196 protein-coding genes, 1 tRNA gene and 1 rRNA gene are annotated in these 200,365 nt (G+C 60.0%); 124 read left to right on the top strand and 74 right to left on the bottom strand.

Features of this window, described 5'->3' with window-relative positions; all coding sequences use genetic code 11:
• The 8 genes from rrf to glpK all read left to right on the top strand — a co-directional run.
• Positions 1-88 (top strand): 5S ribosomal RNA (gene rrf / locus ACZ6WW_RS20455); the annotation flags it as partial.
• A 513-nt stretch (positions 89-601) separates the two neighbouring features.
• Complete coding sequence (locus tag ACZ6WW_RS20450; protein WP_465275835.1) at positions 602-871, top strand: hypothetical protein; 270 nt, start codon at positions 602-604, stop codon at positions 869-871.
• Between the two features lie 73 nt (positions 872-944).
• Entirely contained in the window at positions 945-2,150 is a 1,206-nt protein-coding gene (gene fabV, locus ACZ6WW_RS20445) for an enoyl-ACP reductase FabV (RefSeq protein WP_465275834.1), read from the top strand.
• Positions 2,151-2,222: 72 nt separating this feature from the next.
• Positions 2,223-2,816, top strand: coding sequence for an HAD family hydrolase (locus tag ACZ6WW_RS20440; RefSeq protein ID WP_465275833.1), 594 nt, complete (start codon positions 2,223-2,225; stop codon positions 2,814-2,816).
• A 56-nt stretch (positions 2,817-2,872) separates the two neighbouring features.
• Positions 2,873-3,652, top strand: a complete 780-nt coding sequence (locus ACZ6WW_RS20435) for a DeoR family transcriptional regulator (RefSeq protein WP_281851779.1) — start codon at positions 2,873-2,875, stop codon at positions 3,650-3,652.
• Positions 3,653-3,843: 191 nt separating this feature from the next.
• Positions 3,844-5,331, top strand: a complete 1,488-nt coding sequence (gene glpD / locus ACZ6WW_RS20430) for a glycerol-3-phosphate dehydrogenase (protein ID WP_465275840.1) — start codon at positions 3,844-3,846, stop codon at positions 5,329-5,331.
• Positions 5,332-5,373: 42 nt separating this feature from the next.
• Positions 5,374-6,204, top strand: a complete 831-nt coding sequence (locus tag ACZ6WW_RS20425; RefSeq protein WP_281852833.1) for an MIP/aquaporin family protein — start codon at positions 5,374-5,376, stop codon at positions 6,202-6,204.
• An 8-nt stretch (positions 6,205-6,212) separates the two neighbouring features.
• On the top strand, positions 6,213-7,727 hold the full coding sequence (gene glpK / locus ACZ6WW_RS20420) for a glycerol kinase GlpK (RefSeq protein WP_465275832.1): 1,515 nt from the start codon (positions 6,213-6,215) through the stop codon (positions 7,725-7,727).
• Positions 7,728-7,950: 223 nt separating this feature from the next.
• Here glpK and ACZ6WW_RS20415 read toward each other — a convergent pair whose 3' ends face one another.
• Positions 7,951-8,886 (bottom strand): carbohydrate kinase family protein, encoded by a 936-nt coding sequence (locus ACZ6WW_RS20415; protein WP_281851781.1) that lies wholly within the window; start codon positions 8,884-8,886, stop codon positions 7,951-7,953.
• Between the two features lie 274 nt (positions 8,887-9,160).
• Between ACZ6WW_RS20415 and ACZ6WW_RS20410 the strand changes: the two genes are divergently transcribed.
• From ACZ6WW_RS20410 to ACZ6WW_RS20350, 13 genes are all read left to right on the top strand, one after another.
• Positions 9,161-10,207, top strand: coding sequence for a rod shape-determining protein (locus ACZ6WW_RS20410; protein ID WP_281851782.1), 1,047 nt, complete (start codon positions 9,161-9,163; stop codon positions 10,205-10,207).
• A 197-nt stretch (positions 10,208-10,404) separates the two neighbouring features.
• Positions 10,405-11,385 carry a rod shape-determining protein MreC gene (gene mreC, locus ACZ6WW_RS20405; protein WP_465275831.1) on the top strand — a complete coding sequence of 327 codons (981 nt, stop codon included), beginning with the start codon at positions 10,405-10,407 and terminating at the stop codon, positions 11,383-11,385.
• The gene (gene mreD / locus ACZ6WW_RS20400) at positions 11,382-11,873 is read left to right on the top strand and encodes a rod shape-determining protein MreD (protein WP_465275830.1); all 492 of its coding nucleotides are present in this window, start codon (positions 11,382-11,384) and stop codon (positions 11,871-11,873) included. The genes mreC and mreD overlap by 4 nt, the downstream gene beginning before the upstream one ends.
• A 6-nt stretch (positions 11,874-11,879) precedes the next feature.
• Complete coding sequence (mrdA, locus tag ACZ6WW_RS20395) at positions 11,880-13,868, top strand: penicillin-binding protein 2 (protein ID WP_465275829.1); 1,989 nt, start codon at positions 11,880-11,882, stop codon at positions 13,866-13,868.
• Entirely contained in the window at positions 13,865-14,980 is a 1,116-nt protein-coding gene (gene rodA, locus ACZ6WW_RS20390; protein WP_465275828.1) for a rod shape-determining protein RodA, read from the top strand. Before mrdA ends, rodA begins: the two co-directional genes overlap by 4 nt.
• Before the next feature lie 73 nt (positions 14,981-15,053).
• The gene (mltB, locus tag ACZ6WW_RS20385) at positions 15,054-16,055 is read left to right on the top strand and encodes a lytic murein transglycosylase B (protein ID WP_465275827.1); all 1,002 of its coding nucleotides are present in this window, start codon (positions 15,054-15,056) and stop codon (positions 16,053-16,055) included.
• Positions 16,055-16,984, top strand: coding sequence for a septal ring lytic transglycosylase RlpA family protein (locus ACZ6WW_RS20380; RefSeq protein ID WP_465275826.1), 930 nt, complete (start codon positions 16,055-16,057; stop codon positions 16,982-16,984). Before mltB ends, ACZ6WW_RS20380 begins: the two co-directional genes overlap by 1 nt.
• A 279-nt stretch (positions 16,985-17,263) precedes the next feature.
• A complete protein-coding gene (locus tag ACZ6WW_RS20375; RefSeq protein WP_465275825.1) occupies positions 17,264-18,511 on the top strand; it encodes a D-alanyl-D-alanine carboxypeptidase family protein in 1,248 nt (415 codons plus the stop codon).
• Between the two features lie 16 nt (positions 18,512-18,527).
• Positions 18,528-18,821, top strand: a complete 294-nt coding sequence (locus ACZ6WW_RS20370) for a DUF493 family protein (protein WP_281851790.1) — start codon at positions 18,528-18,530, stop codon at positions 18,819-18,821.
• Positions 18,822-18,982: 161 nt separating this feature from the next.
• Positions 18,983-19,651, top strand: a complete 669-nt coding sequence (gene lipB, locus ACZ6WW_RS20365) for a lipoyl(octanoyl) transferase LipB (RefSeq protein WP_281851791.1) — start codon at positions 18,983-18,985, stop codon at positions 19,649-19,651.
• A gap of 10 nt (positions 19,652-19,661) precedes the next feature.
• On the top strand, positions 19,662-20,663 hold the full coding sequence (lipA, locus tag ACZ6WW_RS20360; RefSeq protein WP_465275824.1) for a lipoyl synthase: 1,002 nt from the start codon (positions 19,662-19,664) through the stop codon (positions 20,661-20,663).
• Between the two features lie 12 nt (positions 20,664-20,675).
• Positions 20,676-22,946: a carboxy terminal-processing peptidase gene (locus ACZ6WW_RS20355; protein ID WP_465275823.1), complete on the top strand. Its 2,271-nt coding sequence runs from the start codon at positions 20,676-20,678 to the stop codon at positions 22,944-22,946.
• A gap of 130 nt (positions 22,947-23,076) precedes the next feature.
• A complete protein-coding gene (locus ACZ6WW_RS20350) occupies positions 23,077-23,694 on the top strand; it encodes a DUF4126 domain-containing protein (RefSeq protein ID WP_465275822.1) in 618 nt (205 codons plus the stop codon).
• A gap of 151 nt (positions 23,695-23,845) precedes the next feature.
• Here the strand turns inward: ACZ6WW_RS20350 and ACZ6WW_RS20345 are convergent, their stop codons facing one another.
• The 5 genes from ACZ6WW_RS20345 to ACZ6WW_RS20325 all read right to left on the bottom strand — a co-directional run bounded on the left by ACZ6WW_RS20345 (position 23,846) and on the right by ACZ6WW_RS20325 (position 31,097).
• Complete coding sequence (locus ACZ6WW_RS20345; RefSeq protein ID WP_465275821.1) at positions 23,846-25,570, bottom strand: M1 family metallopeptidase; 1,725 nt, start codon at positions 25,568-25,570, stop codon at positions 23,846-23,848.
• A 221-nt stretch (positions 25,571-25,791) separates the two neighbouring features.
• Positions 25,792-27,171: a leucyl aminopeptidase family protein gene (locus ACZ6WW_RS20340; protein ID WP_465275820.1), complete on the bottom strand. Its 1,380-nt coding sequence runs from the start codon at positions 27,169-27,171 to the stop codon at positions 25,792-25,794.
• 52 nt (positions 27,172-27,223) lie between these two features.
• The gene (locus ACZ6WW_RS20335) at positions 27,224-27,910 is read right to left on the bottom strand and encodes an HAD family hydrolase (RefSeq protein ID WP_465275819.1); all 687 of its coding nucleotides are present in this window, start codon (positions 27,908-27,910) and stop codon (positions 27,224-27,226) included.
• Positions 27,911-27,922: 12 nt separating this feature from the next.
• Positions 27,923-29,335: a LysM peptidoglycan-binding domain-containing protein gene (locus ACZ6WW_RS20330; protein ID WP_281851798.1), complete on the bottom strand. Its 1,413-nt coding sequence runs from the start codon at positions 29,333-29,335 to the stop codon at positions 27,923-27,925.
• A 391-nt stretch (positions 29,336-29,726) separates the two neighbouring features.
• Entirely contained in the window at positions 29,727-31,097 is a 1,371-nt protein-coding gene (locus ACZ6WW_RS20325; protein WP_465275818.1) for a Do family serine endopeptidase, read from the bottom strand.
• A 344-nt stretch (positions 31,098-31,441) separates the two neighbouring features.
• On the opposite strand from ACZ6WW_RS20325, the gene ACZ6WW_RS20320 reads away from it, so the two are divergent.
• The 9 genes from ACZ6WW_RS20320 (at position 31,442) to ACZ6WW_RS20280 (ending at position 42,445) form a co-directional block, all read left to right on the top strand.
• A complete protein-coding gene (locus ACZ6WW_RS20320; RefSeq protein ID WP_281851800.1) occupies positions 31,442-33,589 on the top strand; it encodes an adenosylcobalamin-dependent ribonucleoside-diphosphate reductase in 2,148 nt (715 codons plus the stop codon).
• A 90-nt stretch (positions 33,590-33,679) separates the two neighbouring features.
• Positions 33,680-34,210 (top strand): histone, encoded by a 531-nt coding sequence (locus tag ACZ6WW_RS20315; RefSeq protein ID WP_281851801.1) that lies wholly within the window; start codon positions 33,680-33,682, stop codon positions 34,208-34,210.
• A 218-nt stretch (positions 34,211-34,428) separates the two neighbouring features.
• Entirely contained in the window at positions 34,429-35,172 is a 744-nt protein-coding gene (locus ACZ6WW_RS20310) for a TSCPD domain-containing protein (RefSeq protein WP_465275817.1), read from the top strand.
• Between the two features lie 59 nt (positions 35,173-35,231).
• Positions 35,232-36,941: an ATP-dependent nuclease gene (locus ACZ6WW_RS20305; protein ID WP_465275816.1), complete on the top strand. Its 1,710-nt coding sequence runs from the start codon at positions 35,232-35,234 to the stop codon at positions 36,939-36,941.
• Between the two features lie 135 nt (positions 36,942-37,076).
• Positions 37,077-37,787 (top strand): hypothetical protein, encoded by a 711-nt coding sequence (locus tag ACZ6WW_RS20300; protein ID WP_465275815.1) that lies wholly within the window; start codon positions 37,077-37,079, stop codon positions 37,785-37,787.
• A 98-nt stretch (positions 37,788-37,885) separates the two neighbouring features.
• Complete coding sequence (locus ACZ6WW_RS20295) at positions 37,886-38,533, top strand: hypothetical protein (RefSeq protein WP_465275814.1); 648 nt, start codon at positions 37,886-37,888, stop codon at positions 38,531-38,533.
• A gap of 393 nt (positions 38,534-38,926) precedes the next feature.
• Positions 38,927-39,901, top strand: a complete 975-nt coding sequence (locus ACZ6WW_RS20290) for a transposase (protein ID WP_465275813.1) — start codon at positions 38,927-38,929, stop codon at positions 39,899-39,901.
• A 498-nt stretch (positions 39,902-40,399) separates the two neighbouring features.
• Complete coding sequence (locus ACZ6WW_RS20285; RefSeq protein WP_465275812.1) at positions 40,400-41,374, top strand: transposase; 975 nt, start codon at positions 40,400-40,402, stop codon at positions 41,372-41,374.
• A gap of 630 nt (positions 41,375-42,004) precedes the next feature.
• Positions 42,005-42,445, top strand: coding sequence for a hypothetical protein (locus ACZ6WW_RS20280; protein ID WP_465275811.1), 441 nt, complete (start codon positions 42,005-42,007; stop codon positions 42,443-42,445).
• A 150-nt stretch (positions 42,446-42,595) separates the two neighbouring features.
• Here the strand turns inward: ACZ6WW_RS20280 and ACZ6WW_RS20275 are convergent, their stop codons facing one another.
• Positions 42,596-43,060 carry a hypothetical protein gene (locus tag ACZ6WW_RS20275; protein WP_465275810.1) on the bottom strand — a complete coding sequence of 155 codons (465 nt, stop codon included), beginning with the start codon at positions 43,058-43,060 and terminating at the stop codon, positions 42,596-42,598.
• Between the two features lie 535 nt (positions 43,061-43,595).
• On the opposite strand from ACZ6WW_RS20275, the gene ACZ6WW_RS20270 reads away from it, so the two are divergent.
• The 7 genes from ACZ6WW_RS20270 to ACZ6WW_RS20240 all read left to right on the top strand — a co-directional run bounded on the left by ACZ6WW_RS20270 (position 43,596) and on the right by ACZ6WW_RS20240 (position 51,670).
• Positions 43,596-44,054: a hypothetical protein gene (locus ACZ6WW_RS20270; protein WP_465275809.1), complete on the top strand. Its 459-nt coding sequence runs from the start codon at positions 43,596-43,598 to the stop codon at positions 44,052-44,054.
• Between the two features lie 1,009 nt (positions 44,055-45,063).
• Positions 45,064-46,758, top strand: a complete 1,695-nt coding sequence (locus tag ACZ6WW_RS20265) for a serine hydrolase (protein ID WP_465275808.1) — start codon at positions 45,064-45,066, stop codon at positions 46,756-46,758.
• A gap of 350 nt (positions 46,759-47,108) precedes the next feature.
• The gene (locus tag ACZ6WW_RS20260) at positions 47,109-47,462 is read left to right on the top strand and encodes a YciI family protein (RefSeq protein WP_465275807.1); all 354 of its coding nucleotides are present in this window, start codon (positions 47,109-47,111) and stop codon (positions 47,460-47,462) included.
• Positions 47,459-48,712 (top strand): RNA polymerase sigma factor, encoded by a 1,254-nt coding sequence (locus ACZ6WW_RS20255; RefSeq protein ID WP_465275806.1) that lies wholly within the window; start codon positions 47,459-47,461, stop codon positions 48,710-48,712. Before ACZ6WW_RS20260 ends, ACZ6WW_RS20255 begins: the two co-directional genes overlap by 4 nt.
• A 175-nt stretch (positions 48,713-48,887) precedes the next feature.
• Positions 48,888-49,637 (top strand): DUF4253 domain-containing protein, encoded by a 750-nt coding sequence (locus tag ACZ6WW_RS20250; RefSeq protein ID WP_465275805.1) that lies wholly within the window; start codon positions 48,888-48,890, stop codon positions 49,635-49,637.
• Positions 49,638-50,034: 397 nt separating this feature from the next.
• Positions 50,035-51,147: a hypothetical protein gene (locus tag ACZ6WW_RS20245; protein ID WP_465275804.1), complete on the top strand. Its 1,113-nt coding sequence runs from the start codon at positions 50,035-50,037 to the stop codon at positions 51,145-51,147.
• Positions 51,148-51,175: 28 nt separating this feature from the next.
• Positions 51,176-51,670 carry a hypothetical protein gene (locus tag ACZ6WW_RS20240; protein WP_465275803.1) on the top strand — a complete coding sequence of 165 codons (495 nt, stop codon included), beginning with the start codon at positions 51,176-51,178 and terminating at the stop codon, positions 51,668-51,670.
• 147 nt (positions 51,671-51,817) lie between these two features.
• On the opposite strand, the gene ACZ6WW_RS20235 is transcribed toward ACZ6WW_RS20240, so the two are convergent.
• From ACZ6WW_RS20235 to ACZ6WW_RS20225, 3 genes are all read right to left on the bottom strand, one after another.
• Positions 51,818-52,270 (bottom strand): hypothetical protein, encoded by a 453-nt coding sequence (locus tag ACZ6WW_RS20235; RefSeq protein WP_465275802.1) that lies wholly within the window; start codon positions 52,268-52,270, stop codon positions 51,818-51,820.
• A 159-nt stretch (positions 52,271-52,429) separates the two neighbouring features.
• A complete protein-coding gene (locus tag ACZ6WW_RS20230; RefSeq protein WP_465275801.1) occupies positions 52,430-52,996 on the bottom strand; it encodes a hypothetical protein in 567 nt (188 codons plus the stop codon).
• A 53-nt stretch (positions 52,997-53,049) separates the two neighbouring features.
• Positions 53,050-53,637: a TetR/AcrR family transcriptional regulator gene (locus ACZ6WW_RS20225; protein WP_465275800.1), complete on the bottom strand. Its 588-nt coding sequence runs from the start codon at positions 53,635-53,637 to the stop codon at positions 53,050-53,052.
• Between the two features lie 108 nt (positions 53,638-53,745).
• Here ACZ6WW_RS20225 and ACZ6WW_RS20220 point away from each other — a divergent pair, with 108 nt between their 5' ends.
• The 3 genes from ACZ6WW_RS20220 to ACZ6WW_RS20210 all read left to right on the top strand — a co-directional run bounded on the left by ACZ6WW_RS20220 (position 53,746) and on the right by ACZ6WW_RS20210 (position 55,733).
• Entirely contained in the window at positions 53,746-54,396 is a 651-nt protein-coding gene (locus ACZ6WW_RS20220) for a glutathione S-transferase family protein (protein ID WP_465275799.1), read from the top strand.
• A gap of 60 nt (positions 54,397-54,456) precedes the next feature.
• Positions 54,457-54,816, top strand: a complete 360-nt coding sequence (locus tag ACZ6WW_RS20215; protein WP_465275798.1) for a hypothetical protein — start codon at positions 54,457-54,459, stop codon at positions 54,814-54,816.
• 86 nt (positions 54,817-54,902) lie between these two features.
• Positions 54,903-55,733 carry an endonuclease/exonuclease/phosphatase family protein gene (locus tag ACZ6WW_RS20210; protein WP_465275797.1) on the top strand — a complete coding sequence of 277 codons (831 nt, stop codon included), beginning with the start codon at positions 54,903-54,905 and terminating at the stop codon, positions 55,731-55,733.
• A gap of 364 nt (positions 55,734-56,097) precedes the next feature.
• Here the strand turns inward: ACZ6WW_RS20210 and ACZ6WW_RS20205 are convergent, their stop codons facing one another.
• Positions 56,098-56,736 carry a class I SAM-dependent methyltransferase gene (locus ACZ6WW_RS20205; RefSeq protein ID WP_465275796.1) on the bottom strand — a complete coding sequence of 213 codons (639 nt, stop codon included), beginning with the start codon at positions 56,734-56,736 and terminating at the stop codon, positions 56,098-56,100.
• A 275-nt stretch (positions 56,737-57,011) separates the two neighbouring features.
• Between ACZ6WW_RS20205 and ACZ6WW_RS20200 the strand changes: the two genes are divergently transcribed.
• Together ACZ6WW_RS20200 and ACZ6WW_RS20195 are read left to right on the top strand one after the other, a co-directional pair.
• Positions 57,012-57,521 (top strand): hypothetical protein, encoded by a 510-nt coding sequence (locus tag ACZ6WW_RS20200; RefSeq protein WP_465275795.1) that lies wholly within the window; start codon positions 57,012-57,014, stop codon positions 57,519-57,521.
• Positions 57,522-57,760: 239 nt separating this feature from the next.
• The gene (locus tag ACZ6WW_RS20195; RefSeq protein ID WP_281851830.1) at positions 57,761-58,240 is read left to right on the top strand and encodes a YkgB family protein; all 480 of its coding nucleotides are present in this window, start codon (positions 57,761-57,763) and stop codon (positions 58,238-58,240) included.
• Positions 58,241-58,314: 74 nt separating this feature from the next.
• Here ACZ6WW_RS20195 and ACZ6WW_RS20190 read toward each other — a convergent pair whose 3' ends face one another.
• Positions 58,315-58,794 (bottom strand): hypothetical protein, encoded by a 480-nt coding sequence (locus ACZ6WW_RS20190; protein ID WP_465275794.1) that lies wholly within the window; start codon positions 58,792-58,794, stop codon positions 58,315-58,317.
• On the opposite strand from ACZ6WW_RS20190, the gene ACZ6WW_RS20185 reads away from it, so the two are divergent.
• The 5 genes from ACZ6WW_RS20185 (at position 58,793) to ACZ6WW_RS20165 (ending at position 62,844) form a co-directional block, all read left to right on the top strand.
• Positions 58,793-59,407 (top strand): hypothetical protein, encoded by a 615-nt coding sequence (locus tag ACZ6WW_RS20185; RefSeq protein WP_465275793.1) that lies wholly within the window; start codon positions 58,793-58,795, stop codon positions 59,405-59,407. The genes ACZ6WW_RS20190 and ACZ6WW_RS20185 overlap by 2 nt on opposite strands.
• A 61-nt stretch (positions 59,408-59,468) precedes the next feature.
• Complete coding sequence (locus ACZ6WW_RS20180; protein ID WP_465275792.1) at positions 59,469-60,467, top strand: YVTN family beta-propeller repeat protein; 999 nt, start codon at positions 59,469-59,471, stop codon at positions 60,465-60,467.
• Positions 60,468-60,524: 57 nt separating this feature from the next.
• Positions 60,525-60,929 carry a hypothetical protein gene (locus ACZ6WW_RS20175; RefSeq protein WP_465275791.1) on the top strand — a complete coding sequence of 135 codons (405 nt, stop codon included), beginning with the start codon at positions 60,525-60,527 and terminating at the stop codon, positions 60,927-60,929.
• Positions 60,930-61,309: 380 nt separating this feature from the next.
• Positions 61,310-61,819 carry an H-type lectin domain-containing protein gene (locus ACZ6WW_RS20170; protein ID WP_465275790.1) on the top strand — a complete coding sequence of 170 codons (510 nt, stop codon included), beginning with the start codon at positions 61,310-61,312 and terminating at the stop codon, positions 61,817-61,819.
• 548 nt (positions 61,820-62,367) lie between these two features.
• Positions 62,368-62,844: a hypothetical protein gene (locus ACZ6WW_RS20165; protein WP_465275789.1), complete on the top strand. Its 477-nt coding sequence runs from the start codon at positions 62,368-62,370 to the stop codon at positions 62,842-62,844.
• Positions 62,845-62,897: 53 nt separating this feature from the next.
• Here the strand turns inward: ACZ6WW_RS20165 and ACZ6WW_RS20160 are convergent, their stop codons facing one another.
• Together ACZ6WW_RS20160 and ACZ6WW_RS20155 are read right to left on the bottom strand one after the other, a co-directional pair.
• On the bottom strand, positions 62,898-64,280 hold the full coding sequence (locus tag ACZ6WW_RS20160) for a tyrosinase family protein (protein WP_465275788.1): 1,383 nt from the start codon (positions 64,278-64,280) through the stop codon (positions 62,898-62,900).
• 450 nt (positions 64,281-64,730) lie between these two features.
• A complete protein-coding gene (locus tag ACZ6WW_RS20155) occupies positions 64,731-65,864 on the bottom strand; it encodes an FAD-dependent oxidoreductase (protein WP_465275787.1) in 1,134 nt (377 codons plus the stop codon).
• Between the two features lie 102 nt (positions 65,865-65,966).
• Between ACZ6WW_RS20155 and ACZ6WW_RS20150 the strand changes: the two genes are divergently transcribed.
• The 3 genes from ACZ6WW_RS20150 (at position 65,967) to ACZ6WW_RS20140 (ending at position 68,138) form a co-directional block, all read left to right on the top strand.
• Complete coding sequence (locus ACZ6WW_RS20150; RefSeq protein WP_465275786.1) at positions 65,967-66,647, top strand: TetR/AcrR family transcriptional regulator; 681 nt, start codon at positions 65,967-65,969, stop codon at positions 66,645-66,647.
• A gap of 88 nt (positions 66,648-66,735) precedes the next feature.
• Positions 66,736-67,344, top strand: coding sequence for a hypothetical protein (locus ACZ6WW_RS20145; protein ID WP_465275785.1), 609 nt, complete (start codon positions 66,736-66,738; stop codon positions 67,342-67,344).
• A gap of 563 nt (positions 67,345-67,907) precedes the next feature.
• Positions 67,908-68,138 carry a hypothetical protein gene (locus ACZ6WW_RS20140; RefSeq protein ID WP_465275784.1) on the top strand — a complete coding sequence of 77 codons (231 nt, stop codon included), beginning with the start codon at positions 67,908-67,910 and terminating at the stop codon, positions 68,136-68,138.
• Positions 68,139-68,155: 17 nt separating this feature from the next.
• On the opposite strand, the gene ACZ6WW_RS20135 is transcribed toward ACZ6WW_RS20140, so the two are convergent.
• On the bottom strand, positions 68,156-69,001 hold the full coding sequence (locus ACZ6WW_RS20135) for a class I SAM-dependent methyltransferase (RefSeq protein ID WP_465275783.1): 846 nt from the start codon (positions 68,999-69,001) through the stop codon (positions 68,156-68,158).
• A 146-nt stretch (positions 69,002-69,147) separates the two neighbouring features.
• Positions 69,148-70,071 carry an alpha/beta hydrolase gene (locus tag ACZ6WW_RS20130; protein WP_465275839.1) on the bottom strand — a complete coding sequence of 308 codons (924 nt, stop codon included), beginning with the start codon at positions 70,069-70,071 and terminating at the stop codon, positions 69,148-69,150.
• Positions 70,072-70,308: 237 nt separating this feature from the next.
• On the opposite strand from ACZ6WW_RS20130, the gene ACZ6WW_RS20125 reads away from it, so the two are divergent.
• The gene (locus ACZ6WW_RS20125; protein WP_465275782.1) at positions 70,309-70,839 is read left to right on the top strand and encodes a DUF6630 family protein; all 531 of its coding nucleotides are present in this window, start codon (positions 70,309-70,311) and stop codon (positions 70,837-70,839) included.
• Between the two features lie 21 nt (positions 70,840-70,860).
• Here ACZ6WW_RS20125 and ACZ6WW_RS20120 read toward each other — a convergent pair whose 3' ends face one another.
• The gene (locus tag ACZ6WW_RS20120) at positions 70,861-71,736 is read right to left on the bottom strand and encodes a VOC family protein (RefSeq protein WP_465275781.1); all 876 of its coding nucleotides are present in this window, start codon (positions 71,734-71,736) and stop codon (positions 70,861-70,863) included.
• 98 nt (positions 71,737-71,834) lie between these two features.
• Positions 71,835-72,530 (bottom strand): DUF4386 domain-containing protein, encoded by a 696-nt coding sequence (locus tag ACZ6WW_RS20115; protein WP_465275780.1) that lies wholly within the window; start codon positions 72,528-72,530, stop codon positions 71,835-71,837.
• A 164-nt stretch (positions 72,531-72,694) separates the two neighbouring features.
• On the opposite strand from ACZ6WW_RS20115, the gene ACZ6WW_RS20110 reads away from it, so the two are divergent.
• Together ACZ6WW_RS20110 and ACZ6WW_RS20105 are read left to right on the top strand one after the other, a co-directional pair.
• Positions 72,695-73,144, top strand: coding sequence for an SMI1/KNR4 family protein (locus ACZ6WW_RS20110; protein ID WP_465275779.1), 450 nt, complete (start codon positions 72,695-72,697; stop codon positions 73,142-73,144).
• Between the two features lie 103 nt (positions 73,145-73,247).
• On the top strand, positions 73,248-74,165 hold the full coding sequence (locus ACZ6WW_RS20105; protein WP_465275778.1) for a M14 family metallopeptidase: 918 nt from the start codon (positions 73,248-73,250) through the stop codon (positions 74,163-74,165).
• 252 nt (positions 74,166-74,417) lie between these two features.
• On the opposite strand, the gene ACZ6WW_RS20100 is transcribed toward ACZ6WW_RS20105, so the two are convergent.
• Together ACZ6WW_RS20100 and ACZ6WW_RS20095 are read right to left on the bottom strand one after the other, a co-directional pair.
• A complete protein-coding gene (locus ACZ6WW_RS20100) occupies positions 74,418-75,176 on the bottom strand; it encodes an SDR family oxidoreductase (RefSeq protein ID WP_465275777.1) in 759 nt (252 codons plus the stop codon).
• Positions 75,177-75,199: 23 nt separating this feature from the next.
• Positions 75,200-75,601, bottom strand: coding sequence for a nuclear transport factor 2 family protein (locus ACZ6WW_RS20095; protein WP_465275776.1), 402 nt, complete (start codon positions 75,599-75,601; stop codon positions 75,200-75,202).
• Positions 75,602-75,776: 175 nt separating this feature from the next.
• Here ACZ6WW_RS20095 and ACZ6WW_RS20090 point away from each other — a divergent pair, with 175 nt between their 5' ends.
• The 3 genes from ACZ6WW_RS20090 (at position 75,777) to ACZ6WW_RS20080 (ending at position 77,469) form a co-directional block, all read left to right on the top strand.
• The gene (locus tag ACZ6WW_RS20090; RefSeq protein WP_465275775.1) at positions 75,777-76,379 is read left to right on the top strand and encodes a TetR/AcrR family transcriptional regulator; all 603 of its coding nucleotides are present in this window, start codon (positions 75,777-75,779) and stop codon (positions 76,377-76,379) included.
• 312 nt (positions 76,380-76,691) lie between these two features.
• Positions 76,692-77,192, top strand: a complete 501-nt coding sequence (locus ACZ6WW_RS20085; protein WP_465275774.1) for a hypothetical protein — start codon at positions 76,692-76,694, stop codon at positions 77,190-77,192.
• A 22-nt stretch (positions 77,193-77,214) separates the two neighbouring features.
• The gene (locus tag ACZ6WW_RS20080) at positions 77,215-77,469 is read left to right on the top strand and encodes a DUF2164 domain-containing protein (RefSeq protein WP_465275773.1); all 255 of its coding nucleotides are present in this window, start codon (positions 77,215-77,217) and stop codon (positions 77,467-77,469) included.
• A 2-nt stretch (positions 77,470-77,471) separates the two neighbouring features.
• Here ACZ6WW_RS20080 and ACZ6WW_RS20075 read toward each other — a convergent pair whose 3' ends face one another.
• On the bottom strand, positions 77,472-78,530 hold the full coding sequence (locus tag ACZ6WW_RS20075; RefSeq protein ID WP_465275772.1) for an SDR family oxidoreductase: 1,059 nt from the start codon (positions 78,528-78,530) through the stop codon (positions 77,472-77,474).
• Positions 78,531-78,614: 84 nt separating this feature from the next.
• On the opposite strand from ACZ6WW_RS20075, the gene ACZ6WW_RS20070 reads away from it, so the two are divergent.
• Positions 78,615-78,995: a winged helix-turn-helix transcriptional regulator gene (locus ACZ6WW_RS20070; protein WP_465275771.1), complete on the top strand. Its 381-nt coding sequence runs from the start codon at positions 78,615-78,617 to the stop codon at positions 78,993-78,995.
• 56 nt (positions 78,996-79,051) lie between these two features.
• Here ACZ6WW_RS20070 and ACZ6WW_RS20065 read toward each other — a convergent pair whose 3' ends face one another.
• On the bottom strand, positions 79,052-79,315 hold the full coding sequence (locus ACZ6WW_RS20065) for a hypothetical protein (protein ID WP_281851854.1): 264 nt from the start codon (positions 79,313-79,315) through the stop codon (positions 79,052-79,054).
• Between the two features lie 204 nt (positions 79,316-79,519).
• Positions 79,520-80,032: a lipocalin-like domain-containing protein gene (locus ACZ6WW_RS20060; RefSeq protein ID WP_465275770.1), complete on the bottom strand. Its 513-nt coding sequence runs from the start codon at positions 80,030-80,032 to the stop codon at positions 79,520-79,522.
• Positions 80,033-80,143: 111 nt separating this feature from the next.
• Here ACZ6WW_RS20060 and ACZ6WW_RS20055 point away from each other — a divergent pair, with 111 nt between their 5' ends.
• Entirely contained in the window at positions 80,144-81,019 is an 876-nt protein-coding gene (locus tag ACZ6WW_RS20055; protein WP_465275769.1) for a LysR substrate-binding domain-containing protein, read from the top strand.
• Between the two features lie 85 nt (positions 81,020-81,104).
• Here the strand turns inward: ACZ6WW_RS20055 and ACZ6WW_RS20050 are convergent, their stop codons facing one another.
• From ACZ6WW_RS20050 to ACZ6WW_RS20035, 4 genes are all read right to left on the bottom strand, one after another.
• Complete coding sequence (locus ACZ6WW_RS20050; RefSeq protein ID WP_465275768.1) at positions 81,105-82,292, bottom strand: threonine synthase; 1,188 nt, start codon at positions 82,290-82,292, stop codon at positions 81,105-81,107.
• A gap of 29 nt (positions 82,293-82,321) precedes the next feature.
• The gene (locus tag ACZ6WW_RS20045; protein ID WP_465275767.1) at positions 82,322-83,572 is read right to left on the bottom strand and encodes a dicarboxylate/amino acid:cation symporter; all 1,251 of its coding nucleotides are present in this window, start codon (positions 83,570-83,572) and stop codon (positions 82,322-82,324) included.
• Positions 83,573-83,623: 51 nt separating this feature from the next.
• A complete protein-coding gene (locus tag ACZ6WW_RS20040) occupies positions 83,624-84,925 on the bottom strand; it encodes a thioredoxin family protein (protein ID WP_465275766.1) in 1,302 nt (433 codons plus the stop codon).
• A gap of 160 nt (positions 84,926-85,085) precedes the next feature.
• Positions 85,086-86,771, bottom strand: coding sequence for a PQQ-dependent sugar dehydrogenase (locus ACZ6WW_RS20035; protein WP_465275765.1), 1,686 nt, complete (start codon positions 86,769-86,771; stop codon positions 85,086-85,088).
• A 118-nt stretch (positions 86,772-86,889) separates the two neighbouring features.
• Here ACZ6WW_RS20035 and ACZ6WW_RS20030 point away from each other — a divergent pair, with 118 nt between their 5' ends.
• Both ACZ6WW_RS20030 and ACZ6WW_RS20025 read left to right on the top strand, forming a co-directional pair.
• Positions 86,890-87,513 carry a DNA-3-methyladenine glycosylase gene (locus tag ACZ6WW_RS20030; protein ID WP_465275764.1) on the top strand — a complete coding sequence of 208 codons (624 nt, stop codon included), beginning with the start codon at positions 86,890-86,892 and terminating at the stop codon, positions 87,511-87,513.
• 296 nt (positions 87,514-87,809) lie between these two features.
• Positions 87,810-88,187: a VOC family protein gene (locus ACZ6WW_RS20025; RefSeq protein ID WP_465275763.1), complete on the top strand. Its 378-nt coding sequence runs from the start codon at positions 87,810-87,812 to the stop codon at positions 88,185-88,187.
• A 20-nt stretch (positions 88,188-88,207) separates the two neighbouring features.
• On the opposite strand, the gene ACZ6WW_RS20020 is transcribed toward ACZ6WW_RS20025, so the two are convergent.
• Positions 88,208-88,891 (bottom strand): Rossmann-fold NAD(P)-binding domain-containing protein, encoded by a 684-nt coding sequence (locus tag ACZ6WW_RS20020; protein WP_465275762.1) that lies wholly within the window; start codon positions 88,889-88,891, stop codon positions 88,208-88,210.
• Here ACZ6WW_RS20020 and ACZ6WW_RS20015 point away from each other — a divergent pair.
• Together ACZ6WW_RS20015 and ACZ6WW_RS20010 are read left to right on the top strand one after the other, a co-directional pair.
• Positions 88,890-89,495 (top strand): hypothetical protein, encoded by a 606-nt coding sequence (locus tag ACZ6WW_RS20015; RefSeq protein WP_465275761.1) that lies wholly within the window; start codon positions 88,890-88,892, stop codon positions 89,493-89,495. The genes ACZ6WW_RS20020 and ACZ6WW_RS20015 overlap by 2 nt on opposite strands.
• A 108-nt stretch (positions 89,496-89,603) precedes the next feature.
• A complete protein-coding gene (locus ACZ6WW_RS20010; protein WP_465275760.1) occupies positions 89,604-89,978 on the top strand; it encodes a YciI family protein in 375 nt (124 codons plus the stop codon).
• Positions 89,979-89,999: 21 nt separating this feature from the next.
• Here the strand turns inward: ACZ6WW_RS20010 and ACZ6WW_RS20005 are convergent, their stop codons facing one another.
• Positions 90,000-90,791: a DUF4377 domain-containing protein gene (locus ACZ6WW_RS20005; RefSeq protein ID WP_465275759.1), complete on the bottom strand. Its 792-nt coding sequence runs from the start codon at positions 90,789-90,791 to the stop codon at positions 90,000-90,002.
• A 115-nt stretch (positions 90,792-90,906) separates the two neighbouring features.
• On the bottom strand, positions 90,907-93,027 hold the full coding sequence (locus ACZ6WW_RS20000) for an ATP-binding protein (RefSeq protein ID WP_465275758.1): 2,121 nt from the start codon (positions 93,025-93,027) through the stop codon (positions 90,907-90,909).
• A 536-nt stretch (positions 93,028-93,563) separates the two neighbouring features.
• Here ACZ6WW_RS20000 and ACZ6WW_RS19995 point away from each other — a divergent pair.
• The 3 genes from ACZ6WW_RS19995 (at position 93,564) to ACZ6WW_RS19985 (ending at position 97,552) form a co-directional block, all read left to right on the top strand.
• On the top strand, positions 93,564-94,241 hold the full coding sequence (locus ACZ6WW_RS19995; protein WP_465275757.1) for a response regulator: 678 nt from the start codon (positions 93,564-93,566) through the stop codon (positions 94,239-94,241).
• Complete coding sequence (locus tag ACZ6WW_RS19990) at positions 94,238-96,643, top strand: ATP-binding protein (RefSeq protein ID WP_465275756.1); 2,406 nt, start codon at positions 94,238-94,240, stop codon at positions 96,641-96,643. Before ACZ6WW_RS19995 ends, ACZ6WW_RS19990 begins: the two co-directional genes overlap by 4 nt.
• 135 nt (positions 96,644-96,778) lie before the next feature.
• On the top strand, positions 96,779-97,552 hold the full coding sequence (locus ACZ6WW_RS19985; protein WP_465275755.1) for a response regulator transcription factor: 774 nt from the start codon (positions 96,779-96,781) through the stop codon (positions 97,550-97,552).
• A gap of 9 nt (positions 97,553-97,561) precedes the next feature.
• On the opposite strand, the gene ACZ6WW_RS19980 is transcribed toward ACZ6WW_RS19985, so the two are convergent.
• The gene (locus tag ACZ6WW_RS19980; protein ID WP_465275754.1) at positions 97,562-98,908 is read right to left on the bottom strand and encodes a sensor histidine kinase; all 1,347 of its coding nucleotides are present in this window, start codon (positions 98,906-98,908) and stop codon (positions 97,562-97,564) included.
• A gap of 311 nt (positions 98,909-99,219) precedes the next feature.
• On the opposite strand from ACZ6WW_RS19980, the gene ACZ6WW_RS19975 reads away from it, so the two are divergent.
• The 3 genes from ACZ6WW_RS19975 (at position 99,220) to ACZ6WW_RS19965 (ending at position 107,053) form a co-directional block, all read left to right on the top strand.
• Positions 99,220-104,187: an ESPR-type extended signal peptide-containing protein gene (locus tag ACZ6WW_RS19975; protein WP_465275753.1), complete on the top strand. Its 4,968-nt coding sequence runs from the start codon at positions 99,220-99,222 to the stop codon at positions 104,185-104,187.
• A 152-nt stretch (positions 104,188-104,339) separates the two neighbouring features.
• Entirely contained in the window at positions 104,340-106,274 is a 1,935-nt protein-coding gene (locus ACZ6WW_RS19970) for a S8 family peptidase (RefSeq protein WP_465275752.1), read from the top strand.
• A gap of 500 nt (positions 106,275-106,774) precedes the next feature.
• Positions 106,775-107,053 carry a hypothetical protein gene (locus tag ACZ6WW_RS19965; RefSeq protein ID WP_281851876.1) on the top strand — a complete coding sequence of 93 codons (279 nt, stop codon included), beginning with the start codon at positions 106,775-106,777 and terminating at the stop codon, positions 107,051-107,053.
• A gap of 335 nt (positions 107,054-107,388) precedes the next feature.
• On the opposite strand, the gene ACZ6WW_RS19960 is transcribed toward ACZ6WW_RS19965, so the two are convergent.
• Both ACZ6WW_RS19960 and ACZ6WW_RS19955 read right to left on the bottom strand, forming a co-directional pair.
• The gene (locus ACZ6WW_RS19960; RefSeq protein WP_465275751.1) at positions 107,389-107,526 is read right to left on the bottom strand and encodes a hypothetical protein; all 138 of its coding nucleotides are present in this window, start codon (positions 107,524-107,526) and stop codon (positions 107,389-107,391) included.
• A gap of 15 nt (positions 107,527-107,541) precedes the next feature.
• Entirely contained in the window at positions 107,542-107,664 is a 123-nt protein-coding gene (locus tag ACZ6WW_RS19955) for a hypothetical protein (RefSeq protein ID WP_281851879.1), read from the bottom strand.
• A gap of 181 nt (positions 107,665-107,845) precedes the next feature.
• Here ACZ6WW_RS19955 and pdsR point away from each other — a divergent pair, with 181 nt between their 5' ends.
• The 5 genes from pdsR (at position 107,846) to ACZ6WW_RS19930 (ending at position 113,501) form a co-directional block, all read left to right on the top strand.
• Positions 107,846-108,535, top strand: coding sequence for a proteobacterial dedicated sortase system response regulator (gene pdsR, locus ACZ6WW_RS19950; RefSeq protein WP_281851880.1), 690 nt, complete (start codon positions 107,846-107,848; stop codon positions 108,533-108,535).
• Positions 108,532-109,140: a hypothetical protein gene (locus ACZ6WW_RS19945; RefSeq protein ID WP_465275750.1), complete on the top strand. Its 609-nt coding sequence runs from the start codon at positions 108,532-108,534 to the stop codon at positions 109,138-109,140. Before pdsR ends, ACZ6WW_RS19945 begins: the two co-directional genes overlap by 4 nt.
• A 19-nt stretch (positions 109,141-109,159) precedes the next feature.
• Positions 109,160-111,178, top strand: a complete 2,019-nt coding sequence (locus tag ACZ6WW_RS19940) for an ATP-binding protein (protein WP_465275749.1) — start codon at positions 109,160-109,162, stop codon at positions 111,176-111,178.
• A 144-nt stretch (positions 111,179-111,322) separates the two neighbouring features.
• Positions 111,323-112,798 carry an anthranilate synthase component I gene (gene trpE, locus ACZ6WW_RS19935; RefSeq protein WP_465275748.1) on the top strand — a complete coding sequence of 492 codons (1,476 nt, stop codon included), beginning with the start codon at positions 111,323-111,325 and terminating at the stop codon, positions 112,796-112,798.
• 31 nt (positions 112,799-112,829) lie between these two features.
• Positions 112,830-113,501, top strand: coding sequence for a hypothetical protein (locus ACZ6WW_RS19930; RefSeq protein WP_465275747.1), 672 nt, complete (start codon positions 112,830-112,832; stop codon positions 113,499-113,501).
• Positions 113,502-113,682: 181 nt separating this feature from the next.
• On the opposite strand, the gene ACZ6WW_RS19925 is transcribed toward ACZ6WW_RS19930, so the two are convergent.
• Positions 113,683-114,690: an alpha/beta fold hydrolase gene (locus tag ACZ6WW_RS19925; RefSeq protein ID WP_465275746.1), complete on the bottom strand. Its 1,008-nt coding sequence runs from the start codon at positions 114,688-114,690 to the stop codon at positions 113,683-113,685.
• Positions 114,691-114,864: 174 nt separating this feature from the next.
• Between ACZ6WW_RS19925 and ACZ6WW_RS19920 the strand changes: the two genes are divergently transcribed.
• The 4 genes from ACZ6WW_RS19920 to ACZ6WW_RS19905 are packed head-to-tail and all read left to right on the top strand — an operon-like array spanning position 114,865 to position 119,280.
• A complete protein-coding gene (locus ACZ6WW_RS19920; protein WP_465275745.1) occupies positions 114,865-116,016 on the top strand; it encodes a DUF819 family protein in 1,152 nt (383 codons plus the stop codon).
• Entirely contained in the window at positions 116,013-117,419 is a 1,407-nt protein-coding gene (locus ACZ6WW_RS19915) for a C40 family peptidase (RefSeq protein ID WP_465275744.1), read from the top strand. The genes ACZ6WW_RS19920 and ACZ6WW_RS19915 overlap by 4 nt, the downstream gene beginning before the upstream one ends.
• On the top strand, positions 117,416-118,507 hold the full coding sequence (locus tag ACZ6WW_RS19910; RefSeq protein ID WP_465275743.1) for a dipeptide epimerase: 1,092 nt from the start codon (positions 117,416-117,418) through the stop codon (positions 118,505-118,507). The genes ACZ6WW_RS19915 and ACZ6WW_RS19910 overlap by 4 nt, the downstream gene beginning before the upstream one ends.
• Positions 118,504-119,280 carry a L,D-transpeptidase family protein gene (locus ACZ6WW_RS19905; protein WP_465275742.1) on the top strand — a complete coding sequence of 259 codons (777 nt, stop codon included), beginning with the start codon at positions 118,504-118,506 and terminating at the stop codon, positions 119,278-119,280. The genes ACZ6WW_RS19910 and ACZ6WW_RS19905 overlap by 4 nt, the downstream gene beginning before the upstream one ends.
• A gap of 49 nt (positions 119,281-119,329) precedes the next feature.
• Here the strand turns inward: ACZ6WW_RS19905 and ACZ6WW_RS19900 are convergent, their stop codons facing one another.
• Both ACZ6WW_RS19900 and ACZ6WW_RS19895 read right to left on the bottom strand, forming a co-directional pair.
• A complete protein-coding gene (locus ACZ6WW_RS19900; protein WP_465275741.1) occupies positions 119,330-120,742 on the bottom strand; it encodes an XVIPCD domain-containing protein in 1,413 nt (470 codons plus the stop codon).
• A 344-nt stretch (positions 120,743-121,086) separates the two neighbouring features.
• Positions 121,087-121,521: a hypothetical protein gene (locus ACZ6WW_RS19895; RefSeq protein ID WP_465275740.1), complete on the bottom strand. Its 435-nt coding sequence runs from the start codon at positions 121,519-121,521 to the stop codon at positions 121,087-121,089.
• A gap of 306 nt (positions 121,522-121,827) precedes the next feature.
• Between ACZ6WW_RS19895 and ACZ6WW_RS19890 the strand changes: the two genes are divergently transcribed.
• From ACZ6WW_RS19890 to ACZ6WW_RS19865, 6 genes are all read left to right on the top strand, one after another.
• Entirely contained in the window at positions 121,828-122,427 is a 600-nt protein-coding gene (locus tag ACZ6WW_RS19890) for an anthranilate synthase component II (protein ID WP_465275739.1), read from the top strand.
• Positions 122,424-123,485, top strand: a complete 1,062-nt coding sequence (gene trpD, locus ACZ6WW_RS19885; protein ID WP_465275738.1) for an anthranilate phosphoribosyltransferase — start codon at positions 122,424-122,426, stop codon at positions 123,483-123,485. The genes ACZ6WW_RS19890 and trpD overlap by 4 nt, the downstream gene beginning before the upstream one ends.
• 51 nt (positions 123,486-123,536) lie before the next feature.
• Complete coding sequence (gene trpC, locus ACZ6WW_RS19880; RefSeq protein ID WP_465275737.1) at positions 123,537-124,331, top strand: indole-3-glycerol phosphate synthase TrpC; 795 nt, start codon at positions 123,537-123,539, stop codon at positions 124,329-124,331.
• A 3-nt stretch (positions 124,332-124,334) separates the two neighbouring features.
• Positions 124,335-125,030 (top strand): HAD-IB family phosphatase, encoded by a 696-nt coding sequence (locus tag ACZ6WW_RS19875; protein ID WP_465275736.1) that lies wholly within the window; start codon positions 124,335-124,337, stop codon positions 125,028-125,030.
• A 4-nt stretch (positions 125,031-125,034) separates the two neighbouring features.
• Positions 125,035-125,523, top strand: a complete 489-nt coding sequence (locus ACZ6WW_RS19870; protein ID WP_465275735.1) for a GNAT family N-acetyltransferase — start codon at positions 125,035-125,037, stop codon at positions 125,521-125,523.
• A gap of 154 nt (positions 125,524-125,677) precedes the next feature.
• Complete coding sequence (locus ACZ6WW_RS19865; protein WP_465275734.1) at positions 125,678-126,418, top strand: hypothetical protein; 741 nt, start codon at positions 125,678-125,680, stop codon at positions 126,416-126,418.
• Positions 126,419-126,533: 115 nt separating this feature from the next.
• Here the strand turns inward: ACZ6WW_RS19865 and crp are convergent, their stop codons facing one another.
• Positions 126,534-127,229 carry a cAMP-activated global transcriptional regulator CRP gene (gene crp / locus ACZ6WW_RS19860; protein ID WP_281851902.1) on the bottom strand — a complete coding sequence of 232 codons (696 nt, stop codon included), beginning with the start codon at positions 127,227-127,229 and terminating at the stop codon, positions 126,534-126,536.
• 283 nt (positions 127,230-127,512) lie between these two features.
• Between crp and speD the strand changes: the two genes are divergently transcribed.
• The gene (gene speD / locus ACZ6WW_RS19855) at positions 127,513-128,298 is read left to right on the top strand and encodes an adenosylmethionine decarboxylase (RefSeq protein ID WP_281851904.1); all 786 of its coding nucleotides are present in this window, start codon (positions 127,513-127,515) and stop codon (positions 128,296-128,298) included.
• Between the two features lie 155 nt (positions 128,299-128,453).
• Here the strand turns inward: speD and coq7 are convergent, their stop codons facing one another.
• Positions 128,454-129,095 (bottom strand): 2-polyprenyl-3-methyl-6-methoxy-1,4-benzoquinone monooxygenase, encoded by a 642-nt coding sequence (gene coq7 / locus ACZ6WW_RS19850; RefSeq protein WP_465275733.1) that lies wholly within the window; start codon positions 129,093-129,095, stop codon positions 128,454-128,456.
• A gap of 265 nt (positions 129,096-129,360) precedes the next feature.
• Between coq7 and rplM the strand changes: the two genes are divergently transcribed.
• The 6 genes from rplM to ACZ6WW_RS19820 all read left to right on the top strand — a co-directional run bounded on the left by rplM (position 129,361) and on the right by ACZ6WW_RS19820 (position 136,589).
• A complete protein-coding gene (gene rplM / locus ACZ6WW_RS19845) occupies positions 129,361-129,789 on the top strand; it encodes a 50S ribosomal protein L13 (protein ID WP_281851906.1) in 429 nt (142 codons plus the stop codon).
• A gap of 9 nt (positions 129,790-129,798) precedes the next feature.
• Complete coding sequence (gene rpsI / locus ACZ6WW_RS19840; protein ID WP_281851908.1) at positions 129,799-130,191, top strand: 30S ribosomal protein S9; 393 nt, start codon at positions 129,799-129,801, stop codon at positions 130,189-130,191.
• A gap of 69 nt (positions 130,192-130,260) precedes the next feature.
• A tRNA-Gln gene (locus tag ACZ6WW_RS19835) sits at positions 130,261-130,334 on the top strand.
• 86 nt (positions 130,335-130,420) lie between these two features.
• The gene (locus tag ACZ6WW_RS19830) at positions 130,421-130,768 is read left to right on the top strand and encodes a DUF6538 domain-containing protein (RefSeq protein WP_465275732.1); all 348 of its coding nucleotides are present in this window, start codon (positions 130,421-130,423) and stop codon (positions 130,766-130,768) included.
• Between the two features lie 757 nt (positions 130,769-131,525).
• Positions 131,526-136,145 carry an RHS repeat-associated core domain-containing protein gene (locus ACZ6WW_RS19825; RefSeq protein ID WP_465275731.1) on the top strand — a complete coding sequence of 1,540 codons (4,620 nt, stop codon included), beginning with the start codon at positions 131,526-131,528 and terminating at the stop codon, positions 136,143-136,145.
• Positions 136,146-136,181: 36 nt separating this feature from the next.
• Positions 136,182-136,589: a hypothetical protein gene (locus tag ACZ6WW_RS19820; protein WP_465275730.1), complete on the top strand. Its 408-nt coding sequence runs from the start codon at positions 136,182-136,184 to the stop codon at positions 136,587-136,589.
• 303 nt (positions 136,590-136,892) lie between these two features.
• On the opposite strand, the gene ACZ6WW_RS19815 is transcribed toward ACZ6WW_RS19820, so the two are convergent.
• Positions 136,893-137,075 carry an H-NS histone family protein gene (locus ACZ6WW_RS19815; RefSeq protein WP_465275729.1) on the bottom strand — a complete coding sequence of 61 codons (183 nt, stop codon included), beginning with the start codon at positions 137,073-137,075 and terminating at the stop codon, positions 136,893-136,895.
• A 360-nt stretch (positions 137,076-137,435) separates the two neighbouring features.
• Between ACZ6WW_RS19815 and ACZ6WW_RS19810 the strand changes: the two genes are divergently transcribed.
• The 4 genes from ACZ6WW_RS19810 (at position 137,436) to ACZ6WW_RS19795 (ending at position 139,868) form a co-directional block, all read left to right on the top strand.
• On the top strand, positions 137,436-138,488 hold the full coding sequence (locus ACZ6WW_RS19810) for a class I SAM-dependent methyltransferase (RefSeq protein ID WP_465275728.1): 1,053 nt from the start codon (positions 137,436-137,438) through the stop codon (positions 138,486-138,488).
• A gap of 122 nt (positions 138,489-138,610) precedes the next feature.
• The gene (locus ACZ6WW_RS19805; protein WP_465275727.1) at positions 138,611-139,174 is read left to right on the top strand and encodes a GNAT family N-acetyltransferase; all 564 of its coding nucleotides are present in this window, start codon (positions 138,611-138,613) and stop codon (positions 139,172-139,174) included.
• On the top strand, positions 139,171-139,566 hold the full coding sequence (locus ACZ6WW_RS19800) for a VOC family protein (protein WP_465275726.1): 396 nt from the start codon (positions 139,171-139,173) through the stop codon (positions 139,564-139,566). The genes ACZ6WW_RS19805 and ACZ6WW_RS19800 overlap by 4 nt, the downstream gene beginning before the upstream one ends.
• The gene (locus tag ACZ6WW_RS19795; RefSeq protein WP_465275725.1) at positions 139,563-139,868 is read left to right on the top strand and encodes an antibiotic biosynthesis monooxygenase family protein; all 306 of its coding nucleotides are present in this window, start codon (positions 139,563-139,565) and stop codon (positions 139,866-139,868) included. Before ACZ6WW_RS19800 ends, ACZ6WW_RS19795 begins: the two co-directional genes overlap by 4 nt.
• Before the next feature lie 48 nt (positions 139,869-139,916).
• On the opposite strand, the gene ACZ6WW_RS19790 is transcribed toward ACZ6WW_RS19795, so the two are convergent.
• Both ACZ6WW_RS19790 and ACZ6WW_RS19785 read right to left on the bottom strand, forming a co-directional pair.
• Positions 139,917-140,942, bottom strand: coding sequence for an SDR family oxidoreductase (locus ACZ6WW_RS19790; RefSeq protein WP_465275724.1), 1,026 nt, complete (start codon positions 140,940-140,942; stop codon positions 139,917-139,919).
• Positions 140,943-140,983: 41 nt separating this feature from the next.
• Positions 140,984-141,973: an aldo/keto reductase gene (locus ACZ6WW_RS19785; protein WP_465275723.1), complete on the bottom strand. Its 990-nt coding sequence runs from the start codon at positions 141,971-141,973 to the stop codon at positions 140,984-140,986.
• Between the two features lie 119 nt (positions 141,974-142,092).
• Between ACZ6WW_RS19785 and ACZ6WW_RS19780 the strand changes: the two genes are divergently transcribed.
• A complete protein-coding gene (locus tag ACZ6WW_RS19780) occupies positions 142,093-143,034 on the top strand; it encodes an AraC family transcriptional regulator (protein ID WP_465275722.1) in 942 nt (313 codons plus the stop codon).
• Here ACZ6WW_RS19780 and ACZ6WW_RS19775 read toward each other — a convergent pair.
• Positions 143,015-143,647: a DUF6988 family protein gene (locus ACZ6WW_RS19775; protein ID WP_465275721.1), complete on the bottom strand. Its 633-nt coding sequence runs from the start codon at positions 143,645-143,647 to the stop codon at positions 143,015-143,017. The two genes, ACZ6WW_RS19780 and ACZ6WW_RS19775, sit on opposite strands and share 20 nt — an antisense overlap.
• A gap of 288 nt (positions 143,648-143,935) precedes the next feature.
• On the opposite strand from ACZ6WW_RS19775, the gene ACZ6WW_RS19770 reads away from it, so the two are divergent.
• Together ACZ6WW_RS19770 and ACZ6WW_RS19765 are read left to right on the top strand one after the other, a co-directional pair.
• Positions 143,936-144,682: an SDR family oxidoreductase gene (locus ACZ6WW_RS19770; protein WP_465275720.1), complete on the top strand. Its 747-nt coding sequence runs from the start codon at positions 143,936-143,938 to the stop codon at positions 144,680-144,682.
• 95 nt (positions 144,683-144,777) lie between these two features.
• On the top strand, positions 144,778-145,692 hold the full coding sequence (locus tag ACZ6WW_RS19765; protein ID WP_465275719.1) for a LysR substrate-binding domain-containing protein: 915 nt from the start codon (positions 144,778-144,780) through the stop codon (positions 145,690-145,692).
• A gap of 6 nt (positions 145,693-145,698) precedes the next feature.
• On the opposite strand, the gene ACZ6WW_RS19760 is transcribed toward ACZ6WW_RS19765, so the two are convergent.
• Both ACZ6WW_RS19760 and ACZ6WW_RS19755 read right to left on the bottom strand, forming a co-directional pair.
• Positions 145,699-146,115 (bottom strand): DUF6326 family protein, encoded by a 417-nt coding sequence (locus tag ACZ6WW_RS19760; RefSeq protein ID WP_465275718.1) that lies wholly within the window; start codon positions 146,113-146,115, stop codon positions 145,699-145,701.
• Positions 146,116-146,221: 106 nt separating this feature from the next.
• A complete protein-coding gene (locus tag ACZ6WW_RS19755; RefSeq protein ID WP_465275717.1) occupies positions 146,222-147,244 on the bottom strand; it encodes a hypothetical protein in 1,023 nt (340 codons plus the stop codon).
• 236 nt (positions 147,245-147,480) lie between these two features.
• On the opposite strand from ACZ6WW_RS19755, the gene ACZ6WW_RS19750 reads away from it, so the two are divergent.
• The 3 genes from ACZ6WW_RS19750 to ACZ6WW_RS19740 all read left to right on the top strand — a co-directional run bounded on the left by ACZ6WW_RS19750 (position 147,481) and on the right by ACZ6WW_RS19740 (position 151,201).
• On the top strand, positions 147,481-147,903 hold the full coding sequence (locus ACZ6WW_RS19750) for a GFA family protein (RefSeq protein ID WP_281851920.1): 423 nt from the start codon (positions 147,481-147,483) through the stop codon (positions 147,901-147,903).
• A 125-nt stretch (positions 147,904-148,028) separates the two neighbouring features.
• Positions 148,029-148,946 (top strand): aldose 1-epimerase, encoded by a 918-nt coding sequence (locus ACZ6WW_RS19745; RefSeq protein ID WP_281851921.1) that lies wholly within the window; start codon positions 148,029-148,031, stop codon positions 148,944-148,946.
• 11 nt (positions 148,947-148,957) lie between these two features.
• Complete coding sequence (locus ACZ6WW_RS19740; protein WP_465275716.1) at positions 148,958-151,201, top strand: alpha-galactosidase; 2,244 nt, start codon at positions 148,958-148,960, stop codon at positions 151,199-151,201.
• Positions 151,202-151,388: 187 nt separating this feature from the next.
• Here the strand turns inward: ACZ6WW_RS19740 and ACZ6WW_RS19735 are convergent, their stop codons facing one another.
• Positions 151,389-152,105, bottom strand: coding sequence for a FadR/GntR family transcriptional regulator (locus ACZ6WW_RS19735; RefSeq protein WP_281851923.1), 717 nt, complete (start codon positions 152,103-152,105; stop codon positions 151,389-151,391).
• 412 nt (positions 152,106-152,517) lie between these two features.
• On the opposite strand from ACZ6WW_RS19735, the gene ACZ6WW_RS19730 reads away from it, so the two are divergent.
• Together ACZ6WW_RS19730 and ACZ6WW_RS19725 are read left to right on the top strand one after the other, a co-directional pair.
• Complete coding sequence (locus ACZ6WW_RS19730) at positions 152,518-153,024, top strand: hypothetical protein (protein WP_465275715.1); 507 nt, start codon at positions 152,518-152,520, stop codon at positions 153,022-153,024.
• A 16-nt stretch (positions 153,025-153,040) separates the two neighbouring features.
• The gene (locus ACZ6WW_RS19725) at positions 153,041-154,483 is read left to right on the top strand and encodes an XVIPCD domain-containing protein (RefSeq protein ID WP_465275714.1); all 1,443 of its coding nucleotides are present in this window, start codon (positions 153,041-153,043) and stop codon (positions 154,481-154,483) included.
• Positions 154,484-154,515: 32 nt separating this feature from the next.
• Here the strand turns inward: ACZ6WW_RS19725 and ACZ6WW_RS19720 are convergent, their stop codons facing one another.
• Positions 154,516-154,887, bottom strand: coding sequence for a 2-hydroxyacyl-CoA dehydratase (locus ACZ6WW_RS19720; protein WP_465275713.1), 372 nt, complete (start codon positions 154,885-154,887; stop codon positions 154,516-154,518).
• 122 nt (positions 154,888-155,009) lie between these two features.
• The gene (locus tag ACZ6WW_RS19715; RefSeq protein WP_465275712.1) at positions 155,010-156,866 is read right to left on the bottom strand and encodes a chloride channel protein; all 1,857 of its coding nucleotides are present in this window, start codon (positions 156,864-156,866) and stop codon (positions 155,010-155,012) included.
• 142 nt (positions 156,867-157,008) lie between these two features.
• Between ACZ6WW_RS19715 and ACZ6WW_RS19710 the strand changes: the two genes are divergently transcribed.
• Entirely contained in the window at positions 157,009-157,470 is a 462-nt protein-coding gene (locus tag ACZ6WW_RS19710) for a putative toxin-antitoxin system toxin component, PIN family (RefSeq protein ID WP_465275711.1), read from the top strand.
• A gap of 47 nt (positions 157,471-157,517) precedes the next feature.
• Positions 157,518-157,919, top strand: a complete 402-nt coding sequence (locus ACZ6WW_RS19705; RefSeq protein WP_281851929.1) for a hypothetical protein — start codon at positions 157,518-157,520, stop codon at positions 157,917-157,919.
• On the opposite strand, the gene ACZ6WW_RS19700 is transcribed toward ACZ6WW_RS19705, so the two are convergent.
• Positions 157,920-158,621: a murein L,D-transpeptidase catalytic domain family protein gene (locus ACZ6WW_RS19700; RefSeq protein ID WP_465275710.1), complete on the bottom strand. Its 702-nt coding sequence runs from the start codon at positions 158,619-158,621 to the stop codon at positions 157,920-157,922. It lies immediately after the preceding gene.
• A 142-nt stretch (positions 158,622-158,763) separates the two neighbouring features.
• Between ACZ6WW_RS19700 and ACZ6WW_RS19695 the strand changes: the two genes are divergently transcribed.
• Positions 158,764-160,428, top strand: a complete 1,665-nt coding sequence (locus ACZ6WW_RS19695; protein WP_465275709.1) for a L,D-transpeptidase family protein — start codon at positions 158,764-158,766, stop codon at positions 160,426-160,428.
• Entirely contained in the window at positions 160,425-160,625 is a 201-nt protein-coding gene (locus ACZ6WW_RS19690; protein WP_281851932.1) for a CPXCG motif-containing cysteine-rich protein, read from the top strand. The genes ACZ6WW_RS19695 and ACZ6WW_RS19690 overlap by 4 nt, the downstream gene beginning before the upstream one ends.
• A 21-nt stretch (positions 160,626-160,646) precedes the next feature.
• Here the strand turns inward: ACZ6WW_RS19690 and pncA are convergent, their stop codons facing one another.
• On the bottom strand, positions 160,647-161,321 hold the full coding sequence (pncA, locus tag ACZ6WW_RS19685; protein WP_281851933.1) for a bifunctional nicotinamidase/pyrazinamidase: 675 nt from the start codon (positions 161,319-161,321) through the stop codon (positions 160,647-160,649).
• A gap of 213 nt (positions 161,322-161,534) precedes the next feature.
• Between pncA and ACZ6WW_RS19680 the strand changes: the two genes are divergently transcribed.
• Positions 161,535-161,924, top strand: a complete 390-nt coding sequence (locus ACZ6WW_RS19680) for a hypothetical protein (protein WP_281851934.1) — start codon at positions 161,535-161,537, stop codon at positions 161,922-161,924.
• Between the two features lie 57 nt (positions 161,925-161,981).
• Positions 161,982-163,181, top strand: coding sequence for an MFS transporter (locus ACZ6WW_RS19675; RefSeq protein WP_465275708.1), 1,200 nt, complete (start codon positions 161,982-161,984; stop codon positions 163,179-163,181).
• Here ACZ6WW_RS19675 and ACZ6WW_RS19670 read toward each other — a convergent pair.
• The 6 genes from ACZ6WW_RS19670 to ACZ6WW_RS19645 all read right to left on the bottom strand — a co-directional run bounded on the left by ACZ6WW_RS19670 (position 163,157) and on the right by ACZ6WW_RS19645 (position 168,494).
• Positions 163,157-164,725, bottom strand: coding sequence for a PepSY-associated TM helix domain-containing protein (locus ACZ6WW_RS19670; RefSeq protein ID WP_465275707.1), 1,569 nt, complete (start codon positions 164,723-164,725; stop codon positions 163,157-163,159). The two genes, ACZ6WW_RS19675 and ACZ6WW_RS19670, sit on opposite strands and share 25 nt — an antisense overlap.
• A gap of 4 nt (positions 164,726-164,729) precedes the next feature.
• Positions 164,730-164,984 (bottom strand): hypothetical protein, encoded by a 255-nt coding sequence (locus ACZ6WW_RS19665; RefSeq protein ID WP_281851937.1) that lies wholly within the window; start codon positions 164,982-164,984, stop codon positions 164,730-164,732.
• Complete coding sequence (locus tag ACZ6WW_RS19660) at positions 164,981-165,250, bottom strand: hypothetical protein (protein WP_465275706.1); 270 nt, start codon at positions 165,248-165,250, stop codon at positions 164,981-164,983. Before ACZ6WW_RS19660 ends, ACZ6WW_RS19665 begins: the two co-directional genes overlap by 4 nt.
• 116 nt (positions 165,251-165,366) lie before the next feature.
• Entirely contained in the window at positions 165,367-166,152 is a 786-nt protein-coding gene (locus ACZ6WW_RS19655) for a carboxylesterase family protein (RefSeq protein ID WP_465275705.1), read from the bottom strand.
• A 10-nt stretch (positions 166,153-166,162) separates the two neighbouring features.
• A complete protein-coding gene (gene cls / locus ACZ6WW_RS19650; protein WP_465275704.1) occupies positions 166,163-167,566 on the bottom strand; it encodes a cardiolipin synthase in 1,404 nt (467 codons plus the stop codon).
• The gene (locus ACZ6WW_RS19645; protein ID WP_465275703.1) at positions 167,559-168,494 is read right to left on the bottom strand and encodes a LysR family transcriptional regulator; all 936 of its coding nucleotides are present in this window, start codon (positions 168,492-168,494) and stop codon (positions 167,559-167,561) included. The genes cls and ACZ6WW_RS19645 overlap by 8 nt, the downstream gene beginning before the upstream one ends.
• Before the next feature lie 116 nt (positions 168,495-168,610).
• Between ACZ6WW_RS19645 and ACZ6WW_RS19640 the strand changes: the two genes are divergently transcribed.
• Complete coding sequence (locus tag ACZ6WW_RS19640; protein ID WP_465275702.1) at positions 168,611-169,624, top strand: zinc-binding alcohol dehydrogenase family protein; 1,014 nt, start codon at positions 168,611-168,613, stop codon at positions 169,622-169,624.
• A gap of 49 nt (positions 169,625-169,673) precedes the next feature.
• Here ACZ6WW_RS19640 and ACZ6WW_RS19635 read toward each other — a convergent pair whose 3' ends face one another.
• Positions 169,674-171,041 carry an FAD/NAD(P)-binding protein gene (locus tag ACZ6WW_RS19635; protein ID WP_465275701.1) on the bottom strand — a complete coding sequence of 456 codons (1,368 nt, stop codon included), beginning with the start codon at positions 171,039-171,041 and terminating at the stop codon, positions 169,674-169,676.
• A gap of 39 nt (positions 171,042-171,080) precedes the next feature.
• The gene (locus ACZ6WW_RS19630) at positions 171,081-171,659 is read right to left on the bottom strand and encodes a cysteine dioxygenase (RefSeq protein ID WP_465275700.1); all 579 of its coding nucleotides are present in this window, start codon (positions 171,657-171,659) and stop codon (positions 171,081-171,083) included.
• Between the two features lie 215 nt (positions 171,660-171,874).
• Here ACZ6WW_RS19630 and ACZ6WW_RS19625 point away from each other — a divergent pair, with 215 nt between their 5' ends.
• Entirely contained in the window at positions 171,875-172,171 is a 297-nt protein-coding gene (locus tag ACZ6WW_RS19625) for a hypothetical protein (protein WP_465275699.1), read from the top strand.
• Positions 172,172-172,251: 80 nt separating this feature from the next.
• Here the strand turns inward: ACZ6WW_RS19625 and ACZ6WW_RS19620 are convergent, their stop codons facing one another.
• Together ACZ6WW_RS19620 and ACZ6WW_RS19615 are read right to left on the bottom strand one after the other, a co-directional pair.
• On the bottom strand, positions 172,252-172,920 hold the full coding sequence (locus tag ACZ6WW_RS19620) for an energy transducer TonB (RefSeq protein WP_465275698.1): 669 nt from the start codon (positions 172,918-172,920) through the stop codon (positions 172,252-172,254).
• Positions 172,921-173,146: 226 nt separating this feature from the next.
• Complete coding sequence (locus ACZ6WW_RS19615) at positions 173,147-173,977, bottom strand: universal stress protein (protein WP_465275697.1); 831 nt, start codon at positions 173,975-173,977, stop codon at positions 173,147-173,149.
• Between the two features lie 278 nt (positions 173,978-174,255).
• Here ACZ6WW_RS19615 and ACZ6WW_RS19610 point away from each other — a divergent pair, with 278 nt between their 5' ends.
• Together ACZ6WW_RS19610 and trhA are read left to right on the top strand one after the other, a co-directional pair.
• Complete coding sequence (locus tag ACZ6WW_RS19610; RefSeq protein ID WP_465275838.1) at positions 174,256-174,687, top strand: hypothetical protein; 432 nt, start codon at positions 174,256-174,258, stop codon at positions 174,685-174,687.
• Between the two features lie 57 nt (positions 174,688-174,744).
• Entirely contained in the window at positions 174,745-175,413 is a 669-nt protein-coding gene (trhA, locus tag ACZ6WW_RS19605; protein ID WP_281851949.1) for a PAQR family membrane homeostasis protein TrhA, read from the top strand.
• Positions 175,414-175,426: 13 nt separating this feature from the next.
• Here trhA and ACZ6WW_RS19600 read toward each other — a convergent pair whose 3' ends face one another.
• The 3 genes from ACZ6WW_RS19600 to ACZ6WW_RS19590 all read right to left on the bottom strand — a co-directional run bounded on the left by ACZ6WW_RS19600 (position 175,427) and on the right by ACZ6WW_RS19590 (position 178,526).
• Positions 175,427-175,978, bottom strand: a complete 552-nt coding sequence (locus ACZ6WW_RS19600; protein ID WP_465275696.1) for a hypothetical protein — start codon at positions 175,976-175,978, stop codon at positions 175,427-175,429.
• A 219-nt stretch (positions 175,979-176,197) separates the two neighbouring features.
• Positions 176,198-177,976 (bottom strand): DUF885 domain-containing protein, encoded by a 1,779-nt coding sequence (locus ACZ6WW_RS19595; protein ID WP_465275695.1) that lies wholly within the window; start codon positions 177,974-177,976, stop codon positions 176,198-176,200.
• A gap of 67 nt (positions 177,977-178,043) precedes the next feature.
• Positions 178,044-178,526 (bottom strand): DUF456 domain-containing protein, encoded by a 483-nt coding sequence (locus ACZ6WW_RS19590; RefSeq protein WP_465275837.1) that lies wholly within the window; start codon positions 178,524-178,526, stop codon positions 178,044-178,046.
• 197 nt (positions 178,527-178,723) lie between these two features.
• Here ACZ6WW_RS19590 and ACZ6WW_RS19585 point away from each other — a divergent pair, with 197 nt between their 5' ends.
• Complete coding sequence (locus tag ACZ6WW_RS19585; RefSeq protein WP_465275836.1) at positions 178,724-179,299, top strand: serine/threonine protein kinase; 576 nt, start codon at positions 178,724-178,726, stop codon at positions 179,297-179,299.
• Positions 179,300-179,510: 211 nt separating this feature from the next.
• On the opposite strand, the gene ACZ6WW_RS19580 is transcribed toward ACZ6WW_RS19585, so the two are convergent.
• Positions 179,511-180,401 (bottom strand): LysR substrate-binding domain-containing protein, encoded by an 891-nt coding sequence (locus tag ACZ6WW_RS19580; RefSeq protein WP_465275694.1) that lies wholly within the window; start codon positions 180,399-180,401, stop codon positions 179,511-179,513.
• Positions 180,402-180,505: 104 nt separating this feature from the next.
• Between ACZ6WW_RS19580 and ACZ6WW_RS19575 the strand changes: the two genes are divergently transcribed.
• Complete coding sequence (locus tag ACZ6WW_RS19575) at positions 180,506-181,105, top strand: short chain dehydrogenase (protein WP_465275693.1); 600 nt, start codon at positions 180,506-180,508, stop codon at positions 181,103-181,105.
• Between the two features lie 45 nt (positions 181,106-181,150).
• On the opposite strand, the gene ACZ6WW_RS19570 is transcribed toward ACZ6WW_RS19575, so the two are convergent.
• A complete protein-coding gene (locus tag ACZ6WW_RS19570; RefSeq protein WP_281851955.1) occupies positions 181,151-181,927 on the bottom strand; it encodes a ferredoxin--NADP reductase in 777 nt (258 codons plus the stop codon).
• Positions 181,928-182,272: 345 nt separating this feature from the next.
• Here ACZ6WW_RS19570 and ACZ6WW_RS19565 point away from each other — a divergent pair, with 345 nt between their 5' ends.
• From ACZ6WW_RS19565 to ACZ6WW_RS19555, 3 genes are all read left to right on the top strand, one after another.
• Positions 182,273-183,478, top strand: a complete 1,206-nt coding sequence (locus tag ACZ6WW_RS19565) for an MFS transporter (RefSeq protein ID WP_465275692.1) — start codon at positions 182,273-182,275, stop codon at positions 183,476-183,478.
• 357 nt (positions 183,479-183,835) lie between these two features.
• Positions 183,836-185,164, top strand: coding sequence for a hypothetical protein (locus ACZ6WW_RS19560; protein ID WP_465275691.1), 1,329 nt, complete (start codon positions 183,836-183,838; stop codon positions 185,162-185,164).
• Between the two features lie 152 nt (positions 185,165-185,316).
• A complete protein-coding gene (locus tag ACZ6WW_RS19555; protein WP_465275690.1) occupies positions 185,317-185,949 on the top strand; it encodes a TMEM175 family protein in 633 nt (210 codons plus the stop codon).
• An 18-nt stretch (positions 185,950-185,967) separates the two neighbouring features.
• On the opposite strand, the gene ACZ6WW_RS19550 is transcribed toward ACZ6WW_RS19555, so the two are convergent.
• The 4 genes from ACZ6WW_RS19550 to ACZ6WW_RS19535 form a co-directional block, all read right to left on the bottom strand.
• Positions 185,968-186,546, bottom strand: coding sequence for a hypothetical protein (locus ACZ6WW_RS19550; protein ID WP_465275689.1), 579 nt, complete (start codon positions 186,544-186,546; stop codon positions 185,968-185,970).
• A gap of 15 nt (positions 186,547-186,561) precedes the next feature.
• The gene (locus tag ACZ6WW_RS19545) at positions 186,562-186,933 is read right to left on the bottom strand and encodes a hypothetical protein (RefSeq protein WP_465275688.1); all 372 of its coding nucleotides are present in this window, start codon (positions 186,931-186,933) and stop codon (positions 186,562-186,564) included.
• Positions 186,924-187,553: a sigma-70 family RNA polymerase sigma factor gene (locus ACZ6WW_RS19540; protein ID WP_465275687.1), complete on the bottom strand. Its 630-nt coding sequence runs from the start codon at positions 187,551-187,553 to the stop codon at positions 186,924-186,926. Before ACZ6WW_RS19540 ends, ACZ6WW_RS19545 begins: the two co-directional genes overlap by 10 nt.
• A 300-nt stretch (positions 187,554-187,853) precedes the next feature.
• The gene (locus tag ACZ6WW_RS19535) at positions 187,854-188,081 is read right to left on the bottom strand and encodes a DUF2188 domain-containing protein (RefSeq protein WP_281851962.1); all 228 of its coding nucleotides are present in this window, start codon (positions 188,079-188,081) and stop codon (positions 187,854-187,856) included.
• Between the two features lie 261 nt (positions 188,082-188,342).
• Here ACZ6WW_RS19535 and motA point away from each other — a divergent pair, with 261 nt between their 5' ends.
• The 3 genes from motA to ACZ6WW_RS19520 all read left to right on the top strand — a co-directional run bounded on the left by motA (position 188,343) and on the right by ACZ6WW_RS19520 (position 190,894).
• Positions 188,343-189,197 (top strand): flagellar motor stator protein MotA, encoded by an 855-nt coding sequence (gene motA, locus ACZ6WW_RS19530; protein ID WP_281851963.1) that lies wholly within the window; start codon positions 188,343-188,345, stop codon positions 189,195-189,197.
• The gene (gene motB / locus ACZ6WW_RS19525; protein WP_465275686.1) at positions 189,197-190,135 is read left to right on the top strand and encodes a flagellar motor protein MotB; all 939 of its coding nucleotides are present in this window, start codon (positions 189,197-189,199) and stop codon (positions 190,133-190,135) included. Before motA ends, motB begins: the two co-directional genes overlap by 1 nt.
• A gap of 81 nt (positions 190,136-190,216) precedes the next feature.
• A complete protein-coding gene (locus tag ACZ6WW_RS19520) occupies positions 190,217-190,894 on the top strand; it encodes an HAD-IA family hydrolase (protein ID WP_465275685.1) in 678 nt (225 codons plus the stop codon).
• Here ACZ6WW_RS19520 and bla read toward each other — a convergent pair.
• Together bla and ACZ6WW_RS19510 are read right to left on the bottom strand one after the other, a co-directional pair.
• Positions 190,875-191,762: a class A beta-lactamase gene (gene bla, locus ACZ6WW_RS19515; protein WP_465275684.1), complete on the bottom strand. Its 888-nt coding sequence runs from the start codon at positions 191,760-191,762 to the stop codon at positions 190,875-190,877. The two genes, ACZ6WW_RS19520 and bla, sit on opposite strands and share 20 nt — an antisense overlap.
• A 502-nt stretch (positions 191,763-192,264) precedes the next feature.
• Positions 192,265-192,804: a carboxymuconolactone decarboxylase family protein gene (locus tag ACZ6WW_RS19510; protein WP_465275683.1), complete on the bottom strand. Its 540-nt coding sequence runs from the start codon at positions 192,802-192,804 to the stop codon at positions 192,265-192,267.
• Between the two features lie 184 nt (positions 192,805-192,988).
• On the opposite strand from ACZ6WW_RS19510, the gene ACZ6WW_RS19505 reads away from it, so the two are divergent.
• The 3 genes from ACZ6WW_RS19505 to ACZ6WW_RS19495 all read left to right on the top strand — a co-directional run bounded on the left by ACZ6WW_RS19505 (position 192,989) and on the right by ACZ6WW_RS19495 (position 195,365).
• Positions 192,989-193,906, top strand: coding sequence for a LysR family transcriptional regulator (locus ACZ6WW_RS19505; RefSeq protein ID WP_281851968.1), 918 nt, complete (start codon positions 192,989-192,991; stop codon positions 193,904-193,906).
• Positions 193,907-194,301: 395 nt separating this feature from the next.
• The gene (locus tag ACZ6WW_RS19500) at positions 194,302-194,634 is read left to right on the top strand and encodes a hypothetical protein (protein WP_465275682.1); all 333 of its coding nucleotides are present in this window, start codon (positions 194,302-194,304) and stop codon (positions 194,632-194,634) included.
• A gap of 89 nt (positions 194,635-194,723) precedes the next feature.
• On the top strand, positions 194,724-195,365 hold the full coding sequence (locus tag ACZ6WW_RS19495; RefSeq protein ID WP_465275681.1) for a DUF6348 family protein: 642 nt from the start codon (positions 194,724-194,726) through the stop codon (positions 195,363-195,365).
• Between the two features lie 80 nt (positions 195,366-195,445).
• Here the strand turns inward: ACZ6WW_RS19495 and ACZ6WW_RS19490 are convergent, their stop codons facing one another.
• The 3 genes from ACZ6WW_RS19490 to ACZ6WW_RS19480 all read right to left on the bottom strand — a co-directional run bounded on the left by ACZ6WW_RS19490 (position 195,446) and on the right by ACZ6WW_RS19480 (position 198,403).
• On the bottom strand, positions 195,446-195,976 hold the full coding sequence (locus tag ACZ6WW_RS19490; protein ID WP_465275680.1) for a dihydrofolate reductase family protein: 531 nt from the start codon (positions 195,974-195,976) through the stop codon (positions 195,446-195,448).
• Positions 195,977-196,136: 160 nt separating this feature from the next.
• Positions 196,137-197,153: a DUF4062 domain-containing protein gene (locus tag ACZ6WW_RS19485; RefSeq protein WP_465275679.1), complete on the bottom strand. Its 1,017-nt coding sequence runs from the start codon at positions 197,151-197,153 to the stop codon at positions 196,137-196,139.
• 728 nt (positions 197,154-197,881) lie between these two features.
• Positions 197,882-198,403 (bottom strand): Pycsar system effector family protein, encoded by a 522-nt coding sequence (locus tag ACZ6WW_RS19480; RefSeq protein ID WP_465275678.1) that lies wholly within the window; start codon positions 198,401-198,403, stop codon positions 197,882-197,884.
• A 61-nt stretch (positions 198,404-198,464) separates the two neighbouring features.
• Here ACZ6WW_RS19480 and ACZ6WW_RS19475 point away from each other — a divergent pair, with 61 nt between their 5' ends.
• The gene (locus tag ACZ6WW_RS19475) at positions 198,465-199,187 is read left to right on the top strand and encodes an adenylate/guanylate cyclase domain-containing protein (RefSeq protein ID WP_465275677.1); all 723 of its coding nucleotides are present in this window, start codon (positions 198,465-198,467) and stop codon (positions 199,185-199,187) included.
• Positions 199,188-199,237: 50 nt separating this feature from the next.
• Here ACZ6WW_RS19475 and ACZ6WW_RS19470 read toward each other — a convergent pair whose 3' ends face one another.
• Positions 199,238-200,128 (bottom strand): DUF2971 domain-containing protein, encoded by an 891-nt coding sequence (locus ACZ6WW_RS19470; protein ID WP_465275676.1) that lies wholly within the window; start codon positions 200,126-200,128, stop codon positions 199,238-199,240.
• Between the last annotated feature and the right edge of the window lie 237 nt (positions 200,129-200,365).

Here is a 200,365-nt window from a genome sequence, read left to right as displayed (position 1 = left end):
CCCGATCCCATCCCGAACTCGGAAGTGAAACGCAGCTGCGCCGATGGTAGTGTGGCATTGCCCATGCAAGAGTAGGTCACCGCCAGGGGCTTTATTTAAAAACCCGTCTCGATTTCGAGGCGGGTTTTTTCTTGTTGCGGTTCGGGTCGAAGACCCGCACTGCAACAGGTCACCGCCAGGGGCTTTATACTGAGAAACCCGCATCAATCGATGCGGGTTTTTCTTTGTTGCTGTGCAAGTCGAAGGCGCACACTGTTACCTCGACCCTCCCACTCGTCATCCCGGCGCAGGCCGGGATGACGAGTAGGGGAGGCTGAGGTTATTTGAGGTTCCCCTCTCGGACAGGCGCTACGGTCGCGACTGAAGTCGCTCCTACAAGCTAGCCGGGCCTGCCTGAGTTTGTAGGAGCGACTTCAGTCGCGACCGCCACCTCCCAACATCACCGTGCACTCGGTCGTCGCCCGGCCCGTACCTTGGAATACGATACGCCATCGAATCACGAGGACACTCAATGCTGGATCTAGTCGGAGGTTGGCTAGTCGGCCTTCTATTGCAGGGCCTATACGAACTAGGCTTCCGTTCGGTAGCCCAGCTCCGCCCCATGGAACAGCTTCGCCGCAAACCCAGACATTGGGCGGCGATTGTCTGGTGGGCCATCTTCGGAGCGGCGGCCGGCGATATCAGCTTGTTTGTCTTGCCCACGCGACTCGCCACCGGAGCATGGAGCATCGCTATTGCCCTGCTAGTTCCCTTGCTCGCCGGACTGGCCGCGTTCCTGCTGAGTGGCTGGCACAGAAGTCGTTTCGCCTGCGGCTATGTCTTCGCATTAGCCTTCATCCTGTTGCGATACTGGCTTGTAACCCAGGGCTGAAACATACCCTACGGAAGCGCATGTCCCGCTCCCCTATTAGAATGGCCGTCTTGTTGAATCATCGAGGTCCTCCGTGATCATCCATCCCAAGGTTCGTGGCTTTATCTGCATCACTGCGCATCCGGTCGGCTGCGAGAAAAACGTGCTCGAGCAAATCGAGATCACCAAGGCTGCCGGCGTTTCCGCGTCGGGTCCCAAGCGTGTGCTGGTGATTGGTGCATCCACGGGCTATGGACTGGCATCGCGTATCACTGCGGCGTTCGGTTACGGCGCGGCAACCCTCGGTGTGTTCTTCGAGAAGCCGTCCAGCGATACCAAGACCGGTACCGCCGGTTGGTACAACTCCGCCGCATTCGACAAGCTCGCCAAGCAGGCTGGCCTGTACAGCAAGTCGATCAATGGCGACGCGTTCTCTGACGAAACTCGCGCGCGTGCGATCGAGTTGATCAAACAGGAGATGGGCGGCCAGATCGACCTGGTGGTTTATTCGCTGGCATCGCCCGTGCGCAAGCTACCGGCTACCGGTGAACTCGTTCGCTCTTCGCTCAAGACCATCGGTGAAACATTTACGGCATCGTCGGTCGACACCAATCGCGACACCGTCGTGCAGGTATCGGTGGAACCCGCGACCGAGCAGGAGATCAAGGACACCGTCACCGTCATGGGTGGCGAAGACTGGGCGCTGTGGATCGAAGCGTTGAGCAAGGCGGGCGTGCTCGCCGATCACGCCAAAACCGTGGCTTATAGCTACGTCGGCACGGAAATCACCTGGCCGATCTATTGGCACGGCACGCTGGGCCAAGCCAAGCAGCATCTGGACAACACCGCGCGCAACCTGCGCAGCCAGTATGCCGCACAGCATCTCGACGCCTATGTCGGCGTGATGAAGTCCGTCGTCACCCAGGCCAGCGCTGCCATTCCGGTGATCCCGCTTTACGTCTCCATGGTGTTCCGAATCATGAAGGAGAAGGGCATCCACGAAGGCACGATCGAGCAGATCAACCGTCTGTTCCATGATCGCCTGTACCGTCAGGACGCCAAGGCACCGGACACCGATAGCGAAGGCCGCCTGCGCCTGGACGACTGGGAGCTGCGCGACGATGTGCAGCAGGCCTGCAAGGACATGTGGCCGACCGTGACCACCGATAATCTGTGGGAACAGACCGACTACGCAGGCTACAAGCAGGATTTTCTGCGCCTGTTCGGTTTCAAGCGCAAGGACGTCGACTACGATGCCGACGTCGATCCGAACGTGACCTTCGACGTCGTCGAGCTGTAACTCCAAGTCACCGATGACCCCGTGTTGTGCCGGACCGCGCAGGTCCGGCGCAGTCGATGAAGGACGCATCGCATGAATCTCGCGCTGTTTGATTTCGACGGAACGATCACGACTCGCGAGATGTATCGCGACTTCATCCAGGTCGCCGTGCCGCGACATCGTCGTGCGTTCGGAGCCTTCCTGTTCGCTCCCATGGTGGTGGGCTACAAGCTCGGCTGGATCTCCGGCTCGGTGATTCGCGCGGCAGTGGTCGCCTATGGGTTGCGTGGTGTTACCGAAGTGGCGATCGATGAAGCCGGCAAGCGCTTCGCGCGCGATACCTTGCCTGGCGTCCTGCGCGTCAACGCCATGGAACGGATCCAATGGCACAAATCCCAGGGCGACCGTATCGTGGTCGTCTCCGGTGCGCTGGACGTCTATCTCTCGCATTGGTGTCGCGAGCATGAGCTCGAGCTGATATGCACCTCGCTCGAAGCAAAAGATGGCCGTTTGACCGGTCGCCACCGCGGTAAACAATGTGTAGGCAAGGAAAAAGCGCAACGCATCATGCAGGCGCTCGACCTTCAGACATTCCCCACGATCTACGCCTACGGCGACACCAAGGAAGACCTGGATATGCTGGGCCTGGCGCACAAGAAGTTCTATCGTTGGTGCGAAATGGGTTGATGGCTCCCAGACACTGGCGCCATGATGACCATGTAATACGCCGTGCCGGAGGAACGATGGATCCACGACTCAACCGACGCCAGGAAGAACTGGTGGCGATCGTGCAGCGCGAAGGCTTCGCCGCGGTGGACCAGCTCGCCGCGCATTTCGACGTCGCACCGCAGACGATCCGTCGCGATCTGAACCTGCTGGCCGATTGCGGTCTGCTCCGTCGCTATCACGGTGGCGTGGGTGCACCGTCGAGCGTGGAGAACGTCGCCTATGCCGCGCGCCAAGGTCTACAGCAGGCGGAAAAGCAGCGTATCGCGGCATCGATAGCCAGCCAGATCCCGGACGGCGCGTCGCTTTTCATCAATCTGGGCACGACCAACGAAGTGGTCGGCCGCGCCCTGCTCGAACATCGCGGCCTGCGCGTCATCACCAACAACCTCAATATCGCGATCGCGCTCAGCGACAACCCGACCTTCGAGGTCATCGTCGCTGGCGGGGTAGTGCGCGGCCGCGATCATGGCGTCACCGGCGAAGCGACGATCGAGCTGGTCCGCCAGTTCAAGGTGGACTACGGCATCATCGGTATTTCCGGTATCGAACTCGACGGTACGCTGCTTGATTTCGATTTCCACGAAGTGCGCGTCGCCCAGGCGATCATCGAGCACTCGCGCCAGGTGTTCCTGGGCGCGGACCACAGCAAGATCGGCCGTAACGCCATGGTGCGGCTCGGCGACTTCTCGCACGTCGATGCGTGGTTTACCGATCGTCAGCCGCCGGAGGCACTCTTGCCCGTACTCGAAGCGGCCGGCACCCAGCTACACATTGCCGAAGGCGACCCCGAGTAGCGCCTTTCCCAGGGTTCGCTGCGGTGCAGCGTGTCATGTTCGTTATTGTTCGAATATGCTCGTTTATACGCAGGCGACCGGCCTGCTGATCGTGAAATGTTCGTATACGAGCATTCGGGCCTGCATGGGGCCTCACCCTCAGCGCCGTTTCGCCCTCCCGCAGGCGAATGGAGTGGGTGATGGTCGAGCACGTGGTCGAGCAGGTCGATGTACTGGTGGTCGGCGGTGGCGTGAACGGCGTAGGCATCGCCCGCGATGCCGTGGGCCGAGGACTCTCCGTCTGGCTGTGCGAGCGTGACGACCTGGCGGCGCACACCTCCAGTGCCAGCACCAAGCTGATTCATGGTGGCCTGCGCTATCTCGAACAGTTCGAGTTCGCCCTGGTCGGCAAGGCCTTGGCCGAGCGCGAGGTGCTGCTACGTGCGGCGCCGCACATCATCTGGCCGTTGCGCTTCGTCCTGCCCCATCAGCCGCACCTGCGGCCGGCCTGGATGATTCGCATCGGTTTGTTCCTCTACGACCATCTGGGTCGCGGTCGTCGCACCTTGCCTGGCTCGCGTCGGGTCCGCTTCGGCAAGCATGTCACCGGCGAACCGTTGCGCGACGAATTCACTCAAGGCTTCGTCTATTCCGACGCCTGGGTGCAGGACGCACGCCTGGTCGTGCTCAACGCCATGGATGCCGCGCGTCGCGGTGCGAAGATCGAAACACATACGCGCTGTGTCAGCGCGACACGCGAAAGCGATGGTTGGGTGGCCGAGTTGGAATCGCGCGACGGGCGTCGCTACACCGTGCGCGCAAAAGCGCTGGTGAATGCGGCAGGACCATGGGCTGCTTCGTTTCTCGACAACGTTGCGCACATCAAACACGAGCACTCGCTGCGTCTGATCAAAGGCAGCCACATCGTCGTGCCGAAGCTGTACGACCATCGCTACGCCTATATCTTCCAGCAACCGGATCGCCGCATCGTCTTTGCCATTCCCTACGAGCGCGATTTCACGCTGATCGGCACGACCGACATCGAGTACAAGGACGATCCCTCGCATCCGGTCATCAGCGACGAAGAGACGCATTATCTCTGCGATGCGGCCAATCGTTATTTCAAGAAGCAGCTGACCGCCGCCGATGTCGTGTGGAACTACAGCGGCGTGCGTCCTCTGTTGCAGGACGAAGCGGGTAGCGCGTCGGAAGTCACGCGCGACTATCAGCTCGATCTCGACACGAATGGACCACCGCTGCTCAATGTCTTCGGCGGGAAGCTCACCACATTCCGCAAGCTGTCCGAAGAAGCGGTCGATCGGCTCGCTCCGTTGCTCGGTAACAACAAGCCGGCATGGACGGCCGATGCGAAACCGCTACCGGGCGGCGGTGAACGCGATATCGACGGCTTGCTCGAAGACATTCGTTCGAGTCGTCCTTGGCTGTCCGAAGCCTTTGCATGGCGACTCGTGCACAGCTACGGCACACGTGCGCGTGACCTGCTTGGCGAAGCCGGCAGCCTCGCTGCGCTGGGCGAGCATTTCGGCGCCGATCTGTATCAGGCGGAAGTCGATTACCTGGTGCGTCACGAATGGGTGACAGAGGTCGAGGATATTCTGTGGCGTCGTAGCAAGCTGGGTTTGCGCATCGAAAAAGAAGGCGTCGCACGCCTCGCGGCCTACCTGGAAAAACGTGCATAAAAACCCCTGGCGGGGCCATTCCGTGAACCGATGGAGAGAGGGATCATGCGGCAGCAAATCGGCGAGTTGATATCTGAAGCCTTGGCCATGTTCATCATCATCGCCTTTGGCGATTCGGTGGCATGTATGTACGTGCTCTACGACCCGAGCCCCTACCAGAACGCCTATTGGGGCGTCTGCATCGCCTGGGGCCTGGCGGTGACGATCGCGATCTACGCCACCGGCTCGGTCTCGGGAACACATGCCAATCCGGCAGTGACGCTAGCGCTGGCCTTGTTCCGCGATTTCTCATGGTCGAAGGTTGTGCCGTACTGGATCGCGCAGGTGATCGGTGCCTTCCTCGGAGCAAGCGTCGTCTACGTGTTGTTTGGCCCGGTGATCGACCATTACAACGAGGTGCATCAGCTCACCCGCGAGGCCGGAGGGGCCGCCGGGGTTTTCTTCACGCATCCGGGCTTGGCGATTACGCCGATGCATGCGTTGCTGGATCAAATCATCCTCACCGCGTTTCTACTGTTCGGCATCTTCGCGATCACCGAGCAGTACAACGAGATGGCGCCGGGCGCTAACTCCGGTGCGTTGATGATCGGTCTGCTGGTAGCGACGATCGGTGCATCGATGGGTTATCTCGAAGCCTGGGCGATCAATCCGGCGCGTGATTTCGGCCCGCGTCTTTTTGCGTATTTCGCTGGTTGGGGACGCTCGGCGTTGCCCAGCCCGGACAACTACTGGTGGGTGCCGATCGTCGGTCCGCTGATCGGCGGTGTCGTCGGTGGCGCAGCCTATCAGTATCTCGTGCATCCGTTCCTGCCGGCACGTCAGCGCGCGCTCGAACAACAGCGCCAGTCGGCTTCCGTCAATTCGGCTCAGTGAGGCGAGACATGAACAAGCGATACATACTGGCGATCGATCAGGGCACTACCAGCTCGCGCACCATCCTGTTCGATCACGACGGCAATATCGTCGGCACCGCACAGCGCGAATTTCCGCAGATCTTTCCGCAGCCGGGCTGGGTCGAACACAACCCGCGCGAGATCATGACCAGCGTGCTGGTCACGATGACCGAGGTGATCAATCAGACCGGCGTCGATCCGGCCAGCATCAATGGTATCGGCATCACCAATCAGCGCGAAACCGCCGTAGTCTGGGACAAGACCACGGGCCAGCCGATCTACAACGCCATCGTGTGGCAATCGCGCCAGACCGCGGAAATCTGCGAGCAGATCAAGGCGGATGGTCATGATGGGTTATTCCGCGAAAAGACCGGGCTATTGGTCGACGCTTATTTTTCCGGCACCAAGGTCAAGTGGATACTCGACAAGGTCGAGGGTGCACGCGAGCGTGCAAAGAAAGGCGAGTTGCTGTTCGGAACGATCGACACCTGGCTGATCTGGAATCTCACTGGCGGCAAGGTACACGTCACCGATTACACCAACGCCTCGCGCACCTTGATGTACGACATCTACAAGCGCGAATGGGACGACGAGCTGCTCAAGATACTCGACGTGCCGCGTGCGATGTTGCCCGAGGTGAAGTCGTCGAGCGAGGTCTATGGCAACGTTCAGGCCAAGCATTTCTTTGGCCATGAAGTGCCTATCGCGGGCATCGCCGGCGATCAGCAGGCGGCGCTGTTCGGGCAGGCGTGTTTCGAGCCGGGCATGGCCAAGAATACCTACGGCACTGGCTGCTTCATGCTCATGAATACGGGCGACAAGGCGGTTCGTTCCAAGAACGGTTTGCTCACGACGATTGCCTGGGGTGTCGATGGCAAGGTCGAGTATGCATTGGAAGGCAGCATCTTCGTCGCCGGCTCGGTGATCCAGTGGTTGCGCGATGGTTTGCGCATGTTGGGCAAGGCAAGCGATTCGCAGGACTATGCTGAACGGGCGCGCGACAACGACGGCGTTTATTTCGTACCGGCGTTTGTTGGCCTGGGTGCGCCGTATTGGCGCAGCGATGTGCGCGGCGCGGTGTTCGGTTTGTCGCGTGGCACGACCAAGGAGCAGTTCATCCGCGCCGCGTTGGAGTCGATGGCGTATCAGACGCGCGATGTGCTTGAGGCCATGCAGAGCGACTCGGGGATTCAGTTGAAGGAGCTGCGCGCGGACGGCGGCGCGATCGCCAACGATTTCATGGCGCAGTTCCAGGCGGATATTCTCGATGTAACGCTCCTGCGTCCGAAAGTGCAGGAAACGACGGCGCAGGGCGCTGCGTATCTTGCCGGGCTTGCCGTGGGCTTCTGGGAGAGTCGAGACGATATTTCCAGGCGCTGGGCAGTGGATCGTCAGTTCAAGCCGTCGATGCAGAAGGATCGGCGTGAAGAGCTGTATGCGGGGTGGAAGCAGGCGGTGCAGGCGACGATGGGGTTCAAGCCGGCTAAGGATAAGATCGAGTGAAGAACCTCCTCATACTCGTCATCCCGGCGCAGGCCGGGACCCAGTGGCTTCGGTTTTAGGTTTTCGCGATAGAGCAGAATTTATCGTCTCTCGCGATAACCGATCGCAAAGCCACTGGGTCCCGGCCTGCGCCGGGATGACGATATATGGGGAGTTCTCGCAAGGTTGGAAAAGAAAAGGCCTCCGGAGATCGGAGGCCTCATCAAATCAAGAAAACAAAACTTTAGATCGCGTAACCAAACTGATCCGCAAATTCCTTGGCAAACTCAGCATACGTAAACCGCTGATTCTGCGTCCCCGGGTGCTCCACCTTCAGCGCACCCATCAACGAAGCCATACGACCCACGGTCGGCCAATCCTTGCCCTTCATGATGCCGAAGATCAGCCCGGCGCGATAAGCATCACCACAGCCAGTCGGATCGACCACCTGACGCTCGCGCGCCGGCGGAATCTCATGCGTCGTACCATCGGCAAGATGAATCAACGACCCACGCGGCCCCTGCGTCACGATGTACGCATCGACGCGCTGCGCGATCTCCGCCGCAGTCCAACCCGTGCGTGACTGCAACAACTGCGACTCGTAATCGTTGACGATCACATAGGTCGCCTTTTCGATCATCGAGCGGAACTCGTCGCCGTTGAACAACGGCATCGCCTGGCCCGGATCGAAAATGAAAGGCACCTTGCGCGACGCGAATTCGTCGACATGCTGCAGCATCGCTTCGCGGCTGTCCGGCGCAACGATTGCAAAAGTCACTTCAGGAATATCGCGCACATGGTTTTCGTGCGCGCTCGACATCGCACCCGGATGGAATGCGGTGATCTGGTTGTTATCCAGGTCGGTCGTGATGAAGCACTGCGGCGTGAACTGCTCGTCGTACACGCGCACGTAGTCCATGCGGATGCCGAACTCTTCCATGTGCTGACGATACGGCGCGAAGTCCTGGCCGACGGCAGCCACCGGCAACGGATCGGCGCCAAGCAGTTTCAGGTTGTACGCGATGTTGCCGGCGCAACCGCCGAACTCGCGACGCATGCGCGGCACCAGGAACGACACATTCAGGATATGCACCTGATCGGGCAGGATGTGATTCTTGAACTGGTCCTGGAACACCATGATGGTGTCATAGGCCAGCGATCCGCAGATAACGGCAGACATGGTGCGTGAAAGCCCCCGAGCTGGTGAAAAGTGAGATGAAAGCGGCCGCGTCGCATCCCGTTACCCCGGGTTCGGCCAAACCCGGGGATAGTACCTTTATCCGTTCGCCAGGGCGAATATCTGTCTTTTTTCTGACCTCGCTCCGAAGGCAGAAAATGCACTTATCACCGCGATCTACAAGGGTTTCTTAACGAGATACTCCTTGCGTGGAGGGTGCGGCGACACTAAACTGGCTCGCTTACTTTTTAGCCAGACCAGGGTGTACGGCGGCCACATGTTCAAGAAGTTTCGCGGGATCTTTTCTAACGATATCTCCATCGACTTGGGCACGGCCAACACGCTCATTTATGTGCGTGGTCAGGGCATTGTGCTGAACGAGCCTTCGGTGGTGGCCATTCGTCAGGACCGTGGTCCGGGCGGTCCGCGCGCTGTCGCAGCCGTCGGTAGCGATGCGAAGAAGATGCTGGGCCGAACCCCGGGCAATATCGCCACCGTCCGCCCGATGAAGGATGGCGTGATCGCCAACTTCTCGATGACCGAGGCGATGCTGCAGCATTTCATCAAGCAGGTGCACCGTTCGCGTCTGCTGCGCCCGAGCCCCCGCGTGCTGGTCTGCGTGCCCTGCGGCTCGACCCAGGTGGAGCGCCGCGCGATCAAGGAATCGGCCGAAGGCGCCGGCGCCCGCGACGTGTTCCTGATCGAGGAACCGATGGCCGCCGCGATCGGCGCCGGTATTCCGGTGCATGAGGCGCGCGGCTCGATGGTGCTCGATATCGGCGGCGGTACCTCCGAGGTGGCCGTCATCTCCTTGAACGGCATCGTTTATTCCCAGTCTGTCCGCGTCGGTGGCGACCGCTTCGACGAGGCGATCATCAACTACGTGCGCCGCAATCACGGCACCCTGATCGGCGAGTCCACCGCCGAGCGGATCAAGATGGAAATCGGCTGCGCTTTCCCGCAGACCGACGTGCGCGAGATCGAAATCTCCGGCCGTAACCTGGCCGAGGGCGTGCCGCGCATGTTCACCATCAACTCCAACGAGGTGCTCGAGGCCCTGCACGAGCCGCTGTCGGGCATCGTGGCGGCGGTGAAGTCGGCACTGGAACAGACCCCGCCGGAACTGTGCTCCGACGTGGCCGAGCGCGGCATCGTGCTCACCGGCGGTGGCGCGCTGCTGCGTGACCTGGACCGTCTGATCTCCGAAGAGACCGGCCTGCACGTGCAGGTAGCCGACGAGCCGCTGACTTGCGTGGCGCGTGGCGGTGGCAAGGCGCTGGAGCTGATCGACCAGCACGGTAGCGATTTCTTCGCGCCGGAATAAGCAGCAGGCCCCTCGCTCGAGGGGGTCGTCAATGCCCTCTGCCGGTCAGGCAAGAGGGCCGGGTAAGGAGCGGTACGCTTGATCTTGTCGATCGAAAACTCTTCTTTCGGCGCATCGCGGTCGCTCCGCATCCTTACCGTTCGTGTTTTCCGCCGGATACCGGTGTTCGTCCCACGCAGTACGGGTAGTCCGGTTTCATGGCGCTGACGCGCGAAGACAATTCTCCGCTGTTTGCCGGCACCGTCGCCGGCACGCTGCGTTTGATCTTTTATCTCGCGCTGGCCATGGTGCTGATGGTGCTCGACCATCGAAACGGCTGGATCTGGCGCATCCGTTACTCCATGTCGGTGGTGGTGGAGCCGGTCTATCGGCTTGCCGGCTTGCCGGCCGCGGGTATGCGCACGCTGACCGTGGCGTTTGCCGACCGCAAGCTGTTGACCGAGCAGAACCAGCGGCTGCGCGAAGACCTGTTGCTGGCCAATGCCAAATTGAACCGCATGGCCGCGGTGGCCGAGCAGAACCAGCGTCTCAAAGGCCTGCTCGACACCCAGCACAGCCTTGAGCTCAACGTGCAGCTCGCTCGCGTGATCGGCATGGACCTGGGCACCAACCAGCAGCGACTGGTGGTGAACCTGGGTGCGCGCGACGACATCAAGCAGGGCCAGGTGGTGATCGACGCGCATGGCGTGATCGGCCAGATCGTCGAAGTGCTGCCGACCACCTCGATCGTGATGCTGGTGACCGACCCCAATCACGCCACGCCGGTGATGGTGGAGCGCACCGGCCTGCGCACCGTGGCCTATGGCGTGCGCGAGGGCGACCAGCTCAGCCTGCCCAACGTGCCGATGGCCGCCGATATCCGTGCTGGCGACAAGCTGTTGAGTTCGGGCCTGGGCGGTCGCTTTCCGCCCGGGTTTCCAGTCGGTGAGGTGTTGAGCGTGGGCCAGTCGCAATCGGGCATGTTTCTCGAAGCGCGTGCACGACCGACCGCCGATATCGACCGCAGCGACGACGTGCTGATCCTGCACGATCAGGCCGAGCCGGTCGGTCCGCCGTCACCCGCCGCGCCAGTCGGCCCGCCGGCTAGCCTCGCGCCGCCGCCGGGCGAAGTCGCCGCGCCTGCCAGCGCGCGTACGGCGGCAACGCCAGCTTCGACCACTTCGGCGGTGCAGCCATGAACAAGCAGCGTCTGAGTGCCCTGTGGGTCGCCGGTACGTTGGCGTTTGCGCTGCTGTCGATGCTGGTGCCGCTGCCGGGCGTGTTGCAGCCGTTCAAGCCGTACTGGCCCGCGCTGGTGTTGATCTACTGGGCGCTCGAATCCAATGACCGCGTCAGCCTGGGGCTGGCCTTCATAGTGGGTCTGGCTGCCGATCTGCTCGACGGTCTGCTGTTGGGCGAGCAGGCGCTGCGCCTGTGTGCGATCGTTTTTATCGTGTTGCGCTTCCGCTCGCGCCTGCGCTTCTTCCCGATGTGGCAGCAGACGTTGGCGGTGTTGGCGCTGTTGGTGAACGACCGCATCTTGTTGTTGATCGTGCGCGTGTTTGCCGGCGACGCGTTGCCGCCGCCGAGCTGGTGGATCTCGCCCTTCGTCGGTGCGGCCCTGTGGCCCTTTGTGTTCCTGTTGCTCGATGACCTGCGGATGCGCCTGCGCATCCAGCAGCAATAGGCGCGCATGGCACGGCGTTCGCTCAAGGACACCCGCGGCGAAAGCGCGCTGTTCCGGCGCCGCGCGCTGGCGGGTTTTCTGCTGATCCTGATCGGGCTGGGCGCGCTGATCGGCCGCTATGTCTATCTGCAGGTCTACCACCACGACGAGTTCGCCTCCCGCTCGGAAAGCAACCGCATCAAGCCGCGCGCGATTCCGCCGGCGCGCGGGCTGATCTACGACCGCAATGGCGTGCTGCTGGCCGACAACGTGCCCGCGTTCCGCCTGGAAGTGATCCCCGAGCAGATCGACGATATGCCGACCCTGCTGGCCGAGCTAGGCAATGTGATTCCGCTCAGTGCCGACGATCTGGACAACTTCAAGAAGCAGCTCAAGCAGAACCGTCGCTTCGACAGCGTGCCGTTGAAGCTGCGCCTGACCGAGGACGAGATCGACCGCTTCGCGGTGAACCGCTGGCGCTTTCCCGGTGTGGACGTCGTGCCCTATCTGACCCGGCGCTACCCGCTGGGGCCGCTGTTTGCCCATGTGGTGGGCTACGTCAGCCGCATCGATGCGGACGATCTCAACCGGCTCGACCCGGAGCGCTACAAGGGCACCAGCCACGTGGGCCGCACCGGGCTGGAGCGTTCGTACGAAGACATGCTGCATGGCACGCCGGGCTACGAGCTGGTCGAGGTCAATGCCGACGGGCGCGTGCAGCAGGTGCTGAAAACCTATCCGCCGATACCGGGCAAGAACCTCTATCTCAGCATCGATGCACGGGTGCAGAAGGCGACGACCGATGCTTTCGAAGGTCGCCCGGGCGGCGCGGTGGCGATCGATCCGCGCAATGGCCAGGTGCTCTCCATGGTCAGCGTGCCGAGCTACGACCCCAATCTGTTCGTCAACGGCATCAGCCGCGTCGACTACAGCTCGCTGACCAATGCACCGGACAAGCCGCTGCTCAATCGCGCGCTGGTCAGCGCGTATCCGCCGGGTTCGACGGTCAAGCCGTTCCTCGCGCTGGGCGGCCTCGAATACGGTATCCGCCGGCCGGAGGACACCGTGCTGTCGACCGGTCAGTTCTGCATTCCGGGGCAATCGCGCTGTTACCGCGACGACACGCCCGGTGGCGACGGCACGGTCAACATGGTGCGGGCGATCCAGAAATCGACCAACACGTACTTCTACAAGCTTGCGCTCGACCTCGGCATCGATCGCCTGAGCAGCTGGATGGGCAGCCTGGGCTTCGGTGATCGGACGGGTATCGACCTGGTGGGCGAAGGTCGCGGCATCCTGCCATCGCGCGAGTGGAAGGCATCACGCAGCAAGGCAGGCTGGTTTCCGGGCGAAACCATCATTGCCGGCATCGGGCAGGGTTACTGGAACGTCACCGCGTTGCAGCTGGCGCACGCCACCGCAACATTCGCCGGACACGGCACGCCGTATGCACCGCGACTGGTCATGTCGACCCAGGACGCCGGCGTGAATGCGCAGCCGCAGCCGTTGGCCAACCCGCCGAGCGGCCCTTCGGTGATCAAGAATCCCGCGCACTGGAATACGGTCAACCAGGGCATGGAAGCGGTGATCACGGGCGGTACCGGCAAGATCGTCTTTACTGGCTTCCCTTATCTGGTTGCTGGCAAGAGCGGTACGGCCGAACGTTTCTCGCGCAAGACCGACGCCTACGACACCAACAAGAATTCGGCGTATCTGGCCAAGCGCCATCGCGCCTGGTTCATCGCCTATATGCCTGCCGATGCGCCCAAGATCGCCATGGCGGCGATGGTCGAGGCCGGCGCCTGGGGCGCGTCGGATGCCGGTCCCATCGTGCGTAAGACGCTCACGGCGTGGATTGAAACGCAGGGCGGGGCAGTGCCGCCGATGACGCCCGAAACGGCGCCGCAGGTACCTGTCGACAACGATCAACCGGAAGATGCGCCAGTCGCGACACCGGCGGACATGCCGGCCGCTCCCAGCAGCACGACTGAAGACAACGACGGAGACGCACAATGATCGAAGCGGCTCTGATGCGTTTGCGCTATTTCCTCAAGCGCATCATGACGCGCCCGCGCATCGACCTGCCGCTTGCCGGTGGTCTGCTGCTGCTCGCCTGCGCCGGCCTGGTCACGCTCTATAGCGCGGGCGGCAACAACATGGCGCTGGTGGTCGGGCAGGCCGGCCGCTTCGTCATGGGCGCGGTGCTGATGGTGGTGATCTCGCGCATCCCGCCGTCCGTGCTGCGTGGCTGGACACCGTGGCTGTATGCCGGCAGTACCGCGCTGCTGCTGGTGGTGGCTGCGCTGGGTGAAGGGCGCGGTGCATACCGCTGGCTGGATCTTGGCGTGATGCGCTTTCAGCCATCGGAACTGCTCAAGCTCACCATGCCGATGATGGTGGCCTGGTATCTGCATCCCCGCCAGCTGCCGCCGAGCTGGAAAGACATCATCGTCGTCGGCATCTTGATCGCCATACCGGCCGGTCTGATTGCCGAGCAGCCGGATTTGGGCACGGCCTTGCTGGTCGCTGGCGCGGGCGCGTTTGCGCTGTTCCTGTCGGGCATGGCCTGGTGGAAGATCGGCAGCCTGCTGGCGGCCGTGGGCGGCATGATTCCGGTGGCCTGGCACTTCCTGCACGAATACCAGCGCAACCGCGTGCGCACCTTGCTCGATCCCGAATCCGATCCGCTCGGCAACGGCTGGCACATCATCCAGTCGCAGATCGCCGTCGGCTCCGGCGGCGTCTTCGGCAAGGGCTGGCAGCACAGTACGCAGTCGCGCCTGGACTTCCTGCCCGAACACACCACCGACTTCATCTTCGCGGTGTTTTCCGAAGAGTTCGGCCTGGTCGGTGTGATCGCCATCGTGACGCTCTACGCCTTCATCATTGGCCGCTGCCTGTGGATCGCCATGGAAGCGCGCGAAACCTATTCGCGCCTGCTCGCCGGCGCGATCGGCATGAGCTTTTTCGTGTACGTCTTCGTCAACGGCGGCATGGTCGCGGGCATGTTGCCGGTGGTCGGCGTGCCGATGCCGTTGGTGAGTTATGGCGGCACATCGGCGGTGTCGTTGTTGACGGGATTCGGCGTGTTGATGTCGATCCATGCCAACCGAAAGATGCACGTGTGAGGCCGCGAAGCCGGCGGCTTTACCGCTCACCTCATGCTAGGCTCCGAGAAAGCCGTACCAAACGAAGTAGCCCATGACAATGACGTCTGTCCCACATCGTGTTTTCCGTCTGGCAGCATTCGCTGCGTTTTTCGTCAGTAGCGTCGTCGCCGCTGAAACGCACCCCGGCCAGGACAAGCTGGTCAAAGAGATAGCGTTGGAGACGGGCAAGGACCCGAAGGCGCTGAACGCATTGCTCGATGGCGCCAAGAAGCAGCAGAGCATTCTCGATGCGATCAGCCGCCCGGCCGAAGCCAAGCCGTGGAAGGACTACCGTCCGATCTTCGTCACCGACAAGCGCATCAGTGACGGCATCGCGTTCTATCGCGAGCATCGCGAGCTGATCGAAGGCATCGCGCACAAGTACCATGTCGCCCCGGAATACATCGTCGCCATCGTCGGTGTGGAAACCTCCTACGGGCGTATTACGGGCAAGTACAAGGTGCTCGATGCGCTGGTCACGCTGGGGCTGTATTACCCGCCGCGCCAGGCGTTTTTCCGCGATCAGCTCAAGGTGCTGCTGACCTTGCCCGAGAATCATCTCGCCGGCCCGGTCGATACGCTGGTGGGCTCGTATGCCGGTGCGCAGGGCTGGGGACAGTTCATGCCCTCGAGCATCCGCGATTTCGGCGTGGACGAAGACAACGACGGGCATATCGATCTGCATAATTCGCTGCCCGATATCCTGGCCAGTGTCGCTAATTATTTTGCCAAGCACGGCTGGGTCGAAGGTGGCCCGGTCGCCGAGCAGGCACAGCCCGATGCGCACGCCAAGCCGATCACCGTGAAGGATTCCACGCCGCAGTGGCCGCTGGAGCAGTTGGAGGCATGGGGCTACGCACCGCTCAAGCAGCTCAACCCCGGGCAGATGACCAGCCTGCAGTCGCTCGATGGCGCCAATGGCAAGGAATACTGGTTCACCTTCCAGAATTTCTACGTGATCACACGCTACAACCGCAGTCCGCTCTATGCCTTGTCGGTGCATCAGCTGGCACAGGCCATCGCCGACGGGGTACATGGGGGAGAAGCTCATTGATGAAGCTGCTGCGCGGACTGGCAGTTCTGGTGGTACTCGTATTGTTGGTCGGTTGCGGCGGCGGCAAGACCCGCCCAGGCAAAGCGTCTTCGTCGTCGACGACACGCAGCAGTTCAAGTGGGGGCAGCAGTGGCAGCAGCAGTGGCGGCTTCCGTGACGACATCAGCAAGTCGCAAAGCAGCCGCTATCGCGACAGCGACGATAGCGTGCCCTCTGGTCCGCCGCCGGACCTGAGCAAGCTGGTTGAGCCGACGCCGAAAAACGAGCCGCGCTCGCTGTACGGCAACAAGTCGCCGTATTCGGTGCTGGGGCGCAGCTACAGCGTGCTGCCGAGCGCCAGCGGTTACGTCGAGCGTGGCATCGCATCGTTCTACGGCAACAAGTTCCACGGCTTCAAGACCTCCAATCTGGAGGACTACGACATGTACAAGTTCAGCGCGGCGCACAAGACTCTGCCGATTCCGAGCTATGCGCGCGTGACCAACCTGGAAAACGGCAAGAGCGTGGTGGTGCGCATCAACGATCGCGGTCCGTTCCATGAAAACCGCATCATCGACCTGTCCTATGCGGCGGCGGTAAAGATCGGCGTATGGCCCAAGGGCACCGGCCTGGTCGAAGTGCGCGCGCTGGTGCCCGGCGAGCCCGACCTGCCGCCGCCCCCGCCGGCGCCTTCAGTGATAGCCGGCACACCCAAACCCGGCATTTTTCTGCAGGTGGGCGCGTTCTCCGACAATGCCAACGCCGAGCGTGTCGCGCAGCAGCTGCGCGCGGCCAATCTGGCCCCGGTACAGGTGATCGACGCCCAGATCGGCGGTCGCGCGGTGCGCCGCGTGCGGCTGGGGCCGATCAGCGACGTGGACTCAGCTGACCAGATCACTACTCAGATTGAAACCATGGGTCTGCCCAGGCCGCAGGTCGCGGTAGACTGATGCAATTGCCGCCTCATAGGGCGGCGGAGTGACGATGGTACGGTTGTTGGAGCGAAAACCTCTGACAACCGCCTCTACCTCGTCATCCCGGCGAAGGCCGGGATCCAGTGGCTTCGGTTTGTGGTTTTCGCGGTAGAGCAAATCCTTGATGACTCTCGCGACAACCAGCTGCAAAGTCACTGGATCCCGGCCTGCGCCGGGATGAGGAGGGTTGTGAGATTTTTCAAAAGTCGCTCCCCCGATATCGCTTCACCTTTTTCAGGATTTCAAGAGATCACGATGAGCCTTCTGCGCCGTACCCTTTCCTCGCTTGCCGTCGCCGCCCTGGTTGTCGGCACCGCCTTCGCCCAGCAGACGCCGACCCCGACTCCGCAGGTTCCGCACCCCACACCGGTGCCGCGTCCGGTGGTGCCCGATGCGCCGGTGCCGCCGCCGCCGGATGTGGAAGGCAAGAGCTGGGTGCTGATGGATTACGCCACCGGCCAGGTGCTCGCCTCCAAGGACCCCGACGTACGCGTCGAGCCTGCTTCGATCACCAAGGTCATGACCGATTACGTCGTGTCGGCCGAGGTCGCCAACGGCAAGGTTCACATGGAAGACAAGGTCACCATCAGCGAAAACGCCTGGCGTGGCGGTGGTGCGGGGACCGACGGCTCGACCAGCTTCATGCAGCTCAACAGCCAGGTCACGCTCAAAGACCTGCTCTACGGCATGATCATCCAGTCCGGTAACGACGCCGCCATCGCGCTGGCCGAGCATACGGCCGGCTCCGAGGGCAACTTCGCCAACCTGATGAATGCCTATGCCAAGCAGCTGGGCATGGTCAATTCGAACTTCCAGAATGCGTCGGGCTACCCGATCTCCAATCACTACACCACCGCGCGCGACATCGCGATCCTTTCGCGCGCGCTAATTCACGACTTCCCCGAGGACTACGCCATCTCGGCGATCAAGGACTTCGAGTGGAACGGCATCAAGCAGCACAACCGCAACCTGCTGCTGTGGCGCGACCCGAGCGTGGACGGCATCAAGACAGGCCATACCGCCGCCGCCGGCTTCTGCCTGGCCGCCTCGGCCAAGCAGGGCGACGCACGCATGATCGCCATCGTGATGGGTGCCAGCAGCGAAAAGGCGCGCGCCGATGCCGCCATGGCGCTGCTCAGCTACGGCTTCCGTTTCTACGAAACCCACAAGCTGTACGACAGCAACAAGCCGCTGGCTACCCCGAAGCTTTGGAAGGGCACGGAAAACCAGCTGCCGATCGGCGTGACCGATAACGTGCTGGTCACCGTCAAGCGCGGCGACTACGACAAGCTCAAGGCCGAGATGGACATCCCGGCCACGCTGATCGCACCCTTCACCAAGGGCCAGCAGATCGGCACCCTGCGCGTCACGCTCGACGGCCAGCCGGTGCAGAACGTGCCGCTGGTCGCGCTGAACGACGCGCCGCAAGGCGGTTTCTTCGCGCGCCTGTGGGACAGCATCATGCTGTGGTTCCATAGCGACAAGAAACCCGAGACAAAGTAAAGCGGAGGGCGGCACCATGCGCGATATCAGCATCGATGACCTGAAGGCCGAAGGCGGCAAGGGCTTCGAATTTCCCGGCGAACACGACATCACCGCCATCGGCAACGCCAGCGCAGAGCTGACCGTGAAGGTGCCGGAAATCCTGCTCCGGGTCGGCGTGCGCGTCGACCACGAAACCGTGCGCTACCGCGCCACCGACAAGGGCAACTACGCCTCGGTCACCGTCAGCGCCTTTTACGAGACGCGCGAGCAGTACGACGAGGCGCGCAAGGCTTTGCATGACGATCCGGATATTCGGACGACGTTGTAAGAGCGGTAAATGGTTAACAGTAAACAGTAAATGGGAAGAGCAAGGGCCGCCGGCTCTTGCTCTTTCTGTTTACCATTGACCATTTACTGTTTACCCAGCCGGGCCTTGCATCCGTCAGCCCCAGACCTCAAATCAAGCCAATCCCCGGTTCAGGCCACCCCATGTCCTTGCCCCTAAAAATTCGCCGCCTCGGCCGCCAGCCCTACGAGGCGACCTGGAACGCGATGAAAGCGTTCACGGACCAGCGCGATAGCGACACGATCGACGAACTTTGGCTGCTCGAGCACGATCCGGTGTTCACCCTGGGCCAGGCCGGCAAGATGGAGCACGTGCTGATGCCGGGGGATATCCCGGTGGTCCCGGTGGATCGGGGCGGGCAGGTGACGTATCACGGGCCGGGCCAGATCGTGGGGTATCCGCTGATCGACCTGCGCCGGGCCGGCGTGGGCGTGCGCGAGATGGTCTGCAAGATCGAGCAGGCCCTGATCGACACCATGGAGCACTGGAACATCGTCGCCGAGCGCGTCGAAGGCGCTCCGGGCGTCTATGTCGGCGGGGCCAAGGTCGGCGCGCTGGGCCTGCGCGTGCGGCGCGGCTGCAGCTTCCACGGGCTGGCCTTCAACGTCAACATGGACCTGGAACCGTTTCACCGCATCAATCCTTGTGGCTACAAGGGTTTGGCGGTCACTCAGGTGCTAGACTTGGGCGGTCCGTCGCAGCTGGCGGATGTCGAAGACGTGCTGATCGGCGAGTTCTGCCGGCAGTTCGGTTTCGATGCCGAGCCGGCCGCCCCCGTTCTCCCCGAACTCCCCGCTCGCGTAGCGGTCTGAGCCTGTCTACATGAGCGAAATGACCCCTTCCAAGGCTATCCCGATCAGCGTTGTCTCCGGTGCACCGGTCGACAAGCAATTGGGCAACGACAAGATCGCGCTCAATCGCGCGGGTTTTGACACGGCCGTGCCCGTCCTGCGTAAACCGAGCTGGATCCGCGTGCGCCTGCCGCAAGGCAATGCCGTGCAGCAGCTCAAAGCCCGTCTGCGTGAAAACTCGCTGGTGACGGTGTGCGAAGAAGCCTCCTGCCCGAACATCCACGAGTGTTTCAGCAAGGGCACCGCCACCTTCATGATTCTCGGCGAGGTCTGCACGCGCCGCTGCTCGTTCTGCGACGTGGCCCACGGCCGTCCGGCCGCGCCCGATCCGCTGGAGCCGGCACGCCTGGCCGAGACCATCCGCGACATGCGTCTGCGCTACGTGGTGATCACCTCGGTCGATCGCGACGACCTGCGCGACGGCGGTGCCGAGCATTTCGCCGCGTGCATCCGCGCCACGCGTCATGCCGCGCCGAACATCAAGATCGAGATCCTTACGCCCGATTTCCGCGGCAAGGGTCGCATGGAGCGTGCGCTGGAAGTCCTCAAGGACTATCCGCCGGACGTGTTCAACCACAACCTGGAAACCGTGCCGCATCTGTATCGCGAAGTGCGCCCGGGTGCCGATTACCAGTGGTCGCTGGATCTGCTCAAGCGCTTCAAGGCGCAGCATCCGGACGTCCCGACCAAGTCCGGCATCATGCTGGGCCTGGGCGAAACGATGGAGCAGGTGCTCGAGACCATGCGTGATTTACGCGCGCATGACGTCGACATGATCACCATTGGCCAATACCTGCAGCCGACGCCGCATCATCACCCGGTGGTGCGTTATTGGACGCCGGAAGAGTTCGAAGCGCTGCGTGAAGCGGGCGAAGCGATGGGCTTTGGCCACGTCGCTTCCGGTCCGCTGGTACGTTCGTCCTATCACGCCGACCTGCAGGCCCATGCAGCCGGTGTCACCGAGCACGCCTAAATAAGAGGCCTCATGAAATTTCGCCGCACTTCGCTTGCTCTCCTGCTCGCCCTCACCCTGACGGGCGGCCTCGGTCTCCACGCGCAATCGGCCGCTGATCTCAGCGATAGCGCCCAGCCGCGTAAAGCCTCGTCGTTGCCGCTGAAGCCCACGTTGACCGAAGCGCAGGCCGCGCAGCTGTCGGCACGCTTCCTGACGCGCTTCCATTACGACGCCCAGCCGCTCGATGACGCCATGTCGGCCAAGATCTACAAGGCCTACTTCGACGGTCTCGACGGCGAGAAGGTGTTCTTCACCCAGGAAGACATGGCGAAGTTCGCGCCGCTGAAGACGCAGTTCGACGACGCGATCTGGAACAAGGACCTGTCCGGTCCCTTCTCGGTATTCAATCTCTACGTGCAGCGCGCGGTCGATCGCATGACCTACGCGCGCGGCCTGCTCAAGCAGGGCTTCGACCTGACCAAGGACGAGAGCTACGCCTATGACCGCAAAAAGGCCGACTGGCCCAAGGACAAGGCCGAGCTCGACGACCTGTGGCGCAAGCGCACCAAGAACGACTGGCTGCGCCTGAAGCTCGCAGGCAAGAGCGACGACGATATCCGCAAGACGCTGGACAAGCGCTACGCCGGCTACATCGACCGCGTGCGCCAGCTCGACGGCGAAGACGCGTTCCAGACCTTCATGAACGCCTACGCTGAATCCACCGATCCGCATACCGATTACCTCGGCCCGCGCGCGGCGGAAAACTTCGACATCGCCATGAAGCTCTCGCTCGAAGGCATTGGTGCGGTGCTGCAGACGCGTGACGAATACACCGCGATCCGCGAGATCGTGCCGGCCGGCCCTGCGGCCAAGTCCGGCAAGGTGCACGTGGGCGACCGCATCGTGGCGATCGGCCAGGGTACCGAAGGCCCGATGACCGACGTGATCGGCTGGCGCGTCGACGACGTGGTCAAGCAGATTCGCGGCAAGAAAGACACCACGGTGCGCCTGGAAATCCTGCCTGCCGATGCGGGCGTGGACGGCAAGCACGAAATGATCAGCCTGGTGCGCCAGAAGGTCAGCATCGAGGAACAGGCCGCCAAGAGCCGCGTCATCGACATCAAGGACGGCGACGTCTCGCGCAAGATCGGCGTGATCGAGCTGCCGACCTTCTATTCCGACTTCGGTGCGCGTCGCGAAGGCGACAAGAACTTCAAGAGCGCCACCCGCGACGTCGCCAAGCTGCTTGGCGAGCTCAAGGCGCAGGGTGTCGAAGGCGTGGTGATGGACCTGCGCAACAACGGCGGCGGTTCGCTGATCGAGGCGAACGAGCTGACCGGCCTGTTTATCGACAAGGGCCCGGTGGTGCAGGTGCGCGATGCGCGTGGCCAGATCGACGTGCAGGGCGACGACACCCCCGGCATGTCCTGGAGTGGCCCGTTGGCGGTGCTGACCAACCGTGGCTCGGCCTCGGCGTCGGAAATTTTCGCGGCGGCGATCCAGGATTGGGGCCGTGGCCTGATCATCGGCGAGCCGACCTTCGGCAAGGGCACGGTGCAGAACCTGGTCGATCTCGACCGCTTCGCCACCAGCCCGAGCGAGAAGCCGCAGTTCGGCGAACTGAAGATGACCATCGCCGAGTTCTTCCGCATCAACGGCGGCTCGACCCAGTTGAAGGGCGTGACACCGGACATCCAGTTCCCGAAGAACGGCGACGAGAAGGACTTCGGCGAATCGACCTACGACAACGCGCTGCAGTGGACGCAGATCGCTCCGGCCGACTACAAGCCGGTCGCCGATCTCAAGGCGTACCTGACTCAGCTCCAGGCCAAGCACGACGCACGCGCGCTCAAGTCGCCGGGCTGGAAGCTGATGCTCGACGAGCTGGCGCAGTACAAGACCATGCGCGACAAGACCACCATCTCGCTCAACCTTGCCCAGCGCGAGGCCGAGCGTAAGCAGCTCGACGCGATCCAGGCCGACTTCCGCGCCCGCCACAAGGCGATCGACGGCGGCACCGGTGTGGCGGGTGACGATGCCCAGGATGCGCTGGACGACGGTCTGAACCCGAACGAGCGCAGTCTGAAGTCCGAACTGCAGGCCGAGAAGGATGCCAAGAAGGCGAAGGATTCGCAGCTACAGGAGACCGCGCACATCCTGTTCGACGCAGTGGGCATGATCAAGGCCGATCCGAAGATCGCCGCGGCTGTGCTGCCTTATGGCGGCAAGGACCACGACTGGGAGACGACCGCTGCCGTGAATACGGAAAAGCCGGCCGCCAGCCCCGCTGCTGCGCACTGAGTACCGTTTCAGATGCATAAAAAAGGCAGCGCTTCGGCGCTGCTTTTTTTTGCTCGTAGGGTGGGCCACTTGACGCCACCGCGTCGCTGCGCAAGCGTAGGCGCCATGCGTCGGCTCGGGAGCCCAAGCCATGGATACCTTGCAGAGCTTGGCGTTGGCAGGTGGCCTGTCCCTGGGGAGCGGGATACGCCTTTATGCCACCGTGTTTATCGCTGGCCTGCTTGGCCGGCTGGGTTGGGTGCCGCTGCCGGAAGGCCTGCAGGTGCTGACCAGCTACTGGGTACTGGGTATTTCCGGCGTGTTGATGCTCGGCGAATTTCTCGCCGACAAGATCCCTGCGTTCGATAGCGTCTGGGATGCCGTGAACACCTTCATTCGCATCCCGGCGGGCACCTTGCTGGCCTGGGGCGTGTTCAAGAATGCGCCGGGCGGCGAGCAGGTCGCGGCGGCGTTGATCGGTGGCGCCATCGTATCGGGCACGCATCTGGCGAAGGCTGGCGGGCGCGCCTTGATCAATACCTCGCCCGAGCCGGTAAGCAACTGGACGGCGAGCTTTGGCGAGGACATCTCGCTGATCGGCGTGCTGTATCTGATGTGGGCACACCCGGCGGCGATGCTGGTGGTGCTGGCGTTGTTTCTGCTTCTGTTGGTTTGGCTGTTGCCGAAGATCGTGCGTGGCTTGCGCGCGCTCTTTCGTCTGCTGAGTGGCGTACGAAATCGCCTTGACACAAGCGCGGGTCGCGACTGAAGCATCGTCTAAAAAAACCTCAGTTTTCATCGTCGCCCCGGCGAAAGCCGGGGCCCAGCGTCTTTCGTATGTTGCAGCGTAAGGCACTGGATCCCGGCGTTCGCCGGGATGACGACTAGGAAAGGGTGTTTCTAGAGATGCTGCCGCGGACTTATTTCTTCTTCTGACTCTGCTGCCACTGCTGATACTCAGCCACATGCGGCAACTCCCGCAGCAACTTCGAACGCGGATCGACAATCACCAACGTCCCGGCCGGTACCTGCGCTGATGCATTCCCATCGGTCATCGGGAAGGTCTGCACCTTGTCGCCGATCTGTACCTCCACCGGCATCGGGAACGGCTTGTTGTCCGCTAGCTGCCAGTGCAGCTTCAAGGTGTCGCCATCACGCTGCACATCGAGATTCGGCAACTTCGCCTGATACAGATAGGCATCGAAGAACCACGACATATCGCGACCGGTCACTTGGTTGACGATCTTGATGTAGTCGCCGGTGCTGGCGTAATGCGGAGCGAAGTTACCCGGCTTCGGATCCGGGCGGCCGTACACCAGTCGGCGGATACTTTCGAAGAACGCCTGATCGCCGATCAGCCCACGCAACGTGTGCAGCATCAGCGAGCCTTTGTAGTAGATGTCGTTCGCCGGCCCCTTGTCGGCGTCGTACACCTCATGCTCGAACTGGCTACGGCCGGCCACGACCGGGAACGCGTTCTTCACCTTGACGCGCTCGTCCTGCAGCATCGCGAAATACGGCATGTCGCCATAGAGATATTGGCCGTACAGCGGTTGCATATACGTGCCAAAGCCTTCGTGCAGCCACATATCGTCCCAGTCGGCATTGGTGACCTGGTTGCCGAACCACTCATGCGAAAACTCGTGCTGCAACAGCCAGTCGAAACCGTACGGCCCCTTGGCGTAGCCGTTGCCGTAGGCGTTGATGGTCTGGTGCTCCATGCCCAGATGCGGCGTTTCCACCACGCCCATCTTTTCGTCGCCAAACGGGTAGGGCCCGATTTCCTGCTCGAAGAAATCGAGCATGCGCGGGAATTCGGCGAACAGCTGTTTGGCCTTGTCCTCGTTGCCGTGCAGATACCAGAACTGCATCGGAATCGTGTTGCCGTAGTGGCTCTTGTAGTTGCCCTGCAGCAGCTCGAACGGGCCGACATTGATCGAGATCGCATAGGTGGTCGGATGCTTGGCGCGCCAGTGATACGTGCGCTTGTTACCTTCGTCCTTCACTTCGATCAGCTTGCCGTTACCCGGAGCTACCAGTGGCTTGGGCACGGTGACATAGAGATCGACCAGATCGGGTTTGCCTTGCGGATGGTCGATGCACGGCCAGAACAGATCGCAACCTTCGCCCTCTACCGCACTGGCCACCCACGGCTGACCATCGGGCGTGTGACTCCAGACGAAGCCACCGTCCCAGGGCGCACGCTTGGCGACATGTGGCTTACCGCCGTAGCGCACGTCCACCGTCACCTTGCGGCCCTGCGCCAGCGGCTTGGGTAGATGGATGCTCAGGCGGCCATCGGGATTGCTCCAGGCGGCGGCGTCGAGCTTCTTGCCGTCGAGCGTGATCGCGCTGATTGGCAGGTTGTGATCGAGGTCGAGCAGCAAGGTGTCGGTGCTGCTCTTTGCCGTGAAGGTCAGACGCGCATCGGCATCGATGGTTTGCTGCGTCGGATCGACGCCGATATGCAGCTCGGCATGATCGAAATTCACCCGCTGCTGTTCGACCGGCATGACGCCGCCGGAGCGGATGGTCTGCTCGCTCAGTGGCGGCTGATCGACCGTCGGCGTGTCGGAGGCATAGGCGCTGCCAGCGCACAGGATGGCGAGAGCGAGTAGGGACAGCGTCGGGCGCGTGTTCGTCATGGAGGCCACCGTGGTTAAAGACACAGGATGGCAGTGTGAGGGCTGTGGAGGTATCGCCGAAAGTCATGGTTGTGGGGTAAGAGCCCCCCTCACCCCAGCCCTCTCCCCCGGCGAAGCCAGGGGAGAGGGGGTACACCGGGGCAAGCTTTCAACGTTGCGCGCTTTTGCCCCCTCTCCCCTGGCTTCGCCGGGGGAGAGGGTTGGGGTGAGGGGGAAGCTCTTCAGCTCTTGAACCGCGCTTGCAAATACCCAAACAAAGCCCGCAACCCCATCGCCTCACCCCCACGCGGACGCCCCGGCCGATCGGCATCGTTCCACGCGTAAGTATCCAGATGCACCCAGGGCAAACCCTCCGGCACAAACCGCTCCAGATAAAGCGCCGCCGTAATCGCCCCCGCATGACGCGAAGCACCGGCATTGGCAAAGTCGGCGATATACGAATCGAGCATCTTCCGATACGGCCGCCACAACGGCAGACGCCACAGCGGATCGTCCACCGCGCGCCCAGCGGCAAGCACGTCATCGGCCAGCGCATCGCCATTGGCAAACAGCGCCGGCAGATCGGGCCCCAACGCCACGCGCGCCGCACCGGTCAAGGTTGCGAAGTCGACGATCAGCTCCGGCTTCTGCTCGACACCGTAGGCAATCGCATCGCACAGCACCAGGCGCCCTTCGGCATCGGTGTTGTCCACTTCCACCGTCAGGCCAGCACGCGTGGTGATCACTTCACCCGGACGCATCGCATTGCCGGCCACGGCGTTCTCTACCGCTGGCACCAGCAAGGTCAGCTGCACCGGCAGCTTGGCCTGCATGATCAAACCGGCCAGCGCGATCGCGTGCGCCGCGCCGCCCATATCCTTCTTCATCCAGCGCATGCCGTCGGAAGGCTTCAGGTCGAGGCCGCCGGTATCGAAGCACACGCCCTTGCCGATCACGACGAGCTTGGGATGCGATGCCTTGCCCCAGATCAGTTCGATCAGGCGTGGTGCGCGATGGCTGGCACGGCCGACGGCGTGGATGGTGGGGAAGTTTGCCTTGAGCAGTTCGTCGCCGACCCACTCGCGCACCTTGCCCTTGTACGTCTTGCCCAACTGCTTGATCGCATCGGCCAGCTGTTTCGGGCCCATGTCTTCGGTTGGTGTGTTGACCAGGTCCCGCACCTGCGCGGTGGCCACGATCAGCGGCGCCAGCGCGCGCAGATCGTCGCCCGGGATCGCCAGCTGCGCCGGGCCGCGCTTGGCCTTGCGATAGCGCGTGAACTCGTAAGCACCGAATGCCCAGCCCAGCGCGGCCTGCCGGCGATCGGCGAGCACACCTTCGTCGGCCAGGTGATAGACCGCTTCGGGCAACTGCTTGGGCAGTGCGGCCAGCGCACCGAGCGCATCGTTCGCATCCACACCGACCAGCACGCGCACCAGCTTGCCGTTGGCATCGCTGAGCAGGCCGACGCTGCCCGGCTTGGCTTCGAACGCGTTATCGGCCAGCCAGCGGCGTTGCGCGGCGGTCAGGCGGCGGCGTGCGGTGGTGTAGTGCGCGACATCGGTGGTTTCGATGGCGACGCTGTGGCGGTCGCCGGACTTGGCTTCGATCAGTGCGGACATGGTCTTCCTAAAACGCTTGGGTTTTCAGGTGTGCATGATGCGCGCTCGGGCGCTACGCATCCAGCCATTGGGCAAGCGCCGCGAGGTCGGGCAGGTCGAGATCGGGCTTGGTGCCGAGCAAACCTGGCCACGGATGCTGGCGGCGATTGATCCAGGCCGTACGCAGGCCGGCATCGCGTGCGCCGACCACGTCCAGCTCCGGATCGTCGCCGACATGCAGGATGTTTTCCGGCGCCGCGCCGAGCAGCTCGGCGGCGGCATGGAAAATGCGCTTGTCCGGCTTGGGTATGCCGGTATCGCGTGCACAGATGTGGAACGCAAAATGCGCACGGATGCCGACCAGCTCCAGATCGGCATTGCCGTTGGTCAGGCTGGCGACCGGATAGCGCTTGGCGATGCGTTCCAGCGCGGGCAGGGCATCCGGATAAAGCTCGACGCGGTTGCGCGCGGAGAAGTAGACATCCCACAAGGCCTGCAGCGGCGCATCGTCGATACCGCAGGCGGCAAAGGCGCGCTGCATGGTGATATGACGCTGTGCGGTGAAGTCGTGGGCCAGGTCGGTGCGCTCGGCGGCGACCTCGGCACGCAGCGCGCGCATGGCCGGGATGGGCCATGCGCGGGCAACGTCAGGATGGTGTTGACGCAGATACGCGTCGAGATCGCGGTCGGCCTGTTCCAGTGCCGGCATCACCGGCCACAGGGTGTCGTCCAGGTCGACCGTCAGTGCGAGAATTTTCACCAGCCGTCGCGCTTAGCGCGCGCCGACCTTCAACACCTGGCCCTGGCGCACGGTGTTGTCCTTCAGGCCGTTCCAGGCGCGCAGCTGGTCAACGTCGACCGAGTGCTTCTTGGCGATCGAGTACAGCGTTTCGCCGGCATTGACCTTGTAGGTCTTGGCGACGACGACCGGCTTGGCGGCCTTCGCAGGCTTGGCTTCGGCGACCTTGTGCGTGTCGGCCTTGGCAGCTTTTGCCGGCGCGACCTTTTCCATCGCTACCTTGGCCGGCTTGCCGCGCGTGAAGTACACCTCGCTGGTGACCTTGGCGAAGTCCGCGCCGCGCGCAGCCTTGTCGCTGACGGTGATCGCATCGCCATGAATGCCCTTCAGGCTCGGCGGTGCGGTAGAGACGGAGGTGCCGGTGACGGCGGCGAACTCGCTCTTGGGTGCCTCGGTCTTCGTCTTCGCTTGTGCGATTGCAGCGGCCGGTGCAGCCGCCTTGGCCGATGCGACGGCCGTGCCCGAGGTGACCAGCGGCTGTTCGCTGCCGGCGCTGGCGCGTGCACCGACTTCGGCAAGAATCTTGGCGCGGCGAGAGCTGTCCATCGAGGCCAGTGCGGCACCATCGTTATACGGCACCAGGCCATGGGCACGCAGCAGCGCGCTGCCCTTGTCGCTCTGCACGAAGTCGAGGAACTCCTTGACGTCGGCGGCCTTCGGGTTGGTGTTGTTGGTGACCAGGTAGAGCGGCGTAAACAGCGGATAGCTGCCGCTGGAGATCGTCGACTGGTTCGGGGCGATGCCGCCGATGCTCAGCACCTTGATCTTCGGGTTGCCGCGCACGTTCGCCAGCGTGGTGGCGCCGAATGATTTCGGATCGAGCGTGACGCCCTCTTCGAGCTTGGCCGTATTCACATACAGACGCGGCGCGGCCACCGGCTGATTGCCGCGGCCGAACATCAGGCGACGCAGGCTGTATTCCACGCCGTCGCCGGGGCTGGCCACGGCATAGGCATTGATCGGCTCGTCGCGGCCACCGAGGTCTTTCCAGTTGGTGATCTTGCCGTAGTACACGTCATGCAACTGCTGCAGCGTGATCGAGCTGACCGGGTTGGACGGCGAGGTGATGATCACCAGCGCATCCCAGGCCACCGGCGTAAAGGCCAGCTCCGACTCCGAACCACCCGCGCTGCCGCGTGCGGCACCGGCCAGATCGGCCGTGCCCTTGGCGACGGCGTCCAGGCCCGAGGCGGTGTTGAACGGCTGCAATTCGATCTTGCCCTTGCCGCTCTTTTCCCAGGCCTTGGCGACATCGGTCACCACGCCTCGTGCAGTGGTGATATCGCCGCGCCACACCAGGGTGGGGCCCGCGGCGGCGAACGCCACGGTGGCGACGCTGGTGCCGATCAAGGCAAGAGAGAGCAAACGGGCAAGACGAAATGACATGTGCTGCGTAACCCCAGGGTTATGAGTGTGGTCGCCGCGTTGCCTTCCAGGGCTGCAGGCTGATGAAGAATCGCGGTATTTCAGCCGGCTGTGGGGAAAACATCAAGCGGAAGTTGTGCTTACGTTTAGTTTGGTGAAGCCGGTGGGGTAGTGGAGAGTGATGGGGAGTGATGAGGCGCACTCTATTTCCCGTCTTCCCAGGTCTTTGCCTCAGTTTTCATCGTCATCCCGGCGAAGGCCGGGATCCATTCCTCAGCGTGGATGCTTGCCATGTGCCGTCTGAGGAGCGAAGCCTGAGGGATGGATCCCGACCTGCGCCGGGATGACGAAGTGGGGAGTGTTCGAGATTCCCCATAGTCGCTATTCGGTTCTTACTCCCCCAACGCCCAACTCAAAGCACCTGCACGTACCGCGTCCCCTCATCCCCCGACACCACCAGCAACAACTGCCGCGGATTCACCCCCGCAAGCCGCTGCATCGTGTTCAGACTGGTCACGCGCAGATTGCCGATGCCGAGCACGATGTCCCCCTGCTTCAGTCCGCTCTGCTCGGCGCGACTGCCCTTGGCGACACTCGCGATCTGCACACCGGCCACACCCTGGCTACGCAGGTTCTGCGGCAGCTCGCTGAAGGTGACGCCCACCAGCCGCGCATCGAGCTTGCCGCCATCGAGCGTGGCGAGCTTCTCGGGTGTCAGTTTCAGGGTGATGTCGCGCGGCGCGCCACTACGCACGACGGTGAGCTTGACCGAGCTGCCGACCGGCAGCAGGCCCTCGGCGTTGCGCAGGTCCTGCGGATTGCGCAGCGGTTTGCCGTCCACCGCAGTGATCACATCACCGGTCTGCACATCGGCCTGGTCGGCGACCGAGTCGTTGCTCACCCGCGTCACCACCACGCCCTCGCTGCTCTTCAGCCCCAGTACCTGCGCGATGCGTGGGGTGATCTCCTGCGTGTCGATGCCCAGCGTGCCGCGGCTGACCTTGCCGTGCGCGATCAGCTGCTGCATCACCTCGCTGCTCAGATTGGTGGGGATGGCAAAGCCGATGCCGACATTGCCGCCCGAGGGCGAGAAGATCATCGTGTTGATGCCGACCAGCTCGCCACGCAGGTTCACCAGCGCGCCGCCGGAGTTGCCCGGGTTGATCGAGGCATCGGTCTGGATAAAGTTCTGATAGCCCGAATTGCCCAACCCCGAGCGACGCAGCGCCGAGACGATGCCCGACGTCGCCGTCTGCCCCAGCCCGAACGGGTCGCCGACGGCCACCACGAAATCGCCCACGCGCAGTTGATCGGAGTTGGCCAGCGGCAGTGCCTTCAGATCCGTGCCCTGAATCTGCACCACCGCCACATCGGTCTCCGGGTCGGTGCCGATCAGCTTGCCTTTGAAGTTGCGCCCGTCCTGCAGGGTGACCGAGATGTCGTCCGCGCCGCCGACCACATGGTTATTGGTCAGCACATAGCCCTTGGCCGCATCGACGATGACGCCCGAACCCAGGCTCTGCTCCACGCGTTCGCGCGCGCCGCCGTTGAGGCCGAACATCTGACGAAACACCGGGTCGTCGAAGAACGGATCGCGCACCTTTACGCGGGTCTTGGTCGAGATGTTTACCACCGCCGGCGTAACTTTCTCCAGCATGGGCGCCAGTGACGGTAAAGGTTGCCCGTCAACACTCGGTGGCAGTGCAGCACGGCCGATCAGCGGCAGCACCGATGCCAGCACGGCACTAAATATGACAGCGAGGCGGCGATGACGCGGATACATCGAAGACTCCTTAAAAACATGGGTGGCGAAGCATAAGTGCAGGTTCGACTTTGCCTGTCGCGTTCGGTTCCCGCACCTGGCGATAACGTGACGGTGTTCAAAACACTTTACTTCGCACCGGACCAGGGGTAACTTGCACTTCCGTCCGCAAGCACAACATATTGTGTGTTGATGTCAGTTCACTACCCAGTGCTGGTGTCGACCAACAAACCTCTCAGGGGAGGGGTTTTCGTACGGAAGGGAAGACAGGCGGGTATCGCTGCCGGGCCGGGAGGCCACCGGCGATGCCTCAGCTGATGTGAAGAAACCAACGGTACGGGTCATACCGGGAGGTCAGGAAGCCGATGAGCACCGTGCGTGCACCAGCCATGGTTCGTGATGCCGCAGCGATTCCGCTGCAGCCCGCGTCGCAGGACATCTGGGATAAAAAATACCGCCTGAAAGCGAAGTCAGGCGCACCGGTCGACGGCAGCGTCGACGAAACCTATCAGCGCGTGGCGCGCGCGCTTTCCGATGTGGAAGCGACGCCGGAGCTGCGCGAACACTGGAACGAACGTTTTCTGTGGGCATTGCGCCGCGGGGCGATCCCGGCTGGCCGCATCACCTCCAACGCCGGCGCGCTCGCGCACAAGCCAGCGACCTCGACCATCAATTGCACAGTGTCCGGCACCATCCGCGATTCGATGGACGACATCCTCGAGAAGGTCCACGAAGCCGGCCTGACACTCAAGGCGGGTTGCGGCATCGGTTACGAGTTCTCCACGCTGCGCCCGCGCGGCGCGTACGTGTCGGGTGCGGGCGCCTATACCAGCGGCCCGCTGTCCTTCATGGATATCTACGACAAGATGTGTTTCACCGTCTCCTCCGCCGGCGGTCGCCGCGGTGCGCAGATGGGCACCTTCGACGTCAGCCATCCGGACGTGAAGGAATTCATCCGCTCCAAGCGCGAAGACGGTCGCTTGCGCCAGTTCAACCTGTCGCTGCTGGTCACCGACGGCTTCATGCAGGCGGTGGAGCACGACCAGGACTGGCCGCTGGTCTTCCCGGTGCACGTCAAGGAGAAGGACGAAGTCGTTCTCGACGACGCCAGCCAGGTGGTATGGCGCGAATGGCCCACCCACGAAAACTACGTGGAGCGCGAAGACGGCCTGGTCGCCTGCAAGATTTACGGCCACATCCGCGCGCGGCACCTGTGGGACATGATCATGGTGTCCACCTATGACTATGCCGAGCCGGGTTTCATCCTGATCGACAAGGTCAACGAGATGAACAACAACTGGTGGTGCGAGCACATCCGCGCCACCAACCCCTGCGGTGAGCAGCCGCTGCCGCCGTACGGCTCGTGCCTGCTCGGCTCGATCAACCTCACCACCTTCGTGCGCGACCCGTTCGGTCCGAAGGCGCGCTTCGACTGGGACGAATACCGCGACGTGGTCCGCGTCTTCACCCGCATGCTCGACAATGTGGTGGAGATCAATGGCCTGCCGCTGGAGCAGCAGCGCAACGAGATCCTCTCCAAGCGCCGCCACGGCATGGGCTTCCTGGGCCTGGGTTCGACCCTGACCATGCTCAAGATGCGCTACGGCGCCGCCGACGCTGTCGCCTTCACTGAAGAAGTGTCGCGCGAGATGGCTGTGGCTGGTTGGGAAGTGGCGCTGGAGCTGGCCAAGGAAAAAGGCCCGGCACCGATCCTGCTGCGCGAGTTCACCGTTACCGGCGACATGCTGCGCAAGCGCCCGGAGATGGTCACCGACGGCTACAAGGTCGGCGACACCATCACCGGCCGCGTGCTGCACGCCAAGTACAGCCGCTATATGCAGCGCGTGGCTTCAGTCGCCCCGAACCTGGTCAAGGAGCTCGCCGAAACCGGCGCACGCTTCACCCACCACAGCTCGATCGCGCCCACCGGCACCATTTCGTTGTCGCTGGCCAACAACGCCAGCAACGGCATCGAGCCCAGTTTTGCCCATCACTACTCGCGCAACGTGATCCGTGAGGGCCGCAAGACCAAGGAAAAAGTCGAGGTCTACAGCTACGAGCTGCTCGCCTATCGCGCATTGATCAATGCCGACGCGATGCCGTTCACCGACGATGCCCAGGCCAAGCTGCCGGAGTACTTCGTTGCCGCTGACGATATCTCGCCGAAGGAGCATGTCGACATCCAGGCCGCCGCGCAGTTGTGGGTCGATTCGTCGATCTCCAAGACCGCGAACGTGCCGACCGACTACCCCTACGAAGACTTCAAGGACATCTACTTCTACGCCTATAAGCAGGGTCTCAAGGGCTGCACGACCTTCCGTTTCAACCCCGCTGCGTTCCAGGGCGTGTTGGTGAAAGAGTCAGATCTTGAGAGCACCCTCTACCGCTTCGAATTGGAGGACGGTAGTGTTGTGGAACTGAAAGGCAACGAAGAGGTGGAGTACGACGGCGAAATGCACACCGCCGCCAATCTGTTCGATGCCTTGAAGGAAGGCTATTACGGCAAATTCTGATAGCGGGGAGCATGACCGCTATCATTACCGCGTAACGGCTTTGCGTAGAGTTACGGTTTAGCACTAAAAAAACCCGTCGGAGGGGAACACATGTCAATTGATCTGGATTTCGAAATGAACGATACAACGGCAACAACGGAAGCACCGGCAGTCGATTCGACCCCGGCGCCGAAGAAAGCCCGCGCCAAGCGTAAACCGGCTGCCAAGAAGGCAGCACCGGCCAAGAAGGCGGCTAAGAAAGCCACCAAGAAGGCCGGCGCCAAGAAGGCAACCAAGAAGGTCGCGAAGAAGGCGACCAAGAAGGTAGCCAAGAAAGCCACCAAGAAAGTCGCAGCCAAGAAAGCGGTGAAGAAGGCAGTCAAGAAGGCCGCCAAGAAAGCCGTGAAGAAGGTGCGGGCAGCCAAGAAGGCAGTCAAGAAGACTGCTCGCAAGGTTGCCAAGAAGGGCACGGCCCGCAAGGCCGCAAAGAAGGTCAGCAGCAAAAAGACGGCCCGTAAAGCCGCCCCGAAGAAAGCGGCAAAGTCCGCTAGCAAGAAAACCGCCCGCAAAGCGGTAAAGAGGTCCACTGCCAGCAAGAAGACGGCGCGTAAGGCCACCAAAAAGGCCGCCCGTCGCAAGTAAGCCGTAACCAGTCGGGTCCGGCCTGGTGCCGGACCCGATTGTCTTCGACGACAGGGTGACGAATACCTCCCCTATCCGTCGTCCCCGCGAAGGCGGGGACCCAGTGAAATACGTAGTGCGAAGCACGCCTCTTAAAAGGGCGTAGCAGCGCCACCCGCACCACCCAAGAACACCAAAGCCTCGCGGCACCGCCAAGCACTCAAAAAGAAGACACCACCATGGCGATCAAGATCGAAAAGAAGATCAAGGGCTATAACGTCGTAAAGCCCGAAGACAAAGCCGCGCAAGCCAGCACGCCCGCCCAGCCCAAGAAAGACGAGGCACCCAAGGCGGAAGTGATCCAGATGCACGAGAGCGTAGAGCGCCCCGAGACGCTCATCGGCTCCACCTACAAGATCAAGTCGCCGCTGTTCGAGCACGCGTTGTACGTCACCGTCAACGACATCGTTCTCAACGCCGGCACCCCGCACGAACAGCGCCGCCCCTTCGAGATCTTCATCAACTCGAAGAACATGGACCACTTCCAGTGGATCGTGGCGCTAACCCGCATCATCTCCGCCGTCTTCCGCAAAGGCGGCGACATCACCTTCCTGGCCGAAGAAATGAAGGCCGTCTTCGACCCCCGCGGCGGCTACTTCAAGGCCGGCGGCGTCTACATGCCCAGTATCGTCGCCGAGATCGGCGCGGTGATCGAGCAGCATATGAAGATGATCGGCCTGATCCACGACCCGGAGATGGATGAGTCGACCCGGCGGTTGATTGCCGAGAAGCGCGCGGCCTATGAGGCTGCCGCCAACCCCGCGCCCAAGCAGGGCAGTGCCGAGGCTACCAAGCCGGCTGCTGAGTCATCCACGGGTTTTCCGCCTGGGGCGACTATGTGCGTTAAGTGCAATACGCAGGCGCTGGTGCTGATGGATGGGTGTCAGACTTGTTTGAATTGTGGGTATAGTAAATGCGGCTAATAGCAATTGACATGTGATGGATAAAGGCGGCTTATAGTCGCCTTTCTTTTGGGTGAATTATGGAAGTTCTTAATATTAAACTTAAAGACGGCGCAGCCTTCAGAGAGGCGTGGTCAACCTGCTTCACAGGAAGTCCGATTACGGTAATTATAGGAAAAAATAACACTGGTAAATCTGCAATTTTGACAATTGTAGATGTCGCATGCTCCGGTATTCCAAAGGGAGGTGCGGCGCAATTTCTATGTGAAGGAATTTTGGACGAGAACTCGCTGCGATCTGTCTTTATTCAGAATCGGAGCGGCGGGAACATAGCTGGAAACCATTGGCTCAATTGCGGGGTCGCGTTCGTGGGGAAAAGGGTTTCCTGGGAAGTTGTAAATGAGGAGGTGCGGAATATAGAAATGGAGGGTGATTTTGTAAATCAAATGCGTGCAACTCAGCCAAACATAGAAAATGTAATTACAGACCTTTCACCTATGTTGCGAATTGCGTCGCTGCCATATCATGGAAAGAAATTTTTCCATTTGATGGCGGATCGGGATATTGGCCGAGAGATGGCGGATATCAGGATGTCTCTGAAAGGGAATGGAGCTGGTGCGACTAATATTATTAGGCGGTTAATTACAAGCTCTAGCGCTGGCTTGCAACGAGAGCTCATAACTGAAAGGCTTAGAGGGGCATTAAATAAGATTTTTTATCATGATGGACATTTTTCGGAAATAGTGGTTCGTCAGCACGACGACCTTGGGGGCGAGTGGGAAGTATATTTGGGAGAAAGAGAGAAGGGGTTGGTTGCCTTAAGTCAGTCTGGGAGCGGCCTGAAGACCGTTTTGCTGGTTCTTTTATTCATGCTAGTTGTGCCGGCCATTGAAAATATCGATCTCTCTCGCTGTGTATTTGCCTTTGAAGAGCTTGAAAATAATTTACACCCATCGTTGCTCAGACGACTTTATGGATTTATAGAAAGCTATTCGAAGGACAATGGGTCATCGTTTTTTTTGACAACGCATTCTAGTGTGGCGCTTGATATGTTTGGAATGTCTGAAATTTCTCAAATTGTCTTGATAGAACACGATGGAAAATCGTCTCATTCGACTCTAATTGGTACGCATATGGAGAGGCTCAACGCAGTTCGAGAGTTAGGGGCCAAGCCTTCCGACTTGCTTCAATCCAATGGTGTGATCTGGGTTGAAGGTCCTTCTGATGCAATTTATATAAATAAATGGATAGAATTAATGTCGAATGGAGACTTGAGAGAAGGAAGAGATTTCATATGCGCATTTTATGGAGGGGCATTGTTGGCTCGTATCCAAGCAACTGATCCAGAAAAATCGGTTGCTGATATGGTTAATGTTTTATTGATAAATCCAAATATGGCTATGCTGTGTGACAGCGATCGAGGCGCTGATGATGACGATTTGAAAGATAGGGTGGTTAAAATTTCCGATCAAATCAAGGCCAATCCGCGGGCCTTCATGTGGGTAACCTCTGGAAAGGAAATAGAGAATTATCTAAGTGGAGATCTTATTAGTCGAGCTTACAAATTTGAAAAAGTGCTGCCTGATCCGGAAAGGCTTGAGTATTTTTTCCCATCAAAGAGAAGTAATGAGTCCTATTGGGGTAAGTACATAGCGCGCACATCTGTAGATAAAGTCGACTTGGCGCTAAGATGTGCTTCTATCATGCAGTCGAGTGATATGAACGAGCGAATGGACTTGAAGGAAGCGATTTCGAGATTGGTCGATCGCATTAGGTCTTGGGGTGCATAAATTTGTTCCAAGAAAGTATTCGAGAATTTATTCAAATGAGGAATGTCCCAGTCCGAGACGCCAGTCATGCAACAGTCCGCCAACATCTTACTGATCCGATTCCATCCGGACTGACAACGAAATATAAGAAGTGAAATGAAATTCGATAATCGACGGCAACCTGTGCGGGCGACACTCCTATATCCTGGAGATGAATCTGGTCCGATACCTTATCTTTTCAATGTCGGGGGTGCAGTTGGTCGGGTTCTCCAAGGCGAGCTACAGTGGCGAATTTACGATTTCTGTCGTATTCATCAGATCGTATACAAAGAGGTCCGTGCTATAGATTCTCGTCTGGAAACGATCGACAAAGACAGCTACGCTCCGGGGCCGATCGATGACTGGGAGGGACTCGCAAGAAATCGACTGGCGACCGCCATACTGGATGCGGATCTGGAAATTATTCGAGTCACATCTTTTGTGGATCAGATGGTAGTAGTCGGGCTTTGGGCGATCGCTGAACAGTTCCTTGGAAAGATTTACAGGCAAATAAAGGCAATACAGAACTCGGTTGTACCTGAGGGCATAAAATCCCCCTATCAGTGGGACAAATTGTCTGATGCTTATAAGGTACTTGGAATTGACCTAAGCTCATGCGAAAGTTATACGGATGCAAATGAGTGTAGGGTCCTTAATAACTCCATAAAGCACTCTCCAGTAGTGGAGCCGCCGCTTCAGAATTTTCCGTTTTTTGGCACTCACGCTGGCGGTATTATCGATGAGATTCCCTTGGAAATGCAGCGTTATGTAAACGGCATTTCAAATTTTCTTGGAGATCTTATTTCAAAAGCGAATGATTTAGTTTGACTCGTGTGTAGAGGTCAAGGATATAGCGGGCCAGTCTGATTAAGGTGTGTCGGAAGTTTTCTATGTGGCGGTCCACTTAAAGAGCGGGGAGTTGTCTTATGCGAGATTGTTTTATAATTTGCCCTATCGGGAGTGATGGCTCTGAGGAAAGAATTAGGTCAGATAAGCTCCTCCGTCACGTCTTTGAGCCAGCTCTTTTACAAAGCAAGTATAGCGCTTTGCGCGCAGATAAAATTCCGAAGGCCGGTCTCATAACATCGCAAATAATTAACATGGTTATTGAGTCGCCTTTGGTAATTGCCGATTTAACGGGTGGGAATCCGAATGTGTTTTATGAGCTGGCAATTCGACACGCAACAGGAAAGCCGTTCATACAGGTCATCCATAAAAATAATAAGATACCGTTTGATATTTCCGGGGTGCGAACAATAGAGATCGACATTACGGACCCCGATAGCATTGAGTCAGCTAAGGTAAACATCTGTGCTCAGATCGAGCAGTTTGAAAAAGGGCACAAAGCAGACTCTCCAGTATCTGTTGCTGCTGGTGTCAGATTGCTGAAGAATGATCAAGGATTTGCCGAGTCGTTAGTTAATAAAATCGACGATTTGGCAGGGTCGGGCTTCCATAGTATCGATGATGTTGAAAGTAGGGTATCTGATTTGGATAATAAAATTGAAGAAATGAACGAAACTTTGAATAGGATCGTAGGCGTCCTTGAAAGTATCGATCAGCGGATGGAGTAATTTGCATAGGATGAGGAGGCGGCAGATCTGCGGCAGATCTGGCGCGGCAGATCTGGGACACCCACGAATTGGCCCTCCACCGGCAGTTCCATGCGCCGTTGGCGGATCTGGGACACCCACGAATTCGTTGGCGGATCTGGGACACCCACGAATTGGCCCTCCACCGGCAGTTCCATGCGCCGTTGACTGATATACGCGACCCGCAACGAAGCGCAAAGTGTGTGCGATAAGGGGACGGGGTAGTTAAACGACCCGGCTGATCTCGGAATGCTGACTCGTTTCGGCGGTGTGTGTTGGGACAGATCTGGGACACCCACGAATTAGTCCTCCACGGGCAGGCCGGTGCGCCGTCGACTGATACGAGCGACTCGCAGCGAAGTGCAAGGTATGCCCATGGCATACCCACGCATTCAAATGGTCGACCCGGGAACACCAGGTTTCTTCCACTGCGTCTCTCGCTGTGTCAGGCGTGCTTTCCTTTGCGGAGAGGATGCCTATAGCGGGCGCTCTTTCGAGCACCGCAAAGCTTGGGTGGAAGAGCGTCTACTGGCTCTGACCGAGTGCTTTGCGGTGGGACTCTACGCATATGCTGTGATGAGCAACCATGTGCATGTCGTGTTGTATGTGGACCCACAGATTGCGGAGGCTTGGTCAGATGAAGAAGTGGCCGAGCGTTGGGTGCGCGTGTTTCCGGTGCGTGTGAACGAAGCTGTCGATGAAGAGCTGTGCCAAGAAAAGGTACGACGTCTGCAAGGTGATCCAGAACACATGGCAGAGCTGCGTAGCCGTCTGGGCAGCTTGTCGTGGTTCATGCGTTGCCTGAACGAGCCGATTGCCCGTCAAGCCAATCGCGAAGACGGTTGCACTGGTCGCTTCTGGGAGGGGCGCTTCAAATGCCAAGCGTTGCTGGACGAACAGGCGGTTCTGAGCTGCATGGCCTACGTTGACCTGAACCCGATTCGGGCAGGGGTGGCAACCGATCTCGTGGGTTCAGACCACACCTCCATTCGCCAACGTTTGCAGCACACTCAGACAAGGGCGAGTTCGTTGCAGGCGAGGCTGCGTCCTATGGCCGGTATATTGCTGGCGCCGACCCTAGTTCCGCGAACAGTCGACTACCTGGAACTGTTGGACTGGAGCGGTCGGGTAGTCCGAGAAGGGAAGCGTGGCGCGATTGCCGCAGAAACACCTTCAATCCTGAATCAGTTAGGTTTACAGGGGCGAAAGTGGCATGCCCAGACGCTGGGCATTGAGAGTCATTACTGGCGGGCTGTGGGAACCGTTGAGTCCTTGATGGCCAAGGCGAGAGCGGTGGGCCAACATTGGTTGAAAGGGGCAGGAAGAAAGCGGCAACGCGCGTATGGGTAAGGCGGGAGAAGTTGCCAGCCGTCTATAGCGGCGGCATGCAAGCTCATTCGGGGGAAAGGGCGTCTCCCGGTCTTGCGTGAGTAATGGGCTTCAAATTTCTGAGCCAACAATAGACATCGCGTATGTGCTCAAGCGAGCGAGTCCCATGTCAGCTGGCGAGGTCGTTGTGTTCCCGACTTCACGCAAATGGTGGATGTCCTGTTACGTTCTGTTACGTTTAGGAGATCTGGGACACCCACTAATTAGTCCCCCACGGGCAGGCCGGTGCGCCGTCAACTGATATGAGCGACTCGCAGCGAAGCGCAAGGTATGCCCATGACATACCGGCGCATTCAAACGGTCGGCCCGGGAACACCAGGTTTCTTCCACTGCGTCTCTCGCTGTGTCAGGCGCGCCTTCCTTGGCAGATCTGGGACACCCACTAATTAGTCCTCCACGGGCAGGCCGGTGCGCCGTCGACTGATATGAGCGACTCGCAGCGAAGCGCAAGGTATGCCCATGACATACCCGCGCATTCAAATGGTCGACCCGGGCACACCGGGTTTCTTCCACTGCGTCTCTCGCTGTGTCAGGCGTGCTTTCCTTTGCGGAGAGGATGCCTATAGCGGGCGCTCTTTCGAGCACCGCAAAGCTTGGGTGGAAGAGCGTCTACTGGCTCTGACCGAGTGCTTTGCGGTGGGACTCTACGCATATGCTGTGATGAGCAACCATGTGCATGTCGTGTTGTATGTGGACCCACAGATTGCGGAGGCTTGGTCAGATGAAGAAGTGGCCGAGCGTTGGGTGCGCGTGTTTCCGGTGCGTGTGAACGAAGCTGTCGATGAAGAGCTGTGCCAAGAAAAGGTACGACGTCTGCAAGGTGATCCAGAACACATAGCAGAGCTGCGTAGCCGTCTGGGCAGCTTGTCGTGGTTCATGCGTTGCCTGAACGAGCCGATTGCCCGTCAAGCCAATCGCGAAGATGGTTGCACTGGTCGCTTCTGGGAGGGGCGCTTCAAATGCCAAGCGTTGCTGGACGAACAGGCGGTTCTGAGCTGCATGGCGTACGTTGACCTAAACCCGATTCGGGCAGGGGTGACAACCGATCTCGTGGGTTCAGACCACACCTCCATTCGCCAACGGTTGCAGCACACTCAGACAAGGGCGAATTCGTTGCAGGCGAGGCTGCGTGCTTTAGCCGGCATATTGCTGGCGCCGGTCCTAAGCCCGCGAACGGCCGACTATCTGGAGCTGCTGGACTGGAGCGGTCGGATAGTTCGAGAGGGAAAGCGTGGCGCGATTGCCGCAGAAACACCGTCAATCCTGAACCAGCTGGGTTTACAGGAGCGAAAGTGGCATGCTCAGACGCTGGGCATTGAGAGTCACTACTGGCGGGCTGTGGGAACAGTTGAGTCCTTGATGGCCAAGGCAAGAGCGCTGGGCCAACATTGGCTAAAGGGGGCGGGAAGAACGCAGCAACGCGCGTATGGATAAGGCGGGAGAAGTTGCCAGCTGTCTATAGGGGCAACGAGCACCTACCGGCAAGCACATTCGGGGGGGAAGGGACTTTCGCCTGTCCGGCGTGAGTAATGAAGTTCAAATTTCTGAAGCCAACAATAAACATCGTGCATGTGCTTAAGCGCGCGCCCGTTGTGACTTGTGAGGTCGTTGTGTTCCTGATTTCACGCAAATGGTGGGTGTCCTGTTCCTCACGTTTGCCTTTGGGATGTCCAGTACGCTGCATGCGGCGGAAGGCAAGGTGGCAATCAACATTGAGTCGAGTGGCGATGATCAACTTACGCAGATCCTCGTAACATCGCTTGAGAAACACGTGGCTGCGTCAACTCGATTCTCGTTGGCCCCTAGCGGTAAGGAAGAAATACGATGGATTCTTCCTGGGCATGTGTATTGGAGAGAGGTCGGTAAACGGATCAATTTCCACTATGTTGTTGTGATCGTCGGTCCCGCATCGAAATTTCTGGGAACGGTCAATGGGTCGTGTTGGGCTGACGAGGTGGGCACTTGCTCTAAGAATATCGTCACCGATATTTCGACTGGGGCTCTATAAGTCTGCGAGGTAAAGAGCGCCGGCTAGGAGCCCGGCTCGAAGACAGGAGACAATCAATGCGCTCAATACTTTCCAACATGCTGCTTGCTCTGGCCCTGGCTGGCTGGGTGCAGTCTGCCGCTTGTAGCGAGTCGTACTGCGCAACGGGTCAAGTAAGCCCAATCAAATTGCGGGTGACGATTCAACCTGAGAGACGTCAGGACTTCATCAAGTTCTTGCAATCAGACAAGGATCCCATCGCCCTCGGTGCTAGCTATGTTGGTAGGGTAGAGACATCGGGCTCTCTGACCATAGACTTTTTGGAAGTATTTGATGCGAAAAGGGCATCAAAAATTTCTATTCAGGCAGACAACAAAAAAACATCGTCTGTATTTGATTTTTCGTTTTGGAGCTGCAATACGACTCGTAGCCTGGAGCCGTACCGGGATGCCGTTCGCAACAGGGTCACTCAGTTTGGCGTGGGTACGGTATCCGTAGTAGATGTAGTTTCAGAGTGAGCTAGGAAGGGGCTCTTATTTTTGCTGCGGCGCAGGCCGGGGAGCGCCCGGCGCAAAAGGTGATCCGGGAGCTGATCTGGGGCACTGATCCTCACGGCTAAGTGGACGGGGTTAGTTAAATCGTCTCTTAAACCTATTTGGTTAGTTCGGCTACGCCCTCACATCGATACCGATTTTTGATGTGAGGGCGAATATGAAATCAGACAACTTACTTGTTGTCGCTTCAACTTCGGCATAGCCAGCGTTGCTGTCTTTGAAGTAGGGAGTGGCCTTCAGCGATTGCAGCGACGCTTGGTGGTGCTGAAATACTTCTAAAGCATTGATGGGCTCGTTCCCATCGACTTGCTGCACCAGCATGAGCGCTGCCGAAATCTCGGAGATTTGTCCCTCAGTGAAAAGGACGGAGGCCAGCTTGCCCAACTCCTTCGGAGTGATGTTCGTCAAGTCGACACCCGTCAATGCCTGTTTGACATTGTCCGAGGCAGACGCCATGGCGTCACTCGTGGAGCTATTTTCAATGGGATTGTCAACGTAGCCATTATAATTGGCATAGCGCTGCTGCAATGTGGCGCCATTGGAATTGGCGGCTGGTGTTCTGACCGGAACAATCTGCACTTTAGTTCTCCTTGCCTAGATCGGCTATGACGTGCGCTGAGCATCCTTGGAATCGCTTGTTCCGCCTGCAATGTATCGGCATCTTCTTTGCTTTTTTTAGCTTCAACTGCCAACGCTGTATCCCGACGTGGTGTAGGCGCCTGGCTAACGGGGGATAAGGGGACGCGATGTTAAGCGACTCGGGAGCTTTCGGAATGTCGATCCGCTTCGGCGATGTGCGCCAGTAGAACGCTTCATGCCATGGCTGAACTATGTAGCGCAGTCTTGCTGGTGTGTGAAGCCTCATGCTCCGCCAGCCATGAATCGAAGTCTCGGGAGTTCCGATGCATGTCACCCAGCGTGGCGTTAATCGATGCGCAACTTTTCTAGACGACAAGGATCGTGGCTATTGCCCACACCAAGTTGGGATAAAGAGCATGCAGTTGAAGCTAAAAGAAACAAAGGAGATGCCGATACATGATGTATGGCAAGTAGAGCACGCGAGCCAAAGGATGCTCAACGCACGTCATGGCCGATCAAGGCAAGGAGAAATAAAGTGCAGATCGTTCCGGTTAGAACGCCAGCCGCCAACTCCAATGGTGCCGCATTACAGCAACGCTATACCAATTATAACGGTTACGTTGATAATCCCATTGAAAATAGCTCCACCAGCGATGCGATGGCATCCGCATCCGACAATGTCAAGCAGGCATTAAAAGGTGTGGATCTGACAAATATCACCCCAAAGGAGTTGGGGAAACTGGCGGTCACTCTTTTCTCCGAAGGACAGATCTCCGGCCTTTCTGCAGCATTTATGGTGGTCCAGCAGGTCGACGGCAACGAGCCCATGAATGCTTTACAAGCGTTTCATCTTCCCGAGACATCAATGCTTAAGAGAGACTTCCTATTTAAAAATAGCATTGATTTTTATGCCGAAGTTGACGCGACGACGAGTAAAATGTCTGATTTTATACTCGCCCTCACATCAAGGATTGGCATTGATGTGAGGGCCTGATAATAACCAGACTCAAGAAACTGGACGGTTATAACTGAGCTTATATGGAGAACTTCCCTCCGCCTTTAAAGAGTAACCTACAATCCGGTATGCGCCCGGCGCACTATTGGGCAAATAAGCCGGGGCCCCTTGGGTATCGCTATCAAACACTGGCCTCCATGTGCCACCGTCCAGAGTCTGGACCTGATACCTGCCGTGAATGCTGACCATTGAGGCTGTAATTACACCGGTACATCGGGTGGACCACGAAGCCAAGATGATTGGATCTTGAGCAAATAATGCCCCAGTAACCTGGTTGCCGTTGGAGTATATGAGGCACCTGCCAATGGCGGTTAGTGGCTCGGCCGTATTTAATTGAGTCGCATTGCTCGGCTCAATAGCGGCAATCTGAGATGCGTTCGCAAAGGACTGTGTAGATTGTGCAGCGCTGACCGAAAGAGCCGATGTGGCGATCAAAGGGAAAACAAGTAGCCGAAGCCTCATCGAAGAATCCTTTTCGCATGGCGCCGAATTGGCGCCATACAAGTGTTCATGCACGATGACTTCGATCCGTGCCACGCATCACGGTCGCTGCTCTCCAGCACAAACGCCCACGCGCCGAATCTAATTTTCCTGACAACTTCCGCTGCAAACGCCGCGCTTGGACATTCAGGCAACGGGAGATAGGGAGGGATGGAGCACGGTAGTTAAACGACTCGGCTGCTCCCGAGACGCCAAAACAAAAGGGGGCAGGTTCCTTTTTAGCCAGGAAAAGTGCTCTGACCCGATTGTTTTTCGTTTGTCCCTCGAACTAACACGTCAATTGCACGCGCGTGCCCCAGAGGTCCTCAGAACCATTTTCATAGGCAATGACATCGGACCCGCAACCATTCTCTCGACCGTCTCAGCTAGCAGCATCGCCATCACACCGCAATGGGCAAGAGCACACTGGTAACGGTAAGGCTCCGACGGGCAATTTGGGCGCATAGGTCGCAATTCCGACATGCACCCACACAGGAGCTGGCGTCCCATGAAGCTACCTCAACTCGCGTTGCTTTCAGCGCTGGTGTTGGCAGCCAGTCCGCAGGGACATGCAGCGGCCCCGGCCGCAAGCAAGCAACAGCAGGTCGACGCCTTATTCGCAAAATGGAACAGCCCTGACACGCCGGGTGCGGCAGTGGAGGTGGTCAAGGACGGCAAGGTCGTCTATCGGCACGCCTTTGGTATGGCCGACATCGAACAAGGTCGCGCGATCACGCCATCGACGATTTTCCATGTCGCATCCGTATCGAAACAGTTCACCGCGCTTTCTGTGCTGCTGCTCGCACAGGACGGCAAGCTGTCGCTAGATGATGACGTGCGTCGCTACCTGCCTGAGCTGCCCGACTTCGGCCAAGTCATCCGGATTCGTCATCTGCTCAATCACACCAGCGGACTGCGCGACCAGTTGAATTTGTTGTCGATGGCCGGGTGGCGCATGGACGACGTGATCACTGGCGACGACGCGATGCGCTTTGTTCGTCGCCAGCACGCCCTGAATTTCGCGCCTGGTAGCGAGTTCGAATACTGCAATACCGGCTACACGCTGCTTGGCATGATCGTCGAGCGGGTATCTGGAAAATCACTGGCGGCGTTTTCGAAGGAACGCATTTTCGACCCGCTGGGTATGAAGCACACTTTCTTTCACGAGCAATACAGCACGTTGGTCCCAGGCCGCGCGCAGTCCTATCAGCCCTCGCCAAGCGCAGGCTACGAAGGCATCGCCTTATCATTTTCAGTCGTGGGCCCCACCAACCTGTATACGACGGCGGACGACCTCGCTCTGTGGCAGAAAAATTTTGATGATGCACGCGTCGGCGGCAAGCCGTTACTGGCTCAGATGCAGACGCCGGCCAAGCTCAACGACGGCACGGCCACCGACTATGGCGACGGCGTTTTTGCCGGCAGCTATCGCGGGCTCAAGACCATCGGCCACGACGGCGCGGATGCGGGCTTCAGAAGCAACCTGCTGCGTTTTCCCGATCAGCACCTGTCGGTGGTCATCGTCGCCAACGGCGCTGACCTTCATGTAACGCAGCTGGGCGAACGCATCGCGGACATTTACCTCGATGGCAAGCTCGATGCGCAGCCGACTCCCATTCCCGACTACAGCAGCCGTACCGAAGTACCGATCGACCCGGCACAGCTGGATGCCTTGGTGGGCACGTACGCGTTGGAGAACGGCTCGGCCATCACGTTCGCCAAGGAGCACGGCCACTTGGTGGGCTGGACCGCAGGCGATGACAAGATGCCGTTCTACGCCGCAGGCGAACGCGAGTTCTTCGCCAAACTGGTCAACGCCCAATTCACCTTCGACCCGCCCGGCGCGGACGGCGTGATCCAAGGCGGTACTTGGCGCCGCAATGCGCGTGTAAAGCATGCCAAGCGCATCGCGCCCATGAAACTGCCTGATCCGAAGGCACTAGAAGGCGAGTACTACAGCGACGAGCTGCACGTGCTCTACACCGTCACCGAGAAAGACGGCAACGTCGTGCTCAGCTATTCACGCGGCGACATTGCGCTTGCCCCATTCGACAAGGACAGCTTTGTTGGTCCCTGGCCGTTCGGTCTCGTCCATTTTCAGTGCGCACCGGCGAGCGGCTGCACCGGCTTCACCGCGACCGAGGATCGCGCGCGCGATGTGCAGTTCAACAAGGTAACCATCGTCGACGCAGGCAAGCGATAAACGATTGGAATGGGGGATCAGGAGATCTCTCACCCCGTGTGTTACCCGCCTGAGGCCGGGACGAACGGCTCGCCCCGCTAACCGACGTCACTGGGTCCCGGCCTGCGCCGGGATGACGGGTAGGAGAGGTTGTTCGAGGGCCCTGAAGCCGTTCCCGATAGTAAGGGGGCAAGGATATGGTGGGTCGCCGTGACCTGGGCTTATCAGCACCTTGCGGTGTGTCCGACTCTTGAGCCTGGCTAGTGTTAAAGCCCTCGTTCTCGAGGTTTAAGATGGAGTGTCCAAACTGCAGCCCTTCGCACGTCATAGGGGTGGCGGCGCATGGTGCCCGCCTCCAACGGAGAATCCCAATGCAATATCTATTGATGCTTTACGCGGACGAGAGTGGCTGGGGCAAGATGTCGAGGGCCGAGCAGGAGCAGGGCGTTGCCGCTTATGGCGCTTACACGCAGGCGCTGAAGGCGGCGGGCGTATGGGTGGGCTCCAACCGATTGAAGGACACCGATACTGCGACCACGGTGCGCCTGGTCAACGGTAAATCGCAGGTGCTCGACGGCCCCTACGTGGACAGCAAGGAGCAGCTGGGCGGCTACTACCTTATCGAAGTGCCAACCCTGGATGAGGCCCTGGCCTGGGCCGCACGTTGCCCAGGCGCAGGCCACGGCACGATCGAGGTGCGCCCGGTTTGGGACATGACGGGGTGAATAGCGGGGTGCAGGCGCGCGACGTAGCCGATGCCGTCGCGCGCCGCAGCTACGGCAAGCTCGTCGCCTTCCTGGCCGCCGACACGCGTGATGTGGCGGCGGCTGAGGATGCGTTGTCTGAAGCCTTCGCCATTGCCCTGGCGGAATGGCCGGTCAACGGTTGCCCGGCCAATCCGGAGGCTTGGTTGATGACCGTTGCGCGTCGAAAAGGCATCGACGGAATGCGGCGTCGCCGCACGGGTGAGGCCGCAACCGCGCAACTACTCATGGCTGCGGAGGATCAATCGTCAGCATCTGCAGACGCCGGCACCGACATAGAGATTCCCGACAAACGACTGGCCTTGTTGTTCGCTTGCGCGCACCCGGCCATCGATACCGATATCCGTGCGCCTTTGATGCTGCAGACGGTATTGGGGCTGGATGGGAGGACGATTGCTTCGGCGTTTCTCACCTCGCCGGATGCGATGAGCAAGCGACTGGTTCGTGCCAAGCAAAAAATTCGTGCAGCGGGTATCCCGTTTGCCATTCCAGCGCGCGATGAATTGGCGGGGCGGCTGGATGGTGTACTGGATGCCATCTATGCCGCCTTTGCGGAAGGGTGGAGCGATCCCGGCGGCACCGACGTGGCTCGGCGTGATCTCACCTCCGAAGCGCTGTTTCTTGCCCGACTGGTCGTCGTGATGCTGCCACAGGAGCCGGAAGCGCTAGGCATGCTGGCGTTGATGCTGCATGCGGACGCACGACGTAGTGCTCGGCGGAATACGGAAGGTGGCTACGTACCGTTGGCCGATCAGGATGTCTCGCTGTGGGATGCGGCGATGATCGACGAAGCTGAAGCATTGCTGCGACATGCAAGCACCCTCGATCGTATAGGTCGCTACCAGCTCGAAGCGGCCCTGCAGTCGGCACATGTCGAGCGTCGCCGCACCGGGCGCACCGATTGGACGGCGGAAGTACAACTCTACGATGCATTGCTCGCGCTTTCTGGCTCGCCAGTCGTGGCGCTCAACCGCGCACTGGCCATTGCAGAGTGGAAGGGGCCTGCTGTTGCGTTGGATATTGTCAATGCGCTTGCCGACGATGGAAGGCTGGTCCAATACCAGCCGTATTGGGCTGCTCGGGCCGCATTACTGGCCCGAACCCGCGCTTACAGCGAAGCCCATGATGCTTACGACATTGCGATTGGTCTTGAACGCGACCCCGAAGTTCGCCGCTTTTTGCAGACGCAGCAGGCCAATTTGCCTCACTGAGCGCCGTACCTGTCTCGCCAGGATTCCTGAAAGGAAATAAGCGACGCATTCTGGGACATCCAAGAAATGCTCCTCCATGCAGCTTTCCACACGTCACGCGATAAAGCTTACTAGCAAGTTGCCATTGCCTCGGTCGATAGGGCAAATTGTGTCGAAGGGAACAGGGGAATGGGATATGCGTGACTGGCTTAAGCTTTTCGGCTTCAGGAAGCCGAGCCTGCCTGTGAGTGTGGCATCGCCGAACGGTGCCTCCGACATGGAGGGCGCTTCGTTCGACGTTCGCATCGTCAGCGGTACAGAGGCATGGACTACGCTGCAGGAGTTGCGCAAACAGCCGGGCGTGGTGCCCGTGGTCTTTGGTGACCGTAGGGACTATGACAACATTACAACTGTGATGGGCATGGGGGACGCATCGTTCGACGACTACGTGCGTTCTGGTGCGGCGTTGGATATAGATCAGTGGGTAGCGGGCCGGGTCGAAGAAGAGCCGGAATACTACAGCACGGATGGTCCCGAATTGGCGGCAGGAAATGCACAGCAGCCAGGATTATTGACTGTCGTTTACGATGTTCTGTCGGGTCAGCCAAAGGCCGAAGTCTTTATCGGTCTGGTGCCTGTACAAGAGCCCTGGCAGGTTCCTGCTTACCTGAAAATCGGTGGCTGGAATGAGTGCCCGGGAGCTGACATACATGTCGCATTCTTCAAGCGCTGGTACGAGCAGTTCGGCGCGGCGGTGACCAGCATTTCCTCCGATGTCATCGAGTTCACTGTAGAGCGCCCTCCACAAACGATGGAAGAAGCCCGCCGGCTCGCGCACGAGCAATTCATTTACTGCGCCGACATCGTTCATCAGGGCGTGCAGACTGAAAGCAACCTGGCGAAGGCGCTGTTAGGCAGTGGTAACTGGTTTTTCTGGTGGGATTGATAGACAGGGGCATCCTGAAACTGTAGGTGGCATATCTCGGCCACCCAAGAAATTTGCTTAATGGATGGTGCCCTGCATATCGTGTCCTGGGTATCGCGCTCGCGCGAAGTTGCTGGAAGTCTTCGGCGCGTCCCTATGCGTGTGATCGCAAATTCATTCGATATTGGCGTACTTGCGTCGATAATTGGACCGCCACATACTTCCCAAGCAAATCGAAGAGGTCTGTCGCATCAGGGGAAAATATGCTTGGCTTTGTATAGCGCCGTCCACGCGGCGTTTTAGGCTTGCGACTTCCAGGTAGGCAGGTTCGGCCGCCGTGATTCCCTGTTCTGCTTTTCTATCCAGTCGGGTGCGAAGAGTACTCGGCTGGCTTCGATAGTTCGAGTTGCTCACTCGTGTGAGCCCGCTTGCCGATATCTACGTCATTCGCGACAGGGGAATTATGAAGAAGCTTTTTTTAGCTCTGACACTGCTGGCCTGTGCCGGCTGTGCTCCCGTAGTTACCAAGGTCAGCGTACCGGACATTGCCAAGTCGGACACGTTGCATGTCAGCGATACAAGGCCGGCAACGGAGAAGAAGGACGAGATATTCAGTTTGATGATCACAAGCAAGCAATACGGGGTGATGCGCGCGGGAGACGCCAAGCTGTCGCCACCGCCGCTGCGACTGTTGCAGCACGAGGCCTTCGAGAAGTTCGTCGCTTCGGGTCACACGCCAGTGGTCACGGTCAGTCACTTTGTGATCTATGAAAATATGCGATCGCAACTCCGCTCGGGTGCCGTCGGCGCGGGGCTGGGTGGTGCTCTAGGCGGAGTGATCGGCAATGCCATCGCGTCGCACGATGCTTCGGCCTTGACGACCATTACAGATGACAAGTCCTTCAATGGTGTTTCCGACGAATATCAGCGTGGGCTATATACGAATGCCGAGAACCCGGACAAGGCATCGGTCTACATCATTTATGTCGAGACTGACATCGATGGAAAGAAAGTGTTTACCCGGACCATTGCGGCCATGAAGCCACACGGTGAGGAGAAGAATACATTGCCGGGTGCGGTGCAGCTTGCGATCAGAAATCATCTCTCCCACTACGACGCAGGCATGACAACTGCCAGGGCTCCCGCTTCTGGAGTGCTCGCAGGGAACGCCAATGCATCATCGGAGTCGACTAGCGCTCCGCCTGCCTCGGTTGAAGTTTCAGCGACAACCTCAGCGGCTGCGCGCGGTCCTTCCGCCATGTCGGAGTCCGCTACATCCACATCGCCTTCTTCCGGCCACGCGCCTGTGACATCTACTGAGGCGCAGGGTGAGACACAGGCCGAAGCGCAACAGGGCCTGGCAGGCGTGGACGCCGATGCGGCACAGAGCGTGGCCCACCAAATGGGATGTGGCAGTGTTCGCGATAACGGCGCCTCGACATTTACAGCCCAGTGCAGTGGTTATGGCGTGGTGATCGCCTGCGACGGTGGCAAGTGCCACCCCACGCATACCACCAGGAACGAGCACTAAGCCTGCGCAGAGGGATATAGGGGAACGTATGAGTTTTGTGGATGGAGGGACAGCAGTCGTGGAGTGCTCGGGCCTTGAATATCCCATTGTCTACAAGGTAGTCCCGTGGGTTCGCATTCTGGTCATATTAGGCGCGCTGGCCTTCGGCCTGGGATGGACCTATATGGCTTTCACTCCGCCTTACGCCCATGGGAAGACCGTCTTCAATCCGATTCTCATAGGCGTGGACGTTTTGGTGATCACTGGCCTGGTCTACGGCGCGGCTTGGGCACTCATTGCGCGAATCACCTTGCATGGCGACCGCTTCGAACAGCGCAAGCCGTTTATTCATAGGGTGCTGAGAGTCGACGATATCCTCGGTCGCCGATACACAAAGGGTCGTGGCGCGGGCTACCCGGTGATCGTGCCGAAATCGGGCGTGGCATTTTCTATCGACTCAACCTCGTATGGGCTGGACGCGCGCTTCAGTCGTTGGTTCGCTCAGCTGCCCGATCTCGATTGCGAAGGGCCACGCACCTTGTGAGGGGACATCCAGGGCACCCAGGAAATGGATATCCAGATGGTGGACGTCCCGTTCCGCCATCCCGTTTCATCGATGCCTCAATAAAGCTGTAGACAAGGCCCTCAGTCCGTTTGTGCGCACACGCATTCAACCTTGCCGCGCTTCCAGTCAGTGCTTGCAGGCAGGCGTACTTTTTCCGCAGATGTGATCCATGGCATCGAAACGCTGCCGGAGGGTGTCACAGGCCGGCTTGGCTGCGTCGCACAATAGGCTGGTGCGTGTTTCGGCATAGGTGCCGAGATTGACTACGCGGCGACGTACGACCGCTGGATATGCCATGGATTTGGGGCCAAATACCCACCACATGGTCCAGCGCTGCGATTTGTTTTCGTATTGGGTGATCCCTGCAGCCTCAAGTTCGGGCACATTGGATTTGGTGTAGGCAGAGTCCTTGGTGATGGCCGCGGCAGCGGATTTAGCATCTTTGAAGCCCGCTGGTTGGTCGTCGGCTATCAAACCGTCCTGTTTCATATAGTCCATGATGGACTGTGCGGTCACCACGCCACTCCATGCCGCGGCCCCAAGACAGATCACCAATGCACTGCACTTAAGCTTTTTCATGGGTATCCCCTGTTATCAAGAGCGGCATTATGTCCACATCGAAACTAAAACAAAGGGAAGGCTCCTTTGTTTGGCTCGAGACTGCAAGGGGCGAAAGAAGTTGCGCTCAGGGAAGCCTGGCCAGCGTGCGCATTGCTGATCTGGTGAGCGCGAAAGGGATCAGGTGTCCGAATGAATCGAGAAGCGATAACTAATGTCTGCCTGCGAGGTGGCGCGCGGCTTATCGGCCTTTCTCAAAACAAACTCGAAAGCCGGTTCAAGCCAGCCGTTTCTCAAAACCTCCCCTCCGAAAATCTCCAGCTCATACCAGCCATTTTCAAGCTCAACTGCAGGTCTGCCGGGTTCTTGGTAGCGAGCCAGGAGTCGTTGTAGCGCATCGTCAGTAAAGCTTGACAGTATTCGCCACGTGAAGAGCATGACCGATCGATTCTCGACCCGTAGCACATATCCGCCACGCCGATGCTGCAAGCGATTCCCCGCCTTGAGTAACTCGGGCGTTTCCTCGGAAAGGTTGAAGATGATGGTGTATGGGTGATTCTCTATCCCTGCGAGCGGGACGACGATGCCATCGCGCACAGCCTTCTCGCCGCTATCGTTGCTTACAAACTCCGACGCCAGATCGTCATCGAGATGATTCTGATCCTTGTATCGCTTGAGCAGCAGAATGTCACCGACAAGGAAGTAGTCGATCAGATCGTTAAGAACCTCGGAGAACTCGTAGCGCATAGCTGTCCGGAATATAGCTTCAGTTTTAATGGGTAAAGGCAGCTCTTACGTTATCAACCGGCATCCAGCAACGCGAGCGCCTGATGTCTGGCCGAAGCCCGCAACGACTTCCGCAACCCCGCATCATTCGTTGTCCGCGCCAAAACCATCCCGCCCACGCACAACGCCACCATCGTCTCCGCTCGCCGATCCGCATCGCTAATACCTTCAAGCGCCGCCCGATAGATATAGCTCATGCCGCGAATCAGATCGGTATAGGCCTGTTGCGGTTCCAATCCCGCGCGAGCAACGTCGGAAGGTAGGGCGTACAACGGGCAGTGCATGTCGATGTTCTCCAGCACTTCGTCACTCAGGTAGAGCTCGATCAGCATCTTGGCCAGTTTTTGCGGATCATCCAGGTCTTGCGCAGCATCGGCGGTTTGCACGGCGAAGGGATTGCAGGTGACGAAGCTGGCGACGGCGGACGCGTAAAGGTCGTCCTTGCTGCGGAAGTGGTGATAAAAGGCGCCGCGGGTCAGGCTGGCGGAGGCCATGATCTGGTCGATGGTGACCTGCTCGAAGCCATGGCGGTTGAACAGGCGACGGGCGGACTCGACGATGCGGGCGCGCGTCTGGGCGGCATGTTCGGGGCTATAGGGCATGGTGGGTACCTCCTGGCGCCTATATAGCAAGCTTGCAGAATATGTTCTTTAACATATTTTGCTGCTGCGTAAGCTCGGCCACCGGTACAGACCACCGGAGGCAACAGCATGAAGATCTACTGGTTCAAAGCGCAGGCACCACGTCGCGTACTGGCCCTGGCCAAGCACCTCGGCGTCAATGCTGAATTTATCGAGCTGGACCTGATGGCAGGCGCTCTAAAGGCGCCGTCCTATCTGGCATTCAATCCCAATGGCAAGGCACCCACCTTGGTGGACGGTGACTTTGTGCTGTGGGAGTCGTCGGCGATCATGACCTATCTGTGCATCAAGGCCGGTTCGGACATGTGGCCGGTCAATCGCCCCGATGAGCAGGTACAGATAATTCGCTGGTTGTCATGGAATGACAATCACTGGCTGCGTGCTGCCGGCACGTTCTACTTCGAGAACCTGGTCAAGGTGGTGTTCCATATCGGCGAGCCCGACCTTGCGCAACTGGAAGCGATCGTCCCCGAGTTTCACCATCTCGCGACGATTCTGGACAAGCACCTGGAGGGGCGCGACTTCGTCGCTTGCGACCGGCTCACCATCGCGGACTTTCAACTGGCATCGATGGCCTGCGATTGGCATGAGGCGAAGATGCCGATGAGCAAATATACAAACATTGTGCGCTGGCTCGATGGCCTGATGACTATGCCGGGTTGGGCTAATCCATGGCCCGCCATGGAGACGCAGCCTAGACCTGTCGCGGCGCACGCTTGAAGAACGGAGCGTGGCCTGATCTTGGAATTAGGTTCGGCACCAACCATGGGAGAGTGGATCGTGAAGAATTACCTCGTTGTCTACATAGGCTCGGAAGCATCATTCAAGGCATCCGGTTGGAACGACCTGAGCGAAGCCGAGCGGCAGGAGCGGGAGAGGCAGGGCATGGCAGCCTGGGAGGCCTGGGCGCAGGCCCATAAGGCTGCGATCGTCGATATGGGCGCGCCGCTGAGCCGAACCGTCCGTGTGTCTCCACGCGGCACGGAAAATATCAAGAACGCCTTGGCGGCCTATACCGTGGTACGTGCCGAATCGTACGAGGCGGCGGCGAAGATGTTCGAGGGACACCCGCACTTCACGATCTTTCCCGGGGAATCGGTGGAGATCATGGAGTGCTTGCCGGTGCCGGTAAAAGCGTGACGACTCGCGGGGAATGGGTGCTCAGACGGTACCGTTTTGCTTCAGTGCCGCTATAGTCGTCGGGTCATTCCGAAGAAGCCGAACCTATGCCTCGTCTCTCTCGAATTACCCTCGCTATCGTCATGGCCGCTATCGCGCTGCCCGCGCTCGCGGGGGAACTCAAGGTGATGACGTTCAACGTTCGAACGTCGGCTGCTCAGGATGGGCCCAACGCGTGGGAAAAACGGCGCGATCTGTTCGCTGACACCATTCGGCAGCTGCATCCCGATGTGATCGGCACGCAGGAATTGAACAAGCGGCAGGGCGACGACACGGTGGAGCGTCTCCCCGAATACACCTGGTTTGGCCGCGACCGTTTCGGTGGACATGCCGACGAACACATGGGCATCTTCTATCGTAAGGACCGGCTGAAAGTTATCGAGTCCGGCGATTTCTGGTTGTCCGATACGCCGGACAAGGTGGCCAGCATCACCTGGGGGAATATCTTTCCGCGCATGGTCAACTGGGCGTTGTTCGAGCGCCTGTCGGACCACAAACGCTTCTACCTGCTGGATACGCATTTCCCGTATCGCGACCAGGACGAGGACGCCCGCTCGCGCGGTGCAAAGGAAATTGCCGCATGGATTGCCAAGTTGCCGGCGGGCACGCCGGTGATCATTACCGGCGACTTCAATACGGGCCCGGAAAGTCAGGCGCACAGCACGCTAACCGCGAGCTTGAAGGACGCATGGGATAGCGCGCCGAAGCGCGAGGGCCCCGCCAAGACATTTCACGATTTCACCGGTACGCCGACCGAGCGCATCGATTGGATTCTCTATCGTGGCGTACAGCCCATTGATATCCGTACTGTGACGACCTCGAAGGATGGGCGATACCCATCGGATCACTTTCCGGTGTTTGCTGATTTCGTGTTTTAAGGGCGAGGCCGGCAAAGAATTTCTGTGGCGAGTGCCTGATATTCTCTCGTAGGGATATGGGTCGTGATGAAGACTTGGCAGAAAGCAACGCTATTTGTCGGTGTTTCGGTCGTGCACTTCGTGGTGTCCGTGCTTACCTTTGCTCGTATGGAAAGTTGCGGTATTAATCATCTCTGCACTCTGGTGGACAGAGCTCAATGCTGGCTGTTCAACGTTCCATTGCTGTGGATAGTTGAACTCATGCGCAAGTTTCACTACGACGTATTTACATCCATACCCGCTGCGTTGGCTTTAATGGCAGCGAACTCAATCGTTGTGGTCACGACTTTCTATTTCGTGTTCCTTTTTCGATGGAGGGTCCGGTCTACGAATGCTGCCCAATATAGAGCACACTCTGCTCCGTAATGCCGCATTGCCGAAAAATCTCGCGCCCGAATGTTGCGACATCGAGGCTATTCACCTGGAAGCCGCCCGCGCGTAGCCGCTTGAGAAAATCTTCGCGCTCGTACATGCGGATGTGATCGTCCTGACCAAAGCGCCGCCAGCGCTCATTGACGTCCGTCACGCTCGGATCCTCATCGGTTTGCTGCAGACCGAGCAAGATCGGCACCATCAGAATGGCGACCCCGTTGGGCGCCAGAATACGATTCAGCTCGCGGATGGCCTTGGCATCGTCAGGCACATGCTCCAGAACGTGAGAGCACACGATGAGGTCGAAGCTGCCATCGGCATAGCAATCCATCTGGGTGATGTCGACCTTGTCGTCCGCCAGCGGTGACATCAAGTCGGCGGAGCGATATTGCACACCCGGCAAGCTCTTCAGGAATTGAGAAAGCCTGGGTGCTGGCGCGATATCCAGCACACGCAGCGCCTGCTCGGAGCGTTGCTGCACATAGGCCTTCAGAAACAGGGCATACAGGCGATCCCGATCGGATGCCTGGCAGATGGGGCACAAATACTGCCCGACATTGAGCGTCTCGAACTGATCCAGCGAGTAGGACACATTCAGTCGATGGAACGTGTCGAAGTAACTGTTCGGAAGCGGGAGGAAATTGGGAAAGCTATGAGTACAAATGGGGCAAGACTTCATACATGGACCTTTGATTGCGCCTTCCATCACTGAATCGACCGACGGTCGGAAAACTTGATTTACTGAGCGCGGCGCGCAGGGCGTACAGGTAGGTGATTAGGCCTGCCAGACCTAGCCATTTGCCACGTGGATCGCGTACCTGGCTGCCTGCCAATAGCGGATCATCTCATTCACCATCTGCGATAAGAATGACGGAGCAGCTAACTGACGCTGCCCGAACAGTTCTGATCGAAATTACTCAAAGCCAAGGATTCTGGAAAATGGGCGACGTCTGGATGCTGCTGCTTTTCGGTCTGCTTGCCATTGTCGGTCCGATCATTGCTGCCAAGCTGCCGCCGCCGGCAGCGAAAGTTCAGCTGGAAAAGTCATTCATGGCACAAGGCATCGATGTCGATGGCACGCGTTATGCCGCATCGGACTTTGAGATTCTCTTTCGTCAAGAGATCTACTCTCGTGGCCTAATCTATGGCCGGAGGCCCTTTCATTCGGATGCGGAGTGGATCCTCCGGGCCCCCAATGGCGGCTATGTACTCGGTATTGCGCAGTGTGATCCGGAAGAAAGCGAATTTGGCATTCGCTGGACCTGGCGGCGGCTAACCGAAGAACGTGCGCGACATGCGCTGCTTCACGACGCCAAGGCCTATCGATCGGCTTTCGGCGAGTCGCCCTCGGGCAAGAGGCAGGGTGGCGATGCCTAGTCCTCAGGGAGGTCATGCAGGTTGGAACCTATTCGACTGATGGCTCGAGAGCCTGGTGAGAAGACGTCCGCAGCCGAGCTACCTGGGGCGGGAACGCGAGGTAGCGGTCAGCGATAAGCGTTGGAGCGCAGTCGTCGACATTTGAGTTAATTGAGCATGTTTACGACTTTTTTAAGCATTAATAATATCAATGCTCCTTCGTAAAGTGGCTCCACCGTCAATCAACGAAGGAGCTGCCAATGAACTCACTTATCAACGCTCTATCGAAATCCGCCCTGTTACGGAAGGATTTTGACTATCACCTGGTGCGCGCATCCATGGTGATCATGTTCTTTTTCTTCGGCTACCAGAAATGGTTCGAGTACGAGGCGCAGACGCTGATTCCCTTCATCAGCAACGGACCGCTTATTTCGTGGATGTACCCGGTCTTCGGCGTGCGTGGCGCGAGCTGGTTCCTCGGCGTTTCCGAATGGACGTTCGGGTCGCTGATCTTGCTTGGCTACTGGAGCAAGCGGCTAGGCATCCTCGGTGCGGCCGGTTCGGTAGTCACGTTCGTCATGACGGTTACCATCATCCCCTTCATGCCTAACGGCTGGGCCGAATCGGCCGGTGGCTTTCCGGCCATGGTCGGCAACGTCCCCTTTCTCATGAAGGACATCGTGTTGCTTGCGGCATCGGTCTACCTGTTGAAGCAGGACGTTGCCAGAGCGGCTCAGTAATGGATCCCGGAACAGAGTGTGTTGCAGGCGCACTCTGTTCGCCCGGTCGGTGACAAATCAATGCGATTTGGGTTTTATCTTGCCAGCGCTTGCCCCAGACAAGTGGGCGATTTGCTGGGATAGTTTCGTACACACCATTGCTGCCACAAGGCTGTGTTTGATTGGCGATCCGCCGGACTGGCGCCGTTGTAGACAACAACGAAGTTCTGTCCTGTGAGCTGGTTGAGAATGGCGGCCAAAGCGTCGTGGACTACAGATGGTGAGTAGTGACGGATGCCTTCGAACGCATCGTCGGCATCGTTGTTCAGCTCGATCTCCGATTTGGGAAGCTGGCGCATGTCACTCAAATGGCCGACGAGATAAGGCACGGCGTCAGTGCCTAATGCTTCAAGCTCCGCGAAAGCCTTGGCCTCCGTCCCTGATTGGGTTACTTGACCCAATAAAGTGTCGACTTTACTGGCCAAGGGATCGGTATTGTGTGGGGGAGTAATACAGCCGCCCAAGGTGGCCATCCATAACGACAGGCAAACAAGTCTGCAACGAAATGGTGGCATGTCTACGGCCTCGGATCCCCTGGAGATTCCACTAGGGTGGATGCTCGATTCCGCAGATGCAAGCTACCAGAATGGCCTGGGCAGGGAAGAAGTTACGTTTATCGTCAAGGTACTTTACGAGCGCTGCCGTCAAAGCATACTGTGGGCTCATATGAAGACGTCAGCGATGGATAGCGCCGCCAAATGGCTTCAATGGTCAGCCCCCGACGCAGCTTATCTATCGGGGAAAAGTGTCTTTGAATTTCTTCAGCCATTGCTGACGATCGCTGCTCCCGAATTTGTGATAGTGGATGTCCCGGCCGGTGCGGTGTTTGGCTTGAGGGCAGTCGATAGACTGGGGCTGGTTACGAACGATTTCATGTCAAAAGTCTCCGATGCCGATCAATATGACTGGGCATTCTTTTATTTTTTCAAGGAGAGACTTGAAGAAGATTGCCAGGATGAGTCGGACCGTTGCCTGATAGGCAAGTCGGATTTCACGGTAAGGCTTGCCGACTCAAGTTACTTTTATGTCTACAGCTCAAATAAGGCGTTGAACGAGCATCTGTCTTTCAGCTTGGTCTATGGCGAGAAAAAAATAGCCAGGCTAAGTGATCTGGACATAGCGTACTGAACGAAAAAGTGAAGTCAGGTTGTTGTATCCGAACCGCAGCATTAACTTCTAAAGGATGTTCATGATGATTGAGCTGGAGATGTTCGATGCGCGCCCCGTAGCACGCCGTTGGATCGCAGGTGCGGTTCGCTACATAGTTCCTTTGCTGATGGCGTTGATGGCGTTCCCTGCGTTAGCCAATAACAATGCTTACGTGGCCAATCAGGGCGGGCATTCCGTTTCCGTCATTGACATGGCTACCAATGCGGTGACCGCAACGGTACCTGTAGGTGTTGCTCCTCTAAGTATCGCGGTGAGTCCGAGCGGAGCCAGCATCTATGTGGCCAATGCTGGTGACAACACGGTGTCCGTGATTGATGCCCGCACGAATTCGGTAACCGCCACGGTGCCTGCTCAGAACGCACCCGGGGCCTTAGTGGTCAGCCCTGATGGCGCCCACGTCTATGTCGCCAACGCCAATTCCAGTACCGTCTCCGTAATCGACGCAGCGACTAACGCCATTGTCGCTACGGTTCCGGTGGGAATCATTCCGCTGAGTATAGCGATCAGCCCCGATGGGACTCATGTGTATACGGCTAACGTAGGGGACAGTACCGTTTCCGTGATCGATACAGCCAACAATGCGGTGACTGTTACGGTGCCGGTAGGGACCAGTCCCTTTGGCGTGGCAGCCGGCCCGTTTGGCGCCCAGGTATATGTCGCTAATTTCGATTCCAATGATGTTTCCGTGATCGACACGGCGACCAACACCGTGAAGGCTACCGTTCCGGTCGGCAGCGGCACGGACGCTGTGGCTGTCGGCGTCATCGGTGCCCAGGTATACGTGGCCAACGCCACGGACAACTCCGTTTCCGTCCTCAATGCCATCAACAAAGTCGTGATCGCCACGGTGCCAGTAGGGATTTCGCCGGGGGGCGTCGCAGTGAGTCGAACCTCCGCTCGCGCCTACGTGGCCAATACAGGTTCCAATACCGTTTCCGTGATCAGTCCGCTCACCAAAAAGGTAGTTGCGACGATAAGCGTGGGTAAGGAGCCGGCAGCCGTGGCGATGCAGCCGTGAGGATCATGATGGGAGGGGGATGCGTTCAAGAGTGGGGTGAGTGTCAGGAACTCAAACGTGCTGCTTAAGTCGGCGTGGCCCATTTTTACTGCACTGATGGTGGCTGCTGGTGCCAATGGGATATTTGTTTCATCCCATGCGGAAGACAGCAAGATGGGAATCAGGATTGAATCGGGTGGTGATGACGGACTCACTCAGAATCTCGTAGCTTCTCTTGAGAAAAGCGTGGCCGCATCGGATCGATTCACTCAGGGCTCTCAGGGAGGGGAAGGCGCGCGATGGATTCTTCCTGGCCATCTGTACTGGCACGATGTAGGGCAGCGGACTAATTTCTACTACGTCATTGTTATCGTCGGCCCGGCATCGAAATTTCTTGGGACGGTTGATGGTTCATGTTGGGCCGATGAGATGGATATCTGCTCCAGGAAGATCGTTGCCGATATCGCAGCTGTGGCTCGTTAAGACTGCAGGCCCAGGAGCGGGGCGCGCCGCTCCCCGATCTATCATTACTTGGATTTTAATAAATTTTTATCGTCGTGTATTTACTTATAATAATGCCGATAAGGATTATTATTATTGTGGATACCGCATCACGGATTTAATATGTTTCAATAATGTGCTACCGGCATAGGGATTGGGCTGTGATATTTATTATGACGGGGATGCCAAATCCAAGGACTCGTTCCTGAAAAAGGCGGGGTCTTTTTGTGACCTTGAGCTTTCCATGAAGATCCTGTTTTGTTTCAACAGCGCCATTCTCGATGGCGAGCCATTGCCTTGCCGCCTCCCCGGTCGCCAGTGTCTTGCTGGCCTTTCTCGGTTGATTTTCATGGAGTCAGCATATGAAATACCTATGCGTGCAATTCATGTTAGCCGCAAGCTTGTTCGTCGGTGCTCTGATGCCTCATGCCGTTCATGCACAAACGAGCGAGGGGCCGTCCAATACACCGATCTACGCCTGCGTTGATAATGTGGCAGGCATTCAATCGGTGAGGTGGGTGACTTCGTTGCCCTGTATTCCTCCATTGTTAGGGACTACGAAGGTCGGGCAGCCAAGCCAGACCGTGTTCACCGCTTTATATAACGAAGGGGGGTCGGTGGTCGGCAGCTCCTCTTTAAGCGGCGATGCAATCATCGATCCGGTGGATGATGTCTACACCATTACATTCAGTTCCGCGTTCGCATCAACGCCGGTTTGCGTGGCTGCTGTGGTCGGCGCAAGTTCCACAGACTTTCAAATTGAAGTGTCCAATATCACGACCACGGGTGTTACGGTAGCCACACAATCGACGACGCCTCCTTTCGGGGCTGCTCCCGTACCCTTTGTGCTCAGTTGCACGCTTCCTCGTTGATCGGTGGAAGCGCGTATGAATTAAGTGTAGGCAGGCTCGCGGCGGAGATGGCCGCGAGCCTGCGGAGCTTTAAGGCGAGATGCACTATCTGCGAAGCGATAAACTTGATTCGGTGGCGTGGTCAATCCCGACTTCGTTCCGATCGGCACCCAGCGTCCGATCGAAATATTGTCTGTCTATGTGCAGACCCGGTCACCCGGGTGTAAGACAGACTGGGTGGCTGGTCAACTACAACTACAGCGGCAACGGCAGGCAGCAATGATCGTTCGATAGAAGATACCGGCAGCGACAACTTCGTAAGAATGGTTACCTACATATACGTCGATCCTCAGAGAGCAGTTCCGGCGGAAGCTCATGAGCAAGGGGCGGTGGTAGCGACCTATGACTACACCTCATATAGGAAGATAGTCACCGGAATCTCGCCCAACGGAACTGGGAATCCCAGCAACCAGTTGACCCCGAGACCGAGCGCAGTTTGGAAAATATTCCAAAGATTGAACAGAGGCAGGCCCCGCACATTCCCCTGGATTCAGAGCCTGAGAAATGACATGAAACTGAATGAAAGCCAGGCCTCATCGTTAGCAGGCGATTTAACGAGGGGCGCGATCCTGGATGAAATTCGTATCTTGAGCCTGCAAGTCACATTGCGGTTTTTGATGCAGAAAAACGAGTCGCTTTCGTATATTGATGTTGTGTTCGCGTGCGGTGCTCATATCAACAAGAAGGTCAATGGCGCCGTTTATGCGGATTTTTTTGATGAGCGCTCGGCTTTTCTGTCCGATGTCTACAGATGCATGGGTTCCGAAGTGACTGATGTGACCATGACCGACAGCGGCGTACTCGCCATCGATCTCGGTTCTTGGGGTGTCATATCGATTGAGCCCGCCCTCGATGGAGAGCGTGCGGATGACTGGTCATGGCGTTTCCAGTTCGATAAAAATTTCGATATAGCTACTCTCTCGTGTGTACAAGAGGGTGGCCGTTTTATGTATTTCGCAGATAAGGACGCCTTGGGTCAGGCCTGACATTGCAGGCCTGACCTATGGAATCATTTCGCAATTCCTCGACGTTCGTCGCTCTATTGCGCCGGCGTGTCACCCGCTTCCACACGGAACGCCTTGATATTGATCACCGCGCCCTTGACCGGCGTGTCGCCGTCTACGCGGATGAAGGATACGGTGAGCTTGTCGAGCTTGTCCGGTCCGATTTCCTGCAGGGCCTCGGTGGCCGGGAATGACAGTTGCACGCTGCCGCCGCCATGCTCGGCATGATGCTGCATGCCGGAGATTTCGAACGGGCCCAGGGTGCCGAGCAGGTAGTCGCTGTCCTCGTGTTTGCTGTTGGCGCGCTCAGGCAGATCGATATAGACCTTGTAGTAATAGCCGCCGCTTTGACCAAGTTCAGTGAGCGATACGCCGTCAAGCACCACGCGTATGCTGGTCGTAGCGCTGACGTCTGCGGTCTGGGGAGCTGCCTTCAGCAGGTTGCGCAGTCGCGGTTGCTGCTGGACGGATACGGGCACTTCTACGCTGACTGATTTCTGGTCCAGCGAAAGCTGCTCGCCACCGCCCAGAGTCTGTGTGCTGAGCAGCTGGGGCGACAGCGCCTTGAGCTTGATCAGCGGCGGTCGGTTCGGTGCTCTCACCGGTGGGATCCTGTTGGGCATGTTCTCGTTCTCGTACGTGTAGCCGAGGCCAACGGTCGAGATGGTCACCTTGCGCGGCAAGCTTACGCCGGGCGCATAGTTGAAGATATCCGACCAGTACGACGAGGAGGGCGGCGGCATCGTGCGGCCGTTCCCGGCCTTGACCCAGGCGGCCCACAGGCGGTCGATATTGGCGTGATGCACCCAGAAGATCGGATCCTGGGGCGACTGAAGATTCGCCATCACGCCGCCGATGATATTGTGTACGGCGTTATGCGGGCGGCTCTCCACCGAAGGCTCGAACGCATTAGGTGCGCCCTGCGGAAAATTGATGATCTGATTGGCGAACGGGTCGAGGCTGAGCGACGCGTGCACGTTGGTGTTGCGCCGATTGGCGATATAAAGCGGCGATGTGGGATCGAGGAACTCCACCGGCATATTGGGATTGGTGTAGTAATCCCAGTAAGGTACGACCAGCGCGTTGTTGCGCGAAATGTCGCGCAGCTTCTGTTCGAACAGATGCAGATAGCCGCGATGCCAGGCCAGGAAGTAGGCGATACCATGCGGGCAAAAGTTCTGATGCACGTTGGCCCAGTAAAACCAGCTATTGGGATCGCTGGGATTGGTGTTTGCGCGCATCTTGCGAATGGTCTCGACATACACCGAATAAAGCGGCCCGCGACGAAATACTTCCCAGCTCGGACGCGTCACTGTTGCCGCGGCGGATAGCGGTTCGTCGGCAAAGCCGATACGAGGTAGAAGCGGGACAAGTGCAACGGCCAGCGATGATTTCAGAAAACGCCTTCTGGAATTCATGGAGACTCCCCTTATGAATCAAACAGGAGCGGTCACGCACACTGGCGGGCCGCCGATCGTGTTTCGGTAGCCGCCGCGATAACGGACATTCTCGGCGGGCATGCTTATCCCGTGCTGCTCCCGGCCGACATAGCCGACCGACGCATGTCCCCTCGACATGCGGTGAGCAACACGACTGCTTACCCGGTGTAGAAATTAATAAAAGCCGAGAAGTCTGACAAAAAGCAGACTATTGGCCAAATGCGTCTTTATGAGATGCATCGCCACAAAGCTTGGCGTGCATTTTATTCCCCCTAACCGAAAGCATTATGCAGTCGATTATCGTCGGAAGGCAAATGCTCGATTATTTCCGGGAAATGGGCTTTTCTTGGCAAGCTATTGTTTTCACTGTTTATTGAGTCAATTTGAGCGCATGCCTTTTCTTTGGCGCCGCTCGTTCTGGCTTATTGACTATTCGATGGATGGGTTCTGGGCAAACATATCAACCAGGCTCTGGGGCGCGCCGGGACCGAGGCATATGTTGAGAATCTTTTCCGACTCCGCAGCTTCAAAGGCACTGCGAGGAAAGAGATCCTTTTCATACGCCATCAGCGCGGCTTCAATGTCACCGGGGTTGGCCGCGATGGCCTTTCCGAGTTCGGCGCCATCGAACATGGCGAGATTCGCCCCTTCGCCGGACGGCGTCATCAGGTGTGCCGCATCACCGAGCAGTGTTACACCAGGGACGCGGCTCCATCGGTGCTCGACCGGGAGCGCATGAATCGGGCGAGGTACGGGATCAGTTTCGCCATCGGTGATGAGTGCGGTCAGTGCGGGTGCCCAGTCGTCGAACTCTTTGGCGACGCAGGCGCGGGCAGTCGCCGGGTCGGAGAAATCGATGCTGTCGATCCAGGCCCTGGGTTTGCTCAACTCCACATAGGTATGCAGCACGCCGTTGGGCTCGCGGTGCGCGGCGATCCCTTTTCCCGGCGCCAGTGCAAACAACGAACCGCCGCCGACCACTTCCGCGCTTGCCTTATGGCAGGTGTCGCTATCAAACAGGCAGGTTTCGATGAATGTGATGCCGACATATACCGGCTTCGCCTCGGAAAGGAGTGGCCTGACTTTCGACCACGCGCCATCGGCACCCACGAGAAGGCCGGCCGTCACGGTCGAGCCATCGGCAAAGGTCACCGTGTGCCGGCCATCGCCAAGCGAGGACACCGCGGTGACTTTCTGTCCCCAATGAACGGTGTCGACAGGAAGCGATTCGAGCAGTATTCGGCGGAGCTCTCCGCGGGGTACTTCAGGTCGACCGCCTGTACCGTCATCGGGATCTTCAAACAGGACATGGCCATCCTTGTCGAGCACCCGCGTTGCCTGGCCGCCGGGGTAGATGATTTCAAGGAATTGATCGAACAGCCCTGCCGCCTTGAGCGCTAGCTGTCCGTTGTTTTCATGGATATCGAGCATGCCGCCCTGCGCCCGTGCGTTCGCCGAGGCTTCCGCTTCGTAGACCGTGGCTGCGATGCCGTGAACGTGGAGGACGCGTGCAAGCGTCAGGCCGCCGAGTCCGGCGCCAATGATTGCGATGGTGGTATTCATGGTGATTGTCTTCGGGTTGGGGCTGCTGCGGGAGTCGGGAGGCAGTTGTGGAATGACGTTCCATTATATTGGAGCGGCGTTCCATTTGTGTCAAGATAGGCCATGGCCAAAAAAGCACGCAGCAGCAAACGCCGTGAAGAGTCGCTCTCGCGGGAGCGCATCATCGAAGCGTCGATCGAGATTCTGGACAGCAGCGGAGAGGGCGGCCTGACGTTCCGCGCCCTGTCCGAGCGGCTTGCCACCGGTCCGGGCGCGATTTATTGGCATATCGCCAATAAGGGCGATCTACTGACTGCCGCTAGCGCTCACATCGTCGCCAGCACGATGGAAGCGTGTGTGACCGGCGCGACGCCAGAGGCCACTATTCGCGCCCTCGCCCTGGGCATGTTCGACGCCATCGACGCCCATCCATGGGTGGGCTCGGCGCTCACCGCCGCCCCGGGGCAGTTGCCCACCGTGCGCATTCTCGAACGCATCGGCCAGCAGGTTCAGGCGCTGGGCGTACCGGAAGGAGCGCAGTGGGCAACGGTATCTGCGTTGCTGAGCTACATCCTTGGCGTTGGCGGGCAGAACGCGGCCAATGCGCAGTTCGCTCAGACGCACGGCCTCGATCGATCCAACTTTCTGGATGAGGTGGCGACTGCCTGGTCGCAACTCGATCCGCAGGAATACCCGTTCGCACGCAGCGTCGCCGGGCAGTTGCGCGGCCATGACGACCGCATGGATTTCCTGGCCGGGGTCGATCTCATCCTTAAAGGTATTGGCCCATCGTGGAGCCGTTGACGTGCTTGCCTGATTAGTTAGGAGGCCGCTCCAGCGCGCGTGACCGTTTATAGTCTCGGCAACAAGCGACACCCAGGATGTGGGCCAAATGGGTATGACAAAGAGATTCGTCGATACCGGTAAGTATCTCAGCGCCTTTGCGGACGAAGTTCTTGTTCGTTGCATTCAGTGTGACGCGGCGGGAACAGTTACCGCTCAATGGGGCTCTAGTGGATGGAGTGCTCTATTTCAATGCGCAAGCTGCTCGCTCGAACTGAAGCCCGGTGACTGGGTTGGTCCCGTCAAGCTGGAGGGGCGGCAGCCGTGTGGTTACTGCGGGTACAAATGGCTTGCCTTATCTGTCGACCTTCCCAGGTCGCCAGTGAATCTTCCCGTTGCGCTGCAGAAGCATTGTTCGGAATGCGGCCATGAAACCGCGATCACCGTTTCCGTCGCCATCGCCCGCCCCAGCGACCCATGCATCGATCCGCATTTCGGCCTGCCGTTGCGCCTGAGCAAAGAAACGCGATTCGGTACGGTGTGGGCGTACAACCAAAGGCACGTCGAGGAACTCTTGGGCTACGTATCGGCGAAGCTCAGGGTCAGGCAGAACGCCAGCAATGGCGCAATGTTCTCGCGCCTTCCAAGGTGGATGAAGGCCGCCAGACATCGTGATGAGATTGCAAAGGCCTTGTCCAAGCTCGGCGCTGAGGTCTAAGGTAATCAGGCGCCTAATCGGTGCCCATGTACCTATTCCACGCTGTTACAAATCTTATTTCCATTGGCATATTTGTTTATGTCCGCGATACCAAAGGAATAAGTAATCTCTTGAGGTGTTTCGCAGGTTCCTGCCTGTTGAGAAGCCATTTGTCCAAGCGTAGCGTCACCTGCCAACGCGGTCATTGAGCCAGTAGCGCTGGTCCTGGCTGCTTATTTGGTACAGGGGATTGAGTGCGGGCGATGCGCGCCACGGCTGCAGCAGTGGCGGTGATGTTTTTTTGCGTTGGCGTTGATGATGCTCACCGCGCCAGCGTATGCACAGGCGTCGCCAAATCCCGATGAAGTATCTTCTCAGCCACAGCAGCCATCACCCCCGCCTTCATCACCCGAATCAACAGAACTATCGAAACCACCTACGGACACCGGATGGACATATATAGACTGGCATATTGGCTGGGAGACTTAGTTCCCGAGATCGTACAGTTGGAAGGATACCTTTTCGTTAATCGATTTGGTCAAAGCACTGTTGAGTTGAACGCAAAAGCAAAGAGCTATAAATCCATGCCCGAAGCGCAGTCGTGGATGAACATCGTATTGCTGGATAGCTTCATATCCGAGGTGGTTGGCGATGAGTGGCAATTAGACGATCCTTCGGTGGCCAAGCTCCTTTCTATCTTTGAACAGGCATGGTCTTATCAAGTGCACGCTCTGTATCCGAGCAGCGCATTTACGATCGAGAGACTGGTCGATGACGAAAGCGGAGATCTGGGTCTTAGGCTCTTATCCAGGTGATAGCTCAGTCGGTGAGGTCAAATCTCGCCGACAACTAGTGTGAAACTTTGCAAGAAATGAAAATCCGCACGACGCAACGCGAAATCTGGATGATGCGGATCGCATAGGCGCATCAGCTCCTCGTAGTCGTTGCTCTGCAGATAAGGCTGCAACCGGGGACCCCAGCTGTCTCGAAAAATCGTTTCCACGAGATAGTCCTCGTCCTCTGAGCGCACGGGTGCCAGTCGTTCGATCATGAAGGTGCGCGCACGCACATCCCGTAGCCCTGCCTGGCGCAGCAGGCCGGCAATGGCGCGCACGGCGGTCAGATCACGTTCGTCGAGCTGGTACCGGTCGCGGTAGTACTGGCGCACCGCTTCATTGACCAGGCGCTCCAGTCTGGAGTCCCAGGCAAAGTACATGTCCGGCAATAGCGAGCTCTGGCCGAGCGCAACACGGCCGCCCGGGCGAAGCAGGCCAGTCAGTGCATGGATGCCGGCCAACGGCGAGCGGAGATGGTTGATGACGTTGACCGACCAGATCAGATCGAAGCTCGTAGGAGCCACGGGTGCTTCCATGAGGTTTGCCTGGAGCACCAGTGCGCTATCTGCCGGCGTGATAGCGCGTGCCGCTTTGACATGCGCTCCAGCTAGATCGATGCCGACAACCGCACCCTCGGGAGTCACCTCCTCGGCAAGCCACCCTAATGCCTCTCCCGTGCCGCAGCCCGCGTCCAGGACGCGCATACCCGGCTTCAGCCCAAGGCTCGCGATCGCCTCGCGAAGCTCGGGCGCAGCGAAGGCGTTGAAGCGACGCAGTTTCCCGGAGTAGTCGCGCGCGGCGGTGTCGCCAAGCAATCCGGAAGCGGTAGTCGAGCTATTCATGGGTCAGGCGACTGGACAGGAGTGCCCGCGAGATTAGCGCTTACGGCAGCGGAATGATTGGATCGGCGATAGGAAAGGCAGCGCCCGTTACAAAAAAGACGGCCGCTAAATAGCGGCCGCTCGTAGGAAGCGCAAAAGCCAAGCCTTCAATCCTTGACGATACCGATCGTCCGCAGCCATGCATCGACCAGCGTGGGCCAATGGGTAATCGGAAGCTCCGTCGGCCGCAACCCGAACGCATGCCCGCCGTGCGCGTACAGATGCATCTCCGTGGGCACGTCGGCCTTCTTGAGTGCGGCAAAGTAAGCCAACGATTGGTTGACGCCATCCACGTAGTCGTCTTCAGCCTGCAACAGGAACGTGGGTGGGGTTTCACGGGAGACCGTGATATTCGAATTGAACTTGCCCTCGTCAGTTACCAGATGCCCGGGATAAATGGCGACGGCAAAATCCGGGCGGCTGCTTTCCTTGTCGACCGCATCTACGGGTGCGTAGGTGTGACGTTTGAAGTTGGTGCTCGTTTCAGCGACCAAATAGCCACCTGCCGAGAACCCGAGCACGCCGATCTTGTGCGGATCGATATGCCACTCCGCGGCGCGCGAACGGACCAGTCGCAATGCTCTCTGGGCGTCCTGCAGTGAGGGCATGGACAGGCTGAAATTGTGCGGGCGGCAATCGCATTTCCATTCATACGGTGTGCTTGGAACGCGATACTTCAGCAGAACGCACGTGATGCCTCTGGGTGTAAGCCAGTCGCAGACCTCGGTGCCCTCAAGATCCATGGCCAGCCCCGCAAATCCCCCGCCGGGGAACACGACGACCGCAGCGCCTGTATTCGTCCCGGTGGGGGCGTAGACCGTCATCGTGGGCTGCGACACGTTGGTGACTCCCGAGATCGTCTTGCCGCCGATGAGTTTGTCGCCGGTATCGGTGTGCTCGGGGCCCGGCATGGGCTTGGGATCGGGTGGCGTGCCGGGCCATAGCGGTATTTGCGTATGCCCTGGAGCGGGTTGCCAAACCGTTGTTTGCGCATATGCGCTCCCGCAGAGGGTCAGCAGGCACAGGGCTATGGTCCAAAGCTTCATGGCGCTTCTCCGTTCAGGCGCTCGGCCAAGGTGGCTTGATCAAGGCGGAAATTCAGGTAGAACCCCTTTGTCCATCCTGCAGGCCATCTCGGGCGAGTGGCGGCCGCTGTCATGGATTTTTTCGGGCAAACACCCCGGGTATCGGGACAAATGAACTGCGCGCCTGTTTTCGAGCGTACGTCCGAATGAGATGATGCCGCCCTGACATTGGGTGGCGCAGCCATGAATAGCTCCGACGACGATTTCGATACCGACCATCCCTTCGACGAAGATGATACGTCGCTGGATGCCCAGGTCTGGCAGCTCCTGCTGTTGATCAACCCGGGCGACGACGACGCGGCGCTGCAGCAGTTCGCGGCCTACCGCGATGCGGTGGGCGATACGCATGAGGATGAGATCGACGTGGCGCAGGTCGTGGGGCAGGTGGCCGACTGGCGTGCGACCTTTCATGTGGATGCCGAAGACACGCATGCGCTGGTGCAGGCGATCGATGAACTGGGCGCGCGCTGGAATCTGGCGATCGACTGGAACGGCGATCCGGACGACGACGATTTCCATGCCCATGTCGATGCGGAGGAACTGCTCGCCGTCGCCTATGACAATCTTGCGCCACATGGCTACACCTTGTGGCTGCGAGATACCGATGATGAAAGCTTCGCCGGCTGGATGACGCTCAGTCGCGATGCCGAGCCGATGCGCGAGCTGGCCCGGGAGCTTGGTGTCCATCTACGCCTGGGTAGCGAGGCGGGTTGAATTAAACGAGCGACGGATCGCCTAGGGCTTCGTCTCCCGAAACTCAATCCACATGCCGCGTGCAAGCGTTGGCGGAACGAACAGACTCTTCCCGTCACTGGAAGTTATCTCAGGCGGGATGCTGAGACCGGCTGCGCGAAGCGAGCGCCTCACCTTGCCCAGATCGGATGTTTGGACCGTAACGCCAACGATGCGATGGCCGGGCACTACCTGATAGCTCATTGGTAGCAGACGTATCTCGCCTTGTTTGAAGCGCATGGTTTCAACGGACGTCTTCTTCGGCATGCGGGTCACGCTAGTTGCCGATGTCGCGCCGAGGCCACGAAAAAGACTGCGCTCCGCCACGAAATCCTTACCAACCATCCAGACAGCGAGCAGCCGTGTCGCGCCGTTGGGATGTTGAAAGTACTGGGGGAGATCGGTGGGTGAGTGGTTCAAGCCAGCAAAGAAGATATCTGGATGAGGCCCGTTCTCGGCGAGGGAGATCAACCCATCCTCCCGCGTGTATTGCAGTTGTGCTTTATCCAGCCATGCGGCAACGCGCTGAAGATCCGGAGCGTAGAGCGCAAGGAAGGCAGGGCCGTCTCCCCGGGTCAGAAACGTCACATAGGAGGCGGTGACCGAGTCGACCGCGCTGCGCGCGCTGATTAGTTCGATTTCCGTTCCGTCCGGAAATTTCACATGATTGTTTTGAATGCCATCGTCGTGCAGGTGCCCGGGTTTGAGGACAAAGCCCAGACGGGCAAAGTCGGCCGAGGCCTCGCTCAGGTTCTTGACGGCAACCGGCACATGACTCAGGCCAGCGACGGGCGGCGTTTCATTCGGCTCGGCACCTGTGTTCTGCGTACCGAATAGATAGCTCACAGCGAAGACAGAGCAAAGCAGCAGTCTGCGCATGAATATTCCCCGAGGACCTGTCGATATGCCGATAGTGCTTTTTATGGATGGCTAAACGCGGGCGTGGATCTGTCAGTTTTGTGCTTGATCCCCGGTATTCAGAGCTTTGCCCCGGCGCGGCGGCGCGCACCAAACAAAAGGAGCCAGAAGCAGGTACCGATCTCGCCTACAGCAGCGGGCATTCGTATGTAGTGTGCAATGGCGGTACTCGAATACTGAGCAAACAGGATGCTGCCAAACACCTCTACGACATAGCTGAAGCAGCCGAGCATCAGGAAGATTCCGAGGATTCTGGGTAGCAACCCGGACTTGAAGACCAGGTAGCCAAAAGGCAATAGCCATAGTCCCCAGAACAACTCCGTGATCCGTAGCTGGTTGTCATAGGCGTCGAAGGATTGCTTGACCAGCAACTCCAGCTGTCCCGGCGCAAAAGGCTGTTTGCGGGCATCGCTTAACAGGTCCAACACGTCCAGCTGATGGCCCAGGCCAGCCAGCGCGATCGGGACACTGACAGCGACAAAGGCCGTCATGAGAACCGCAATCGGCTTGCTGACGGATTGCAAAAGGTAGAAGAGAGCCAGAGGCAGGAGCAGAAACGCCACCTGTTCGACCAGGGCGCTGGCAATACCCGCTCGAAACAGGAGCTCGGACGCAGCAATGCGATTGATTGTTGCGTGCATATCATCGGAGACGAGGATCTGCGAGGGGACGTAGACCAGCCTGAATACCCCTGCGATGACGACGATGAGATACAAGAGGCCTGCCAATCGAGCGAGCTTGCTTTCGTGGCTCATCTGTTTTCCCCTTTTTAGCTCACATCTGAATCTACCTGGAAACCATGCTTCACAATGGACATTATCCAGGCCGCTGGGCTTTAGCGTGTGCCATAAGACATCGGCCGGTATGATCCAGGGCGGCAACGGGGAGCCATTTGTTGGGGGAATAAGGGGTTCGATAGATGGCCGAGTTAGTCGATCAGGAACAACCCATAGTCGATGCGGAATTTCGCCAGTTCGAGACGCTCTTTTGCCGCTCGCTGCCGGACTCATTCCGATTGCATTATTTGCGCGACAACGGCGGCTCCCCTTTGGAGGACGATGTCGAGGCAGGGCGTTGGGGACTGCCCGTTCATGGATTCAACCCGATCAAGTACGGGACGCTGACCATCGAAACACTGGTCGAAGACTATGGCGATATCACGCCGAGCGATGACGATGTCGGCACGTGGGTCAGGTCGACGTTTGTTCCCTTCGCCTATGACGCCGGTGGCCACGCCATCTTTCTGTCGTTGCGCGATTCGGACTATGGCTACATTTATCTTTATGACCCGGATAATGGCGCCATCTTTCTGATCGAGCGGTCCTTTGAGATGTTTCGAGCGCAGCTCTATGAGGCTACGACGGAGTAGATCCCAGGCCCGATATGGTGCGGAATGATGACGGCTGAAGCATCGTCCGTCGCAGTGCTAAAATTAGCTGATTAACTTTATGCACAGCGGAGCGAATAAAGCCATGATCGTCCAAGCCCGTTATCCGATTGGCACACCCGGTACTCCCTGGGGCCCGGCCGAAGTCGCCACCTGGCTGTCGCAGCAAACCCGCCAGCGCAGCTACGAGGCGGATGTGTTGAGCAAGATCGAGGCATTGCGCTCGCGCTTTGACGTTGTGCAATACGGCAGCCTGAATTATCACCCCGACAGTTATCCGCTGATGGCGATCAAGAGCCGCCAATGGAACGACGAGCTACCCACCGCGCTGGTAACGGGTGGCGTGCATGGTTACGAAACCAGCGGCGTACACGGGGCCTTGCAGTTTGTCGATCAACACGCCGCGGCTTATGAAGGGCGGGTCAATCTGATCGTTGCGCCTTGCGTCAGCCCGTGGGCTTACGAACGGATTCATCGCTGGAACGCACAGGCGCTGGATCCGAACCGCTCGTTCCGCGATAGCAGTCCTGCGCAGGAATCGGCAGCGCTGATGGGGTTGGTCGCACCTTTCCGTGATCGTGTGCTGGTGCATATCGATTTACACGAAACCACCGACACCGACGAATCCGAGTTTCGTCCGGCCTTGGCCGCGCGCGATGGATTGAGCTACGAGCCGGGCGAGATCCCTGATGGGTTCTACCTGGTGGGCGATACGGAGAATCCGCAGCCGGCATTCCAGCGGGCCGTGATCGAGGCGGTGGCCAAGGTCACCCATATTGCTCCCGCGGATGCCAAGGGCGAGATCATTGGTTCGCCGGTCGTGGGGCCAGGCATCATCAACTACGCGCTTAGAAAGCTCGGCCTCTGCGCCGGTATGACCCAAGCCCGTTACACAACGACCACCGAGGTTTATCCCGATAGCCCTCGCGCCACGCCCGAGCAATGCAATACGGCGCAGGTGGCGGCGGTTTGTGCGGCTATCGATTTTGCTTTGGGTGCGTGAGGGGCAACGTTTGTACATGAATCTTGAGGCGCTTTGATCGAGCGATATCGGAATTTCTCGAAAGGCTAACCTACTCGTCGTCCCGGCGCAGGCCGGGATCCAGTGACTTTGCAATCGGTTGTCGCGAAAGCCATCGAGCGTTTGCTCTAGTGCGAAAACCGGAAACCGAAGCCACTGGATCCCGGCCTGCGCCGGGATGACGATGGGTGTGAGGGTTTCTAGCTGACGTGATCGTTGCCGCCAACTGTCAGCTTAGCCACCACCAAACAGCGCAAGCGCCTGCTCGTTAAAGCCATTGACGAAGTCATGCTCACTCGGCCCCACGTTGGAGCGGAACGGCTTGGCCGCTTCAACCACATTCTCATCCGCGTCCGTGCCAAGAATCGCCATCGTTTCGGTAATGAACTGATCCAGCGGCATAGCCAGTTCGGCTTCCTGGCTGTTCATGAGTTCGGTGCGTACCCAAGGTGGCGCGATCTCGATGACGCGAACGCCGGTATGGCGAAGCATGAAGCGTTGCGACAGGGCGTAGGAATGAAGCGCTGCCTTGGTCGACGAATAAACACCGGTAATGGCCAGTGGCACAAACGCAAGTACCGAACTCGTGTACGCCACAACCGCGTTGTGCTTGCTCTTCAGGTGCTCGATCAGCGCGGATGTCATGCGGATCGGCCCGAGCAGGTTTGTGCTGATGGTCGAGGTCAGCAGTGCCTCGTCGATCTTTCCGGCAACGGTATCGGGCTGCATGATCCCGGCGTTGTTGATCAGGACATTCAGTTCGGGGTGATCGACGATCAGCTTCGCCGCCACGCGCTCGATGCTGGCCGGGTCGGTAATATCCAGTTCGACCGCTTCCATGCCGGGATTGGCTGCGATCACCGCGTTGAGATGGCCACGTCGGCGGCCGGCGATGATCACCTTGTTGCCCAGCTTGTGCAGCGCTTCGGCGAGTCCGCGGCCGATGCCCGAGCCGCCGCCAGTGATAAAGACGGTGTTGCCAGTGAGTTTCATGAGAGTTCTCTGTAGGTAGGGGTTCAAGCGGGAAAGCGATCGCCGAACATGGGCAATCCACTTTTCGAATCGGTTTGCGTGGCTTCGTCCTGCAACACATCCCAGTGTTCGGCGAGCTTGCCGTCTTCGATGCGCACCACGTCCGCGGCAATCCATGCCGCCGGGCGGCCGGTGCCGGAGAAACGTCCATGCACGATGACGTAGTCGCCTTCGGCCAGGATCAGGCCGTGTTCGTAGCGCAAGCTGTCGGGAGTGCTGCGAACCAGGTTGAACAGCCCGTCGCGGCCCGGGTCGATATGTGCGCTGTGCTGGATGTACCGGTCGGACCAGAAGCGCGCAGCAGCGTCGTAGTCGCGCTTGTTGAACAGCGTGTCGAACGCCTCGATGACGAGGGTCTTGTTCTGCTCAGGCGAAGTCTTTGCCATGGTCTTTCCTCTTCGATCGCAGCTGGACGTTTGGCCGCGTTGCGCTAGAATGAAATCACGATGGTGATCACCATCGACGAAATTCAGTGTGATGCCACCTATGACAAATGTCAATGGTGATCACCATTGTTATCGGAGGCGACCTGTGAAAAGGCAGCCTCAGAGGAGCCGGCATATGGGCGTTTCAAAACAGCAAGCTATTGAAAATAAACAAGCTATTGTCGCTTCGGCGGCCAAGCTTTTCCGCGATCGCGGGGTGGCTGCCGTCGGGCTGACGGAGCTGACCAAGGCGGCGGGGTTCACCCAGGGCGGGTTCTACAACCACTTCAAATCGAAGGACGCGCTGGTCGCCGCCGTCATGGACGACGCGATGGAGGGCGCGGCAGCCCAATTCGCTGCGGGCATCGAAGCATCCAGGGCGAAAGCGGCCGATCCGCTCCGGCGACAAATCGAGTGGTATCTCTCATCCGATCACCGTGCCGATATCGAGGCGGGTTGTCCGTTGAGCGGGTTTGCCGGGGATGTTCGACGACTCGGCGAGGAAGCGCGGCGATCCTATGCCCAAGGGCTGGCGTCGAATTTCAATGAACTGGCGAAGGTGATCGACGGGGAGAATCCGCAAGAGAAGCGAAGAAAGGCCATGGCGCTTTTCAGTCAGATGGTCGGATCGTTGCTGCTTTCGCGCGCTGTCGTCGAGGCGGATCCGGCATTGGCCGATGAAATACTCGAGAACGGGCGTCAGCAGGTGTTGCGGGCGTCGGATGCGACATCACTGTAAGTCGCGACTGAAGGGAGCCTCGATATGGCCTCGGTTCTAGTTATCGTCATTCCGGCGCAGGCCGGAACCCAGTGACATCGGTTTTCAGTTTTCGCGATAACGCGAGCCTTTGCATGTTCTCGCGACAACCCACCACAAGGCCACTGGGTTCCGGCCTGCGCCGGAATGACGAGTTGGGGGGCTCGAGGTTCCACGAAATTGCTCCCACAACACGCCACGACGGTCATACCCTTGGCCGCCAGGAATATTGACTCCGGCCAAGCCCCTGCGCACCATGCGCATTCGGACAGTGACGTCCACAAGGGGAAAACGATGCGGATCTATATACTCGGCGCCTTGCTGATCGTGCTGGCGGGGTGGGGCTATATGCATGCGCGGCAATTGAGCGACAGCGCCATTGCCGACTTCTACGTTATGGACAGCAAGACGACCGCCGCACTAGACGTAAATGCATCCTGTGCGCTCGTAGCCGACGACTTCCATGGAACTTCGGTCTCGCAGGTGCGCGGTGAGTCGGTACGCCAGGAGCTGGACAAGGCCAAGTATTGCGATGACATGCAAAAGTCCATCGCGCGGCTGCGCGAGGCGGCCGAAGCTGCACATGTACCGTTGAATGTGAGCTACAACAACCAGCAGAACAACGTGGTGTTTGCCCCGGACCATCGCAGCGCAACGGTCGATGTGACCTACCAGTTCGATATCGGTCGCCTGCATATCAGCGGCAAGCGCACGGATCAGCTGGTCAAGCGCGATGGCAAGGTGCTGCTGGTGCAACAGGACGACCACAGCGAAGTGTCTTTGGTGATGCGCTGATCCCGCGACCCGGTTGAGATCGATGGAAAGCATTTCATTCAGCAGCGAAGAAAAGGCCCTGATTGTCAGGAAAATTCAGCTGTATTTCTCTGAAGAACTTCAGCAGAAAATCGGCGGCTTCGATGCGGAGTTTCTGCTGGATTTCTTCGGCAAGGAGATCGGCGTCTATTTCTACAATCGCGGCCTTTACGACGCACAAGCGGCGCTGGCCGCGAAGCTGGATGACATCCAGGATGCCATCCATCAGTTGGAAAAGCCGACGGACTTCAGCAGATAGCGTCAGGGAATCAAACGTTCCTGACGCAGCCGATCGAACACATCGAAGAACGCCTGGTCGCTGGGCTGGTAATCGAGAAAGCCCAGGCGTCGGCTCTTGGACATATCGGTCACCACTTCGATCGGGCGGCCCAGGTCGGCATCGGTATGCCAGGGCGAAACGAGACGATGGATATCCGGTTCGGCAAGCTGCTTTTGACCGGCCATATCGCGCCAGATCGTTGCATCGTTTGCCATCTGCTGTTCCAGCGGACGAACGACACCATCGAATGGCGCCGGTTCGATATCGAACCATTCGGCGATGCGGCTCCACATCCAACTCCAGCGGAAGACATCGCCGTTGACGATATTGAATGCTTCGTTAGCCGCGGCCGGCGTCGTGGAGGCCCATAGCAGGTGCCGGGCAAGCAGGCGTGCGTCGGTCATATCGGTGAGACTGTTCCATTGCACGGCCGAACCGGGGAAGTGAAACGGGCGCCCGGTAGCTCGGCAGATGGATGCATAAACCGCCAGTGTGGTTGCCATGTTCATGGCATTGCCGACGGCGACGCCAGTGATGGTATGCGGCCGGTGCACGCTCCAGTGATAACCATCGCGTGCCGCAGCCGCAAATACCTCGTCTTCCTGGGCGTAATAGAAATTGTCGATATTCAGCCGACCTTGTTCTTCGCGAAACGGCGTTTGCGGCAACGCGCCTTTGCCGTAGGCTTCGAACGGTCCCAGATAGTGTTTAAGCCCCGTGACCAGTGCGACATGTTTGACACTGCCGGCGTCGCCAACCGCATCCAGGACATGACGCACCATCGCTGCGTTGACCCGGATGTTTTCTGCTTCCGATGCCTGGCGCGACCATGTCGTGATGTAGACATGCGACGGCGCGAGGCCTGCCAGCGCGCGTCGGGTCGAATTGCCGTCGAGCAGATCGGCCGATATCGGCGTAACACCGGCGCGCGCGGTGGGACGGCGCGCGAGGCCAGCAACCTGCCAGCCCTTGTCGACCAGCAGCTGCGCCATGGCGCTGCCGACGATACCGGTCGATCCAACAATCAGTGCCTTGTTCATGAATGTCTCTGGAAAAAGCCAATGGGCAGCACCATAAATGCTGTTCATGGCCAATCCAAGTCGGCACAAAATGGTAACCACCCTATGAAACCCGGTACGCCGGATGACCAATGGCGCGAGGATTGCGCACCGCGGCGCGTCCTGGAGATCTTCGCCACCAAATGGACCAGCATGATCCTGCACGCGCTGTATGCGCAGCACGCAGGAAGTGCCAGGACAGGTGTGCTCCATCGGAGCTTGCCGGGTATATCCCAGAAAATGCTGACGCAGACGCTACGAGAGCTTGAGGAAAGTGGCCTGGTGAGCCGGCATGTGCACGACACGGTGCCGCCGGGTGTCGATTACACGCTTACCGAACTGGGCCGGCTGATGATTCAGCCGATCGAATGGCTTTACGACTGGGCACGAGCGAACGAGTCGGCTCTGGACGCCTTGAAGCCAAGGAGCACGTCGCGGCGACGCTGATCGTACGACAGGAAGGCGATCGTTCGCCTTCCCGCCTCAGGGGAATAACGCCCGCCTTACTCGGCGTCTTCTTCCTCTTCGTCTTCGTCGAAGGTTTCCAGCTCTTCCACGCGCACGAAGTTTTCCGCTTCGTCGGCAAAGTCGATCAGCTTGCCGTCCGCGCACATGGGACGAACATCGCGGCGCTTGACGCCGTCCTCGATCGATTCGACGAGCGCAAAGCAGACGATCGGCTCGGCACTTTCCTCGCCGTCCATTTCATAGACGGCAACCCAGCCGTCGGCGGGCATGATCTGGATGATGGTTTCTTGGTCGGACATGGATTTTCCCGGTTGGACTAAACGGTCTAGCTTGACCGGGGCCTTGGACGACTGCAAGCGCGATTCACATCAACTGAATCCATCGCACTGTTGAGCCAGAACTTCTCGCGCTCTGAAATAAACCTAGCTGCCTGCTGCGAACGTCCTTCGTCGCTGACCTCGACGACTTCGCTATTGCCGAGATAGGACTTGGTGGTGGCTTCATCAGTCGACGCGCTTCCAGACCGATATAGGTATGTCGCCGTTCGGTCGTGGCGTCACGCGGTAACTCAGGACATTGTCCTTGAACTCGTAGTGCCGGCTTTGCTGTTGGCCTTCCCAATTGGGGAACGACGCGCCCTGGATGTGAAAGACCAGCGTGCCGCTGGCCGAGTCCACGCTGATCGTGCCGAAGTGCGTGCTCGAACCCATGACGGCGGCCTTGTATTCGCTATCGGTTCCTTTCGCCTTGTCACCCTCGGCGAACTGCGGGCGCTCGGCTTTGAAGATCTGCAAGGAATAGCGGCCCTGGCTGTCGATCAGCAGCAAGCCGCTCGGCTTGGCGCCGAAGTCGCGCGCGACGGAGCCGTCCGGGTGCTGCACGTCGGCGGCGACCAGGGTCCAGGTTCCGGCCAGTGACAGCGGGGATGTTGCCTGATCGGCAAGCGTCGATGACGTCCACAGTGAGCAGGCCGATACCAGCAGGGCGAGGATGTTGCGTGCCGTGCGAGCTTTCATGGCGTGTTTTCCTTTGATGAGTGAGGCCGATCAGGGATTTCGATGGTAGGCTCTGCCTATAGATAAGAAAATCCGATAATTCGAAACTAATCGATTAGAAAATCTAAAGTGATGAGTCTGCCCAATCTCGATATGGATGCCCTACGGACCCTGGTCGCGATCCTGCAACTGGGCAGCCTGCATCGTGCCGCGGAGCGCGTGGGTCGTTCGCAGTCCGCGGTAAGCCAGCAGATGAGGAAGCTGGAAAGCCAGCTAGGTGAGCCGCTGTTTCGCAAGCGGGGGCGGCATGTGGTGCTCACGGAAACCGGCGAGCTGATGCATTCCTATGCACGCCGCATGCTCGATCTCAATGATGAAGCGGTTCGCGCCGTTCGAGGCGCGTCGGTGGAAGGTGTGGTTCGCTTCGGCTTGCCTGGCGATTTCGCCGAGAGCTGGTTGCCGGCGACGCTGGGGCAGTTCAAGAAGGCGCATCCTGCCGTTCGCGTGGATGTCTCGGTGGAGCGCAATGGCCTGTTGCTCGAGCGTCTGGACAAGGGCGAGCTCGACCTTGTCCTGGTCATGGGTTATGCCAGCCGTTCCGATGCCGAACCTATGGCGACCTTGCCGATGGCATGGATCGGGCCCGTTGAATCGGGGGTGGTCTTGCGGCCGAATGTTCCCATCGATCTGGCGCTGTACGAATCGCCATGTTTCTTTCGCCGGGCGGGCACGGAGGCGCTGGACAAGGCGTCCATTTCCTGGCGGCTGGCGTATACCACGTCGAGCCTGCAGAGCCTTTGGGCAGGCGTGGCGGCAGGTCTCGGGATTACCTTGCGGACGATGGCCGGCGTGCCGCCGTCATTGATGCGCCTGGATGAAACGCATGGTTTGCCGTCTTTGCCCAGCGTCGAGCTTTGTCTGCATGCGGGGCAGGGTGAAATGACGCCGGCGCTTGCGCAACTCAAGCGGATGGTGATCGATCATGCGAGCGAGCATTTGGGCGTGTAGAAAAAAGTCATCCTGAGTTTTCTAAAACTCCTTTCCTAATCTGTCATCCCGGCCTGCGCCGGGATGACGGGTAGGAAGGGTTTTCCTAGACTCGAAGCCCCAACGCCGCCGCCGTCACATCCACATATTTCAACCCGGCGCCCGTATTGAACAGCACCACCCGATCCGACGCCTTGAGCACGCCGGTATTCAACAACTGCGTATAGGCGGCGGTGGCCGCGGCCCCTTCGGGCGACAGAAAGATCCCTTCATGGGCGGCCCAGTCGCGCAAAGACGCAAAGATGTCCTCGTCCGACACCGCAACGGCCATACCGCCGGACGCCTTGAGGATGTCCAGAATGATGTAGTCGCCATACGCCTTGGGCACGCGCAGGCCGGACGCGGCGGTCTCGGGGTTTTGCCACATCTGGCTGGCAGCGGCGCCCTGGTCGAATGCCTGCACCACCGGTGCGCATCCACTGGACTGAATAGCGAACATGCGCGGTCGTTTGCCCGGCTTCACCCAGCCTAGCTGCTCCAGTTCGTCGAACGCCTTCCACATGCCGATAAGACCCACGCCGCCACCGGTGGGATAGAACACGGCATCGGGATACTCCCAACCCAACTGCTCGACCAGTTCGTAACCCATGGTCTTCTTGCCTTCCACACGGAAGGGTTCTTTCAAGGTGGAAATATCGAACCAGCCTTCGCTTTGTTTGCGTTCGCCTACGATGCGCGCGCAATCGGAGATGACTCCATCGACCAGGGTGACGTGCGCACCATAGGCCGTGGCTTCGACGTAGTTCGCAAGCGGCACGTCCTGCGGCATGAAAATGTGCGCTTCGATATCCGCGGCGGCCGCGTAAGCGGCGAGTGCACCCGCAGCGTTGCCTGCGGACGGCACGGCCAGTTTGTGCAAACCATAGTGGCGAGCCATGGTCACCGCCAGGGAAAGACCACGTGCCTTAAACGAACCGGTGGGATTGGCGCCTTCTTCCTTGAGCCATAGCCCGGCATGGCGCTTGCTGCGCAACATCGGTGTCCAGCCTTCGCCCAGGCTGACCGGTGCCGCGTCGGGTAGCACAGCGCGATAGCGCCACATGCCGCTCCATGGCGTGCCGGCCTGTTCGCCGACGACATCCTGGGGCGAGCTGCCGTGCAAATGCGATAGGTCGTAGCGCACGTACAGCGCACCAGCAGGTGCGTCGGGACACTGTGTGCACAGCGTTTGCGGCGTATCGGCCGAAAGCCGTGCATGACAACGGGAGCATTCGAGATAGGCGATGGCAGGCATGGGAACTCGTCAGTGAAGGTGTGGGGACATCAGGACGCGATATCGATATCGGGTAGGACTTGAATCTGCTTTTCCCAGCGCGCGACCACGGCGGCGGCCACCGCGTTGCCAAGGATGTTGGTCGCCGAGCGTCCCATATCGAGCACATGATCGACCGCCAACACCAGCGCCACGCCGCTATCGGGAAGTTTGAAGTAGTGCAGGGTGATGGCGATCACCGCGATGGCGGCACGTGGCACGCCCGCGACGCCTTTGGTGGTCACGATGAGCAAGCCAAACAAGGTGAGCTGTTGCGCCAACGACAAGTCGATGCCGTACGCCTGCGCGATAAACAGGATCGCGAAGCTGCAATACATCATCGCCCCGTCCAGGTTGAACGAGTAGCCCAGCGGCAACACGAAACTGGCGATACGCTGAGGGATGCCGAAAGCGACCAGCTTTTCCAGCAGGCGTGGATAAGCCGCTTCCGACGACGAGGTTGCGAACGCAAGCAGTACAGGTTGGCGAACGCTGCCAAGCAAGCGCAGGCTGTGCGGCCCGACGATCAAAACCAGGGCGGCGATCAATAGCGCCCACAGTATGGCCAGCGACACATAAAATCCACCGACAAAGCGTGCATACGTTCCTACCATGCCAATGCCATGGACGCAGACGGCGGCTGCCAGTGCGGCGAAGATGGCCAGGGGTGCGGCTTTCATCACGTAGTCGGTAACCTTGAACATGATGGCGGCCAGTTGTTCGACAGCCTCCACAAACGGCAATACCTTGTCTTTGAGCGCGGCGGCGGCGCTGCCGACAAAGATCGAGAACACCACGATCTGCAGAATCTCGTTGCCGGCCATCGCCTCGACGATGGAGCGCGGGATCAGATGTGTCATGAAATCCGCAAATGTAAAGCCGGCCTCGCCAGCCGGCGCTCCTGACGATGCAAGAGACAGATGCAGCGACGCGCCCGGCTGCAGCCAGTGGCCCATCAACAGCCCGATGGTCAATGACAGGCAGGACGCGCCGAGAAACCACGCCAGCGCCTTGACGCCGACGCGGCCGATCTCGCCGATGCCGCCCATGCGTGCAATGGCCGGTACCAGCGACGCGAACACCAGCGGCGCGATGATCATCTTGATCAGGCGAAGGAACGCATCGGTAACGATGGAAAGGCCGGCGGCGACGTCGATATTCTGTTGCGGCGTCAGCGCGTGGTTGCACAGCCAGCCCAGCGCAATGCCAAGCACCGTGGCTGCGATAAGCAGGGCTGTGAACCAACGTTGTTTGGCCGGCATCGGCTATATGTACCAGTTCGATCGCTCGGCCGCGTGAAGCGGCCCCGCACTTCAGGACTTCAGTTCGGCCTTGAGTTCGGCGACCTGCTCGGGGAACCAGGGACCGTTTTCCTTCAGCACCGCCGTGACCAATTCTTCCGCGTCGTTCTGGCGGTGCAGGGTCTTCAGCGCTTGCACCTGGTAGCCGGTAACCGTGAGGCGGTTCACGCCATAGGCCTTGTCCGCCGCCTGGGCTAGCCAGGGCAGGGCGGCTTCGGGCCGGTTCGATTCCAGCAGGCTGCGGCCATAGCGGTAGGCGTAGACATAATCGTCGGGGTAGGCGGCGATCAGCTTGCGCTGATAGGCATCCAGTTCGTCGGAGCGCTTGGCGCGAAGCAGGTAGACGCGCAGGTTGTCGGCGAGATTGCGATCGCTGGTGAGATTGTCGCCCAAGGCACGGCGGGTCGTGTCGATGGCGCGATCGAGCAAGGCCTTCTCTGCCGTGGCGTCACCGGTGGCGGCATCCAGATCCGCGCTGGCGATCACGGCGCTGCGCTGGTCGGCGCAGTTGGGGGTTGCCGTAAAGATCTGCGTATCGAGATAAGTATCCGTGGCTTTGCGCTGTGTGGCTAGCACGCTGTGGCGCTGCGCGTCGGGCAATTTTTCGCTTGCGTGCAGCAGATCGAGCAACACGTAAGGTCGGCTGCAACCCGGGTCGCCGGCCAGCACTTTCTGCGCACTGGCCAAAATAGCGGTGTTGTCTTTGCTGATCTTGGCCTGGGCAAGGTGCAGCTGCTCCAGCGACGTAACGGCACGAGCGTTCCTGCTGGCGGCCGTGCGCACATTCGCTGGCAGCTGGGCATACCAGGCAAGCCCGGTGGCGCTATCGTTGCGCGCCTTATACACATCGAGCGCAGCAATGAGGGCGTCGGTCGAGCCGTGTGCGGCCTTGTCCTTGAGCGGTTCCAAGGCATCGCTGCCGGACAGGATGGCGTTGACCCGGGGATAGAACTTCTGCCGTGGTTGCTCGGCCAGGATGCGGCCTTGCTCGTTGCCGTGCTCGTCCAGCACTACATAGCTCGGCAGCGCGGAGATCTTGAGCTTGTCCATCCATTGGCGGCCATCGGGTGAATCGGCATCGGCTTCGACCACGATGGCCTTGCGCTCCACCGCCTGCCAGTCGGACCCGGTCAGGACGTGGCTGGCCATGTAGTAGCAGGAGTAGCACCACACCGCGTGGAAATCGACCAGCACCGGGCGATGCTGTTGCGCAGCCTGCTTGAGCGCATCGGCGATGGTGGCAGGCGCGGCGGTATCGGCCGCGTAGGCCGGAGTCAGCAAGAGGAACAGGGCGCTGGCGAGAAGCTTCTTCATGGAGGATCCGGGGGCAATCTGTCGACGTGGCCTGGCGATCGTGACGTCGTCGTCGATCGCCAGGCGGTATCGAATAAACCTAGCACGCAGGTTTAGCCGTCCAGATGTCCATCGCCATGACATATCGCCATGTCGATACAACCAATGGTTCTGAGGCCTTCTACTCTTTCACGTGGCTCACGCGCCAGATCACGTTGCCGCCGTCGTCGCTGACCAGCAGCGCGCCATCCGTCGCTACCGTGACACCGACGGGCCGGCCCCATGCCTGGCCGTTGGGCAGTACGAAACCGGTAAGGAAGTCCTGATATTCGCCGCTGGCGCGCGTGCCGCCATGGCGTGGCACACGGATCACTTCGTAACCCACGCGTGCCGAACGGTTCCATGAACCGTGCTCGGCCGCAAAGATGTCGCCGCGATATTCGGCAGGAAATTGCGAGCCGTCGTAGAAAGTCAGTTCGAGGGACGCGTTGTGCGGATTGAGCAATACGTCAGGGACGATGGCCTTGCTGCCCAATTCGGGATGCTTGCCGGCATGCCGCGGATCCTGATGCGCGCCCATGTACCACCACGGCCAGCCGTAGAAGCCGCCTTCCTGGACGTGCGTGATGTAATCGGGAACAAGATTGTCGCCCAGGCCATCGCGCTCGTTGGTCGAGCACCATAGCTCGCCGTTCTTCGGATCGACGGCAAGCCCTACCGCGTTGCGAATGCCCGAAGCGAAAACGTGCATGTCCGATCCGTCGGGTTTGAAGACCAGGATATCGGCGCGATTTTTCTCGCCCGGCGTGGTGTCCGGATCGTCGACATTCGACGCCGAGCCGACCGAGACATACATGCGGCTGCCGTCCGGCGAGAAACGCACATCGCGGGTGGAGTGGCCCCGGTCGCTATGCGGCAGGTCGGCGATATGCTCGGGTTTGCCGCGTGCCTGCAGATCGCCGTTGCGATAGGGAATGCGGACCACTTCATCGGTGTCGCCGATGTAGATCCATTGCGGATTCGGGCCGGTGGGATAGAACGCGATGCCGAACGGCGCGTTCAGTCCCTTCACGAAAACCTGGGTTTCCTTCGGATGCCCATCCGCGGTCGTGCCGCGAAAGACGGACAACTGACCGGCATGCGTTTCGGCAACGAAGACGTCGCCATTGGGCGCGGTGCGGAGCAGGCGCGGGTTATGCAAGCCGGTGGCGAACAGTTCGACCTTGAAGCCTGCAGGTGCCTTGGGCCATGCATCGGCAGGGCGCGCGACGACTTGCGGTGCATTGCCGGCCGATGGCGTAGCGAATGGGGTCGGCAGATCGGCGACGGTAATCTTGCGCGTGGTGCCGGGGGATTCGTAGCGAAAATCAGTGAACGGTGCCTTGGGTGCGGGCCAGTTTCCGGCCACCATCGCATCGCTGGCGGCAGCCTTGGTCGATGCTTGCGCGGTTCCTGTATCGAGCGACTGCAGGTAGCTCACCAATTGCCAGCGCTGCGCTTCGGGCAGGCCGCCCCAGGCGGGCATACCGTTGTTCACGCTGCCATGGGTAATGAACCAGAACAGCGCTCCAGCACTGGCTCGCTTCACGCTTGCAGTGGCCAGCGCCGGTACGTTGCCGTTGCCTTGCGCCGCCGCGCCATGGCAGCTGGCGCAATCGGTGGCATAGAGCGTTTTGCCTGCCGCGATAGCCTCGGATTGTCCGGCGTAGGGATTTTTGGTCGCGGCTGCAGCAGGGGGAGCGTTTTGGAAGGTTGCTGCGCTCTCCTGCGCCAGTGTGCAGGCTGGAACCATCGAACCGATGGCGAACGCGGCAGCCAATGTCAGGTGCGAGGACCATGACCGGATCGGGTACAACGTCGCTTTCATGGCAGTCGGTTCCATGGGGAGGTCGTAACGGGCGAAAGTAGCCCGTGACAGGGCGGGGTTCAAATGAATATTTTGATACGATCGGGCGTCAACGGCTGCAGTGAGATAGCTGTTCAAGATGAAGAACCGTGCGCTGTCGCCCTTCGGTACGGTATTGCCGCGGTCTTTTTTCTCGGCGGATGCGTCCATCGTTGCGCCGCGGCTGCTCAACAAGATCGTCGCAACAGCCGATGGTCGGGCCGGACGGATCGTCGAGGTCGAAGCCTATGAAGGCGCGCGTGACGAGGCGGCGCATACGTTTCGCGGCAAGACGGCGCGCAACGCGGTGATGTTCGGCGAGCCCGGCCATCTGTACGTCTATTTTTCCTACGGCGTGCATTGGTGCGGCAATGTCGTTTGTGCGCCCGAAGGAGTGGGGTCGGCGGTACTGCTGCGTGCGCTGGAACCTATCGCCGGATTGGAAGCCATGCGCACGGCACGCGGTTCGCGGATTGTCGATCGTGATCTGTGTCGCGGTCCGGGGCGGCTGGCGCAGGCGCTGGGTATGACCGGCGCCGACACGGGCATGGACGTTGTCGCAGCAAATTCGCGAATACAGTTTCTCGACGACGGTACGCCACCGCCCAAGGCATTGCGCGGGTTGCCGCGCATCGGCATCAGTCGCTCCGTGGCCTTGCCCTGGCGCTGGATCGTGCCGGACAACCGGTTTGTGTCTCGTGGCCCGGGGAAGCTGGCGGAGTAACTCGTCTGATGTAGAGGCGATTTCAGGGATACTCATGAAACCCTTCCTACTTGTCATCCCGGCGCAGGTCGGGATCCAGTGACTCCGGTTTTCGATCTTCGCGATAGAGCCAATGCTTGATGGTTCTCGCGACAACCCACCACAAAGTCACTGGGTCCCAGCCTGCGCCGGGATGACGACCGGGAGGTTATACGGGTGCTCTGACGTAGCGGTGTACTCATCTCCTTCACATTCGTACAGCCCGCCATGCGCTACACGACGTTCCTGATCGTTGAGCGTGCTAACGGAGGTGCGACATGTTGGGCGACAGAAATGCCTATGCCATCGTGGCCGTGCGAGACATCGAGCGGGCGCGGAGTTTCTATGCGGACGTGCTCGGACTCGAGCTTTTGAAAAGCTCCGACGCCGTACTCAATTTCAAGACCGGCGACACTCGGTTGACCGTCTACCGCTCGCAGGAGGCAGGCAGCAATCGTGCCAACGCGGTGGTGTGGGGATGCGGTGAAGATATCGAACGTATCGTGGCCGATCTCGAGGCCAAGGGCGTCGTGTTCGAGCACTATCCGGGCATTGGCGACTCCCGGATGCAGGGCAATATCCATGTCGCCGGCGATGCGAAATTGGTCTGGCTCAAGGACCCGGATGGGAACATTCTGCATCTGAACAATTTCTAGCGGGGCAGCTTATTGAGCGCTCACGCCTGTTTACTCGGTTCCCGTTCCGCCAACAGATAGATGTCGCTCGCCTCCAGCACCGCTTGCGGCGCACCACCTCGCACCGCGGCAAGCATCGCCCGCCCGACCCGCTCGGTCGTGAGCATGCGTGGAGCAATCGCGCGCATCAGCGGAAAGAACGGCCGCATGACGGTGTAGAACGCCTGATACACGCCCGTCTTGGAGCGTGCGCCATGCATCGGCTGGATGATCCCGGGACGGAACAGATAAACCGCCTTGAAGGGCAGGCGTTGCAGCGCATTCTCGGTTCGCCCTTTCACCCTTGCCCACATGCTGCGGCCTCGTTCGGTGCTGTCCGTGCCTGCGCCTGAGACATAGATAAAGGTCATGCCGGGATTGCGCGCGGCCAGGGTCTGGGCCGCCGCCAGAGTCAGGTCGTAGGTGAGGTGGGTATACGCCATCTCGTCCAGGCCAGCGGCCGAAACGCCCAGACAGAAAAAGCAGGCGTCGTAGCCGGTGAGATGGGCCTGGATATCACGGTAATCGAACAGGTCGGGAAGAACGATGTTGCGCAGTTTGCGATGGCTGGTATCCAGCGGCGTGCGCCCAATGGTGAGGATTTCGTCTACGTCGGAGGCCTGTAGACATTCGCGCAATACGCCCTGGCCGACCATACCGGTGGCGCCGAACAAGATGACTTTCATGGCAAGAGTAACCGGGAGCGGGCGGATGACAGGGGGCGACGAACCCCTCTCGCGATCGGTTCGCGATAACGAAGATAACAGCCATCCCTTGGCTCTTCAGGTGGACATGGATGCCGCCGGCTTACCGGACGGCATCCATGCACCTTGCTCCATCGTCTCGTTGTGCGCTCAGGATCAGCGCCGACGAGCTGTCTTGCGGGTTGCCTTCTTCACGGCGCGCTTGGCGGTCCGCTTTTTGGCAGTGGTCTTCTTGGCAGTGGACCGTTTGGTTGCTTTCTTTGTCGCTTTCTTGGTGGCCCGTTTCGTGGCCTTTTTGGCAGCTTTCTTAGCCGCCGGACGCTTTGCTGCGGTCTTGCGCGTCGCTTTACGTGCAGTCTTTCTTACGGTTTTTTTAGCCGCTTTACGTGCAGTTTTACGCACGGTTTTCTTTGCGGCTGCCTTTCTCACGGTTTTCCTGACTGCCTTCTTCGCGGCTTTTTTTGCCGTGGATTTACGCGTCGCCTTTTTGGCGGCTCTCTTTGCAGTAGCTTTCTTTGCCGTGGCCATGGTTAACCCCATGTCGATGAGCCTTCGCTGCACCGCGCAGCGGTTGGCGTCCGGATAATGCCATTCGTTTACTTGACAAGCTAGTGTTAGTGTTTACAAGTTAACCGCCATTAATCGATCCAACATCGCTGACGGCGGCGCCAAAGCGATTATCAGAGGGTGCGAAATGAAGTTTCTGATGATGATTTACAGCGACGACAATCTGCTCGATGCCCTGCCCGAGGGGGAGTTCGACAGCATGATGCGCGGTTGCCTGCAGCATGCCGACGAGCTGCGCGCGGACGGTTACCTGCTCGATTCGCAGCAGTTGGAAGCGCCGGTGCAGTCCAAATCCCTGCGCATCCGTGGCGACAAGGTCGCCGTGCTGGATGGTCCGTTTGCCGAAACCAAGGAATACCTGGCCGGGTTCAACCTGATCGAGGCGGACAGTCTCGATGAGGCTGTGAAGATCGCGTCGGAGTTTCCCTGGATACGCACCGGTTGCATCGAGATCCGGCCGGTGCGCGACATGGGCAGGGTTCGGGATCGTGTCGGCGCCTGAGGCGTCGACAGTTGGTACCGCTCAGTGGCCGGCCTTTGCTCCGACCACTTCCGATTCGACCACCATATCGAGTACATAGGCCGTCGATGGCGCATCGGCCGGTACATCGTGCAGCGGGTAGCGCTTGACCCGCAGCACGTTACGAATGCCGGCCTCGTGCGTGTAGCCCTCGATGTTCTGATGTAGCGGCTGCCATGCGCCAGGCTGTCCATCGGCCACGCCGTCAGCGTTGTAGTGCCGCTCGCGAACCTGCAAGCACTGCATGTTCGGGATCAGTGGATGCGAGCAGGGCCGAGTGTCTGCCGCCACCTCCAGAAACACCGTCTCGCCTTCGCTGCCGTAGCGCGTCTGTGCTGTGGCCTGCCCCTGAAAAACCAGGGTATCGCCTGACGCGGTGACCAATTGAAGACGGGGCGAGGCGTTCGCGTCGCCGATCGAAAAGCTCAGCGGATCGCGCAGGCGGGCGCCGATGGCAGCGTCCTGGGCGGCGAGCCTGGGATCCGGGCAGGCCATCATGGTCTGCATCAACGGACCGACCGATAGTCGATCTTCTTTGATGCTGTACGAACCGCCGAGGCGGTTGCAGCCGTTCACTACGCTGAGGCGGCCGGCGGAAAAGTCGAGTTGCAGCGGTGCATCGGCGCGCGCGAACAAGCTGTCGATGTGCGTACCGCTTTTGTCCTGAGCCTGTTGCAGGGCCCAATGATAACGAGGCAGTTGCGAGCCATCCGGTGCCATGGCGCCACGGTCATGCGCCGGTGTTGCCGCGCAGGCGGCCAAGGCCAGTGGCAGGAAAAGGAGTGGGTATTTCACGGCGGGCTCCGATGGAAGGACGCAGATCGATGCACGTGAAGCCCTTGCGATCCTTCGTTGACAGGGCAGGCCGAGCGTAATCACCGTGCCTGCCATCGTCAACGGTCAACGGCGGCTACACGAGACCTTCACGCTCGCCGGCCGATGGCGCGTCGAACCCACACCACAACGCAATCTCGGCTTTCAGTACGGCCAACTGCAAGGGTTTGGTCAGCACGCCATCCATGCCGCATTCGATACAGGCCATCTTGTGCACCGCATTGCTGCTGGCGGACATGGCGACAATTGGCGTGTGGCGGTGCAGCTTGGCTTCTCTGGCGCGCACCTGTCGCGTGACTTCGTAGCCTTCCATATCCGGGAGACCGCAATCGAGCATGACCAGGTCGAACGAGTGCTGCTGGAGCATGTCCAGGGCGGCACGGCCGGTTTCGGCGGTGAAGACACGGCACTGCAGGCTGCGCAGTTGCTGCTCGATCACAAACCGATTGGCGGGGTGATCCTCCACCAGCAGGATCGACGGGCGGTTCGCTCTTTCGATCGGTTGCACCGTCAGCTTGGCCTGGGGATACGCGGGCGCTGCCTCGGCATGCAGCTCGTCGGCGTCGGCAATGGCGACCGGGATCGTGAAGCTTACGGTCGTGCCTTCGCCCAGCTCGCTCTTGATCGCAATGGTGCCGCCCATCAGTTCGACCAGTTGGCGACAGATATTGAGGCCCAGACCGGTGCCGCCGTAGCGCCGTTGAATCGAGCTGTCAGCCTGTACATAGGCCTGGAAGAGCTGATTGCGACGGCTGGCGGCAATACCGATGCCCGTGTCCTTGACGCGCACCGTCAGTTGGGCTGGCAGCTCCGTGCCTTCACTCGGTTGCAGCCGCATCTGCAGCGTGACGTTGCCGTGAGTGGTGAACTTGATTGCATTGGAGAGCAGGTTGATCAATACCTGTTGCAGGCGCGTCGGGTCGGTCACGACTGTATGGCCGGCCTGCAGGTTCATGTCGACATGTACGGGAACCCCTTTCTCGTTGGCCTTATGCAGCACCACATTGACGACATCATCGGCGATCTTCTTCAGGTTGACCGGTAGTCGTTCCAGCTTCAGGCCATTGACTTCGAGTTTCGAGATATCCAGCACATTGTCGATCAGGCGCAATAGCGCATCGGCCGAGGTCGTGGCGGTGTCGACGATTGTCGACTGCTGGGCGTCCAGGCGGGTAGAGCGCAGCAGTTCCACGGCCGATAGCAGGGCGCTCGTGGGCAGGCGGATCTCGTGGCTCATCGTGGCAAGGAACATGGCTTTCTCACGCTCGCTGCGTATCGCGCGACGGTGGTCGCGCCGGGCAAAGATATACAGCACGGCAAGGAGGGCGAGCACAGCGCTGATGCCGATAAAGGCGGTCGAGTGGAAACGCAGCAGTACCGTCCACGACGGGGCGCCGTAGTCGGAGTCGATCATCCAGCGCTCCATCATGTCGTCGGTCTGTTTGGCGGTCAGTGTCGCCAATGACTTGTCGATAATGGAGCGCAACTCGGGCTCATCGTCGCGCACACGCATGCGTACATTGAGCAGCGCATCGTTGACGGTCCCGGACACATGCAGGTTGCTGTCGTAGCCACGCCGCCATAGCGGCATCAGCAAGGCGTCGACGTCGATCGCCGCGTCGGCTATGCCCGTTGAGACGGCTTGCAGCTCCTGCTCCGGCGAGGACATCGGCAGCAGCACGATGCCCGGGTAACGCTCCTTCAGCAGGCGATGCATGATGCCATGTTCGCGTACCGCGACGCGGTGCCCCTTCAGGCGCTCCAGGTCATAGATATTGGGCATCGAATCGCGCGTGATAATGACCGCGGTACCGACAAAATACGGTGAGCTGAGCTGGCCCCTGCTATCGCCGGCATCGACGCCGTCATTTTGTGCGGTGACCACCGGAAGCAGGTCGAGCGTACCTTTGGCGAGCGCTGCGCGCGCCTGCTTGATATCCGATTCGAGTACGGGCCGAAATGTCAGGCCGCTGATCTTGGAAATGGCCGCGAGGTATTCCAGGGACAGTCCGGAAACCTTGCCGCGATGGACGCTTTCGAAAGGTTGCCAATCGGGATAGCCGGCAAATTCGACCACCGGATGGTCGCTTATCCACTGGAGTTCGTGCTCGGTAAACAAGGACGGCTCGGCGGCCACGGCTCGCGACGACACGAGCAGGCCGATAACAACGAGCAGGTTGGCGAGGGGGCGGATCATGGCAAATTCCGGCGTTTGAGGCAGGCGCAATGCGCGACGAGATCTGTCGACGGGCGACCTCATGCGACGCAGGCTTGCGTGAGCAGCTTTCCTTGCAGGATCTAGTAATGCATTGGCCCCAGGCCGCGGCTGTACGTCCGTAGGCACGCGCGCTGCCGCGACATGGCCTGCGGCCACCTGGCGGAGTCGGCCGTTGTCGATGCGTGGGGCTTGTATCTCGGCCTAGTATCGAGACGTTCTGCTCAGAAGTATTTAGAAGGTGTACGAAAATTATGTCGGCGGAGCATCAAGCCGTTAGGATGGACGTTGTAAAGAGGCTGGCGGCACAAAGGCGGTGTATCGCCTGTTAATGCGGCAAGAGGTAAGCTTCCCGGCCATCGATGGAGCGCACCTGTCGACCGAGGGGATGGCCGGACGGATGGCCTGCCCAGGACGAGAGGGGACTGGCGCAGGAGTCGGCTGAGGGTATGTGGTTAGAGGCTCGGTACGCGAGGTACGTGCGTAACCCATTGCGCAGGTCATAGAGGGAAGGTTCCATGTCCAGTTCGCTCATTGCGCCCCTACGGTTGATGTTGCTGGATGACCACGAAGTCGTCCGCAAAGGGCTGGAGCTTCTGCTTTCGCAGGAAACGTATTTCGAAGTCGCCGGAAGCTTTACGACCAGCCACGATCTGTTTGCAGCACTGCAAAAAGAGCGTGCCGATGTCTTGGTTGTCGACTATTCGCTCGGCCCGGCGGAGGTCGACGGCCTGAATCTCATTCGTGCGCTCAGGGTTCGCTTTCCCAACGAAAAGATCCTGGTGGTTTCGGCGCACTACAATGCCGCGACCGTAGCGCTGGCCATGAAGGCCGGCGCAAAAGGCTTTGTCGGCAAGGCGCAAGGGCATAAGGAGCTAGTGTCGGCCATTCGTGCCGTAGCGCTGGGAAAAACTTATCTCAGTCCGGAAATGGCGCTCGAAATCGCAGGCGGCAAGGATGATAGCCCCTCGGTTCTGACCGACGAGCGTGCGTTGACCCAGGACGTCAAGCTATCGCCGCGTGAGCGCGAGGTGTTGCGCTGCTATCTCGATGGCATGTCAGTGAGTCAGATCGCTGCAAAGTTCTCGCGCAGCATCACCACGATCAGTGCACAAAAGAGCGCGGCCTTTCGCAAGCTAGGTATTCGCACCGATAGCGAGCTTTTCAAAATCCAGCATCTGTTGGAAGGAAAATGAGCCCGCGGCGCATCGCGGCGCTGTTCTGGTTGGCGAGTGCGGCGCTGTTTCCCCTGTGCCTGTATGCCAAGCCGGCGTTCACGGCCGAGGAGCAGCAATGGATCAAGGGCCATCCGGTGGTTCGCATCGCCACCGATAACCGGCTGGCCCCGCTCGAATACATCGAAAACGGAAAGTACAAAGGCCTGGTCGCCGACTACCTGGCAGCGGTGGCGCGTCAGTCCGGGCTGCGCTTCGAACTCGTGCCGACCGATAACTGGAACCAGGCGCAGCAGGCTTTCCTGGCCGGCAAGGTCGATCTGTTCCCCAATGCCATCCCCTTGCGCGTGGATGCGCAGGTGCGCGACCAGCTGCTTTTCACCCAGCCGTATTTCTCGTCGCCGATGATTATCGTCACGCGCTCGAATCAGCCGGTGATACTCAATCCCGATGAGCTCGACGGCAAAGTCGTTGCCATCCGTGGTGGCGGTTCCAGCGAGCGGGAGTTCGCGTCCCGCTTTCCCGGTTTCCGGCCGATATACACCTCGCAGGCCGGCGATGGGCTGGAGATGGTCCTGCGCGGCGATGCCTATGCGTCGGTCGGCAGCGAAGCGGTTTATCTGCCTCTGCTGCGTCGGCGCTATGTCGGCCGTCTGGGTGTGTCGGGCGTGTTGAACGATATGCCGTTGATCACGGCGATGGGCGTGCGCAAGGACGAGCCGCTGCTGTTTTCGATCGTGTCCAAATCGCTGGGGGCGCTATCCGCGCACGACACCGATCTTATCTATCAGCGCTGGGCTGAGGCGGCTGATTACGGCGCGCCGAGTCTGGGTTCGCTGATCAGCTATCGCAAGACGGAATTGATCCTGTTGGCGATCGGGATCCTGCTGTTGGCCTGGTTTGCCTGGCGAGCCCATGTGGCACGACGACAGGCGCAGGCCAGCGAGCTGGCCAAGTCGCGCTTCCTGGCGGTCATGAGCCATGAAATCCGCACGCCAATGAATGCGATTCTGGCCTCGATCGAGATGCTGCAGAACTCCTTGCGCGACGAGCACGACCGCAAACTCGCCCATACCGCCTCCACGGCCGCCGAGTCGCTGCTCGACCTGCTCGACGATGTGCTCGACCTGTCCAAGCTCGACGCTCATCGCCTCAAGCTGGAACTGTTGCCTACCGACATCGGCCAGCTGGTTCACAAGGCCGTGGACGTCGCGCAGATCAAGGCGAACGATAAATCGTTGCCGATTCGCGTGACGATCGATCATCCCGAAGCCGGCTATGTGATGGTCGATCCCACCCGGGTGCGCCAGGTGCTGATGAACCTGCTCAGCAATGCTGTGAAATTCACTCATCACGGCAGCATCGATGTCGTCGTTCGGATCGACCGCGGCGAACCGGGGCGAGGTGTCTTGAGCGGGCGTGTGACCGATACAGGCATCGGTATCGCACCGGCGCAGCAAAAGGGCCTGTTCGACGCCTATGCGCAGGCCGATACCACGACGACGCGTAAATATGGCGGGACCGGCCTGGGGCTGACCATCTGCCGCGAGCTGGTGGAGCTGATGGGGGGCTCGTTGGCCCTGCAGAGCGAGGAGGGCATCGGGACGAGCGTGAGTTTCACTCTGCCGGTGAGCCTGGTTGCTCGTCCAGCCGGGCCCGAGCATCCTCAAGACGCTGCCGACGTTTCGCATGAGTTTTCCGTGGGCGAGGGCGTCGTTCTGGTGGTTGAAGACCATCCGCAGAATCGCTTCATTCTCGCCGAGCAGATGCGTAGTCTGGGCGTCCGGGCCGAACTGGTCGCCGATGGGCGTGCAGCTCTGGTTGCGATCGAGAACCCGTCCATCGAGCTGGTGCTGATGGATTGCCACATGCCGGAGATGGACGGTTATGAAGCAACCCGACGGATTCGCCAGCGCGAAGCGCAACTGGGCTTGCCTCGTGTGCCGGTGATCGCCGTGTCGGCGGCGACGGATTCGGGTCATCTGGAAAAATGCATGGCCAGCGGCATGGACGGCGTGCTGAAAAAACCGCTTCGTCTGGACGAACTGCGCAGCATGCTGAGGCTGTGGCTGGCCAGCGCGCCAACCGTTTCCGGCGGGGCGCCACAGGTGGTTGCGGGCTCGCCGGCGGTCGATTCGCTGCAGCAGGTCGACTTGCATGCGCTCTACCGTCAATCGATCGAAGAAGACGAGGCGGCACTCGATTCGGCGTTCGCCGAGGGTGATCGCGAGCATGTCGTGCATTTCGCACACCGGCTCAAGGGGGCGGCTTTGATGGTCGATGCCAAGGCGATGGCCGGCTACGCCGAGTCCGTCGAAATGATCGCCCGATCCGCTGCACCCTTGAGCGAAGCGGCGGTCGCACTGACGTCGCTGCAGGAAGAGGTCTCACGTTGGCTGGCGGCCGGCGATGTATCTGTCTGATTAATCAGGCCTGCAGAAAAAATTTCTTGTCCTGCTTCATGGTTTTGCGATTCATTCGTGAAAGCTTGCGAATCAGGCCCGCTGCCTTGCTATATTCAACGAGTCGGTCGTTGCAGGCCGCTGTGGTGAAGAAGCATGAGTTATCAGGGACAGTCGAGCGCGTTGCCTTCCCAGGCCTTGCGCGTCATCGTGCTCGAAGACGATCCGCTGCTGCGCGAGCGGATTTTGCTGCCGGGTCTGGCAGATCATGGCTTTCGGGTTACCGGTAGCGCCACGGCCGCCGAGCTCTACCGCAACATGCTGGCGCAGCGTTTCGATATCGCTGTGCTCGACATAGGCGTGCCCGACGAGGACGGCCTGACTGTGGCGCGCCATCTGCGGAGTATGTCCACCATTGGCATCGTCATGCTGAGTGCGAGCCAGGCACGCGCCGATCGCATCCAGGCGATGACCGATGGCGCCGATATGTTTCTGTCCAAGCCGATCGACATGGAAGTGCTGGCCGCCAGTCTCTACAGCCTGGTGCGCCGTATGCAGAGCGCAGCCACATGGCCAGGCGCGTCAAAGTCACCTGAGCTCGTGCCGGCGCCATCACGTGGGTGGCACCTGGAAACCGACGGCTGGTGTCTGCTTTCGCCACGCGGTGCGGTGATCGCGCTGTCCGTACCCGAGCGCTGCATCATGCAGAAGCTGATTGCCGGGCAGGGCACGCCCGTTTCGCGCAGCGCACTGATCGCCGCGCTGTCGCAAGACGTCTACGAGTTCGACCCGCATCGATTGGAGATGCTGGTTTACCGCCTGCGCCGCAAAGCCGGCGAACAGTCGGGCGAAACGTTGCCATTGCTTACTGCGCGAGGTTCGGGCTACGTGTTTGCCAAGGGTGCATTGGACGTCGAACTGGCGTCCTGACTGTGTGGCTTATCCAACCAACGGCAAACGGAGCACGAAGGTAGTGCCCTGTCCGGGCGTGCTATTAGCTTCGATCTCTCCATTGGCCTCCTCGACCAGATCGCGCACCACGCTCAGTCCGAGGCCAGTGCCTTCGCCGGGCGCCTTGGTGGTGTAGAAGGGTTCGAATATGCGCGCGCGCACGTCTTCGTCCATGCCGCCGCCGTTGTCGATCAGCTGGATCACCGCGAAACGCTCGTTGGCATCGCTATCCATCGTGATCGTGAACACGCCACCATCGCGCATGGCGTCGCGCGCATTGGCGGCGATATTGAGCACCATCAGTTCGAACTGGCCGCGGTCCATACGCACGCGGAGCATGCGTGCAGCCGCGTCCTCGATGCGCAGGCGAACGCTGTGCCCGAATAGCTGGCGTAGCATCGGGCTGAGCTCGTGCAAGGTCAGCGCGGCGTCGAAGGTTTCCGGCTTAGGAACGTCGTTGCGGCTGAAGGAAAGCAGCTTGCGGCTGATGGCTGATGCGCGTCGAGCCGCCAACTCAACCCCTTCCAGTGCGTCCAGGAGGGCCGGTGCTCCCGTATCTGCAAGGCGTTCGCGGCGGGTGGAAAAGCCGAGAATCACGCCGATAATGTTTTGGAAATCGTGGGCTACGCCGCTGGCGACACGTCCGACTGCTTCCATTTTTTGCGCGTGCAGCAGCTTCGCCTGAGTGCGCTCGCGTTCGGCCATCTCCCTTTGCAGTTGCTCGCCGCGGGCGTTGGACTCTTGCAGGCTTTCGCGCAATGCACTGACACAGCGATCGATCACCACGGTGATCACCAGATAGGTCAGCACGATCGAAGGCCCGTTCCCGAAGGCGCCGAGCGCCGGTTTGCCCATCGTTGCCAGGTGGATGGCATCGACCGTCATGCCGACTGCGAAGATCGCCAGCTGGGTGGCGAAAATCGCCCATAGCGTGCGACGTCCCATGATCAGGCCACCGATGATCAGGCTGAGCACGACGTTGCTCTGGTCGTACATCAGCATGGCAAAACCGATCACCGTCGCGGTCATGGCGGCTGTCAGCAGAAGCGCAGCAAGCAGCAAACGAATGGCCAGGCCAAAGCGCCCCCGTCGGATCAGCCAGACACCGCCCAGTGCGACGGCCGACGTGGCCATATCCGCAGCGAACAGCGCATCTCTGCCTTGCCAATGGCTGATGCGTACTACCAGCAGGTGATAAGCCCAATTCAACGGCAAAAGAATGCCGATGAACAACAGCAGCAGTTGCATCACAGGCGCGTTTCGCCGATCCAGCGGGTCGGCGATCGGCGCGCCGTCGAGCCAACGATAAATGGACGTCCCAAGGCGACGTATCACGATCTGTTCCAGGTAGGGCACACAACAAAAGTATTTGTCTCACCCCTCTGCAACGAGAGCAAGCGTTGGCTTGCGTGAGATTCGGTGAGCTTGCGTGAGATTGGCGGCTTTTCGTTGGAAAGCGTGCGTGACTGCCTCACGCCATTCATGCAATTTCGCCGGACCGAAAGGTCCCGCAAGGGGCCGCACGGTTCACGCATTCGACGTCGGGGGGCGGCAATGAGTGACGGAGATACGCCGCAAACGGGGCATGGCCTGCCGCACGGCGTACTCGATCTATCCGTCAAGCTCTTTATGGGGAGTTACCCACAGTGAACAAGATTTATAGCAAGGTTTGGAACAGGTCTCTGGGGACGTTGGTCGTCGCGTCGGAGTTCGCACGCGCCAGCGGCAAGGGAGGTTCGTCGCGCCGGATGCGTGCAGCGGTGGGTGCGATCGCGTTGTCGGCGGCTATCGCTGCCAGCGGTGCGCAGGCGACTACGGCGGATGCGACCAAGGAGAAAAAATCCACTGAGGCTTCGTTGCAGGGCGTGCCGGATGATAACGGCAGCTACGCCGATGGTGGCGCCACCGTGGCCGCACGCAGCGCGACCGCTATCGGCAATAGCGCACAGGCGATTGCCGATGGCAGCAGCGCGTTCGGTGCCAATGCGCGTGCAACCAAGGTCAGCGCGTCTGCCTTTGGCAACAACGCCAATGCGGCGCAGACCAATGCGACGGCCCTGGGTGCCAATGCGCAGGCGTTGCAGGCGACGGCGACGGCAGCGGGTTCCAACGCGCAGGCGCGTGCCAATGCGGCAACAGCGCTCGGTTACGACGCGCGGGTCAACGACAATGCCGCCAATGGCACGGCCATCGGTTCGCGCAGTCAGGTACAGGCGCAAAATGCGGTGGCGCTGGGGGCCGGTTCGATCGCCGATCGTGCCAATTCGGTATCGGTCGGTAATGCCAACAGCGCGCGCCAGATCACGAACGTCGCGGCCGGCACGCAGGCCAACGACGCCGTAAACAAGGCACAGCTCGACGCGGTGGCGACGGATGTTTCCGATGCCAAGCACTATTTCAAGGCCAATGGCGCTGGCGACGGTAGCGATGACGCGGTTATCGATGGCAATGGCGCTATCGCGATAGGCAGCAGCGCTCAGGCTGTCAACAACGCTGCCGTGGCCGTGGGTGCGCAGAGCATCGCCGCGGGTATCGGCGCGGCCGCTTTCGGTCAGGGCGCTGTCGCGTTCGGTGATTCTTCGGTGGCGCTCGGCCAGGGCTCGGAGAGCCTGGGTTTCGGCAACACGGCAGTCGGCGCACATGCTTCGGCAGATGCCGAGCAGGCGGCGACCGCCATCGGCGCGCTGAGCCAGGCCTCGGGTACCGGCTCGACCGCGATTGGCGGCGGCACGATCGCGCTGGGCAATGGCAGTTTCGTCGGCGGCTTCGGTGCCGGCACCAACGGCGAGGCGAGCGTGGCGCTCGGCGCAAACTCGCTGGCCGTCAACGGCGACTTCGGCGTCGCACTGGGCGGTTATGCGACGTCGGTCGGCACCGGTGCGGTAGGTGTAGGCTCAAACAGCTTCGCCAACGGGCAGCATAGTGTTGCTGTCGGCTACAACGCCGCCGCCGAAGGCGACGGAAGCGTGGCGATCGGTGGTAGCCAGTGGACCGACACGAACGGCGATGGCATGCCTGGCGTCGGCGAAGCGACGTTTGCCCAGGGCACCAACGCCTTGGCCGTCGGAAACCTCGCCGGCGCAAGCGGTGCCGGTGCCATGGCTATCGGCGCCGGTGCGACGGCACTTGCCGCTGACGCGACGTCGCTGGGTCGTGGATCGCTGGCCAATGGCGAGGGCAGTACGGCAGGTGGTGCGCTCAGTACGGCCGACGGTGCGCAGGCTTCCGCCTATGGCCATCAAAGCGCCGCTCTGGGCGATTATGCGACCGCCATCGGCGGCGGTAGTGCGGCGTTGGCCCAGGGCGCCAGCGCGCTGGGCAATGGTGCGGTTGCGCTTGGCCAGTTCAGCGCCGCAGCCGGCTACGGTAGTACAGCCAGCGGCAACAACAGCGTTGCCTATGGTGTCGGTACGCAAAGTGCCGGCGATTCCAGTGTCGCCATCGGTGACTCGGCGCAGACGGTGAGCGGGCCATCCATCGCTATCGGCTCGCATGCGTACTCAGGCGGCACCAATGTCGCCATCGGCGTCAATGCATCGAGCGAGGGTTTTATGGCGGTGGCCCTCGGCAACGGTGCCGTGACCACCGGCACGATGAATACGACGGTGGGTGCGCTTTCCAGGGCTACCGGTTTGTACAACGCCGCTTTCGGGGTCTTCAGTATTGCCGATGGTTACGCCGCCACCGCGCTGGGCTATGCCGCTCGTGCGGAAGGCAACAGCGTCACTGCGGTCGGCACGGGTGCCAATGTCAACGGCGTGTTCAGCACGGCCGTAGGCGTCAATGCTTCGTCCGTCGGCACCTATGCCACCGCCACGGGTTACAACACGGCGGCTGGCGAATCGGGCAGTGCGTTTGGCGCGGAAAGCTGGGCCCAGGGCAAGCAGAGCACCGCGCTGGGTTTCAACGCCTGGGGCGTAAGCGACAACGCCACCGCCGTCGGCGCCAATGCCTGGGCGCAGGGCGATAACAGCGTCGCGCTGGGCCAGGGCTCGCTGGCCGATCACCCCAATTCGGTGTCGGTGGGTGCGGCACACGATTGGCAGGGTCTGGATGGCACGGTGTTCAAGGCCATCGATCGTCAGATCACCAATGTAGCCGCAGGGACCATGGGCACCGACGCGGTCAACCTCGATCAGCTCAATGCGGCCACGGGGAGCTTGAACCGCTATTTCAAGGCCGATGGTCTCAATGACGGCACGGATGATGCGCGGATCGAGGGCGAGGGCGCCGTCGCATCGGGCCAGAGGAGCACTGCCACGAATTTCCTGGCGAGTGCCTACGGAAGCGATGCGCAGGCAACTGGCCAATACGCTACGGCGATCGGTACCCAGACCCAGGCGTTAGGTGACGTATCGACTGCCATCGGCGCGCAGAGCTATGCCGTCAATCGAGGCGCGCTGGCGGTTGGTGGCTATGCAGGCGCGACGGGTGAATTGTCGACGGCTATTGGCGCCATGGCGCGCGCTTACGGTGATGGCTCGATTGCACTGGGAAGTTTCCTCAAGTGCCCCGATGGCGAAATATGCGCTTACGACGATGGCGCCCAGGCTTATGGACGCAACTCGATCGCGCTCGGTACGGTCGCCCTGACCGATGCCGACGACGGTATTGCCGTCGGCACCTACGCTTATGCGGGCGACAAGGGCAGCGTGGCGCTTGGTGCGCAATCGGGGGCTTATGGAAACAACGCGGTAGCGCTGGGCGCATTCTCGATCGCCGACCGCGACAACACGGTTTCGGTAGGCAGCGCCGGCGCGGAACGCCAGATCACCAACGTCGCCGCCGGCACGCAGGACACCGACGCGGTGAACGTGGCGCAGCTCAAGGATGCCACCGGCAGCGCGAGCCATTACTTCAAGGCCAATGGCAATCCGGATGGAAGCGACGACGCACTCGCCGATGGCCAGTACGCCACGGCGGCTGGTTCAGGCAGCTATGCGGCCGGCGCGGGCTCGTCCGCGTTTGGCAGCGGAGCGGTAGCGCTGGGTGAGCAAAGCACGTCGCTAGGTTACGGCAGCGTGGCCATGAGCGACGGTAGTGTGGCAGTGGGCGCCAATGCGCAGAGTACGGGCAACGGCGCGACTAGCGTCGGCAACTTTGCGATAGCGAGTGGTTTGTCCTCCTTGGCGTTCGGAGATCACGCCGTCGCCAGTGGCTACCTGGGCGTGGCGATCGGCGAGGGAAGTTCTGCCACCGGTACGCGATCCATGGCCGTGGGTTCCAAGTCCGTTGCATCAGGCGTAGCTGCATCTGCGTTCGGCTATGACGCAAAGGCGACTCAGGGCTTTAGTACCAGTTCCGGTACGTCGGCAGCCGCGAACGGTGAATTCAGCAGTGCCTTCGGTGCAAACAGCTGGGCCGCGACGGCCAATACCACATCGATCGGCTTCAACAGCTGGGCGCTGAGTGGCTTCTCTACTGCGTTGGGCGCCCAGGCCAAGGCACTCGATTACTACTCAACCGCCGTGGGCGGCTATTCCATGGCGCACGCGGACAATAGCGTGGCCCTGGGCTATGGCTCGTTCACCGATCGCGAAAACAGCGTATCGGTGGGCGCCGCCAAGGATTGGACTGCACTGAATGGCACGCCGTTGAAAGCCATCAACCGGCAGATCATCAATGTGGCCGCGGGTACGGAGGATACCGATGCCGTCAACGTTGGACAGTTGAATGATGCGATCAGCGGTGTTGGCGGGGACATCGCCGATGCCGCCAAGTACGACGATGCCAGTCACGGCAAGCTGACGTTCGATGGTGCCAATGGCACGACGCTGAGCAACGTCGCGGCAGGTGCGATCAGGACGGGCAGCATGGACGCCGTCAATGGCGGCCAGCTGTACGACATGGGCGATCAAGTGGCGCAGATGTTGGGCGGTGGTGCAGCGATGACGGCATCGGGGCTGATGGGGCCGATGTACAACATCCAGGGCTCCACGTATTACAGCGTCGGCGATGCCTTCAGTGCGGTCGATGGAAAGTTGGGTGAGCTCGACCATCGCGTGGGTGCGCTGGAGGGTGGCACTGTCAACGACAGCGCGCCGTCGCGTCCCGCCCGGACCGAAGCGATAGCGGCGGCTGCACCGGTCCAGGTGCCGACGCCGGAAGCGGCACCCGCAGCGTCGCCAGCTGCCGCCCCGGCGAGCCCGGCGGTAGTCAGCAATGTCGCTGCCGGTGTTGCCAACACGGATGCGGCGAACGTCGGTCAGGTGCAGGAGGCTCTTGTGACCGCCAAGAACTACACCGATGCCACGGCATCGCAGACGCTGGACCAGGCCAAGTCGTATACGGATCAAAAAACCGCGGGCCTGGTGTCGAGCGGTGACTTCGATGCCTTCAAGTCCGACGTCAATACGCGTTTCAACGGCTTGGACACGCGCCTGAATCGCGTCGGTGCGATGGGTTCGGCGCTCGCCGGCATGGCCGGTGCCATTGCTGCGGCTCCAGGCAACGACAACCGTGTCAGCGCGGCCGTAGGCGGCTACCGCGGTCAAGGGGCGTTGGCGGTGGGTTACGCCCGTCGCATTCCGGGCAATGGCGCGGTGTTGGTGGGTGGAACCGTCTCGGGGGGCGGCGAATCCAGCGGCACGGTCGGCGTCAGCTTCGGCTGGTAATGCGAAGGCGCGGCTACCTCGCGCCTGTCGACTGGCTTTACATGGCCGCGTCCGGTGTACGGACGCGGCCCTTGTGCCGGGTCGAACGCATCGCCCGGCTACTCATGGGCTCATCGGCCCGTTTATCGATTACCTCTTTTGGGGAGCACCGAATGAAGTCGTTTCACTCCATCCGTTTTAGCGTTCTGGCCGCGTCGCTGGCTTTGGCCATTCCCTCTATTCAGGCTGCTGATGCGCCACAGATTGCCGTAGCAAAGATGACGGCGATTGCCTCGCAGTCAACGCTGAACTACAACCGTTTCATCGTCACGTATCGCGATGGCACACGTGAGCGCAGCAACTCGGATGCTGCCTTGCAGAACGTCAATGCCGCCGTGGGTCGCGCCGGTCTTGACCGGGCCACGCACAGTGCAAGCGGCCACGCGCTGGCGTCATTGACGCTGTCGCATCAGCGCAAACTGGCCACCGGTTCCGAACTGGTGCGTTCGTCGCGCAAGCTCAGCGCGAGCGAAGCCAATGCCTTGATGCAGCAGATTGCTGCCGACCCGGCGGTTGCCCACGTCGAGCCGGACGTGATGATGCATGCTGTGCGCGATATCGCCGCGCCGGCCGCACTCGCATCGAAGGCCGCTGTGACGCCACAGACATTCACGCCGGACGACCCGCTCTACGCGCAGTACCAATGGCATTTCAGCAATGCGACCGGTGGCGCCAACATCAATAACGCCTGGGATCTGGCCGATGGCAATGGCGTGACCGTTGCGGTCCTCGATACCGGCATCACGCAGCATCCGGACATCGACTTGTCCCTCGCCGATGCCGGTTACGATTTCATCAGCGATGCTTTCGTTTCCGGACGTGACACCGACGATCGTGTGGCCGGTGGTTGGGATCTGGGTGACTGGACGACCGGAGACGCCTATGCGGAATGCCGCAATGTCGGCGATCCCGGCGACGACAGCTCCTGGCACGGTACGCATGTGTCGGGCACGGTAGCTGAGCTGACCGACAACGCTGTCGGTATGGCCGGTGTCGCACACCATGCCAAGGTGTTGCCGGTGCGTGTGCTTGGTCATTGCGGCGGCTATACCTCCGATATCGCCGATGCGATCGTGTGGGCCTCGGGCGGTCATGTCGATGGCGTGCCGGATAACCAGAACCCGGCACAAGTCATCAATATGAGCCTGGGCGGCGGCGGGTCGTGCACCGCCAGCAGCGTCACCGGACAGGCGATCGCCGGTGCGATCAGCCGTGGTACGACCGTGGTGGTCGCTGCCGGTAACAGCAACGCTGATGTATCGCAGTTTTCGCCGGCAAGTTGCCCGGGCGTCATTGCGGTGGCATCCAACGGCATTACCGGCAAGCGCGCGTACTACTCGAACTACGGATCGGGCGTAACGATTTCCGCGCCCGGCGGCGGTGTCTATCCCAATGACGGCAGCAGCGGCACACCGACCAATGATGGTTTCGTATGGTCGGCGATCAATGCCGGTACGACGACACCGGGCAATGCAACTTATGGCGGTATGGCCGGTACCTCGCAGGCTACGCCGCATGTTGCCGGCACGGTGGCCCTGATCCTGAGCGCGACCAGGGAAGCCGGGCTGGCCACGCCGACGCCCGATACGATCAGGAGCTTGTTGACCACCACCGCGCGCCCCTTCCCGGCGGCGCCTGACCAGCCGGTGGGCGCGGGTATCGTCAACGCGTATGCCGCCGTCAACAGTGCGTTGGGCAACGACAACGGTGGCGGTGACGAACCGGTGATTGCGTTGACGCGCGGCAGCGTGTTGGGCAGCCAGACCGGTGGCACCGGTGCAACCTTGCTGTACTCCATCGACGTGCCGGCCAGTGCACGCAGCCTCAATATCCGCAGCTTCGGCGGTACCGGCGATGCGACGCTGTACGTGAAGGCGGGCACGGCGCCAGGCAGGCTTGGCGAAGGCGCCGACTTCACGTCGGACAAGCCGGGTAACAGCGAGGCGGTGGTGGTGAGCAATCCGCAGGTAACGACCTACTACATCCGTGTTCTGGCCAAGAATGCGTTCAGCAATGTATCGGTGATGGCTACCTATACGGCGCCCTGATCGCGCATCGAAAAGTGTGACGAAAGAATCCCGGCGTGGCCGGGATTCTTTTTTTGGGCAATCAGAAGTTCCGTCACGCTTGCCGTTGTCGCGGCAAATGCAATCGTTGTAGGAGCGACTTCAGTCGCGACCCACGGTTACGTCACGGCCTGTCGCGACTGAAGGGAGCCTCGAATAACCTCAGTCTTCCCATCGTCATTCCGGCGCAGGCCGGAACCCAGTGACATCGGTTTTCAGTTTTCGCGATAGAGCCGACTTTTGCAGACTCTCGCGATAATCGATCGCAAAGCCACTGGGTTCCGGCCTGCGCCGGAATGACGAGTAGGAGGGGTTATTCGAGGCTCCCTGAAGTCGCTTCTGCAAAATCAGGCTATTCCTCGATAACGCAAGGCCTTTCCGCGGCAAACGTTCTAGAGCGCATGGCTAGCTGTATCACACACGTTACAGGCGTAGCGTTCGCCTGCTATCTGCGCATGGTGCGCGGAATGGAGGTGTACGACATGGCTACGCAACGAAAAGCAGCGCTGACCCTGGAAGGGATGATCGAGAAATACGGCATCATTGCACTGGCTGCATTGCACAACCCGCAGATATGGGAAGTGGTTGGTGGCGGTATCGGCGGCGGTATCCGCAATGGCATGAGCGCTGCAGCGAAAAAGCAGCTGCAAAGCGATCTCAATGCGGTCTATGGCGCGCTATTGCAGAACGCTAAGGCCGGCGATGCGATTTCCGGCGCGATTGCCGCACAGGTGGCGGTAGGCAAAGCCGCGCTGCACTGAAAGTAGCGGCCTCGACCGCACATAAAAATCCCGACGCCGGGGAAGGCGTCGGGAAAAGCGTCGTCATTGATGACGCATTGAGGAGACCATGAAGAAGGTCCGGTATGACGCTACGTTGTGCGCGCGACTGGCGCTTGGAGCCTGAACCAGCCGCTGCAGCTTTCCACGGCACGCACGGTGCAGCGTCATTCCGCAAGCTTGGACACGGTCTTTGCGCCGAGGTTCCCCGCCTTCTTGCGATCGCAAAAAAAAGCCCCGCATGGCGGGGCTGGAACTCAAGCGGGGGCTGAGGAAAGTCGAACGGGTCGAGGGATTGCGGGGGTTATAACGGCTATTTAACGATTGAGCAGGGGCTGCCAATCCGGGTCGGGCTCTTCGCCACCGGCTGGCGCACATCCTGGTGCGCCAGCCGCCTGGGCTTCCACGGTCGTCCCTGGCACCGTCCCTGGCAAGAAGTGAAATTCATGGCTCATGACGTTCTCCTTATGTCAGTGCAGGGCCAGCACCAGCAGGCCGAACAGCAAGGCGCCGGTGGCCAGGGCGATGCGCAACGGCTCGAAGCTGTGCAATTCGGCGTTGGGATCGACTGGGACGATGTCGGGCTTGCTCATGGGAGAGTCGTCGTTGGGGGCTTGCTGCCTATGAAAGCGCCCGGCGCGGCGGATGAAAGGACGCAAGTCGGGCGTTCGAGCGACAGCATCTGACAAAACGCTGACAGGGTTTTCCTACAACTTGCGTAAGAGGCCGTGCCATAGCACCCTGGCGCCCGTCATCCAGAGGAAACGCCGCCACATGGGCCGCAGCATTGCCATCGTCGAAGACGAACCCCTTATCCGCGCCAACTACGTCGAGGCGTTGCATCGCTTCGGCTACGACACGCGTGGTTACGGTTCGCGCCAGGAGGCTTCGACCGCCTTCGCCATGCGCCTGCCCGAGCTGGTGATCATTGATATCGGCCTGGGCGACGAGCCCGAGGGCGGTTTCGATCTTTGCCGCGAGCTGCGCGCCAAGTCGGCCACCTTGCCGATCATCTTTCTGACCGCACGCGATTCCGATTTCGACGTGATCTCCGGCCTGCGCCTGGGCGCGGACGACTACCTGAGCAAAGACACCAGCCTGCACCAGCTTGCCGCGCGCATTGCGGCGTTGTTCCGTCGCATCGAGTCGTTGAAGGCGCCGGCCTCCAGCGAGACGGTGATCGAGCACGGTCCGCTCAAGCTCGAATCCGAGCGCATGCGCATCACCTGGGGCGATGTCGAGATCCCGCTTACGGTGACCGAATTCTGGATGGTGCACACGCTGGTGCGCTTCCCCGGCCACGTGAAAAATCGCGACCAGCTCATGCGCGAAGCCGAGCTGGTGGTCGACGACGCCACCATCACCTCGCACATCAAGCGCATCCGCAAGAAATTCAATGCGATCGCGCCGGAGTTCGATGCGATCGAAACCGTGCACGGCGTGGGCTACCGGTGGCGGCCATGAGGCCAAGGCTGTTTCTGGCCGGCCTGCTGTGGATCTTGGTGGCATCGCAAGCGCTGGCCGACGGTGTCATCGCTTATGGCAAAGCCGACGGCAAGACACCGGGCTGGGCGATTTCCACCAGCGTGCCGAAGGAGTGGACCACCGACTGTTGCCAGTACGCGCGCGCCATCGGCGTGAACCTGGTGATCTATCGCGGCGAGTGGACCGGCGAGCCAGACCAGGTGATCGTGCTCAATGTCTGGCCGCGCAAACTGCCGACGTTGGAAGCCGAATGGCAGGATGACCGCAAGCACTACCTGCAGCGCGATCCGGCCGGCACGTTCCAGCCGTTTGCGGTGCAGACGAGCAAGCCGATGACCTGCAACGGCAGTCTTTATCAGGGCAGCGACCACGTCGACGACGTGGTGGTGTTCTGCGATCCGGGTGAATCGACCGGCATTCGCCTGAGCTGGTCGATGACACTCGCAGCCAACACGGCGAACCGTCAGCAGGCGATCGATCTGTTTCGCCAGGTGGTCGCGCAGAGCAGCTATATGACCTACGAAGACAAGCAATCGGCGCCTGCCGAGGGCTCATCGAAGGGAAAGCCCAAGGGAAAGTCTTGAGTCAGCGTAGCCTTAGCGCATGAGCCTGCGTCGCAAACTCCTGTTGGTCGCCCTGTGCACTCTGGCCTTGCCGGTGGCCGGCTGGCTGTACGTGCGGCAGATGGAAGAACTGCTGCGCAGCGGGCAGGCGCAGGCCTTGACCGCGTCGGCCGGCGCGGTCGCGCGCAGCGTGGTGCTCGGCGGTGAGTTGCCGACCACCGGGCAGAAGGTCTGGTATGTGCAGAACGCGCCGACGCCGATCACCGTCGACGGTTACGGCGACGATTGGGCGCCGATGACGCCGTGGAGCCAGTCGCTCGGTTCGCGTGCCAAGCTGTTACTGGCCGAGGACGATCGCTGGCTGTATTTCTACCTGGATGTGCGCAGTACCCGCCGCACGCGCGCCGATAGCGGCGACGCCAATGCTCTGGCCGCCGACCATGTGGTGCTGACCCTGGGCAACAACGGCAAACAGCGGCGCTATCTCATTGCCAGCGCGGCACCTGGTCCCGTCACCGCGTTGCCGCTGGACCCGTCGGTGGACGGCCTGCCCGATCAGCTCACCGTGCAATGGCAGGAAGACGGCAGCGGTTATCGCGTCGAAGCGCGCATCCCGCGTCCTTTGCAGCAGCTCGGCCTGGGCGTGTTCGATGCTGCCGCTGGCGATACGCAGCCGCTCGCCGTTGAGGAGCGCCCATTGCTCAGTTACTCGCGCCAGCTTTCCGATGAACTGGTGCAATTGGTACCGAGTGGCGTGCGCGCGCGCGTGCTGGCGCCGCAAGGCTGGCTGCTGGCCCAGGGCGGGCATCTTTCCAGCGCGGCACTGGCGCGCGAGCAGCCCGGCTGGTTCGCGTCGCTGATTTATCGTTCGCTGCTGGCCAACCGTCTCGATGATGCCGCGCTGTGGTCCGAAGATGCGCCACGTCTTGAGCTGGCCGAAGTGCAGGAGGCTGCCCATGGATCGCCTGCCAGCGTCTGGCGCCAGGGCGAAGCGCGCGGCAGTGTGGTGCTGGCCGCCGCGGTGCCGATTCAGCGCAACGGCAAGGTCGATGGCGTGTTGTTGCTCGAACAGTCCAGCCGCGCCGTGCCCTTGCTGGCCAACCGTGCGCTGTTCGGTTTGCTGTTGACCAGTTTCGGCGTCCTGCTGGTGGCTGGCGGCATCCTGCTCGCATTCGCCACACGCCTGAGCCTGCGTCTGGGCCGGTTGCGCGATGCCGCCGAACGCGCGCAATTGAACGATGGACGTCTGGAAGGTCGCTTCCCGATGACCGATGCGGAAGATGAAATCGGCGATCTGGCGCGCAGCTTTGAAAATCTGCTGGAGGTCGTCGGCGGCTATACCGACTATCTGCGCACCTTGGCGTCCAAGCTGTCGCACGAGCTCAACACGCCCCTTGCGATCGTCAAATCCTCACTCGACAACCTCGAACACGCCTTGCAGGAGCGCCATGCGATGCCGGTCGAGGCGCAGCCGTATATGGCGCGCGCGCGCGACGGCGTCGCGCGGCTGGGCGCGCTGGTGCGCGCCATGAGCGAAGCCAGTCGGATGGAGCGCTCCATCGCCGCAGCCGAGCCGGAGGATGTCGACCTGGTCGAAGTGGTGCGCGGTTGCGCCGATGCTTATCGGCCGCTGGTGGGCGCGCGCAGCCTGCGCTGCGAGGTGCCCGAGACGCCGTTACATTTGCACTGCGCGCCGGAGCTGATCGCGCAGGCGTTGGACAAGTTGCTGGACAACGCCCTGTCGTTCACGCCCGAGGACGGCTGGCTGGCGCTCAGCCTGCGCCCATGGAGCGATGGCGGCGCAGATGGCGCGGAGATCGAACTGGCCAACCAGGGGCCGCCGCTGCCTGCGTCGATGCAGGGTCGCCTGTTCGATTCGCTGGTCAGCCTGCGCGACAAGGCCACCCCGGGCGATGCGCCGCATCTGGGGCTGGGGCTGTATGTGGTGCGTCTGGTGGCCGAGCGGCATGGTGGCAATGCCGAGGCGCGCAACCTGGATGATGGGAGCGGTGTGACTTTCACCTTGCGCCTGCATGGCATGCCCCGCGCGAGGCTTTGAGTTCTAGAGTGCCCCCTCACCCCAACCCTCTCCCCCGGCAAAGCCAGGGGAGAGGGTTGGGGTGAGGAGGCTCTTGGCCACATAAGCTCGCCAACCCCTACAATGGTCCTTTTCACCGTTCTGGCCATTCGAGATTCTCCCCACGTGATTTCCCGAGACGAATTCGACGCGCTGGTGGCGCAGGGGCATACCCGCATTCCGCTGGTGCGCGAGGTTTTCTCCGACCTCGATACCCCGCTGTCGGTGTACATGAAGCTGGCCGATGGCCCGTATACCTTCCTGTTCGAATCGGTCGAGGGCGGCGCCACGTGGGGACGCTATTCGATGATCGGCTTGCCGGCGCGTCGGATATATCGCCTGCGCGGGCATGAGCTGGAGGTGGAAGACGCCGGCGAAATCGTCGAGCGCCGGCACCTTGAAGACCCGCTCGCCGAAATCGAAAAACTGCGCCTGCAGTTCGACGTGCCGCGCTTGCCGCAGTTACCGGTATTCAGTGGCGGCCTGGTCGGCTACTTCGGTTTCGAAACGATCGGCTATATCGAGCCGCGCCTGGCGCAATGGGATCGACCCGACGAGCTGGGCACGCCCGACGTGCTGCTGATGCTGGCCGAAGAAGTGGCGGTGTTCGACAACCTCAAGGGTCGCCTCTATCTGATCGTGCACGCCGATCCGACCCAGCCGCAGGCCTACGCGCAAGCGCAGCGCCGGCTCGATGCGCTGGTTTACCGCCTGCGCCAGGGTGGCTCGGCCTATCCGCAGCAGACCCAGTCGGTGGCGCTGGACGAAAGCGATTTCAAATCGTCGTTCACGCGCGACGAATTCGAAGCCGTGGTCGAGCGTGCCAAGGAATATATCCGCGCGGGCGAAGTGTTCCAGGTGGTGCCCTCGCAGCGTCTGAGCGTCGGTTTCAATGCACGCCCGGTGGATGTCTATCGTGCGTTGCGCGCGATGAACCCGTCGCCTTACATGTATTTCGTCGATCTGGGCGATACACAGATCGTCGGCTCCTCTCCCGAGATTCTGGCGCGTCTGAAGGAAGGCAAGGTGGTGGTTCGACCCATCGCCGGCACGCGCAAGCGTGGCGCGACCGAGGCCGAGGACAAGGCGCTGGAAGCGGACCTGCTGGCCGATCCGAAAGAGCGCGCCGAACACGTCATGCTGATCGACCTGGGCCGCAACGATGTGGGCCGCATCAGCGAAACCGGCACGGTGGAAGTGACCGAGTCGTTCGTGATCGAACGCTATTCGCACGTCATGCATATCGTTTCCGAAGTGCAGGGCACGTTCCGCCAGGACATGAGCTATATGGACGTGCTCAAGGCGACATTCCCCGCCGGTACCGTGAGCGGTGCGCCGAAGATTCGCGCACTGGAAATCATCCAGGAACTCGAGCCCTACAAGCGCAATATCTACGCCGGCGCGATCGGCTGGATCGGCTGGTGGGGCGATGCCGACACGGCGATCGCCATTCGTACCGCGGTTATCCAGGATGGCCGCCTGCATGTGCAGGCGGGTGCCGGCATCGTCTACGACTCCGATCCGGCGGCAGAATGGGAAGAAACCATGAACAAGGGACGCGCGCTGTTCCGCGCCGTGGCGCAAGCGGCCAAGGGCCTATGAGTGCCGTCCTGATCATCGCCGAGGAGTCTTCGTGCGCATTTCCCGTTTTGTTTTCGTTCCGCTGATGGTGCTCTCCATCGTTGCCAGCGCGCGTGAGCCGGCCGGCCCGGTATGGCGCGATACCGCACTCGAGCGCACCCAGGTGCTGGCGTTGCTGCAGACCTTGAACGCGAATCTGCTCAGCCAGTCGAGCGCCACGCAAACCCTGCAGCAATGGTGCGATGCGCATCATCTGGCGCAGGAGGCGAAGATCGTTGCGCATCGGGTGACGGGTGAGGACAAACCCTTGTCCGCCGACGATCGCGTCTTGCTGGGCATTGGCCCGGACGAGGCGGTGCGTTATCGGCATGTGCGGCTGGCGTGCGGCGACTGGGTGTTGTCCGACGCCGACAACTGGTACGTGCCGTCGCGATTGACGCCTGAAATGAACTATCAGCTTGACCATTCGGACGTACCGTTCGGCACGGTGGTCAAGCCATTGGGTTTCCGCCGCCAGACGTTGTCTGCTGGGCTTTTGTGGTCGCCGTTGCCGAAGGGATGGGAAACGGATGCCAAGGTGCCGCCGCCGAGCGGCAAGCCGATGGCGGTCGCTCCGTATGTGCTGCAGCATCGCGCTGTGTTGTTTCGGCAGGACCAGCAGCCTTTCAGTCTGGTTGTTGAGACCTATACGGCTGATGTGTTGGCGTTTGGTCCGCGGAAGTAGTTGTCACGGACCAAGAGCCCCCCTCACCCCAGCCCTCTCCCCCGGCAAAGCCAGGGGAGAGGGAGCTAAAAGCGCGCAAAGTTCAAACTTACCTCAGTGTGCCCCCTCTCCCCTGGCTTTGCCGGGGGAGAGGGCTGGGGTGAGGGGGAGCAAGTGGCGATGCGAAGCGAGCCTGCAGCTATCAACGCCCCAACGCATCATCCAACGCCGGATAAAACCGCTCCGGCGCCTCAAGCATCGGCGCGTGCCCCAGGCCATCGAGCGGAATCAGCCGCGCACCGGGAATCGCCCTGGCCGCCTCCTTACCCAGCGCAACATAGTCGCCAAGCTTCGCCGCAACAGCGGGCGGCGCGATATCCCGGCCAATAGCCGTGCGATCGGCTTGACCGATGATCAGCACCGTAGGCACTTTGATGTTCGGCAACTCGTACACCACCGGCTGGGTGTAGATCATGTCGTAGGTCAGCGCACCGGCCCAGGCGGCGGTATCGCGGCCATCGCCTTCGTACATACCGGCCTGCAGCAACACCCAGCGGTCGTACTGCGGCTTCCAGTGATTGTCGTAGTAACTCTTTAGCTGATACGCCTTGATCGTCGCGTAGCTGGTTTTCAGCTCGTTCTTGTACCAGTCGTCGACGCTGCGCCACGGCACGCCCTTGGCCTTCCAGTCTTCCAGACCGATCGGGTCGACCAGCACCAGCTTTTGCACCGCGTCGGGAAACATCAGCGCGTAGCGCGTGCCGACCATGCCGCCCATCGAGTGCGCAACGACGATGCTCTTGTCGATGCCCAGGCTCTGCAGCAGTCCATGCGTATTGGCGGCGAGCTGATGAAAGCTGTACTGGTAATCGCGTGGCTTGGACGATTTGCAGAAGCCGATCTGGTCCGGAACGATCACCCGATAGCCCTGGTCGCGCAACCGCTCGGCAGTTGCCGTCCAATAGGGTGCGCAGAAGTTCTTGCCGTGCAGGAGCACGACCGCCCGGCCGTTCGACTTGGCCGGTTGCAGATCCATATAGGCCATCTGCAAATCGTGGCCCTGGCTGTGCACATCGAACCAATGCACGGGGTAGGGATAGTCGTAGTGCTCCAGGCGAGCGCCCAGCGGGGCGACTTTGGGCGTGTCGTCCGCGTGGACGGTGGCGGCTGCCATGGCGAGCGCAAGCCCGGCGACGAGGAGGCGAAGCATGGGCATTCCTGGCGAAAAGCTGAAGAAGGCCAGTATAGCCAGCCGGCATGCGCCGGATTTTGCATGCTGTACCTATCAGCCTTGCCTACATCGCTTGCCCCGGAACAGGCCTACGGTGTGATCCGCGGACGATTTGCGCTTCAATAGCCCGAAGCTGCAAGGCGAGAGGTGTTCGTGATTCAGACCGTTTGGCCTTACCTGGCCCTGATGCTGCTGGCCGCCGGCTTGTTTCCCGCGCTCGAGCGGCGTTACAACTGGCGACTGTTCCAGGTGTTTCCGCCGATCGTGCTGACCTATCTGGGCGTGACGGCGCTCGCGGTGGTCGGGCTTTGGCAGGTCAACGACGCCATTCGCGCGGCGCAGGCGACCATCGTCGCGCAACTGGTTCCCGCGCTACTGTTCCTGTTGATGATCAACTGCGATCTGCGCGCCATTCTTGCGCTGGGACCGCGCGTGCTTGCGGTGTTCACCTGTACCGCGATCAGTCTGTTTGCGGCATTCGTGCTGGTTTTTCTCGCTTTCAGGCACTGGCTGCCGGGTACCGCGTGGCAGCCGTTGGCGGCGCTTTCCGGAAGCTGGATGGGTGGCACCGCGAACATGATTGCGGTGAAGCAGGCCATCGGCATGCCCGATTCGCAGCTCACGTTCTCATTGCTCACCGATGCCTTGTGCTACTCGATGTGGGTGGCCGTGTTGTTCGGCGTGGCACGCTTCGCACCGGCTTTCAATCGTTGGACGCGCGCACGTTCCAGCGCGGAGATGGTGGTGGCGCCGACGCGCACGCACGGCCCGGCCACGCCCGATGGCGTCCTGCTGTGGCTCGGTCTGGCGCTGGCCGTGGCAGCGGGTTCGGCGTGGCTCGGTGATCGGCTTCCTGCGTCGGGCATGGTGTCGGCCTCGACCTGGACGATCCTGCTGGCGACAGCCGCGGGGTTGGTGGCCGGCATGACGCCGCTGGTGCGCTTTCCCGGTGCCAATGTGATTTCCAGCGCCATGCTGATCAGCGTTGTTGCCGTGCTTGCTTCGCAAAGCAACTTCAGCGGTATCGGCGATGCGCCGATCTATCTGATCTGCGGTGTCTGCATCATTGCGGTGCATGCCGTGTTGCTTGCGTTATTTGCACGCCTGTTCCATTTCGATCTCTACTTATGCGGCATTTCCTCGTTGGCGCATATCGGTGGCGTTGCCGCCACGCCGGTCCTGGCAGCATCGTACGCGCGCAGCCTGGTGCCGGTGGGTGTATTGCTGGCGTTGCTCGGCTATATCCTGGGTACCGGTTTTGGTTTATTGGTGGCGCAGGTGTTGAGCGCGCTGGCAAACGGATGAGTATCTTGAAGCATACGTATGGAGTACTGCTGGCATCACTGCTGGCTGTGATCCCTTGCTTTACCCAGGCGCTGGATGCGCCGGCATCACCCGTGGCCATCATGGCCGCTCATCCCGAGCGACTGTCACCAGAGTTCTGGGTGCGCCGTGCAAGTCACGCCGATCGCCTGATGATGGGCGACGAGGCACGTCGTGCGCAGAACGTGCGGCTGCTCCGCTCCGATCCAAGCATGCACGACTTGGCCACGTTTCCGGCCACGCTGGCCGGCGCGCAGGTCAAGGCATGGATCGAGCAACGTTCGATAGTGCCAAGCGGCGTGCTGTATGACGAGCATGGCCAGTCCATCCCGGACAATCAACGTAACAGTTGGGTGGACAGTCTCGCGCTGGATCGCATTCCTGACGAGCAAGCCGCGCGATATGGCCTGGTGATCCAGCGTGCACCGCTGCGCACGTTTCCGACGGACACGCGAGTCTTCAATCGGCTGGGCGATACGGATATCGATCGCTTCCAGGAGACTGCTGAGTTTCCCGGGACACCAGTAGTGATTGCGCACACCAGCGGCGATGGCCAATGGCTGTTCGTAATCAGCCCGCGTTATGCGGCCTGGGTACGTAAGCGCTACGTTGCCGAAGGAACCAGGAGTGTGGTGCTCGGATATGCTGCCGCCTCGCCCGCGCGCGTGGTGACTGGAGCGGCAGTGCGAACCGTGTACGCGCCCGAGCAGCCGGCGTTATCGCAACTGGAGCTCGACATGGGCTCACGTTTTCCACTCAGTCAGCGCGCGGATTCGGACGAACCCGTCAACGGTCAGCACGCCTACACCAGCCATGTGTTGCAGATGCCGGTTCGCGATCAGGGTGGTCAACTTGCCCTGGCCGATGCGCTGCTGCCGCGCAGCGCCGACAGTGCGTCAGACTATCTGCCGATGACGCCAGCCAACCTGATCCGCCAAAGCTTCAAGTTTCTCGGTGAACGCTATGGCTGGGGCCATGACTACGATGGCCGCGACTGCAGCGGTTTCACCTCAGAGGTCTATCGCAGCCTTGGCGTCGAGCTGCCGCGCAATACCGGCGATCAGGCGCGCAGCCCGGCGCTGAATGGCCGAGCCTTCTCGGCGGCCGACACGCACGAGACGCGAATGCGCGCGGTGATGTCACTGCAGATCGGCGACCTGATCTATATCCCGGGGCATGTGATGATGGTGATCGGCCATATCGACGGCCAGCCCTATGTCATTCACGACACGGCAGGCGTCAGCTACCGCGATGCCGATGGGCACGTGAAACGCATCAAGCTCAACGAGGTTTCCGTTACGCCCTTTTTGCCGCTGCTATCGGACGACGGTACGCCGTATGTCGACCGCATCACCGATATCGTAAGCATGCATCGCACGCCATGAAGATCGTCGAGATCAAACTGGCGATGTTGCGGCTGCCGTTGCGTACGCCATTCAAGACCGCCCTGCGCACCGTCGAGCAACTGGAAGACATCGTCGTGCAGGTGCGTACCGATACCGGCCACGTCGGTTATGGCGAAGCGCCACCCACTGCGGCGATAACGGGTGAGACGCATGCCTCCTTGAAAGAGGCCATTGGCCACTACATCGCCCCGCGCTTGCTTGGCCGCGAGATCGAAGATATCGATGGTCTGTCGCAAGCCGTGCAGGGCGCCATCGCCAAGAACACCAGCGCGAAGGCCGCCGTCGACATGGCGTTGTATGACCTGCATGCGCAGCTTCACGGTGTGCCGCTTTACAACCTGCTCGGTGGCAGCGAGGCGCTCCTGATCACCGATATCACCATCAGTGTCGGCGACATCGACACGATGGTTGCCGATTCGATCCAGGCCATCGCACGCGGCTTCATGGCATTGAAGATCAAGCTCGGCAAGCATGCCGACACGGACATCGAGCGCGTGCTGGCCGTCCATGCGGCGGTGGGGCATCGCGCAACGTTGCGCCTGGATGCCAACCAGGGCTGGACTGCGCAGCAGACGGTACACATGCTGGAGACGCTCGAGCGCGCGGGGGTGTTGCCCGAGCTGATCGAGCAGCCGGTCCCTGCGCATGATATCGATGGGCTTCGTTATATCGTCGAGCGGGTCGAAACACCGGTCATGGCGGACGAAAGCGCCTTTGGACCCGAAGAAGTGCGGTCGCTGTTGACCCAGCGCGCCGCCGACATCATCAACATCAAGCTGATGAAAGCCGGCGGCATTGCACGCGCGTTGCGTATGGCCGATATCGCCGCGGAGTTTGGTGTGCCGTGCATGATGGGCTGTATGCTGGAAAGCGGCATCAGTGTCACGGCGGCGGCCCATGTGGCTGCGGCGCGGCCGGATACCATCACGCTTATCGATCTGGATGGGCCGGCGCTATGCGCCACGAATCCGCTAGATGGCGGCGTGGGATTCGACGGTGCCCACATCGACTTGCCGCATACGCCAGGGCTGGGCATTCACGCGGTCCGCCATCTGGAGTGGCTATGAATCGAAAAAATATCCAGCGATTGGCTTGTCTCTTTTTTGCCACCATGGCCGGCGTCTTCGGCGGTTGCACACAGAATCTCAAACCGGCACAGACATGGGCGTCATCGGGCCAGATGGTGCTGGTCATCGTGCCCGACTGGAATAGCGACCACGGCAGCCTGCGGACCTATACGCGCAAGAACGGCGTGTGGCAGGCAGCATCGGAGCCGCAGCCCGTCGTCGTTGGCCGTGCCGGCAGTGCCTGGGGGCAGGGCCTCAGTCCTGTGCCACATGACGGTCCGATCAAGCGCGAAGGCGACGGTCGTGCGGCGGCGGGCGTCTTTCGTATCGGCGATGCCTTCGGCTATGCCGATCACGCGGTCACTGCGCTCGACTATCGCGCCATGCATGTCGACGACTATTGCATCGATGTGCCGAGTTCACCGCTCTACAACCAGATCGTCGACACCCGCAACGCCGACCCAAGCATCGTCGCCGGCTCCACCGAACCGATGCGCCGCGACCTGCACGCCGATGGCGACCAGCGCTATCGCCTGGGCTTCATCATTCAGCACAACGCCAGCGATACCCCCGGCGCGGGCAGCTGCATCTTCGCCCACATATGGAAATCCCCCGATACCCCGACCGCCGGATGTACCGCGATGGATGGCGTGGTGATGGAGCGTCTTCTGGCATGGCTGAATCCGAAGCAGCAGCCCATTTTTGTGCTGCTGCCGCAAGCGGCGTATTCGCGCTACACCAAGGCATGGGATCTGCCCCAGGCAGCCCATTGAGCCCTCATCTGCACCTTCACGGCCGGCCGGGCAGGCCGGCCGTATGGCTTTATCGACCGCCGGGGTGACCGCTTACCGGAGTGCCGGGTGACTGGCTTTGGGCAACTTGCTGCTGCTCCGGCTGTTGCGTCGCCTTGGCCATCTGTTTGAACGATTGCGCCACCGGTGTTTCCTGCGCGACAGGGATATGGGTCGCCGAATGCAACGTGGTGACCTTGGCAGGGTCTCCATTGAACGCAAAGACATTTCCATCCGGCTGAATCTTGCCGGCTTTGTCTTCGCTGAAACGCAACTCCTTGACCGGGCCCAGTTGATTGTTGTGAGCGTCGCGGATGATCGCCGCGGCAAGACGATCCCGTTGCTCCTCGCTCAATGGCACGCCGTGCTTGGTGTGCAGGTCGTTGACCAGTTGGCGGACGCCTTGAAACTCTGCATGAGTCGGGTGCTCGGGATGGCGTGGGTCATCGCGTTGGGGCGTTGCCTGTGCTTTTTGCGCTGCCAGCGTCTGGCTGCTCTTTTCGACCGGTGTATTCAAGCCATCGAGGGTATTGACCGAGATCTGGCGATGATCGATGGCTTTGGGATCGCCTTGTATCGCAAATGCGTGGACGCTGTCCTTGCTCAGCTCGACACGGTCGATCTGCTTGATGTCATTACGGAGAGCGGCGACCGCAAGCGCCGCGGCCAGCTGCTCGCTATGCACATCGGAAGCACGGTGCTGCTGCCGATCGAGCTGGTTCACACCAGCCAGCGCCTGTTCGAACAGTTTGTGGTCCGGGTGCGCGCGGTCGTTGATAAGCGGCTGGGTCGCGATGGTCGGTGCGGTGACCGTCGTTTGCGTCGGAAGCGGCCCAACGACGATGGCGTGAGGGTCTGGCGTGGAAACAGGCTGCGCCGGACCGCCGGAGCTGGTTGGTACGGCGGTGCTCGGCGGTGTCAGTTGCACACTGCTCGCGTCCTGCACGCGCTCCTTGGGGGTCTGGAAGTAGAAGATGAGGTTGGGCGACGGGTCCTTGGAAAGGAGCGCATCCCAGCGCTGCGTTTGACTGCCACCCGGCACGGTAATCGACATCTCCTTGCCATCGAGAACCCGGAGGTCGAAATGCTTGCCGTCACCGACGAATTTGCCCAGCGAATCGGACATGGGATAAATGATGGCGGGGTTATCCAGGTGCTGACTGCCAATGCTCCTTGCGATGATGGACACGTCCATGCCCAACAGCGTTGCGCCACCGGCCTTGGGGTTGTTGAGCGACTCGTACAGGATCGATGTGCATTCCGCGCTTGCCCAGATGCTGTGCGGGCTTTTGATGACGCTCAATCCCTCCGTGAAAGGAATGATGTTCTTGCCGTCCAGCGCGGCATGCTTGGCCATGAGTGCCGAATTGAAATTGAACAGGCTGAGCCGCAGATCGCCGTCATCCTGAGGGATTTTTTTGTGAATCCAATTTGTGGATTCCAAGTGCCAGTCGCCGTAGGCGCTCTTGGGATGGGTGCTGAGAAAATCCTGTCGGTTTCGGAAATTCCTATCGCCACCCGAGTTGAATACGGCATGGGGTTGTATTGACGACAATGGAAAGCTGTTGATTCGCTCCAGTACCCTCAGTCCGGCAGTTTCCGGATCGGGGATGCCGCGGTTGATATTGTGCCGAATCAGATGGTGCAACGAGTCTGCCGCCGCGCGCTCAACATAAGGGTTGTTGAGACTGGCGATAAAATTCCGGGACGAAAGGGAAAGCAAAGGCCTCATGATCGACTCCTTAAGCTGCAGTAAGCGGGTGAGTTGATTCGCTTAGGACGGACTTTTCAGGCCATGTCTAGAACATGTTTTGCCTGCGCAGCGAAGACAATCTCTTTCGGATAAGGCGGATTGGATCCCTTGAACTGTTCGAAATGCAGGACGGCGTAGGTCACGTACTCTTCGATCTTCTGCTTCTGGGCCGGCGAGAGTTCCTGGATGAATTCTCCAGGGTCTTTGTCGATGCGATAGAACGGCAGGATGACTTCGCAAACCGGGCCGATCCATCTGCGATGCTCGGTAGTTTCATTGAGCGAATAACCCACGAAGCAGAACTCCACGGGTTCTCCCTGAAACCGTGTCTTGTAAAGAAACATCGCACAGCTTTGCGGTTCGTAATAACCGTCGAAGGTAATCTCGACATCGTCGTTGTACATCACGCCTTTGATTATCGGCTCGTCATCGAAGGTGTGATCGACGGTGACTTCCTTATAACTCAGCATTACGTGCTCTCCCCGACAGCCCCTTGAAGCTTCCGATATTACACATGAAAGATTCCGTGTTGAACCTCGAATCGGAGCATTTAAATATGTCGTTTTATTTACGAGCTTCCGGTAATGGACAGTGTCGGAGTTCGGGATGCTTGATCCGAGAGCCGCGTCTTCGCCAGGTAGGATGGGCTAGGATTCGTCCTGATTCCGTGCGCCATGCGAATGCCCGCTACAATCGGTGCCCAGGCGCTCATCGAGCTGGCTCCAGTCATCTGGCATGACGCTTTAATATTTATATTTCAAATGCTTAGGCCTCGTATGCTTTTGATGATCGACAACTACGACAGCTTCACCTTCAACCTCGTGCAGTACCTGGGCGAGTTGGGCCAGGACGTGAAGGTGGTTCGTAACGATGCCCTGGACGTGGCGGGTATCCGTGCATTGCGGCCGTCGCACATCATGATTTCGCCGGGGCCGGGCACGCCGGATGATGCGGGCGTGTCGCTGGATGTCCTGCGCGAACTTGGCAGCGAGATTCCGGTGTTTGGCGTATGCCTGGGGCACCAGGCCATTGGCCAGGCCTTCGGCGGCAAGGTCATACGCGCCAAGCAGATCATGCATGGCAAGACCTCGCCGGTGCGTCACCGCGGCGAAGGTGTGTTCGCCGGGTTGCCCGATCCGTTCGAGGCCACGCGCTATCACTCGCTGGTGGTGGAGCAATCCTCGTTGCCCGATTGCCTGGAAGTGACCGCGTGGACCGAGCACGCCGACGGCTCGATCGACGAGATCATGGGCCTGCGCCATAAGACGCTGCCGGTGGAAGGCGTGCAGTTTCATCCGGAGTCGATCCTGACCCAGTACGGTCACGATCTGCTGCGTAATTTTCTTGGCCTGCCGCTGAAGAAGCTGGCGGCATGAGTGCACGGCAGGAGAGCGTGGGGCGCCGGGTGAGCATCACGCCGCAGGAGGCCCTGCAGCGCACGATCGAACATCGCGAGATTTTTCACGACGAAATGATCGAGCTGATGGGCCAGATCATGCGCGGCGAAGTCAGTCCGCTGATGACCGCGGCGATCATCACCGGCCTGCGCGTCAAGAAAGAGACGGTGGGTGAGATCACCGGCGCGGCGCGCGTGATGCGTGAGCTGTCGACCAAGGTCGAGGCGCCGTCGCATCCGCACTTTGTCGACATCGTAGGTACCGGCGGCGACGGTGCATCCAGTTTCAATATCTCCACCGCGTCGATGTTCGTCGCTGCCGCGGCCGGTGCACGCGTCGCCAAGCACGGCGGACGCAGCGTGTCGTCGAAGTCCGGCAGCGCCGATGTGCTCGAAGCGCTGGGCGCGAAAATCGACCTGCCGCCGGCACAAGTGGCCCGGTGCATGCAGGAGACCGATATCGGCTTCATGTTCGCGCCCAATCACCACCCGGCCATGAAGGTGGTCGCGCCGGTGCGCAAGGAAATGGGCGTGCGTACCCTGTTCAACATCCTTGGGCCGCTGACCAATCCGGCCGGCGCGCCGAATATCCTGATGGGGGTGTTCCATCCCGATCTGGTCGGTATCCAGGTGCGTGTGCTGCAGGCGCTGGGCGCACAGCATGCGCTGGTGGTGTGGGGCCGTGACGGCATGGATGAGATCTCCCTGGGCGCCGCGACCCTGGTGGGCGAGCTGCGCGACGGTGAAGTGCGTGAATACGAGGTGGAGCCGGAGGATTTCGGCCTGGCCATGGCCTCCAGCCGCAACCTGCGCGTGGAGAACGCCGATGAGTCCCGCGCCATGCTGATCGAGGCGCTGGAAGGCAAGCGCGGCGTGCCGCATGACATTGTCTGCCTGAACGCCGGGGCCGCCCTTTACACGGCCAATGTGGCACCTAGCATCGATGAGGGTATCGAGCGGGCGCGGGCGGCGATTGCCTCCGGCGCGGCACGTGCCAAGCTGGATCAGTTCGTGGCGGCGACCCGACAGCCAGTCTGACGCGGACTGCGATACTCTTAGCGCGCCCCCCACTTCCGTCTGCTTTTGCTCATGCCCGATATCCTGACCCGCATCCTGGCCCGCAAGACCGAGGAGCTCGCCGAGCGTAGCGCCCGCATGCCCCTGGCCGAACTGTCCGCGCGCGTGGCCGACCTGCCCGAGACGCGCGGTTTTGCCGCCGCCATCGAGGCGAAGATCGACGCGGGCCTGCCTGCCGTGATCGCGGAAGTGAAGAAGGCCAGCCCCAGCAAGGGCATCATCCGCCCGGATTTCGATCCGGTGTCGATTGCGCGCAGCTACGAGCTGGGTGGCGCCGCGTGCCTGTCCGTACTGACCGACAAGGATTTCTTTCACGGCAGCGAGGATTTCCTGCAACAGGCGCGCGCCGCATGCAGCCTGCCGGTGCTGCGCAAGGATTTCGTCATCGACCCGTACCAGGTGTACGAGGCGCGCGTGATCGGCGCGGACTGCATCTTGCTGATCGTCGCGGCGTTGGGCGATGCCGCCCTGCTGGAGTTGTCGCTGCTGGCCGCCGAGCTCGACCTGGACGTGTTGTGCGAAGTACACGACGTCGAGGAAATGGAACGTGCGTTGGCCTTGCCGGTGCCCTTGATCGGCGTGAACAACCGCAATCTGCGTACTTTCGAAACGACTATCGACACCTCGATCGAGCTGCAGTCGATGATCGAGTACGACCGCATCCTGGTCAGCGAGTCAGGCATCCATACGCACGAGGACATCGAGCGTCTGCAGGAGGCCGGCATCAATGCGTTCCTGGTCGGCGAAGCCTTCATGCGTGCCAACGATCCCGGCGCCGAACTGAAGCGGCTGTTCACAGGTAGCTGACCGATGCACACAGGGGATGCAACGGAGCTGCCGGAAACGGTAGCAGTGGCCGTGCCGCGCACGGTGCTGTTCGATTTTGACGGCGTATTGATCTACGGCGATTCGTTTTACCAGTTCGTGCGCCATCGCTACGCAAAAGCGTGGCCGCGCAAGCTGCTCGCGTTCCTGTCGTTGCCATGGTTGCTGTTGCAACTGCCGTTTTCGCGGCGTCTGGTAATGCGCAGCCTCGTGCATACCGCGTTTCTGGGTGTGAACGAGCAACGCTACGTAGCGGCCGCGCAATCCTTTGCCGCCACGCTGGTTCGCCGGCCCAAGCAGTTCAATCGCGACGCACTGCAGGCCCTGCGTCGGCACCAGACGGCAGGCGATCGGGTGATCGTTGTCACCGGTTGCGAGTACACGCTGGTCAGCAGCATCTTGCAGCAGCTTGGTCTGGGCGATATCGACGTGGTGGCGTCGCAGTTCCGTCCCAGCCCGTTCGGTATGCGCGTCAAGCTGCACAATATCGGTCGTCAGAAGGTCAAGCAGTTGAGTGCGCGTGGTATCGATGCCTGGCATCTTGCCTATAGCGATTCGTCGGTCGATATTCCCATGCTCAAGGTCGCCAGCGAGGCGGTGTTGGTCAACGGCGAGCCGGTGCTATGCAAGAAAATCGAGCGCGCGCTGGGCCGCAGCGTGACGCGAGTCGAGTGGTATTGAAGACATGAGTGCGACGGTAGAAATCATCCCCTTTGAGTCGTGTCTGCGCGACCATTTCTACCGGCTCAATGCACAGTGGCTGGAAAAGCATTTCCGTATCGAGGACATCGATCGCGTCATGCTGGGCGACCCGGAGCGTTACGTGCTGGAGCCGGGCGGGGCGATCTTTTTTGCGCGTCATGGTGGCGAGATCATTGGCACCTGCGCCCTGTTGCTGGAGTCGCCGGGCGTGTACGAGTTGTCCAAGATGGGCGTCGATGAAACCTATCGCGGCCTGGGGGCAGGGCGTTTGCTGCTTGATGCCTGCATCGCCGAGTTTCATCGTCGCCAGGGCGTGACGCTGTTTCTTGAGTCCAATAGCGTGCTGACGACGGCGCTGCGGATGTACGAAAAGGCAGGCTTCGTGAAACAGCCAGCGATTCGTTCCGGCTCGCATTACGAGCGGGCTGATGTTTATTACATCTATCAGCCCGATGGTATTGAGGGTGGCTGAACCGGCTTGCGCTATGGCGGTAGCCGGTACCGAGCTTACAAAGGTCGCCGAATAGGGCCTCGAATCTCATTGAGAAGCCTTACATACGGCTTTGGCACTCCTGCATAGGCTGAGTTCGAGCGCGTCAATGCGCTTTCACTCATGGAGGACCAAAGTGAAGTATCTGGCTATTTTGATGCTGGCGGCGACCGGCATTGCTCATGCGCAAGTATTGAGTCAAAGAAACATCACGATTAACGGGGACCATGAGTTCATAGAGCGCGTTGTGCAACTTCCTGATGCATCGGGAGCTCAGGTTGTTGTCAAGCAGATATTGCGGACTCAGGCCGACGGTAGTCTGACGTACATGCCCGTGATTCAGCATGAGGAAACGGCGGCTTACTACCGTGCCATGTGCGAGGCAATGGGGGGTAGCACGCCATCAAAGGGGGAGAGTACCTGGGGGCCCGATACGCTTACCGGTTTTGCTTGTGATGCCAAAGAGGACAGATTGCATGCCCCGCAAGGTATGCAAAATGGTGTTTGGCTTAAGAGCACGGATCCTCTGGAGGAGGGTGCCTCCCATCAATCGCAAACAGAAGAAAATCTATTCGGTTCTTTGATTCTGCAAGCGTATGCGCCGAAGAACTTTGCGATACCTGCCAACCAAAATACATTCTTCTCAGCAAGAGCTCAGGTCATCACCGATACCGCTGGCTACATTGCATCTCGTCTGCAAGTAGGGGATGGCTGCGTTACCGGTCACCAGGACTGGGTAGGCGCGCATAGCAATCGACTCGTGGAATTCGGCCTCCTGTGTTTCGCAACAGGAAGGGTTCCGACAATAAATACGGCAGTGACCAGCTGCATGCTCGGTCGTTGCGTAACGGATACAGGGAAAGTAACGGTCATATAGGCCGCGTGAGCAGTGGCGATTTAGTGCTTCTCAGGCTTGAGCGGCCTGACCGACCATCCGCCGAATTAAAGGACAAAGGGCTCAGGCGAGCCCTTTGTCCGTCATTGCGCCGCGCTTACCGCGTCCCGCGCACCACAATCGTCTTGCCCGACACATCGATCATCCGCTGCTCTTCCAGCTGCTTGAGCACGCGCCCGACCATTTCACGCGAGCAACCGACGATGCGGCTGACTTCCTGGCGGGAGATGCGGATCTGGGTGCCGTCCGGGTGGCTCATCGCGTCCGGCTCCTGGCACAGGTCGAGCAGGGTGCGGGAGATACGGTTGGTGACGTCCATGAAGGCCATGCGGCTGACCTGGCGCGAGGTGCGCAGCAGACGGTTGGTCAACTGGGCGCCGATGGCGAACAGGATCTTCGGGCATTCCTCGCGCAGCGGGCCTTCCATGAGCTGGAACAGGCGCTCGTAGCTGATTTCGGCCATTTCGCAGGCGGTGCGGGTGCGCACCATCGATTCGCGCTGGGCTTGCTCCACGAACAGACCCATTTCGCCGATGAACTGGCCCCGGCTCAGGTAGGCCAGGATCAGTTCACGGCCTTGTTCGTCCTCGGTGCAGACCGCGAGCGAGCCGTCGATGATGTAGTAAAGCGTGTTGGCCGGGTCCCCTGGGCGGATGATGGCGGTCTTGCCGGGATAGCGCCGACGATGGCAAAGACCCAGAAAGCGCTCCATGGAGGCGGGATCGGGGGCAAAGCCGGAAGGTGCTTGAGAGCGTTCAAAGGCTTGTTGGAGTTGATATTTGAGTTGCGCCACGATCTATCCCGAAGATTTAGTTCAAGCATTGCCCGAAGGCTGATAAACCAGTCCGTCTTTCCCCAGCGGGCATTATGGCAAACTCCCCTACGACTCCGCAGGTTCAGTTTTCCAGAATTTTGCCGCATACTTCGCAGTCTTTCGGACTGCTGCAGGCCCCTTGTCGCGGTCCGGTCACAAGGGTCGTGGAAGCTAACTCCTTTCACGTCGAATTATCCAGCGGGGACCCTTGTCGCTAACCCGCCCTCTAGATTGCCGGACATGCCGGCCATGGAGAGTTGCTGTGGTCAAACCACTCCCGCGTCTACGCTTGCAGGGCTTCAACAACCTGACCAAGGCGCTGAGCTTTAACATTTACGACATCTGCTATGCGGTGTCCGAGGAGCAGCGTACGCGCTACATCGAGTACATCGATGAGCAGTATGACGCCGATCGCCTGACCCAGATTCTGACGGACGTCGCCGAAATCATCGGTGCCAACATCCTCAACATCGCCCGTCAGGACTACGACCCGCAGGGTGCCTCGGTCACGATCCTGATCTCCGAGGAGCCAGTGGTCGAGAAACTGGGCCGCGACACCATTTCCGGTGCCGTGGTGGCGCATATGGACAAGAGCCATATCACCGTCCACACCTACCCGGAAACGCACCCGCACAACGGTATCGCGACCTTCCGCGCGGACATCGACGTAGCAACTTGCGGCGTCATCTCCCCGTTGAAGGCCCTGAACTACCTGATCGACAGCTTCGAGTCGGACATCGTGGTCTGCGATTACCGCGTGCGCGGCTTCACCCGCGACGTGAAGGGCAAGAAGCACTTCATCGACCACAAGATCAACTCGGTGCAGGACTACCTGGCGCGCCATATTCGCCAGAAGTACGAGATGTTCGACGTCAACGTCTACCAGGAAAACATCTTCCACACGAAGATGCACATCAAGGACTTCGACCTCGACACCTACCTGTTCGAGGCCCACGCGGACGATCTTTCGTTCAAGGAGCGCCAGCGGATCGAGTCGCTGCTGCGCCGCGAGATCGAAGAGCTCTTCCACGGCCGCAACCTGATGTAACGAAAAACCCCGCCGAAAGGCGGGGTTTTTCGTTGTGGGCTATCAGAACAGTACCCCTCAGCCCGTCGTCCCGGCGAAGGCCGGGACCCAGCGACTTGTTGCTTGCCCCGCCGCTTGGCCGACGAGGCGGCCGGGCATCGCCTATCCAGCCCTGATCAAACCCGATAAGCCACCGTCTTCATCACCTTCGACATCAACCCCATCACCTGCGGTATCGGTACCGGCAGATCGACGCCACCGCGTGCCTGCGCGCTCTGGGCGTGCCGAATCTCATCCGCCTGCATCTGCGCCAGAATCGCCCGCGAGCGCTCGTCTCCCTCCGGCAGGCTCTGCAGGTGCTCGGCCAGATGCGCCTCGACTTGGCGCTCGGTCTCCACCACAAACCCCAGGCTGACCGGGTCGCCCACGACCGCCGCCGCCACGCCGATCGCATAGCTGCCCGCATACCACAGCGGATTGAGCAGGCTGGGGCGGCTGTCGAGCTCCTTCAGGCGCTCGGCGCACCAGGCCAGGTGATCGGTTTCCTCGGCTGCCGCATGGAGCAGGTGCTCGCGATTCTCGGGAGTGCGGGCCAAGGCCGCTTGGCCGACATAAAGCGCCTGGGCGCAGACCTCACCGGTGTGATTGACCCGCATCAGCCCGGCGGCATGTCGCCGAGAGGCCTCATCGAGGTCGGCTTCGTCCACGGCATGCCCCGGCGACGGGCGCCCGGCCTCCGGTTCGCCGGCTACGGCCTCCATGGCGCGCTCGATGCCGGCCAGCAGACGGTCCAGGGGGCTGAGCGTGCGAACGTTCATAACGACTCCATATACGGTTGCCGGCGGTGCGAGGGGTGACCGACGCTATTGGACGACAGCCGCTCCTGGGCGCCAAGCAGGCAACCTGTCGCAGTGCGTCCAGGGGTCTTTTCAAGCGCCCGGGCAATCATGCTATCATCGCCGACTCGCAGCTCGTCGGACCCGGCGGGCTTGCGCGATAGATGAAGGTTCCGTTATCATCTCGCGCCTTTGATTCACTGATTAATGCCAACCGCCTTTGTGGCGGTAAACCAGGTATTCCGAAATGAAAACGTTCAGCGCCAAGCCGGAAAGCGTCAAGCGCGATTGGTTTGTGATCGACGCCACGGACAAGACCCTCGGTCGTCTGTCCACCGAGATCGCACGCCGTCTGCGCGGCAAGCACAAGCCGGAATTCACCCCGCATGTCGACACCGGCGACTACATCGTCGTGGTCAATGCGCAGAAGGTGGCTGTCACCGGCGCCAAGCTGGACGACAAGATGTACCACCGCTTCACCGGTTACGTCGGTAACCTGAAGACCACGAGTCTGAAGGACCTGCTGGCGACCCACCCGGAGCGCGTGATCGAAATCGCCGTCAAGGGCATGCTGCCGAAGAACCCGCTGGGCCGTGCGATGTATCGCAAGCTCAAGGTTTATGGTGGCTCCGAGCATCCGCATACCGCACAGCAGCCGCAGGCGCTGGAACTCTAAGGAATCACTATGGCGATCCAGCAAAACTACGGCACCGGCCGCCGCAAGACCTCCGCCGCTCGCGTGTTCCTGCGCAAGGGCAAGGGCGAAATCACGGTCAACGGCAAGACGCTTGACCAGTTCTTCGGTCGCGAGACTTCGCGCATGATCGTGCGCCAGCCGCTCGAGCTGACCGAGAACACCGACAAGTTCGACATCAAGGTCACCGTTGCAGGTGGCGGCATCACCGGCCAGGCCGGCGCCATCCGCCTCGGCATTGCCCGCGCCCTGATCGAATACGACGAAAGCTTGAAGTCGCCGCTGCGCAAGGCTGGTTTCGTGACCCGCGACGCGCGTGAAGTCGAGCGTAAGAAGGTCGGTCTGCACAAGGCACGCCGCGCCACCCAGTTCTCGAAGCGTTAATTGCTCAATTAGAGCAGGCGCTTCGACCTTTCAGTGCTCCAGGTCAGAGCGCACTGATCGGCCCGGTATTGGGAGATCGTCTAACGGTAGGACAACGGACTCTGACTCCGTTTATCTAGGTTCGAATCCTAGTCTCCCAGCCACTTCAGAAGGCCCTGAGAAATCAGGGCCTTTTGTTTTTTCAGAAGGTGGCGGTTGGATCAAACCTTGGATCAACTCTGGATGATCCATGCGACTCCCCCATCACCTCATCTACCGTCCTTCCGGCTTTTCCTTCCGTCTTAGTGTTCCCGCTGAGCTTCGATCGACCCTTGGCCTTTCGGTGATTACCAAGGCCCTCCCGGCCCATGACCGACGATTGGCCCAAGCCTTCGCCTTGGTCCTTTCTTCGCAGTATGTTCAGGCTTTCAAGGACCTTCCGGGGAAGGGGATGGCTAGGAATGGCCCGCCATCGGTTGCCGAGCTTTTGCAGGGATTCCAACAAGGGACTTCTCGAAAGTACGAAATTGACCTCGCCAACGGGGTCTTCAAGAGAAGTAACAACGTCTTGCATGTTGTCAAGACTCTCGAGGTCTAAGCCAAAGACAAGACTTTGTTGGCCAGCTTGGAACCTGTGCTGGTGTCCATCGACTCCCTCGATGCGGAAGAAGAAAGAGCATCGCTCGATGCGATCCTCCCTGCAAAGTAACGGTGCTTGCCAATCGAAGTCACATCTTTGACCTAAATGAGCTGTTAAAGGGCAGATGATCAGGTGAATCTAGTCTCAGCTTCTGCAACAAGCGGATGGCATTATCAATTTGGCCATCTAAAGCGTGACGGCCTTCAAGATTTCTAAGGCATGTGACGCGTGGATTTGACACATGGGATGTCATATCAAATTGCAAGAACTTGCTGGTTGACTCATCGCGAACTTTGCAGTTCAGTAATACATATCAGGGAAGAACTTACGGGAAGGCAGGATGCTTCGCTTCGCTTTCTATCTGAAACAAGCTCAATTTTTTCTATGTCGATGGGGGCCTACGTGCTACCGGTCGGCATTGTCATGCGCCCTCATTCGGGGGCTGGGTGCTAGGCGCGTCTCCAGAAAGACCGTCTTTCGCCGGTTTTCAGCTTGCGCTTTCCATGTGCTCTGAATAGCCGAGCAACAGCATTGCGAGCGCTACAACGTAGCCAAATTTACTTCACCAACATGTGACCAGAGGATGGGTATGTCGGACATAGCTAGGAAGGGCAGATGGGCGAGAATTTTCTCCGGGTTGGTGTTGTGCTGGGTTACTTGTGGTGTACATGCACAAAGCACGTCCGCCACGGGACAAACACCTCAACTCCACAGAGTGGGTCAAGCCATTCATAAGCAGGCGAATGACGCTGCTGCTGCGGTGGATGTCAGCGGTTTTTGGCGAGGCACTTTAGCTGCTGCTCCGGGTGATCCGTCAGGGGCCGTGTGGGATGAAGAGCTGGAGCTTCATCAAGACGCGGGTGGCAACGTCTATGGCACACGTAGGACCACTCCGGAACTTAACGCAGTCTCGTGGATTAACTGGTCTGTGACAGGAACGGTATCCGGCAATACACTCGTCCTTACAGACACCACACTGCTCGGGCAAGGAAATCTAGCAACCTCTCCTTGCATCACAACTTGGACTGCTACCGTCTCCACTGATGGCACTAGTATCAGTGGAAATTGGACTGCTCCATCGACTCAGACAGGCTGTACTGGAGGTGCCCTGGGAGTCGCGAAGTTGGCAGCCGACCCTGCAAAAAACTTGGGCGATGGCGGTCGCTGTGATGGTGGTGAGGGCATTGCCGGTGGCAATGGGAAAAGTGCGACGAGTGCGAATAGCTCTTCAGGCCCGACGTGTGACAGCAAGAATGGGTCAACCACGACCGGCAATCCTTCGGCTGGTGACCCTATTAACTTTTCTACGGGCAATTTCTTCCTCCAAGAAGACGATTACGTTGAAAATGGTTGGCTAACTTTCCGTCGCTTTTACAATAGCGACCCAACGGTTGCGCCTTCACAATCGGGTTCTCAGTGGCGCCATAGCTTCAATCGGTCACTGATGATCATGGGCAGCCCAGCTTCAATCATCACGCTCTATCGTCCAGACGGACAAGAGGAAACCTTCACCAAGTCAAATGGAGTGTGGTCTACAGAGCTCGTTGTTGACCACCTCACGGAAAATGATGATGCGCAGGGTAATGCACAGAGCTACTCTGTATTTATTGGCGCTTCCCGTCGAACCGAAACATACGATACATCTGGAAAGCTTATCTCTGTCGTGGGCGAGAACGGGCAGGGCATTACCCTCACCTACAGTACGAGTGCAACACCCACTTCAGTTGCGCCTGTTTCCGGGTTGTTGATTGCGGTGACGGACCCAAATGGGCGCCAGCTAAAATTCATCTACTACAACAACATCAAGCTCGAATCGGTCACGTTGCCCGATGGTGGTGTTCTTGGGTATTCCTACTCATTAGCGACAGGCGATACGACGGAAGTTCTGTACCCAGACGGGAAGAATCGCCAGTACTTTTACAATGAGTCTTCGCTCACGGGTGGAACGAATCTCCCGAACTCGATGACTGGCATCCAAGACGAAGCTGGAAATCGGTATGAAAGTATTTCGTACGATTCCCAGGGCCGGGCTACATCGTCGGTATTCACTGGCAATGTGGGCGCAACTCATATTGCCTACAACGCGGACGGCTCGTCCTCAGTGACCTACCCCTTGGGTCATGTGGCCAATCTGGGTGTGACCATGATCAACGGTCTGGTACGCGCTGGTAGCGTCGACCAGCCTTGTGGTCCAGATTGCCAACAGCCTTGGAAATCTCGGACCTATGATGCAAACGGTTATCCGGCTTCCTATACAGACTTCAACAACATTTTGATGTCGACGACGTTCAATGAGTTTGGTCTGCTTGAGCAGCTGATTGAAGCGGTGGGTACGCCAAATCAGAAAACAACGGTTACGACGTGGGATTCCAATCTAAGGAAAGCGCTGAGTGAACGCATCCTTGATGCCCAAGGAAATGTGGTTTCGCTAAACGGATGGGCGTACAACAGCGGAGGAGCAGTGCTTGCCAGTTGCGAGATGGATCCAACTGTTACGGCGGTGGCCAACTACACTTGTTCGGCATCAGGAACACCTCCTTCTGGTGTGCGTCGCACGACTTACACTTACTGCACGTCGGTCGATACGACGCAGTGTCCAGTTGTTGGTTTGCTTCTATCGGTCAAAGGACCAAGAGCCGACGTTAGCCAGACCATCACTTACAGCTACTACCTCACGGATACGAGCAGTGCGCGCCATGGCGACCTGAAATCCATCACCGATGCCCTGGGCCATACAGTTAATTATGCATCGTATGATGGTGCCGGTCGTGTAACTCGAATGATCGACCAGAACGGGGTCGTAAGAGATTTCACCTACACGAAACGCGGCTGGTTGTTGACCGTCATTATTCGCGCGAACGCCGATGGAACTGCGTCTTCCTTGGATGCGAAAACCACCATTGCGTATACCAACTATGGAGCGATTTCATCCGTTACCGATGCGGATAATGTTGCTATCAAGTACAGCTACGACAACGCCCACCGCGTGTCAAAAGTTACAGATAGTGCGGGTAACTTCATTCTCTATACGTTGGATGCTGCGGGTAATATCACGCTCGCCCAGACTGGCACTTCTGGAGGCATGCAGACGCGCTCGTCAGCAAATTCGTTCAACGCACTGGGTCAGCTGACGGGTGCAATCGATGGCCTCAATCATGCTGTCTTTAGCGCGAGCGCCAGTGGTAGTTACGACGCCAACGGAAATCTCACAAACCGCACGGATGGATTGGGTATCCAGCGCCATAGCAGCTATGACGAACTCAATCGAGTGGTGGGTATTCTTGATAACTACAATGGGACCGATGCTTCGACGGCCAATACGGCAAAAACGTACGCATACGATGCGTTGGGACGTGTGGAAGGTGTCACGGACCCTGACGGCCTAAGTACAACGTATGACTTTGATGGGCTCAACAATGCGAAAGCGACCCACAGTCCCGACACTGGCACGTCTAGTTACGATTACGATATTGCTGGGAATCTGATCCAAGGAACTGATGCAAAAGGCAACATAAGTACGCTTGCGTATGATGCGTTGGACAGAGTGTCGACCATCAGTTATAGCGACATCAGCCAAAATGTCACATATGGCTATGATGAACCCAACAGTGCAACCGGCTGCTCGAACTCCTATCCGATTGGGCATGTGACACGTGTCGTCGAATCATCTGTGACGACTGTCTATTGCTATGACAATCGCGGAAATGTTGTGCAAAAGCGTCAGACACAGGCGACTCAAACGGACACGATTGCCTATGCATACACGTTAGCCAACCGTGTGAGTCAAGTGGTCTACCCAAGTGGGACCATTGTTCAATACACGCGAAACAACTTGGGCCAAATAACTTCTGCAACGACCACTCCTTCGGGCGGGGCAGCTCAGACGGTGGTGAGTAGCGTTACTTATTTGCCCTTTGGCCCTGTGTCTGGTTACACCCTTGGGAATGGTCAGCAGGTGGTTCGCAACTATGATGCCAACTATCGGTTGCGCGACCTGACGAGCCCGAGTTTCAATCTTCACTTTGTGCGTGACGTAATGGGAGATATCACGGCACTTGGTAATTCTTCAGGCGTACCCACACCTTTGGAAACCTACACCTACGACCCGCTGTACCGTTTGACGGGGGTGTTGGATAGCCAAGGCTCCACCATCGAATCCTACTCGTACAACCGAACGGGTGACCGTTTAAGCAAAGCCAGTACTGGCGGATCGGCGACCGGCGCATATGGGTATCAAGCCGGGACCCACTGGCTGACCAGCATCGGTAGTGCAGTAAGGACGTATGACGCGAATGGCAATACGACTGGTGCTGCTTCGGGCGGTCAAACGTTTGGATACGGCTACAACAATCGTGATCGCTTAGCTGTTGCTCAAGCGAACAATGTGACTGTGGGTACTTATACCTACAATGCATTCGGTGAGCGTGTTGCAAAGTCCGCCACTTCACCTCAAGCCGTCAGCGAGCGATTTGCTTATAGAGAAAATGGCGGACTTCTGAGTGAGTACGGGACATCCAATCGCGACTATGTCTGGATGGATGACCTTCCTATTGCAGCAGTGGATGGCTCGGGTGCAACCGCATCTGTGAACTTCGTGGTGGCCGATGGACTAGGAACGCCGAGGTCTATCAGCAACGCGTCGGGAACGCAGATCTGGCAATGGTCTTACCAAGACAATCCGTTTGGGGAGAAGCAGCCCACTGGAAGTTTCGCTTACAACCTTCGTTTCCCTGGTCAATATCATGACCAAGAGACGGGTCTGGAGCACAATGGATTTCGCTCGTATGACTCTGTCACAGGAAGGTACATTCAGTCCGACCCGATTGGGCTTGACGGTGGTCCTAGTACCTATGCATACGCGTTGTCGAATACTTTGATGAATTTCGATGCCAATGGGTTGAAGGTCGCATTCGGACATCCAAACGAAAATGGGACCAAGGCGCTGCAAAGGGCTTACAATCGAATTAAAGGGACAAAGCGTGGGGCCCAGATTTGCAAGATGCTGGAGCAATCGTCAACGTTGTTCACCATCGATACTGCAATAAATGGGCCGCTCATTCACAGCCCAGATCCCAATTTAAGTAGCCAGCCAGCTTACAGAGATAGGGCTAACAATGCTGTGTATGTAGACCCCAATGCGCACCCTCTCGAAAATACATCAGTGGGTTTGCAACCGGCTTCAACGGAAGACCTTCTGGGTCACGAACTAGGTCATCTGGCGACAGGAACAGAGGACGCTGGTCCGGGTCGAATGGATAATGTTAATCAGAACGAAAACCCGATTCGGAAAGATCTTAAAGAGCCTGCCCGCGTAACCTACGACCTTGTTCTTTGACTTTCTTTCAAACCATTTCTGTTGTTGGGGAAAACCATGAAACTATGTGCAGCATTCTTGCTTGTTGTGACTTCGCTTTCAGGGAGCGCTTGGGCTCTACAAGCATCCGAGCCGGGTAACGGCGGGCGAGCCGATTTAATTCCGTTCTCGACGGAAACTTACAATCCGGTAAAGAAGTCAGACTTTGTGGATGGCTCCAAGCAAACGTGTACTGTCACAAAAGCTGGGTCTTTGGCTGATCTTTTGAGACGGTCGCACGAGACAGACAAAACGTTCGACGACCTTCGAGTTAGGGGTTTCCTCCTTGAGTCTGGTGAACCAATCTTTGTAGATGCGAAAGGCGTTTTTGAGTACAAGTCAAAACGTTACGTGGTGTCTGAGAAAGATTTCCGCGAAGTGAAAAAAGAGCATTTCGCTTGTAACGATGACGCGCAGCACAAGTAAGTTGTTGCCTGTTTGCAGCAATGGGTTTCACCATCGAGCGACACCCAGCAACTAAAAGGAGGCCCGCTTTCGAGCGGGCTTCTTTTTGTCTAAAAGCGGCCTTCCATTCGGCTTGTCCGGTCAAGAGTCGTTCGGAACCCGAGTCAGTAGCTTCGCTCTATCCCGCACCAGTTCCTCTCTTCCTCTCTTGACCGTGCCTCATTGCAGGCAATGGGTTTGCCATCGGCAGCAGTTTCCACCTGCTGCCTGTTCCAGGCCAGCAATGACCAAGAGAGAAAGCGATGAGCGACCATGACGCACTTTTTACCGACGCAGATCTGATTTATGCCTATACCCGTTCCGATGCGTTACAGGATGACGTCCACGACCAGTCCACGTTTGAGAAGGGTCATTGGGATTCTGGTACTTCGGCGCGACCGTCGTACCCTTAAGAGAATTGCTTACCTTGGTCGCCTTACCTCGACCCTTTCCTATGGTCGGATACACCTCATGCCAAGGCAAAATAGTACGGGCCTTTGAGAAGATACTGATCCTATGCCTTCTCCCTCCAAGCCTCTGATTATTCGGGGACTTTTCACTTTCAGGGTGTGCAAATTCTTGCGCCCGATCCTTTTGCAGGGGCTATACTTCAGTCCCTATGTTTCATGCCCGCCATCGTTCCAAACGATGCGCCGATGACGCATTCATCGGCTTCGGGCAGGACATTGCCCTCCTGAGCCTTTCAAGCCTCGGCCGCAGCGGAGACCCTCCGCCGGCAGGAAGACGTCTCCGGTTCCGCGCCTGGCGGCCGGCCGGAACCGTTGACGATCCGCCGCACCGATCCCTTGGGTTGCGGAGTGCGTGCTCATGTCCATCAACGAAGAAAGACTCAATGCATTTCTAGGTAAGGCTGTCGGCGACCTTGGCGCCGCATTCAGCGCAGTGCTTGTCCTGCTCGGCGACGAGCTGGGTTTTTACAAGACACTGTCAAAAGAATCCCTGACATCTGCCGAACTGGCGGCACGTGCCGGCACCAACGAGCGCTACACGCGCGAATGGCTCGGCAACCAGGCCGCTGGCGGCTACGTCGACTACGACGCGGCATCGGGCAAATACCGGCTCAATGACGAACAGGCGGCATGCCTCGCCGATCCCGCCGGCCCGGTCGATTTGTCAGGTGCTTACGAGGTTGCGCTTGCGTTGTTCCACACTTATCCGCGCGTGCGCGATAACTTTCGCAGCGGCGCCGGCATGGAGTGGGGTGAACATCATCCCTGCTTGTTCCATGGCACCGAACGGTTCTTCCGCGCCGGCTACAATTCCCATTTACTGGGTGCATGGTTGCCGGCGCTCGACGGTGTCGTCGACAAGCTTGGGCGCGGCGGGAAGGTGGCCGACATTGGTTGTGGGCACGGCGCCAGCACGGTGCTTATGGCCAAGGCGTTTCCCGCATCGCATTTCGTCGGCTATGACTATCACGCGCCGTCGATCGACGTTGCCCGCGAGCGGGCGAAGGCGGCTGGGGTGGTCAATGCCTCGTTCGAGCAGGCGGATGCCTCTCACTATAAAGGCCATGATTTTGACCTCATCGCCTTCTTCGATTGCCTGCACGACATGGCCGATCCCGATGGCGCTGCCCGGCATGCAAGAGATGCCTTGAAGGAGGATGGCACCTGCATGGTCGTCGAGCCGTTCGCCGGCGACAACACGGCGGACAACCTCAACCCGGTAGGCCGTGTGTATTACGCGGCATCGTCGATGATCTGCGTCCCGGTGTCGCTCGCCCGCCATGGTCCGGCACTCGGCGCGCAGGCCGGCGAGGCTCGCCTGCGCAAGGTGATCGTCGATGCCGGTGGTTTCCGTCGCTTCCGTCGTGCCGCGGAAACGCCTTTCAACATCGTGCTGGAAGCGCGGCCTTGAAGCCTGCCGAGATCGACGCAGTCGGCTAAAAAGGGGCTCGCCGGTGGCGGGCTCCTTTTTGGCTGGAAAACAGGTAGCCAACCTGTCGCGAGTGTCTGCTCGATATAGGGTCCGCGAAAGCCATGGCACCCGGTTTCGACTCGATGCGCGTACTTTTGGTAAAAGGATCCATCGGAAGAAGCTGGGGCAGCGTCGTGCATATAAGAAAGGCGACCACCGAGGATGCGTTGACGATTTTCGCGATTCGCCGCGAGGCAATTCGCGCCCGATGTCGTGACCACTATCCCTGGCAGGATATCGAGACATGGACTTCAGGGGAGATGTCCGAAACGTTTGCCAGACGCGTGGCCGATAAGTTCTATGTCGCGGTCACGGCAGAGCACATCGTGGGCACCGGCATGATCGATCTCGCCACGGGAAAGGTCGACGCGGTTTTCGTGCAGCCCGAATACATGGGGCGTGGCGTTGGGCGCACCATGATGGCGTATCTGGAAGGCCTGGCGATCAGCGAAGGGCTTGAGGACATTCACCTGGATGCCACGCTGAATGCCGCGCCGTTCTATCGAGCGATGGGCTTCGAAGGTAATGATACGGCCGTGTATGAGTCGTCGCTTGGTGTAAGTCTTGCCTGCGTGCCTATGATCAAGCGCCTGGCCGTAGTGCCTCCACCCGGAGAATGGAAATGACCGCCGATTTCCCAAGTGCCATCCCCGAAATCCCGGTGAGCGATATTCGCGTGGCGGTCGACTACTACTGCCGAAGCCTCGGGTTCAAGCTGGACTGGGGCGGGGACGAGGAAGGAGGAATTGCAGGCATTTCCCGTGGTTCCTGCCGTATATTTCTGACCAACGGCGCTTTCCGTCAGGTCCATGGCAATCTCAAGCCTGTAGTCATCTGGATCAACCTTTCAAGTTGTGAAGAGGTCGACGCGCTGTATCAGTCATGGACGCACAGTCAGGCGAAGATTGTCGGTGCGCCGGAGCGGAAGCCGTGGAAGCTTTACGAGTTCACGGCCTCCGATCCGGATGGCAATGGGCTGCGAGTTTTCTATGATTTTGCCTGGGAAGAGCGCGCATGACCGGCTATACCTGCCTGTGGGAATTTTTGGTCGACCCAAAGGACGAGGCGCAGTTCGTTGAACATTACGGCCCGGAAGGAACATGGGTGCGTCTGTTCAAGCAAGCGGAGGGCTTCATCGAAACCCGCCTGCTGAAAGACAAGGATCGGCCAGGGCGGTACGTCACGATAGATCGCTGGCTCAGCCTGTCTGCTTATGAGGCGTTCCACGAACGCTTTGCACAAGCGTATGCAGCACTCGATCAACGCTGTGAGGACCTCACGCAGTCAGAGACATCATTGGGTGCGTTCCACGACCTCTGATGCCTTCCCGGCGTTCGGTGCGAATACGCCCTGACGTCGCACATGTTTCTACGTCAACAGACCAAGCTGGATCAGGCTCTGCGCGGTCGCAACAATGGCTTCTTCGCGCGGGCGTGGGTTCCAGCCGAGCAGGCGTCTGGCTTTTTCGCCCGTGGCATTCATGTTCACGCCAAGCAATGGCACGATTCCTTTCATGGCCGGATTGCCAAGCGCGATCAGCCGCACCAGCCAATTGGGCAGCACACGCGTCGGTACCTTGCCTGCCGCTGCCCCCATGCGCCGCCGCAGCACATCTGCAATGTCGTTCATCCACATGCTTTCGCCGGAGATCGCGAGAAAGCGCTCGCCGTTGGCGGCGGGATGAGTCATGGCATGCAGGTGCAGATCGGCCACGTCTCGTACGTCGACAACGCCGGTATTGATCTTGGGACAACCAGGTTGGCCGTCCATCAGGCTCTTGATGATTCGGATCGAGTGCGAATAGTCCGGACCAAGAGCGGGCCCAAGGACAGCCACCGGGTTGACCGCCGACAGCTCAAGCCCGCGCCCTTCACCGGCAACGAACTCCCAGGCGGCTCGTTCGGCGAGGGTCTTCGATTTTTGATACGGCGCGACGTTGCCGGCCAGATCGCTCCAGTCTGTTTCGTTGAACGGCCTATCCAGCGGCTTGTGCCCGACACCGATAGCACCGAAGGCGGAGGTGAGCACCACGCGCTTGACGCCGGCATCTCGCGCGGCACGCAGCACGCGAAGATTTCCATCGACGGCGGGCCTGACCCAATCCTCTTCGCGAACCTGATCGCCCGATGGTGTTGGAGAGGCGCCGTGCAGCACGTAAGAGCAACCGGCAAGCGCCTCCGCCCAACCCTGATCGGCGCTGAGGTCGGCGGTGACAAACGACAGGCGGTCGTCCGGCTCAGCCCCGCCAACGCGGAGATTCTCACGGACTTCGGCTTCTCGCGATGGCGCGCGAACGGTCGTCCGCACCCGATAGCCACGACTCAATAGTGCCAATATGCAGTGCTGTGCAATGAAGCCGGTTCCACCAGTCACCAGCACCAGTTCGTCTTTCATGGTGATTTCCTGAGGTTCTTGTTGATTGCAGCCATGCCCGTTCAGCGGTCGATCGTCGCCATGATCCAGTCGGCATAGCGGTTTCCGGAGATCGCCCCCGTCACCAGCGCGTCGTCGAGCTTCTGCATCTCGGTGAGATCGAGCCGAATCGCCTGCGCAGCTACGTTCTCCTCCAGATACGCACGACGCTTGGTGCCTGGAATCGGCACGATGTCGTTGCCCTTGTGCAGCAGCCATGCAAGCGCGATCTGTGCAGGCTTCACGCGTTTGTCCGCCGCCATGTCGAACACGATCTCCGCCGCTTTCACGTTGGCGTCGTAGTTCGCATCTTGATAGCGCGGATCGATTCGCCGGGTATCCCCTTCGGGATACTCTTCAGCGCGCTTCACGCCACCGGCCAGGAAGCCGCGTCCGAGCGGACAAAAAGGCACCAGGCCGATGTCCAGCTCACGCAGGACAGGAATGATCTCGGGCTCAAGATTGCGCTCCCAAAGCGAGTACTCGCTTTGCAGCGCCGAGACCGGATGTACCGCATGCGCACGCCGGAGATTGGCGACGCCCACTTCGGAAAGGCCCAAGTAACGAACCTTGCCTTGTCTGACGAGATCGCCGACGGTGCCGGCTACGTCTTCGATCGGTACGGTTCGATCAAGACGGTGCTGGTAGAGCAGATCGATATGGTCGGTCTGAAGACGGCGCAGGCAGCCTTCGACGACCCTCACGATATTCTCGGGCCGACTGTCCATGCCGACGATCTTGTCGCCTTCAAAACGCGAACCAAATTTGGTGGCGATCACCACCTTTTCGCGACGATCCTTGAAGGCCCTGCCCAGAAGCGCCTCATTGGTAAATGGACCGTAGTTCTCGGCGGTGTCGAAGAAGTCGCATCCGAGCTCGATGGCACGATGCAGGGTCGCGATCGATTCGGTTTCATCCGCCGGGCCGTAAGACTGGCTCATGCCCATGCAGCCAAGGCCGATGGCCCCAACCTCCAATCCCTGGCCGCCAAGCCGTCGTTTGTTCAATGTCATAACAGGTCCGCTCAGATGTCGCCGGCGTTAGTGGTGTGGCGAACGGGTGAGCAGGTTAGGGTGGGGCATCCGGATTGTGAATGCTTGAGGGTGCGTATTACTTGCGCGATAGTGCGGAAATGAGCGCCGATCCCTTTTCCGACATTCTCAAACTCACGAACGCCGAGTCGCTTGTAACCGGCGGCTTCAGGGCCGGTGGCTCATGGGCCATCCGATTTCCCGCGCCGGACAAGATCAAATTCTTTGCCATCGTAAAAGGCCATTGCTGGGTCAGCATCGACGGTGAAGCAGAGCCCATTCGCTTTGAAACGGGTGACGTCGGTCTTCTGGCGGCGAAGCGATCGTTTGTTCTGGCCAGTGATCCGAGTGTGGCTCCTCTCGACGCCATGGTTGTATTTGCCGCTGCAGGCGGCACGACCGCGACACTGGGCGACGGCAACGACTTCGCTCACATTGGTGGCCATGTGCTGCTTGATCCGGCGAGCGGTCGGCTGCTGGCGGATGTATTGCCGCCATGGATTCGCGTGCCAACCGCTTCACCCCAGGCGGCCAGTTTTCGGTGGCTGCTCCATGAGCTTGTCGAGGAGCAGGCCACTGGGCTGTCTGGTGCGCAGCTGGCATCGGCGCATATCGCGCAGCTTCTTTTTATCCAGATCTTGCGCGCCCATCTGCAGACGACCGGTCCCATGCCCGCCGGATGGCTGCGAGTATTGAGCGATCCACGCATCGCGCCCGCGCTTCGTTTGATGCACGGTGATCCCGCTCGTTCCTGGCATCTCGACGAACTGGCCGGGGCATGCGCCATGTCGCGAACGACATTCGCTTTGCACTTCAGAACCATCGCAGGCGTTACACCACTGGCCTATCTCATCGAATGGCGTATACGTCTTGCCGAGCGCGCGTTGCGCGAGGAGACAACTCCCGTGGCGGTTATCGCCGGGTCGCTTGGCTATACATCCGAAAGTGCCTTCAGCAATGCCTTCAAACGCGTAACCGGCAGTTCGCCCAAAGCGTATCGCGGTGCCGCGCGGTCTTCAGGCGCTACGCAGCAACCCCGATAGGCAGGCAGGTTGAGTGGGCTTTCCAGGCGTGAGTCATTTTTGCCATGAGCTCATTGGAGCCCGTCAATCCCGCGAGCAATCGATAAGAAAGATGCAGCAAGCCATTTCCGTTACGTAGTTGCTGCACTGCCAGCTCCATCGGATAGCCTTCGATGCGACGCCGAATGGGGTGGATGCCGGTGTGCACGTAGGAGTTGAGCCCGTGCCAGGCGGACGAATAAAAATGTTCCAGCGGGTCCGTAAGGCCGGCGGGTGCGCGCCCCACTAATGCTTTTAGCATCGAAGTTGCACCAGGGAGTTTGCGCGCGTTTTCATCGGCGGCCGCGTCGAGCGGTGCATTCATCACGTCGATCAACTCATCGGTAGCGACGTATAGAGCCCATGCGCCTCGAACGAGCGCCTCGAACTGAAGTCGAATCAGTGCCGTTGCGGATTGATAAAGGACGTTTCCAAAGCATTGCCGAGCTGCAATGGCATGCTCGATCGATACCAGGGCATTGGCTGCGCTGATGGCGTAGCGGGCCTGACCCAAGTGGATGGGCGGCGAATCTTGAATCAGTCCCTCCAAATGCTCATGGAAGGCATCGGAGCGTTGAAGTAGCTCAGTGATCATGGGCAAACGGTTCGGCGGGTTCGGTGGGCACCAGGCTCGGTGCGAGTTTGCGCGCATTCGTAAGTAATTACGTTAAAAAGAACGGGTGATCCTCTTATCGCCCCCTTCAGCCCGGCTTTGTCCATGCCGATCGAGTCGCCGCCATAGGCGAATAGTTTTTCTATTCCGGGGCCGCAGATCTTCTCGTTTGTCGAGGCGATTGCCAGCGGCGATAGTTACGCCACAGGAAGCAGCGCTGCTCCTTAAGTTCATGTCAATCCATCCACATCGAACCGTAGGAGCATCACCATGAAACTCGCAAACAAGGTAGCCGTCATCACAGGCGGCACGTCAGGCATCGGCTTGGCCGCCGCACAGCTCTTTCGCGAAGAGGGAGCGAAGGTCGTCGTCATCGGCACCAACGAGCAGCGTTTGAAGGAAGCAGGCCACGTGCTCGGCGATAGCGCCATGACGCTACGAGCCGATCTACGTGACCCGGCTCAAATTGACAAGGCGATTGCCGAGGTTGTCGAAACGCACGGTCAGATCGACATCGTTTTCGCGAATGCGGGCGCCGGTACGGCCGCGCCACTCGAAGCTGTAACGCCAGAACAGATCGACGAACAGTTCGGCCTTAATGTCACGGGGCTGTTCTTTACCATCCAAAAAGCAGCTCCCCATATGGTCGATGGCGGCAGCGTCGTAGTGACTACCTCGTTCCTCGATACGGTGGGTAAGCCGGGTCTTTCTATCCTGTCCGCGACCAAGGCGGCCGTGCGTTCGCTGGTTCGCTCGCTGGGTGCGGAACTTGCGCCCCGTGGCATTCGCGTCAACGCAGTCAGCCCAGGCCCGATCGCCACGCCTTTCGCAGGCAAGATGGGTATTCCCGACGCAGATCTGAAGAAGTCGGGTGAGGCGCTGGTCGCTGCGATACCGCTCAAGCGTTTCGGTGAAGCGGTCGAAGTTGCGAAGGCGGCACTCTTTCTTGCAAGCGACGATTCGTCTTACGTCACGGGTACGGAGTTGGTGGTTGATGGTGGCCTGTCGCAAATCTAGCGCCGAAAGGATGTAAAACCTCACGGCCCCGCGATTGACCGCTTGCGGGGCCGTTGACAGAATCCGCTCAACTCCTGGGGTTTTCGCCGTTAGCCATGCGAGCACCAAATAACCTCAATGCGTTGCGTGCTTTCGAGGCGGTCGCCCGACACCTCAGCTATGCCGCAGCGGCAGCGGAACTGAATGTGACGCCTGCGGCCGTCGGCCAGCTGATCCGTGGCTTGGAGAGCTATCTCGACATCGAACTCTTTCATCGCTCGACCTCCGGTCCCTCCCGCCTGACGCTGACCGATGCGGCAAGATCGGCCCTTCCGGATTTGCAGGGCGGGTTCGATCTGCTGTCCACGGCGGTGGAACGGCTGAAAGCGAGCAAATCGCGCATCGTGTTCACCGTCACTGTGCCGCCGGCGTTCGCGGATAAATGGTTACTCTGGCGTGTCGAGTCCTTTCAAAAGCAGCATCCGTATTATGACCTGCGCATCGACACCAGCAGGCATCTTGTCAACTTCACCGCCGAGCGCATGGACGCAGGTATACGTTACGGCGCAGGTATCTGGCCGGACCTGGTCTCGACCTTCCTGTTGCGGGACGAATTCTTCCCGATCTGCAGCCCCGCGCTGATGAAAGGCAAGCATCCGCTCAAGGACCCGGGTGAGTTGCGACACCATCCGCTTATCCATGACATCTCCATGAGCGGCTTCGGGATCTTCCCCACATGGCGTTCGTGGCTTCGGAAGGCGGGATACGACAAGGTGGTCGACTGCGATCGCGGACTGCAGCTCAACGATTCGGCGGCAACGATTCAGACGGCTATTTCCGGAAATGGCGTTGCGCTCGGCAGGACCGCGCTGGTTGAACGTGATCTGGCTGAGGGACGTCTTGTTCGTCCGTTCCGGGAAGCTCAAGCCTGTGAGCTTGCCTATTATCTTGTTCACCGGAGGGAGAGCGAAAACGCTGCGCCCGTCGTGGCATTCAAGGAATGGCTGCTTGCTGAAGTCGCAATGCGGTGACGTTTTTCAAGCACGTCTTGGCCACTTCCACGCATGCCAGACAATCAACAGCGACAAGACAATCTCGATCACGCCAAAAAACAGATAAAACCACCATGATCCTGGCATGGAAACGAGCATGACGAGGGCGTAGAACACGCCGAGCACCATGTTCATCCAGCGGTTGATGGCCGGCTTCAATGCCAGCGACAAAAAGATCATCAGGGCGGGTACGGCGAGCAGGATCGACGTTCCGAGTAGCACACCTTGTGTTGCCGGACCTAGCGGGCCCATCTTTCCTTGCAGCATGTCTTGCAGGTTACCGGCCTGGAACAGACCGAAGTAGTCGCCATAGATGTAGCAGAACATCAGGCTGGTCCAAAGGCCAGCGAGTTTCAGCTTGACCGGTACCGGGATGTCTTCAAGCTTCGATGTTTCTTGCATCGTATTCATCCTGATGAGTTTGCGAATCGAGGGCCGGTATCTGGAGCGCTTGCCCATGGCCGGTAAAGAACTTATAGACAATCGGTTGCTGCCTGGTCTGGCGCTCTCAACGTGGCACAAGCATCGGTACGCTTCCGCTCAACGAACGCCGTTGGTTCACGTCGGTCATCACCAGGATCAGCTGCGGATACTTGAAGCTAACCTTGATGTGATCGATGGTTTTGAAGGCGGGTAGGGGCGTGATGGTGGTTTTGCCGTCGCTATCAATGCGGTACAAGCCGTCGGCGCCGACGGCCCACAAGCTACCGTTGCTTGAGGTGATACCGAAGAATGCGATGGTTTCCGATGGTGGCTTTCTGCGTTTTGACATGAAGCCCCAGCCGTCGGATACGAACGCTTTCGTGTAGAGCGGTCGAATGCTCTCACCGCAGATTTCGACGACGCGGCCGTGCATCATCATATGAACCAGCCCAACGGCAACGGCAAAGCAGCGGGGATTCCACGGCTCGGCGGCGATCCCATTACCCGGGTCGCAGCCGCTATTCAATGGGCCTCCACAGAGCTCACCGCTGTCGTTTCGTTCGATGGATACAACCGCCCCGGTTTTCCCATCGATACGGCTGAGGCCTCCGCCCCATTCCCCGCCATTGATACTGACGAAGATATGGTCTCCCTGGCGATGGATGGCGGTGATGATGCCAGGAGGGAGTTTTCCTCTTAGCTGTACGGTATGAAGCTGACCGTCCTGGCCTATCTCGATCAGGCGCTTTGAGGTCAGTAGTGTCGTGGCTTCCGTTGCACAGCTAAGGGCGATCAGGTCGTCGCCCACCGTGGGGACTTGTTTCACGGTCGACCACGCCTGGTTGGTCCAGCGGCGTAACGCCCAGGTTCGATTATCACCACCCGTCATGATCATAGGGTGCCCATCGCTTGCGCACAGATCGAGCACGGGTGTCGAAAGGTCGTAGGGAACGCGCTCGTCACCGTTATCTGCAATGGCCGATAGTTGCCCTGCATCCGAAAGGAGCCACAGGTGCCGGTCGGCGAAAACGGCGCGTATGAGAGATGATTCCTGGCCAGGACGAATGGGTTCTACGGCAAGTGCATCGCATGCTGCGAGCAGCGCCACGCCTCCCATGACCATCGCAAATGCGAAAACTTTCGCCGACCTTATCCGTCTGCTAAATGCAGGTAGTCCTGGTTGCATCTCGCGCCCCCGCTGCTGAGGTGTTCAGAATAAGCGATATGGATGCGGGAAGGAGAGTGTCGGTGAGCCTGATCTGGCACCTGATCGGCTTTGCCAGCCTCGCGCAGGAGGCTCTCCCAGGGCGTAAAGTACGGCACTGATTCGCGAAAGGTGCACCTATGACGAACGGTAAACATCCCGCGGCGCGTCGGCTCGAGGGCGGTTGCTACTGCGGCGCGGTTCGCTATGCCGTTGCGGATGAATTTCTCTATGCGGCCAACTGTCATTGCTCGAACTGTCGACGCACGACCGGCTCGGCGTTCAAGCCGCTTGCGGGGATCGAGCGTTACAAGTTGACCGTTACCAAGGGCGAGCCTGGCTTGCTGATATTCGGCGAGGAAGACGCCAACGACACGCATTGCAAGGCGTGCGGCTCGCTGCTCTATTCGATCGTTCGTGATGGCGCGTTTGTGCATGTGGCGATGGGGACATTGATCGACGTGCCCTCCATCCGGCCATCCATGCACATCTTTGTCGGCTCCAAGGCGCCGTGGTTCACCATCACCGATGACCTGCCGCAGTATGAGGAGCATGGGCCGTGATGGCGTGATGCCTGCACGGTGGCAGGGCCGCATTGCTGCAATGCAGCTTGTCGCTCGACCAGCCCTTATTATTATCTTAAAATAAGACAATATAGACTCGCGGTTCGGGTCGATCCGCAACGGCGATGGGCGAAGCAGTGTGGGAGTGCGATGCGTTGTTGCGTTTGATCAATGCTCAACTGAGCGTGCAGATTCTGCCTGAGCTGGGCGGTGGGCTTGCCGGTTTCGACTGGCGTGCGCGTGGCCAGGCCATTCCCTTGATGCGGCCCGCGCCGGAGCATCCGAGCGATCCCAATCAACTTGCCTGCTATCCGTTATTGCCGTGGAGCAATCGGATCGCGGACGGTGGGTTTTCCGTAGAGGGGCGCCATGTCGCCTTGGCGCCCAATCGCGACGACGAACCTTTCCCCATCCATGGCAGCGGTTGGCAGCGCGCCTGGGAAGTACGCGAGCACAGTGAATGCGAAGCGCTGCTGGAATTGCAGGAGGCGCAGGCGGATGGCTATGTCTATCGCGCTACCCAGCGTTACACGCTGCACGACGAGGCGCTGGTGGTCGAGCTGAGCGTGACCAACACCGGCCCGTCGACGATGCCATTCGGATTGGGCCTGCATCCCTTCTTTCTGCGCCATGGCGAGGTGCTGCTGCACGCGCCCGCGTCCCAGGTGTGGATGAATGATGGAAAGACGCCGCTGCCGGTGGCGCGCGTGGATGTCCCTGAAGCGTGGGACTTCCATCAGCCGCGCGTGCTGCCGGACGAGGGCGTCAATCACGGCTTTCAGCCCTGGATGGGCGATGCGGTCATTTCATGGCCGACACTCGGCTTGCAGCTGCATGTAGAGACGGACGTCGATACGTTCGTGCTCTATACCCCCGCCGACGATGAGTTTTTCTGTTTCGAGCCGGTCGATCATCCGATCAATGCCGTGCATCTTCCGGGTGGCGCAGCAGCCAACGGCATGACATACCTGGTGCCGGGTGCGAACCTGACGCGGCGTTTTGTGTTTCGCGTGGTCGACGACAGTGGAAGGGGTAGAGGGTGAATCGAGTGACGATGTCCAAGGCGGTTGCGGTTCTCGCGTTAGGTGTGTGGTCGGTTTGTGGGTCGCTGTCGATCGATGCCAAGTCGACTAAGCCTCAAGCACAGCAGGCAGCATCGATTCATTACGACGAGGCGCACCGTGTCTTCCGTATCGATGCGGGCAAGATCACTTATGCATTTGGCGTCAACGGCGACGGTGCCTTGCAGACCTTGTATTGGGGGTCACGCCTTGCGCAGGACGATCCGGTGGGGCCAGCGGTGCCGCCCAAATCCTGGTCGTCATTCGACTCCATCGGCGCCAACACGCCGCAGGAATACGCAGGCTGGGGCGGTCCGATTACCGTCATGCCGGATCTCAAGCTGCATTTTGCCGATGGCAACCGTGATCTGATCCTGCGTTACGACAGTTACAAGATCGACAAGGACAGCTTGCAGATCAGTTTGCGCGACGCCAAGGCGAACGTCACCGTCGGGCTGCGCTATACCGTCGATGGGGACACCGGTATCGTCGGCCGCTCCGCACGCATCGAGAACCATGCGGCGCAAGCGCTCACCATCGATAGCGCGGCGGCGGCAAGCTGGAACCTGCCGCCGGCCACCGACTATTCGTTGCGTTACCTCACCGGCACCTGGGCCAGCGAATGGCATGTACGCACGCGCCAGGTCACGCCTGGCGCCACGGTGCTGGAGAGTCGCCGCGGTTCGACCGGCGACGAAAACAACCCGTGGTTTGCGATCGAGCGTGGCGGCGCATGGAACGAATCGCACGGCCGCGTCTGGTTCGGTGCGCTGGCCTGGAGCGGTTCGTGGAGTATCCGTATCGATCAGGATGTCCTGAATCAGGTACGCGTCACGGGCGGCTATAACCCGTTCGATTTCTCCTACCGGCTCAAGCCGGGCGAGGCGCTGGATACGCCGATGTTCTACGCGGGCTATACCGACGCGGGTATCGGCGAGGCGTCGCGCCTGATGCATCAATTCGAGACGACGCGCGTGCTGCCGCAAGCGCCGCGTCCGAAGTTGCGCCCGGTGCTCTACAACTCCTGGGAAGCGACCGAATTCAAAGTCAACGAGCCGGAGCAGGAACGCCTGGCCGAGAAGGCCGCCAAGCTGGGTGTGGAGCGTTTCGTTATCGACGACGGCTGGTTTGGCGCGCGCAATAGCGATCACGCCGGTTTGGGTGATTGGACGGTCAATCGCGAAAAATTTCCGAACGGCTTGAAGCCGCTGATCGACAAGGTCCATGGCCTGGGCATGAGCTTTGGCATCTGGGTCGAGCCGGAGATGGTCAACCCCGATAGCGATCTCTATCGCAAGCATCCCGACTGGGTGCTCAACTTCGAAGGCCGTCAGCGTACCGAGGGGCGTAACCAGCTGGTGTTGAATCTTGCGCGCGACGATGTGCGCGACTATGTGTTCGACGCGCTCGACCAGTTGTTGAGCAAGAACGATATCCAGTTTCTGAAGTGGGACTACAACCGCAACTGGACCGAGCCGGGCTGGCCGCAGCTGTCGCCGGAAGATCAGCAGAAGGTCTATGTCGTCTACGTACAGCACCTGTACGACATTCTGCGCCGCCTGCGCGAACGTCACCCGGGCGTGGAGATTGAATCGTGCTCCGGCGGCGGCGCGCGCGTCGACCTGGGCATCATGGGGCTGACCGACGAAGTATGGCCTTCGGACAACACCGATCCATCCGATCGCCTGTCGATTCAGGACGGTTTCTCGTACGCCTATGCGCCGGCGGTGATGATGTCGTGGGTGACCGGCTCGCCGAACTGGGTCAATGAGCGGCAGAGCTCGCTGGACTTCCGTTTCCTGTCGTCGATGCAGGGCGGTTTGGGTATCGGCGCGAAGATCCTGGAATGGACGTCGGCAGAAGATGCGACAGCGCAGCATTACATCGCCGCCTATAAGGACATCCGCGCCACCGTGCAGCAGGGCCGACTGTATCGGTTGTTGTCGCCGCAGGAGCGCGCGCCTTATTCGGCGACCGAGTCGGTGGCGGCCGATGGTGCGCAGGCCGTGCTGTTTGCCTTTCTGAGACAAGGGCAGGAGGCGCAGGCGTATCCCACGTTATACCTGCAGGGGCTGGATCCGAACGCGCGCTATCGCTATCGCAGCATTCACGGCGAGGCCATGCCGGGTACGCCTGCGGTGGCGAGCGGTGCGTACTGGATGAGCCATGGGATCGATCTGAAGCTGCGCAGCGATCTGGATGCTGCGGGGTTGGTGTTCGAGCGGGTGGGGTCTTGATGGGTAGTTGTTGCTAGAGCCCTCCTCACCCCAACCCTCTCCCCCGGCGAAGCCAGGGGAGAGGGGGTAGGTTGCGGAAATGCGGAATACTGAGAGTTTCCTCAGTCAGCTCCCTCTCCCCTGGCTTTGCCGGGGGAGAGGGTTGGGGTGAGGGGGGGCACGAGGCGATGCGAAGCGAGCCTTCTGCTTAAGCGCTCGCCTTACCCGACTGCTGCCGCCGAATATTGCTGCGCGAATCGGCCACCATCTTGATCATCGCCTGACGCGCGACTTCCGGTTGGCGGCGGCGAATCGCTTCGTAGACCTTGAAGTGCTGCGGCAGCGCATTCTTGAAATTGGCCGAATTGCGCGCGGACAACACGAAGTACGTCCCCAGCGCCGTCTCGATCACCGAGAACAGCGACGTCAACAGCTCGTTATTGGTGGCCTTGAGCATGCATTCGTGAAAGGACAGGTCGGCGACCGTCCAGGCGTCGAGGTCTTCGGCCGCGGCCATGGCCTGATAGGCCGTTTCGAGCGCCGCCAGTTGCTCGACCGTGCGGCGGCGTGCGGCTGTCGCGGCAGCGGCCGGCTCGATGATCTCGCGCATTTCCACCAGCTTGTCGACAAAGCTGTCGGTCGGCATGGAGGCGCAGCGCCAGGCCAATACGTCGGCGTCGAGCTGGTTCCAGTGGATGGGGTCGCGTACCCGCGTGCCGGTCTTCTGGCGCGACTCGATCAGGCCCTTGGCCGAAAGCACCTTCATCGCTTCACGCAGGGCGGTGCGGCTGACGCTCATGCGTTCAGCGAGTACTTCCTCGCGTGGCAGGCTTTTACCGGCGGCTAGCTCGCCGCTCACGATCAGTCGCCCAAGCTCCTGGATCACCTGATGGTGCAGATTACGCACGGCTCCGAGCTTCACCATTCGCTGTGGTTTCCTTGGGGCGCCGGGCTTCCCATAATGGTAATGGCGTGATTTGTCCTACAAATAACCATTAATCCCCTTTATAACAGGTTGATTAAAAGGCGTCATCTTTCTTTTGGCTAGTTTGTCAGACAGAGGCGGCGCGAGCCAGTTCGCGTTATGTTCCCCAAGGCACACCGGCTTAATCCGGGAAACGGTAAAGTCCGGCCCTGGCGCAGCCTGCCCAGGCGCGACCAAAGGATGAACCTAAGTGCCAGAGAAGGAGTTCCGCATGCCCGCCCAAGGATATCTAGCCGGATACCGCAAAAACCGAACCTGGGCTTTTGCATTGTCCCTCGCAGTAATCAGCGTCTGCACGTCCGATGCGGTCGCCTTCAGCCCTACTTCGAAGCCTGACAAGGAGAAATCGGTGATGACCACACCCGTCAAGAGTGATCCCGCGCAGTCCACCATTACCGCCAAGGAAGCACTGCAGCGCTTGCTTGGTTTGTTGCGCGAAGGCAAGAGCATCAAGGATTTCACGCCCGACTTCATCGGCAAGGGCATGGGCGTCAACGTTACAGTTGTCGACCAGGATACTTATGGATACGGCGCGAAACTATCCAAGGATTGGGGCTGGGGTATTTCGCGACAAAATTCGCGTGTGACCGGTCCGCGCATCGATTTCGGTTTCAGCAGCGATCCGGGCAGCAACCCCGCGGCGACCGAGATTTGCGACATCGACTATATCAAGTTCACCTCCGAGCTCGAAGCGATCGGTTTTTCCCGCAAGGAAAACCGCGGCGAGCACGGCACGGTCGTTTCGGAGAACTTCGATCGTCCGCATTTGCATGTCCAGGTGCTGGCGCAGGCCGAACATCCGCAGACGCAAGACGGTGTCACCAACCGTTCCTGTGTGAAGACGGTCATCATCCAATAAGCGAAGGAGCGCTCTCATGGCTGGGATTACACCGCAAGCACAAGCCGTCATCGATGCCTTCGGGCACCAACCCGGCGTCACGGCTGATCAGGTACACAACCTGCAGGCAGTCATCAACGCGTCTCCGGCGCTGACCGATGAAGTCAATCGCTCGGTGGCGGCCGGTCATCTGCAGCACATCGTTCCGCTGACCAACCCTCATGCAGGCGGCGAATACAGCGCGGGGGATCACTCCATGCGCCTGCCGTTGAGCATTCTGTCGACACCGGCGGGCGGTGCAAAATTCGACGCAGGCGAGCCGACGTTCGTGCTTGGGCACGAGCTGCAGCATAGTTTCAATAACGCAGCCACCGCACAGGCTTATACCGATTTTGGAAATGCGGCGCAGGCTGTCGCGCAATCGCATCAGCACGATCACGATTACACCGCCGCGATCGGCAACCTGATTGCCGCCAATCGCCGTGATGAAGCCGGCGCGGAAATTTCAGGCTGGAATGCCATCGTAAGTGCGGCGCAGAAACAAAGCGGCGCTACACCGACCATGAAAGATATCTACGAGCGCAATCCTGGTCGCATGGCCGATTTCATCAATGTCGATATGACGCATGTGCCACCGGCCTATACGCTGAAGCCGAATTTGCAGGTCAAGGCCGATATGACGATGGAAACATCGGCCCACAATCTTGCCGGCATGGGGCAGAATTTCTTCGATAAGCCGCGGCCGGTCGGTGGCCTGGGTTTTCACGGAAACTCGGATTATCCCAACTACTACGGCGCTTATGCGATTGGCCTTGCGGTGCAGTACGAACGCGCCAACAACGTGCCGCAGCCGGGCGTTGCGCCACCGGAAATGAGCGTGAACATGGCGAGCCTGCATCTATCGCGCAGCCAGGTCGAACAAAACGGGATCGACCTTGGTGCCAATCACCATCAGATGCCGTTCGTGGATAAAAGTACGGCGCCGCCGACGCAGCAACATTTCGACCACACGGCGAGCACGCATGCTTTCGTGCCGCTACCGCCGAATGTCGCGCCATCTCAGGTCAATCTGCCCGCGCTCGACACCCCGGCTGCGCCACGCCTGGACCGCGCCGGCCATCCCGATCATGCGTTGTTCGAACAGACGCGCGATGCGGTCTATCGCCTGGATGCGCAACACAACCGCACGCCCGATCAGCACAGCGACAATCTGGCCGCCGCCTTGGTCGTTGCGGCGCGCAGCGAAGGCTTGCGTGAGGTCAATCACGTGATCTTGAACGACGATGCGTCGCGCGCATTCGCCGTGCAAGGCGATTTGAACTCGCCCTTCAAGCAGACGGCGCACGTGCAAACCGCGCAAGCGCTCAATGCTTCGGTAGAGCAGAGCAGCCAAGCCTGGCAGCAAGCGGCGCAAGGCAAGGCGCAGGAGCAGCCGGCAGCAAAAGCGCAGCAGCCGGCGCAGCCTCAGCCTCATATGTAGGTGGCAAAAGCGGCCTGACCGGCCGGGCGAGCTTATGGCTCGTCCGGCATCTCGCTCAGAATCTTGGGCTTGCGACCGCGCCGGGGCTTGTTCTGCGAGGCGGCGATCAGTTGCTCCAGATAGGCGATACCTTCTTCGGGCGGGAAAAAGGCGACGACGTCGGCGACCGTCAACTCGTAGTGATCGCGAAATGCCAGGAACTCGGCGCGAATCTGTGCCAGCCGCTCGGCGGCTGCCGCCTTCTTGCTCAGGCGCTTGACCGGTGCCGCCGGTGGCGGCTCGGGCGCGGCCACAGGCGCAGGTGCAGGCGTCGGCGCTCTGGCCGGCTTGCGTTGCTCGATTTCGCGTTCCAGCGCGGCAAGTTCCTCCTGGAATTGGCGAAATGGATCTTTCGAAAGTGCCATGCGTTGTGGGGGATGGATGTGTCCGGGGGCCCCCATTCTTGCATGGCTGCTGCCGGATAGCGCACGTCGCGGCCAAAGTTCGGAGTAGTTTTAAGCAAGTCGCCACCCCGTCCGGTGGCTGGCTAGGCCTCGCGTTGCAGCCTGTTCCCGAAATGACGGACAGCCTTGCGGGCCTCATGCAGACGGCTGGCATGGGCGGCCAGCAGGTCGCCGCGAGTCAATATGCCGACAATGTGCCGGTCGTCGGTCTCGCTGACGACGACCAGGCGTCCCACATCGGCTTCGACCATATGGTCGGCGGCGTCGCGCAGCGTGTGCGTCTGGTGCACAACAATGGGGGCGCGCCGGATCAGACGCTGTATGGACGCCGTGTCGGGTATCTCCGTACCCCATAGATCGCGTCGCGTGAGCACGCCGAGCAGGCGCTGCGCTTCGTCCACCACGGGATAGCCCTGATGGCGTGCTTTCGCATCGACTCCCGACTGCATCCACTGGCGAACCTCGGCAACCGATTGCGTAGCGCTCAGCGTCACCACGGCGCGGCTGCAGGCTTCGCTGACCAGCAAGCGGTCCAGATGGTCGGCGACATACTCGCTGGGCACACGCACGCCGCGCCGCGCGATTTTCTCGGTCATGATCGTATGGCGCATCATCAAACCGGAAACCAGATAGGCCGCTGCGCAGGCACCGAGCAAGGGCAGCAGGCCGTGCGGTTGCTGGGTGGTTTCGAACGCGAAGACCACCGAGGCGAGAAAGGCGCGCGATGCCCCGGCAAACATGGCGGCCATGCAAACCAGTGCGGCCATGCGCGCGTCGACATGCAACCAAGGCGCCCACGTCACCAGTACGAGGCCACAGACACCGCCCAGCGCGCTACCGACGGTAAAGAGCGGTGCAAGCGTACCGCCCGAGGTGCCGCTGCCCAGCGCGATCGACCAGGACAGCAGCTTGAACAGGCACAGCGAGAGCATCGCGCCGAGGCCGAGCTGACCGGCCAGCACGCTGGCGATATTGGCGTAGCCCACGCCTAGCGTCAGCGGCATGAAATAGCCGATCACGCCCACCGCCACGCCGCCCAGCGCCGGCCACCACATCCAGTGGATCGGCAGCTTTTCAAAGCCATCCTCGATGGCATAGGTCAACTTGGTAACACCTACGCTGACCGCACCCACCAGCGCACCGAGCAGCGTATAGACGGCCAAAGCCATCGGCTCGGGCGCGGCCAGGCCAGGCAGCGGAAACATGGCATCGCCGCCTTCGAAGATGAGCCGCACGCCCGTGGCCACCACGGTGGCCAGCGCCACCGGAATCAGCGAACGCGCACGGCGCTCAAACAGTAGCAACTCGATCGCCAGGAGCACGGCCGACACCGGTGCGCAGAACACGGCCGCCATGCCGGCGGCTGCGCCGGCAGCCAGCAGCGTCTTGCGTTCGTCGGCGGTGACATGCAGCCATTGGCCGATCAACGAGCCGAGCGCACCGCCGGTAGCGATGATCGGGCCTTCGGCACCGAACGGGCCGCCGGTGCCGATCGCCACTGCCGAGGACACTGGCTTGAGCCAGGTAATCCGCGGTGGGATGCGACTCTGGTTCAACAGCACCTGCTCCATGGCTTCGGGAATGCCGTGGCCGCGAATCGCCCGCGATCCCCAGCGCGCCATGACGCCGACGACCAGGCCGCCGATCACCGGAACGACGATGACCCACAGGCCAAGGCGATTCCCCGCCGGGCTGACAAACGTCGTGCTCCAGCGACCGTAGAAGGCGAGGTTGGTAACCAGGCCGATCAGGGCGGTCAGCAGCTGCGCCACGCAGGCAACGCCCACGGCGAGCGACATGCCCAGGGCGCTGATCCACAGCACACGCCGGTCCAGCGGGCGGAATTGCCGTGGCATCTGCGCCGCGGCAAGCGTCGGGTCCAGCGAAGGCGCAAGCGGAAGCGCCGCACGACTGTGCGGTTCGAGTTGAGGTTCGGACATGGGAGCGGTATCGGCGTTGAGGCTGCGCAAGGTTACGCGTTTGAGCGCGCAGTAGCTGGCTGGAAAATGAACAGCCGGTAGACCGTCCCGGTGAGGCCGTTCCCTTTTAAACTGCCCAGCCGACGATCTTGAACTGTGATCCGTGAGCAAAGCTTCGCCTGCCATTCCGCGCGTGGTGCTGGACACCAATGTCTGCCTGGACGCGTTCGTCTTTGCCGATCCCCATGCCCAAACCCTGCTGCGCACGTTGCAGCGTGGCGCCGTGCATGCGCTTATCGACCAGGCCTGTCGTGACGAATGGTTGCGTGTGATCACCTATCCGCAATTCGCCCTCGATAACGATCGGCAGCAGCGAGCCACCGAACAACTGGATCGGTGTCTTCGCTATCTGCCGGCCGAAGGGCGCGCCAGCCGCGATATCATGCTGCCGCTTTGCAAGGATACGGACGATCAGAAATTCCTGGAACTGGCGCTGGCGGCACAGGCCCAGTGGTTGATCACCAAGGACAAGGAACTGCTCAAACTCGGCCGCCGCACACTGCGTGATGCCGGCTTTGCCATCCTCACCCTCAAGGAATGGGACGCGCGGTTCACGCTGGTTTGATCGTTCCACGACGATGCTAGGCGCTCGTCATGATGCGGAGCCGTCGTATGAAATCGATCCTGCTCGCGGGAACTGTTTTGGTGCTGGCCGGCTGCGGTACGGCCACGCAACATGACACGGCTATCAGAGACGCGGTCGCCAACCGGGTGTTCCTGTATCAATCGCCCAACGACGGCGATGCCACATTGACGGTAACCCGGGAAAACGGCCTGTTCGGCGGTGGCTGCTCCAGCCGCTTGAGCATCGACGACAAGTTCGCCGCGGATATCGAGACCGGCGAGCAGGTGACGTTTCATCTGCCCAATGGACAGCACAGCCTGGGCCTGGAAACTTCAGGCGCCTGCCAGAACAACCCGACCCATGCCGATGCGAACATCGGCGCTGGCGAGACACGCCAGTTTGCGATCAACAAGCGCGGCACCGCGCTGTCGTCGGCGGACAAGCGCTGATCAGGGCGCCTTGGCCACCTGTGTCTGAGGCGCACTGCATTTCAGATAACGCGAACCACCGAGCCATTGGCGATCGGGGTAGTAGGAGAACACGTATTGCCCGCCCTTGAGCGTATCGATCAGCCGATGCGCTACCGCCGAACGTACCGCCGGACAACCCCAGCTGCGGCCGATACGGCCCTGGCGGCCGGCGGTTTTCGGGTCGACATAGCCCGCGCCGTGAATCACCAGCGCACGGTCGAGCGCGTGGTCGTTGACGCCCGGCTCCAGCCCGTTCATGCGCAGCGAGTAACCGTTGTGTCCGTCATACGTATCGAGCGTGCGGAACAAGCCCAGGCTCGATTCGAGGCTGTCCGGCTGGTTGGAAAACTTCGTCGCCATGTTGTCGCCCGAATTGCGCCCGTGCGCGACCAGTTCATGGAACAACAATTTTCGGCGGGTCAGGTCGAACACCCACAGGCGCGGTTCGGTCGATGGTCGCGAATAGTCGATCACGGCCAGACGGTCCGACGCGGGCAGGCCGCTGGCAGTCGCGCAGTCGGTGGCTTTCAGGGCAAGCCCGATCACTCGCGGGTTGGCCTGGGGCGCCAAACGGGTGAGCGCATCCAGCAGCGTGGCATCGGCAGCGTGGCTGGGGGCAATGCAAAAAAAAGCTGGCACAAGCGCCGCAATAAACGCGGCGTAGCGTGGGAGTCGGAACATGAGATGTCGGGCTGCGAAACAACATGATCATCCTATCAAGGAACTGTTAATTCTTCGTTGGATCATGTATTTAGCGGGTTGTGAGGGATGGTGTTAAGTCGAGACTGTCGAAATAAAGCGGCCTCAACCATGGAGCAGGGGGATGCAGATGTCGTCGCGTGAGGCGTTCAAGACGTGGATCAGGCGATTGCTGGTGGCCGGTGTGCTGGTAGCAGGCATACCGTCGGCGGCTGCGCAGGCACTCGACCCGGTGGCCGATGCCGTCCATCGGCGTATCACCGAGATAAGCACCGCCAATGTCGGCACGCCAGGATTGGGGCGTGGCTTGATCGTGCTGTATGAGCAGCGCATGGATCGTCCTGTGTGGACGCAGCCCGAAGCTCTCGATCAGTTGTTCGCCGCGCTCGATGGCTTGCGCGACGACGGCCTCGACCCGAACGATTACGGCCTGAGCCAGTTGCAATGGCAGCGCGCGTCGATCGATAGCGGAGATGTATCGCCCGATCAGCTCGCCTTGTTCGACCTGCGCGCGACGGATGCCTATCTCACCGCGTTGACGCATTTGTATCTGGGCAAGGTTGACCCGGCCTCGCTCGATCTGCATTGGAATTACGATGCGCGACCGTTGAATATCGTCGACGGCTTGAATGCGGCAAGCGACGCGATCGCCAGGAACGATATCGTCGGCTTGTTCGATCGGGCGCGCCCGCAGCATCCGCTCTACAACCAGTTGCGACATGCCTTGGCGTCGATGCGCGAGATCGCCGAGCGCGGCGGTTGGCCGGAGATTCCCGATGGCCCGACGATCAAGCTCGGCATGAAGGATGCGCGCCTGTCTATACTGCGTGAGCGTCTGATTGCTGGTGGTTATCTGACTGACAACGACGCGCAGAGCGAGCGTTACGACAGCGCGCTGCATGACGCCGTCAAGCAGTTCCAGCAGGAACAGTACCTGGAAGACGATGGCAATCTTGGCCCCGTCACCCGTATCGCGCTCAATGTGTCGGCGGACACGCGCGTGGATCAGTTGCGCATCAATCTGGAACGCGCGCGCTGGCTGTTGCACGAAGTGCAAGGCGACTTTGTATTGGTCGATATCGCCGGCTACAAGATCGCTTATTACAAGGATGGCCAGCCGATCTGGAATGCGCGTGTGCAGGTAGGCAAGCCGTATCGTAGTACGCCGGTCTTCAAATCGAGGATTACCTACATCACGCTCAATCCAACCTGGACTGTTCCGCCGACCATTCTCAAACAGGACATGCTGCCAAAGGTGCGGCGCAGCCGTGGGTATCTGGCCGCCAATCGCATTCGCGTGCTCAACACCGAAGGCAAGCCGATCGATGCCTCAGGGGTGGACTGGAACAACCCGCGCGGCATCGTGCTGCGACAGGATCCAGGCCCGGGTAATTCGCTGGGACGATTGGTGATCCGCTTTCCCAATCCCTACGCGATCTATCTGCATGACACGCCGCATCAGAATCTGTTTGCACGCGGACAACGCGCCAACAGCTCCGGTTGTATCCGCGTAGAACGTCCGCGCGAGTTGGCGGCGTTGCTGCTGGACGATTCGGAGAAGTGGAATGCGCAGGCAATCGACAAGGCGATCGATACGGTCAAAACGCAATCCGTCATCCTGAAACGCCCCGTGCCGGTACTACTGGCGTACTGGACGGTAGAGTTGCACGAGAACGACCGTCCGAGCTTTCGCCAGGACATTTACGATCGCGATGACGTGACACAGATGGCGCTCGATCAGCGCCGAGTGTCGGTGCTGTCGCCACTGATACTGGGAGAAGCGCCATGAGCGGCGGTGCACTGGAATTCGTGTCGGTCAACTGCCCGTACTGCGGCGAGCCCATCGATCTGGCCGTCGACACGTCCGTTGAGGATCAGCAGTACACCGAAGATTGTCAGGTGTGCTGTCGGCCCATGATGGTCGGCGTAGTAGTGGACGACGAAGGAGAAGTGGACGTTCGAGTCTGGCGGGAAGGCGGAGAGTAATGCCCTCACTCACTCCTGCGTCTAACCCACCGCACTCATCGGCAACAATTCGAACAACCTGCGCGAATCCATCACGTCCACTTCCAGCCGATCCAGCCGTGCACGCGTGGCGATATCGGTCTCCGAGGTGACCGGGCGGGTCAGATCCCACAGCACGTGGGTCTTGAAGCCCATGTCGACGGCATCTTGCGCCGTCCACAGCACGCAGACATCGCGCGCCAGGCCGCAGATATACAGCTCGAAGACATTGCGGTCGCGCAGCCAGCCGGCCAGGCCGGTGCTGGGGCGGGAGCCGCTGGGGCCGTGGTTCTCGCGAAACCCGCTATAGGAATCCACCCGCGGATCGTTGCCCTTGCGCAACACCAGGTCGGCGGCCGACCAGTCGATCGCCGGATGCAGTTCGGCGCCCGGGGTGCCTTGCACGCAGTGCGACGGCCATAACGTCTGCGCGTGGCCGTAAAGCGGGATGCGCTCGAAGGGTTGGCGGTTGGCATGCGAGGCGGCAAAGGACACATGGCCGCGCGGATGCCAGTCCTGGGTTGCCACCACGTGGCGAAACAGGCCGGTATCGAGCAGGGCGGCGATGCCGGGCACGATCGCGTCACCTTCGTGGCAGGCCAGCGGGCCGCCGGGCATGAAGTCCGGTTGCACGTCGATAACAATCAATGCGGCGTGTTCGCTGATGAACTGGCTCATGGTCGCAGCTGGCCCAGTTGTGAGTCTTGTGGTGGTGATGCCCGTCGGCGTACCGAGTCTAGCCGCTACCGGCCCCGCCGGATTGTGATGGGGTGGACTCGACGATTGTGCTTGATGCCACGTATTCAGATTTCGTACTGGCGCGTTCTATATCCGCTTAGCCTAATGACACCCGGGCATAATGGGTGACCGACTGACAGGTAGCGACAAGTAATGCATTACGACCAATCGTGGATGGGCTATGGGATGGTGGGGGGCATGCAGGCGGGGTTGATTGCCCTGATCGTGGGCGCCCTGGTCTTTGGGGTATTTCATGCCATCGGTACGCGCAATGGCTGGCACTACGGGGCCCAGTTTGGCTGGTCTTACCTGATCACCTTGGCGTTGGCCGCCAGCGGCGACCTGTCCGACCTGGTCTATTTCAACTACGGCCAGTTGCAGTCGATCCAGTTGCTCAAGGCGAAGCTGGCCGAGGTGCATGACCCGGACGGCATCGGGACGCGGGTATTTTTCGAGTTCTGCGGCGCCGCCGCAGGTCTTTACGTCGGTTGGCTGCTGTTTGGCGTTTTAGGGCGACGTTGGTTCGCCAGTCTGCGAAAATAGCGGCTGTTCGCATCGGCAGGCCAGGTGCGACGCCCTTTCCCCGGAAGTCCCCGTACCATGTCCAGCCCTGAAACCGAAACGGTCGGCAAGGCGCAGTTGACGCTGCGCATCGTGCAGGTCGTCTGCTTTACTTTTTTTGCTTACCTGGTGATCGGCCTGCAGCTCGCCGTACTGCCGCCGTTCGTCCACAACGACCTGGGCTACGGTGCGGTGCTCGCCGGCCTGGTGATCAGTACCCAGTATGTGGCTACCTTGCTCACCCGCGGTTTTGCCGGGCGAACTACGGACGTCGCCGGTCCCAAGCAAGCGGCCTTGATCGGCATGACGGCCTGCGGTATCAGCGGGCTGCTGATGATTTTCGCCGCACTGGCGCATGCGACGCCCGGGCTCTCGTTCGGCCTCATGTTGGTCGGCCGCCTGGCTCTGGGGTTCGGCGAAAGCTGTGTCGGCACCGGCTGCATCATGTGGGGCATCGGCCGCGTCGGTGCGTCGCATACGGCCAAGGTGATTTCCTGGAACGGCATCGCGACCTACGGCGCGCTCGCCGTGGGTGCGCCGCTGGGTGTGCTGCTGACCGACCGCTTCGGCTTCATCGCGATCGGCATCAGCGGCATGCTGCTGATGATCGGCGGCATGCTTGCTGCCTGGCAGCGTCCCGGCGTGCGTGCCGAAGCGGGCGAACGTTTGCCGATGCATCATGTGTTCGGTCGTGTCATGCCGTACGGCATGGGCCTCGCGCTGGGTGGGGTAGGGTTTGGTGTCATTTCCACCTTCATCACGTTGTACTACGCCAGCGTGCACTGGAGCGGTGCGGCTTTGGCGCTGAGCGTGTTCGGCATCTGCTTCGTCAGTGTGCGCCTGGTCATGGGCGGTGCGATTTCGCGCTTTGGCGGCTATCGCGTGGCGATGACATCGCTGGTGATCGAGTGCGTCGGTCTGATCGTTCTGGCGCTGGCCGGCAGTTCGGCCATGGCGATGCTCGGCGCCGCATTGACCGGCATCGGCTTCTCGCTGATCTTCCCTGCGCTAGGTGTGGAGGCCGTCAGTCGCGTCAGCATGAACAACCGTGGCGCCGCGCTGTCGGCTTATTCGGTGTTTATCGATGTGGCCTTGGGCATTACCGGGCCGCTTGGCGGCTGGATCGTTTCCGGCGGCCGTTACGGCCCGATGTTTGCGATCGCCGCCGGCTTGTCGCTGGCGGCGATGTTGCTGACCGGGCTGCTGTATATGCGCTACGGCAAACCGGTTCGCGCCTGAGACGTCCACACGCTGTGGGTATCGCCCTCACGCGCGCGTCGCGATGAGGCGCGTGCGAAGGCGAAGAATGCGATCGCCAACACGATGCCAACCAGGTCGACACCAAGCACGGCCACCGTTTGCGGTGTCCATGGCCGCATCCATGCGCCGGCATTGCGCAACAGATCAGCCAGTGACACGGCCAGCGTAAGCACGCCGGTAGCGATCAGCAGTTCGACGGTCGCGCGTGCCACCGGGCGCAGGCACGCGTACGCGCAGGCGGCGAGGAACAACCCGTAGCATGCCGCGCGTTGCGGCCATTGCGCATCGATATCCAGCGACGAAGCGATCATCGTTGCCGCGAAGGTGCCCGAGATCGCCAGGCACGAGCCGATACAGACACCGACGGTGGCGCGCGCCATGACACGGGTCTTGAAGGGTTGATCCCGATGGCGCCGCTTGCGTCGCGACTCGATCCACAACAGGTTGCCCGAATAGAACAGAAAGGCGCCGGCCAGGCCGAGCAGGAAGTACAGCCATTGCACCGGTCGGCCACCGAAGTTGCCGAAGTGCAAGGTGTACATGGCCGCGTAGACGATGCTGTTGCCATCGCGGTTGCCACCGACGCTGGTCATCAGCGGCTCGCCGGTGCCGGCGTTCAGTGCGATATAGCCGTAGGTATCGAGTGCGCGATCGGACAGGCCGCGAACCATGGCTACCGCGTTGCGATCGCCGTAATGCGTGAAATGCACATAGTCCGGTTCGAAGTTTGCCGCACCGCGCGTCTTGGCGACGGCCTGCGCACGAGCGGCAAGTTCGCCATACGAAAGCATTGTCGCGGCGACACCGCTCGCTTGCACGGCCGGTTCCGTGCGCGTCGCTTCGGCAAACGCATCGAACAGCTTGCCGTTGAAAGCGGTGACATTGAGCGCGAGCATGGTCACGGTGAACAGGCAGAACACCGCGCCGGTTATCGCGAAAATGATGTGGAAAGGCAGGCTGACCACACCGATGGCATTGTGCGCATCCTGCCAGAGCCGCTTGATGTTCTTGCCCACGCGCAGCGCAAACAGGTCCTTGACCAGTTGTGGCAGATGCAGGATCACACCCGAGACCAGGGCCAACCCATACAACACGCTGACAATGCCCATGAAATACAGCCCGACGACCGGGAAGCCCAGCGAGTCGTGCAGCGCGTAGACAAAGTCGGCCAGATCGTTCGGGTTGCCTTCCAGGCGGGGCTGCGCCAGTTCGCCGGCAGTAGCGAAGCGCGATTGGCCATCGCTGACCCAGAACGCGTAAGGTGCCTGGCCTTGTGTCGGCGGCAGCACGATGCCGAAATCGGCACGTGCCTCGGGATGCTCGGCCACCAGTTTGTCGATCAAGCCACCCACGGGTACGGCCGCATCCGGCGTACTGCGCCACGGCGGTGTCTGCCAGGCGGCGATGTCGTCATGGAAAACGGTAAGCGCGCCGGCATAGAACGCGATGAACAAGGCGAAGCCGGCCATCAGGCCGGTCCAGGTGTGAACGATCTGGAAGGTTCTTAGCGTGGATGCTTTCATCGCCTCACGCTCCACCCAGATGACGTGTCAGCCACAACGCGGCGAACGCGGCAAGATTGGCCGTGCCAAAGCTCAGCCACGCGCGCGCGCCGCTGCGAAAGAAATAGGCGACCGTCATGCACGCGATCCACAGCGGAAAGAACAACAGCAGCAGCGCGATCAGCGCGCTCTGGCCACCGGGCAGGGCGTACAGCAATGCAATCAAGGCCGCCGACAACGGAAAGCCGAGCAGGACGCCGGCAAGGCAGCGGGCGATCATGCCGATGCCTTGCGAACGGTGCGACGCCACCATGAAACGTAGGGCAGCAGCACCCAGACCAGCATCAGCATGCTTAGCGTGGCAGTGATGCCGACACCAGCCCCCTCGGCGATGATCCACGCCGCCAGACTCATGCCGACCAGCAGCCAACCTGCCCAGCGCGCGATGGGCGGCCACGGCTCGGCTCGCCATTGCTGCTGTGGGCTGGCGAGATAGATGCTGGTGCCGCCGGCAAGGCAGAGCAGAAGCGCGCAGGCTGTGATCACTCGGAGAATCCTGGGGCGAGCTGCCTAGTTACAAATGAGATTTATTATCATTTGTTGATAGGGCGGGGTCAAATCGGACGGTCGCGACTGAAGTCGTGACCGCTCCCCCCAATGCTTCAAAGCTTCGGATCGGCAACCCGGTGGCTGAACATCCAGGGCCACAGCTCCGGCAAGGCATAAGCGGGAATCCAGGAGCCATGGTTCACGCCCGGAAACTCAGTAAAGCGGACATCCGCATTGCGTTTCTTCAGTGCGGCATACATGCGCCGTGAGCCTTCCGGTGGGACGACGTTGTCGGCGCTGCCGTGGAAAATCCACACCGGCAAACTTATGCGGTCAGCCGCCCAGCCGTAGGGGTCGCGTTGTGCCGGCAAACCCTCGACCTGCAGGCCGGGTTCGTCACTCGCTGGCGCGATGTCGCCGCAGATGATCGCCGCCGCGGCGAAGATACCGGGATGATGGATAGCGATCTCCCATGAGCCGTAGCCGCCCATCGACAGGCCGGTCAGGTACAGGCGATGCGTATCGCCGTGAAACTCGCGCACGCTGTCGCGTAGCGCCTGCATCGCCATGCGTTCGCTGTCGCCGGTCCAGTACGTATCGTCGGGAGCTTGCGGAATCACCACGACCGCGGGGAAATCGGCGCCATGTTCGCGCAGCCACGGTGGCAGCCCCTGGGTCATCTGCTTCTGGTTGTCGTTGCCGCGTTCGCCGCTGCCATGCAGAAACAGCACCACCGGCCATCTCTGTTTGGCCGTCCATCCTGTTGGGATAAAGACCTGGTAACGGTAATGGTGGCCGGCGACGGTGACGTCGCGCTCGACGAAATGCGACGCCTCGGCGTGGGCGGTGATGGAGGATGTCATCAGCAGCAAGGCCAGCAGAATGGAACGTATGGTCATGGGATGCCTTCTAAAGAACAGGGTCGAAGAGCCGCGCCACGTGCATGATCAGGCGCCGCAGATACGGTGCCTTGGTGTAGTCGTCGGCGCTTACCTCACGTGACTGCGCAAAGTCGGCAAGGAGCATCGTCTCGACCTCGGAAGCAAAGTGGCGATCGATATTCAACGAACTGATTTCGAAGTTGAGCCGAAACGAACGATTATCCAGATTCATGCTGCCGATCGATGCGGTGTCGTCATCGACCAGCATCACCTTCTCGTGAATAAAACCGGGCTGGTAACGAAATACCCGCACGCCGGCCAGCACGGCGTCATGTGCGTACAGGCCCGAGGCCTGGAACACGGCGTAGTGGTCGGGGCGCGATGGAATCAGCACGCGCACGTCCACGCCGCGAGCGACCGCCAGACGCAGCGCGGACATCACGGCCTGATCAGGCACAAAGTAAGGTGTGGTCAACCACACGCGCTGAGTCGCCGCATGAATCGCACTGACAAAGTAGAGCGAACAGCTTTCCTGTGCATCGGCTGGGCCGGTCGCGGCGATCAGGGTGAGCGCGGATCCCTCGATCTGCTGGGGTGCCGCCATGGGGGGTAATTCACCGGTCACCCAGTACCAGTCTTCGGCAAAACTACGCTGCAATTCGGCGACGGCTGGGCCTTCGATCTGTATATGCGTGTCACGCCAGGGCGCAAGTGGCGGTTTCAGCCCCATGTATTCGTCGCCGACATTGAGCCCGCCGGTGAAGCCGATTTGGCCGTCCACCACGACCACCTTGCGATGATTGCGAAAATTGAGTTGGAAACGATTGCTTTTCTTGCGCGTCGTGAACGCGTGGATCGTAACGCCGCCCGCGCACAACGTCTGCACATAGTGCTTGGGCAAGGCATGGCTGCCGATGCCGTCGAACAACACGCAGACCTCGACGCCAGCCGCGGCGCGTTCGAGCAGCAATGCCTGCATGCGCCGGCCCAGTTCGTCATCGTGAAAAATGAAAAACTGCACCAGGACATAGTGCTGCGCCTTGCCGATCGCGGCAAAGATGGCGTCGAATGTGGCCTCGCCATCGATCAACAGACGCAGGCGTTGGCCAACGTAAAAGCGCGTATCGAGCAGGTTGGCGATCGACTGGTAACGCATCGCCTCGGCGGCATCCGAAGCATCGGCGGCCATCAGCAGGCTGGTGGCTTCACGCGACTGCAGGCGACTGGCGCGATGTCGGTTGATGTAGCCACGAAACCGGCTGCGACCGAGATACAGATACGGAATCAGCGTGATATAGGGCAGCAGGATCAACCCCAATGCCCAGGCGAACGCGCCCTGCGCGGTGCGCGTATTCATGACTGCATTGACTGCCGCGACGATCCCCGCGAGGTGGAACAGCAGGACGATCAGGCCGATCGCGGTACTAAGCATGAGGGGTCTTTCCTTCCATCGTTTCCAGGACGGCGCTCTCGTGGCGCTCCATCTCGGTTTGAAGATAATCGACAAACAGCCGAATCCGCGTGGGCAGAAATCGACGGCTGGGGTAGATCGCATAGATCGGCGCGTCGATCATGGCGATATCGGTCAGCAAAGGCACCAGCCGGCCTTCGCGAATGTCCTGGGCGATATCCCAGATCGACTTGATCGTGATGCCATGCCCGGCAATGGCCAGTTCGCGCATCAGATCGCCGCTGTCGCAGGTGATCGCCGCCTCTACACGCACCGCGCGCGGGCCATCGGCGGTCTGCAAGGTCCAGGGCAGGATGCCTCGGCCGGGACGGTGCAGCATCAGGCAGGCGTGATGCTGCAGGTCGTCGAGAGTGCGAGGTCGGCCACGCCGGTCCAGATAGGCCGGCGACGCGCACAGCACTCTTACGTTGCGTGCGATGCGGCGGGAGATCAGGCGCGAATCGGTCATGTTGCCGCTGCGTACGGCGACATCGATGCCATGTTCGAGCACGTCGAGAGTGGCGTCTGAAATACTCAGCCGCAGGCGCAAATCCGGTTGCTCGGCGGCGAAGCGGGCGGCGGTCGGTCCGATCCACTGCCGTCCCAGATCCAGCGGTGCCGACACGTGCAGGCTGCCGCGAGCCTCCATAAGACCCGCGCCCACGGCGGCGTTGGCTTCGTCGATGTCGCCCAGGATATTGAGGCAGCGCTCGTAGTAGACGCTGCCTTCGGCGGTCAGGGCGAGGCGTCGCGAGCTCCGCTGCAGCAGCCGCACGCCGAGCACATTTTCCAGCCGCGTCAGGCGCTTGCTGGCGACGGCGGGCGACAGCCCAAGCTCGCGCCCGGCGGCCGAAAGGCTGCCATCGGTCACCGCCCGAGCGAACAGACGCATGTCTTCGAGGTCGATCATCTTCAATCTGGTGGAAAAGATGCTTGCCTAGTTTGGTCAATTCACAGCCAAGGCGGCAAGCTTCATAGTGTGCGGGTCCGATCCATCCCCCATTCGCCCTTAGCCTGGAGCCTCCCATGAAAGCCGTGGCCTACCGTACTTCGCTGCCCAGCAGCGACCCCAACAGCCTGATCGACGTCGAGCTGCCCGAGCCCAAGCCGGAGGCCCGCGACCTGCTGGTGCAGGTCGAGGCGATCTCGGTCAATCCGGTCGACACCAAGATTCGTCAGCGCGTCGATCCGCAGGGTGCCGACAAGGTATTGGGCTGGGATGTGGCCGGTACAGTGGTCGCGGTGGGGAGCGAAGTCAGCCTGTTCAAACCTGGCGACCAAGTGTTCTATGCCGGCGCTATCGACCGGCCCGGCGGCAACGCCCAGTTGCAGGTTGTCGACGAACGCATCGTCGGTCGCAAGCCCGGCACGCTGGATTTTGCCGAGGCTGCGGCTTTGCCGTTGACCGCGGTAACCGCATGGGAACTGTTATTCGACCGCCTTGGCGTGCCGCGTGACGGTACGCGGCCGGCAGGGGCCGTACTGATCATCGGTGCAGCCGGCGGCGTCGGTTCGATCGCAGTACAACTGGCGCGCAAACTCACCGGCGCAACCGTCATCGGCACGGCCTCGCGCGCCGAAAGCCGCGAGTGGGTGCTGGGCCTGGGTGCGCATCATGTGGTCGATCATCGCGGCGATCTGGCATCGCAGATCAAGGCGATTGCCCCGCAGGGCGTGGACTATGTGCTCAGCCTGACCCATACCGAGCAGCATTTCGCGGCCATCGTCGAGATGCTCAAGCCGCAAGGCAAGCTCGGCCTGATCGACGATCCCTCCACGCCGCTGGACGTGACCAGGCTCAAGCAGAAAAGTATCTCGCTGCACTGGGAGTTCATGTACACGCGTTCCCTGTTCCATACGCCGGACATGCAGGCGCAGCATCGCATCTTGAACGAGGTTGCCGACCTGGTGGACGCTGGCGCGCTGCGCAGCACCATCAGTGGAAACCTGGGCACGATCAACGCGGCCAATTTGCGCAAGGCGCACGCGCAACTGGAAAGCCACGGCACCACCGGCAAGCTGGTGTTGAGCGGCTTCTAAATCGAAAAGAGCACCGCAGGCCATGCGCTTGCGGTGCTTGCTGCCGCGTTTATGGCGCCAGGATGCGTTCGGCCAGGCTGCGCGCCTGCTGGCGGATTTCCGGGATCGCCGTGGTTTCCCAAAGCGTGCCGCGCAGCATGCTGCCGATCGCGAAAAAGTTGGGCCATGCGCCATTGCCGTGACGCAGGCGCCCATCGGGTTCGGCTTCCAGGCCCAAACCCAGCGGATCGGCGGTCACGTGGCCGTTGGTGCTCAGCTGGCGGATCAGTGCGTGCGGTGTGCGGCGTACATCGGTATTGAGGCCGACAGTCTGGATCACCAGGTCCGCGTGGATTGTGGTTGCCGGGCCAACGCCACGTGGCGTTACATCCAGGCGCAGATGCTGACCCTCCAGTTGCACCTCCTGCAACCGTCCTTGACGGCGTTGCAGGCGACCCTCGCGTTCAAGCGTTTTCAACGTGTCGGCGGCTTTGGGCGGTAGACGGTGTCGCACGCGTTCCCAGGCCCAGCGTGCGTGGCGCAGAAAACGTGCGCGCTCGGCATCGGGTAGTTCTTGCCACAAGCCCGGTAGATGGGGCCGCAAACCATCGACCACGGTTCGCCAGTCGTTGGTGCCTTCGATCGATTCGCGGACCAGGTGCATCCAGGTGCGCATATCCGGCGCATCGCGCATCGATTCGAACAGTTCGCCGCCATCATCCAGCGGAGCGGAAGGATTGAGCGTGTGTGCTTCGGGCAATTTGCCGTGGCGGGATATCGCTGTGAAGCGTGCATTAGGCCATTGCACACTCAACTCCAGCAAAACATCGGCTGCGGTCAGCCCCATGCCGACGATCACGATGTCGCGTGCGGCAGTGTCGGACTTGACGTTCGCCATGAACTGCCACGGGTCGACGATGTAGTTGCCGCTGGCAAGCACGCTATCGCTCACGCCGTTCAGCGGTTGCGGTGGCAGCGAGCCGATCGCGAGAATGGCTGCGTCTACGCGTCGGCTCTCGTCGCCTTGAATGACGGTGACACCATCGTTCTCGGGCACTAGCGCATCGACGTCGAAGGGCATGACGTGCACGTCGTGACCAGCCTTGGCGGCTTGCTCGAGGGCCCGTTTGACCTCCGCTTCCAGGTAATCGCCGTACAGACGCCTGGGCAGAAAGTCGGTGCCGGCGATGGTGCTGTCTCCGCGTTGGGCGAATTCCAGAAAGCCGCGTGGCTTCCCGGTGAACATGCTCATCGAGGCAGCACGGACGTTCAACAGATGACGTTCGGAGGTTGTGCTATAGGCCACGCCACGTGCGGTGGCACCGCTACCGATATACCAATCCAGATGCAGGGATTGCGCGGACGGACGATCCAGCAGTTCGCTGATTACTGTGGCGGCAGCTGCACCGCCGCCGATAATGGCGACCCGTCGAAACATGCAATTCCTTGTGATTTGCGCTTGATGGAAAGCTCAAGCTCAGGCAAGCAGCGAGCCGGCCACCACCGCGCGTTGCGGGCGTGCCAGCCAACGATCGGCTTGCTCGGCTCGCTCGTAGGTGAAGTACTCTGCCAGATTTCCGCCGTAAACGTGAAGCGTCAGGGCGGTTTCATGGCGAGAGAGGTTGCGGCAGCGGTGCACGTGATGCTCCCCGCGGTCGAACCAGGACGAGTCGCCAGGGGCTAGCCAGTCCCGGCCCAGCGTGCGCAAGCTCTCGGTGACCGGGTCACGTTCATACGATTCCACTTCGAGCGCGCCATGCAGCGCCAGCTCCAGTCCCCACAGGCCGCCATGGTCGTGCACGGGCGTGTGATGATTCGGCGGCCAGGCCATCACCAGTACGCTGATCCCGGGTTTATTGCGCTCGGCCAGCAACCAGCGCGCCAGCCCGCCTTGTGGCTTGCTCAGGCGCGACACGGCGTTCATCGGCAACGCACCGTTGCGATGAATCACAGCGCCCAGTTCGCGCGCCATCGTGGCGAGGTCCGGCTGATCGCCGATCCCATGCTCCAAGGCGATTTCACGCAACGCCTTGAGGGTATGTGAATGTTTGCCCATGCTCTAAAAACCCTGCAGGAATGGGCGGAGTGGAACATGGCAGTCGTTAAAGACCTGTAACCGCGGATTCCTGCGGATAAAGGTATGACTTTCGCACCATGTGGACCTTGCCGGGCCGTCGTAATCTGGGTGCGTGGGTAGTTAAACCCTTGAGTTCATGACGGCATCCAAGGTGTGTACGGCTTCAATCGGCCGCATTCGCAAGGAGAGTAGTGATGATCGCGATCGGTATGCTGGTGATGGTGGTAGCGACGCTGTGGCTGGTCGTGGCGGCCATCGGTTTCGTCTTCAAGCTGGCCTTCGCCATTGTCGGCGGCGTGTTCAGCGTGATCGGTGCGTTGTTCGGCCTGGTGATTGGCGCGGTTGTGCTGCTTTGCATCGCGCCGCTGATCATATTGGCGATGTTGCCGGCCCTGCTGCCTCTGTTGTTCGTGGTCGGTGCGGTGTGGCTGATTGTGCACGCTACCCGTTCGACACACGCGGCGCCGAAACAAAGCACGACAGCGCACTGACATTCTGTTAGCCGTGGAAAGGCCCGGTTCGCCCTCGTGCGGACCGGGCCTTTTCTTATGCACTCACCTGAAACGTCACATCACAGCTGGTTGAGGTTGAACGTCACCGGCACGCGTGCCCAGGCCTTCACGTGCTGCCCTTGTACCACCGCCGGCTGGAACAGCCATTTCTTCAACACCTGATCGCGTGCACTACGGTCGAGTAACAACTGGCCGCTACTTTTCTCGATGACGACATCGATCGGCTTGCCGGTTTCATCGACCAGCACGCGCAATAGCACCGTGCCTTCGAGGCGATGAGTCAAACCATCTTTCGGGTAAGCCAATGGTGCGGTGCGGTACGCGAGTGATGTTTCCACCGGCTGAGCCGGCACCGTTGGAGCGGGTGGTTCCAATGTTTGCGGTCCATCGACGGCGGGCACGGCGTTGGTATTCGTTTCGGTAGTTTGCATCTGCGCCGGCGGCGGTTGTTCGACCTTCTTGGGCGGTGCATGCGTGATGCTGGGTACAACAACCGGTTTCGGCTTGGGCATCACAACGTCCGGCGGCAACGGCGGCAGCGGTTCGGCCGTAATCCAGCGGACCTGCATTTGCGCAGGCACATGGAAAACTTCCGCGATCTGCGGAGCCATCGGTCGTAGCACTAAAAGCAAAGCAGCAAGGTTGAGGGCGATAGCTGCGCTGAGCGCAGTAATACGAACGCTATCGGGATGCGAACGATGTGCAACGGCAACACCTGCAGACACCATAAAGCCACCTCCTGATGTAGGTAAGAGGAAAGCACGGCGCCGAACGAATAACGGCCCTGAAAGTTGCATTGGAAACGGGTCGCTGGGGAATTCGCCCGGTCGACGCCAGTCTGTACTTTCCGCGGGATCCAACGCAAGAGGGGAGACGATGGGGTTGGCGGTATAGGTGGCTGTTTGAAACGTTGGCCGCTAAGCCCACCTCCGCAGATCAGTTTTCCGGCAAACCCTAATGCGCAACCAACATCGGCAAATCGCTATGCATAAACAGATGCCGGGTCGTTCCCCCAAGCATCATCTCCGCCAACCGGGAGCGGCTCCAGGCTCCCATGACGATCAGGTCCGTCCGACGTGCGTGCGCCGCTTCCAGCAGCAGGGGCCCGGCCGCATGTGTTGGGCCGGAATCGAACTCTTCGATATGAGCACGGATTCCGTGGCGCTGCAGCCAGTCAGCCAACCCCGGTGGCGGCAGGACGGGAATCGCGTCGTCCGGAAGCATGCTGCTGCCGTCGAGCACGATCACTTCGGCGGCCTGACGCAGCAGCGGTGCGGCAGCGGCCAGGGCAATCGCCGATTCGCGGCTGCCGTTCCAGGCAACCAGGACGCGTGCGCCGATTTCGCCGATGGTGACAGTATCGGGTACCACCAGCACCGGGCGGCCGGTGCCGAACACGCTGCGCGAGACCTTGCCGAAGCCGACCGGTGCATCGCTGCGCTGCTGGCTGCGTTCCATCACCAGCAGGTCGTAGCCGGAGGCGGCCTGGCAAACCGTCTGCACACTGTCGCCCTGGGCGACACGCCATACGCCGGTCAAACCCTGGGACGAGAGCAGTGTGCGCCAGGCCTCGCCGTGCAGTTCGGCTTCGGCGCAGCGGCGACGGGTTTCTTCCAGCTGTACCGGCACGGCTTCCGGAAGGCTGAAGGCGGCAGCGGGTAAATCGGCCACATAGAGTGCGTCCAGTCGGGCCTCCAGCCGCCGCGCCAGAGCCAGGGCGGCACGCGCGCCTGCGCATTGCAGGTCGAGGTGATCCATAAACAACAGCAGATCGGTGCCGGACATAGACATCTCCCATAAGCGACGCTGGAACCAGCTTAGCGCGTCGCGCGTCGGCTTCGGGAGAGTTTCGCGCCCGGATGGACGGACAAAAAAAACCCCGCACAGGGAGCGGGGCAGGAATGACCGGGCATCGGGGGGAAAGGGGATGCTCGGTAACCATCAGTCTCCGGGTCAGGCAGGTGTACTGGCGTGCAAATTCCGTAAAAAACACGTTCATCCGATTCTTGCGACAATGAGCGGTCCGGCACGACCGGAAGTCGCAAGGAGTTACAGCAATGAAAATGCGTAAATGGATTATGGCTACGGCACTGATCGCAGCCGGGGTAGTAGTGTTGCCGGCCCAGGCCGCGGACCTTTCCTGCAAGATGTCGTTCGAGATGAAGGGCTGGTCGGCGATCTACCAGACAGCGGACGGCTACGGCACGATCCGTTGCAATGACGGCAAGAGCATGCGCGTCAAGCTGAGCGCCAAGGGTGGCGGGCTGACCGTCGGCAAGAGCTCGATCACCAACGGTCGCGGCGATTTCACCGGCGTGCACAGCATCAACGATCTGCTCGGTAGCTATGCCAACGCTAACGCGCACGCCGGGGCCGAACGGTCGGCGGGCGCGCAGGTGCTGACCAAGGGCACCGTTTCGCTGGCGCTCAGTGGCACGGGCCATGGTTGGGATTTGGGCGTGGCGCTCGGCGCGTTCAAGATCGAGCGACGTTAAGATAGACGGCCGCCCAGGGATGGGCGGTCACTCAAGCACACTCACGGGAAAGGTCACATGTCTGTTGCAACCAGTACCGCCGGTCCGCGCTACGCCTTCGGCGATGAGCTGGCGAGTAGCGTTATCCACGGCATCGGTATTGTGCTGAGCATTGCCGGGTTGGCGACCCTGGTGGCGTTTTCCGCCAGGTATGGCGATGTACGCGCCGTGGTTGCCAGTGCGGTATTCGGGACGACGCTGATTTTGTTGTACACCGCGTCCACGCTCTATCACTCGATTCCCGGTGAGGGTGCCAAGCGTGTATTGCGCACACTCGATCACATCGCGATTTTCCTGCTGATTGCCGGCACCTATACGCCTTTCACGCTGATGGCTTTACCCGGCGCATGGGGTTGGAGCCTGTTCGGCACCATCTGGGCGCTGGCATGCATGGGTAGCGCGCTGGAGCTGGGCATGCTCAAGCGCTATCGCAAATTTGCCGTGCTGCTTTATGTGGCCATGGGCTGGGTTGGCCTGATCGCTTTCAAGCCATTGATGGCGTCATTGCAAACAGGCGGCCTGGCGTTGCTGATCGGTGGCGGCGTGGCGTATACCTTGGGCGTGCCGTTCTACCTGGCGCGCAAGCTGCCTTACCACCACACGATATGGCACGTCTTCGTGCTCGCCGGCAGCGTATTGCACTACCTTGCGGTACTGCTCTACGTGCTGCCGGACCACGCCGCCTAAGTGCGTTCCCCGGTCAAAGCCGGGAAATCGTCACCACCTCCGACCCCAGCGCTACCGACTCCTGCTCGCCCGCCCGCAAGCTGCGTGAGCCCTGCGCCTGGCCCGCGCCGGCCAGGCGGTAGTTCAGCATGATCGATCCATCGACCGCGCGGTGGGTGGCCAGGGTAAACCGTGTCGCACCGACGATGTCGCTGATCTCGCCATCGTCGGCGGTCAGCACATCGGCTTGTTCAGTCGTTCCGGTTGCCGGGTTTTTCACCACGATGCGGTAGAGCGCCTGGGCCGGCGGCTGCTTCGGATCGATGCGTACGACCTCGTCGGCCAGCTGCGCCAGGCAATCGCTGAAGTAGATGCTTTCCACTGAGCAGATCCAGTACTGCGTGGGTGCGTCGACATGAATGCTTGCTTCGGCGGCTCGGCAGGGCTCGCGATTACCTGCGTCACGTACCGATAGGCAGGCGGCTTGGTGCGCGGTGTCGTCGACGGAGGGCTGGCTGTTCGAGGCCGATGCCGCAGGGGTAAACATCGAGGCCAACAAAGCGAGCGGGATGAGGCCTTTGCACATGGGAAACTCCTTGCTGTCGCGTGTTCGGGGTAAACAAAGACTCACGCGCAACTGCCAACGCGTTGAGCCAACAACCCACTGAACCCGTTTTATCGACCGCTCCCTGTGCGCCTGCTACTTCGCGCCAAAGCGCGTGTAATTTGTGCGAATTACGTCACGCGAGGCGCGCGCCAAAAAGAACGGGGCCGAAGCCCCGCTCTTGTACGCATGCCTTGTGGCTTATTTCTTGCCCTGAATCGACGGAATGAACTGCGTGCGCACGGCCTCGGCCAGTTGCTGCGGCGGCAGCAGGCCCTGGTTGATGACGAAGTCGTTGAACGCCTTGCGATCGAACTTCGAACCGAGCACGAGTTCGGTATCCAGGCGCAGCTGCTGCAGGCGCATATAGCCATAAAAATAGGCGGTGGCCTGGCCCGGGCTATTGAAGGTATAGCGATCGAGTTCCTGGCGTGCCATGGCTTCGGATAGGCCGACGTCCTGGGTCAGCACGTCATGCGCACGCTCACGCGTGATCATGCCCAGGTTGAGCATCGGGTCGAGATAGGCGCGCGCCGCGCGCAACAGGCGCGCCTGCAAGGCGGCGAACTGGCCGGCCGGCGGTTCGTACTGAAGCATCTCCGACTCGGAATACAGCGCCCAGCCTTCGACGTTGACGCTGTTGAAGGCAAACAGGCTGCGCGCCAGCGACACGCCGCGTTCGACCATCGCCGCAAATTGCAGCTCGTGGCCCGGGCGACCTTCGTGCGCGGTCAAGGTCCAGGCAGCGGCCTTGAAGGTGAAGTCGTCGTAGGCCTGGCTCTTGTCGCCGTTGGCGGCAGGGTTGCCCATGGTCAGTACGAAGGTGCCTTGCTCGCCGTGATTGTTGATGAACGGCGGCGGGTCCATGTGCGGTGCGGGTACTGCGGCGGCTTCGGCTTCCGATGCCAGGCGCATCTGCATCTTGCGTTGCGGCAGGGTCACGATGTTTTCGCGGCGGATCGTGTCTTCGATCTTGCCGATCACTTCGTGATACCACGGCTCGACATCGTTCTTGCCCAGCTGTTCTTTCTTCAATGCCTTGAGCACGTCGCGATAGTCGGTGCTTTGAATGCCTTCGGCCTTGGCGACTTCGGGTGCCAGCGTGCGCATCCAGCTACGCAGTTCGACAAATTCGAGCTGTGCCTGCTTGATCAGTTCTTCCGGCGCAATATCGATACCGACTTGCCGCAGGTTGTACGCGTATAGCGCTTCGGGCAGGCGGAAATCGGTGCGCGCGCGTGGCAACACCGTGCTGCGTACCCAGGCGTCGTAGCTTTTCATCTGCTGATCGAGTGCAGCGAGCGCGGCCTTGGCTTCGGGCGTGCCGTCGAGTTTGTATTTCTGGAACAGTTGGTGGATGCCCTGGGTATAACGCGCGCTGTTGGCGAGCTTTTGCTCGACATCGCCTTTGTAGGGGCCCAGCAGGGCTTTGTCCTTGAGGCTCGCAGCCATCAGTGCCTTGGCCTGATCGGCCAGCGCTGTGCAGCCCGGCGCCTTGCCGACATAGCATTCCAGGCGCGTCACGGCCTTGGCGCGGCGCTCGGCCGGTACATCGTCTTTCAGCAGCGCGAACTCGCCGCCGAAGATCAGGTTGCTGACGTCCTGGTATGGCAACAGGTATTTGTGATTGAGATCGATGCCTTCGATCTGATCGCCGGCCGCCTTGATCATGATCTGCAGATCCTGGCGCACGTTGGTGTCCTTCTCGCCGGCAAGCATGCCTTCGAGCTTCGTCTTTGCCTCGACCAGCGCCTGGCGCGAGCGTGCATCGATGTCAGGGCCCAGATCGGCCGCTTTGTCGTCGTAGCCGGGTAGCCCCACCTGCGAGGCGAACTCCGGGCTGAAACGCGAGATGGCCTGGAGGAGTACTTGCGCATCGGCATTGCTGCGCTCCACCCAAGCCTGCGAGGCGGTCTGCGCATGCGCTGCGCCGGCGCTCAATAACGTGGCCGCGATGACGGCTGCGAGTCGTTTGGACATAAGAAGCTCCCTATAAGGTGCGAGCGAGACTACGGTGGGGGAGGGGAATCCGCCTGTGCCGTTGGAGCTAGGCGATCCACCAGGCGAAGGCAAACAGGCCGACCATCATCAGCGAGATCACCAGCTTCACGATGGTCCCGAAAAGGAGGCCAAGCCAGGTGGCGATGCCGACATGGGTCGAACGCAACACGCTGGTGCCGGACATCAGCTCGCCCGCCACGGCGCCGATAAAAGGCCCGAGCACCAGTCCTGGAATACCGAAAAAGATCCCAACCAGCGTGCCGATCGCGGCGCCCCATATCGCCAGTTTGCTTGCGCCCACGCGTTTGGCGCCCAGTGCGGTGGCGACGAAATCCACGATAAAGCCGATAGCACCCAGCACGGCGATGATGCCCAGCGACCAGGCTCCGACATGCTGGTATCGATCCACCCCGGCGGCCAGCCACAGTCCACCGAAGATCAGCGGAATACCCGGCAGCGCAGGCAGGATGGTGCCGGCCAGGCCGATCAGGACCAGTACGGCGGACAATACATAGAGCGCGATATCCATATAGCTCAAGCGGGGAATTCCTTGTACCTGTTTCGTGGCGTGATGCCGTACGGATCGGCCACAATAGCCCTTGGCGACCCGGTGCCGAGTGTACCGGGCGTGATGCTATAGAAGTGCCTATCCGCGTGCCCAAAACAATATTACTTAAGGCTGACGAGCTCGGTCGTATCGAAATCACCGAGCGCGACGGCATCCGCATGATCCGTCGCGACGTCGCCGCTGCGCGCTGGTGGGCGCGCTGGTTCGCGCGTCGTGCGGCAGCGCGTGAGGCGCGTGCGCTGAGCAAGCTGGCAGGTATCGATGGCGTGCCTGCCTTGCTCGGTTGGGATGGCAAGGAACTGTTGCGTGGATACATCGGTGGCTTGCCGATGCAGCAGGCGCAACCGCGCGACCGCGACTACTACCGCCGTGCGTTGCGTTTGTTGGCAGTGCTGCATCGTCGCGGCATCGTGCACAACGACCTGGCTAAAGAACCGAACTGGCTGGTTCGCGATGATGGTCGGCCGGCGCTGGTGGATTTTCAGATTGCCTGGACGCGCGGGCGGCGTGGTGCGTTGTTTCGTTTGTTGGCGCGAGAGGATTTGCGTCATTTGCTGAAGCACAAACGTACTTATTGTCCCGAGGCTTTGAGTGCGCGCCAGATCGCCATGTTGAACACGCCCGCGCCGCATTCGCGCTTGTGGCGGGCTACCGGAAAGCGTTTGTACAAGTTGATCGCGCGGCGGGTGTTTGGGTATTGGGATAACGAAGGGAAGGGGCGGGTGCGGGATTGATTCGCACTTCGGTGTGCGTAGTGTTTCCTTTTTCGTCGTTTCGGCGCAGGCCGGAATCCACTCCTCAGTCTCTCGCTCGTCAGGCAACGTTTCGCAAGCGGAAACGCCGAGGCATGGATTCCGGCCTGCGCCGGAATGACGGATGGGAGGGAATAGGGCGGGAAGTTGAGTCTCGTGCTCTCACTCGTTGCTTATTGCACTCCACTCGTTCCTATTCTTCAGGCGGAAACTGCGCCACTAAAAACTCAATCACGCTGCGCAGCTTTGCCGTCGGCCGTCGATCCGGCGGATACAACAGATTCATCGGCATCGGGCGCGAACCCCAGTCGGGCAGCACGTTAATCAGACGGCCCGCTTCAAGATCTTCGCCGAGCAGCACTTCCGGTTGCAGGATGATGCCTGCGTGCGCCAGCGCGGCAACGCGCAAGGCTTCGCCATTGTTTGCGGCGAAACGGCCTTTGACAGGGACTTCGATCTCGCCTTTGGGTCCGATCAGTCGCCAGCGATCGCGCGGAGACCAACTGCTCAGACTGATGCAGTTGTGCGCGCTCAAATCAGCAGGCGTTTTCGGTGTGCCGTATCGTGCGAGATACGTCGGCGTTGCAGCAAGCAACATGCGAAAGGGCTGCATCGGCCGCGCTACCAGCGTGTCGTCGGTGACATCGCCAATACGCAGCGCCAATTCGAAGCCCTCGCTGACCATGTCGTAGACGCGGTTATCCAGCGATAGCTCGATGCTCACTTCAGGATGCTGTTCCAGGTACTCGGTCAGCGCCGGCACCAGACGGCGGCTGCCGAAGGTGAGCGGAGCGGTCATGCGCAGTACGCCGCGTGGCGTTGCCTGGAGTTCCGATGCGCTGGCTTCGGCCAGCTCGATATCCGCCAGTACCTGCTTGCAACGCTCGTAGTAGAGCCTGCCGACCTCGGTCAGTTGCTGGCGTCGTGTCGTTCGATGCAGAAGCCGCGCGCCCAGGCGTTGTTCGATGCTGCGGATGTGTTTGCCTGCCATGGTTGCCGAGACCCCCGCCTCGCTAGCCGCCGCCGCGAAGCTCCCGGTGTCGACTACGCGCACGAACATGGCCATGTTGGCGAGTTTGTCCATGATTCGAAACCTGATGGTTCGTAATGTTGTAATCCTAGCGCTGTTTATCAACTGGCGAAATGGCGGGACACTGGGCTATTCCCAGACACTCAAAGGAACCCACCATGCGTATTCTGATCATCGGCGCAACTGGCACGATCGGCCGTGCCGTTACTGCCCTTTTCGCCGACCATCATGAAGTGCTGCGCGCCGGGCGCAATTCCGGCGAGTTGAAGGTGGATGCGAAAGATCCGTCCAGCGTCCAGGCTATGTTCGAGCAAGCCGGCCCGCTGGATGCGGTGGTGATGACCGCCGGTGGCGTGCATGTCGGGCCGTTGGGCGAGATGACGCCGGCGCAGGTCCAGCTTGGCCTTGGCGACAAGCTGATGGGACAGGTCAACGTGGTGCTGGCCGGCCAGCGTTATTTGCGCGATGGCGGTTCGTTCACGCTGACCAGCGGCATCGTCGCGCAGCAGCCGATCCGGCAGGGCGTGGCAATGATGACCACCAATCGCGCGATCGAGGGGTTTGTGCAATCGGCTGCCTGCGAGCTGCCGCGCGGCCAGCGCATCAACGTGGTCAGCCCAAGCGTCTTGACCGAGTCATGGGAAGGTTATGGTCCGTATTTCGCCGGCTTCGAACCGGTGCCGGCCGCGCGTGCGGCGTTGGCTTATCAGCGTAGTGTCGAAGGCGTGGAGAACGGCCAGATCTATCGTGTGTGGTAGCAGGCGATAGCAAAAGGCCCGCCGGGAGTGGCGGGCCTTGTTGCATTACTTCTCGACGAAAGCGCGTTCGATCACGTAGTCGCCCGGTTCGCGCGTGCGCGGCGAGGCTTGAAAACCACGGCCATCGAGCAGGGCGCAGATGTCGTCCAGCATGGCGGGGCTGCCGCACAGCATGACGCGGTCGGTTTCGGGATTGAGCGACGGCAGACCGGTGACGGTGCTCATGACGCCATCGGCGATCGCATCGGTAATGCGCCCGCGGTTGCGAAACGCTTCGCGCGTGACCGTGGGGTAATAGATCAGCTTTTCGCGGACCAGCTCACCCAGGTAATCGTGCTGCGGCAGTTCGCGCTCGAGATAATCGGCATAGGCGAGGTCGTCGATATGGCGCACGCCGTGCGCCAGCACGATCTTGTCGAAACGCTCGTAGGTTTCCGGGTCGCGGATGATGCTCAGGAATGGCGCCAGCCCGGTACCCGTGCCAAGCAGATACAGATGCTTGCCGGGCTTGAGATCGTTGAGCACCAGGGTGCCGGTCGGCTTGCGACTGACAATGACCGGGTCGCCCGGTTTCAGATGTTGCAGGCGCGAGGTCAGCGGGCCGTTGGGCACCTTGATGCTGAAGAACTCCAGATGCTCTTCGTAATGTGCGCTCGCGATCGAATATGCGCGCATCAGCGGGCGCCCTTCGACCTCCAGGCCGATCATCACGAAATGACCGCTGTCGAAGCGAAAACCCGGGTCACGCGTCGTGCGGAAGCTGAAAAGACTGTCGTTCCAGTGGTGCACGTCGATTACGTGCTCCGTCGCCAATGCCACCATGCCGGTTACCGTTACCAAAGACTGTGAGAGGGAGAGTGCTGCACGACGGCGCTACCGGAAAATCCGGTGTCTGGGCTCGTGTGGGGTTGCAGCAGGACGCCGCGGCCTGACGAGCGCTGCCAGGAGTGCAGCGACAAGTGCACATTATGCCATCAAAGGCGGGGCGGTGACCTTGGGGCATCTCTCGGTTTGTAACCAGGGCAAAACAACCGGCCAGTTCTCATATTGCACTGCACAAAATATCGGCCAAATGCGCTAAAATAGCCACACTGCCCGACAGGATGCCGGGCCGATCTTCCCCTTATGTTCCATCCGGCCCACCGCGCCGGTTTTCGGCGATCCCGCATGTCCAAATCAACGATGTATCTACCGCTTCTGGCGCTGGCGATTGCCGCCTTCGGCATTGGCACGACCGAGTTCGTGATCATGGGGCTGCTGCCCGAGGTGGCGAAGGATCTGGGCGTGACTGCGCCGGCCGCCGGCATGCTGGTGTCGGGTTATGCGCTGGGCGTGGCCGGCGGCGCGCCGATCCTGGCGATGGTGACCTCGCGCTGGCCGCGTCGCCGCGCGCTGCTCAGCCTGATTGGCCTGTTTATTCTCGGCAACGCGTTGTGCGCCATGGCACCGGGCTACTGGTCGCTGATGGGCGCGCGCGTCGTGACCGCGTTCTGCCATGCCGCGTTCTTTGGCATCGGCGCCGTGGTTGCGGCCGATCTGGTGCCGCGCGACAAGCGCGCGCAGGCTGTTGCGCTGATGTTTACCGGCCTGACACTGGCCAATGTGCTAGGTGTGCCGTTCGGTACCGCGCTGGGCCAATGGGCCGGCTGGCGTGCGACGTTCTGGGCGGTGACGGTGATCGGCATGGCTGCGCTGGTTGCCTTGCAGGTCTGGTTGCCGCGGCATCTGCCGCGTCCGGCGCCGGGCAACCTTCTGCGAGAATTCCGCTCCTTGCTCGGCCCGCAGGTGCAATTGGCGCTGTTGATCAGCACCTTGGCATCGGTCGGGATGTTCAGCGTGTTTACCTACATTGCTTATATCTTGCGCGACGTCAGCGGTTTCTCCGCATCGGCCGAGAGCTGGGTGTTATTGCTGTTCGGTGCCGGCATCACTGTCGGCGGCCTGGTCGGCGGCAAGCTTGCCGACTGGCGCCTGATGCCGGTGCTGGCGGGTTTGTTCGTTGCCATTGCGCTGGTGCTGGTCACGTTCGCCTATACCAGCCACTACCAGATTCCCACGCTGATCACCTTGTTCGTATGGGGCGTGGTGTCGTTCGCGGTCGTGCCGGCTTCGCAGGTGCGCGTGCTCGACCAGGCGCGCGAGGCGAGCAATATCGCCTCGACCTTGAACCAGGGGGCATTCAATCTGGGCAATGCCACCGGAGCGTGGCTGGGTGCCTTGGTGATCGGAGCGGGCTTGCCGCTGACTTACCTGCCCTGGGTGGGCGCGTCGGTAGCCGTGCTTGGCCTCGGCGTGGTGCTGCTGTCGGCATCGCTCGACCGTCGCGACAGCGCTGCCGTCGTGCCGTGCGATGCCAATGGCCCGGCGGCTTGAAGCCGCCGGAACTCAAGCCGACGCGACGATCTGAAATAATAACAAACGGTGGTTTTCGGCATCCGCGAGGTAGAAATCCCTAAGGGTTTCTATCGCCGATATGCGACATAAGTTTATGTCGCATCTTCATATTTCAGCGCGCGGGGCACCCGCTAACCTGGGGTCGGATGGGGGTCGGGAACCGGTACGTCATCACAAATCCAGGCGAAACATGGCGGGTTTTGTGGAACGTTGTCACGTAACTGTCATTATCCGCCACCAGTATTTGGGAAGGGCTCGTTAATCCCGGGGAATACAAGGGGTTGAGCGTAATTTCTTGCGCCTTTCAGGCTTTTTTTAATTTAAGGGAAAACAATCATGCGTAAGTCGGCGATCACGGCGGCATTGCTGCTGGCATTTGGTGCGATGGGTGCGGCCCACGCCACCGATGACGGCGGTGTCGACGATATCTTTGTGCGCGGCCATATCGATGGCGAACTGCGTGCGTACAATTTTGACCGTCTGTACGACAGCAAGACCACGCCCGATGCACATGCGTTCTCGGGTGCCGCGCTGGTCAACGCACAGACCGGTTCGTTCTGGGGCGGCTTCGGTTTCGGCACGTCGTTCGTGATGGCCAACTCGTTCGGCACGCATTCGGACGCGGTGTCGCGCATCGACACCACGCTGGCCGGCCCGAACAATTCGATCGGCGCGTTCAGCCAGCTGTATGCGCAGTTCAAGAACCAGTACATCGGCGTGCGCGGCGGCTACCAGTACCTGGATAACCCGTGGATGGGCAAGAACGACTCGCGCGTGATTCCTTCGTCGTACAACGCACTGTCGTTCGACGTCACGCCGATCAAGGGCTGGGACATCTACGCTATCCGCGCTTTCACCTGGAAGAGCCGCACGTCGACGGACATGTTCCACGACAACCTGTACTACCCGTCGACCTATGACGGCGACTCGAGCTTCGGCAACAACGGCTCGCTGCCGGCGAATGCTCGCCGCTCGAACGGTACGTCTGCCTTCGGCACCACCTATGTCAACGGCGGCATCAAGGCCCAGGCGTGGTACTACAACTTCCTCGGCTTCGCGAAGATGACCTACCTCGATGGTGGTTACACGTTGAAGACCGATTCGCCGTTCAACCCCTTCCTGCAGGTGCAGTACCTGCACGAGACCAGCGGCAGCGACAACATCCTGGTCGAGACGCAGACCAAGCTGTTCGGTTTGACCGGTAATCGTGTGGACGCGCAGCTGTGGGGCGCGGACATCGGTACTAGCATCTACGACGGCAAGATCGATTTCTCGTACAACAAGCTCGACAACGAGAAGGGTGCCGTCGGCGGCGGCGCGTTGATCTCGCCCTACACCACCAACTACGCGACCGACCCGCTTTACACCACCTCGATGATCCGCGGTCTGGTCGAAGAAGGCCCGGGCCATGCCTGGAAGGCGCGCGCGCAGTACAACTTCTTCGACAAGAAGCTGCAGCTTGTCGCGGCCTATGCCAAGTACGTCACCGACCTGCGCGGCGACAGCCACGACGTCTACTTCGACATCATCTACAACCTCGACCAGTGGGTGAAGGGCCTGACGGTTCGTGACCGCTGGGAGCGCTCGACGGGCGGTACCAACAACTTGAACCCGAGCAACGAGCCGTTCGTGTACAACCGCGTGATGATTACCTACAAGTTCTGATCGATCCGTTCCGATCGGCAGCAGCTTGTACCAAAACGCCCCGGGTCATCCGGGGCGTTTTTTTTCACCCGTCGGATGCGGCATGATGGATGGCAGGGCAGCCTGGGGGTAGGTTGTCTTCAGCGCGGTGTGCATGGGGAGTGCAAAAACGCATGAGTGTTCGCACGGATCAGCCGGTCGAGGACCGGCACGTAGCGCAGCGGCACCTGGACCGCATGGTGATGTTGTCCGATGGCATTTTCGCCATCGCCATTACCTTGTCCGCGATCGAACTGAAGCCGGAGGCAGTGCCGGGCAAGACGCTTTGGCAGATCTGGTCCACGCCGCTGTTCGTCTATTTCATCAGCTTCTTCATCATCGGCCAGCTTTGGCTGATGCATCGCCGGATCGTGGCGCACCTGCGCGATGTCGACGGCATCGGTGCAGCGATCAATCTGCTGTTGCTCAGCCTGGTGGCGTTGATGCCGGTGATCATCCGCTTTGCGTTGAGTGCGGAAGGCTCCAACCAGGCGACCCAGGTTTATGGCGCCGGCATCGCGGTGACGTATGCCTGCATGGCGGTGCTATGGGGCTACCTCGCTTTTGTCGCCAAACTGGCGCCGGATATACGTAAGGGCCTGGCGCTGTCGTGGCTCTGCGAATCGCTGTTTGTCGTGTTCGCCTTTATCGCGATCGTGTTCTATACCAGCCATCAGATGATTGGCCTGGCGGTCGCCAGCGTGATTGCGCTGGCCTGCCGCTGGTACGGCGCGCGCGCGGCTCGCGAGAAAACGCCGTCCGCATGATGCGGACGGCGTGGTGACTCAGTTCGAGAAATCGAGGTTGACCGGCGCCTCCGGCAAATGGGTCGGCAGGGCGCCTCCGGTCACGGCGACATCCTTGCCGACCGGCTCCAGCTTGAAGTCGTCGGCCAGAGCCTCGCCCTTGCCATTGAGCAAAAAGCCGAAGGCGATATCGACGGCATCACCGGGAACATCCAGCACGATGTCGTAGCGCTTCCAGTCGTTGTCGCCATGCAGCGAGCGGTCGTCCATATTGTCGAAGCCGACGACTTTCTTGTCCGTGCCGTCGATGCGCATCCACATGCCGGCCTTGTTTGCACCGCTGGTTTTCAACCAGCCGGAAAGGCGCAACCGTTGGCCGTGATAAGCGTGCGCATCGATCGTTTGCATCATGGTGCCGAAACCACTGGAGTCGCGTTTTGCGCGGATAAAGCCATTGTTGTCGCCAGCATGACGGCTACCCGTCTCGCTACCCATGTCGTAATCTGCGGGCGCCGAGCCGGTCTTGAACCATCCCTGCGGCATGGCGGCGTAGGCGCTCGTGGCCATCGAACCGAGCAGCAGGGCGATAGCGACGATTTTTCCGATGTGGCGTTTCATGATGACTCCGTAGCTTCAGGGCGATGTGTATGGAGGGTGGCGAAGATAGGCAGCGACATCCGATGTCGGCGGGCTAACGTCCATGCCAAGGAGGTAGGCGCGTGAGCTTCCTTCCAGATAACCGGGTGGATGGGTTTCGACATGGCGGGACGATGTGGCGTTGTGCGCTGCGAACGGTTGCGTGATACCCAACCAGATCATCACGCTGGCCGCAGCCGCGATGAGCCAGGGCAGTTGTCGCATCGCGCGCTGCTGGCGGTTGCTGTTCAGGGCGATGCGCAAGATGCGCGCGTCGACCACGACTTCGGGCGCCTCTCTGGCGTGGCGCCGATAATGCGCAATGGCCTCCTCCAGCGACGTGTCGTCGGTGTCCTCGTTCATCGCCATGGCAGCATGACCTCGCGCAAACGCTTCTGCGCATAGCGCAGCCGGCTTTTCACCGTTTCGCGATGGGTACCGGTAGCAAGCGCGATCTCGTCCAGGCTCAGCTCGCCCTCGGCCTTCATCAAAAAAGCCTCGCGTTGCGGCAACGGAAGTTTGCCGATGGCATCGAGCAGTGCCTCACCCAGTGACTGGCTTTGCCATTCGCGCTCCGGTGTGGCTATGGCGTCGTTAGCTGACAGTGGGAGTGCCGTATCGAGATCGTCCGTGGCATTCAAGCCATCAGGCGCATGCCGGGTCAACGCACGCCAGCGATCGGCGGCGCGGCGGTGCGCAATCGAAAAAAGCCAGGTCGCAAACGATGCGGAACTGTCGTAGCTGTCGCGGCTGCGAATGACCGCGATCCAGACTTCCTGAAACACTTCTTCGGCTTCGCTTTCGCGTGTGGACAGGCGCAAGACATAGCGATGCAGCTTTTCCCGATAGCGCTGATAAAGCAGGCGAAACGCCTGGTCATCGCCTTGCCGGTAGCGTTGCATGCAGGCCTCGTCACTCAACGCAACGGCGGCGGCTAGCTCTTTGTCGCCCAAGGCCTCGTTCAACCATCGCCACGGAAGGCCTTCCATGGTGCCCCCCTGGGGCGGTATCCATAAATAGGTGGCTGTCCCCGACATGCTTCCCTTTCCTGAAATCCGATCCTCCATATTCGCTGGAAATCGGGAAAAGGGGTTATTTGCTAAAACTGGAGAGGTAGTGGGCTAGCGTGGGCACGCCAACACTGGAAAACCCCACCTAGTCGTCATCCCGGCGCAGGCCGGGATCCAGTGGCTTCGGTTTTCGGCTTTCGCGATAACCGATCACAAAGTCACTGGATCCCGGCCTGCGCCGGGATGACGATAGGGGAGGTCGAGGCTGCTCAATGCTTTCTAAGTAATCGACTCCAGCGACGTCCGAAACGGCCGCCATAACCCATCGGCCCCTTCGATATTGATAACGACAGACCGATTCTCGATCCGCTGGATGCGCTCGGCCTCATCAGCGGCGAACTGGATCGCATCCTGTCGGCTCGCAAAGGATCGTCGGCGCTCTCGTCCAATCGCTATGGTCCAGTGGGCGCCACGGTCGGGCGCGAAGGGGATATCGATAATCAGCATGGCGGTGTCCTTTCGCGCAAGAGATTGCGGCTGCGACTGCGTACAAAGCGTCGCGGTCGTATAACCATGCTGTTCACATCGATATCAAAACGGATTCGGGGCAGTCCGATTTTGAGCGTAGGCCTGCATCTCGGTGCCCGCGCCAAAAAAGCGTCGCGAGCAAGTTTGCCGTCATATCCCAATGCGCCCTCCGCCGCGATATTTCTCCTCAATTTCACGCCTGCCGGGCCGATACATCCCATAACGGAACGGGGCGGACCCATGTTTGTCATTATTGGATCGATCGTTGTGCTGGTCAGCGTGATTGGCGGCTTTGTGCTGTCCCATGGCAGCCTGCTCGCGCTGTGGCAACCCTATGAGGTGCTCATCATCATCGGTGGTGCGCTGGGGGCCTTTGTGGTCGCCAATCCGCCATCGGTGCTGAAAGCGAGCTTTGCCGGTGTGCTTGGCCTGTTCAAGGGGCCCACCTATGGCAAGCAGGATTATGTCGACCTGCTTTCGCTGCTCTACGATCTGTTCAGCGTCATGCGCAAGGAAGGGCTGCTGGCGTTGGAGGAACATATCGAAGACCCAGCCTCCAGTCCGGTCTTTTCGGCCTATCCGCGGCTGATTCGTGAGCATCATCTGATCGACTTTCTCACCGACTGCCTGCGTTTGATCGTCGGCGGCAATATGAACGCGCACGAGCTCGAAGCGCTGCTCGACGTCGAAATCGAAACGCACCATGCCGAGGCCGAAGCGCCGAGTCTTGCTGTAGCCAAGGTCGCCGATGCCATGCCCGGCTTCGGCATCGTGGCGGCCGTGCTCGGTATCGTCACGACCATGTCGCAGCTCGGTGGGGATACTTCACGCATCGGCGAACACATTGCCGGCGCCCTGGTCGGTACCTTCCTGGGCATCTTGCTCAGCTACGGCTTCATCGGTCCGCTCGCTGCCGCCATGGAGGCGCGCGTGCAGGAAGACGGCCGTGCGTTCGAATGCGTCAAGGTGGCGCTGATGGCCAGCTTGCGCGGTTACAACCCGATGATCGCGGTGGAGTTCGGCCGCAAGTCGCTTTCGTCCAGGACGCGGCCCACATTCCAGAGCCTGGAAGGTCATCTGAAGGCTGCGCGCTGATGAGCGACGATCAGCCGATCATTATCGTCAAGCGACGAAAAAAACCAAAACACGGCCATCATGGCGGTGCATGGAAAGTCGCCTATGCCGACTTCGTCACCGCCATGATGGCGTTCTTCCTCGTCATGTGGATTCTCGGCGTGGGTTCGCGCGAACAAAAAGCCGCGATTGCCGATTACTTCAAGAACCCCTCGATGACGGCGGGCTCCTCCATGCGTGCCGTTCCCGGTGTGATGGGGCCGGGCGGTCCCAGCTCCAGCATGATCAAGCTCGGTGGCTCGATGGATCTGCCCAAGGGGGAGGGCAAGGACGTACGTCAGGCCACCCCCGGCAAGTCGCCCACGGTCGATGACGTCAAGCTCGCGCAAGAGCGCGACAAGGCGCGTCTGGACGAGTTGCGCAAGGACCTCAACGCAGCGCTCGATCGCAGCCAGGCATTGGCGCCGTTCAAGGATCAGCTGCTGCTCGATATCACGGCCGAAGGCCTGCGCATCCAGATTGTCGACAAGCAGAACCGCCCCATGTTCGACACCGGCAGCGCGACACTCAAGCCCTATACGGTGGAAATCCTCAACGAACTGGCCAGCTTTATCGACCAGGTGCCCAACCGCATCAGCATCTCCGGCCATACCGACTCCACGCCATACAGCATGACCGGCGGGCCCGCGCATTACGGCAACTGGGAGCTATCGGCCGACCGCGCCAATGCGGCGCGTCGTGCCTTGCTCGATGGTGGCATGCCCTCGGAAAAGGTCACCCGCGTGGTGGGCCTGGCCGAAGCCGTGCCGTTCGATCGCGCCCACCCGGACGATCCTTCCAATCGCCGCATCAGTATCGTCGTGATGACCGACGAGGCCGCCAAGGCGGCGTTGCAGCAGGAGATGCAGCCGCGCACGGTGGCGCCGGGTGTCTCGCTGGTGGCTTCGGTCGGGCATTGAGGCTCAGTCCATTGGCTTGAAGATTCACATGATGGGACCAACTCTTTGAGTTCTGTGTCCCAACGATGCGAGAAACCATTCATGTCGATCGACCAAGGCGCAGCAACGCGTCGTCGCTATCGTGCTTTCCTGTTCGACATGGATGGCACGGTCCTCAACTCGATCGCAGCGGCTGAGCGTATCTGGGCAGCATGGGCTGTGCGTCACGGCCTTGATGTCGCCGCCTTTCTGCCGACCATCCACGGTGCACGTTCCGTCGATACGGTAGCGAAACTGGATTTACCCGGTGTCGATGCCGTGGCCGAAGCCTCCGCTATAACGCAGGCGGAAATTGACGATGTCGAAGGTGTGGTCGAAATCGACGGTGCCGCGGCGTTCCTGCGCGCGTTGCCTGGCGATCGCTGGGCCATCGTCACATCGGCGCCACTGGCTTTGGCGAAGCGCCGCCTTGAGGCCGCGGGGATTCCCATGCCCGCGATCCTGGTGACCGCCGAGGATGTCGTCAACGGCAAGCCTAGCCCGGATGGCTATTTACTGGCCGCCCGGAAACTGGGAGTCGATGCGGCCGAGTGCTTGATCTTCGAGGATGCGACGGTCGGCATTCGCGCCGCCGAGTCGGCTGGTGCGACGGTGATGGTGGTGACGTCCACGCATACCCATCCCATGGATACGCTTCATGCAACGATCGAGGGATATCGCGCGTTGCATGTGAGCACTGATGAAGAAGGACGGCTGGGGCTCACGTCACGCCAGTCATAGGCATCGAAGCAATGCGCCCCACCTCGGCAAGCACACGGTTGCGGCCGGCGTCGTCGGTATTCGGATTGACGTAATACGCAGCGATCAACAGGGCCTTGCGATTCGGCGGCCAGACAATCGCGACGTCATTACGCTCGCCATGGGCGCCGCTTCCGGTTTTATCGCCGGCGGTCCACCCAGCAGGCAAGCCGGCGCGTAATGCATCTTTCCCGGTGGATGTCGCGCGCAGCCACGTAGTCAGTTGTTCGCGAGACGCCTTGGAAAGCACATCCCCCAGCGATAACTTCTGCAAGTCGGCAAGCATGGCGTTGGGCGTCGTCGTATCGCGTATATCGCCCGGGCTCGACACATTGAGCTCAGGCTCCGTGCGATCCAGCCGCGTTATGTTGTCACCTATGCGGCGCGCGAACGCGGTGATCGCCGGCGGTCCATTAAGGCTGGTCAGCAGCAGATTGGCCGCGGTGTTGTCGCTGACGGTAATCGCGGCCTCGCACAGCTCGCCGACCGTCATGCCCTGGCCGCCAACGTGCTGCGAGGTAATGGGGGCATAGGACAGCACCACATCCTTGCCGAACACCACGCGTCGATCGAGCTTCTCCATGCCCTGGTCCACTCGCGCCAATACCGCGCTCGCTGCCAGCAACTTGAACGTGCTGCACATCAGGAAACGTTCGTCGGCACGATACGCGATGCGTTGGCCGTTGCCGGTATCGAGCACTGCAACGCCCAGCCGTCCGCCGTGCTGGCGTTCCAATGCCGCCAGCCTGCTGTCCGTGCCATGCGCGCTGTTGGCAAGTGAGAACTGAGGGCGCAGCGCAAGCGCGGCTGCGCCAAGCAAGGTGCCTTTCAGCAAGCTTCGACGATCCATGTAGTGATCTCTCTTTTGGGTATGGCGTGCGTAATGACGGCATCCTAATACGGTAGAGAGACCGTGTTTACCTTTGGCCTGGAAATGTGTCGTAGCCGTTCCAGAGTGGATTCATGCCTCAGGAAAGATCGCGGCATGCCAGAACCGAGCCAGATTTATGGGTAATGCTCAATGCGAGAGATCACCTCCGTACCAAACTCCTCCACGAGATATGTCGTCGTTGTAGGAGCGACTTCAGAGAATCTCGAATAACCCTTCCTACTCGTCATTCCGGCGCAGGCCGGAACCCAGTGGCTTTGCGATCGGTTGTCGCGAGAGCCTGCAAGAATCAGCTCTATCGCGAAAACTGAAAACCGATCCCACTGGGTTACTCGCTTCGCTCGCCCCTTCGGGGCCACCCTCTGGGCGTTCTACGCGCAACCGCTTGTCTGGCCTGCGCCGGAATGACGATAGGAAAAACTGAGGTTAACTGAACCCGCTCCCGCGAGACCGACATTTCCGATCAAGCAGCAAGCTTGTCCGCAGCCGGAAAATCCACAGCCACACCGGTAACGCCGTGCAGATAATTGGTCACCGTCTTGTCGCCGATGATGACGATGACATCGACAAGATTTTCCTTGGTCCAACCAGCAGCGAGAAAAGCATCGACCAGCGCCGGATCGGCATGACCGCGCTCGGTCGCGATGTTCTTCACCAGGCGAGCCAACGCGTCGAGCTTGCTGTCAAAACTTGCTGTGCCGCCACGGATTTCCAACACCTGCGCATCCGTGAACCCATTCATCTTGCCGATGACCGTATGTGCGGCAAGGCAGTACTCGCAGCGATTGACTTCGCTGACTACCAGGTTGACGACTTCACGGGCCTTGCCGGTCACGCTGCTCTTGGCATTCTGCAACGCGAGGTAGCTGCCGAGTGCGTGCTCGGAATAGGCCAGGGCGGCATAGAGATTGGGCACTTTACCCAAGCCCTTCGTGAGGTTGTCGAACAACACCTGATTGGCCGGAGAGACTTCATCGCGAGTGGGGACGTTGAACTTGGACATGATGGCTTTCCTTGGGGCATGACGCCCATGGGTTGCTGAAGATGGGTGGATGGAAAGGGACGTAGCCGCCATCGACAGCGATGGACTGGCTGGCCTGAAGAGACTTTGATTGATTCCGCGTCCGACTTCTACTGCTCGACTTGTCATATCATTCAGTCCGAATGGGAATAAAAAGGGTGTTCCGATGGACAAGCTGCAAGCCATGAGGACCTTTGTCCGTGTCGTCGAAGCGGGGAGCTTTTCCGCCGTGGCCAAGGAGTCCAACACCACGCAAAGTGCGGTGAGCAAGCAGGTGGCCGCACTTGAAAATGTTCTCGGCGCGAAGCTGCTGATTCGCACGACGCGTTCGCTTGCGCTGACCGAAGAGGGCGAGCGCTACTTTGAGCAAGTCAGGCGCGTGGTTGCGGAAATCGCCGAAGCGGAAACGTCGCTGAAGCATGGCGAGCAGCAATTGAAGGGCTGGCTGCGCGTCGCCGCATCGGTCGGCTTTGGCCGGTTGAAACTGATGCCCCTGGTTCAGACCTTTCTGGCTGCGCATCCGGCGGTAAAGATCGACGTGCGGCTCAATGATGGTTTTATCGATCTGGTGGAACGCGGCATCGACGTGGCGGTGCGCATTGGCGAGCTGCCGGACAGCAGTCTGATCGCGCGGCCCATCGGAGTATCGCGGCGTGAATTGGTGGCGCATCGCAACTATCTGCGCAACCTGCCCAAGGGGATCAAGCCACCCAAGTCGCCGGACGACCTGGGGCAGCACAACTGCATCGTCTATACCGAAGCGACCATGCGCAATGCCTGGCGCCTTAGCGCTGGACCGGGTGCGGCCGATCCCGAGGGTACCGTGCGCATCATCAAGGTTGAGGGCAATTTGCAGACTGACAGTAGCGAAGTCATCCGCACGTCGGTGCTCGCAGGCATGGGCATCGGCTATGCGCCTTCGTGGCTATTCGGGGATGAAATCGCTCGCGGCGAGGTGGTCCGTGTGTTGCCCGATTGGTCGGTACGCTCGCCTATCCATGTCGTCATGCCGCAAGAGCGACGCCACTCGGCCAAGGTCAGAGCCTTTTCCGATCATCTCGCTCAGGGGTGGGCCGAGGCATGAAATTGCGTACAGGTGTCCCTTGCGTTTCGAGTTGATAGAACGCCGCTGCGGATAAGCGTAGTCTTGAACGGGAAACTCCCGGACGGTGCACTTCAACGTGCAGGGCAGGGGGCGTGACCATAATGGAGAAAGCGACATGAGCAAGAGTCTGGATTCGAAGAAAAGCGACAAGAAAAAGCCTGCCAAAACCATGAAGGAAAAAAAGGCGGCCAAGCAGGAAAAGAAGAAAAACGCCAAGTAAGCGTTTTGTTCCAGGGCGACATATCAGCGATGGATACATCCCGCTTCGATATCTGCTTCGAGCGTCGGCATCTGAACCATGCCGACGCCCATTCTCCAACCAGTAACCGGCTGTCGTAAGCGTGACGAGTCCGGCTCGGTTCTGGGTGCGCCCCGTGTATCACGGCAGCGAGCTACTGGTGGAAGTGTTGGGTGATCATCGTGCCGACGGTTTTCCCGATGTCGCCGCGATTCTGCAAGGCGCGCTGCGCTCGACCAGAGAGTCACATCCCGAAAATCTGGATGATCCAAACGTTGCGATGCTTCAGGATCGCTACTTCAGCTATTGGAAATACGCTGACGGCTACTACGAGATCGACGATGACATCTGGTCGCTCTTCGTGACCGCGAAAGTCGACAACACCGCGATAATTGCCGATATCGAGCAGGCTCTGCTTGCATCGGGCAAGTTTGTCAAAGAAACGGTGGATTTTGGGCGATTCAAGTAGGTAGGACCACGCCGATGCATGCAGGCTGGCTGGGAACAGCCAGTCATTTATGAGAGCCTATTGCAGCTTATCGCTCAGGAATTCCCCCGATGAACGGCAACACCTTGCAAGCAGACCTGGTTCGTTTGTTCGAGCGCCATGACGTGGAGCTGGAGCCCGACGAAGACTGGCTCGTCACCGACGGCGATTTTCCCGCTGTGCGCGCCAGCTGGCATGAGGGTACGGAAGGTGCGCCGGGCCGGCTGGACGTGGATGTGGTGCTCAGCGAAGAGCGGCACATCGAGGAGAGCTTTGCCGGCCAGGGAGGCGGTGACGCCGGTGCCCGCGATGCACTGAAAGCATTCGAGCGCAATGCCTTGTATGTGCTCTTGGCTGCTTGCTGGTACGTCACCGACGATCGGCGTATTCAACTGCAAAGCTGGGACCTGGGGCTGCGGAGCTGGGATGTGTTTGTCGGCCCGCTGACCTTCAGCCGTGACGATGTGGCCGCACCCGAAGGCCTGTTGTCGGGCCTGCAGGATGCGCTGCGCAACGAATCATTGAGCGGCGAGTTGCACTGGATCCGCCTGTTCCACCGCCGTGCCGATGACGGCTCGGTGGTTACCGAGGCGTTGCTGGATAACCAGCCATGGCCGGGCGGTGATCGCCTGCTGAGTCAGCTGGCTTGGCCGTCGACGGAGCAGGGGTACAGCGCGCGTTGCTTTGTTGCGCTGGATATTCGCGATTACTGAGTGCGTGCATCGCCCTTGTGGCAGGCCATTAATTTGCTACCAATTGCACCTGACGCGGCGGGGTCGTCGGCATCGCGCCATTAAGCGGGAACGTACGTCAATTTAATTACGCTCTCGACAAGCAAATCGGTCGCCACGAGGCGAAGCGGTGGCCGAGGGCCTGCGAAGAATGGTTTGCCTTGACCAAGCACGACGGGGTGGAGATAGATTTGATACTCATCGATGAGACCAAGCTCGGTCAGACTTTGCGCGAGATTTGGCCCGGCAACGTAGATCTCTCCGGCGAGCTCGGACTTTAGCCCCCTTATCGCCGCCTCGACATCATCTGCGATAAGCGTTGCGTTCGGACCGACTGACTTCAGCGAGCGCGACACAACCCACTTCGGTTTGCTTCGCCACACCGCGGCGTACTCGCGATCCCCTTCGTCCCAATCCGGAAGGTCATCGTCCCAATAACGCATGACCTCGTACATGCCACGACCGTACAGCATGCCGGTCAGACCGCGGACTTGCTCTATGAAGTGCTGGAAAAGCGCCGCGGGAGGCGCAAATTTCTGATGGTCGATGTAGCCATCCAGCGACTGGTTTAATGCGAAGACAAGCTTAGCCATGGGAAGTCTCCACTTCGGGGGAGCTTCAGGATAACTGGACATGAGTCGAGAAGACGTGGGGCCTTACGGGCGTAACCGTTTCATTTAACTGCCCCCGTCCCCTTATGGGGTTCCCCGTTAAATGATGGATGTCCCGTTCCACCGAGCGAGGCGCGCGGCGTCAATCGGCGTAGCCGAGGAATTTGAGGTGCAGCTTCTTTGAATCGTCCGTTTCAAGCTCAAATTTAGCGGAGCGTTGGCATTCTGTTGCTACGACCCTCACTGAAAAGGTGCGTTTGCCAATGTCTTTCATATCGAAGGGATTGGCGAATCCTCCGCCTGGGAACGGAGTATTGAATCTGAACATATCGTGGTGATCCCAGTGTGCGGCGATATCAACGAGTTGCTCTGAGTCATCGTGCCGTAGACGAAATCCTGGTCCATCAAGCAGCTTAGAATCGCTCCCTCCTGGTGAATCGGACGGTGGGCTTATATGTTCGACGTACACTCTGCAGTTTGAGAGCGTATTGCCACCAATGTTCTTGATGCCAATCCGCACGGTACTTAGCATATGGCCGGAACGAAGCTCCTCAACATTGTATGGAGCCTCCGGTCCAGTGATGATTTCGATTTTGGGTTCTCGCGTGATCTGACTATTCATCGCCGGGGTGGTGTTAGAAGCACTCCGCGCTCTAATCCAGCCCTCTAAGTTATTTGTTGCGGAAAGCTCTCGAATGGACTTTTGAACCTGAATATAGATGTCTTTAAGGTCATTTATTTCGCTGCAAAGCTTGCTTTTTACCAAGTTTCGGAACTCACCGAGCGCCCTAGAATCACCTTGCTCAATCGCAGACATGCCTAAGTCGCCTTTGACCTTGCGCTCGATCGCCTCACCAGTTAGGTATAACGCGAACAACGGCTTTCCGGTTTGCATCGCGTATTCGTATTCGAGGTGTATGTAGCTTTTCTTCGAATCGGGATCGATGCTGCCGTACCTCCCGCCAAGAATGAGCATGAAGATGTCGCTTCGGTCTATCCATTTTTGGATGACTTCGATTTGCTTCTTATCGGAGGCCGCAAATAACTCCATGCCGGCTGGAATGTGGCCGGCATCAAGAACTGCCATAACAGCTGCTTGCCGTTCCGCTTTCATGTCCTTGTAGGTGGAAGAAATGAAGACTTGGAATTTCTTGTCCACTCGGTGCTCCGTGATCGAATTGGTTCAATGCCCATGCCATTTCTTTGGATCGCAGACATTCCAGTTGCCGTTTCATTATGCCTTAAGCGTCGACTGGCGCGTCGTCGAACATTTAGGGCAGATCAGCCCAGCGAACGCGCTCGCCAAGCCTTGCGTAAATCCTCTATGTCGTTGTCTTCACGCGGTGTGGCTACCCAGCCTTCGCCACTGCACATTATGCATGCGGCAAAGCGCTCGCCTTGGCGCGACGGGCATAGCTAAAGGTTCCACCAGTCGGGCTCCATGAACACTCCAACGTGGCAATGAAAACAGGTGATGCCTGCATGCATCGCCATGTAGGCGAGTCGGCCGCAGTTGTCGCAGATGCCGGAGGGTTATCTTGGTTGATGGATGTATCGGCCCATGGTCGGCAGGGTGCGACCCGGAAGTCTCAGTCCTGGCGATTCGGTGCTGTGCGGGGGCGAGCGACGTTCCGAGTCTCATTGCCAAGCGGTCGCCATGCTGGCAAGGCGACGGGCGCTGGGCTGCGCAAGCGCGGTCCAGTGGCCTGGTCAAAAAATGTACAGATTGGTGCTGTCCTGCGACGGCGCGCGGTCGTCCCTTTTCCTCGCCTGCGCGCTTATTCCCCCACTTTTGATGCAGGTGATGCAGTCAGCCGAACGGCGTCACTGTGGGCACCGCTCGGCCATTCGAAAACGTATCGAGTGATGCGGATTGATGCACCTTAGCTAGGCTGTAGATGCGGCGAAGCGGGCCAGCGCGAACGCCCAAGGAACTACCGCCACGGCCATAAAGATATAGGCCCATTTCAGCGCAGCAATTTTTTGGTCAAGGATTTGTGCATTTCGCCAGGCCTGTCCGAGCAGTTCGTCGCCCAGCTGGTCAGTCGTCATTGCTTTAAACGACTCTATGAACTTGTGTTCGGTTTGCTTTGCAATGTAACGGAAGAAGATCACTGAGTCCTCGCCGCCTTTGACGTTTGGATAGGAGCCGCGGTAAAGCTGCAGAAGACTGAACACCAGTGCGACTACAAAACCGGCGATGACATACCAAGTCATCGTAGGCACAGCGGAAACAGGGTTCGGAACATTTGCTGCCAGTACCCCGAGCATGCCGATGTCGAGGCTGAGAACGACGGAAAATTTGGCGTCGATGCGTGGAAAGAAGCTTAGCACTAGGTCGAGCTGGTTCTTTGCCGCCGCGGCATCCACCTTGCTTGCAGTACCCTTTGTCGACATGTCGGTTGTCATAGGCCCCTTCCCCTCCGGATTGGGCAATGATAAGGCACGGCGAATAGCGTGGGAGACTGCCATGGTGAATGAGGACGAGCTGAAGGCAACGGTGTCCGGAATCTTTAGGGAGCGTTGGGACAGCGACCGGTGGGGGAGAGTCGTTCCAGGACTTGATGATCTACGCCTCAACGCAAATCACGGTATTCGTCTTGACGCATGCGTCCTTTACGCCGATATGTCGGACTCGACAGGGCTGGTCGACAACTATAAGGACGAGTTCGCTGCTGAAATTTATAAGGCTTATATGCAATGCGCCGGTAGGCTGATCACGGATGCCGGTGGAGTAATAACTGCGTATGACGGCGACCGCGTGATGGCTATTTTCCTTGGCGAGGAGAAGGAGAGTTCAGCGACCCTTGCTGCGCTGCGCATAAGCTATGCCCTTGATTACATCATTTCTCCGGCCCTCGCCGAATGTTATCCAGAGGATTATAAATCCGGGAGTCCTTACCTGCCTGGCCACACTGTCGGCATAGACTCAAGTGCGATTCTAGCCGCACGTATCGGTGTTCGTGGCGGCAATGACATCGTGTGGGTGGGGTCGGCTGCCAACCATGCCGCCAAGCTTTGCTCGGACAGTGTCAGTGGGAGAATTAGGATCACGGACAGAGTTTGGAGCAAACTGAGCGACTCAATGCGAGTGCAGAATGGGAGTAATGTTTGGACGGCCGAAGGCAGAGTGAGGTCGGGCGCACTCGCTTGGTCATCAAGCTGGTGGTTCGCTCCATGGTACAACCCGTAGTGAGTTGCATGCTGGTGCAGCCAGTCTATAAGACTGGGGCTGTCTGCAAGCTATCGATAAGTTGCCACTGATTGCTTCACGGTGACCTCTTCGAGGCCGAACTGATTCAACAACATGCGCACTATGTAAGGGGGCGTGCGGTTCTTTGGGCCGAGGTACACGTGGGAAATAGCTGGTTGCGGCAGTGCGCGGTCTGGCAGGACATATTCGATATAGGGCACGACCATGCCGCGACTACTACGATATTTGAACGGTACCTGGCCGAAGTGGAAGGCAGTCATTACCAGTCGCCACTCAGCCTCCTCCGCGAAAGCTGAACTCTTGACCGTGTAAAGACGGTCCCAAGTATCGGTCAGAGTGTCGTGTAACTTCCATTTTGCCAACAGGTAATCTGGCGGTGAAATGTTCCCGGCCAGATGGCGCATTCGCTCCGCATATGGAATGTGGCCTAGCTTTATGTGTTGTTCCATGGACTGGAACCAAGGAGCCAGTTCGCGAAGTTGGTCTTCTTCGTGGTACATCACCTCGTGCAACACGGGGCCTCGTACGGAGTCCCGCTTCATGGTGAACGAGTTATGTGTATGCAAAGATTGGAGTTCAGATTGCTTAAAGCCAATAGAGAAACCAGCTCCGTCTGCTGCATATCCCCGCCACTGGCTAAGTAGATCTCCATGCTTTGACAGACATAGGCCATAACAATCGTAAAATTTCGACATCACGTCCAGTTCGTCGCGGAAGCTTTCCAGAGTGTCGCTTTTGAGCCCCCGCTTCGAGGTAAGCTCAATCAACATTTTTTGCGCTCTTATCCCTTCGTCGGAGTCGTTCGAATGACGAAATGGGGACATCCACAGCGTATTTGTTCGAATCATTGATTCGAAAGCGGTGGCATCGCAGTAATGATAAAGGAGGCCCTCCTCGGGCTCCTGCGGTTCAAAATCCATGCTTTTCCCAAGGGTATTTGAGCTAAATCTGCGAGCGATGGCCCGTGCTTAAGAGTTGGAGTCGTTGCCTGTATGGCTACGCCGCTGTTGAACCGCCTCAAACCTTAACGGATAAGTGGATAAGGTGGATAAGGGGACGGAGTGGACTACCCCCGATTTCTCGGACGGTTTAAATCGTCACCGTGAGCATACGCTCAAAACTGTCCGGCGATTGATAGTCAAGACTGCTGTGCAAGC

This window comes from Dyella sp. NPDC103356, from assembly GCF_055584465.1.
The sequence above is the reverse complement of the archived record's forward strand: the minus strand, read 5'-3'. Positions and strand labels throughout refer to the sequence as shown.

Coding starts and splice junctions, on each gene's coding strand:
- ACZ6WW_RS20450 (WP_465275835.1), top strand. CDS start 602: ATGGAACAGCTTCGCCGCAAACCCAGACATTGGGCGGCGATTGTCTGG.
- ACZ6WW_RS20440 (WP_465275833.1), top strand. CDS start 2,223: ATGAATCTCGCGCTGTTTGATTTCGACGGAACGATCACGACTCGCGAG.
- ACZ6WW_RS20435 (WP_281851779.1), top strand. CDS start 2,873: ATGGATCCACGACTCAACCGACGCCAGGAAGAACTGGTGGCGATCGTG.
- glpK (WP_465275832.1), top strand. CDS start 6,213: ATGAACAAGCGATACATACTGGCGATCGATCAGGGCACTACCAGCTCG.
- ACZ6WW_RS20415 (WP_281851781.1), bottom strand. CDS start 8,886: ATGTCTGCCGTTATCTGCGGATCGCTGGCCTATGACACCATCATGGTG.
- ACZ6WW_RS20410 (WP_281851782.1), top strand. CDS start 9,161: ATGTTCAAGAAGTTTCGCGGGATCTTTTCTAACGATATCTCCATCGAC.
- mreC (WP_465275831.1), top strand. CDS start 10,405: ATGGCGCTGACGCGCGAAGACAATTCTCCGCTGTTTGCCGGCACCGTC.
- mreD (WP_465275830.1), top strand. CDS start 11,382: ATGAACAAGCAGCGTCTGAGTGCCCTGTGGGTCGCCGGTACGTTGGCG.
- mrdA (WP_465275829.1), top strand. CDS start 11,880: ATGGCACGGCGTTCGCTCAAGGACACCCGCGGCGAAAGCGCGCTGTTC.
- rodA (WP_465275828.1), top strand. CDS start 13,865: ATGATCGAAGCGGCTCTGATGCGTTTGCGCTATTTCCTCAAGCGCATC.
- mltB (WP_465275827.1), top strand. CDS start 15,054: ATGACAATGACGTCTGTCCCACATCGTGTTTTCCGTCTGGCAGCATTC.
- ACZ6WW_RS20380 (WP_465275826.1), top strand. CDS start 16,055: ATGAAGCTGCTGCGCGGACTGGCAGTTCTGGTGGTACTCGTATTGTTG.
- ACZ6WW_RS20375 (WP_465275825.1), top strand. CDS start 17,264: ATGAGCCTTCTGCGCCGTACCCTTTCCTCGCTTGCCGTCGCCGCCCTG.
- ACZ6WW_RS20370 (WP_281851790.1), top strand. CDS start 18,528: ATGCGCGATATCAGCATCGATGACCTGAAGGCCGAAGGCGGCAAGGGC.
- lipB (WP_281851791.1), top strand. CDS start 18,983: ATGTCCTTGCCCCTAAAAATTCGCCGCCTCGGCCGCCAGCCCTACGAG.
- lipA (WP_465275824.1), top strand. CDS start 19,662: ATGAGCGAAATGACCCCTTCCAAGGCTATCCCGATCAGCGTTGTCTCC.
- ACZ6WW_RS20355 (WP_465275823.1), top strand. CDS start 20,676: ATGAAATTTCGCCGCACTTCGCTTGCTCTCCTGCTCGCCCTCACCCTG.
- ACZ6WW_RS20350 (WP_465275822.1), top strand. CDS start 23,077: ATGGATACCTTGCAGAGCTTGGCGTTGGCAGGTGGCCTGTCCCTGGGG.
- ACZ6WW_RS20345 (WP_465275821.1), bottom strand. CDS start 25,570: ATGACGAACACGCGCCCGACGCTGTCCCTACTCGCTCTCGCCATCCTG.
- ACZ6WW_RS20340 (WP_465275820.1), bottom strand. CDS start 27,171: ATGTCCGCACTGATCGAAGCCAAGTCCGGCGACCGCCACAGCGTCGCC.
- ACZ6WW_RS20330 (WP_281851798.1), bottom strand. CDS start 29,335: ATGTCATTTCGTCTTGCCCGTTTGCTCTCTCTTGCCTTGATCGGCACC.
- ACZ6WW_RS20325 (WP_465275818.1), bottom strand. CDS start 31,097: ATGTATCCGCGTCATCGCCGCCTCGCTGTCATATTTAGTGCCGTGCTG.
- ACZ6WW_RS20320 (WP_281851800.1), top strand. CDS start 31,442: ATGAGCACCGTGCGTGCACCAGCCATGGTTCGTGATGCCGCAGCGATT.
- ACZ6WW_RS20315 (WP_281851801.1), top strand. CDS start 33,680: ATGTCAATTGATCTGGATTTCGAAATGAACGATACAACGGCAACAACG.
- ACZ6WW_RS20310 (WP_465275817.1), top strand. CDS start 34,429: ATGGCGATCAAGATCGAAAAGAAGATCAAGGGCTATAACGTCGTAAAG.
- ACZ6WW_RS20305 (WP_465275816.1), top strand. CDS start 35,232: ATGGAAGTTCTTAATATTAAACTTAAAGACGGCGCAGCCTTCAGAGAG.
- ACZ6WW_RS20300 (WP_465275815.1), top strand. CDS start 37,077: ATGAAATTCGATAATCGACGGCAACCTGTGCGGGCGACACTCCTATAT.
- ACZ6WW_RS20295 (WP_465275814.1), top strand. CDS start 37,886: ATGCGAGATTGTTTTATAATTTGCCCTATCGGGAGTGATGGCTCTGAG.
- ACZ6WW_RS20290 (WP_465275813.1), top strand. CDS start 38,927: ATGGCATACCCACGCATTCAAATGGTCGACCCGGGAACACCAGGTTTC.
- ACZ6WW_RS20285 (WP_465275812.1), top strand. CDS start 40,400: ATGACATACCCGCGCATTCAAATGGTCGACCCGGGCACACCGGGTTTC.
- ACZ6WW_RS20280 (WP_465275811.1), top strand. CDS start 42,005: ATGCGCTCAATACTTTCCAACATGCTGCTTGCTCTGGCCCTGGCTGGC.
- ACZ6WW_RS20265 (WP_465275808.1), top strand. CDS start 45,064: ATGAAGCTACCTCAACTCGCGTTGCTTTCAGCGCTGGTGTTGGCAGCC.
- ACZ6WW_RS20260 (WP_465275807.1), top strand. CDS start 47,109: ATGCAATATCTATTGATGCTTTACGCGGACGAGAGTGGCTGGGGCAAG.
- ACZ6WW_RS20250 (WP_465275805.1), top strand. CDS start 48,888: ATGCGTGACTGGCTTAAGCTTTTCGGCTTCAGGAAGCCGAGCCTGCCT.
- ACZ6WW_RS20240 (WP_465275803.1), top strand. CDS start 51,176: ATGAGTTTTGTGGATGGAGGGACAGCAGTCGTGGAGTGCTCGGGCCTT.
- ACZ6WW_RS20235 (WP_465275802.1), bottom strand. CDS start 52,270: ATGAAAAAGCTTAAGTGCAGTGCATTGGTGATCTGTCTTGGGGCCGCG.
- ACZ6WW_RS20230 (WP_465275801.1), bottom strand. CDS start 52,996: ATGCGCTACGAGTTCTCCGAGGTTCTTAACGATCTGATCGACTACTTC.
- ACZ6WW_RS20225 (WP_465275800.1), bottom strand. CDS start 53,637: ATGCCCTATAGCCCCGAACATGCCGCCCAGACGCGCGCCCGCATCGTC.
- ACZ6WW_RS20220 (WP_465275799.1), top strand. CDS start 53,746: ATGAAGATCTACTGGTTCAAAGCGCAGGCACCACGTCGCGTACTGGCC.
- ACZ6WW_RS20210 (WP_465275797.1), top strand. CDS start 54,903: ATGCCTCGTCTCTCTCGAATTACCCTCGCTATCGTCATGGCCGCTATC.
- ACZ6WW_RS20200 (WP_465275795.1), top strand. CDS start 57,012: ATGACGGAGCAGCTAACTGACGCTGCCCGAACAGTTCTGATCGAAATT.
- ACZ6WW_RS20195 (WP_281851830.1), top strand. CDS start 57,761: ATGAACTCACTTATCAACGCTCTATCGAAATCCGCCCTGTTACGGAAG.
- ACZ6WW_RS20185 (WP_465275793.1), top strand. CDS start 58,793: ATGTCTACGGCCTCGGATCCCCTGGAGATTCCACTAGGGTGGATGCTC.
- ACZ6WW_RS20190 (WP_465275794.1), bottom strand. CDS start 58,794: ATGCCACCATTTCGTTGCAGACTTGTTTGCCTGTCGTTATGGATGGCC.
- ACZ6WW_RS20180 (WP_465275792.1), top strand. CDS start 59,469: ATGATGATTGAGCTGGAGATGTTCGATGCGCGCCCCGTAGCACGCCGT.
- ACZ6WW_RS20170 (WP_465275790.1), top strand. CDS start 61,310: ATGAAATACCTATGCGTGCAATTCATGTTAGCCGCAAGCTTGTTCGTC.
- ACZ6WW_RS20165 (WP_465275789.1), top strand. CDS start 62,368: ATGAAACTGAATGAAAGCCAGGCCTCATCGTTAGCAGGCGATTTAACG.
- ACZ6WW_RS20160 (WP_465275788.1), bottom strand. CDS start 64,280: ATGAATTCCAGAAGGCGTTTTCTGAAATCATCGCTGGCCGTTGCACTT.
- ACZ6WW_RS20155 (WP_465275787.1), bottom strand. CDS start 65,864: ATGAATACCACCATCGCAATCATTGGCGCCGGACTCGGCGGCCTGACG.
- ACZ6WW_RS20150 (WP_465275786.1), top strand. CDS start 65,967: ATGGCCAAAAAAGCACGCAGCAGCAAACGCCGTGAAGAGTCGCTCTCG.
- ACZ6WW_RS20145 (WP_465275785.1), top strand. CDS start 66,736: ATGGGTATGACAAAGAGATTCGTCGATACCGGTAAGTATCTCAGCGCC.
- ACZ6WW_RS20140 (WP_465275784.1), top strand. CDS start 67,908: ATGCCCGAAGCGCAGTCGTGGATGAACATCGTATTGCTGGATAGCTTC.
- ACZ6WW_RS20135 (WP_465275783.1), bottom strand. CDS start 69,001: ATGAATAGCTCGACTACCGCTTCCGGATTGCTTGGCGACACCGCCGCG.
- ACZ6WW_RS20125 (WP_465275782.1), top strand. CDS start 70,309: ATGAATAGCTCCGACGACGATTTCGATACCGACCATCCCTTCGACGAA.
- ACZ6WW_RS20120 (WP_465275781.1), bottom strand. CDS start 71,736: ATGCGCAGACTGCTGCTTTGCTCTGTCTTCGCTGTGAGCTATCTATTC.
- ACZ6WW_RS20115 (WP_465275780.1), bottom strand. CDS start 72,530: ATGAGCCACGAAAGCAAGCTCGCTCGATTGGCAGGCCTCTTGTATCTC.
- ACZ6WW_RS20110 (WP_465275779.1), top strand. CDS start 72,695: ATGGCCGAGTTAGTCGATCAGGAACAACCCATAGTCGATGCGGAATTT.
- ACZ6WW_RS20105 (WP_465275778.1), top strand. CDS start 73,248: ATGATCGTCCAAGCCCGTTATCCGATTGGCACACCCGGTACTCCCTGG.
- ACZ6WW_RS20100 (WP_465275777.1), bottom strand. CDS start 75,176: ATGAAACTCACTGGCAACACCGTCTTTATCACTGGCGGCGGCTCGGGC.
- ACZ6WW_RS20095 (WP_465275776.1), bottom strand. CDS start 75,601: ATGGCAAAGACTTCGCCTGAGCAGAACAAGACCCTCGTCATCGAGGCG.
- ACZ6WW_RS20090 (WP_465275775.1), top strand. CDS start 75,777: ATGGGCGTTTCAAAACAGCAAGCTATTGAAAATAAACAAGCTATTGTC.
- ACZ6WW_RS20085 (WP_465275774.1), top strand. CDS start 76,692: ATGCGGATCTATATACTCGGCGCCTTGCTGATCGTGCTGGCGGGGTGG.
- ACZ6WW_RS20080 (WP_465275773.1), top strand. CDS start 77,215: ATGGAAAGCATTTCATTCAGCAGCGAAGAAAAGGCCCTGATTGTCAGG.
- ACZ6WW_RS20075 (WP_465275772.1), bottom strand. CDS start 78,530: ATGAACAAGGCACTGATTGTTGGATCGACCGGTATCGTCGGCAGCGCC.
- ACZ6WW_RS20070 (WP_465275771.1), top strand. CDS start 78,615: ATGAAACCCGGTACGCCGGATGACCAATGGCGCGAGGATTGCGCACCG.
- ACZ6WW_RS20065 (WP_281851854.1), bottom strand. CDS start 79,315: ATGTCCGACCAAGAAACCATCATCCAGATCATGCCCGCCGACGGCTGG.
- ACZ6WW_RS20060 (WP_465275770.1), bottom strand. CDS start 80,032: ATGAAAGCTCGCACGGCACGCAACATCCTCGCCCTGCTGGTATCGGCC.
- ACZ6WW_RS20055 (WP_465275769.1), top strand. CDS start 80,144: ATGAGTCTGCCCAATCTCGATATGGATGCCCTACGGACCCTGGTCGCG.
- ACZ6WW_RS20050 (WP_465275768.1), bottom strand. CDS start 82,292: ATGCCTGCCATCGCCTATCTCGAATGCTCCCGTTGTCATGCACGGCTT.
- ACZ6WW_RS20045 (WP_465275767.1), bottom strand. CDS start 83,572: ATGCCGGCCAAACAACGTTGGTTCACAGCCCTGCTTATCGCAGCCACG.
- ACZ6WW_RS20040 (WP_465275766.1), bottom strand. CDS start 84,925: ATGAAGAAGCTTCTCGCCAGCGCCCTGTTCCTCTTGCTGACTCCGGCC.
- ACZ6WW_RS20035 (WP_465275765.1), bottom strand. CDS start 86,771: ATGAAAGCGACGTTGTACCCGATCCGGTCATGGTCCTCGCACCTGACA.
- ACZ6WW_RS20030 (WP_465275764.1), top strand. CDS start 86,890: ATGAAGAACCGTGCGCTGTCGCCCTTCGGTACGGTATTGCCGCGGTCT.
- ACZ6WW_RS20025 (WP_465275763.1), top strand. CDS start 87,810: ATGTTGGGCGACAGAAATGCCTATGCCATCGTGGCCGTGCGAGACATC.
- ACZ6WW_RS20015 (WP_465275761.1), top strand. CDS start 88,890: ATGGCAAGAGTAACCGGGAGCGGGCGGATGACAGGGGGCGACGAACCC.
- ACZ6WW_RS20020 (WP_465275762.1), bottom strand. CDS start 88,891: ATGAAAGTCATCTTGTTCGGCGCCACCGGTATGGTCGGCCAGGGCGTA.
- ACZ6WW_RS20010 (WP_465275760.1), top strand. CDS start 89,604: ATGAAGTTTCTGATGATGATTTACAGCGACGACAATCTGCTCGATGCC.
- ACZ6WW_RS20000 (WP_465275758.1), bottom strand. CDS start 93,027: ATGATCCGCCCCCTCGCCAACCTGCTCGTTGTTATCGGCCTGCTCGTG.
- ACZ6WW_RS19995 (WP_465275757.1), top strand. CDS start 93,564: ATGTCCAGTTCGCTCATTGCGCCCCTACGGTTGATGTTGCTGGATGAC.
- ACZ6WW_RS19990 (WP_465275756.1), top strand. CDS start 94,238: ATGAGCCCGCGGCGCATCGCGGCGCTGTTCTGGTTGGCGAGTGCGGCG.
- ACZ6WW_RS19985 (WP_465275755.1), top strand. CDS start 96,779: ATGAGTTATCAGGGACAGTCGAGCGCGTTGCCTTCCCAGGCCTTGCGC.
- ACZ6WW_RS19970 (WP_465275752.1), top strand. CDS start 104,340: ATGAAGTCGTTTCACTCCATCCGTTTTAGCGTTCTGGCCGCGTCGCTG.
- ACZ6WW_RS19965 (WP_281851876.1), top strand. CDS start 106,775: ATGGCTACGCAACGAAAAGCAGCGCTGACCCTGGAAGGGATGATCGAG.
- ACZ6WW_RS19960 (WP_465275751.1), bottom strand. CDS start 107,526: ATGAGCCATGAATTTCACTTCTTGCCAGGGACGGTGCCAGGGACGACC.
- ACZ6WW_RS19955 (WP_281851879.1), bottom strand. CDS start 107,664: ATGAGCAAGCCCGACATCGTCCCAGTCGATCCCAACGCCGAATTGCAC.
- pdsR (WP_281851880.1), top strand. CDS start 107,846: ATGGGCCGCAGCATTGCCATCGTCGAAGACGAACCCCTTATCCGCGCC.
- ACZ6WW_RS19945 (WP_465275750.1), top strand. CDS start 108,532: ATGAGGCCAAGGCTGTTTCTGGCCGGCCTGCTGTGGATCTTGGTGGCA.
- ACZ6WW_RS19940 (WP_465275749.1), top strand. CDS start 109,160: ATGAGCCTGCGTCGCAAACTCCTGTTGGTCGCCCTGTGCACTCTGGCC.
- ACZ6WW_RS19925 (WP_465275746.1), bottom strand. CDS start 114,690: ATGCTTCGCCTCCTCGTCGCCGGGCTTGCGCTCGCCATGGCAGCCGCC.
- ACZ6WW_RS19915 (WP_465275744.1), top strand. CDS start 116,013: ATGAGTATCTTGAAGCATACGTATGGAGTACTGCTGGCATCACTGCTG.
- ACZ6WW_RS19910 (WP_465275743.1), top strand. CDS start 117,416: ATGAAGATCGTCGAGATCAAACTGGCGATGTTGCGGCTGCCGTTGCGT.
- ACZ6WW_RS19905 (WP_465275742.1), top strand. CDS start 118,504: ATGAATCGAAAAAATATCCAGCGATTGGCTTGTCTCTTTTTTGCCACC.
- ACZ6WW_RS19895 (WP_465275740.1), bottom strand. CDS start 121,521: ATGCTGAGTTATAAGGAAGTCACCGTCGATCACACCTTCGATGACGAG.
- ACZ6WW_RS19890 (WP_465275739.1), top strand. CDS start 121,828: ATGCTTTTGATGATCGACAACTACGACAGCTTCACCTTCAACCTCGTG.
- trpD (WP_465275738.1), top strand. CDS start 122,424: ATGAGTGCACGGCAGGAGAGCGTGGGGCGCCGGGTGAGCATCACGCCG.
- trpC (WP_465275737.1), top strand. CDS start 123,537: ATGCCCGATATCCTGACCCGCATCCTGGCCCGCAAGACCGAGGAGCTC.
- ACZ6WW_RS19875 (WP_465275736.1), top strand. CDS start 124,335: ATGCACACAGGGGATGCAACGGAGCTGCCGGAAACGGTAGCAGTGGCC.
- ACZ6WW_RS19870 (WP_465275735.1), top strand. CDS start 125,035: ATGAGTGCGACGGTAGAAATCATCCCCTTTGAGTCGTGTCTGCGCGAC.
- coq7 (WP_465275733.1), bottom strand. CDS start 129,095: ATGAACGTTCGCACGCTCAGCCCCCTGGACCGTCTGCTGGCCGGCATC.
- rplM (WP_281851906.1), top strand. CDS start 129,361: ATGAAAACGTTCAGCGCCAAGCCGGAAAGCGTCAAGCGCGATTGGTTT.
- rpsI (WP_281851908.1), top strand. CDS start 129,799: ATGGCGATCCAGCAAAACTACGGCACCGGCCGCCGCAAGACCTCCGCC.
- ACZ6WW_RS19830 (WP_465275732.1), top strand. CDS start 130,421: ATGCGACTCCCCCATCACCTCATCTACCGTCCTTCCGGCTTTTCCTTC.
- ACZ6WW_RS19820 (WP_465275730.1), top strand. CDS start 136,182: ATGAAACTATGTGCAGCATTCTTGCTTGTTGTGACTTCGCTTTCAGGG.
- ACZ6WW_RS19810 (WP_465275728.1), top strand. CDS start 137,436: ATGTCCATCAACGAAGAAAGACTCAATGCATTTCTAGGTAAGGCTGTC.
- ACZ6WW_RS19805 (WP_465275727.1), top strand. CDS start 138,611: ATGGCACCCGGTTTCGACTCGATGCGCGTACTTTTGGTAAAAGGATCC.
- ACZ6WW_RS19800 (WP_465275726.1), top strand. CDS start 139,171: ATGACCGCCGATTTCCCAAGTGCCATCCCCGAAATCCCGGTGAGCGAT.
- ACZ6WW_RS19795 (WP_465275725.1), top strand. CDS start 139,563: ATGACCGGCTATACCTGCCTGTGGGAATTTTTGGTCGACCCAAAGGAC.
- ACZ6WW_RS19790 (WP_465275724.1), bottom strand. CDS start 140,942: ATGAAAGACGAACTGGTGCTGGTGACTGGTGGAACCGGCTTCATTGCA.
- ACZ6WW_RS19785 (WP_465275723.1), bottom strand. CDS start 141,973: ATGACATTGAACAAACGACGGCTTGGCGGCCAGGGATTGGAGGTTGGG.
- ACZ6WW_RS19780 (WP_465275722.1), top strand. CDS start 142,093: ATGAGCGCCGATCCCTTTTCCGACATTCTCAAACTCACGAACGCCGAG.
- ACZ6WW_RS19775 (WP_465275721.1), bottom strand. CDS start 143,647: ATGATCACTGAGCTACTTCAACGCTCCGATGCCTTCCATGAGCATTTG.
- ACZ6WW_RS19770 (WP_465275720.1), top strand. CDS start 143,936: ATGAAACTCGCAAACAAGGTAGCCGTCATCACAGGCGGCACGTCAGGC.
- ACZ6WW_RS19765 (WP_465275719.1), top strand. CDS start 144,778: ATGCGAGCACCAAATAACCTCAATGCGTTGCGTGCTTTCGAGGCGGTC.
- ACZ6WW_RS19760 (WP_465275718.1), bottom strand. CDS start 146,115: ATGCAAGAAACATCGAAGCTTGAAGACATCCCGGTACCGGTCAAGCTG.
- ACZ6WW_RS19750 (WP_281851920.1), top strand. CDS start 147,481: ATGACGAACGGTAAACATCCCGCGGCGCGTCGGCTCGAGGGCGGTTGC.
- ACZ6WW_RS19745 (WP_281851921.1), top strand. CDS start 148,029: ATGGGCGAAGCAGTGTGGGAGTGCGATGCGTTGTTGCGTTTGATCAAT.
- ACZ6WW_RS19740 (WP_465275716.1), top strand. CDS start 148,958: ATGTCCAAGGCGGTTGCGGTTCTCGCGTTAGGTGTGTGGTCGGTTTGT.
- ACZ6WW_RS19735 (WP_281851923.1), bottom strand. CDS start 152,105: ATGGTGAAGCTCGGAGCCGTGCGTAATCTGCACCATCAGGTGATCCAG.
- ACZ6WW_RS19730 (WP_465275715.1), top strand. CDS start 152,518: ATGACCACACCCGTCAAGAGTGATCCCGCGCAGTCCACCATTACCGCC.
- ACZ6WW_RS19725 (WP_465275714.1), top strand. CDS start 153,041: ATGGCTGGGATTACACCGCAAGCACAAGCCGTCATCGATGCCTTCGGG.
- ACZ6WW_RS19720 (WP_465275713.1), bottom strand. CDS start 154,887: ATGGCACTTTCGAAAGATCCATTTCGCCAATTCCAGGAGGAACTTGCC.
- ACZ6WW_RS19715 (WP_465275712.1), bottom strand. CDS start 156,866: ATGTCCGAACCTCAACTCGAACCGCACAGTCGTGCGGCGCTTCCGCTT.
- ACZ6WW_RS19705 (WP_281851929.1), top strand. CDS start 157,518: ATGAAATCGATCCTGCTCGCGGGAACTGTTTTGGTGCTGGCCGGCTGC.
- ACZ6WW_RS19700 (WP_465275710.1), bottom strand. CDS start 158,621: ATGTTCCGACTCCCACGCTACGCCGCGTTTATTGCGGCGCTTGTGCCA.
- ACZ6WW_RS19695 (WP_465275709.1), top strand. CDS start 158,764: ATGCAGATGTCGTCGCGTGAGGCGTTCAAGACGTGGATCAGGCGATTG.
- ACZ6WW_RS19690 (WP_281851932.1), top strand. CDS start 160,425: ATGAGCGGCGGTGCACTGGAATTCGTGTCGGTCAACTGCCCGTACTGC.
- pncA (WP_281851933.1), bottom strand. CDS start 161,321: ATGAGCCAGTTCATCAGCGAACACGCCGCATTGATTGTTATCGACGTG.
- ACZ6WW_RS19680 (WP_281851934.1), top strand. CDS start 161,535: ATGCATTACGACCAATCGTGGATGGGCTATGGGATGGTGGGGGGCATG.
- ACZ6WW_RS19675 (WP_465275708.1), top strand. CDS start 161,982: ATGTCCAGCCCTGAAACCGAAACGGTCGGCAAGGCGCAGTTGACGCTG.
- ACZ6WW_RS19670 (WP_465275707.1), bottom strand. CDS start 164,725: ATGAAAGCATCCACGCTAAGAACCTTCCAGATCGTTCACACCTGGACC.
- ACZ6WW_RS19665 (WP_281851937.1), bottom strand. CDS start 164,984: ATGATCGCCCGCTGCCTTGCCGGCGTCCTGCTCGGCTTTCCGTTGTCG.
- ACZ6WW_RS19655 (WP_465275705.1), bottom strand. CDS start 166,152: ATGACCATACGTTCCATTCTGCTGGCCTTGCTGCTGATGACATCCTCC.
- cls (WP_465275704.1), bottom strand. CDS start 167,566: ATGCTTAGTACCGCGATCGGCCTGATCGTCCTGCTGTTCCACCTCGCG.
- ACZ6WW_RS19645 (WP_465275703.1), bottom strand. CDS start 168,494: ATGATCGACCTCGAAGACATGCGTCTGTTCGCTCGGGCGGTGACCGAT.
- ACZ6WW_RS19640 (WP_465275702.1), top strand. CDS start 168,611: ATGAAAGCCGTGGCCTACCGTACTTCGCTGCCCAGCAGCGACCCCAAC.
- ACZ6WW_RS19635 (WP_465275701.1), bottom strand. CDS start 171,041: ATGTTTCGACGGGTCGCCATTATCGGCGGCGGTGCAGCTGCCGCCACA.
- ACZ6WW_RS19630 (WP_465275700.1), bottom strand. CDS start 171,659: ATGGGCAAACATTCACATACCCTCAAGGCGTTGCGTGAAATCGCCTTG.
- ACZ6WW_RS19625 (WP_465275699.1), top strand. CDS start 171,875: ATGATCGCGATCGGTATGCTGGTGATGGTGGTAGCGACGCTGTGGCTG.
- ACZ6WW_RS19620 (WP_465275698.1), bottom strand. CDS start 172,920: ATGGTGTCTGCAGGTGTTGCCGTTGCACATCGTTCGCATCCCGATAGC.
- ACZ6WW_RS19615 (WP_465275697.1), bottom strand. CDS start 173,977: ATGTCCGGCACCGATCTGCTGTTGTTTATGGATCACCTCGACCTGCAA.
- ACZ6WW_RS19610 (WP_465275838.1), top strand. CDS start 174,256: ATGCGTAAATGGATTATGGCTACGGCACTGATCGCAGCCGGGGTAGTA.
- trhA (WP_281851949.1), top strand. CDS start 174,745: ATGTCTGTTGCAACCAGTACCGCCGGTCCGCGCTACGCCTTCGGCGAT.
- ACZ6WW_RS19600 (WP_465275696.1), bottom strand. CDS start 175,978: ATGTGCAAAGGCCTCATCCCGCTCGCTTTGTTGGCCTCGATGTTTACC.
- ACZ6WW_RS19595 (WP_465275695.1), bottom strand. CDS start 177,976: ATGTCCAAACGACTCGCAGCCGTCATCGCGGCCACGTTATTGAGCGCC.
- ACZ6WW_RS19590 (WP_465275837.1), bottom strand. CDS start 178,526: ATGGATATCGCGCTCTATGTATTGTCCGCCGTACTGGTCCTGATCGGC.
- ACZ6WW_RS19585 (WP_465275836.1), top strand. CDS start 178,724: ATGATCCGTCGCGACGTCGCCGCTGCGCGCTGGTGGGCGCGCTGGTTC.
- ACZ6WW_RS19580 (WP_465275694.1), bottom strand. CDS start 180,401: ATGGACAAACTCGCCAACATGGCCATGTTCGTGCGCGTAGTCGACACC.
- ACZ6WW_RS19575 (WP_465275693.1), top strand. CDS start 180,506: ATGCGTATTCTGATCATCGGCGCAACTGGCACGATCGGCCGTGCCGTT.
- ACZ6WW_RS19570 (WP_281851955.1), bottom strand. CDS start 181,927: ATGGTGGCATTGGCGACGGAGCACGTAATCGACGTGCACCACTGGAAC.
- ACZ6WW_RS19565 (WP_465275692.1), top strand. CDS start 182,273: ATGTCCAAATCAACGATGTATCTACCGCTTCTGGCGCTGGCGATTGCC.
- ACZ6WW_RS19560 (WP_465275691.1), top strand. CDS start 183,836: ATGCGTAAGTCGGCGATCACGGCGGCATTGCTGCTGGCATTTGGTGCG.
- ACZ6WW_RS19555 (WP_465275690.1), top strand. CDS start 185,317: ATGAGTGTTCGCACGGATCAGCCGGTCGAGGACCGGCACGTAGCGCAG.
- ACZ6WW_RS19550 (WP_465275689.1), bottom strand. CDS start 186,546: ATGAAACGCCACATCGGAAAAATCGTCGCTATCGCCCTGCTGCTCGGT.
- ACZ6WW_RS19545 (WP_465275688.1), bottom strand. CDS start 186,933: ATGGCGATGAACGAGGACACCGACGACACGTCGCTGGAGGAGGCCATT.
- ACZ6WW_RS19540 (WP_465275687.1), bottom strand. CDS start 187,553: ATGGAAGGCCTTCCGTGGCGATGGTTGAACGAGGCCTTGGGCGACAAA.
- ACZ6WW_RS19535 (WP_281851962.1), bottom strand. CDS start 188,081: ATGCTGATTATCGATATCCCCTTCGCGCCCGACCGTGGCGCCCACTGG.
- motA (WP_281851963.1), top strand. CDS start 188,343: ATGTTTGTCATTATTGGATCGATCGTTGTGCTGGTCAGCGTGATTGGC.
- motB (WP_465275686.1), top strand. CDS start 189,197: ATGAGCGACGATCAGCCGATCATTATCGTCAAGCGACGAAAAAAACCA.
- ACZ6WW_RS19520 (WP_465275685.1), top strand. CDS start 190,217: ATGTCGATCGACCAAGGCGCAGCAACGCGTCGTCGCTATCGTGCTTTC.
- bla (WP_465275684.1), bottom strand. CDS start 191,762: ATGGATCGTCGAAGCTTGCTGAAAGGCACCTTGCTTGGCGCAGCCGCG.
- ACZ6WW_RS19510 (WP_465275683.1), bottom strand. CDS start 192,804: ATGTCCAAGTTCAACGTCCCCACTCGCGATGAAGTCTCTCCGGCCAAT.
- ACZ6WW_RS19505 (WP_281851968.1), top strand. CDS start 192,989: ATGGACAAGCTGCAAGCCATGAGGACCTTTGTCCGTGTCGTCGAAGCG.
- ACZ6WW_RS19495 (WP_465275681.1), top strand. CDS start 194,724: ATGAACGGCAACACCTTGCAAGCAGACCTGGTTCGTTTGTTCGAGCGC.
- ACZ6WW_RS19490 (WP_465275680.1), bottom strand. CDS start 195,976: ATGGCTAAGCTTGTCTTCGCATTAAACCAGTCGCTGGATGGCTACATC.
- ACZ6WW_RS19480 (WP_465275678.1), bottom strand. CDS start 198,403: ATGACAACCGACATGTCGACAAAGGGTACTGCAAGCAAGGTGGATGCC.
- ACZ6WW_RS19475 (WP_465275677.1), top strand. CDS start 198,465: ATGGTGAATGAGGACGAGCTGAAGGCAACGGTGTCCGGAATCTTTAGG.
- ACZ6WW_RS19470 (WP_465275676.1), bottom strand. CDS start 200,128: ATGGATTTTGAACCGCAGGAGCCCGAGGAGGGCCTCCTTTATCATTAC.